This window comes from Achromobacter sp. JUb104 (assembly GCF_024806975.1).
Taxonomy (GTDB): domain Bacteria; phylum Pseudomonadota; class Gammaproteobacteria; order Burkholderiales; family Burkholderiaceae_B; genus Achromobacter; species Achromobacter spanius.
The window spans coordinates 1,241,034-1,471,719 of record NZ_JANUEY010000001.1; the positions used below are offsets into that span (position 1 = coordinate 1,241,034).

The 230,686-nt window shown below is 64.0% G+C and carries 191 protein-coding genes and 4 pseudogenes (2 of these 195 only partly in view); 92 read left to right on the top strand and 103 right to left on the bottom strand.

Annotation, left to right across the window (positions count from 1 at the left end):
• Nucleotides 1–876: the 3' portion of a LysR family transcriptional regulator gene (locus M2361_RS05760; protein ID WP_259246834.1), read on the top strand. 84 nt of this gene lie to the left of the window's left edge; 876 of the gene's 960 nt are visible here — the last part of the coding sequence; the start codon falls outside the window, past its left edge; it ends in the stop codon at nucleotides 874–876.
• Nucleotides 877–903: 27 nt separating this feature from the next.
• On the opposite strand, the gene M2361_RS05765 is transcribed toward M2361_RS05760, so the two are convergent.
• On the bottom strand, nucleotides 904–1,434 hold the full coding sequence (locus M2361_RS05765; RefSeq protein ID WP_259246836.1) for a GNAT family N-acetyltransferase: 531 nt from the start codon (nucleotides 1,432–1,434) through the stop codon (nucleotides 904–906).
• 126 nt (nucleotides 1,435–1,560) lie between these two features.
• Between M2361_RS05765 and M2361_RS05770 the strand changes: the two genes are divergently transcribed.
• Nucleotides 1,561–1,812, top strand: a complete 252-nt coding sequence (locus tag M2361_RS05770; RefSeq protein WP_111886249.1) for a hypothetical protein — start codon at nucleotides 1,561–1,563, stop codon at nucleotides 1,810–1,812.
• A 60-nt stretch (nucleotides 1,813–1,872) separates the two neighbouring features.
• On the opposite strand, the gene M2361_RS05775 is transcribed toward M2361_RS05770, so the two are convergent.
• Both M2361_RS05775 and M2361_RS05780 read right to left on the bottom strand, forming a co-directional pair.
• Nucleotides 1,873–2,127, bottom strand: a complete 255-nt coding sequence (locus M2361_RS05775) for an RNA-binding protein (RefSeq protein WP_259246841.1) — start codon at nucleotides 2,125–2,127, stop codon at nucleotides 1,873–1,875.
• A gap of 110 nt (nucleotides 2,128–2,237) precedes the next feature.
• Entirely contained in the window at nucleotides 2,238–3,485 is a 1,248-nt protein-coding gene (locus M2361_RS05780; RefSeq protein WP_259246843.1) for a hypothetical protein, read from the bottom strand.
• A gap of 170 nt (nucleotides 3,486–3,655) precedes the next feature.
• On the opposite strand from M2361_RS05780, the gene M2361_RS05785 reads away from it, so the two are divergent.
• Complete coding sequence (locus M2361_RS05785; protein WP_259246845.1) at nucleotides 3,656–5,353, top strand: mechanosensitive ion channel family protein; 1,698 nt, start codon at nucleotides 3,656–3,658, stop codon at nucleotides 5,351–5,353.
• Nucleotides 5,354–5,383: 30 nt separating this feature from the next.
• Here M2361_RS05785 and M2361_RS05790 read toward each other — a convergent pair whose 3' ends face one another.
• From M2361_RS05790 to M2361_RS05805, 4 genes are all read right to left on the bottom strand, one after another.
• Complete coding sequence (locus tag M2361_RS05790) at nucleotides 5,384–8,146, bottom strand: decarboxylase (RefSeq protein ID WP_259246853.1); 2,763 nt, start codon at nucleotides 8,144–8,146, stop codon at nucleotides 5,384–5,386.
• Between the two features lie 75 nt (nucleotides 8,147–8,221).
• Nucleotides 8,222–9,910: an aspartate-alanine antiporter gene (gene aspT / locus M2361_RS05795; protein WP_259246855.1), complete on the bottom strand. Its 1,689-nt coding sequence runs from the start codon at nucleotides 9,908–9,910 to the stop codon at nucleotides 8,222–8,224.
• 531 nt (nucleotides 9,911–10,441) lie between these two features.
• Nucleotides 10,442–11,290: a polyphosphate kinase 2 gene (gene ppk2, locus M2361_RS05800; protein ID WP_259246856.1), complete on the bottom strand. Its 849-nt coding sequence runs from the start codon at nucleotides 11,288–11,290 to the stop codon at nucleotides 10,442–10,444.
• Between the two features lie 153 nt (nucleotides 11,291–11,443).
• A complete protein-coding gene (locus tag M2361_RS05805) occupies nucleotides 11,444–12,361 on the bottom strand; it encodes a helix-turn-helix domain-containing protein (protein WP_259246857.1) in 918 nt (305 codons plus the stop codon).
• 300 nt (nucleotides 12,362–12,661) lie between these two features.
• Here M2361_RS05805 and M2361_RS05810 point away from each other — a divergent pair, with 300 nt between their 5' ends.
• The 6 genes from M2361_RS05810 (at nucleotide 12,662) to M2361_RS05835 (ending at nucleotide 21,623) form a co-directional block, all read left to right on the top strand.
• Nucleotides 12,662–13,072: a DUF3302 domain-containing protein gene (locus tag M2361_RS05810; protein ID WP_259246858.1), complete on the top strand. Its 411-nt coding sequence runs from the start codon at nucleotides 12,662–12,664 to the stop codon at nucleotides 13,070–13,072.
• 144 nt (nucleotides 13,073–13,216) lie between these two features.
• Nucleotides 13,217–14,227, top strand: coding sequence for an HlyD family secretion protein (locus tag M2361_RS05815; protein ID WP_259246859.1), 1,011 nt, complete (start codon nucleotides 13,217–13,219; stop codon nucleotides 14,225–14,227).
• Between the two features lie 11 nt (nucleotides 14,228–14,238).
• On the top strand, nucleotides 14,239–15,654 hold the full coding sequence (locus tag M2361_RS05820; RefSeq protein WP_259246860.1) for a TolC family protein: 1,416 nt from the start codon (nucleotides 14,239–14,241) through the stop codon (nucleotides 15,652–15,654).
• A 67-nt stretch (nucleotides 15,655–15,721) separates the two neighbouring features.
• Nucleotides 15,722–17,413 carry an aspartate-alanine antiporter gene (gene aspT, locus M2361_RS05825; RefSeq protein WP_259246865.1) on the top strand — a complete coding sequence of 564 codons (1,692 nt, stop codon included), beginning with the start codon at nucleotides 15,722–15,724 and terminating at the stop codon, nucleotides 17,411–17,413.
• 63 nt (nucleotides 17,414–17,476) lie between these two features.
• A complete protein-coding gene (locus M2361_RS05830; protein WP_259246872.1) occupies nucleotides 17,477–19,222 on the top strand; it encodes a SulP family inorganic anion transporter in 1,746 nt (581 codons plus the stop codon).
• 184 nt (nucleotides 19,223–19,406) lie between these two features.
• Nucleotides 19,407–21,623, top strand: coding sequence for an alkaline phosphatase family protein (locus tag M2361_RS05835; protein ID WP_259246878.1), 2,217 nt, complete (start codon nucleotides 19,407–19,409; stop codon nucleotides 21,621–21,623).
• Here the strand turns inward: M2361_RS05835 and M2361_RS05840 are convergent.
• Complete coding sequence (locus M2361_RS05840) at nucleotides 21,613–21,984, bottom strand: hypothetical protein (RefSeq protein ID WP_259246879.1); 372 nt, start codon at nucleotides 21,982–21,984, stop codon at nucleotides 21,613–21,615. The genes M2361_RS05835 and M2361_RS05840 overlap by 11 nt on opposite strands.
• Here M2361_RS05840 and M2361_RS05845 point away from each other — a divergent pair.
• Nucleotides 21,974–24,118 (top strand): phosphocholine-specific phospholipase C, encoded by a 2,145-nt coding sequence (locus M2361_RS05845; protein WP_259246885.1) that lies wholly within the window; start codon nucleotides 21,974–21,976, stop codon nucleotides 24,116–24,118. The two genes, M2361_RS05840 and M2361_RS05845, sit on opposite strands and share 11 nt — an antisense overlap.
• A 63-nt stretch (nucleotides 24,119–24,181) precedes the next feature.
• On the top strand, nucleotides 24,182–25,066 hold the full coding sequence (locus tag M2361_RS05850; RefSeq protein ID WP_259246887.1) for a LysR substrate-binding domain-containing protein: 885 nt from the start codon (nucleotides 24,182–24,184) through the stop codon (nucleotides 25,064–25,066).
• 91 nt (nucleotides 25,067–25,157) lie between these two features.
• On the opposite strand, the gene phnX is transcribed toward M2361_RS05850, so the two are convergent.
• Genes phnX through phnD form a run of 5 tightly spaced genes read right to left on the bottom strand, consistent with a single transcriptional unit; the run spans nucleotide 25,158 to nucleotide 29,691 of the window.
• Nucleotides 25,158–25,997 (bottom strand): phosphonoacetaldehyde hydrolase, encoded by an 840-nt coding sequence (gene phnX, locus M2361_RS05855; RefSeq protein ID WP_259246889.1) that lies wholly within the window; start codon nucleotides 25,995–25,997, stop codon nucleotides 25,158–25,160.
• Nucleotides 25,998–26,056: 59 nt separating this feature from the next.
• Nucleotides 26,057–27,148: an iron-containing alcohol dehydrogenase PsrA gene (gene psrA, locus M2361_RS05860; RefSeq protein WP_259246891.1), complete on the bottom strand. Its 1,092-nt coding sequence runs from the start codon at nucleotides 27,146–27,148 to the stop codon at nucleotides 26,057–26,059.
• Between the two features lie 26 nt (nucleotides 27,149–27,174).
• Nucleotides 27,175–27,993 (bottom strand): phosphonate ABC transporter, permease protein PhnE, encoded by an 819-nt coding sequence (gene phnE / locus M2361_RS05865; RefSeq protein ID WP_259246893.1) that lies wholly within the window; start codon nucleotides 27,991–27,993, stop codon nucleotides 27,175–27,177.
• A gap of 1 nt (nucleotide 27,994) precedes the next feature.
• Nucleotides 27,995–28,804 carry a phosphonate ABC transporter ATP-binding protein gene (gene phnC / locus M2361_RS05870; protein ID WP_259246895.1) on the bottom strand — a complete coding sequence of 270 codons (810 nt, stop codon included), beginning with the start codon at nucleotides 28,802–28,804 and terminating at the stop codon, nucleotides 27,995–27,997.
• Nucleotides 28,801–29,691: a phosphonate ABC transporter substrate-binding protein gene (gene phnD, locus M2361_RS05875; protein WP_259246906.1), complete on the bottom strand. Its 891-nt coding sequence runs from the start codon at nucleotides 29,689–29,691 to the stop codon at nucleotides 28,801–28,803. The genes phnC and phnD overlap by 4 nt, the downstream gene beginning before the upstream one ends.
• A gap of 114 nt (nucleotides 29,692–29,805) precedes the next feature.
• On the opposite strand from phnD, the gene M2361_RS05880 reads away from it, so the two are divergent.
• Nucleotides 29,806–30,687 (top strand): LysR substrate-binding domain-containing protein, encoded by an 882-nt coding sequence (locus M2361_RS05880; RefSeq protein WP_259246908.1) that lies wholly within the window; start codon nucleotides 29,806–29,808, stop codon nucleotides 30,685–30,687.
• 143 nt (nucleotides 30,688–30,830) lie between these two features.
• Here the strand turns inward: M2361_RS05880 and M2361_RS05885 are convergent, their stop codons facing one another.
• Complete coding sequence (locus M2361_RS05885; RefSeq protein WP_259246910.1) at nucleotides 30,831–31,712, bottom strand: PhzF family phenazine biosynthesis protein; 882 nt, start codon at nucleotides 31,710–31,712, stop codon at nucleotides 30,831–30,833.
• Nucleotides 31,713–32,051: 339 nt separating this feature from the next.
• Here M2361_RS05885 and M2361_RS05890 point away from each other — a divergent pair, with 339 nt between their 5' ends.
• A complete protein-coding gene (locus tag M2361_RS05890) occupies nucleotides 32,052–38,147 on the top strand; it encodes an autotransporter outer membrane beta-barrel domain-containing protein (RefSeq protein WP_259246911.1) in 6,096 nt (2,031 codons plus the stop codon).
• Nucleotides 38,148–38,187: 40 nt separating this feature from the next.
• Here the strand turns inward: M2361_RS05890 and M2361_RS05895 are convergent, their stop codons facing one another.
• The 5 genes from M2361_RS05895 to M2361_RS05915 all read right to left on the bottom strand — a co-directional run bounded on the left by M2361_RS05895 (nucleotide 38,188) and on the right by M2361_RS05915 (nucleotide 43,950).
• Nucleotides 38,188–39,630 carry an efflux transporter outer membrane subunit gene (locus tag M2361_RS05895; protein WP_259246917.1) on the bottom strand — a complete coding sequence of 481 codons (1,443 nt, stop codon included), beginning with the start codon at nucleotides 39,628–39,630 and terminating at the stop codon, nucleotides 38,188–38,190.
• 10 nt (nucleotides 39,631–39,640) lie between these two features.
• Nucleotides 39,641–40,570 (bottom strand): HlyD family secretion protein, encoded by a 930-nt coding sequence (locus M2361_RS05900; RefSeq protein WP_127184390.1) that lies wholly within the window; start codon nucleotides 40,568–40,570, stop codon nucleotides 39,641–39,643.
• Nucleotides 40,563–40,757, bottom strand: a complete 195-nt coding sequence (locus M2361_RS05905) for a DUF1656 domain-containing protein (RefSeq protein WP_050446448.1) — start codon at nucleotides 40,755–40,757, stop codon at nucleotides 40,563–40,565. Before M2361_RS05905 ends, M2361_RS05900 begins: the two co-directional genes overlap by 8 nt.
• Nucleotides 40,747–42,774, bottom strand: a complete 2,028-nt coding sequence (locus tag M2361_RS05910) for an FUSC family protein (protein WP_259246921.1) — start codon at nucleotides 42,772–42,774, stop codon at nucleotides 40,747–40,749. Before M2361_RS05910 ends, M2361_RS05905 begins: the two co-directional genes overlap by 11 nt.
• A 243-nt stretch (nucleotides 42,775–43,017) precedes the next feature.
• Entirely contained in the window at nucleotides 43,018–43,950 is a 933-nt protein-coding gene (locus tag M2361_RS05915) for a LysR family transcriptional regulator (protein WP_259246922.1), read from the bottom strand.
• Between the two features lie 164 nt (nucleotides 43,951–44,114).
• Here M2361_RS05915 and M2361_RS05920 point away from each other — a divergent pair, with 164 nt between their 5' ends.
• Nucleotides 44,115–45,008: an oxidoreductase gene (locus M2361_RS05920; protein WP_259246923.1), complete on the top strand. Its 894-nt coding sequence runs from the start codon at nucleotides 44,115–44,117 to the stop codon at nucleotides 45,006–45,008.
• A 64-nt stretch (nucleotides 45,009–45,072) separates the two neighbouring features.
• Here M2361_RS05920 and M2361_RS05925 read toward each other — a convergent pair whose 3' ends face one another.
• Nucleotides 45,073–45,567 (bottom strand): hypothetical protein, encoded by a 495-nt coding sequence (locus M2361_RS05925; protein ID WP_259246925.1) that lies wholly within the window; start codon nucleotides 45,565–45,567, stop codon nucleotides 45,073–45,075.
• A 341-nt stretch (nucleotides 45,568–45,908) separates the two neighbouring features.
• Here M2361_RS05925 and M2361_RS05930 point away from each other — a divergent pair, with 341 nt between their 5' ends.
• Together M2361_RS05930 and M2361_RS05935 are read left to right on the top strand one after the other, a co-directional pair.
• Complete coding sequence (locus M2361_RS05930) at nucleotides 45,909–46,103, top strand: hypothetical protein (protein WP_259246926.1); 195 nt, start codon at nucleotides 45,909–45,911, stop codon at nucleotides 46,101–46,103.
• A gap of 258 nt (nucleotides 46,104–46,361) precedes the next feature.
• Nucleotides 46,362–46,805 (top strand): hypothetical protein, encoded by a 444-nt coding sequence (locus M2361_RS05935; RefSeq protein ID WP_259246927.1) that lies wholly within the window; start codon nucleotides 46,362–46,364, stop codon nucleotides 46,803–46,805.
• On the opposite strand, the gene M2361_RS05940 is transcribed toward M2361_RS05935, so the two are convergent.
• Nucleotides 46,786–47,175: a helix-turn-helix domain-containing protein gene (locus tag M2361_RS05940; protein ID WP_259246929.1), complete on the bottom strand. Its 390-nt coding sequence runs from the start codon at nucleotides 47,173–47,175 to the stop codon at nucleotides 46,786–46,788. The two genes, M2361_RS05935 and M2361_RS05940, sit on opposite strands and share 20 nt — an antisense overlap.
• A 34-nt stretch (nucleotides 47,176–47,209) precedes the next feature.
• Between M2361_RS05940 and M2361_RS05945 the strand changes: the two genes are divergently transcribed.
• On the top strand, nucleotides 47,210–48,034 hold the full coding sequence (locus M2361_RS05945) for an SDR family NAD(P)-dependent oxidoreductase (RefSeq protein ID WP_259246930.1): 825 nt from the start codon (nucleotides 47,210–47,212) through the stop codon (nucleotides 48,032–48,034).
• A gap of 44 nt (nucleotides 48,035–48,078) precedes the next feature.
• Here M2361_RS05945 and M2361_RS05950 read toward each other — a convergent pair whose 3' ends face one another.
• The 4 genes from M2361_RS05950 to M2361_RS05965 form a co-directional block, all read right to left on the bottom strand.
• Nucleotides 48,079–48,414: a hypothetical protein gene (locus M2361_RS05950; protein ID WP_259246931.1), complete on the bottom strand. Its 336-nt coding sequence runs from the start codon at nucleotides 48,412–48,414 to the stop codon at nucleotides 48,079–48,081.
• A gap of 1,317 nt (nucleotides 48,415–49,731) precedes the next feature.
• Nucleotides 49,732–51,594: a DUF3732 domain-containing protein gene (locus M2361_RS05955; RefSeq protein WP_259246933.1), complete on the bottom strand. Its 1,863-nt coding sequence runs from the start codon at nucleotides 51,592–51,594 to the stop codon at nucleotides 49,732–49,734.
• Nucleotides 51,591–52,043 (bottom strand): three component ABC system middle component, encoded by a 453-nt coding sequence (locus tag M2361_RS05960; protein ID WP_259246934.1) that lies wholly within the window; start codon nucleotides 52,041–52,043, stop codon nucleotides 51,591–51,593. The genes M2361_RS05955 and M2361_RS05960 overlap by 4 nt, the downstream gene beginning before the upstream one ends.
• Complete coding sequence (locus tag M2361_RS05965; RefSeq protein WP_259246935.1) at nucleotides 52,040–53,260, bottom strand: hypothetical protein; 1,221 nt, start codon at nucleotides 53,258–53,260, stop codon at nucleotides 52,040–52,042. The genes M2361_RS05960 and M2361_RS05965 overlap by 4 nt, the downstream gene beginning before the upstream one ends.
• A 272-nt stretch (nucleotides 53,261–53,532) precedes the next feature.
• On the opposite strand from M2361_RS05965, the gene M2361_RS05970 reads away from it, so the two are divergent.
• The 7 genes from M2361_RS05970 to M2361_RS06000 all read left to right on the top strand — a co-directional run bounded on the left by M2361_RS05970 (nucleotide 53,533) and on the right by M2361_RS06000 (nucleotide 60,790).
• Complete coding sequence (locus M2361_RS05970) at nucleotides 53,533–53,655, top strand: zinc-binding dehydrogenase (RefSeq protein ID WP_259249244.1); 123 nt, start codon at nucleotides 53,533–53,535, stop codon at nucleotides 53,653–53,655.
• 202 nt (nucleotides 53,656–53,857) lie between these two features.
• A complete protein-coding gene (locus M2361_RS05975) occupies nucleotides 53,858–55,216 on the top strand; it encodes an MATE family efflux transporter (protein ID WP_259246936.1) in 1,359 nt (452 codons plus the stop codon).
• Nucleotides 55,217–55,336: 120 nt separating this feature from the next.
• A complete protein-coding gene (locus M2361_RS05980; protein ID WP_259249245.1) occupies nucleotides 55,337–56,287 on the top strand; it encodes a GlxA family transcriptional regulator in 951 nt (316 codons plus the stop codon).
• 128 nt (nucleotides 56,288–56,415) lie between these two features.
• A complete protein-coding gene (locus M2361_RS05985) occupies nucleotides 56,416–57,174 on the top strand; it encodes an SDR family oxidoreductase (protein ID WP_259246941.1) in 759 nt (252 codons plus the stop codon).
• Between the two features lie 57 nt (nucleotides 57,175–57,231).
• Nucleotides 57,232–58,425 carry an MFS transporter gene (locus M2361_RS05990; RefSeq protein WP_259246943.1) on the top strand — a complete coding sequence of 398 codons (1,194 nt, stop codon included), beginning with the start codon at nucleotides 57,232–57,234 and terminating at the stop codon, nucleotides 58,423–58,425.
• Nucleotides 58,426–58,493: 68 nt separating this feature from the next.
• Complete coding sequence (locus M2361_RS05995; RefSeq protein ID WP_259246950.1) at nucleotides 58,494–59,033, top strand: carboxymuconolactone decarboxylase family protein; 540 nt, start codon at nucleotides 58,494–58,496, stop codon at nucleotides 59,031–59,033.
• Between the two features lie 422 nt (nucleotides 59,034–59,455).
• Nucleotides 59,456–60,790 (top strand): SMEK domain-containing protein, encoded by a 1,335-nt coding sequence (locus tag M2361_RS06000; protein ID WP_259246952.1) that lies wholly within the window; start codon nucleotides 59,456–59,458, stop codon nucleotides 60,788–60,790.
• Nucleotides 60,791–61,003: 213 nt separating this feature from the next.
• Here M2361_RS06000 and M2361_RS06005 read toward each other — a convergent pair whose 3' ends face one another.
• Nucleotides 61,004–61,918 (bottom strand): AraC family transcriptional regulator, encoded by a 915-nt coding sequence (locus M2361_RS06005; RefSeq protein ID WP_259249246.1) that lies wholly within the window; start codon nucleotides 61,916–61,918, stop codon nucleotides 61,004–61,006.
• 119 nt (nucleotides 61,919–62,037) lie between these two features.
• On the opposite strand from M2361_RS06005, the gene M2361_RS06010 reads away from it, so the two are divergent.
• Entirely contained in the window at nucleotides 62,038–63,009 is a 972-nt protein-coding gene (locus M2361_RS06010) for a quinone oxidoreductase (RefSeq protein ID WP_259246954.1), read from the top strand.
• A gap of 279 nt (nucleotides 63,010–63,288) precedes the next feature.
• On the opposite strand, the pseudogene M2361_RS06015 reads toward M2361_RS06010, so the two are convergent.
• Nucleotides 63,289–63,474, bottom strand: a pseudogene (locus tag M2361_RS06015) (NmrA family transcriptional regulator); the annotation flags it as partial.
• A gap of 59 nt (nucleotides 63,475–63,533) precedes the next feature.
• On the opposite strand from M2361_RS06015, the gene M2361_RS06020 reads away from it, so the two are divergent.
• Nucleotides 63,534–64,091 carry a dihydrofolate reductase family protein gene (locus tag M2361_RS06020; RefSeq protein ID WP_259246956.1) on the top strand — a complete coding sequence of 186 codons (558 nt, stop codon included), beginning with the start codon at nucleotides 63,534–63,536 and terminating at the stop codon, nucleotides 64,089–64,091.
• Between the two features lie 52 nt (nucleotides 64,092–64,143).
• Here M2361_RS06020 and M2361_RS06025 read toward each other — a convergent pair whose 3' ends face one another.
• The 5 genes from M2361_RS06025 to M2361_RS06045 form a co-directional block, all read right to left on the bottom strand.
• Nucleotides 64,144–66,540 (bottom strand): TonB-dependent receptor, encoded by a 2,397-nt coding sequence (locus M2361_RS06025; RefSeq protein ID WP_259246957.1) that lies wholly within the window; start codon nucleotides 66,538–66,540, stop codon nucleotides 64,144–64,146.
• Nucleotides 66,541–66,712: 172 nt separating this feature from the next.
• Nucleotides 66,713–67,690 (bottom strand): FecR domain-containing protein, encoded by a 978-nt coding sequence (locus tag M2361_RS06030; RefSeq protein WP_259246958.1) that lies wholly within the window; start codon nucleotides 67,688–67,690, stop codon nucleotides 66,713–66,715.
• Complete coding sequence (locus tag M2361_RS06035) at nucleotides 67,687–68,196, bottom strand: sigma-70 family RNA polymerase sigma factor (RefSeq protein ID WP_259246960.1); 510 nt, start codon at nucleotides 68,194–68,196, stop codon at nucleotides 67,687–67,689. The genes M2361_RS06030 and M2361_RS06035 overlap by 4 nt, the downstream gene beginning before the upstream one ends.
• A 43-nt stretch (nucleotides 68,197–68,239) precedes the next feature.
• Nucleotides 68,240–69,520 carry an MFS transporter gene (locus M2361_RS06040; RefSeq protein WP_259246962.1) on the bottom strand — a complete coding sequence of 427 codons (1,281 nt, stop codon included), beginning with the start codon at nucleotides 69,518–69,520 and terminating at the stop codon, nucleotides 68,240–68,242.
• Nucleotides 69,517–70,959 (bottom strand): amidase, encoded by a 1,443-nt coding sequence (locus M2361_RS06045; RefSeq protein WP_259246963.1) that lies wholly within the window; start codon nucleotides 70,957–70,959, stop codon nucleotides 69,517–69,519. The genes M2361_RS06040 and M2361_RS06045 overlap by 4 nt, the downstream gene beginning before the upstream one ends.
• Nucleotides 70,960–71,099: 140 nt before the next feature.
• Between M2361_RS06045 and gcvA the strand changes: the two genes are divergently transcribed.
• Entirely contained in the window at nucleotides 71,100–71,993 is an 894-nt protein-coding gene (gcvA, locus tag M2361_RS06050) for a transcriptional regulator GcvA (protein WP_259246964.1), read from the top strand.
• A gap of 84 nt (nucleotides 71,994–72,077) precedes the next feature.
• On the opposite strand, the gene M2361_RS06055 is transcribed toward gcvA, so the two are convergent.
• The 4 genes from M2361_RS06055 to M2361_RS06070 all read right to left on the bottom strand — a co-directional run bounded on the left by M2361_RS06055 (nucleotide 72,078) and on the right by M2361_RS06070 (nucleotide 75,697).
• A complete protein-coding gene (locus M2361_RS06055) occupies nucleotides 72,078–73,295 on the bottom strand; it encodes a diguanylate cyclase (protein ID WP_259246966.1) in 1,218 nt (405 codons plus the stop codon).
• 21 nt (nucleotides 73,296–73,316) lie between these two features.
• On the bottom strand, nucleotides 73,317–74,243 hold the full coding sequence (locus M2361_RS06060; RefSeq protein ID WP_259246975.1) for an alpha/beta hydrolase: 927 nt from the start codon (nucleotides 74,241–74,243) through the stop codon (nucleotides 73,317–73,319).
• Between the two features lie 115 nt (nucleotides 74,244–74,358).
• Nucleotides 74,359–74,742 (bottom strand): VOC family protein, encoded by a 384-nt coding sequence (locus tag M2361_RS06065; RefSeq protein ID WP_259246977.1) that lies wholly within the window; start codon nucleotides 74,740–74,742, stop codon nucleotides 74,359–74,361.
• Between the two features lie 49 nt (nucleotides 74,743–74,791).
• A complete protein-coding gene (locus tag M2361_RS06070) occupies nucleotides 74,792–75,697 on the bottom strand; it encodes a LysR substrate-binding domain-containing protein (protein ID WP_259246978.1) in 906 nt (301 codons plus the stop codon).
• A gap of 164 nt (nucleotides 75,698–75,861) precedes the next feature.
• Here M2361_RS06070 and M2361_RS06075 point away from each other — a divergent pair, with 164 nt between their 5' ends.
• On the top strand, nucleotides 75,862–76,404 hold the full coding sequence (locus M2361_RS06075; RefSeq protein WP_259246980.1) for a sugar ABC transporter: 543 nt from the start codon (nucleotides 75,862–75,864) through the stop codon (nucleotides 76,402–76,404).
• A 26-nt stretch (nucleotides 76,405–76,430) separates the two neighbouring features.
• Nucleotides 76,431–77,276, top strand: a complete 846-nt coding sequence (locus M2361_RS06080; RefSeq protein WP_259246982.1) for an MBL fold metallo-hydrolase — start codon at nucleotides 76,431–76,433, stop codon at nucleotides 77,274–77,276.
• A 24-nt stretch (nucleotides 77,277–77,300) separates the two neighbouring features.
• Here M2361_RS06080 and M2361_RS06085 read toward each other — a convergent pair whose 3' ends face one another.
• Nucleotides 77,301–77,666: a hypothetical protein gene (locus M2361_RS06085; protein ID WP_259246985.1), complete on the bottom strand. Its 366-nt coding sequence runs from the start codon at nucleotides 77,664–77,666 to the stop codon at nucleotides 77,301–77,303.
• 309 nt (nucleotides 77,667–77,975) lie between these two features.
• Between M2361_RS06085 and M2361_RS06090 the strand changes: the two genes are divergently transcribed.
• On the top strand, nucleotides 77,976–78,473 hold the full coding sequence (locus M2361_RS06090) for a DUF2165 domain-containing protein (protein WP_259246986.1): 498 nt from the start codon (nucleotides 77,976–77,978) through the stop codon (nucleotides 78,471–78,473).
• A gap of 16 nt (nucleotides 78,474–78,489) precedes the next feature.
• Here the strand turns inward: M2361_RS06090 and M2361_RS06095 are convergent, their stop codons facing one another.
• Nucleotides 78,490–78,882 (bottom strand): VOC family protein, encoded by a 393-nt coding sequence (locus M2361_RS06095; RefSeq protein ID WP_259246988.1) that lies wholly within the window; start codon nucleotides 78,880–78,882, stop codon nucleotides 78,490–78,492.
• A 213-nt stretch (nucleotides 78,883–79,095) separates the two neighbouring features.
• Between M2361_RS06095 and M2361_RS06100 the strand changes: the two genes are divergently transcribed.
• Nucleotides 79,096–80,787, top strand: a complete 1,692-nt coding sequence (locus M2361_RS06100; RefSeq protein WP_259246996.1) for a sensor domain-containing diguanylate cyclase — start codon at nucleotides 79,096–79,098, stop codon at nucleotides 80,785–80,787.
• A 14-nt stretch (nucleotides 80,788–80,801) separates the two neighbouring features.
• Here M2361_RS06100 and M2361_RS06105 read toward each other — a convergent pair whose 3' ends face one another.
• Nucleotides 80,802–81,245 (bottom strand): DUF695 domain-containing protein, encoded by a 444-nt coding sequence (locus tag M2361_RS06105; RefSeq protein ID WP_259246998.1) that lies wholly within the window; start codon nucleotides 81,243–81,245, stop codon nucleotides 80,802–80,804.
• Nucleotides 81,246–81,332: 87 nt separating this feature from the next.
• The gene (locus tag M2361_RS06110; protein WP_259247000.1) at nucleotides 81,333–82,274 is read right to left on the bottom strand and encodes a LysR family transcriptional regulator; all 942 of its coding nucleotides are present in this window, start codon (nucleotides 82,272–82,274) and stop codon (nucleotides 81,333–81,335) included.
• 98 nt (nucleotides 82,275–82,372) lie between these two features.
• Between M2361_RS06110 and M2361_RS06115 the strand changes: the two genes are divergently transcribed.
• The 3 genes from M2361_RS06115 (at nucleotide 82,373) to M2361_RS06125 (ending at nucleotide 84,520) form a co-directional block, all read left to right on the top strand.
• Nucleotides 82,373–83,470 (top strand): mandelate racemase/muconate lactonizing enzyme family protein, encoded by a 1,098-nt coding sequence (locus tag M2361_RS06115; protein ID WP_259247001.1) that lies wholly within the window; start codon nucleotides 82,373–82,375, stop codon nucleotides 83,468–83,470.
• An 82-nt stretch (nucleotides 83,471–83,552) separates the two neighbouring features.
• Nucleotides 83,553–83,882 carry a tripartite tricarboxylate transporter substrate-binding protein gene (locus tag M2361_RS06120; protein ID WP_259247008.1) on the top strand — a complete coding sequence of 110 codons (330 nt, stop codon included), beginning with the start codon at nucleotides 83,553–83,555 and terminating at the stop codon, nucleotides 83,880–83,882.
• Nucleotides 83,879–84,520, top strand: coding sequence for a tripartite tricarboxylate transporter substrate binding protein (locus tag M2361_RS06125; protein WP_259247012.1), 642 nt, complete (start codon nucleotides 83,879–83,881; stop codon nucleotides 84,518–84,520). The genes M2361_RS06120 and M2361_RS06125 overlap by 4 nt, the downstream gene beginning before the upstream one ends.
• A gap of 110 nt (nucleotides 84,521–84,630) precedes the next feature.
• On the opposite strand, the gene M2361_RS06130 is transcribed toward M2361_RS06125, so the two are convergent.
• The 5 genes from M2361_RS06130 to M2361_RS06150 all read right to left on the bottom strand — a co-directional run bounded on the left by M2361_RS06130 (nucleotide 84,631) and on the right by M2361_RS06150 (nucleotide 89,508).
• A complete protein-coding gene (locus tag M2361_RS06130) occupies nucleotides 84,631–85,614 on the bottom strand; it encodes a Bug family tripartite tricarboxylate transporter substrate binding protein (RefSeq protein WP_404976281.1) in 984 nt (327 codons plus the stop codon).
• Between the two features lie 87 nt (nucleotides 85,615–85,701).
• Complete coding sequence (locus M2361_RS06135; RefSeq protein WP_259247014.1) at nucleotides 85,702–86,553, bottom strand: enoyl-CoA hydratase-related protein; 852 nt, start codon at nucleotides 86,551–86,553, stop codon at nucleotides 85,702–85,704.
• 15 nt (nucleotides 86,554–86,568) lie between these two features.
• A complete protein-coding gene (locus M2361_RS06140) occupies nucleotides 86,569–87,786 on the bottom strand; it encodes a CaiB/BaiF CoA-transferase family protein (protein WP_259247015.1) in 1,218 nt (405 codons plus the stop codon).
• A 148-nt stretch (nucleotides 87,787–87,934) separates the two neighbouring features.
• On the bottom strand, nucleotides 87,935–88,819 hold the full coding sequence (locus M2361_RS06145) for a LysR substrate-binding domain-containing protein (protein ID WP_259247017.1): 885 nt from the start codon (nucleotides 88,817–88,819) through the stop codon (nucleotides 87,935–87,937).
• A 2-nt stretch (nucleotides 88,820–88,821) separates the two neighbouring features.
• Nucleotides 88,822–89,508 carry a LytTR family DNA-binding domain-containing protein gene (locus M2361_RS06150; protein ID WP_259247018.1) on the bottom strand — a complete coding sequence of 229 codons (687 nt, stop codon included), beginning with the start codon at nucleotides 89,506–89,508 and terminating at the stop codon, nucleotides 88,822–88,824.
• Between the two features lie 183 nt (nucleotides 89,509–89,691).
• Here M2361_RS06150 and M2361_RS06155 point away from each other — a divergent pair, with 183 nt between their 5' ends.
• Nucleotides 89,692–90,771: a sensor histidine kinase gene (locus M2361_RS06155; protein ID WP_259247019.1), complete on the top strand. Its 1,080-nt coding sequence runs from the start codon at nucleotides 89,692–89,694 to the stop codon at nucleotides 90,769–90,771.
• Nucleotides 90,772–90,922: 151 nt separating this feature from the next.
• Here the strand turns inward: M2361_RS06155 and M2361_RS06160 are convergent, their stop codons facing one another.
• Nucleotides 90,923–91,843, bottom strand: coding sequence for a LysR family transcriptional regulator (locus tag M2361_RS06160; protein WP_259247021.1), 921 nt, complete (start codon nucleotides 91,841–91,843; stop codon nucleotides 90,923–90,925).
• Between the two features lie 216 nt (nucleotides 91,844–92,059).
• On the opposite strand from M2361_RS06160, the gene M2361_RS06165 reads away from it, so the two are divergent.
• Both M2361_RS06165 and M2361_RS06170 read left to right on the top strand, forming a co-directional pair.
• Nucleotides 92,060–92,509, top strand: a complete 450-nt coding sequence (locus M2361_RS06165; RefSeq protein WP_259249248.1) for a cupin domain-containing protein — start codon at nucleotides 92,060–92,062, stop codon at nucleotides 92,507–92,509.
• 118 nt (nucleotides 92,510–92,627) lie between these two features.
• Nucleotides 92,628–93,305: a carboxymuconolactone decarboxylase family protein gene (locus tag M2361_RS06170; RefSeq protein WP_259247022.1), complete on the top strand. Its 678-nt coding sequence runs from the start codon at nucleotides 92,628–92,630 to the stop codon at nucleotides 93,303–93,305.
• A gap of 42 nt (nucleotides 93,306–93,347) precedes the next feature.
• On the opposite strand, the gene M2361_RS06175 is transcribed toward M2361_RS06170, so the two are convergent.
• Nucleotides 93,348–94,262, bottom strand: coding sequence for a LysR family transcriptional regulator (locus M2361_RS06175; RefSeq protein ID WP_259247023.1), 915 nt, complete (start codon nucleotides 94,260–94,262; stop codon nucleotides 93,348–93,350).
• 135 nt (nucleotides 94,263–94,397) lie between these two features.
• Here M2361_RS06175 and M2361_RS06180 point away from each other — a divergent pair, with 135 nt between their 5' ends.
• From M2361_RS06180 to M2361_RS06205, 6 genes are all read left to right on the top strand, one after another.
• Complete coding sequence (locus tag M2361_RS06180; RefSeq protein WP_259247025.1) at nucleotides 94,398–95,510, top strand: alpha/beta hydrolase; 1,113 nt, start codon at nucleotides 94,398–94,400, stop codon at nucleotides 95,508–95,510.
• Entirely contained in the window at nucleotides 95,507–96,664 is a 1,158-nt protein-coding gene (locus M2361_RS06185; protein ID WP_259247026.1) for an MFS transporter, read from the top strand. The genes M2361_RS06180 and M2361_RS06185 overlap by 4 nt, the downstream gene beginning before the upstream one ends.
• A 236-nt stretch (nucleotides 96,665–96,900) precedes the next feature.
• The gene (locus M2361_RS06190) at nucleotides 96,901–97,242 is read left to right on the top strand and encodes a cyclophilin-like fold protein (RefSeq protein ID WP_259247028.1); all 342 of its coding nucleotides are present in this window, start codon (nucleotides 96,901–96,903) and stop codon (nucleotides 97,240–97,242) included.
• A gap of 212 nt (nucleotides 97,243–97,454) precedes the next feature.
• Nucleotides 97,455–97,922 carry a M15 family metallopeptidase gene (locus M2361_RS06195; RefSeq protein ID WP_259247030.1) on the top strand — a complete coding sequence of 156 codons (468 nt, stop codon included), beginning with the start codon at nucleotides 97,455–97,457 and terminating at the stop codon, nucleotides 97,920–97,922.
• A 41-nt stretch (nucleotides 97,923–97,963) separates the two neighbouring features.
• Nucleotides 97,964–98,464 (top strand): hypothetical protein, encoded by a 501-nt coding sequence (locus M2361_RS06200; RefSeq protein WP_259247038.1) that lies wholly within the window; start codon nucleotides 97,964–97,966, stop codon nucleotides 98,462–98,464.
• Between the two features lie 39 nt (nucleotides 98,465–98,503).
• Nucleotides 98,504–99,121: a hypothetical protein gene (locus M2361_RS06205; protein ID WP_259247040.1), complete on the top strand. Its 618-nt coding sequence runs from the start codon at nucleotides 98,504–98,506 to the stop codon at nucleotides 99,119–99,121.
• Here the strand turns inward: M2361_RS06205 and M2361_RS06210 are convergent.
• Both M2361_RS06210 and M2361_RS06215 read right to left on the bottom strand, forming a co-directional pair.
• On the bottom strand, nucleotides 99,104–99,901 hold the full coding sequence (locus tag M2361_RS06210) for an SDR family NAD(P)-dependent oxidoreductase (protein WP_259247041.1): 798 nt from the start codon (nucleotides 99,899–99,901) through the stop codon (nucleotides 99,104–99,106). The genes M2361_RS06205 and M2361_RS06210 overlap by 18 nt on opposite strands.
• A 9-nt stretch (nucleotides 99,902–99,910) precedes the next feature.
• Nucleotides 99,911–100,897, bottom strand: a complete 987-nt coding sequence (locus M2361_RS06215; protein WP_259247043.1) for a tripartite tricarboxylate transporter substrate binding protein — start codon at nucleotides 100,895–100,897, stop codon at nucleotides 99,911–99,913.
• Nucleotides 100,898–101,162: 265 nt separating this feature from the next.
• On the opposite strand from M2361_RS06215, the gene M2361_RS06220 reads away from it, so the two are divergent.
• Entirely contained in the window at nucleotides 101,163–102,128 is a 966-nt protein-coding gene (locus tag M2361_RS06220) for a tripartite tricarboxylate transporter substrate binding protein (RefSeq protein WP_259247049.1), read from the top strand.
• A 36-nt stretch (nucleotides 102,129–102,164) separates the two neighbouring features.
• Here M2361_RS06220 and M2361_RS06225 read toward each other — a convergent pair whose 3' ends face one another.
• Complete coding sequence (locus tag M2361_RS06225) at nucleotides 102,165–109,469, bottom strand: autotransporter domain-containing protein (protein WP_259247057.1); 7,305 nt, start codon at nucleotides 109,467–109,469, stop codon at nucleotides 102,165–102,167.
• A gap of 426 nt (nucleotides 109,470–109,895) precedes the next feature.
• Between M2361_RS06225 and M2361_RS06230 the strand changes: the two genes are divergently transcribed.
• On the top strand, nucleotides 109,896–111,218 hold the full coding sequence (locus tag M2361_RS06230) for a tetratricopeptide repeat protein (RefSeq protein WP_259247058.1): 1,323 nt from the start codon (nucleotides 109,896–109,898) through the stop codon (nucleotides 111,216–111,218).
• Nucleotides 111,219–111,252: 34 nt separating this feature from the next.
• Here the strand turns inward: M2361_RS06230 and msrA are convergent, their stop codons facing one another.
• From msrA to M2361_RS06255, 5 genes are all read right to left on the bottom strand, one after another.
• Nucleotides 111,253–111,954 carry a peptide-methionine (S)-S-oxide reductase MsrA gene (msrA, locus tag M2361_RS06235; RefSeq protein ID WP_259247066.1) on the bottom strand — a complete coding sequence of 234 codons (702 nt, stop codon included), beginning with the start codon at nucleotides 111,952–111,954 and terminating at the stop codon, nucleotides 111,253–111,255.
• A 105-nt stretch (nucleotides 111,955–112,059) separates the two neighbouring features.
• Nucleotides 112,060–112,563, bottom strand: coding sequence for a peptide-methionine (R)-S-oxide reductase MsrB (gene msrB, locus M2361_RS06240; protein ID WP_259247071.1), 504 nt, complete (start codon nucleotides 112,561–112,563; stop codon nucleotides 112,060–112,062).
• Between the two features lie 94 nt (nucleotides 112,564–112,657).
• Complete coding sequence (locus M2361_RS06245) at nucleotides 112,658–112,984, bottom strand: pentapeptide MXKDX repeat protein (protein WP_259247072.1); 327 nt, start codon at nucleotides 112,982–112,984, stop codon at nucleotides 112,658–112,660.
• A 41-nt stretch (nucleotides 112,985–113,025) separates the two neighbouring features.
• A complete protein-coding gene (locus tag M2361_RS06250) occupies nucleotides 113,026–113,817 on the bottom strand; it encodes a molybdopterin-dependent oxidoreductase (RefSeq protein ID WP_259247074.1) in 792 nt (263 codons plus the stop codon).
• A gap of 10 nt (nucleotides 113,818–113,827) precedes the next feature.
• Complete coding sequence (locus tag M2361_RS06255; protein ID WP_259247075.1) at nucleotides 113,828–114,460, bottom strand: cytochrome b/b6 domain-containing protein; 633 nt, start codon at nucleotides 114,458–114,460, stop codon at nucleotides 113,828–113,830.
• A gap of 147 nt (nucleotides 114,461–114,607) precedes the next feature.
• Here M2361_RS06255 and M2361_RS06260 point away from each other — a divergent pair, with 147 nt between their 5' ends.
• Nucleotides 114,608–115,336 carry a response regulator transcription factor gene (locus M2361_RS06260; RefSeq protein ID WP_259247076.1) on the top strand — a complete coding sequence of 243 codons (729 nt, stop codon included), beginning with the start codon at nucleotides 114,608–114,610 and terminating at the stop codon, nucleotides 115,334–115,336.
• Nucleotides 115,333–116,805: a HAMP domain-containing sensor histidine kinase gene (locus M2361_RS06265; protein WP_259247079.1), complete on the top strand. Its 1,473-nt coding sequence runs from the start codon at nucleotides 115,333–115,335 to the stop codon at nucleotides 116,803–116,805. The genes M2361_RS06260 and M2361_RS06265 overlap by 4 nt, the downstream gene beginning before the upstream one ends.
• Nucleotides 116,806–116,810: 5 nt before the next feature.
• Here M2361_RS06265 and M2361_RS06270 read toward each other — a convergent pair whose 3' ends face one another.
• The gene (locus M2361_RS06270) at nucleotides 116,811–117,968 is read right to left on the bottom strand and encodes a nitronate monooxygenase family protein (RefSeq protein ID WP_259247081.1); all 1,158 of its coding nucleotides are present in this window, start codon (nucleotides 117,966–117,968) and stop codon (nucleotides 116,811–116,813) included.
• Between the two features lie 153 nt (nucleotides 117,969–118,121).
• A complete protein-coding gene (locus M2361_RS06275; RefSeq protein ID WP_259247083.1) occupies nucleotides 118,122–118,850 on the bottom strand; it encodes an IclR family transcriptional regulator in 729 nt (242 codons plus the stop codon).
• A gap of 220 nt (nucleotides 118,851–119,070) precedes the next feature.
• Here M2361_RS06275 and M2361_RS06280 point away from each other — a divergent pair, with 220 nt between their 5' ends.
• The 5 genes from M2361_RS06280 (at nucleotide 119,071) to M2361_RS06300 (ending at nucleotide 124,236) form a co-directional block, all read left to right on the top strand.
• Nucleotides 119,071–120,009, top strand: coding sequence for a hydroxymethylglutaryl-CoA lyase (locus M2361_RS06280; protein WP_259247089.1), 939 nt, complete (start codon nucleotides 119,071–119,073; stop codon nucleotides 120,007–120,009).
• An 86-nt stretch (nucleotides 120,010–120,095) separates the two neighbouring features.
• Nucleotides 120,096–121,301, top strand: a complete 1,206-nt coding sequence (locus M2361_RS06285) for a CaiB/BaiF CoA-transferase family protein (protein ID WP_259247090.1) — start codon at nucleotides 120,096–120,098, stop codon at nucleotides 121,299–121,301.
• Nucleotides 121,298–122,284, top strand: a complete 987-nt coding sequence (locus M2361_RS06290) for a tripartite tricarboxylate transporter substrate binding protein (protein ID WP_259247092.1) — start codon at nucleotides 121,298–121,300, stop codon at nucleotides 122,282–122,284. The genes M2361_RS06285 and M2361_RS06290 overlap by 4 nt, the downstream gene beginning before the upstream one ends.
• A gap of 31 nt (nucleotides 122,285–122,315) precedes the next feature.
• Nucleotides 122,316–123,323 carry a tripartite tricarboxylate transporter substrate binding protein gene (locus M2361_RS06295; RefSeq protein WP_259247093.1) on the top strand — a complete coding sequence of 336 codons (1,008 nt, stop codon included), beginning with the start codon at nucleotides 122,316–122,318 and terminating at the stop codon, nucleotides 123,321–123,323.
• A gap of 13 nt (nucleotides 123,324–123,336) precedes the next feature.
• The gene (locus tag M2361_RS06300) at nucleotides 123,337–124,236 is read left to right on the top strand and encodes an SMP-30/gluconolactonase/LRE family protein (RefSeq protein ID WP_259247094.1); all 900 of its coding nucleotides are present in this window, start codon (nucleotides 123,337–123,339) and stop codon (nucleotides 124,234–124,236) included.
• A gap of 5 nt (nucleotides 124,237–124,241) precedes the next feature.
• On the opposite strand, the gene M2361_RS06305 is transcribed toward M2361_RS06300, so the two are convergent.
• From M2361_RS06305 to M2361_RS06315, 3 genes are all read right to left on the bottom strand, one after another.
• The gene (locus M2361_RS06305; protein WP_259247095.1) at nucleotides 124,242–125,630 is read right to left on the bottom strand and encodes a tripartite tricarboxylate transporter permease; all 1,389 of its coding nucleotides are present in this window, start codon (nucleotides 125,628–125,630) and stop codon (nucleotides 124,242–124,244) included.
• Nucleotides 125,627–126,115 (bottom strand): hypothetical protein, encoded by a 489-nt coding sequence (locus M2361_RS06310; protein WP_259247099.1) that lies wholly within the window; start codon nucleotides 126,113–126,115, stop codon nucleotides 125,627–125,629. Before M2361_RS06310 ends, M2361_RS06305 begins: the two co-directional genes overlap by 4 nt.
• Nucleotides 126,116–126,195: 80 nt before the next feature.
• Nucleotides 126,196–127,485, bottom strand: coding sequence for a hydroxymethylglutaryl-CoA reductase, degradative (locus M2361_RS06315; RefSeq protein WP_259249249.1), 1,290 nt, complete (start codon nucleotides 127,483–127,485; stop codon nucleotides 126,196–126,198).
• A gap of 131 nt (nucleotides 127,486–127,616) precedes the next feature.
• Here M2361_RS06315 and M2361_RS06320 point away from each other — a divergent pair, with 131 nt between their 5' ends.
• Nucleotides 127,617–129,038, top strand: a complete 1,422-nt coding sequence (locus tag M2361_RS06320; protein ID WP_259247100.1) for a PLP-dependent aminotransferase family protein — start codon at nucleotides 127,617–127,619, stop codon at nucleotides 129,036–129,038.
• 52 nt (nucleotides 129,039–129,090) lie between these two features.
• On the opposite strand, the gene M2361_RS06325 is transcribed toward M2361_RS06320, so the two are convergent.
• From M2361_RS06325 to M2361_RS06340, 4 genes and pseudogenes are all read right to left on the bottom strand, one after another.
• Nucleotides 129,091–129,849 carry an anaerobic ribonucleoside-triphosphate reductase activating protein gene (locus M2361_RS06325; protein WP_259247103.1) on the bottom strand — a complete coding sequence of 253 codons (759 nt, stop codon included), beginning with the start codon at nucleotides 129,847–129,849 and terminating at the stop codon, nucleotides 129,091–129,093.
• A pseudogene (locus tag M2361_RS06330) lies at nucleotides 129,818–131,620 on the bottom strand (ribonucleoside triphosphate reductase); the annotation flags it as partial. The pseudogene M2361_RS06330 and the gene M2361_RS06325, both read right to left, overlap by 32 nt.
• Nucleotides 131,621–131,819: 199 nt before the next feature.
• Nucleotides 131,820–132,170 (bottom strand): DUF3325 domain-containing protein, encoded by a 351-nt coding sequence (locus tag M2361_RS06335; protein ID WP_100855554.1) that lies wholly within the window; start codon nucleotides 132,168–132,170, stop codon nucleotides 131,820–131,822.
• Nucleotides 132,167–133,795 carry a PepSY domain-containing protein gene (locus tag M2361_RS06340; protein WP_259247112.1) on the bottom strand — a complete coding sequence of 543 codons (1,629 nt, stop codon included), beginning with the start codon at nucleotides 133,793–133,795 and terminating at the stop codon, nucleotides 132,167–132,169. Before M2361_RS06340 ends, M2361_RS06335 begins: the two co-directional genes overlap by 4 nt.
• A gap of 225 nt (nucleotides 133,796–134,020) precedes the next feature.
• Here M2361_RS06340 and M2361_RS06345 point away from each other — a divergent pair, with 225 nt between their 5' ends.
• Both M2361_RS06345 and M2361_RS06350 read left to right on the top strand, forming a co-directional pair.
• On the top strand, nucleotides 134,021–134,635 hold the full coding sequence (locus M2361_RS06345) for a hypothetical protein (RefSeq protein ID WP_259247114.1): 615 nt from the start codon (nucleotides 134,021–134,023) through the stop codon (nucleotides 134,633–134,635).
• A gap of 10 nt (nucleotides 134,636–134,645) precedes the next feature.
• A complete protein-coding gene (locus M2361_RS06350; protein WP_259247115.1) occupies nucleotides 134,646–137,033 on the top strand; it encodes a catalase in 2,388 nt (795 codons plus the stop codon).
• 134 nt (nucleotides 137,034–137,167) lie between these two features.
• On the opposite strand, the gene M2361_RS06355 is transcribed toward M2361_RS06350, so the two are convergent.
• Nucleotides 137,168–138,148: a tripartite tricarboxylate transporter substrate binding protein gene (locus M2361_RS06355; protein WP_259247117.1), complete on the bottom strand. Its 981-nt coding sequence runs from the start codon at nucleotides 138,146–138,148 to the stop codon at nucleotides 137,168–137,170.
• 41 nt (nucleotides 138,149–138,189) lie between these two features.
• Complete coding sequence (locus M2361_RS06360) at nucleotides 138,190–139,602, bottom strand: M20 family metallopeptidase (protein ID WP_259247119.1); 1,413 nt, start codon at nucleotides 139,600–139,602, stop codon at nucleotides 138,190–138,192.
• A 152-nt stretch (nucleotides 139,603–139,754) separates the two neighbouring features.
• On the opposite strand from M2361_RS06360, the gene M2361_RS06365 reads away from it, so the two are divergent.
• The gene (locus tag M2361_RS06365; protein WP_259247121.1) at nucleotides 139,755–140,666 is read left to right on the top strand and encodes a LysR family transcriptional regulator; all 912 of its coding nucleotides are present in this window, start codon (nucleotides 139,755–139,757) and stop codon (nucleotides 140,664–140,666) included.
• On the opposite strand, the gene M2361_RS06370 is transcribed toward M2361_RS06365, so the two are convergent.
• The 3 genes from M2361_RS06370 to M2361_RS06380 are packed head-to-tail and all read right to left on the bottom strand — an operon-like array spanning nucleotide 140,623 to nucleotide 148,008.
• Nucleotides 140,623–143,748 (bottom strand): efflux RND transporter permease subunit, encoded by a 3,126-nt coding sequence (locus tag M2361_RS06370; protein WP_259247130.1) that lies wholly within the window; start codon nucleotides 143,746–143,748, stop codon nucleotides 140,623–140,625. The two genes, M2361_RS06365 and M2361_RS06370, sit on opposite strands and share 44 nt — an antisense overlap.
• On the bottom strand, nucleotides 143,745–146,831 hold the full coding sequence (locus tag M2361_RS06375) for a multidrug efflux RND transporter permease subunit (RefSeq protein ID WP_259247131.1): 3,087 nt from the start codon (nucleotides 146,829–146,831) through the stop codon (nucleotides 143,745–143,747). Before M2361_RS06375 ends, M2361_RS06370 begins: the two co-directional genes overlap by 4 nt.
• Before the next feature lie 7 nt (nucleotides 146,832–146,838).
• On the bottom strand, nucleotides 146,839–148,008 hold the full coding sequence (locus M2361_RS06380; RefSeq protein ID WP_259247132.1) for an efflux RND transporter periplasmic adaptor subunit: 1,170 nt from the start codon (nucleotides 148,006–148,008) through the stop codon (nucleotides 146,839–146,841).
• A 149-nt stretch (nucleotides 148,009–148,157) separates the two neighbouring features.
• Here M2361_RS06380 and M2361_RS06385 point away from each other — a divergent pair, with 149 nt between their 5' ends.
• Complete coding sequence (locus tag M2361_RS06385) at nucleotides 148,158–149,099, top strand: molecular chaperone DnaJ (RefSeq protein WP_259247133.1); 942 nt, start codon at nucleotides 148,158–148,160, stop codon at nucleotides 149,097–149,099.
• On the opposite strand, the gene M2361_RS06390 is transcribed toward M2361_RS06385, so the two are convergent.
• Entirely contained in the window at nucleotides 149,096–150,415 is a 1,320-nt protein-coding gene (locus tag M2361_RS06390; protein WP_259247134.1) for an NnrS family protein, read from the bottom strand. The two genes, M2361_RS06385 and M2361_RS06390, sit on opposite strands and share 4 nt — an antisense overlap.
• Before the next feature lie 257 nt (nucleotides 150,416–150,672).
• Between M2361_RS06390 and mobB the strand changes: the two genes are divergently transcribed.
• The 8 genes and pseudogenes from mobB to M2361_RS06425 all read left to right on the top strand — a co-directional run bounded on the left by mobB (nucleotide 150,673) and on the right by M2361_RS06425 (nucleotide 168,434).
• A complete protein-coding gene (gene mobB, locus M2361_RS06395; protein WP_259247135.1) occupies nucleotides 150,673–151,170 on the top strand; it encodes a molybdopterin-guanine dinucleotide biosynthesis protein B in 498 nt (165 codons plus the stop codon).
• Nucleotides 151,171–151,719: 549 nt separating this feature from the next.
• A pseudogene (locus M2361_RS29045) lies at nucleotides 151,720–151,848 on the top strand (ESPR domain-containing protein); the annotation flags it as partial.
• A 15-nt stretch (nucleotides 151,849–151,863) separates the two neighbouring features.
• A complete protein-coding gene (locus tag M2361_RS06400) occupies nucleotides 151,864–162,942 on the top strand; it encodes a hypothetical protein (protein ID WP_259247136.1) in 11,079 nt (3,692 codons plus the stop codon).
• A 120-nt stretch (nucleotides 162,943–163,062) separates the two neighbouring features.
• A complete protein-coding gene (locus M2361_RS06405; protein WP_259247137.1) occupies nucleotides 163,063–163,524 on the top strand; it encodes a DUF4019 domain-containing protein in 462 nt (153 codons plus the stop codon).
• 129 nt (nucleotides 163,525–163,653) lie between these two features.
• Entirely contained in the window at nucleotides 163,654–165,006 is a 1,353-nt protein-coding gene (locus tag M2361_RS06410; protein WP_259247138.1) for an MFS transporter, read from the top strand.
• Nucleotides 165,003–166,022, top strand: a complete 1,020-nt coding sequence (locus M2361_RS06415) for a histone deacetylase family protein (RefSeq protein WP_259247139.1) — start codon at nucleotides 165,003–165,005, stop codon at nucleotides 166,020–166,022. The genes M2361_RS06410 and M2361_RS06415 overlap by 4 nt, the downstream gene beginning before the upstream one ends.
• A gap of 69 nt (nucleotides 166,023–166,091) precedes the next feature.
• Entirely contained in the window at nucleotides 166,092–167,063 is a 972-nt protein-coding gene (locus M2361_RS06420) for a LysR family transcriptional regulator (protein WP_100855571.1), read from the top strand.
• Nucleotides 167,064–167,138: 75 nt separating this feature from the next.
• Nucleotides 167,139–168,434 (top strand): O-acetylhomoserine aminocarboxypropyltransferase/cysteine synthase family protein, encoded by a 1,296-nt coding sequence (locus M2361_RS06425; protein WP_259247140.1) that lies wholly within the window; start codon nucleotides 167,139–167,141, stop codon nucleotides 168,432–168,434.
• A 6-nt stretch (nucleotides 168,435–168,440) separates the two neighbouring features.
• Here the strand turns inward: M2361_RS06425 and M2361_RS06430 are convergent, their stop codons facing one another.
• A complete protein-coding gene (locus tag M2361_RS06430) occupies nucleotides 168,441–168,899 on the bottom strand; it encodes a surface-adhesin E family protein (RefSeq protein ID WP_259247142.1) in 459 nt (152 codons plus the stop codon).
• A 146-nt stretch (nucleotides 168,900–169,045) separates the two neighbouring features.
• Here M2361_RS06430 and M2361_RS06435 point away from each other — a divergent pair, with 146 nt between their 5' ends.
• Nucleotides 169,046–170,368 carry a hypothetical protein gene (locus M2361_RS06435; RefSeq protein WP_259247154.1) on the top strand — a complete coding sequence of 441 codons (1,323 nt, stop codon included), beginning with the start codon at nucleotides 169,046–169,048 and terminating at the stop codon, nucleotides 170,366–170,368.
• 70 nt (nucleotides 170,369–170,438) lie between these two features.
• On the opposite strand, the gene M2361_RS06440 is transcribed toward M2361_RS06435, so the two are convergent.
• Complete coding sequence (locus M2361_RS06440; RefSeq protein WP_259247155.1) at nucleotides 170,439–170,858, bottom strand: universal stress protein; 420 nt, start codon at nucleotides 170,856–170,858, stop codon at nucleotides 170,439–170,441.
• Entirely contained in the window at nucleotides 170,855–171,862 is a 1,008-nt protein-coding gene (locus tag M2361_RS06445; protein ID WP_259247157.1) for a TerC family protein, read from the bottom strand. The genes M2361_RS06440 and M2361_RS06445 overlap by 4 nt, the downstream gene beginning before the upstream one ends.
• Before the next feature lie 99 nt (nucleotides 171,863–171,961).
• Between M2361_RS06445 and nhaR the strand changes: the two genes are divergently transcribed.
• Nucleotides 171,962–172,882: a transcriptional activator NhaR gene (gene nhaR / locus M2361_RS06450; RefSeq protein ID WP_259247159.1), complete on the top strand. Its 921-nt coding sequence runs from the start codon at nucleotides 171,962–171,964 to the stop codon at nucleotides 172,880–172,882.
• A 60-nt stretch (nucleotides 172,883–172,942) separates the two neighbouring features.
• Here nhaR and M2361_RS06455 read toward each other — a convergent pair whose 3' ends face one another.
• Nucleotides 172,943–173,632 carry a GntR family transcriptional regulator gene (locus M2361_RS06455; RefSeq protein ID WP_100855577.1) on the bottom strand — a complete coding sequence of 230 codons (690 nt, stop codon included), beginning with the start codon at nucleotides 173,630–173,632 and terminating at the stop codon, nucleotides 172,943–172,945.
• 131 nt (nucleotides 173,633–173,763) lie between these two features.
• Here M2361_RS06455 and araD point away from each other — a divergent pair, with 131 nt between their 5' ends.
• The 3 genes from araD (at nucleotide 173,764) to M2361_RS06470 (ending at nucleotide 177,323) form a co-directional block, all read left to right on the top strand.
• Complete coding sequence (gene araD, locus M2361_RS06460; protein ID WP_259247162.1) at nucleotides 173,764–175,494, top strand: L-arabinonate dehydratase; 1,731 nt, start codon at nucleotides 173,764–173,766, stop codon at nucleotides 175,492–175,494.
• Between the two features lie 62 nt (nucleotides 175,495–175,556).
• A complete protein-coding gene (locus M2361_RS06465) occupies nucleotides 175,557–176,267 on the top strand; it encodes a ribonuclease activity regulator RraA (RefSeq protein WP_100855579.1) in 711 nt (236 codons plus the stop codon).
• Nucleotides 176,268–176,336: 69 nt separating this feature from the next.
• The gene (locus M2361_RS06470; protein ID WP_259247164.1) at nucleotides 176,337–177,323 is read left to right on the top strand and encodes a tripartite tricarboxylate transporter substrate binding protein; all 987 of its coding nucleotides are present in this window, start codon (nucleotides 176,337–176,339) and stop codon (nucleotides 177,321–177,323) included.
• Nucleotides 177,324–177,412: 89 nt separating this feature from the next.
• Here M2361_RS06470 and M2361_RS06475 read toward each other — a convergent pair whose 3' ends face one another.
• On the bottom strand, nucleotides 177,413–178,399 hold the full coding sequence (locus M2361_RS06475; protein ID WP_259247165.1) for a tripartite tricarboxylate transporter substrate binding protein: 987 nt from the start codon (nucleotides 178,397–178,399) through the stop codon (nucleotides 177,413–177,415).
• Nucleotides 178,400–178,552: 153 nt separating this feature from the next.
• Nucleotides 178,553–179,677, bottom strand: coding sequence for a muconate/chloromuconate family cycloisomerase (locus M2361_RS06480; RefSeq protein WP_259247170.1), 1,125 nt, complete (start codon nucleotides 179,675–179,677; stop codon nucleotides 178,553–178,555).
• Nucleotides 179,678–179,785: 108 nt separating this feature from the next.
• On the opposite strand from M2361_RS06480, the gene M2361_RS06485 reads away from it, so the two are divergent.
• Complete coding sequence (locus M2361_RS06485; protein ID WP_259247172.1) at nucleotides 179,786–180,685, top strand: LysR family transcriptional regulator; 900 nt, start codon at nucleotides 179,786–179,788, stop codon at nucleotides 180,683–180,685.
• Nucleotides 180,686–180,691: 6 nt separating this feature from the next.
• Here the strand turns inward: M2361_RS06485 and M2361_RS06490 are convergent, their stop codons facing one another.
• The 6 genes from M2361_RS06490 to M2361_RS06515 all read right to left on the bottom strand — a co-directional run bounded on the left by M2361_RS06490 (nucleotide 180,692) and on the right by M2361_RS06515 (nucleotide 187,563).
• Nucleotides 180,692–181,660: a hypothetical protein gene (locus M2361_RS06490; RefSeq protein ID WP_259247174.1), complete on the bottom strand. Its 969-nt coding sequence runs from the start codon at nucleotides 181,658–181,660 to the stop codon at nucleotides 180,692–180,694.
• Entirely contained in the window at nucleotides 181,657–182,445 is a 789-nt protein-coding gene (locus M2361_RS06495; RefSeq protein ID WP_259247176.1) for a hypothetical protein, read from the bottom strand. The genes M2361_RS06490 and M2361_RS06495 overlap by 4 nt, the downstream gene beginning before the upstream one ends.
• The gene (locus M2361_RS06500; RefSeq protein ID WP_259249250.1) at nucleotides 182,442–184,004 is read right to left on the bottom strand and encodes a diguanylate cyclase; all 1,563 of its coding nucleotides are present in this window, start codon (nucleotides 184,002–184,004) and stop codon (nucleotides 182,442–182,444) included. The genes M2361_RS06495 and M2361_RS06500 overlap by 4 nt, the downstream gene beginning before the upstream one ends.
• A gap of 267 nt (nucleotides 184,005–184,271) precedes the next feature.
• Nucleotides 184,272–185,471, bottom strand: coding sequence for a hypothetical protein (locus tag M2361_RS06505; protein ID WP_259247177.1), 1,200 nt, complete (start codon nucleotides 185,469–185,471; stop codon nucleotides 184,272–184,274).
• A gap of 139 nt (nucleotides 185,472–185,610) precedes the next feature.
• Nucleotides 185,611–186,564: a hypothetical protein gene (locus M2361_RS06510; RefSeq protein WP_259247179.1), complete on the bottom strand. Its 954-nt coding sequence runs from the start codon at nucleotides 186,562–186,564 to the stop codon at nucleotides 185,611–185,613.
• Nucleotides 186,565–186,672: 108 nt separating this feature from the next.
• Nucleotides 186,673–187,563 carry a LysR family transcriptional regulator gene (locus tag M2361_RS06515; protein WP_259247181.1) on the bottom strand — a complete coding sequence of 297 codons (891 nt, stop codon included), beginning with the start codon at nucleotides 187,561–187,563 and terminating at the stop codon, nucleotides 186,673–186,675.
• 97 nt (nucleotides 187,564–187,660) lie between these two features.
• Here M2361_RS06515 and M2361_RS06520 point away from each other — a divergent pair, with 97 nt between their 5' ends.
• A complete protein-coding gene (locus tag M2361_RS06520) occupies nucleotides 187,661–188,992 on the top strand; it encodes an arylsulfatase (RefSeq protein ID WP_259247183.1) in 1,332 nt (443 codons plus the stop codon).
• A 38-nt stretch (nucleotides 188,993–189,030) separates the two neighbouring features.
• A complete protein-coding gene (locus M2361_RS06525) occupies nucleotides 189,031–190,005 on the top strand; it encodes a tripartite tricarboxylate transporter substrate binding protein (protein ID WP_259247185.1) in 975 nt (324 codons plus the stop codon).
• Nucleotides 190,006–190,030: 25 nt separating this feature from the next.
• On the opposite strand, the gene M2361_RS06530 is transcribed toward M2361_RS06525, so the two are convergent.
• Nucleotides 190,031–190,966, bottom strand: coding sequence for a LysR family transcriptional regulator (locus M2361_RS06530; protein WP_259247187.1), 936 nt, complete (start codon nucleotides 190,964–190,966; stop codon nucleotides 190,031–190,033).
• Between the two features lie 155 nt (nucleotides 190,967–191,121).
• Here M2361_RS06530 and M2361_RS06535 point away from each other — a divergent pair, with 155 nt between their 5' ends.
• Nucleotides 191,122–191,520, top strand: a complete 399-nt coding sequence (locus M2361_RS06535) for a RidA family protein (protein ID WP_259247189.1) — start codon at nucleotides 191,122–191,124, stop codon at nucleotides 191,518–191,520.
• Between the two features lie 89 nt (nucleotides 191,521–191,609).
• Here M2361_RS06535 and M2361_RS06540 read toward each other — a convergent pair whose 3' ends face one another.
• On the bottom strand, nucleotides 191,610–192,179 hold the full coding sequence (locus tag M2361_RS06540) for a hypothetical protein (protein WP_259247191.1): 570 nt from the start codon (nucleotides 192,177–192,179) through the stop codon (nucleotides 191,610–191,612).
• Between the two features lie 399 nt (nucleotides 192,180–192,578).
• Here M2361_RS06540 and M2361_RS06545 point away from each other — a divergent pair, with 399 nt between their 5' ends.
• Nucleotides 192,579–193,412 (top strand): DUF4189 domain-containing protein, encoded by an 834-nt coding sequence (locus M2361_RS06545; RefSeq protein WP_259247192.1) that lies wholly within the window; start codon nucleotides 192,579–192,581, stop codon nucleotides 193,410–193,412.
• A gap of 78 nt (nucleotides 193,413–193,490) precedes the next feature.
• On the opposite strand, the gene M2361_RS06550 is transcribed toward M2361_RS06545, so the two are convergent.
• The 3 genes from M2361_RS06550 to M2361_RS06560 all read right to left on the bottom strand — a co-directional run bounded on the left by M2361_RS06550 (nucleotide 193,491) and on the right by M2361_RS06560 (nucleotide 196,642).
• Nucleotides 193,491–194,492 carry a tripartite tricarboxylate transporter substrate binding protein gene (locus tag M2361_RS06550; protein ID WP_259247193.1) on the bottom strand — a complete coding sequence of 334 codons (1,002 nt, stop codon included), beginning with the start codon at nucleotides 194,490–194,492 and terminating at the stop codon, nucleotides 193,491–193,493.
• A gap of 76 nt (nucleotides 194,493–194,568) precedes the next feature.
• A complete protein-coding gene (locus tag M2361_RS06555) occupies nucleotides 194,569–195,621 on the bottom strand; it encodes a hydroxyacid dehydrogenase (RefSeq protein WP_259247195.1) in 1,053 nt (350 codons plus the stop codon).
• Between the two features lie 121 nt (nucleotides 195,622–195,742).
• The gene (locus M2361_RS06560) at nucleotides 195,743–196,642 is read right to left on the bottom strand and encodes a LysR family transcriptional regulator (RefSeq protein ID WP_259247196.1); all 900 of its coding nucleotides are present in this window, start codon (nucleotides 196,640–196,642) and stop codon (nucleotides 195,743–195,745) included.
• Between the two features lie 152 nt (nucleotides 196,643–196,794).
• Here M2361_RS06560 and M2361_RS06565 point away from each other — a divergent pair, with 152 nt between their 5' ends.
• The 13 genes from M2361_RS06565 to M2361_RS06625 all read left to right on the top strand — a co-directional run bounded on the left by M2361_RS06565 (nucleotide 196,795) and on the right by M2361_RS06625 (nucleotide 208,951).
• Nucleotides 196,795–197,979, top strand: a complete 1,185-nt coding sequence (locus M2361_RS06565) for an alpha-hydroxy acid oxidase (protein WP_259247197.1) — start codon at nucleotides 196,795–196,797, stop codon at nucleotides 197,977–197,979.
• Nucleotides 197,980–198,098: 119 nt separating this feature from the next.
• The gene (locus M2361_RS06570) at nucleotides 198,099–198,977 is read left to right on the top strand and encodes a hypothetical protein (RefSeq protein WP_259247200.1); all 879 of its coding nucleotides are present in this window, start codon (nucleotides 198,099–198,101) and stop codon (nucleotides 198,975–198,977) included.
• Nucleotides 198,978–199,011: 34 nt separating this feature from the next.
• Nucleotides 199,012–199,689: a hypothetical protein gene (locus tag M2361_RS06575; protein WP_259247201.1), complete on the top strand. Its 678-nt coding sequence runs from the start codon at nucleotides 199,012–199,014 to the stop codon at nucleotides 199,687–199,689.
• A gap of 156 nt (nucleotides 199,690–199,845) precedes the next feature.
• The gene (locus M2361_RS06580) at nucleotides 199,846–200,868 is read left to right on the top strand and encodes a tripartite tricarboxylate transporter substrate binding protein (protein ID WP_259247203.1); all 1,023 of its coding nucleotides are present in this window, start codon (nucleotides 199,846–199,848) and stop codon (nucleotides 200,866–200,868) included.
• 105 nt (nucleotides 200,869–200,973) lie between these two features.
• On the top strand, nucleotides 200,974–201,810 hold the full coding sequence (locus M2361_RS06585; RefSeq protein ID WP_259247204.1) for a transporter substrate-binding domain-containing protein: 837 nt from the start codon (nucleotides 200,974–200,976) through the stop codon (nucleotides 201,808–201,810).
• A gap of 30 nt (nucleotides 201,811–201,840) precedes the next feature.
• Nucleotides 201,841–202,716: a transporter substrate-binding domain-containing protein gene (locus M2361_RS06590; protein WP_259247206.1), complete on the top strand. Its 876-nt coding sequence runs from the start codon at nucleotides 201,841–201,843 to the stop codon at nucleotides 202,714–202,716.
• Nucleotides 202,713–203,963 carry an aminotransferase class I/II-fold pyridoxal phosphate-dependent enzyme gene (locus M2361_RS06595; RefSeq protein WP_259247213.1) on the top strand — a complete coding sequence of 417 codons (1,251 nt, stop codon included), beginning with the start codon at nucleotides 202,713–202,715 and terminating at the stop codon, nucleotides 203,961–203,963. Before M2361_RS06590 ends, M2361_RS06595 begins: the two co-directional genes overlap by 4 nt.
• A complete protein-coding gene (locus M2361_RS06600) occupies nucleotides 203,960–204,697 on the top strand; it encodes an amino acid ABC transporter permease (protein WP_259247216.1) in 738 nt (245 codons plus the stop codon). Before M2361_RS06595 ends, M2361_RS06600 begins: the two co-directional genes overlap by 4 nt.
• Complete coding sequence (locus M2361_RS06605) at nucleotides 204,687–205,505, top strand: amino acid ABC transporter permease (RefSeq protein WP_259247218.1); 819 nt, start codon at nucleotides 204,687–204,689, stop codon at nucleotides 205,503–205,505. Before M2361_RS06600 ends, M2361_RS06605 begins: the two co-directional genes overlap by 11 nt.
• The gene (locus M2361_RS06610) at nucleotides 205,492–206,328 is read left to right on the top strand and encodes an amino acid ABC transporter ATP-binding protein (protein WP_259247219.1); all 837 of its coding nucleotides are present in this window, start codon (nucleotides 205,492–205,494) and stop codon (nucleotides 206,326–206,328) included. The genes M2361_RS06605 and M2361_RS06610 overlap by 14 nt, the downstream gene beginning before the upstream one ends.
• Nucleotides 206,325–207,539 (top strand): cystathionine beta-lyase, encoded by a 1,215-nt coding sequence (gene metC / locus M2361_RS06615; protein WP_259247221.1) that lies wholly within the window; start codon nucleotides 206,325–206,327, stop codon nucleotides 207,537–207,539. Before M2361_RS06610 ends, metC begins: the two co-directional genes overlap by 4 nt.
• A 122-nt stretch (nucleotides 207,540–207,661) precedes the next feature.
• Nucleotides 207,662–208,012, top strand: a complete 351-nt coding sequence (locus M2361_RS06620) for a VOC family protein (protein ID WP_259247223.1) — start codon at nucleotides 207,662–207,664, stop codon at nucleotides 208,010–208,012.
• Between the two features lie 9 nt (nucleotides 208,013–208,021).
• On the top strand, nucleotides 208,022–208,951 hold the full coding sequence (locus M2361_RS06625; protein ID WP_259247226.1) for a CysB family HTH-type transcriptional regulator: 930 nt from the start codon (nucleotides 208,022–208,024) through the stop codon (nucleotides 208,949–208,951).
• On the opposite strand, the gene M2361_RS06630 is transcribed toward M2361_RS06625, so the two are convergent.
• The 6 genes from M2361_RS06630 to M2361_RS06655 form a co-directional block, all read right to left on the bottom strand.
• The gene (locus tag M2361_RS06630) at nucleotides 208,884–210,533 is read right to left on the bottom strand and encodes a type VI immunity family protein (protein WP_259247228.1); all 1,650 of its coding nucleotides are present in this window, start codon (nucleotides 210,531–210,533) and stop codon (nucleotides 208,884–208,886) included. The genes M2361_RS06625 and M2361_RS06630 overlap by 68 nt on opposite strands.
• Nucleotides 210,530–210,958 (bottom strand): VRR-NUC domain-containing protein, encoded by a 429-nt coding sequence (locus M2361_RS06635; RefSeq protein ID WP_404976284.1) that lies wholly within the window; start codon nucleotides 210,956–210,958, stop codon nucleotides 210,530–210,532. Before M2361_RS06635 ends, M2361_RS06630 begins: the two co-directional genes overlap by 4 nt.
• A gap of 28 nt (nucleotides 210,959–210,986) precedes the next feature.
• A complete protein-coding gene (locus M2361_RS06640; RefSeq protein ID WP_259247236.1) occupies nucleotides 210,987–211,883 on the bottom strand; it encodes a type VI secretion system Vgr family protein in 897 nt (298 codons plus the stop codon).
• Between the two features lie 149 nt (nucleotides 211,884–212,032).
• Complete coding sequence (locus M2361_RS06645; RefSeq protein ID WP_259247238.1) at nucleotides 212,033–213,274, bottom strand: T6SS immunity protein Tli4 family protein; 1,242 nt, start codon at nucleotides 213,272–213,274, stop codon at nucleotides 212,033–212,035.
• Nucleotides 213,271–214,818 carry a hypothetical protein gene (locus M2361_RS06650; protein ID WP_259247240.1) on the bottom strand — a complete coding sequence of 516 codons (1,548 nt, stop codon included), beginning with the start codon at nucleotides 214,816–214,818 and terminating at the stop codon, nucleotides 213,271–213,273. Before M2361_RS06650 ends, M2361_RS06645 begins: the two co-directional genes overlap by 4 nt.
• 94 nt (nucleotides 214,819–214,912) lie before the next feature.
• Nucleotides 214,913–215,059 carry a hypothetical protein gene (locus tag M2361_RS06655; RefSeq protein ID WP_259247242.1) on the bottom strand — a complete coding sequence of 49 codons (147 nt, stop codon included), beginning with the start codon at nucleotides 215,057–215,059 and terminating at the stop codon, nucleotides 214,913–214,915.
• Nucleotides 215,060–215,254: 195 nt separating this feature from the next.
• On the opposite strand from M2361_RS06655, the gene M2361_RS06660 reads away from it, so the two are divergent.
• Nucleotides 215,255–217,465, top strand: a complete 2,211-nt coding sequence (locus M2361_RS06660) for a rhodanese-like domain-containing protein (RefSeq protein ID WP_259247248.1) — start codon at nucleotides 215,255–215,257, stop codon at nucleotides 217,463–217,465.
• Between the two features lie 103 nt (nucleotides 217,466–217,568).
• Here the strand turns inward: M2361_RS06660 and M2361_RS06665 are convergent, their stop codons facing one another.
• The 8 genes from M2361_RS06665 to M2361_RS06700 all read right to left on the bottom strand — a co-directional run bounded on the left by M2361_RS06665 (nucleotide 217,569) and on the right by M2361_RS06700 (nucleotide 225,786).
• On the bottom strand, nucleotides 217,569–218,717 hold the full coding sequence (locus M2361_RS06665; protein WP_259247249.1) for a GGDEF domain-containing protein: 1,149 nt from the start codon (nucleotides 218,715–218,717) through the stop codon (nucleotides 217,569–217,571).
• A gap of 75 nt (nucleotides 218,718–218,792) precedes the next feature.
• Entirely contained in the window at nucleotides 218,793–220,217 is a 1,425-nt protein-coding gene (locus tag M2361_RS06670) for a 3-deoxy-D-arabino-heptulosonate 7-phosphate synthase (protein WP_259247251.1), read from the bottom strand.
• Between the two features lie 98 nt (nucleotides 220,218–220,315).
• On the bottom strand, nucleotides 220,316–220,816 hold the full coding sequence (locus M2361_RS06675) for a heme-binding protein (RefSeq protein WP_259247253.1): 501 nt from the start codon (nucleotides 220,814–220,816) through the stop codon (nucleotides 220,316–220,318).
• Nucleotides 220,817–220,936: 120 nt separating this feature from the next.
• Nucleotides 220,937–221,566 (bottom strand): response regulator transcription factor, encoded by a 630-nt coding sequence (locus M2361_RS06680; RefSeq protein ID WP_259247254.1) that lies wholly within the window; start codon nucleotides 221,564–221,566, stop codon nucleotides 220,937–220,939.
• The gene (locus M2361_RS06685) at nucleotides 221,563–222,999 is read right to left on the bottom strand and encodes a sensor histidine kinase (RefSeq protein WP_259247259.1); all 1,437 of its coding nucleotides are present in this window, start codon (nucleotides 222,997–222,999) and stop codon (nucleotides 221,563–221,565) included. Before M2361_RS06685 ends, M2361_RS06680 begins: the two co-directional genes overlap by 4 nt.
• Nucleotides 223,000–223,056: 57 nt before the next feature.
• Nucleotides 223,057–224,232 carry an HPP family protein gene (locus M2361_RS06690; protein ID WP_259247260.1) on the bottom strand — a complete coding sequence of 392 codons (1,176 nt, stop codon included), beginning with the start codon at nucleotides 224,230–224,232 and terminating at the stop codon, nucleotides 223,057–223,059.
• Nucleotides 224,233–224,325: 93 nt separating this feature from the next.
• The gene (locus M2361_RS06695) at nucleotides 224,326–224,772 is read right to left on the bottom strand and encodes a MarR family winged helix-turn-helix transcriptional regulator (protein WP_259247261.1); all 447 of its coding nucleotides are present in this window, start codon (nucleotides 224,770–224,772) and stop codon (nucleotides 224,326–224,328) included.
• A 120-nt stretch (nucleotides 224,773–224,892) separates the two neighbouring features.
• Entirely contained in the window at nucleotides 224,893–225,786 is an 894-nt protein-coding gene (locus tag M2361_RS06700; RefSeq protein WP_259247262.1) for a LysR family transcriptional regulator, read from the bottom strand.
• Between the two features lie 162 nt (nucleotides 225,787–225,948).
• Here M2361_RS06700 and argC point away from each other — a divergent pair, with 162 nt between their 5' ends.
• Entirely contained in the window at nucleotides 225,949–226,881 is a 933-nt protein-coding gene (gene argC, locus M2361_RS06705; RefSeq protein ID WP_259247267.1) for an N-acetyl-gamma-glutamyl-phosphate reductase, read from the top strand.
• A gap of 103 nt (nucleotides 226,882–226,984) precedes the next feature.
• Here argC and M2361_RS06710 read toward each other — a convergent pair whose 3' ends face one another.
• Both M2361_RS06710 and M2361_RS06715 read right to left on the bottom strand, forming a co-directional pair.
• Entirely contained in the window at nucleotides 226,985–227,878 is an 894-nt protein-coding gene (locus M2361_RS06710) for an MBL fold metallo-hydrolase (RefSeq protein WP_259247269.1), read from the bottom strand.
• A gap of 103 nt (nucleotides 227,879–227,981) precedes the next feature.
• Nucleotides 227,982–228,887 (bottom strand): LysR family transcriptional regulator, encoded by a 906-nt coding sequence (locus tag M2361_RS06715; RefSeq protein ID WP_259247271.1) that lies wholly within the window; start codon nucleotides 228,885–228,887, stop codon nucleotides 227,982–227,984.
• A 126-nt stretch (nucleotides 228,888–229,013) separates the two neighbouring features.
• On the opposite strand from M2361_RS06715, the pseudogene M2361_RS06720 reads away from it, so the two are divergent.
• Together M2361_RS06720 and M2361_RS06725 are read left to right on the top strand one after the other, a co-directional pair.
• Nucleotides 229,014–230,627 (top strand): annotated as a pseudogene (locus M2361_RS06720) (ATP-dependent acyl-CoA ligase); the annotation flags it as partial.
• 36 nt (nucleotides 230,628–230,663) lie between these two features.
• Nucleotides 230,664–230,686, top strand: partial view of an MFS transporter gene (locus M2361_RS06725; protein ID WP_259247275.1) — the start only. The gene runs 1,291 nt beyond the window's last position; only the first 23 of its 1,314 coding nucleotides appear in the window; the start codon lies at nucleotides 230,664–230,666; the stop codon falls past the right edge of the window.

The window sequence follows — 230,686 nt, forward strand, 5'->3', positions numbered from 1 at the left end:
CAATTGATCGTGCTGGTGGCCGAACTGGGCAGCGTGCAGCACGCCGCCGCGCAAATCGGCCTGAGCCAGTCGGCCGCCACAAAAATGGTGCTTGAGGTAGAGCGCGTGCTCGAGTCCCGCTTGTTCGAACGACACGCGCGCGGCATGCGGCCCACCTTTGCCTGCCGCGACTTGCTGCCCTTGCTGCGCAACGTCATGAACAGCCTGACGGGCTGCGCCGAAGCACTGGCGGCGGCGGGGGCGGGCTTTGACGGCACCGTGCGCGTGGGCGCGATCACGGCGGGTGTCACCGGCGTAATCAATCCCGCGCTGCCGGCGTTCTTTGCCAGTCAGCCGCAAGTGCGGTTGGAGTTGTTTGAAGATGCGCTGCCCGTGTTGCTGGGGCGCTATGCGGACGGCGAACTGGATTTCCTCGTCACGCGCGAGCCCGCGCAACTGGCGCCGGATTCTCAGTTCCAGGCCTTGCTGGCCGACGTCTGCGTGGTGGCGTCAGGCCCCGGCCACCCGCTGGCAGGGCGCCGCAACCTGCAAGCCGCCGAGCTGCTGCGCTTTCCCTGGGCCAGTCCGCCGCTGGACAGCCAGACCTACCGCGCGTTCGAAGCCTTGTTTGCCACATGCGGCGAATTGCCTGCCCAGCAGCCGCTTAGCACGCGCTCGTTTGCAACCATGGTGCATTACCTGGGCGCCAGCCAGGCCCTGATGATGGGCCCCTTGAGTTTCGTGCGCGAAGGGCTGGAGTCCGGCGCGCTGGTGCGGCTGGACTGCACCCTTGCCGAATCGCTGCCGCCCCTGGGATTGGTCAGCCGTGTCGAAGCCCGCAACCGCAGCGTGGCGGCCTTTCAGGCGCATCTGCTGGATGCGCAGACGGGGGCGTGAAGCTCGGAAAAAACCCGCTGTTGCGGGTTAGGGCACCAGCGAGAACATTGCCGCCGTTACCGGCTGCCCATGCAACTGGAGGCGGTTCCGCGCCTTACCTTCAAATTGTGCGCCGATTTTCCGAGCCAGCTCCTCGCTTGCCGTGTTGCCGTCGGCAATCACGATCTCAACGCGTTGCATTCCCAAGGTGTTGAAGGCATAGGGCAGTATCGCCTGCACCGTGCGCAGCGCCACCCCGCGTCGTTGCGCGGACTGCCGTACCCAGTAGCCCAGATTGCAGAACAGGTGTTGATGATTGATCGAATTCAGGCCCACGCCGCCCATCAGCTTGCCTGACGCTTGCGCGAACACGCCGAATTCGTAGCCTGCCTGGGAACTGCGGCCGCTACGGCACAGCTCAAACCAGTCCAGCGCATTTTGCTCGGAAAACGACGACGTACACCACGGCATCCACGTGCCTACGGTATCGACGGATTCGCGCGCGGCGTTCGCGAACGCTTCGGCGTCGTCATCAAGGAATTCACGGATAACCAGGCCTTCGAAAATGATGGGCTGCATGGATCTGATCTTGAGTCGGGGGCAGGGTGAATACTATCAGGCCGCCCCGCATTGCGAGTAAGGTAACGGAATCAAGGCCTGGCTTGTCCGGCACGTGGGCCTGTGCCATCAGCGGAAACTGAATTCATGAAGATAACTCGTTTAGCACTGCGCCTGGCGCTTGCCACGGCCGCGTGCGCATCGATTACCGCCTGCGCGGGCAGTCAGCCCCAGGCTACCGATATGGACTATAAAAGCCGGCCGCCTTCGTCGGCGCAAGGCAAGAGCAGCAACCCCGGTTCATCAGGCCAACGCTTGACCATACAGTCCGGCGAAGGGGAAAAGTTGAACCTGCCCTGGTTCATCCAGGACACGCAGGATTGGGTTAACAGCAACTGACCTGAATCTCGGTGTCAGATCGACCGTTATCCGTGGCGGGGCCTCGTGTCAGGCGCAAGCTCATTCAATAGGCTCTCGCATCACCAATGCGGAAATGGTGTGGCCCTTCCAGAAAACCTGATGGATCCTCGGTAAAAGATCCCGCAGTTCCGCCGGGGTGCAACGGTTGAATTTAAGCAGCACGGAAGGGCGGGAACCGGTGCTGGGCACTCGTTCAATATGATCGAATGCAGGAAAGCCGTACTTCGTAAGAAATTCCCTGATCTCGTCGTCGGACGTGCTTTCTTCTACATGGTTGATGAGCAAGGCGGCCATGGTGTGTGCTCCTGAATGGTTCAGAAAACTGAAGATCTCGCAGGAAACGCTGTGACGCTGCCACTGACTGTAGCGCCGAATACCGAACCTTGCGTGCGAAATAGCTACCGCTAGCGTGGCGTGATCAGCCTGATCTCATCAATTTGGCTCGCATAACTGGCGCCTTGCAGCAGCAGCACCGTCTGCGGGTTGCCGTTGCGGCGGTCCATCCATTGCGACAAGGTGCCCGGCGTTTTCTTGCGGAACTGAATGTCGTAGTCGGCGGCCGCGTTGTCGTAGGGCAGACGCACATCGATCCAGCTTTCGCCCAGCAGGCGGTTGATGGTGCGGCGGCTATCGCCCACCTTCAGACCCACGATGCTGCCCGCAAACGGCGCGCGCACGCCGATGGCATCCACCTTGCCGTCGAAGCTGAACATCAGTTCAATGCCGCGCTCGGGAAAGTCCAGCTTGGTCTTGCCGGACTTGCCGGCCGGTTCAGGCATGCGCGTGGTGCCGAAGGCGGTTTGCACCTGGGCAATCGTATCGCCCAGCCACACGCCCAGGCCCGTGGTCGTTAGCGCATCGTCACCCGCGCCGGCCGGCTTGTCGCCGAAGCGCTCGCGGTAGGCGGCGGTTTGCACGGCCAGGTTGGCGCGGTCGCGCAGCACGTCGCCGGCCAGCCAGTTCGTCATGAAGTCGCGCATCTGGGCGCCTTGGCAGTCAAAGCGGTCCGACGCATTGCGCGCGGCCAACTTCTGGGCGTTGGCGACGTAGGTCTTGTCTTGTTCGGTCAGCAGCGCCGGGATCTCGTCCAGCACGAAGCGCTTGCCGGGGTTGTTGCACTTCTCGGCATACAGGTTGTACAGCGTGCTGTTGGCGTGGATGCGCGCCAGCGACGTGGTGATGTCATCACGCAGCAGCACCTGGCTGATCGTCGCCGCGCGTTGTTCGGTGCGCGCGCGCATGTCGCGGTCGAGTTCGCTTGCCAGGGATTGCGGACGCGGTTCGCTCGGACCGAAGAGCTGGCTTTGCAATTGCTGGATCGACTGGCCGACATTGACGTTGTAGAGGCCCGCGGACTGGCCGATCTGGAACACGCTCAGCAACGCCGCCACAACGCACAGCACGCTGCGCGCCCACCAGCGCGACGGCTCGCCATACGAGCCGTCGTTCTTCAGCATTTTCACCGCCATGACAAGACCGGCGATGGCCAGGATCAAACCCAGGATATTGAAGCTGGAATCTTGCACCTTGATGCCGTTCACCGAGGCTTGCTGGGTGGTGCCCAGAAATAACCAGAAAGGCAGCATTGCCAATAGCAGGGCGAACAGCGGGCGCCGCAGTCGGTGCCATACGCTGGGAGTGTTCTGACTCATCTCGCAGGGTCTCTCTATTTTGGTTTCGAGGACCCGCATTATTAACTGAATTTGCGCGTCGATAGCGCTAAGATCGAATTGCTTGAATCACTCGGCCGGCTATCGTGCCGGCCGAGAAAATCGCCGCCCACGGGCCGGCGAATACAGCGATACCGGCAAGAGGGGACACCATGACTAGAACTATTCGAGTCTTAATCCTTGCCGCGCTGCCGTTCTTGATCATGACGGCCCCGCTTCTCGCGGCGACGGAGGATCGGCGTCCGGAAGCATCCTCTTCCCTTGAGTTGACGCTTGAAACCGCCCCGGTCGAGATCGATGGCCAAGTGCTGTTCAAGGTGCGCGGGCTGTCGTCTTTTCCGGCTGAGAAGCGCGCCGAGACCATCAGGGAAAGAATCAAGAGCGTGGCGGCCCAGGGCTCGTTTCCCAGCGGCGACCTGCGGGCCGAGGTCGGTGAAAACGGCACGGTTATCACGGCCGGCGTGAACCCCTTGATGCTCGTGACCGACGCGGACGCGCAACTTGAGCAGACCACGCGCGACAGTCTTGCGGCACTGCACCTGTTGCGTATTCAACGCGCCATTGACGATTTTCGACGGGCGCGCGAACCCGATGCGCTGCTGAAGGCAGGGCTGTATAGCGCCGGGGCCACCGTAGTGCTGGCGCTGGGCATTGCCATTCTGCTTGTGCTCAACCGGTGGCTGGACAAGGCGGTGTCCAAGCTGCTGAAGAGCCGCGTCCGTTCGGTCGACATCCAGTCGTTTGAAATCCTGCGCCTGGATACCATCTGGAAAGCGATGCACGGCCTGGTGCTGGCGATAGGCGCGGTGACCATCGTCGTGTCGGTATATGTCTACCTGCAATACGTGCTGGCGCTGTTCCCCTGGACTCGCTCTATCTCGAATGACCTCTTCAATCTGGCCGCGGGCGCCGGCGAAAGGTTGGGTAAATCCCTGGCTGCCGTGATTCCGGATCTGGTCATTCTTGTCCTCATCTTTTACCTGGCTCGGTTTGTCTTGCGGCGCGTCAAGAACTTCTTCGAGGCTGTCGAGCAGAGGCGTGTGGCATTTACCCAGTTCGAGTCGGAATGGGCGCTACCCACCTACAAGCTGGTCCGGGTGTTGATCGTGGCCTTCGCGTTCATCGTCGCGTATCCCTACATACCCGGCTCCGAGACGCCGGCCTTCAAAGGCATTTCCATCTTCATCGGCCTGGTGGTGTCGCTCGGTTCATCAACCGCGATTTCAAATTTCATTGCGGGCTATCTGATGACCTATCGACGGGTTTTCAAGGTAGGCGACCGGGTCAAGGTGGGGGAGGTGATCGGCGAGGTCGTTGCCGTACGCCTGCAAGTGACCCATCTTCGGACCAACAAGAACGAGGAAATCACGATACCGAATTCCCAGATCCTCAATACCGACGTCACCAACTACAGTTCCCTGGCCAGCACCCAGGGATTGATTCTTCACACCACTATCGGCATCGGCTATGCAACCCCCTGGCGGCAGGTCGAAGCGATGTTATGCGAGGCGGCAAAGCGTACGGCGGGCGCCCTCACAGAGCCAGGGCCATTTGTCCTGCTGACCAAGCTGGGCGACTTCGCGGTGACCTATGAACTGAACGTGTACATCCGCGACACGCGAAGAATCGCCAAGACCTATGCCGAATTGCACCGCTGCATTCTGGATGTGTTCAACGAATACGGCGTGCAGATCATGACCCCGGCCTACGAAGGCGACCCCGACCAACCGAAGGTGGTGGCGCCGGAGCAGTGGTACGTGGCTCCGGCGACTCCCACGACTCCTGCGACATCCGCTACTCCCACATCTCCCACGACTTCCACCGCTTCCGACTCCAGCGCCGGGCGTTGATCCACGAATACCACGCACCCGGCGCGTGCGCTAGGGCCGTTGTTTGCCGCCCGACGGCCGAGCCTTGATGGCAGACGGCTTGATCAGCTTGATGCCCCGTGCGGCGTTGTAGCCGTGGATCTCTTTCACATCCAGCTTGCGCATGAACTCGATGGTGTCGGCCTCGATGATCTGGCCGGGCACCATGATGGGAAAGCCGGGGGGATACGGGATGACGAAGTTCGCCGACACCAGCTCAGGGCCGTTGGACAGGCGTTCGTCCAGTGCGGCGGCCGACAGCGGGATGTACTCGCATTCGTCTTCGTTATAGGCCGCGAAGAACGCGGTGCGTATGTCTCCCTCGGACGTGATGCTGGCCGAATTGTCGCGATAGCCGTCGTGAAAGCGGCTGAAGTTCGGCAAGCTGGGAACATCTTCCATCAGGCCACGCACCTTCGCGGCGAACGCCGTTTGTTCGGCTTCACCGCCTTCCTTCAGCCTGGCTTCGATCGACCCGGATATTTCAAGCAGCACCTTGATCAGCGCCGCCACGTCGCTGCGTGTGTTGTTGATATTGCTTTGCAACAGCACGCTGTTGCGCGAGGTCTTGTTCAACTGGATGTTGTAGGTGGACGCCAACAGATTCTTGAACGTCGTGCCGTCGTATCCCGCCGTGCCGCACACCAGCGTCATGCGCGTGGGATCCAGGCAGAATTCATCATTCTTCAGGGCTTGCACCGCCGTCAGCCAGTTCATGCCGGGCGCCAGGTAATCCGAGAACCCAGAAGGGCGAAACTCGTCCGGAATCATCTTGTTGACGCCCAGCACGCTGAAGTACTTCGAGATGATCGGGTGCTTGGCGATTTCACGCCGAATGGCCAGCGCCACCTCGATGGCGCGCATGACCAGCTCGTATCCTTCAAGCTCCATTTGCCGGCGCGCGACATCCAGCGACGCGATGATCTGCGCGTTGGGCGATGTGGACGCATGGATGAACACGGCCTCGTGAAACGCCGAAATGTGGTGCTCGTAGTCTTCATCGCGCACGGCCACCAGCGACCCCTGGCGCAGGCTGGACATGGATTTATGCACGGAATCGGTCTCGTACACGCGCACCCGCATGGTCTTGGGATTCGGCACCAACTGTCGGTCCAGCAAGCGGGCGTCCTTCGGGTCCAGATCTTCTCCCAGTTCCTCGGCCTGCTCGTCCCAGGCTTGCTGGGCGGCAGGATCATCGCGCCACTGCTCCAGGGCCGCCGCCGCGCCCATGCCGGTGCGCGGGCGCAGGAACGGCGACCACCGCGCAAAGCCGAACCACGCTTCGTCCCAAAGAAAGATCAGGTCTGGCTTGATGGCCAGGCATTCCATCATCACCTGGCGGGTGTTGTAGATGTGGCCGTCAAACGTGCAATTGGTCAGCGTCACCATGGCCACCTTGTCCAGCCTTCCTTCGGCCTTCAAGTTCAGCAACGCCTGTTTGACGGTGCGTAGCGGCACCGCGCCGTACATCGAGTACTCGGTCATGGGATAGGCTTCCACATACAGGGGCTGCGCCCCGGACAGCACCATTCCATAGTGGTGAGACTTGTGGCAGTTGCGGTCGACGATGACGATGTCGCCCGGTTTCGTCACCGCCTGATAGACCATCTTGTTCGATGTCGACGTTCCATTGGTGACGAAGTAGACATGGTCCGCGCCCACTGCGCGCGCAAACTTCTCTTGGGCGATCTTGATGTTGCCCGTGGGCTCTAGCATGCTGTCCAGCCCCCCGGTCGTGGCGGATGTCTCGGCCAGGAACAGGTTCAAGCCGTAGAACTCCCCAAAGTCCCGTACCCAATTCGACTTGATGATGGACTTTCCGCGTGCGATGGGTAGCGCGTGGAAGGTGCTGATCGGTCTTAGCGCATAGTGCTTCAGGTTGTCGAAGTAAGGCGTCGTCTGGCGCTCGCGCACGCCTTCCAGAACGCTCAGATGCACCTCGATGGGTTCCTCGGCCTCGTAGAACAGCCGGCGAATCGACGACGCCGCGGGGTCGCCCGCAAGCTGTTCGACCTTGCGGTCCGTCAGCATGTAGATATCCAGTTCCGGCCTGATGTTGGCGATGATGCGGGCCAGCCTGACGCCTATCCCGGCCGGCGCCTTGGTGGTGTCCAGGTGCCGGTAGATGTCCAGGAAGTGCTTCAGCAACGGCACGTCATGCGCCGACGCCATGGTAATGCCGTCATAGATGACGACGGCCTCGATTTTTCCGTTCAGTATCGTGGCCAGGATGGCGTCTTCAAAACTGCCCACCAGCACCGGCTCATACACCAGACCGTCGTCGGCACGGCGCAAGTGACGCAGTTCCTGGCAAATGGCCGCCGAGCGCGAGGCCGACATGGGCGACACCAGCAGCACTTCAAAGTACGGCGGCCGCGCGGCTTGCCCGCCCAAGCCGGGCAGCAGGTGCTCCTGCGCGTCGGACGAGTCATCCGTTGCCTGCCATTCACTGTCCTGGTAACGGTAGCTGCCAGACAGCATGGCGTTGCTCATGCGAAGGATCAGGCGCGCCGTGCCCATCGCGTCGTGTTCCGCAAGGCGTTCCTCCAGGGCGCGCAGCAGATGCGTGCCCGGATAAGCAAAGTAGCTTTCCATGGGCAGCAAATCGGTCAGCGCCTCTTGCACGGCGGCGGCCCCGGCGTGGCCTTTGCCGCCGCGTGCATCGCCCGCCCAGGCTTGCGCCTTTGCATTCATTTCGCGCCACCTGTCCAAACGTGCAGCGGAGTTTGAGAACAGGTGGTCCAGGTGGTGACTGTCATCCGCGTTGCTCGTCATGGCGTTTCCCTTTGATGGCTTTCCCACACGCTTGCCGCGCAGGCGCAACAAGGCGGCGGGGGTGGTTGTCGTTTTCTAAGAAAGAATGATGATGATCACCATGCCCCAGATCGTCAGCAGCGTGTTTCCGACCGCGTAGGTGACGGTGTAGCCCAGCCCCGGCACCTGGCTCTTGGCGGCATCGCACACCATGCCCAGCGCGGCGGTGGTGGTGCGCGAGCCCGCGCAAATCCCCAGGATCAAGGCGGGGTCAAAGCGGAACACGTACTTGGCCAGCAACATGCCGCCTATCAACGGCACGGCCGTTGCAAAGATTCCCCACAGGAACAGGCTGATGCCCAGCTTTTGAAGCCCGGCCACGAAGCCTGGGCCGGCGGATATGCCAACCACCGCGATGAACACGTTCAATCCCACCGAATTCATGAACCACAAGGTGGGCTCGGGAATGCGCCCGAAGGTGGGATGAATCGCCCGGAACCAGCCGAACACAATGCCGGCAATCAGCGCGCCGCCCGCCGTGGAAAGCGTGATGGGAATGCCGCTGACGTTGATCACAATGGCGCCGATCAGCGCGCCCAGGGTGATCGCCAGTGACATGAACGCGACGTCCGTCACGGTGGTCGGCCGGTCGACATAGCCCAGTTGCTTGGCGGTGGCATTGATGTCCTGTGTGCGCCCGACGACCGTGATGACATCACCCCGGAACAACTGCGTCTTGGGCAGTACCGGAATGGGCGTTTCGGTCGGCCCGCGCCGAATGCGTTTCAGGAACACGCCGCGGGCGCCTGGCCACTTGGCCAGCTCTTCGAGCGGCTTGCCGTCCACTTTCTTGTTTGAGACGTAGATGTCCACACCCTCGGTCTTGATGTCCAGAAGCTCGGCATCTTCGACTTCGCGGCCGCTGGGGCCAAGCCGCTCGATCAACTGATTGCGTTTGCCACCAATGGCGACGATATCGCCCGCTTCAATCACCGTGGCCAGATCCACCTCGATGACGGCGCCACCCCGGCGGATTCTTTCCACGAATGCGCGATAGCCCGTTTGCGTGCCGGCCTCGATGTCGCCAATCGTCATGCCGATGAAGGGGCTTTCGGGGGCGACTGAATAGGCCCGCACCTCGAATTCGTACCACTGGGTGGCATCAGCCGCGCCGCCGCCTGCGCCAAGCTTCTGTTCATAGGCTTTGCAGGCCGCCACCAGATCGATCCCCAGCAGCTTTGGTCCGATCTGCGCCAGTATGATCGCCGAGCCCACCGTGCCAAAAATGTAGGTCACGGCATACGCGATGGGCATGGCGTCCAGCAAGGCCTGCGTTTCTTCGGGAGTGCGGCCCAGACGGTTGATCGCGTCCGTCGCCAACCCCATTGATGCAGAGATGGTCTGCGAGCCGGCCAACAACCCCGCGGCCGAACCCAGGTCGTAGCCCGCAATGATCGCCGCGATCGCGGCCGCCCCAAGGGATAGCAGCGCCATCAACACGGCAAAGATCGCCTGGGGCAGGCCGTCCTTGGCAATGCCTCGAACGAACTGGGGGCCGACGCCGTAGCCCACGGCAAACAGGAACATCAGGAAAAAGACGGACTTCACGTTGGGCGAAATCTTCACGCCCAGAATGCCGATCACAATCGCCACCAGCAGGGTGGAGGTGACGGCGCCAAGGCTGAAGCCCTTGAAGCTCTTGCCCCCGATCCAGTAGCCGATCCCCAGCGCCAGGAAAATGGCGATCTCTGGATAGGCTTTCAAGGTTGCAACAAACCAGGTCATGTCCTTCTCCTTTGTGGATACCCGTAATCGGTGACGAAGAAACATGCGAAGTGAGTGGCACGTCGAGGACGGCCGTGTTGAGCACACTATGGATCACGTCGTCATGGCTTTTCGCATTGACTCCGCATCGATGTTGATCCTCGTCAACTATTTGCTTCACCAGACCGGATGGGTCGCGCAACGATCCGGCCAGGCTCAATAAAATGCAGATAAGCAGTCAGGGATAGGCACGCGGTGCCTGGGAGCCAGATGCCATGACCACTATGAAGACAATCCCGCCTAATGAGTACGTCAAGCTTGTAAACAGCCTGAATGGGAAGGCGAATCCGGGCTGCAACGGGCTGTTGGTTACCTACACGATCAGCGGGGCGAACCTGGACCAGCGCACACACCTGAACATTCCTCGCGACGCATGGGCTGAGTCGGCGTCTTCAATGCTTAAGCTCCGGCGCCGAGGAATATTCTGTTTTCCTATCCTTGCGCCGCTTGACGAGCCCCGCCCATTTCGGCCATATCGCCGCAGTACTCTGACTAGAACTTCTGTGGAACTTGCCTGATCGTGTGGGTGGGCTCGCGGTAGCCTTGCGGCTTTTGCCGCTTTGGCAACGTCACTTTTGCCCTGGGCAGCGCCTTATACGGAATGCTCTGCAGGATATGGCTGATGATGTTCAAGCGCACCCGCTTCTTGTTATTGGAATCCGCAATAAACCAGGGAGCCAAACCCGTATCCGTTGCCGCGAACATGTCGTCGCGCGCACGAGAATAGTCATACCAATGGCTGTACGAATCCAGATCCAGTTTGGATAGCTTCCAGATCTTGCGCTCGTCGTGGATGCGGGCTTGAAGCCGCCGCGTTTGTTCTTCCTCGCTGACTTCCAGCCAGTACTTGAGCAGGATGACGCCAGACTCAGTGATGGCGCGCTCCACCAGCGGCACCGCCTTCAAGAAAGACTTGGCCTCTTCCTTGGTGCAAAAACCCAGCACTCGTTCCACCCCGGCGCGGTTGTACCAGCTGCGGTCAAAAATCACGATCTCGCCGGCGGCGGGCAAGAGGGGCAGGTACCGTTGCATATACATCTGGGTCTTCTCGCGATCCGTGGGCGACGGCAGCGCGATCACACGGAAGACGCGCGGGCTGACGCGCTGGGTAATGGCCTTGATCGTGCCCCCTTTTCCGGCGCCATCGCGTCCTTCAAACAGAATGCACACCTTGGCGCCCGTGTGAACGACCCATTGCTGAAGTTTGACCAGTTCGACGTGAAGCCGCGCCAATTCTTCTTCATATCGTTTACCCGATAACGCAGGCTTTTCAGGCGTGCCGTCTTTCTCTGCATCCTGCTTCTTAGCCGTGTTCTTTTCAGCCATATTTTTCTTAGCCATGATTTCACTCCTCAACCCGTTGTGCGAGTCCAATGGGAAGCATCAATGTGACCAGTGCGGGCGTCCGGCGTTGATTGTGAACGTAGTTAAAGCCTTACGTCCATGATGATTCCGGCGAAAAGCTGTAAGGAACGAAATCGGGCGTGCCCGGCTTTATTGCTGATGCAGCCGGTGCCGCGTCTGGGACGGCGTTTCCAGGAATAATCTGCGGTAGTGGGCCGCCGCATACGTTGAATACGCATACCCATGCTGAAGAAAACAATCTGCCACGGTCATTCGCGGGTCGCGGTTTTTAGCAAGATCCAAATAGACGTCATGCAGCTTGCGCAGGCACAGATAATGCCCCGGGCCCATGCCGAAACACGCCAGGAAAAAGTCACGCAAGCTGCGTTCGCTGATTCTCAGGGCTTTGCAAAGGTCGTTGACATGCGCGGTGGCGTTTTGCTCGCGAAAAACCGTCAGGGCGGATTCACAGAGCTTGGACATGGATATCGAAGGGCGTCCCCGGCACCTTTCAACCGGGGTGCGGGAAGCGATCAGGTCAAGCAAGCGCTGCTCGATCAGGCGGCGACCAATTTCCGGCGGACACGACGGCGCCATGGATGTGATGGCGGCATCACGCAAGGCCGCCACCTGCAAATAGTCGGTATGCAGCATGCTTTCCGCGTCGGCCCAGCGCCGCAGGGTCTGTGCCGTCAAGCCGCTGCCCAGAAACAAGTCCGAACCAAGCGGCAGGGCAATCATGATCCACTCATTGGGCCCCGCCGCCCGAAAGGCGTAGCCCCTGGACGGCGCCAAAATGCCGACGGAATCCTGAGTAAAAGGCAGGCCGTTCAACCAGGTTGGACTTGAAGGCGGTTGCGACAACAGCAATGTCAGATGCGTGGGACGGCCGGTCGCTTCGCATAAGTTCGGCGCTGGCGCCACGCCACGTTGAACGTCGATTCCACACACATCAAGATGGCCGATACGCCATTCGTTACCGCCAGGCCCCAGTAGGAATACCCGGGCATGCGCCGCCAGGATCGCTTGCGCATACGAATCAAACGACTCTAAATGATGAAGATTCATATCTTCCTCTGGGCGCTGTAACTAACGGTATTTTGCCGAAATTAGCATGGACTTTGCGAGCAGTCAGTAGCAACAATGCAATTCACGTTCGCGCGATATTCGCGGCCGTCAGTGCCGATTATGAAAGGGTACGACGGTAATTACCCCGCGCGGACCTTGCATGAGCATCCTGATAAAAAGACTACCCCGGTGACGAGCTGAATGCAGCGTTTTCATTGGGGAAAGGGGCGCTATATGTTTCTTCCGACATTGCGGTCTCGACTCGTCGCCGTCTTGACCAGCGCGACGACACTCATTCCCATGAAGGCACACGCCGTATCAGCACATCTGGAAGACTCGATCGCCGATGTGCTCGTCTGGTTCGTGCTCGTTCTGGTGCCGATACTGGCCATCTGGATATTCTGGAAGCTCCACGTCCTGCCGGAAGTCATCGCCGAGAAACGGCATCATCCCCAAGCTGACGCCATCAAGGCGCTGTGCCTGATGTCCCTGGTTTTCGGTGGGATGCTGTGGCCGTTTGCCTGGCTGTGGGCGTATACGAAGCCGGTGGGGTACCGGCTGGCTTACGGCCGAGACAAGCATGATCACTATTACCAGGAGATAAGCGCCACGGAAGACAACACGGCGACCGCGAACAAACCAGGAAGCGACAACAGTCCACAAAGGGAAGTCCGACGGGAAGCACGGCCCGGTCCCGAAACCGCTAGTTGACGAGGGGTTGCAATGCTTGAGCTCATTGCCGTCGTCTATGGGCTGGTGGTTTGGCTTGTCTTCATCAAGCTGAAGCTGCTCCCGTGGAATATCCAATCGCAGGTTGGCGTGGTTGCCGTGGGCGCGGCCGGCTTGGTGGCGCTTGTGCTGACGATCAATGTCGTCACGCCCTCATCGTCAGAGGCGCGGGTGATCAACTATGTGGTTGAAATCATCCCCAGGGTGACCGGGCGCGTGGTGGAAATTCCCGTGGAAGGAAATCGGCTGATCAAAAAAGGCGACGTATTGCTGCGCCTGGACGCCGAGCCTTATCAACTGAAAGTCAGGCAGCTTGAAGCCAAGCTTATCGATGCGCAAGCGTCCCAGCAGTCGCTGGACCGCGACCTCGCGGCGGCGCAATCGATGACCGCAGCCGCCCTGGCCCAAGTGGAATTGACCCGTATGCGTTTGCGCCAAAGCACCGCCCTGGCGGCGCGAGGGGCGGGTAGCCAATACGATGTGCAGAGTTTTCAAAGTGAATTGAAGGTGCGGATCGCCAACTGGGAAGCAGCGCGCGAGGCGGAACAAAAGGTTCGGCTGAACGTATCTGCCGTTGTGGACGGCGACCAGGTTGCGGTGGCGCAGGTCAAGGCCGAACTGGATACCGCGAAATGGGAACTGGCGCAGACCACGCTCTACGCGCCTGCCGATGGGTACGCCATCAACTTGCAGGCGCGTGTGGGTTCCTACGCCGCCGCGATACCGCTACGCCCCATCATGTCGTTCGTCGAGACCACACAGCAGGTGATCGCCTTCTTCGATCAGAATCAACTCACAAAGGTAAAGCCCGGCAACGAAGTGGAGGTGTCGCTACGCACCGTCCCCGGCCACGTCTTCAAAGGCAAGGTGGATTCGATTGTCTGGGCAACGTCGCAGGGCCAATTCCAGGCATCTGGCGCGCTGCCCGGCACCACCTCCGAAGGCGGTCACGCCGCCGCGCCCATGCAGTTCGCGGTGCGCATTGACCTTGAAACGCCGCAAGACATGGCTCTGGCAATGGGCGCTCGCGGCCGGGCCGCCATCTACACAGACAGCCTGGGGATGCTGCACATGGTGCGCAAGGTGATCGTCCGCGTTTCCGCAAAGCTCGACTATCTGGTCCTTAAGCTTCATTGACGGGGGCCTCCATGCCAGCGCGCCGCCCGATCGACCCACGCAGGCTTGCAACGGTGTGCTGCGCCATGGCCTTCATGGCGGGCTGCGCCAACCTGGACCGCCCAGAGGACACCGCCTTGTATGAGCAAGCGATGTCCGGCACGCACGTGCCCGAGCAATGGACCGCCAGCACAACGGCCGCCGCGTTCTCGCCGCAATGGGCCGGCTTTGCGGATGGCGGAACGCTGACCGTGTTGATCAATGAAGCGCTGGCCAACAACATCGATCTGCGCGTGGCGGCCAGCCGGATGCAGCAGGCGGCACACCAGGCCAGGTTGGCCGGCGCGGACCTGTTGCCCACCGTCGGCGTCGGTGCGCGGAGCGCATCAGACCCGACGCCGGGCAGCGCGTTCTCCGCCAACGGCTACGCCGTTCTGTTGAACTGGGAAATCGACTTGTGGGGCAGGGCGCGGGCGCAGAAGCTGTCTGGCGAAGCCGGATATCGTTCCGCCGAAGCGGACTACGCCTATGCCCGCCAGTCCATCGGCGCCTTGACCGCCCGAAGCTGGCTTGCGGCCCTGGAGGCAAGCGGCCAACTGTCGCTGGCGCAGGAAATTGAAGGCGCTACCGACGAGCAGCTCAAGCTGGTGCAGTACCGCCGCCGCATCGGCAAGGTCAGCGAAATGGACGTGGCGTATTGGTCGGAACAGGTGGCGGCAGCGGCTGACGTCGTAGCCCAGCGCGAACAGGCGCGCGCCCAGGCCTTGCGGGCATTGGAGCTGATACTGGGGCGCTACCCCGCCGGCGTCGTGGAAGCCAACGAGACCATTCCCGATGCGCCGCCACTGCTGCCACCCGGCCTGCCTTTGGACTTGCTGGACCGCAGGCCTGACTTGGTCGCCGCGCGCGAGCGGTTGGTGGCGGCGTACTTTGGCGCCGAGGAAGCAAAGGCCGCGCGCTTGCCCAACATTTCGATATTTGCCGGAGCCGGACGCTTCACGAAAGACTATTCCGGCCTGGCCACCAGCATGCAAAGCTGGGTTTTCCCGGTGGGCGCGTCGCTGTCCTGGCCCCTGTTCGACGGGGGACGCAGCCAGGTCACGCTGGAGCTGCGTACGGAGCAGCAACGCGAAGCCTTGGCGCTATACGCCCGCGCGATCCTGACGGCAATGGGGGAAGTGGAAAACGGCCTGACGGGCGAGCAGCAGTTGGCGCAGCGCGAGCGCTCGATACAGCGCCAGTATTCCGAGAGCCGCCGTGCGTTGGAGTTGGCGCGCGTGCAACGGCAGATCGGCCAATTCGATGATTTTGATGTGTTGCAGCGCAAGCGCGATCTGTTGCGGGTTCAGGGTGACCTGATGCACATCCGCGCGCAACGCCTGGTTCAGCGTGTGAATCTGCATCTTGCATTGGGCGGGCATTTTGTTGCGGAGGCTTCCCCGGAATAGAGAGCCAGGGGATGCGGTCACGGGACATTCCAGAAGGTAGAACGTCGTCTTTCTAGGGGCGAACGCCATGGACTACTTTAGCAACATGCTGGTGCGCTACCCCGAGCTGGCGGTTTTCCTGGCAATCGGGTTGGGCTATTGGGTGGGTGGATTCAAGTTTCGCGGGGTGGGCTTCGGGCCGGTAACCGGGTCCTTGCTTGCGGGCCTGTTGATTGGTTACTTCGTCCGGGTGCCAGTGTCCGACACCGCCAAGCAGGTGCTGTTCCTGCTGTTCATGTTCGGTATCGGCTATTCCGTGGGTCCGAGCTTCTTTCGCGGCATGAAGGATGGCGGGTGGCGATGGGCGGTGCTGGGCGTCGTTGTCCCGGTGGCGGGCTTGCTTACCGCCTGGGGGCTGGCGGCCCTGCTCAAGCTCGAACTCGGATATGCCGTGGGCCTGATATCAGGCGGGTTGACCGAGTCGCCTGTGATCGGCACAGGAAGCGAAGCGATCCGAAATCTGCCCATCGGTGTCGAAGAGCAAGACCGGCTGATCGGCCAGATCGCCGTGGCGGATGCGCTGTGCTACATCTTCGGCACGTTCGGCGTCATCTGGTTCTGTTCCAGCCTGGGGCCAAAACTGTTGGGCGTGGACCTGAAGGCCGAAGGCGCGCGGCTTGAAAAGGTGTACGGCATTCAGCGGCAGAAGGCGGGCGTGACCTCTGCCTGGCGCAGATTCGAATTGCGGGCGTATCGCATCCAGGCGGATCACCCCGCCGTGGGCCAAACCGTGGCCTGGGTCGAATCCCTGCATGCCCCCGAGCGCATCTTTGTTGAGCGCGTCCGGCGCGACGGCGCAATCTTCTTGGCCACACCCGCGACAGTCCTGCTGGCTGGGGACGTGGTCGCTGTTTTAGGCAAAAGCGAGGTGATACTCAAACTTCTGGAGGGCAACGCGGTCGCGGAAGCAGACCGAGAGCTGCTCGACATCCCCAGCGCGATGTTCGACGTGGTGCTGTCCAACGCAGATTTCGTCGGGAAGACGATCGCTCAAATCGCCGAACAAGCCGAGGAAGTGCGCGGCGTGTTCCTGCGCCATATCCGGCGCGCGGGGCAAGAAATACCGATAGGCCCGGGCACGGTGCTTCTGCGTGGCGACGTGCTGAACATCGTGGGGCTTGAGCCTGCCGTTGAGCGGGTGGCCGCCCGCGTCGGCAGCGTGGTGCGCGCATCGGACGCCACGGATTTTGTCGCGCTGGGCTTTGGCATCTTCATCGGCGCGGTGGTGGGGATATCGCTGGTGCTTCCCATAGGCAGCATGCATATTGCGTTGGGCAGCAGTGTGAGCACATTGATCCTGGGTTTGTTGGTGGGCTGGCGGAATTCGGCCAAGCCGCTGTTTGGCCGCATATCGCATGGCGCGCTTGAGTTCATGAAGTCGATCGGGCTGGCGGGGTTCGTCGCCATGATCGGGCTGAAGGCCGGCCCGCTTTTTGTGGCAGCCCTGCAAGAAGTCGGGCTGACGATATTCCTGGCGGGTATCGTCGTGACGATGGTTCCGCTATTCGTTGGTTTGCTGGTGGGCCGATATGTGCTGCGTCTTGAACCGCTGCTATTGCTGGGCGCCCTGGCCGGGGTGCAGACCATGACGGCCGGTCTTGCCGCGGTGCAGGAAAAATCCGAGAGCCCCATTGCCGTCATCGGCTATTCCGGCACGGTCGCGTTCGGGCATATCTTGATCACCACGTGGGGAACGGTAATCGTCTGGCTGATGTATTGACGTCCAACCCCTTGTTGTCTTTTCAACTACCCGTCGCCCAGCCTGCGACCAACCAGGTGTTTCATGGCTTCCCCTTTGCCCCCGCCCGCCGCTGTCGACGACCCGCCCCGGCACTGGCTGCGCTGGCTGCCGGGGCTGGCGGTGCTGAGGTCCTATGAATTGGCTTGGCTACCCAGGGACCTGGCTGCCGGCCTGGCGCTGACGGCGATGCTAGTGCCCGTGGGCATTGCCTACGCCGAGGCCTCGGGCGTGCCCGGCGTCTATGGCTTGTACGCCACTATCGTGCCGCTGTTGGCCTATGCAATATTCGGCCCCAGCCGAATCCTGGTGCTAGGGCCGGACTCGGCGCTTGCCGCGCCGATTCTGGCGGTGGTGCTCAGCGTGTCCGGCGGCGACCCCATGCGCGCGGTGGCCGTGGCCAGCCTGATGGCCATCGTCGCGGGCCTGTTCTGCATTGTGCTGGGCCTGCTGCGGCTTGGCTTCATTACCGAGCTGCTGTCCAAGCCCATACGCTATGGCTACATGAACGGCATTGCGTTCACGGTGCTGGTGAGCCAGTTGCCCAAGATATTCGCCATCCCGATCGACGGCCGCGGCCCGTTGCAGGAACTGTGGCTGCTGGCGCAGGCGGTGATAGATGGCAACACCAACTGGTACGCCTTCGCCGTGGGCGCGGCAACCTTGGCGATGATCCTGCTGTTAAAGCGCTTTGACCGCGTGCCAGGCATTTTGATTGCGGTGATTCTGGCCACCTTGGCGGTCAGCTTCTTTAGGCTGGACGCCCAGGGCGTCAGCGTGCTGGGCGAGATCCCGCAAGGGCTGCCGTCGTTCACCTTGCCGTGGCTGAGCAACGCGGACTGGGCCACGATCGTGCTGGGCGGCTGCGCCGTGGCGTTGATCGCGTTTGCGGATACCAGCGTGTTGTCGCGCACCTATGCCGCACGCACGCACACGCGCGTGGATCCGAACCAGGAAATGGTGGGCTTGGGCATGGCCAACCTGGCGGCGGGATTCTTCCAGGGCTTTCCCATCAGCAGCAGCGCATCGCGCACTCCCGTGGCCGAGGCGGCCGGCGCGCGCACGCAGCTTACCGGCGTCGTCGGGGCCGTTGCCGTGGCCGTCCTGCTGTTGCTGGCGCCGAACCTGCTGCGCTACTTGCCCAGCAGCGCGCTGGCCGCCGTCGTCATCGCCGCCGCCATCGGCTTGTTTGAATTCAAGGACCTGCGTCGCATCTATCGCATCCAGCAATGGGAGTTCTGGCTATCCATGCTGTGCTTTGCCGCCGTGGCTGCGTTTGGCGCCATTCCCGGCATCGGCCTGGCCGTGGTCATCGCCGTCATCGAATTCCTGTGGGACGGCTGGCGCCCACATTTTGCCGTGCTGGGCCGTGTGCCGAACTTGCGCGGCTACCACGACCTGAAGCGCTACCCCCATGCCGCCCTGATCGACGGCCTGGTGCTGTTCCGCTGGGACGCGCCCCTGTTCTTTGCCAACGCCGAGCTGTTCCAGCAACGGCTGATGCAAGCCGTCGAGGCTTCGCCCACGCCGGTGCGGCGCGTGGTAGTAGCGGCAGAACCCGTCACCAGCGTCGACGTGACGTCGGCCGACATGCTGCGCGAGCTAAGCCAGCACCTGGCCCAGCAGGGCGCCGAATTGCATTTTGCCGAGATGAAGGACCCGGTGCGAGACAAGCTCAAGCGCTTTGAATTGGCGGAGGTTTTCAGTGACGCGCACTTTCATCCCACGGTGGAGAGTGCGGTGGAAGAGTATCTGGACGGGGGAAGGGCGCCGGGCAAGCATGAAGGGTAGAGGGGGCCCCAGGTATCCAGTCAGCCAGGAAAAGGCGCTACAGGCATCGCGCCCTATGCTTGTGTGATCGAGCATCCGAAAAAATCGACAGTTAAGACGATCAGAGCCTAGGAAATCGTCGCGACTGCGTAACCGCGCTCGGCTCAAATTCGACCATTCTTTCCCAAACGGAGATCGTCGAAAAATGAGAGTCGAGCATCCAGCTACTTCAACCCTGGCGCGCACGCACGCGCATCTGGCACCGCGCGCCTCGCTAGTGCACAGGGACCGCCGCCTGGCCGCATGGGGCCGCCTTGCCGCCACGGCGATGCTGTCACTGGCACTGACCGCGTGCGGCGGCAGCGACGACGATTCGGATTCGGCTCCGACCCAACCCGAGACACCCACCACGCCGCAGCCGCCCGTGGCGTCCGTGAGCCGTCATGCGCTGGTCATCGACATGGATAGCGCCATTTACAGCGCGGTGCAAAGCGGCATGGCTACCGGCACGCTGCCGAACCTGGCGCGTCTTCAGGTGCAACTGGCTTACAGCGGCGGCGTCGCGGGAACACCCAGCCAGCAGCCCACCCTGGACATGCCGGGTTGGGCCACGCTGCTGACCGGCACCTGGGCCAACCGGCATGGCGTGATCTCCAATGCCCCCGTGCAGGCCTTGCGCGGCGCCACGCTTTTCCAACAGGTGAAGGCCAAGGGCACGGGCCTGAACGGCGCGGCCGTGGCTTCGGCCGAGTTGGCGCAATTGCTGGTGGCGGACCACGACGCGGGCTATCTGGATACCATGGCCGACTGTTCCACCAATGCCGCCACGCTGGACTGCGTGTCTGGCCAGGCCGTGCAGATGATCGGCAGCGGGTATCGCACGGTGGTTGCGCAGTTCCGTTCCGCCAAGGACGCCGCGCTGAACTATGGCGTGAATTCGCCAAATTACGCGGCCACGTTGACCAAGCTGGACCAGGCGGTAGGGGCCATGCTTGATGAAGCGGCCAAGGCCAAGGACAGCCAATGGCTGGTGGTTGTGACGGGCAACCATGGGCTTAGCGACAACAGCCAGGACGACGGGCTGCCGCTGGTGCCCGAATCGGCCACTTTCATTGGCTTGAACCAAGGCGCGAACAACGGCATGCAAGGCGTTGGCGCGCCGGTGCCCACGGCGCTGGCGGACCTGTATGGCTACGCCAGCATCGCGGATGTCGCGCCCACGGTGCTGGCCTATCTGGATGCCTTGCCCGACACGGCACAGTACGCGCTGGATGGCGCCAGGCTGTTGGGGCCGCAGCCGGTCACGAACCTGTCGGCCAAGGTGGCGGACAACAACTCGGCGTCAGTCAATGTGGTGCTGACATGGACGGCGCCGTCAGACCGCACCATCGACGTGCTGCGCGATGGCCGCGTCATTGCGTCCCGCCTGCCGGCGGGGACGACAACGTATATCGACAATCAACTGACGGCGGATCTGACGGCTAAGGGAACCTATCAGTTTTCCTACACCGTCCAGGCCGGCGAAGGTGACGCTGCCGCATCGCGCGCCATTACCAGCCCGCCGCTCACGTATACGCCGCCTGTGCCATTGGAGCCCACCTTGCTGAATGGCCTGGTGTCGTACTACCCCTTCAGTGCGACGCTGCCGCCCGTGGATGCGCAGGGCAACAGCACGATGGGTCCGGCTTCCAGCGACTTGCCTGCTTCGGCTGGCCTGGTGGTGCCGGGGCCGTTTGCCGGCACCAACGGCCTGTTGGTCGATACCAACTTCGTCACGGTCAACGGGCTGGAAGGCTATCGCCTGACTCCTGCCGACGGCTTTGATGTGTCCAAGGGCACGGCGCCGCAGTTCACCATCGGGTTCTGGTTCAAGGCGGACCAATGCGTGCCGCGCAGCAACGTCACGATCTTGGCGAACAAGAACTACGTGAGTGGTGGCAATGCGGGGGTGGCGATCGGCATGTTCTCAAGTTCGGGGAACCAGTGCGGCATCGCTTTCAACATTGGTTCGGGCGGCGTGCGCGCGGACGGCCCCACCAGCCCCTACACGCAGGTCACGGTGGGCCGCTGGATCTACATCGCGTTCTCGGTCGACGGGGTCGCCAAGACCATGAACATGGTGGTGTTTGATTCCGTGACGGGTGCGATCAACCGCGTGGCGACGGGCAAATCGACCGGCGCCGTGGATCTGTCCAAGTTGTCCGCCTACCCGCAATGGGGCATCGGCGACGATGGCACCGGTGCCTACCTGATGAACAAGTGTGGCGCCAAGCCGCCTTATACCGTCGGGCAATGCACCACTGCGCCTCCCTATCAACAGATGTTTGGTGACCTGGCGATGTGGAACCGGGTACTGACCGATGGCGAGCTGCAATCCATCTTCCTGTCAAACAAGCCCGTGTCGACGTTGATCACGCAGTGAGGGAAAGAACGATGAAAACCTCCCTGACTCGGCTTTTCGGCTTGGGCGCACGCGCATCGGCGCTGAAGGCCGCGCTTGCTGCCACGATGGCGTGCGCATTGGTGGCGGGATGCGGCGGCGATGATGAGGCGGACAGCGAGACGCCATCCCCGACTGCCCAGGCGAGCGATGGCTCGGCTGTCGCACAGACGCCGATTGTGGCGCCGCCATCCGCCGGCGCCTGCCCCGATGGCGGGACCGATGCGACGCAGCCCCCCGCCTTGAATTCGACGCTGGACTGCGCGCCTTGAGCACATGGCGGCGGCGCCCGCGCGCCGCCGCAATCATCTATCGAACGGATACCGATCACCATGACTTTCATGAACCGCCGCAATTTCTTGCGCGCCGCCGCCGCGACCGCCGCGCTTGGACCGTTTCCACCGGCCATCCAGCGCGCGCTCGCCATTCCGGCCAACAACGCCACGGGCACGATCAACGATGTTGAGCACGTCATTATTCTGATGCAGGAAAACCGGTCGTTTGACCACTACTACGGCACCATGCCCGGCGTCCGTGGGTTCAGCGACCGCTTCACCATTCCCATGGCGTCGGGCGAGTCAGTCTGGATACAACAGGGCACGTCGGGCACGGTGCAACCCTATTACCTGGATGCCACCAAGGGCAACGCGTTGCGCGTGGGCGGCGCGCATAACTGGGCGGATCAGCAGGCGGCCTGGGATGGCGGGCGAATGGCGGCATGGCCGCGCGCCAAGAACACCAAGGTTGCCATGGGGTATTTGCAGCAATCTGATTTGTCGTTTCATTGGTCGTTGGCGAACGCCTTCACCATCTGCGACGCCTATCACACCGCCATCAACACCGGCACCTTCACGAACCGCATGTTCCTGTGGAGCGGCACCAACGGCGCAAACGTCAGTGGTCACGCCTGCGTCACCAACGCCAACTGGGGCGGCCTGGGCCCCTCGCAAGATGGCCTGGACTGGATGACGTATCCGGAACGCTTGCAAGCCGCCGGGGTCACCTGGAAGGTCTACAACACGCCGGGCAACAACAGCAATAACAACCAGCTGGTGGCGTTTGCCGCATATCGCGCAGTCAATGAACGGCTGGCGGCGTCCGGTTCTCCGTCCGCGCCGTACACGCCCACCATGGAGGCCCTGTCGCCGCTGTACAAGGGGTTCGGCAACACCATGCCCGATGGCGGATACCTGCAAGCCATTGCGGACGACATCGCGATGGGAACGCTGCCGCAGGTAAGTTGGATTGTTGCGCCCGGGCCTTATAGCGAACATCCCAGCATGTCGGTGCCGGGGCAGGGCGCATGGTACGTGCAGAAGCTGCTGGATACCCTTACCGCGAACCCGGATGTGTGGAGCAAGACCGTCCTGATCCTGAACTACGACGAAAACGATTGCTTCTTTGACCACATGCCGCCGCCCGCGCCGCCCTGGCGTGCCGCCGACGGCACGCAGGCCGGGAAGTCAACGGTGGACATCGAGAACGAGTACTACACCATGCCCGCGCCGCCGGGAGACACCAGCAAGGTCACGCCCGACGGCAGGCCGTTTGGAGCGGGGCCGCGGTTGCCAACGCTGGTGATTTCGCCGTGGAGCGTGGGCGGTTGGGTCAACTCGCAGCAGTTCGATCACACGTCGGTGCTGCGTTTCCTGGAACAACGGTTTGGGGTGGCCGAGCCGAACATCAGCCCGTGGCGCCGCGCCGTCTTCGGTGATTTGATGTCGTGTTTCAACTTCAAGGATCCCAATACCGCGAAGCCCTTGCTGATACCGGCGCCGACCCGTGCCGAGGCCGATGCGACGCTGGCCCAGCAAGTCGCCTCGGGCAGCGTGCCGGTGCCGGACGTGGGCACGGAGCCCTTGCCCACGCAGGCGTTGCTGGTGCGTCCGTCGCGCGCCTTGCCCTATCACCTGCACACCAGCGCCAACGTGGATGTCAGCGGCGGACAGGTCTGGCTGACGTTCAGCAATACCGGCGCGCAAGGCACGGTGTTCCATGTGTACGACGAACTCAACCTGGCACGCTTCCCTCGGCGTTACACGGTGGAAGGTCGCAAGATGATCTCGGACGCCTGGCAGGCCACCGCCGACAACGCGGGCCAGTACAGCCTGTGGGTGTTGGGTCCCAATGGATACCACCGCCGCTTCAAGGGTGACATCAGTGCGCTGGCCAGTGGGCCGAACCCCGAGGTGCGCGTTTGCTATGACGAGCGCGGCCGCGCGGTGTCGTTGACCATCATGAACATGGGCACGGCGCCCGCGACGGTGACGGTGACCGCCAACGCCTATCGCACGGACGGCCCCTGGACCTACACCGTAGACCCGGGCATGCAGGTTGAGCCGCGCTGGTCGGTCGAGGCGGCGAACAACTGGTATGACTTCACCGTCACGATGGGCAACGACTTTGAACGCCGCTTTGCCGGCCGCATGGAAACCGGCCAGGACAGTACCAGCGACCCGGTCATGGGGGTCGCGTAAGCGTCATGTGCGTGCGGCATCATTGCGGCCATCGCAAACATCAATGGTCAGCAGAGATACGCCGTGACGCTTAATCAGATACGCGCATTCATCATGGTGGCCCAGCACGGCGGCTTTACGGCAGCCGCCCGTGTCCTGGGCATGAGCCACACCACGCTGAATTCCCAGATTCAGATGATCGAACGGGAGTACGGTGCCGAACTGTTCCACCGCCGGGGCCGGCGCGTGGAACTGTCCGCGCTAGGCCTGGAAATGCTGCCGCTGGCGCGTCGCATGGTGTCGCTGGAAGGCGATATGCGGCTGATGCTGGACGATAGCGGCAAGCTGCAACGCGGAGCGCTGAAGGTGGGCGCGGTAGGTCCTTACCATGTCACGGAAATGATCGAGGCCTATCACGCCGTCTATCCGCGCATCTCGCTTTCCATCACGCTGGGCAATTCCGAAGTGGTGCTGGATGACCTGGACAAATACGTGTGCGACGTGGGCGTGGTGGCCAGCCGCTATCCGGAAGACCGCTACTACATGCAGCCTTATGCGCGCTATCCGGTCATTGCGTTTGTGCGGGTGGACCATCCCTTCGCCCACCGCGAATCCATTGCGTTGCAGGAGCTCTCGGCGCAGCCCTTGTTGATGCGCGAACCGGGTTCCACCACGCGCAAGGCGCTGGAAGATGCGCTGCGGCAGCACGATGTGTCGGTGGAGGTGGCAATGGAAATCGGCAGCCGCGAGGCGCTGCGCGAGGCGGTCGTGCGCGGCTTGGGCGTGGGAACGGTATCCGAATCGGAATATGTGCCGGACCCGCGCTTGCGGCCGGTGCGTATTGAAGGCGACGTGGTGTCGACGCATATCCACGTTTGCTGCCTGCGCGAGCGTCGGGATAGCCGCCTGATTTCATCATTCTTCGATGCCATCCAGCGCTGCGGCGCGGCGGGCGTGGAGGTTGCTTGATGGGGAAGGGCAGCGCTACGAAAAAGATGGCTCCGGCGGAATGTGAATCCCGCCGGAGCCTTTGCTGTTGGCGTCAGCGACTGGCCTGGGATCAGGGCGTGTCGCCGCGCGCCAGTCGTTCCTGAATCTGCTCAATGACACCAGGCAGATCAGCCACGCTGTCGATCACGTAATGCGCGCCGGCCTGCGTCAGGCGGCTGGCGGCGCGTGCGACGCGGGCTTCTACGTCGGCGGGATCGGCGGCGGCCAGTTCCGCTTGTGAGTAGCCCACTTCATTGCCGGACAGCGTCAGGCCCACGCACCACATGCCGGCGTTGCGACCTTCCTCGATGCCCGGCGTGGTGTCATCCACCTTGATGCAGCGGCGCACATCTTGCGCGCCCAAGGCCAGCACGTTGGCCAGGGCCATGTAGGGGCCGGGCCTGCCGCCCGCGGCGAGTTCGTCACCGGCGATCACGCAGTCAGGCGCAAGGCCGGCGGCCGCCGCGTGCGGCAGCAGCACGTCCAGCACCTGGCGCGGATATCCCGAGCAAGAGCCGATCTTGACGCCTTGTTCGCGCAGGGTTTGCAGCACCTGCACGGCGCCCGGAATCGGTTGCGAGTACGCGGCAACCTTCTCGATCTGCATCGGCATGAAGCGCTGATAAATCGCGTCGATGTCCTCGTCGGACCAGCCACGCCCGAACGCTTGGACCCAAGCCGCCTGAATGCCGGGTTCGGCAAGCAGCGTGCGGATGTGATCGCGCTTGGACAAGCCCATGGGGCCCCGCGCTTGTTCAAGCGTGATCGACATGCCAAAGGTGGCGAAAGCATCGACGAAGATCTGCGTGGGCGCCAGGGAACCGAAGTCCACCAGGGTGCCGGCCCAATCAAAAATGACTGCTTCGATCTTGGGAAGTTGTTCGCCCGGGAAGGGGGAAGCCTGATTCATGTTTAACAGCCTGAGAGTTGTTGTAGTGCCGAAGTCGGCGAAGGGCGAGGCGGCGCGGCTCATCGCGCGCCGACGAAATTCTGGCCGCGCGGGCCCAGCAAGGCGTCGGCCACGCGCTCGTCCCACTGTTCCGGGGCCACGCCATAAGAGGCGGGGTCCGTGCTGACGCCCAGATCCTCAAGGAACGCCGTCAGGACAGACACAGCATGCTCGGCGTCGCGCGCGTCGAATACTGACAACAGCAGCGCGTCCAGTTCCGGGTCCACGCCAAACGCCATTTGCATGACGCGAGGCAAGCTGAAAGAGCATGCAATGCCATGCGGAATGCCATGTTCCAGCGTCAATCCGTAAGAAAGCGAATGCGCCAATGCGGTCTTGGTGTTGGAGAACGCGACGCCCGCCAGCGCGGCGGCCACGGCCACGCGCGAGCGCAAGACCTTGCTGGACGGATCCCGCATCAGCAAGGGCAGGGCAGCCAGCACCTGGCGCGCGGCCGACACCGCAAGGCTGGCCGACACCGGATTGCGATGGATGTTCCATAGCGATTCCAGCGCATGGGACAGCGCGTCCAGGCCGCTTGCCAGGGTCGTGCCTGGCGGCAGGCTGAGCATCAGCGAGGGGTCGATCAAGGCTGCTTCCGGCCAGGTCCAGGGCAGATGCAGCGAGTACTTGCGGCCTTGCTGCTGATCCCATAGCGTGGCCCAGGGGGTGACTTCGCTACCGGTGCCCGCCGTGGTCGGCAACGCAATCAAGGCGCGGACGCGGTCCGGCGGGCTGGTCATGGCCGCGTCGCCGGACAGGCAGGCCAGCAGCTCGTCGAAAGTGCCCGATGGCGTGCGGGTCAGCATGGCCTTGGCGCAGTCGATGACGCTGCCGCCGCCCAGGGCGATGATGCATTCCACGTCGGGGTGTTCGCGCCACAGGCGTTCATACATCGGCGCCAACCAGGCTACGTCCGGATTGGGCTGCACATCGGTTTCGATCGCCACCAGTTGTTCACCCAGCATCGCCTGGATCTGGTCGCACAAGCCCAGTTGGCGCGCTTCCGGAAAGGCGATCAGGATTGCGCGCCGCTTGCCCAGCCGTTGCGGCAAGCGCGCAAGCGCACCCTCGCCGGCGTCTATGCCAACGGGATTATGAAAATGCCACATGTCAGTCTCTGATAAATGTAGTGGATTCAACCGCGCCCGTTCTCGCGAATAGCAGCGCGCAGGCGGTTGGAAATCATGTCGGCCACGATCACCATCACGGTGATGACCACGATGCAGGTTGCCGTTTCCTGGTACTTGAAAAGTTTCAGGCTGCTGACCAGTTCAAAGCCCAGCCCGCCGGCGCCAACCATGCCCAGCACCGTGGCGGAACGCAGGTTGACTTCAAAGCGGTACAGAATCACCGCGATCCATGCCGTGATCACTTGCGGCAGTACGCCAAACACAATCACCTGCAACGGCCTGGCGCCGGTGGCACGCAGTGCTTCCAGCGGACCTTCGTCGATTTCCTCGATGCTCTCGGCAAAGAACTTGCCCAGCATGCCTACCCCATGCAGGGCCAGCGCCAGCACGCCAGGAAAAGGTCCCAGGCCCACGGCCGCGACGAACACCAGCGCCAAGATCAGTTCGTTGATGCTGCGGATCACATTCAGAGTCTGGCGCGTGGCGCGATACAACCATGGATTGACGTGCAGATTGCGCGCGGCCAGAAACGACACGGGCAGCGCGCCCAGCACACCCAGCAAGGTTCCCCAGATGGCGATCTGCACGGTCTCGATGGCCGGGGCCACCAGCGAATCCAGAATGCGCCAGTCGGGCGGAAAGGTCCTGCTAAGAAAGTCCGCAATCTGCGGGATACCCGCGGCAAGCTCAGAGGCGCTCAGTTGCGCGCCCTGGGCGCTCCATTGCAGCGCGGCCATCGTCAACGCTACCGCCGCCGCCACCCAGGCCCAGCCCTTCAAGCTGGTCGGCAACGGCGCCACCCACATGTATTTCTTGTCGTCCATTTCAGGCTCCCTTGGGCGCGGCTTGCAGCGGTTCGGCGTCAAACTGTGCGTCGATGCCGGTAGTGGTTGCGTCGCCCGAGGGTTCCGCGCCCGGATAGATCCGAGCCAGGTCGGCTTCCTGCATGGCGCCGGGCAGGCCGTCGTAGACCACGCGGCCGTGCGCCAGCCCCACGATTCGATCGGCAAATTCGCGTGCGTAATCGACCTGGTGCAAGTTGCAGACCACGGTGATGCCGAGCTCGCGCGTGGCGTCGTGCAGATAACGCATCACCAGCCGTGCGGTCTTCGGGTCCAGGCTGGCAACGGGTTCGTCGGCCAGAATCACGCGCGGCCGTTGCGCCAGCGCACGCGCGATGCCCACGCGCTGGCGCTGGCCGCCCGACAAGGAGTCCGTGCGGGCCTGGGCCTTGTGCGCCAGGTCAACACGCACCAGGCATTCTTGCGCCAGTGCAACGTCGGCGCGGCTGAATAGCTGCAACACCGACGTCAGCACCGGCACGGCGCCCAGCCGGCCGGTCAGCACATTGCGCAATACCGACAGGCGCGGCACAACATCATGGTGCTGGAAGATCATGGCCACCTGGCGCCGCAGCGCCCGGGTGTCACGGTCGGCCATGGCGTTGATGCCGGCCACGGTCATGTCGCCCGCATCGGCGTGCACCAGGCGGTTCATGCACCGCAACAGCGTGGACTTGCCGGCGCCGGATTGGCCGAGTATCACCAGAAACTCGCCGGCGCCCGCTTGCAGATCCACGCCGCGCAGCACTTCGTTCGCGCCGTAGCGCTTGGTCAGGCCGCGCAGTTGGATCATTTCATGCTCCGCAGGTCCAGCTTCAGCACCTTGGCGGTGTCGCGAACCACGTTGTAGGCCGCGTCGTTGGTGGGCTGGAATCCGTTCAGCATGCCTTGGTCGCCCCACGGCACGTCCTTGATGTTGGCCAGCGCGCGCGCCACCTTTTCCTTGAGGGCGGGGTCCAGATCCTTGCGCCACACCATCGGCGATTCGGGGATGTCGCTGGACTGCCACACCACGCTCAACTCGTCCGGGCGCAACTGGCCCTTGGCGATGGCGTTGGCGTAAATGCGGTCGGCAACGGCGGCAGCATCGACTTTCTTGTTGGCCACGGCCAGCAGGCTGGCATCATGCGAACCCGAGAACACCACGCGCGAGAACAGCTTGGCGGGGTCGTAACCGGCTTGCTCCAAGCCGGACTTCGGGAAAAGATGGCCGGACGTCGAGCTGGGGTCCACAAAGGCAAAGGTGTGGCCCTTCAAGCCTTCCACGCTGGTGATGCCACTGTCTTTCCGCACCACGATCAAGCTCTTGTAGGCGCTCTTGCCGGATTTCTTGGTCACGGCAACCGCGAAGGCCTCGACATCCGCGACCGAGGCCGCCAGCACATACGAGAAGGGGCCCAGATACGCCACGTCCAGCTTCTTGGCGCGCAGCGCTTCGATGATGCCGTTGTAGTCGGTGGCCACGAACGGCTTTACCTTCATGCCGGTCTGTTGCTGCAACTGCTCGATCACCTGCTTGCTGGATTCGATCATGGCCTGCGAATCTTCGGCGGGGATCAGGCCAATGGTGAGCGTGTCTTGCGCCGCGTGCGCGGTGGCGGCGCCCAGCACGCAAAGCGTGATCGCCGCGGCGGCGGCGGTGAAGGAACGGCGGGCGGTACTACGAATGGGGGACTTCATGGCAGGCATCCTGGTGTAGTGGAGGAGGAATGCCAGGAAGTTTGGGGGTGTCACATGTCCTTCATATTATCGATTTAGCATGCCGTTCATCAGTCATCCATAGATGGAATCTATATGTCGGTTGCCCGCCTGCGCGCCTTCCTGGCCGTCGCGCGTCACGGTAGTTTCAGCGCGGGCGCCCGTGCGCTGGGTTTGGCGCAACCCACGGTGACCACCCAAGTCCAGGCGCTGGAAAAGCAGCACGAGGTGGAACTGTTTTATCGGCGTGGACGCGGCGCGCAACTGACGCAGGTCGGCATGGCGCTGTTGCCCGTGGCCCAGCAATTGGGCGCGCTGGAGCTGGATGCCTTCAACCTGCTGCACGACGCGGGCAAGCTCAACACCGGAAAATTGCGCATCGGCGCGGTCGGGCCGTTTCATGTGATTGAAATGGTGGATGCCTACCACCGGCTGTATCCGGGCGTGGAGCTGTCGATACGGGTGGGGAACTCAGCGGAAGTCCTGGCTGACCTGGAGAACTACGTGACCGACATTGCGGTGCTGGCCGGCGCGCGTGATGAGCCGGGCCTGAGCTCAGAGCATTACGCCAGCCATGCCGTCATCCTGTTTGCACCGGTGTCGCATCCGCTGGCGCGATTCGACAGCGTGCCCTTGTCCGCCTTGCAGGATGCGCCCTTGTTGCAACGGGAGGCCGGTTCCACCACGCGCGCGGCGCTGGAGGCCGCCCTGGAGCAAGCCGGCGTGCGGCCGCGCCCCGTCATGGAAATCGGCAGCCGCGAGGCCTTGCGCGAAGCGGTCGCGCGGGGCTTGGGACTGGGCACGGTGTCAGAGGCAGAGTTCATCCCCGATGCCCGGTTTCGCGCCATACGCATTGAAGGAGACCCGGTGCGCACCGAGACCTATCTGTATTGCCTGCAAGAGCGCCGTGAAAGCCGCTTGCTGTCTTCGTTTTTTGAGCAGGCGCTGACGGTGCGAGATGCGCCGCGCCGACTGTGACGCACGCCGGTTCTTTGCTGACGGCAGGCAATTTTGCCGCGAAATTGCAGTCTGACACCATTGTTGGCGGTCAGCGGAAGCGGCCTACGACGCGATCACCAACGCAAGCGCGCGCGGAAAAATCGTCGTGGATGTGGCATGACCTAAACCGCAATGCTTCCGTCCACGCACGTGACCGACTGACCGCCGATGCGGATGACGTCTACACCGTCGAAGGTCACCGCGATGTTTCCCGCCCGGCCCACGGCAGCACCCTGGGCGCTGAGAAAGCGATTGCCAAAGGTCTGGATCTGCCCGGCATCCCGAATAAACGCGGCGACGGAACCGTTGCCGCTGCCGCACACCGGGTCTTCGTTGACACCGATGCTTGGGGCAAATGCGCGCACTTCAATCGCGGTGAGCGACCCCTTGTCATGCGGCCCAAAGACCACGACCCCGGTCGCTGCATTGCGCTTGTCAAACGCGGCCATGCGCGCGAAGTCCGGACGCAACGCCAGTACCGAGGCCGCGCTGTCCAGTTGCGCAATCGTCCAGACCGGCCCCACATCGATGAACTTGGGAGCGGGATCGCGCCGCACCGGCATACCCAAAATCGCTTCCAGCTCGATGATCTGTTCGCCGGTTAACGCCACCAGTTTGGGTTGCGGCAGGGTGAATGCAATCACCGGGCTGGCCGCGTCAGATTCCGTCACGGTCAGTGGGATCAAGCCTGCCGCGCACTCTTGGGTAAGCGCGCCGTCTTTTGGGGCGATTTTCCCGGCTTCCAGCAGCGCGTGCGCGGTGCCAAGCGTGGGGTGTCCCGCGAAGGGAAGCTCGGAATGGGGCGTGAAGATGCGGACGCGGTAATCGGCATTGGCTTGCGTGGCGGGCAGTACGAACGTTGTCTCCGACAGGTTCGTCCAGTTGGCAATGCGTTGCATCTGCTCGTCGCTGAGACCTTCCGCGTCAAGAACGACCGCGACCGGGTTGCCCTGGTACGGAACGTTGGTGAACACATCAACTTGTTTGAATGGTACCGAGGGCATGGGTGTCTCCCTTGAGGGGCCGGTTGCAAAAAATCATCATAGATGTCGACGGGCTGACGCGCACGGACTGCCGTTGTGGTTTTTTGACAAACCTGGCACCGATTCGTCGACTGAAAAGTACGTTTCGTCGAAGCAGTAAAACTCGCCTCCGTCCTGCGTGCTAAAAATCCCCGAGATCAGAATTAATCAGAAAACTAATGCGGCCTGTTGTTACGGGCTTGCTGCAAGGGGTTGAAGATGAAGAAGGCGACCGCTAAGCGGACTTTGCGCGCAGGGGCCGCTCTGTGCCCTGGTTTTGAACCGCGCCGGTCGCTGCCGCGCCCCGCGAACTGGCTAGGGATGTTCTCGGTCACTGCGGTCGGCCTGATCCTGGCGCAGCCTGCCGTCGCGGCGTTGAGTTGCCCGGCGGTCGATACCAATCCCTCCAATTCCGCCACCTGCACCATTTCGTCCAGCCAGGGCGGGGCAGGGGCGCAGGTCAACGTCACCAATACCGCCAGCGCGGGCACCGGCGACAACATCGGCGACTACGGTGGCAACTACACGGTGATCAACAACGGCGCAGTGTTGCAGCCCAGCGCCCCACAGGGCGGCATCTTCGTTCGGCTTACCGGCGGCATGGGGTCCAGCGACACCAGCAATAACGCAACAAACGGCGGTAACGGCGGCACCATCACCATCAACAACAACGGCGGGACAATCACGGTGCAGAACGCGCCGACCGCCAGCGGGCAAGGCAGCGGACCCGGCATCTGGGCGGATTCGGGATCGCAGTTCGGCATCTATGGCGCCTCGGTCGGCGGTATTGGCGCCAACGCCAGCGACACGGTGATTGGCGGGGGCAACGGCGGCCAGGGCGGCGATGGGTCAGCCGTCACGGTTACGAATAGCGGCAACATCAGCGTGTCGAACCTGCCGTATGGCGGCGTGGGTATCTACGGCGCCAGCATCGGCGTCGTGGGCGGAAACCAGGACAGTGCGGCGACGGGCGATCAGAACGGCGGCAATGGCGGTGGCAGCAATATCGTCAATATCAACAACAGCGCCTCGGTCTCGGTCACCGGTACCGCCGGGCGCTATGCCTGGGGCATCGGCGCTGAATCCATCGCCGGCGATGGCGGGCATGCCAACGGCAGCGGCGCCAGCGCCGGAGCGACCAATTACTCAAATCCCACCCTCATCACCAACACCGGCAACGTATCGGTGAACGTCAACGGCTCTGCCCTGGGCAGCGTGCGCGGGCTGTATATCCTGAGCCAGGGCGGCAACGGTATGACGTCCCAGGACGGCAGCGACAACGGCGGCACCGGTGGCCAATTCGGCGCGATGAGCGTCGTCAACAGCGGCCAGGTCTCCGTGGCCAGCACGTCGACGGTGGCGCCCACCAGCCTGACGAAGGCGTCTGGCGGGATCGTCGTCATCGGGCTTGGTGGCAATGGGGGCATGGGCCCGCAGACGATCACCAACACCACCGGCGAGATCGGCGGATACGGTGGCGGCAACGGCAACACCACGACCGCCGTCACGCTGAACAGCGGGTCGTCGGTGACGACCTCCGGCGACTACCTGCCCGGTGTCAATGTGATCACGCTGGGCGGTAATGGCGGCGCGGGCCGCGAAGACAGCAACGGCGCGGTCGGCGGCAACGGCGGCACGGTCAACATCACCATGAACGGCAACGCCAGCATCCAGACCAATGGCGTGCAGTCGCACGGCATTTCGGCGATCAGCCAGGGCGGCGCGGGTGGCGGTGTCGAGACCAGCAGTGGCATCGTCGACTTCACGCCCGAGAATGCCGGCAGCGGCGGCGCCGGCGAGGCAGTCACCGTGACAACCACCGGCGGCTCCATCCAGACCTGGAACGACAACTCCATCGGCATCCTCGGCCAGTCCATGGGCGGCGTCGGTGGCGTCACCACCGGCAACTTCGAATTGTTCGGCAACGCCGGCGCGAATGCGGGTATCGGCGGGGCCAGCGGCTCGGTCATGATCAACAGCCAGTCGTCGATCTCGACCTCTGGGCAGTCTTCACACGGCATATCGGCGCAGGCCATCGGCGGCGGGGGTGGAACCGCGGGCGTCAGCAGCGGCATCATCGCGTTGGGCGGGGCCGGCGGCACGGCGGTCTCTGGGGGCACGGTCAATATCAGTCAGTCCGGCGCGTTGACCACCAGCGGGACGGGATCGATAGGAATGTTGGGCCAGTCCATCGGCGGTGGCGGCGGGGACGGCGGCGCGGCAAGCGGCGTGGCTGTTATCGGTGGCCAGGGTGGGGGCGGCGGCAACGGCGGCTCGTCCACCGTCGGCCTGAACGGCTACGCATTGAATACCAGCGGCGACCATGCCTACGGCATCGTGTCGCAGTCCATCGGTGGCGGCGGCGGGACCGGCGGCGCGGCGTCTTCCTACGACGCCGGCGTGGGGTTTGCCATCGCCGTCGCGGTGGGTGGCACCGGCGGCAGCGGCGGCGCGGGCGGTACCGCAGTGGGCAATGTTTCCAACGCAAGCCTGACGACAGGGTCGTCGGGCACCACCAATGGCGACGCGCACGGCGTGGTCGTCCAATCCATAGGCGGCGGTGGCGGAGCAGGTGGCGCCTCCGTGGCGAAGGCCCTGGCGATTGCCGTTCCGGACGAGGATGCGTCCTTTGGCGTTGCGGTGACGTTTGCAATGGGCGGTTCCGGCGCAACGGGCGGCGCAGGTGGCACGGCGTCGTCGGCCATCAACAATTCGATTCTGACCACCTACGGCGCCAACTCGCAGGGCGTTCTGGTGCAATCCATCGGCGGCGGCGGCGGCCTGGGCGGCAGCGCCTCGGCGATGTCGACGGTGGTTGGCACCGGCGATTCCGTGGGCGGCACCGTTCAGTCGTCAGTGGGTGGCAGCGGCGGGCCCGGCAGCTACGGCGGCAATGCCACGCTTAGCCTGGCGGGCAGCACCATCACCACGTGGGGAGACTCGGCGAACGCCCTGGTGCTGCAAAGCATCGGCGGCGGCGGCGGGTCGGGCGGCGTGGGCTCCGCCACCGGACGTAGCCCCAATGTAGATGCCAACGTCTCCATCACGGCGAACGTAGGCGGCATCGGCGGCGCCGGCGGGCAGGGCGGCACGGCGTCGCTTACGATCGATCCGTCCAGCACGGTCGTCACCCACGGCGATGGCGCGCGCGCGGTGCTGGTTCAGTCCATCGGCGGTGGCGGCGGTTCGTCGCAAGGCGGTCAGGTCGGGCTTGCCGTCAATAGCGACAGCGAAGACGGCTCGACCGACGTCCGGGGCACCGTGTCGGTCGGCCGTGGCGGTACCGGTGGTGGCTACGGCGGCACCATCAATCTGAACAGCGATGGCAGTGTCACCACCCATGGCGCGGATGCAGACGGCTTGCTGGTGCAGAGCATTGGCGGCTCGGGCGGCCTGGGCGGCGCGGTGGGCGGCACCAGCGAGAACAGCGCATCGGACTCGCTGGGCGATTCCGGCACGACGTACCAGTTCAACGTCTCGGTTGGCGGCAATGGTGGCGCCGGCGGCAATGGCGGCGCAATCGGAACCTCTTCCACGGCCGCCAGCCTTGGCGCTTCCACAAATACGTACGGGGACTACGCGGACGCGGCGGTACTGCAATCCATTGGCGGTGGCGGCGGCGCGGGCGGCGCATCGACCGCGTCATCCAGCATTTCTTCATCCAACGTGTCGATTTCGGTGGGCGGTTCCGGCGGGTCCGGCGGCGCGGGCGGCAGCATCAATGCCTTCCTGAATGGCAACGGCACCAACAGCTTCAACACGTCTGGCTATGGCGCCATGGGCATCGTCATGCAGTCCATTGGCGGCGGCGGCGGAATGGGCGCCACCGGATCGCCGCTGGCCAAGGGCTCGCTGCGTGTTGGGGCCACGGGTGGCAGCGGCGGAGCGGGCGGCAACGTCACGGTAACCGGTGGCAGCTATGCCTCCATCCAGACCAACGGCGACAGCGCCCACGGGCTGGTGTTGCAGTCCATCGGCGGGGGCGGCGGTATTGCAATGGCCGGCAGCACGGCATCCGCCACAAGCCCGGGCAGCCAGCAATTCAACCTGCACGCGGGCAGCGCGGGCGTCGGCGGCACGGGCGGCCCTATCAATGCGTCCGTCGGCCTGAACCTGAACACCTATGGCGATCGGGCGATTGGCGTTATCGCGCAATCAATCGGCGGCGGCGGGGGCATCGTTTCGTCCGGCACCGCAACCGGCGTGGGCACGACGGTCTTGGGCGGGGGCAATTCCAATGGCGGTTCGGTGAACCTGGACCTGCAATACACCCTGAACACGCATGGCGCGGGCGCGCACGGCATCGTGGCGCAGTCCATCGCCGACGGCGGCGGCATCCTGGGCGACACGACAAAGCTGATCACCACGAACTCGGCCGGGTTTCTGCCTAGCACGTTCAACTCCAGCAGCGCCGGCAGCGTATCGGTTTCCTTTAACGGAAACCTGTCGACCGTGGGCGCCAATTCCTACGGCATCATCGCGCAGTCCATCGGCGGTGGCGGCGGCCTGGCCGGCGGCCCGCAGGGCGGCTTTGCGGGATCGGTAAGCAGCAGCGCGGGCTACGCAAGCAGCGTCACCGTCAACCAAAGCGGAACGCTTAGCGCAAAGGGTTCGGATTCCACGGGCATCATGGCGCAAAGCCAGGGCGGACAAGGCGAACAGAGCGCCACGGTCAACATCAACGGCAGCGTGGTGGGCGGCACCAACAGCGGCAAGGGCGTGTGGATACTGGACGGCCGCAACAACGTCGTCAACGTCAATGCAGGCGGCTCACTGAGCGCGCTGTCGAACACGGCGTTGATGTTCAATGGCGATTCCACAACGGCGGCGGGTTCCTTTCTTACCCTGAACAACACCGGTACCGTCAGCGGCAACGTCTTTTGCGGCAACAGCGATTCCACCGGCGCGTGCAATATCTACGTGCAGCCAGGCGGCGTTGCCAACGCGGCCGTTGCGTACCAGGCCAACGTCATCAACTCGGGGCTGATCGTGATTGGCTCGCCAGGCCAATTTCAGACCCTGACCGTAAGCGGCAATTTCCGGCAGGCCGATAGCGGCGTCCTGCGCGCCGACGTGGATTTCGACAAGATGCGCGCGTCACGGATGGTGGTGCAAGGCAATGGCGACCTGAACGGCAAGATCGACGTGCTGGCCGCCGCGCTTTTGCCCGACCGCGAGCTGACAGTGCTGACGGTGCAGGGCGATTCCCAAGGCAGCGCGGACGCCATGGACAGCCCCGTCTTCGATTACACAACGCGCCAGGTCGGCCAGGACACCCGCATCCGCGTGTCGGCCGCTAACTTCAATGCGTCGGCTATGCAACTGAAGTCAAACCAGGGGCAGGTGGCGAATCACCTTCAGCGCATCTGGGACGCCGGCGGCAATTCTGCCCTGGCGCCGCTGTTCGGCCAGTTGGACCAGGCTTCGCGTGTGGGGGCGGGCGCCTATCAAGACAGCGTGGCCAACCTGTCGCCGGGCGTCACGGCCGCGCCCGCCGTGCAGTCGGCCGCAAACCTTGGGCAATTCACCGGCGCAATGATGTCGTGCCCCACGTTCACCGGCGTCGACGCATTTACCGGCGAGCAGAATTGCTTCTGGGGCCAGGTCACGGGGCGCACTACCGACCAGGACGGCAGCAAGGGCACGACGGGTTTCAGCTACGACACGGTGACTTACCAGTTTGGTGGCCAGCGTGAAGTCAGCCCGGGCTGGTTCGTGGGCGGCTCGGCTGCCTATGAAAACAGCAAAGTGCGCGCCACCAACGGCAACGTGCGCGGCGATGGCGACAGCGGCTATGTCGGCGCGGTGGTCAAGCGCGAGGAAGGGCAGTGGGTGTTCTCGGCGGCGGTGGGCGGCGGCTACGGCGGCTATCGCATGGATCGCAACATCGACATCGCGGGATACCAAGACACGCTGACCAGCCATCCCGATGTCTACGGCTTCAACGCGCGCCTGCGCGCCGCCCGCACCTTCGCTTACGACAACATGTATGTGAAGCCCTACCTGGACGTCGACGCCAGCTACACCCGCATGCCGGGATACCAGGAGTCGGGATCAAACCCGCTGGCCTTGTCGGTGGACGGCAGCGACCAGTTCATCCTGGGCCTGTCACCCATGATCGAATTCGGCGGACGCGCAGAGCTGCCCGATGGCGCCATACTGCGGCCGTTCCTGTACGCGGGTGTGTCGTTCCTGTCGAAGAATGACTGGACGTCCAGCGCACGCCTGCGCGGCGCCCCAGCCGGGACGGGGTCGTTTGATACGACGCTGCCTATTGATGATGTGGTGGGGAAGGTTGGGGCGGGCTTGCATGTGATGCGAGCAGGGGGCGTGGATTTTCGGTTGCAGTATGACGGGCAGTTTTCCGAGCACGTGCGCAGCCACAGCGGGACGTTGAAGGTGATGGTGCCGTTTTAAGGGTGGGCGGCTTCAACGTGCCGGCTGCTTACCCCGGCATCTAAGGGGCCAATGCCGCGTCCGACGACCCAGCCCCCAACGCCTTGTACAAGGCAATGCCTCCTTGCAATTGCGCCAACTGGCTGATGGCCAACGCATCGCGTGCCTGGTTCAGGCTGCGCTGCGCCACCAGCACCGGCAGGTAAGCGCTCAACCCGCGCGCGTAGAGTTGGCGGGTCTGTTCCAGGGCTTGTTGGCTGGCGGCCGCGGCCTTCTGCAACGCGGCTTGTCGTTGGCGTTGGCTGGTCCATGCGGTCAAGGCGTCTTCCACGTCGCGCAGCGCCAAACGTACGTCCCGTTCGTAGACGCGCCGCACGGCGTCGGCGTTGGCCTGTGCCGCGGTCACGCCTGCGCGCGCGCGGCCGGCGTCGTAGAGCGACTGGCTGCCCTGCGCGGCCGCCGACCACGCCAGGCTGGCGCCTGAGAACAGGTCGTGGATGACGCTGGCGGTGGTGCCCAGCCCCAAGGGAATACGGAATGTGGGAAAGCGTGCGGCCTGCGCCACGCCGATTTGCGCGGTGGCGGCGGCCAGGCGTCGTTCGTCGGCGCGCAGGTCGGGGCGTTGGCGAATGACGTCCGACGGCAGTGACAGAGGCAGGTCGGCTGGCATGGGCAAAGCCGGCGCGGAAGTTGAGAGGTCGGCATGCCAGTCCCCGGGAAACCCGCCCGCCAGCACACCGATGGCATGGCTGAAACGGGCGATTTCCGCGTCCAGCAAGGGCGGCTGCGCCTCGGCGGTTTCGCGCTCGGCGCGTGCCAGGGTGACGTCGGCCAGCGTGCCCAGGCCACTGCGGTGCGCTTGTTCGGCCAAGCGCTCGGTTTCGGCCAGCGTACGAATGTTGTCTTGTGCGATGGCCAGGCGCAGTTGCGCGGCACGCAGCCCGGCGTAATCGGCCACCAGTTCGGCGACCAGACTTACTTGCAGCGCACGATGGTCCTCGGCCAACGCCTGGATGCCGGCATCGGCGGCCTCGACCGCGCGGCGCGTGCCGCCGAACAGGTCCAGCTCCCAACTCGCATCCAAGCCCAGATGCCAGGCTCGCGCCTGTCCGCCAGGCTGCGAGCTGAGTGCCTTGCTGCCGCGTGTTGCTTCGCCGGCGGCTCCGGCCGAGACCTCGGGCAAGGCGGCCGAGGCGATTTGCACGCGCTCGGCGCGTGCCTGGCGCAGGCGTGCCAAGGCGATGTCCAGATCCTGATTGTGCGCCAGGGTCTGTTCGACCAGGCGGTCCAGCAAGGGATCCTGGAAGGTGCGCCACCACGTACGCAGGCCATCGTGGTCGCCATCGGACATGGCGGCGTCGGCATCAATCCAGTGCGCGGGCACATCCAGCGTCGGCGTGCGGTAGTCCGGCCCCACGGTGGTGCAGCCGGTCAGGAATGCCAACAGGGAAGGAAGCAGCGCCTGCCGAAGGCGCGACTGGGTGCGAGGGATAGGTACATGCATGGCCTTGTCCTCACATCCAGCGGTGTAGCAGCGAGATCAGCCGGCCCTGGGGCACCGGCGCGCCTGGCGAGGGCGTGACCTCGATGCTGCCGGTCATGCCGGCCGCCAGCAGGACGTCATGCGGGACATGCTCGAATTCGACGCGCACCGGGATGCGCTGCGCCAGCCGCACCCAACTGAAGCTGGGCTCCACGCTTGGCAGGCCTTGCGCGTCGGCCTGCTGGTTGCTGTCGGTAATGCCTCGCCCGATGCTGGCCACCCGCCCCGGCAACACCTGGTCGTACCCCATCAGGCGGATCCGCGCCGCCGCGCCGGGCTGGATGCCGCGCAGTTTGGTTTCCTCGAAGTAGCCGGTGATCCAGAAGCTGTGGGCGTCGATCAGGGCGATGTTGGGCTGGCCCGTCACGGCGTAGTCGCCCTTGTTCAATCGCAGGCGCGTGACGTAGCCATCGGTTGGCGCACGCAGTTCAGTGCGTGCGAGATCCAGCTTCGCCCTGTCCACGGCGACCTGTGCACTGCTTAGGTCGGCCCGGGCGATGGCGGCCGCCTGGTTCGCCCGCTGGATGTCTTCGGCCGGCACCAGGCTTTCCATGCCCCGGCGCCGCCGCGCCTCGTCGGTTTTCTGGCGCAAGGACACCTCGGCGGATGCCAACTGTGCTTCGGCCTGGGCCAACGCCAGCGCGAAGCTGGCATTGTCGATGCGATAGAGCAGGTCACCTTGTTTGACGTATTGATCGTCCATGACCGAGACCTCGACGACGGTGCCTGACACCTCGGGAGCGATACGCACAATCTGCGCGCTGACACGGCCATCGCGGGTCCAGGGGGCGACGACGTAGGCGCGCCACAGCGCGCTGACCAGAAACCCGGCAGCAACGACCACCGCCAGGGTGAGGCCTGCGCGCAGCAGGAGCTTGGCGGGAAATGAACGTTCAGACATAAAGCACCAACAGGGAAACAAGACAAAGGGAAATGGCGAACTCGAACAGGCCCGGATGCCAAACCCAGCGCAGCACCCCGCAACGCACCAACACGAAGCGAAGGCCCATATAGATAGGCAGCGCCAGGCAGGCGTACACAAGGAACGGTGGCAGGTAGATGCCGGCCAAAGAAAATTCACTGAGCATGGGTGTGGCCTTCAGAGGAATACGGAACGTCGTTCGCATGGCGTTCCAGCAGCGCGGCGATGTCGAGCAGCACGACCGCCACGCGCCGCACCTCATCCATCGTGGCGTTGGACCGCACCGGCAAACGCGCCAAGGAGGTCGCTGCGCGGCGGGCATGGCGTGCGGCCCGCGCGGGATCATCGGCCCGCTGGCGCAGATGGCGCAGCGTGCGCGCCACCACGCGCGGCCATTCGGCGTCCTGGCGCGCCTGGCGCAGCCAGCGTCGCAGGCGCAGGATTTCCCGCCCCAGATGCAGGCTGGTCAGCGCCTGGGCGATGGCGCGATCCATCGCCTGCGGCTGCGTCCTGAGCAAGGCGCCAAGTTGCGCGATGCGGTGTTGCTGGCGCCATTGCCAGGCCGCTGCATCGGGCGGCTCGTTGCGCAAGGTGGCCAGCGCCGCGTCGCGGATGCGCTGGCGCAAGCGCGTGACGTCGCGCGCCCCGTTGCGCGGCAGCACGATCTTGAAGCCCAGCAGCGTGAAACATGTCGCCAGGATCCAGGCCACCGCGCCATTGAGGAACAGTGCAAAGTCGTAGCGCATGGGGTTGTCCGCCGCCGCCAGGGTCGTGAACGCCACCAGATAGGCCACGCCCGCCAGCGCATAGCGCGGCATCGTGGTGGCATACACGCCAGGCAGCCAGAACAGGCTCAGGGTCACCAGCAGCAGCGGCAGGCGCGAGACGTGCGGCAGCACGATGAAAGTGCACAGAAAGGCCATCGCCACGGCGGCCACCGTGCCCTTGATGAATTCGGCCGCACCCAGCGCGGGATTGGGCGCAGTGGACAGCAGGGCGCATGCCGCCGCCAAGCCCGCCAGCATCATGTTGCCTTCCGTCCAGCCGGTGGCGATCCAGAAGGCGCCTCCCATCAACACAGTGAGCAGGGCGCGCACTCCATTCTGGAAAGCCGCCACCGTGTCGCGGTGAAATGGCACGGACACGCGCGCCGGCGTTGGTGTGGCTTGGTGGAAGCGCTTGATACCTTCGATGGCTTGCAGGTAATCATCCAGTTGCTCGATCAAGCGATCGCCTGCGATCATCAAGGCGGCTTGCTCGGAGGCATCGTCCAGCGAGGTCGCGGACAGGATCGCCACCAGCCGGGCGCGCAGGGCGTTCAGTCGCTCGATGGCTCGCGTCGTTGAGGTCGGGCCGTGTCCGGTCGGGCCGCTTTCCTGCGCCAGCGCCTGCGCGACCTCCCGCCATGCTTCCTCCCAGTCCGGCTGCAACGCACTCAGCGCAGCGAGACCGGCGCTGTGTTCGCGCAGGGGCGGCGCGCCGCCCACCAAGGCCGAAAACAGCGACACCATCGTGTGCCGCACCGTGCCGGCACGATGGGCCAGATCAGCGGACTCGGCCTTGCCCAGCGCCAGCAGATCGTCCACGCCATACACCTCGGTGATGAGCGAGCGTCGTCCGGCATCCAGGGGCTTGGCGCCCGGCTCCGCGCTGCCATGAATAGCCTGGTGATGCGTCGCCAACACGCCCGCCGTCGCGGCCGCAAGGCGGTCGAGCAGTATGGCCAGGCGGCTATGTACGCTGCGGCTGCTGAACACGGCCGACACCAGCGCCAGACAAACCACGCCGATCAGCACGGACGCGCCACGCCCCATCACCTGATCGAAGGTGCGTTCGGGATGCTGCATGGCGCCGTAGGCCGCCAAGCCCACGGTATAGCCCGCCAGCGTGGCGCCATAGGCCCGGAAATGACGCAGCAGCGTCATGCCCACCACGCACACCCCCAGCCATACGCCAAACCCGAACAGAAAGAGCCAGGGCATTTGGCCGAAGGCGCTCATCAGCACGAAGGCCGCCAGCATCCCGACCAGCGTGCCCAGCACCCGCCACACCCCTTTGCCGATCACGCCGCCCTGGACAGGGTTGATGACGAGCAGCACGCTGGAAGCCGCCGCGTAGGGCGCATGCAGTTCCAGCAGATAGGCCACCACCAAGGCCAGGCAAGCGGCCAGGATAGAACGCATTACGTAGGTTGCGCGTGGCGCCGTCAGATCAAGATAAGGCAGTCCACGCGCCAAGCCCTCCCGAAACCGGGAAAGGCGTGGAGAGACGCCCGAATTTGGTTCAGGCACGTTCGCCGAATGCACGTTGCAACCCTTCTACAGAGATCAATACGCATCACTGTAGGTAGGGTTAATCATTCCGAAAAGTGAATTTATTGCACTCCAACGATTGCGTGAGACGCACGCATTGGGGCAAGCACCTTCCTATGGCTTGGCGCGCTTGGCTGCCTGTGCCTGGCTCTCGTTGGAAAGCGTATGGATGGTTTTCCGCAGCCATTGATGGGCCGGATCACCCTCCAGGCGCGGATGCCAGGCCTGTGTCAGCAGCACCGTTTCCAGCGGCGTCGGCAGGTCGAACACGCGAATGCGCAGGCCCGCGGACAGCGCGGCGCTAGCCAGATGCCGGGGCAGGGGCAGCAGCAGATCCGAATCCTGCAATGCGAACAGCGCCGTGTACGGATTGGGCACCACCAGGGCGACGTGCCGGCGCAGGCCCTGCGCTTCCAGCGCGTCATCCAGCGGCCCGGCGGCCTTGCCACGCCGCGACACGTTGATGTGCTCCCAGCGCGTAAGGCGTTCGGGCGTGATCTCGTCGTCGAAAATCGGATGGTTGGCGCGCGCGACACCCACGAACGTCGTGGTGAACAGGGACTGCACACGAATCTCGGGCCCCAGCTTGCGCGACGCGCTGATGAACAGGTCGATGCGGCCATTGCGCAGCGCCTCTTCGTCCACGTCGTCTTCCTCCGGCGAAAAGCGCAGCATCGCCCGTGGCATGTCCCGCGCCATCGCATCCAGAAGATGGCCCAGATGGATACTCACAAACTCATCGGTGGCGCGCACGTTGAAACGCCGATCCAGCGATTTCAGGTCGATCTCGGCATCGGAAGCGAACACCTGCGAGGCCTGTTCGACCGCTGCCCGCACCTGTTCGCGCAGTGCCAACGCTTTGGGTGTAGGCATGAGCTTGCGGCCGACCTGGACGAACACGGGATCGCCCAGCGCCTCCCGGATGCGGCTCAAGGTGCGGCTCATCGCCGGCGCACTCAAGTGCATGCGGCGCGCGGCGCCGATAACGCTGCCCTCGTCGAGCAGTGCATCCAACGCCAGAAGAAGATTGAGATCGGGACGTGGCACGACTGCCCTCTGTTGATTTACTTTTGTGCAATCATAGTTTGTATTAAATAACGAACAAAGCATCTACCCAACGCTCGCCGTCAATTCAAGCTGGACGGATAATTGGCGCCACCACGGCATCCATCCTGCGACACGCGAGATGGCCCACAAAGGAATCCGCTTTGATGAACACTGAAACCAACCCTATCGCTGTAGTGGGTCCTGGTGCGATCGGCACCACAGTTGCGGCGATGCTGCATAAGGTCGGCCGCACGCCATTGCTGTGTGGACGGACTCCCCGCGATCACCTGACGCTGCTAGAGGGCGGCGTCTCTACGACCGTCCCCGGTCCGGTTAAGACGATCCCAACGCAGATTACTCGAACGGCTGATCTTGTCTTCCTTGCCGTCAAGACCACGCAGATCGAGGCGGCAGCCGAATGGCTCGCCGTGCTGGTCGGCCCAGAGACAGTCGTGTGCGTCTTGCAGAACGGGCTCGAGCAGTTAGAGAAGGTTGGACCGCGCGCCCCACGCGGACGAATCGTTCCCGCTGTCGTGTGGTTTCCGGCACAGGCGCAATCCGATGGCTCGGTACGCCTGCGCGGCGACGTGCGCCTGACGCTGCCTGATACGTCTGCTTCCCGCGTCGTGGCCGAAGCGCTGCAAGGCACGCAGTGCTACGTGGACTTGGCCGAAAACTTCAGCGCTCTCGCCTGGCGCAAGCTGATGCAGAACGCCGTGGCGGGACTCATGGTGCTCACGTCTCGTCGCTCGGGCATGTTCGGCCGTCCTGACATCGCCGGGCTGGCGCTGGCCTACCTGCGGGAATGCTTGGCCGTGGCACGCGCAGAGGGCATTGAACTTGGCGACGAAGTGCCGCAAGAGATTCTCGACAAATTCCAGTCGGCACCCGCAGACATGGGCACGTCCATCCTCGCGGATCGGGAAGCTGGCCGGCCACTGGAATGGGATATTCGCAACGGCATCATCGCGCGTCGCGGCCGGGCGCATGGCGTTCCGACGCCGATCAGCGACATCTTGGTGCCGCTTCTTGCGGCTGCGAGCGACGGTCCGGGCTGACCGACGAGATAAGGTGTCAGACTGCAATTCCGCTGCGAAATTGCAGTCTGGCACTATTGTTAGTTCAGGGAATCAGCCCGGCCTTCTGTAGCCGCCACTTCGGAATTTGATAGTCGTATGTGGCGGCTTCCAGCGTTTCGAACTGCCTGAACCAAGGCGCAATGTGCTGGTCGATATCGTCCGGCAGCGTGGCCAGCCAAGCGGGTAGTTCCTCGGGTTCGCACAGCGCCACCGGCGCGCCGCTGGCAAACGTGTCTTCCGGAACCAGACCCTGGTCAGGTACGAGATACGCACGTCGATAGAGCCGACCCTTGTCCCAGACTTCGCTGGGCACGTAGACGGGCCATTCGCCTTTATGCGGTACGGAAACGTAGACGCCGATCGAGACCAGTTGCCGGTTCTCGAACGAGTCCTTGTAGCGGTTGAGTACCAGGCCCTGTTCCACCTCGTTAATCGTGCGCCACAGGCAACGCTTGCGCTTGCGCCAACCGGCGAACGCGGGGTGAGGGCGCACGAGGTCCATGAAACCGTCTTCGATCGGTTGGAAGTTGATGGGCATGATGGGGGGCAGAGGGGGGAGTTGGGATATCAGGCTTGGCGCGATTTAAAGTGCTACCACTTGCCCGGTTGGTGACAGATAGCGAGGTTGATATGACTCAGTATGAACGATGGAGCATCGTCCTTACAGCGATAGGGCATGTGCTGGTTCTAGCGGGCATCCTATATGCGGCTCGCCAGTGGTCGCTTACGCGGAAGGCATTCGAAAGAGACAGGCACAGGGACACAACGAGGTATATAGCAGAGATTCGCCATCGAGTCGTGGATCTGGAAATGCAGATATTGACCAGCGGAGTGACCCCAGAGACCTTCGAGTCCAGGGTTGATTCAAGCAAGCCGGTCGTGAACCTTCTTAATGCCATCGAAGAGCTTGCCTTCGAAATCGAGTGCGGTCATTACGGCCCCATGCTTGCAGACTATGGCCGCGTACACGCCGCCCGCACCTACGCGCAGTGGAAGCCCGTGATCTATGACTATCGTCAAAGAACCGGGTCTACCGATATCTGGAGCCGACTTGAATTGCTGGCAACGCAGTAGAGGCCTGGTTTTGCGATATCCCGGTCGGACTCGATTGTTGGGCACGGGTCAGCGCGTGATCGTTATTCGAAGTTGCCAAGCGCCCTGCGCGCCGGCTCGATGGGCTGCACCGGCGAGGCACTGCTTATCTCCTTGGCGCCATACATAATTTTGAGTACGTAGGAAACAGCTCAACCACCTACGATCTTCCGTGAGGAACGCTTCCTCTCGATCGGCTTTCTGTTCAGTGAAGCCGCAGCCGCCACCACGGAGATAGACATGAGCGACAAGCATTGCGGCGAGGATATTGACGAGCGCGTTACAGCCAATGGAGAACTGGTCGTTGAACGTGAGCTTGCCCCAGCGAGCTACAAAATGTGGGACGTTCAATTTCCCACATGGGAACCCAATTCCCTGCATTGGGTCGCTCCGTCAAACATCATTATCTACAGCGATGGAAACTGGTTCCTGTACGCGCAATCAATTTCCAATCAACGAAGAACAGGCGGATTCTTGGACACGGGTGACGACCGGACCTGGCTTGTGGCAACTGAATTCTTGAATGCCCAAGGGTCTGTGGTCCATGCGCAGGAGTACGTTCTGCGTAGCTTGGGCTACAAACACAGCGAAGACAATGTTAAATCGTCGGGCAACGATTCACGATTGGCGGCAGTCGTAGCGCAAATCGTCGCGGCAAACTTCACTAGAACGATTCGCGTGTAGTCGCGTGATCCCGAGAGAACTCCCTTAACGCCATCAGCACCGGCATCAAGCCCATGCCTGCATGGGTCAGCCGGTATTCAACGCGCGGCGGCTGCACGTTGAAGTCCTCGCGCTTCACCAGCCCATCGGCTTCCAATTCCCGCAAATGCTGCGTCAGCATCTTCTGCGAGATGTCGGGGATGTCGCGTAGCAACTGCGAACTGCGCAGCGATGGTTCGGCGAATAGACGGAACAAAATCGGCAGCTTCCATCGGCCGCTAATCATGCGCAGCACGCGGGAAACATGGGCTACCGATCCATCCGCACCCAGGCAGGCGTCTCGCTGCTCTTCGTCCATAGGCACCTTTAAGTGCGTAATTGCCTGACTCATTCAACTGTCCTTAAATGTGGCGCTGGCGATAGTCATGGGAAATTATGCGATGGATTTGCAGTTGGACGGCAAAGTTGCCCTGGTCACAGGCAGCAGCAAAGGAATCGGCCAGGGCATTGCCCAAGCATTGGCCCAAGAAGGCGCCATCGTCGTCCTGCACGGCCGCAACAAAGCCAAGGCCGAGGAAGCGGCCAACGACATCGTCGCCCAGGGCGGACGCGCTTACGTCGTGGTCGGTGACCTGACGAACGAAGACGACGTGCAACGCCTGATAGACCAGGCACAGTCCTTCGTAAAGCCCGTACAGATCGTCGTCAACAACGCCGGCGGGTCGGGGCCATCAGAGGACTGGACCACAACCCGGCCTGAAAACTGGGCGCTAGGGTATGACAAGAATGTGCTCGCGGCGGTCAGGGTTACGACACGCCTGCTGCCCGGCATGCGCGAATTGCAATGGGGCCGCGTCGTTAACATCTCCAGCCTGGCCGCGCTGATGCCGCCTGCCAAACGCCCCGACTACGCGGCCGCCAAAGCCGCCATGATCGCCATGACGGCGTCGTTGGCGAAGTCAGTTGCCAAGGATGGAATCACCGCCAACTGCGTGTCGCCCGGAACGATACGCAGCGCCAGCTTGGAAGAGGCTTTTCGTGCGGCGGCGGCTACCCGGGGATTGGCGATGGATGCGCCATGGAGCGACATCGAGAAGACCGCGCTGCCCATGTTCGCCGACGTGCCGATGGGGCGCGTCGGCACACTGGAAGAGATTGCGGATGCCGTGTCGTTTCTGGTCAGCCCCAGGGCTGGCTATATCACGGGGGCGAACATCAGGCTGGATGGCGGGATGTGGCCGGGGCTGTAGTGCGGGGCTGTAACGCGGGGCAGGGGGGGCGCCGTTGCGGGCGGTCAGGACGGGATGTGGCTGGCTGCATGGTGCAGGGACCGGTCCATTTCTGTACCGGTGCTGGTTGAGCGGGCTTGATCCAACATTGCTTCGGTCAGCGTGCCAACGTAGTCGCACATGCTTTGCACCCCGCCCATTAATGCGGCGATGGTCCATGGGTCCAGGGGTTTGCTGCCGGTCGCGTCAGGTTCGAATGCGCTGTTGCCGACCAAGCGCGCGATGGCGTCGATGGCGTGGCGGGTGCGGTCGATGTGGTGGAGGTGCGCCAAGGGGACGAGGCCGAGTTCAGGGTCGGTGTCGCTGGACCAGGGGTTTTGGGTGAGGGGGTGGTGGGGCATGGGTGCCTCCTATAGTGGCGACGAACCCCGCGTGTATAGGCGCGAGGACGAGGAAATGCCGCCTGAGTGGCGGACGGCCTCTATAGCTTTTCGGCTTCCAAACCGAACTACCGGGGGTGGGGTAGCGGGGGGAGTATAGGGGAAGGGGGCGATGGCGTGAGGGTCGGCTTTCGACCCATTCCGGCGGTCTGGGTGTGTGGGCTCATACGCCTCGTCTTAGGTGTGGCACAGTCGCCGCAGTGCAGATGTGCATTAACCCATCAGCTCAGGTTGCGCCCTATGGCTGTGGCTATAGCCGCTTAATTAAGCTCTTGCCCCATGACATGCAGAACTCGATGGAATAAGGACGCAACCGATTTGCTGCATGGAGATCCGGTTTCACGGGGGTTTCCTCGATGAAAGGAATCCCAATTTCACTAGCGAAAATGGTGCTTACGACCCAAAGGTGGCGCTAATGCGGGCCGACGGCAGGCGCTCTGAATCTCCGTCCATACGTGAAAACCCGCTCGTTCGCACCGCCGGTCATGGGTAAAGTGAGGTAACGTGACTTCAGCCAGCACTCGGCCGGCTGTTACACAGCAATGCTGCTGTCATGAAATCAAGTAAAAGGTTATTCGCCCACTGTAATTTTCAAGCCACAAAGGAGAGGATTCATGGCACTTAAACCAGGACCAAAGCCGATAGCACAATCAACTGGAAAACCGGATCAGCGCCGCCGCGATAACAAAACTACACCAGGGAATACACCATCCCTCAAACCTAGCAAATCTAGCAATCCCCCCAAAAGTAAATGATAGGGGGCGCTCGTTAATTTGCCGATCTAACCCGGCAGTCGATCGGATCTGCACGAAATAGCGCGCAGGCCGATCATTTCTAAATTGGATGACGGTTCTTGGCCGATGATCCGTCCGGCTGCTCTTGGCCGGGAGCTGTCCTTGACGACCGGCCGCACCCGACCCATTGCGGTCGTTCGCAGGACCTCGGTCAACGCCTGCAGTGCAGTTGGCCGCCGGCTGCGGGCGCTGTCCCGACGGCAGCCGTGGCCCGCAAGGTGACACGCGTTCCCTCGTCACTTCAACTAGGGATCTGCTAGCACTGCTTAATACGACCAAATTGGTTGGAGTCAGGCCAGCATGACGGCTCATCTTTTCGAAGCCCGTGCGCCAGGCAACAAGTCCCAACCGCGCACGGGCCGTGACATGCCCGAAAGCGAGCCGCATATCGTGATAGCCGCGCGCGGCATCCCTAGGGTAGCACTGGTCAATGGCCCTCGATGGACGAAGGCTAGGTGACCGTGCCCATCCCAACTTTTACGCCTTACGCCTGTCCTTCGTTCTGCAGGCGCTCCTGACCTGGCTTGAGGATGAGGCCATAGTCCCCGCGCAGTTCGCGATCGACCAGATGGAATTTCTCTAGCCCCAACCTCTGCCAATGCTCCTTGCCAATGTGCTCTAGCAGGATGATCTGAAAGCCTCCATGCTGGTCCATTTCAGTTACGAACTGGTTGAGCTCCTGCAGGACCTTATCCATGCTGCGCACATCCGTGCTGGGTTCACGCGCCGTCGAGAAATAAGGCGTGCTGATCTGATCGAGTACGAGAAAGGAAGGAATCCAGGGGATCTTGCGTGTCTTGGCGATCTCATGGATTGCAAGGAAGTAGGAAACATGCAAATACAGATAATTAGATGCGCTACCCACATCCGGCATTCTTTCGATGTTGCTTCCATCGGGTGAATGCACATGGATCAGCATTTCCTTTTCGCTCAGCATGGCTAAAAAATCGGGGTACCCCTTCAGCGGCAGATTGACCAGCCGCTTGTTTATCAGTTTGTTCAGCTCCAGCTTGGCCAAGTCTGTTCTTGCTTCGTTCATGTTGACAATTCTTTCCAGACCCGCGATTTCATCGTCATAGTCGATGGGTGCAGCTTGGGTAGCGTTTGCATCACTCTGCGCAAAAACTTCCAGTTTTGTCTCCAGCCGTCCAAGGTAACGGTAGTATTCGTTCGGGCTGTACCGGACAGGGTTCTCCTTCAAGGAGGTCAGTTCATTCTGTAATTCCAGAATACGTTGTTCATTCTGTGCGTGAATGGTTTTGACCTCGTCGATAAAGGGAAAGCTCTTTCGCCCCTTGATCACAGCCTTGATTTCTGTCAGCTCTCGCTGCAGTCGGGCAATAACTTCATTGGCGAGGGGAGTCGGGAAGATGTCATCAGCACTTGTGTTGAACTGTTGAACTGGTTTGAGGGCATCTTCGGTGTCCTTCAAGGCGCTCGCATAGGCCGGCCGTTCATCGATGAAGGCCTGTAGGCGTTGATTCCTGGCCTTGAGTTTGAAAATCTGGCCTTCGACGCGCTCGACTTCCCATTGATGCTGGGTTGGTGTGACGGGGGCAGTTAGTAGATCGCGAAGTACCGAGAATTGGTCATCGTAGTCTTCTGGAATTTGCCGGATGACACCTAGGGAGTGGGCTTGCCTCGAAAGCTCACTCACCTCATCGGAAAAGGCATGCGCCGTCCTGGATAGCGACTCGATCTTGCGCTCTTGGCGCGCCTTTTTTCGTTCGACTTCTGCCAGCCGATTTCTGGCGATGGCGGTGTCGACCGTCTCCGCGCCAATCGCCATGCGAAATGTTCGTGCAATCCCCTCCTGTACTCGCAAATCTGTTTGTCGAACGTAAAGATAGTCGGGCGCGACGATAGCGGCCTGATCCTGGTAGCTGAAGTTCACAAAATTCCGGAATGTAACTTTGGAATTTGCTTGGATCATGCGCCCGCCATAAGGCATGCGAAGTTCGGGATCAATGCCAAAAGCGGACGTAAGTGTTTTTTTCAGGTTGTCAATCCGTGCGTTTAGATGTGGCTTCTCCGGGATAACACCATTGGGATCAAAATATGCAAACTCCGTTTCTTCATAGCTTTCAGAAGGCCGTGCGATCACCAGATCGTTCCCATTCACCGAGAGTTTTATCCCATACCAATCAACTTTTGAATCGATGTTGGTTTTGGATATACCCTTGGTCTGGCTTGCCAAGAGGCAGTAGTCGATGATGTAGAGTATGGACGACTTGCCCTGTCCTGGATCACCTGTTATGACGTTCACCCGGTTGTGTTTGAAGTCCAGATGCCGCCGAATGCCATTGCGTTGCCAGAGGATGACGCTCGAGATTTGTATGTTGCTCACAATGCGATCCTGAATGTTTGGTAGAGATCTGCGCCGTCCTCCTGGAGAATATGGCCGAGTTTAGGACCGCACTCCAGTATGTCTACGGCGATCTTGCCAATTTCTGTACTGTCTCTAGAGAAGATACACTTCCTTAGGATCAGTGCATCATCATCGAGTTTTGCAAGTCCCAATTCTTGTGCCAGTACGATTGAGTTCAACGACGTAATGGTGAGGTCTTCGAACCGTCCGCGTACAGTGGAAAATCCCACGGGATTTGACATGAGCAAATCCCGGCTGCCGAGGACAACGCTTCTCCTGTTTTTCAGCACCGAGCGCGTCGCTTTGTCAAAAATCAATGGCAGTATCAGCATGATTTTGCCAAGACTCAGGCGACCTCCTTCGGCGTGCTCCAGCGCGCTTTGGATTCCAACGACACCCAGTAGTTCATTTTGAGAAAGACGATTCATTGATCGAACTTGTTTAGCCAATCTTTGCGCCAGCCGATGCGCGGTTGGTTAGAGAGCTTCATGTATTTTCCGCAACTCAAGTTGGTCGGCAGCCTCACACTCTCGGCCGTCAGGTCAGTCTGTATTGTTTTTTCGTAGCAGCCCAAGGAGACCGCCTTATGTGATTCGTCATCGCCGTCGCCATAGTTTTTTCCACGGTGCGCTTGATTGTGCAAAAGCTTCCATTTTGATACTGCCTCGTTTTCCAGGCTCTTGTTTTGGGTAGAGGTAAACGTCCCCGCCAACCGTAGGTCTTCCATGAAGCGCTCAGATAGCATCATCTCGACTCCGCGATCAATTATTTCCTCGTTGCCCACGCCAATGTCTTCGAGTTGGGCCCTAAATCGGCTGTCATTGAAGGAAAGCGTGTCGTCGCGTTGGAAGTCGTAGTAAATATCCACGAATCTCGCGAAATCGGCGGTTTCAGCGCGGGAGGTGCTGACGATTCGGTCGAAACCCATGGTCTTATGGAAGTCGTCGAATCCGATGACGACCTTCTGGCCCTGAACAATGATCGAAAACTTCGACTCTTTGAACGCTCCGATGACATGTTGCCTGGCGTCAATCAAGCAAGAGGTGGGAATCGCGACTTCTCGAAGTCGATCTGCTATGCGCTGCAGCACGGAGGTGTTGTCGGAATGGAATTCAAAGTTTTCGAATAGATGCTTAAGCGCCTCGTCCGTAGCCATCGCCACAATGCGGACATGCTTGGCTATCGGATTAGCAGCGTCACCCGGTTTTTTTGCAGTCTCCGCAGCGTCAACTGCCTTATGTGTATCCCGGACGCTCTGGAGGATGGCCTGAAGATTTTTCCTCGGTGCCTTCAGCAGACTCACGAAGGGCTGGTCGTTCGGGGTCTTGTTCGTGTATAGCTGCAGGGTCAGCTTTCGATGACTGGGCAGGCCGGGAATGATGCTCAGCCAGTTGGCCAACGTCTTCCAAAGGTCAATATCGCGGTCGGTTACGTTGCCGGGGTCGACCGAGTGCTTGACCTGAATCAGGACGAGGTCCTCGATGTCGCCATCTTCGGTTGCTGTCGCCACATGGATGTCATCGAATTTTTCGAGGCCCAAGGTTTGTACGGGGCTGAGGCGGATAAGCTTTTCGACGAATACCAGGTCCTGGAATTCAAAACCTAGAGCGCTCTTGTCCGCTGCGACCTTGTCTGAATGGTTCATGCCATTTCATTGTCTGAGGTTATGTGCCGCGGCTATCCATATAGGCTCCGCGGTCCAGGATGGTGGGCCTAACTTCTTTAAAAGGAAGTACAAGGCTTATAGTATCCAAATGTACGTGACTACGCTCAATTGCTTCCAATGACCGCTTGCATTGGTTGTTAACTTTCACCCCACAGTTGCGAAAGTTGCCCACCAGCCTCAAACAGCCGGCCAAGCGAGCACCGCGGCTGGCCGTTTCTGGCCGATTACCGTCGTAGCTGAAGTTCGATTGGATAGCCGAAGGCAAGCTCAGAGTGCTTATCAGAGGCGAGTATCCACTTGCCCAAGTCACAAGGGCCCCGGCAAAGATGGCAAGCCGTTCCACCGTAGGCAAGCTGCTACTGCACATGGCTTGAAACTGAAATTGCTTCAGCGCGTGGGCGCATGAGTCAGATGTGGGCTGGTTTCAGCAACCGGGGAAATCCGGGTGAGTCCAGCCTGACACCATTGTTTCGCATCCGACTATCACCATGGCGCGAATTGCCGTGTATTCGACATTCCCGCCAACGCGACATTGGCCTATTCTGCGCTCGCCCAGAACCGTCTTCGAGTGCCGTCATGACCGCGCAGACCGATTCCCGCAGCCGTGACGTCCAGACCGAGCGCCTGCTGACCGCCCCAATTTTGCCTGTGATGTTGTCGCTTGCCGGCCCGACACTGCTGGTGATGCTCAGCCAAACCTTTGTCGGACTGATGGAGGTGTGGTTTCTCGCCCAGCTTGGTGAAGACGTGCTCGCTGGTGTGTCGGTTGTGTTTCCACTGCTGGCGTTGACGACGGCGCTTGCGACCGGCGCGGTGGGAGGGGGAATGCTTGGCGCGGTTGCGCGGGCGCTGGGGCGCAACGACCGCGTGCAAGCCAACGCGCTGGTTTGGCATGCTGTCGACATTGCGGTGGCGTTTGGGCTTGTCACGGCAGGGCTCGTCTTGGCTTTTGGCACCGTGGCGTTCAGTGCCATGGGGGCTAGCGGCGAAGCGCTTCGGCACGCCGACCACTATGCCGCCGTCGTCTTTGGCGGGGCACCGCTGATTTGGCTGTTCAATGCACTGCTGGCGGTCATTCGGGGCAGTGGCAATGTACGCTTGCCGATGCGGGTGGTGTGCGGCGGTGGCGTCATCCTGATACCGGTATCGTGGCTGCTGATCTTTGGCGCGGCAGGCTTTCGGGGGCTGGGCGTGACAGGCGGCGCGCTGGCAATGGTTTTGTATTACGCCGTTGGTAGCCTGGTTTTCGCAATATATCTTTGGCGTGGCCAAGGGGTGCTGCAGCCTGCTGCCAGACCGGTGCGGCTGCAACGTCGGCTATTTGCCGACTTTCTCAAGGTCGGCGGCGTGTCGGCCCTTATCGCGACAAGTACCAATCTCACCATCGCCATCGTCACCGGCTACGTTGGGGCGTACGGTCTGGCGGCCGTGGCCGGATACGGCGCGGCTGCGCGATTGGAATTCTTGTTGGTGCCGCTCAGTTTCGGCATCGGCGGGCCTGCCGCGATCCTGATCGGCACCAACGCGGCTGCGGGCAGGATCGATCGCGCACGCCGCGCTGCGTTGATCGCAGCCTGTCTGGGGTTCGCCGTTGCCGAGGCTATTGGGTTGGTGGTTGCGATATGGCCCGAGTTATGGCTGGGTGCGTTTTTGACGGACCCTGAAAGTGTGGCGACGGGAAGCGTTTACTTGCGCCATGTTGGCCCCTTTTTTGGCTTCTTTGGGCTTGGATTCACCCAGTACTGTGCCGCGCAGGGCACCGGCAAGATGGCGGTCCCGTTGGCGGGCGCCTTGGCGCGCACGGTGGTGGCGTTGGGTGGGGGGCTGATCGCCACCACGCAGACCGGGCTGTTCGTCAGCGTGGGCCTGGGTATGGCGGCTTTTGGGGCGGCGGGGCTTTATGCGCTGCTGCGCGATTGCCGGAAACAGGAGTAAAGCAGGGTGGGTGCCGACGTCAAAATGGCGCAACAAAGTGGGCCTATTTTTGGCAACAACGTGGATGCCGTTCCCCGTGCCGGATTAATCTGTTCTTCCATTGCCTGAAAAGGAAGCATGATGCGGCACGTTGGTTTAATCCTGGAAGATGGCTTCCAGCTGATGGGTTTGGCGGCGCTCTCTGCCTTTGAGCTCGCCAATACCGAGCTGGGCGATAAGGGCTATCGGCTGACGGTGCTCTCTGAAAAAGGCGGCACGGTCAGGTCGTCCATGAACGCAGGTATCGAAACGACGCCGCTAGGTGTCATACCCGATACGCTGATGGTTGCCGGCCAATTGGCGCCCCAGAATATTTCGCCCGGGCTGCGTGCGTATCTCGCCCGCGCGGGGGAACAAGCCCGCCGGGTGGCTGGGGTATGCACAGGCGCTTTTGTGCTGGCGCACGCCGGTCTGCTTGACGGCCGTACCGCCACCACGCACTGGGCGCATGCGCCGGCGCTTCGGGCGCGCTTTCCGAAGGTCAGGGTCGAAGAGGACCGCATTTTCGTCCGTGACGGCAACATCTGGACGTCGGCGGGAATGTCATCGGCCATCGACCTGACGCTTGCGCTGATCGAGGACGACCATGGGGCTGCGCTTTCCCGGGCACTGGCTCGTAGGCTTGTCGTCTACCATCGTCGCCACGGCGGGCAATCGCAATTTTCGGCGATGCTAGCGCTGGAGCCTCGCTCTGACCGGGTAAAGCGCGCGCTGGCCTACGCCCGAGAGAACCTGCGCAATCCCTTGTCTGTCGAAGAGCTTGCCGAAGCTGCCAGCCTGTCACCGCGTCAGTTCAGCCGGGTATTTCGCGAAGAAACCGGGCGGTCTCCGGCCAAGGCCGTGGAAATGCTGCGCTTGGAGGCTGCGCGCGTCATGTTGGAAGACGGCCGTCACCCTTTGGAAATCGTGGCGCGTGACACGGGTTTTGCCGACCGTGACCGAATGCGGCGCGCCTTCCTGCGCAATCTTGGCCAGCCCCCGGCCAGCGTGAAGCGGAGCCTGGTGTCGATGCAAGACCGCGACGCCGCCTGACCGGCCAGCGGCGGCCTGCTTATCACCCGTGTCCGATTTTGCCGGATCTATGGCATTTGAGACTTCACCCGACCCGCGCATAGTACGTCCATCGAAGGCGCCATCCAGGCGCAACACAAGGACAAATCATGCAGATGACGGGCAACACAATCTTTATCACGGGCGGCACCTCGGGCATTGGCCGCGCGCTTGCCGAACAGTTTCATTCCCTGGGTAACAAGGTCATCATCGCCGGGCGCCGTCAGGCCCTGCTGGATGAAGTGGCGGCGGCCCATCCGGGGATCGAGGGCGTCGCCCTGGACATTTCGGATGCGGCCGACATCGACCGCGTTGCCGCGCAACTGATCCGCGACTACCCGACGCTGAACGTACTGATCAACAATGCGGGGATCATGCCGTTCGACGACCCCTCGGGCCGGATCGATGATGCCGTGTCGCGCCAGATTCTCGACACGAACCTGCTTGGCCCGATCCGGCTGACCTCTGCGCTGATCGAACATCTGAAGGCGCAGCCGCGCGCGACGATCATTCACAACACCTCGGTTCTGGCCTACGTGCCTATTGCCACCAATGCCGTCTATTCCGCTTCGAAGGCGGCGCTGCACTCGTATGCCTTGTCGCAACGCTTCATGCTCAAAGGCACCAGCGTGTCCGTCCAGGAAATCGCGCCGCCGTGGGTCGACACCGACCTGATCAAAAAGAGCGGTGACCCTCGCGCCATGCCGCTGGATGCCTTCATCGCCGAAACGATGAAGGGGCTGGCAACCGACGCACCGGAAGTGTTTGTTGAGGCGATTCGTGCCCTGCGCGACAACCCCGGCGTTGGTGAACATGCGCTGATTGACGGTTTCAACACTGAAATCGCCGCCAATCCCATCCCCGTCTAAGACGCCTGATAGGCGGGCTCGCGCCCGCACAGACTGCATTTGTAGGAGAGTTGCGTCATGACCGCAACGCTTGCCGACGATACGCGCACGGTGTTGCTGCCGGCGGGATTCCTGGCCTTGGGAACGTTCGCCATTGGCACAGAAGGCTTCATGATCGCGCCCTTGCTGCCGGTCATGGCGAAGGATTTTGCGCTGCCCGTGCCCACCATCGCGCTGTTGGTGATCGTGTTCACGCTGGTGCTGGCATTGTCGTCGCCGGTGACCACCGTGGCCACCGGCCGCATGGCGCGCAAGCAGGTGCTGCTGATTGCGATGGCCCTGTTCGCCATTGGCAACGTCGTGGCCGCGCTGTCTTCGTCCTTCACCGTGCTGATCGCCGCGCGCGTGCTGATGGCCATTGCGGCGGGGCTATATGTGCCCGCCGCCAATGGCCTGGCCGGCGTCATCGTCCCACCCACGATGCGGGGGCGTGCGCTTGCCATTGTCAGCGGGGGGCAGACATTGGCCATCGCACTGGGCCTGCCGCTTGGCGGACTGATCGGCCACGCCTTCGGCTGGCGGGCAACCTTTCTGCTGGTCGGCGCGATGAGCCTGGTGGCCATTGCAGGCATTTTGACTGGCATCGACCGTGACGCGGGGCAGGGCATCGCGGTGGCCAGTTTGCGCGAACGTGTCTCGGTGGTGGCGCAGCGTTCTGTGTTGCGCTTGCTGGCGGTCAGCCTGTTCTGGTCGATCGGCGCCTTTGCTGCGTACCCGTATATCGCCGAGTATCTGAGCGCCGTGTTGGCCTTTGGCCCATTGGAGATCACAGCGTCTGTCTCGCTCTGGGGGCTTTGTGCAGCGGCGGGGGTCATGACGGGTGGAGTCCTCAACGATCGCTTCGGGGCTGGCACGGTGGTGCGCGGGTCGCTCGTGCTGTTGGCGTTGTCGTTCCTGGCTTTGGCCGTTGCAACGGTGCTGCCACCGGGAGTTTCGTTGGGTCTGGTCATGATCGCCGTGGCTGTGTGGGGCTTCACGGTGTGGTCATTCTTTCCCGCGCAAATGGCACGGCTTATCGGCGCGGGCGTCCCCTCGCAAGCGCCCGTTGCGCTAGCGCTTAACACCTCGACGATGTATTTCGGATTTTCAATCGGCAGCGCCCTGGGGGCCACCGTGTTGGGCGCCGGAGCCATCTGGGCAATCGGCGTCGTGGCGGCCATGGCGGAACTGATCGCCTTGGGCCTGAACGCCGCCATTGCGCGTAGAACTTGAATTTCTCTGTATCGGCGGGTTCACCGCTGCCGGATTTCAGCAACACCACTTTGAAAGGAACCAAGAAAATGACTTCCCGTATCAACACGCCCGCCGCCGGCAGCGCCTCCGGCGAAACCGCCGACGTTTTCGCCGCTATCCGCAAAGCGGTGGGCATGGTCCCTAATGCCTATGCGGCCATTGGCGCCTTGAATACGCCCGCACTTAAGGCGATGCTGTCCGCCGACGCGGTGCTGGCGCAAGGCGTCCTGTCCGCGCAGGACCGCGAAACCATCAAGTTGGTGGTGAGCGCGATTGCCGGTTGTGACTACTGCGTCGCTGCACACAGCTTGGCGGGCAAGGCATCCGGCCTGCCCGTGGACACCGTGCGCGCCATCAGGGCGCTGCAGCCGACCGGCGATGCAAAGCGCGATGCGTTGATCCAGTTTGTCAGGCACCTTCAAGAAGGCCGAGGCACCCTCGATGCCGAGCAACTCACGGCCTTGCGCGCGGCGGGTTATCCGGACGAGGCCATCGCGGATATCGCATTGGCCATCGCCGTCATCACGTTTACGAACGTGTTCAATCGTGCGAATGACACGGTGGTGGACTTTCCAGAACTGAAGTGATGGGAGTGACGGGGGAAGGGGAGCAGTAAGGAGGGGCGGTCGAGTCGGGTCGATGACCGTTCCCGACCCGTTGCGGCCGTTCGTGATTTGCCTGCAGACGTCTGCTGTGCCGCGACTACAGCAATCGACGATTTGCAGCCGACTTCACGCTATTTGGCATAAACCAGTCGCTGGCGCACGTCGCCGACTGACGGCTTCGAAGACTGGTGTCAAGGGGTGCTGCGTTGGCGGCCCGCAGCTGCCGCCCCTAAACCACGGCATGTGGGCGGCTGGTGGAGCAAGGTACGTTCATAGTTTGCTGCTCAGCTCAGTGTCTTCGAGCATCGGACGTACCGTAAGCAGATTCAGCCTCACCCTTCGCACGGTCGCCTACCGAAAATCTGTAGGATGATGGATTTCTGACTACTACTTCCCAGCCTAAGATGAATACAACTTCATTAGTCCACCGGCTCGCGATCTACCTTGCAGCATACAAACACTATCTAGACTTCAAGATTCAAGCAGGGCTACTTGACGCTGCAGTTTTGGGCGAAGCGGTAGCGCTGGATCTCGCAAGGATCACGTGGGGGTACACCGACCTGGAAAACCTGAATCTGAAGCACAACTTTCCCGCAGTCGATCTGGGCACCAAGAGCGGCGACTGCGCCATTCAGGTGACGGTCACGTCGAGTTCTACCAAGATTTTCGAGACGCAAGAGAAGTTCTTCGAACACGGCATCATGAATACGTACGCTAAGTTGATCTTCGTCATTTTGGGGGAGAAACAGGCCAGCTACGACAGCCAGCGGATCGTTCGATCCCAAGGCGAATTCAAATTCGATCCCGAAAAGGACATCTACGATCTCAATGACTTGTACAACATTGTCGCCAAAAGCGGAGACGCGGCAAAGATCGAGCAGTTCGCTGATCGGATCGAGCAGGAGCTTTCGGACAAGATACGACCATTCTTGGCCGGCGTAGATAAGCCAGGTCAGAACCTGCGCCGCCTTTTCGAGGCTCACGACGTTTCGATCGCCAACGCCGTCGAGCCGCTGAAGAAGTTCGGGATCACTCGCAGCATCTTTTCCAACAACACAAGCCTCTCTGAAGCAGCCGACTTGCACGTTGTGTCCTACATTGCCGATCAGTTCAGCGTCGCCAGCGACTGGATCGACGGATCTTACGGCCACATATACAACGGGCGGCCGGGCTCGGTTCCGCAGGACTGGCGTAGGTCTCTTGAGAAGTCGTATCAAGTCATACGGGAAGCAATCAGCAATTCAGAGGAGCTGATTCTTCTCATCCCCAGTGAAGTCGGTCTCAATTCTCTAGACCGCGTGAAAGATGTCGCTGACGTGAAGTCAGCGGACTACCAACACTTCTTCCTCGCTGCGCGAAAGACGAACGACTTCGGGGAGTACCGGTATCGCATGGCGATCAGCGAGCCACTGAGCTACAAGGGCACAAGGGACGGGATATTCTTAATCTTCCTCGCCGCGGAGATCCATGAAGCAATAACGCAAAAGACCATCTACATCAATGTCGTTGGTATGCCAAGGGATGAACTATTGAGCTGCTACTCAGGTGATCGTTTTCTGGTCGACCTGATACGGCACGCACCCACGCTGGGGAACCAACGAGACTTTGTCCAGGCCGCGAACAATGGGTTCATGGCTCGAAGAATTGTTTCGCCGAGCACGGTCGGGGTCATGCAGCAGATGCTGACAGACTACGCTTTGAAACATCAGCTACCGGTGAACGCTGTCGTGCATCAGTAGCCGACATGATCGTGTATCGGTAACCGAGATGAAACAGAACAAGTATCAACAAGGAAAGCAGCGCTTCGTACCGGCGTGTTAACCGCCATCTTTGTTCTGCTTCAAAACGAAACGCCCCTCCGCTACGCTGCGCCGAACGACTGCTTCTGGCCGATTACCGTCATAGCAAATTGCAGCCTGACGCTAGTTCCGTAGGCTAACTGCGAGCACACCTCACCCCGACTTCCCACCTCTACGAAACTCCGCCGGCGTCACCCCCATTTCACGCCGAAACACTCGACTGAAAGCAGCCGTCGACTCATAGCCAACTTGGCTAGCCACGTTGGACAGTGCGTGATTTTCCTGAAGCAACCGGCTCGCGCAATGCATCCGCCATCCGGTCAGATAGTCCAGCGGTGATTGGCCGACCACGGCCTTGAATCTGGCCGCAAAACCAGAGCGCGACATGCCGGCCGCGCGCGCCAGCGACTCTACCGTCCAGTCCTGGGCCGGGGCGTCGTGCATCGCTTCCAATGCCAACGCCAGGTGGCGGTCGGCAAGAGCGCCCAACCACCCCTGAGTGGGGCCGCCCGGCTGCGCTGCGTACGCGCGTATCGCATGCACAAACAGCAACTCGAATAGTCTGCTGACTACGGCTTCGGAGCCCAGCCCTGGCGACTCGGTTTCCAGCGCCAGTATTTCCAGCACCGACTGAAAGGCCAGGCTGCGGTGCTGATCCAGTTTCAAATGCAAAAGCGACGGCAGCGTGCGAAGCAGGGGTCTGGCGTCGCGCTCGTTCAGATCGAACGACCCGCTGACGAAGGTGGTAATTGCGCCGCCGCCGCCGACTTGGATGTAGTTGCCGACACGCAATTTCTCGACTTCCACACAATCGATCTGGGCAGAGTCTTCGTGGTCGTACAGGCGGTAGGGCGTGTCGTCCAGCTTGATGAAGACATCGCCACTGCGCATCGAGATGGGATGCGGACTGTCAGGCGTGGTCAGAATTGCTGAGCCCCGCACCAGCAGCACAAAGTTCACGCCACGCTCACCGGGGGAGTTAAGCCCCCACGGCGCGCTGGCGTCCAAGCGCGTGAAGTTGGCCGTGCGCACGCGCGAGCCCATGAGGATATTGGCTAAAGGATCCATCGTTTCCAACTATTTGGACGATCAGTACATAAAAATAGACGAGTAAGGATTGTTCGTCCAATTGTGTCTGCCTACGATAGACGCCATTGAACTCATGGATTCTTCGCGAAGGAGCGGCAATGAAAGCGGTGGTGATGAACGAAACAGGCGACGTCGACGTGCTGGCGCTTACGGAGTTGCCGGACCCCGTGCCCGGCCCTGGAAAAGTGCTGGTCCAGATAGCCGTGGCCGGTATCAACTTCATGGATATCGGTGTGCGGCGTGGCATGGCGTGGAATGAATTGCCCAACCCGAAGATTCTGGGCGTCGAGGGCGCGGGTCGCGTGTTGGCGCTAGGCGCGGGTGTCGAGGGTTTCTCTATTGGCCAGCGTGTGGCCTGGGTCTATGGGCCCGGCAGCTATGCGCAAAAGATCGCCATGGCGGCCAGCTCGTTGGTGCCAATACCCGATGGCATCGACGACAAGACCGCTGCAGCGGTGATGATGCAGGGCCTGACAGCCAGCCATTTCGCTACTGACTTTTATGCCACCCAGCCGGGCGACATCGCGTTCGTCCATGCGGCGGCCGGCGGCCTTGGGTTATTGCTGACCCAGATCATCAAGCTACGCGGCGGCAGAGTTATCGGCCGCGTTTCATCGGCAGACAAGGTGGCGGCGGCGAGGGCTGCGGGTGCGGATCACGTCATCGTCGATGCCGAGGGAAAATTCGTTGAAGAAGCTAAAAGCTTGTCTGGCGGCGAGGGAGTGCATGTGGTGTTCGATGGGTCTGGTCCCAGCACTTTTCAGGGGTCGATGGACGTGCTGCGACGCTCCGGAACGTTCTGCTGGTACGGCCCTGTGCTGGGTGGACCCGGCCCTCTAGACATCATGAGCCTGCCCAAGAGCATCAAGCTGGGCTACGCGGTTTTCTTTGACCACATTCACACACCGGAACTCTTGCGCGCGCGCTCGAAGCAATTGTTCGATTGGATAGCCGAAGGCAAGCTCAGGGTGCATATCGGAGGCGAGTATTCGCTGGCCGAGGCCGCGAGGGCACACGCAGAGATGGCAAGCCGTTCCACTGTGGGCAAGCTGCTACTGCACATGGCTTGAAACTGAAGGCGCTTTAGCTCTTGGGCGCGAGGGTCAGATGTCGGCTAGTGGTCGTCGCTTCACCGCTGTTTGATGGGTTTCGCGCGGTAGGCGTTGCGGTATTTGCGAAGGCCTTCTCGCGCTACACCCATCCTACGGTCGTAAATTGTAGGATGGGTGCAGCGCGCTCTATCGATGGCAAGAACATCGCTGCGCATCGCGCGAAACCCATCACGCGGCGGTGTTGTGGCTGAATTGGCGATCTATGCACCGCCGTTTGATGGGTTTCGCGCATTGCGTTCAGATGGAACGTGACACAAGCTCGCCTAGCACTGCCTCAAGATCGACATTGCCGCGGGCTATTCCATCAGAGAACGCTTCAAAATCGATCCAACCTTCGTTGAATCCATCCGGCATGCGCATCCGTGGCAGCGGATATATCATGCCCCGTGAGCGGAACAGCGCTTCCCAGATCTGCCTTTCGAGTGCCATTCTGACACCAATTTCCGACACCAAGTTTCCCGACGCCGAGGAGGAACGACATCATGGGCATCCTGATTTTCACCATGAACATCACGCTTGATGGCTGCGTGGATCATCGGGAAGGAATCGCCGACGATGACACGCACGCGTTCTTCACCAGGCTCATGGACAACTGCGGCGCGATGCTGTGGGGTCGCGTCACCTACGAGATGATGGAGAGCAGTTGGCCCGCAGTCGCCCGCGGCGAGGGGGATGCATCAGCGGCGATGCGTGAATGGGCGGTCAAGCTGGAGGCCAAGCCGAAGTACGTGGTGTCTTCGACGCGCAAGGACTTTCCGTGGGCCAACAGCCACCACATCGCAGATGACTTGTTCACGCGCGTGCAGCAGCTCAAGGACGCGACGCCGGACGGCGTATTGGTGGGTAGCGGCATGCTCGCGACTGAGTTGGACAGGTTGAATCTGATCGACGAATACCAATTCCTTGTCCACCCCAGGATCGTCGGCCACGGCCCGACCCTGTTCGGGAGCGGGCTGCCGGGTACGCGGCGGCTCGAATTGATCTCTGCGAAGCCGTTTCGTAGCGGCGTGGTCGCCATGCACTACCGGCGCGTGCGCTGACTCTGGGGTGGGTTCGGCCGCCTGTCACTGCGTTGACGTGGCGGCCCCCGCCTCAATACTGATACCGCAACGTCAACATCACACTACGCGGTTGCCCGTAGTAGTTCTGGCGCGACGCGCCGCCGAGCTTCTCGTAATACTTGCGATCGAACAAGTTATCGACCGTCAGCGTGCCCTCGACATGGCGGTTGTAGCGATAGCCGACCTGGGCCGACACGACCGCATAGCTACCCTGGTCCCATCGCACATTGCCGCTTTGCAGATAATTCCCGCTGTTCCAGCGCACGCCCGTGCCCACGCTGAAGCCTTCCAGCGTCGGCTGGGTAAACCGGTAACGGGTCCACAAGTTGATGGCGTGACGCGGGGTGATGGTGCTGTATGAAAGTCCTTCCGTGGCCGCGGCCGCCTCCAGGTACTTGGTCTGCGTGTAGGCATAGCCTGCCACGATGTCCCAGTTCGGCAGCGGCGAACCGCTGATCTCGGTTTCGAAGCCCTGGCTGCGCACCTTGCCCGCCGCCACGGAATACATCGGATTGTTCAAGTCGCCCATGGCCCGGTTGCGGTCCACGATCTGGAACAGCGCGGCATGCGCGTTGAGCCTGCCGTCCATGAACGCGCCCTTCAGGCCGGTTTCGATCTGGCGTCCCACGCGCGGCGACAGCGTGTTGCCTTGCGCGTCGGTCTCGGTCTGCGGCTGGAAGATGCTGGTGTAGCTGGCGTAGGCGGACACCTGCGGTGTCAGGTCGTAGACCAAGCCGGCGTACGGCGTGGTGCGTGCGGCGATGCGCGTTTCCGTCTGGCTGAAGTCGCCGAAGTACTGGTTGGCGTTGCGTGCGTCGTTCTTCCACCAGCCCAGGCGAGCGCCCGCGATGAACTTCAGATTGTCGGTCGCCTGAAAATTCGCACGGGTATACAGGCCGAATTCGCTGGTGCGACCGTCATTGCCGTTGACCTGTTCCATGTCGGGCATGGGCATGTCGATGACCGGCTCGTAGACGTTGGTCGGGAACAGGGTGCCGCCGCCGTAATTGAATTGCTTGCGGGTGTAGCTGTAGTCGGCGCCCACCAGCAGGCTGTGCTCGCGGCCGAAGGCTTCAACCGGCAGGTTCAGGTGGGCGTCGGCGCCGGTGGTTTTCCAGTGATTGCGGTATGACCACGCAACAAGGTTGGTATCGCCGGTAAGCGGGTCAACGGCTCGGTTGGGCCAGGTGGTCTGGCGCGTGGGGGTATCGGTATCGCGATGGAACACGCTTGCCTTGACCACGCCACCGCCTTCAAGCCGGTGCTCTACGTCGGCAAAAAGTTCGGTGGCTTCCTCTTCGATGCGGTTCCATTCCGCGCTGAGGTTGGTGCCTCGGCGCACGTCAAGCAGCGAGCCGTCGGCATAGGCGGGCAGGCCGAACGCCGGGGTCGTGCGCGAGCGTTGATGCGTGATGCCGGCCGCCAGCGTGGTGTGCGGCGTCAGGTCGGCTTCGATGATGCCGTAGAGGGTAGGGCGCTCGGAGTTCACCCGGTCCACGAAAGAGCCGCGATCTTCATAGGCCGCGATGAAGCGGCCGCGCACCTTGCCTTCGCTGTCGAAAGGCGTGCTGAGGTCGGCCACCGCCCGGTAGTAATCCCACGACCCCACGCTGGCCTGGGCCCCAAAGGCGAATTCCTGTAGCGGGCGCTTGCGCACAAGGTTCACGCTGCCACCGGGCTCGCCGGTGCCCTGATACAGCCCGGACGGGCCGCGCAGCACTTCAATGCGGTCGTAGATGGCAAGGTCGAAGCCCGCCGACAGGTTGCCGGCCCCGGCGGGTGCGCGCAGGCCGTCAACCTGGATCGAATCCAGCGTATAGCCTCGGGAGATGAACCCGGAAATATTGCCGCCGCTAGAAAGCGTTTCAACGGTGATGCCGGTGACGTTGCGCATCGCGTCCGACAGGCTGTTGAGGTTTTGGTCATCAAGCTGCTGGCGCGTGACGACCGACACCGACTGCGGAATTTCCTTGAGCGTCTGCGTGCCTTTGCCCAGCGTGACGGCGTTGCTGGTGTACGAGTTCGTTCCTTCGCTGGTGGCGGGCGTTGCCGTTCCCGTAACGGTCACGGCCTCTAGCTGCGTGACCCCGCCTTGCGGCGTGGCCTGCAAGGCATAGGTGCCCGCGGCGCTGGGCACGGCGCGATAGCCGGTGCCGGCAAGCAGACGGTCGAAGCCTTGCTGCACGCTCATCTCGCCCGAGAGGCCCGGGCTCTGGCGGCCAGCCAGCCAGGCGGGGTCGTAGACGATTTGTACGCCGGCGGCAGCCGCATAGCGTGCCAGCACGGTGTCGAGCGCACCCGCGCCGATCGCGACGGTGCGTATCTGTGAGCTGGGCGCCGTGCCGCTTTGCGTTGCGGTCTGCGCTGCGGATTGCGCGCCCGCCGTCGCACTCGCCATGGCCGTGCACCAGATAGCCGACCAGATCATTGCCTTGCGGGGTCCTTTGCCCCGCGTTGCGGGTACACGTGCCATCACTCTTTCATCCTTTCGTCGTCAAGCAAGAAGCGCCCGCATCCCCTCGATGCGGTGTCACTACCTACTCCGCACGACAACGAAAAAGTGATCACCTGAATGCAAATTATTTTTATTGCGCGCCAGATCAAGCGCCAGTCGGCCCGACCGACACCCAGTAGCGCGTGACGCGTTGCACGGCGATCGGCAGGCGTTCGGCCAGGGCGCGCAGGGCGGCATCGGTATCGCGCAGCGACAGGGCGCCCGACACCCGCAAGTTGGCCACCTCGGGCGAGCAGCGCAGCATGCCCGGGCGATGGCGCGCCAGTTCCGCCACTACATCGGCCAGGCGCTGGTCGCGCACGACAAGCATGCCTTGCTCCCAGAGCGCCGCGCTGTCGTCCACGGGCGCAAGCGCGCTGGATTGGGCAAGCGTGAAACTGCCGCGTTGGCCTGCGTCGATGCGCAAGGGGGCGGCGTGCGCGGGGCGTGCCAGCACGGCGTGTTCGAACACCATGACCTCGGTACGATCGTCGATCACACGCACCGAGAAGCGCGTGCCCAGTGCCTGCACCTCGCCCTGCGGGGTCTGCACGACGAACGGTCGATACGTGGATTGCGCTTCCTGGCCGGTGGTCACTAGAACCTCGCCCGCAACTAGAACAAGACGGCGCTCGGTGGCGTCAAAGCGCAGGTCGACGGCGCTGCCGCTGTTCAATACCAGCCGCGTGCCATCGTCCAGCATGCGTGTCAGTTGTTCGCCCGCGGCGGTGCGCAGATCCGCGCGCAAGGCGGGCGCCTCGCGCCACGCCATCCAGCCCACCGGCGCCGCGACGCCCAACCCCAGTGCCATGCGCAGCACGGCGCGGCGGCCCTGGCGCTTGCGGGTGGAGCGCAGCACGTCATGCCCGATCTGGGCGGGCAGCCCATCGAACGTGCCCAGCACCTGTTCGGCGCGTGCCCAAGCCTGCGCGTAAGCCTCGCCCTGCGCAAGCCAACGCTCGAATGCTCGTCGGGTGGTTGCATCGGCGGGCTCGTAGCGCAGCCGGATCACCCAGTCGGCCGCTTCTTCCAGCAACCTGTCGCTGGGCATGGCCGTCATGGCGTTGCTGCCCAGCGCGCTCATGCGGCGACGGCCATGCAGGCCATCAAGGCCTTGCGCAGATGGCGACGTACCGTAATGACGGGTCTGCCGGTTTGCTCGGAAATCTCTTGCAAGGTCAGGCCGTCTAGCTGCGCCAGCAGGAACATGTCGCGCGTGGCCGCAGGCAGGCGCTGGAGCATGGCGTCGATTGCCACCAGCGTCTGCACGATGATGAGGCCCGTTTCCGGCGGCGGCACCTGGGGTTCGGGCAGATGCGCGATGGCGTCCAGATAGGCCTGCTGGACCGCGCGGCGCCGCCAATGGTCCACCAGCAACCCCTTGGCGATATGCGTGATCAGGGCGCGTGGTTCCTCGCGCAACACGGGCGGGCGGCGCGCGGCCATCAGCCGCAAGAACGTGTCCTGCGCCAGATCGGCCGCGTCGCCGCTGTCGCCCAGCTTGCGATGGAGCCAGCCTTGCAGCCAGCCATGGTGATGGCGATAAAGCTGCTCGACGGCGGGGAGGGTAAGAGAGTCGGGTGATTGCAAGATGCCCCGAAGTTTACCGAATGCGAATAAGAAATACTATTAATTAGATTAAGCGGGGAGGATGGCGCTGCGTGCGCGCAACAGGTCGCGTTTTGTGCAAACCGGTTATTGCCGCCGCCAGCAAACTGCCCACAACCGCCCCGCAAATCGGCAACCCATAACTGCCGCTCAAGTCATAGGCGTACCCCGCCGCAACCGGCCCGACCAAGGTACCTAGCGCCACGCTGGTGTACAGCGCGCCGATAATCCCGCTGATATGGCGGCCGCCGAAGTGGTCCATCAGGACCGCTGGCAGCAGCGCCACCCAGCCGCCATAGAACGCGCCGAACACCAACGCGAATAGCGCCAGCGACCAAAACTGGCTGGAGGCGGCCCAGGCCGCCAGCGTGGCGGCGATTCCGCCATACATGGCCGCCAGGGCGGCGCGTCGGCCCACGCGGTCTGCCAGCGGCCCCAGGCAGAAACGGCCGGCGGTGCTGCCCACGCCGATCAGGCTAAGCAGCAGCACGGCTAACGCTGGCTTTACGCCGTGGTCCATCGCGTAGGGCACCAGATGAACGAACGGCACAAAGACGCCAAACGCGCAGACCAGGCAGGCAGCGTATAGCCAGGCAAACGTCTTGCTGCGAACGGCGTCCCGCACGGAAACTCCGTCGGGCGCGGGAGTGGTTGACGACCGGGACGGCAGTGGCTCGCCGTCCGGCGTCAGGCCCCGGTCCAGCGGCGAGTTCTCCACCCAGCGCGATGCGGCCACCCCCAACACCGCCACGCCCACGGCCAACGCAAGATAGGCGTATCGCCATCCCCACAGCCCGATCAGAGCCGCCGCCATCGGCGGCACCAGCAGCGTGCCCACTCCGATGCCGCTGACCGCCAGCCCCGACGCCAACCCCCGCCGCCGCTGAAACCAGCGCTGCACCGCGCCCACCACCGGCACGTACGAACATCCAACGCCCAGCCCCACGCCCAGCCCATAAGCGAGGTAGATCTGCGTCATGTTCTGTGCGGCGGCGGCAAGCAGAAGACCCAGCGCCAGCAGCAGCATGCCGGTCAGCGCCAGCGCTCGCGAGCCGTAGCGGTCCGCCAGCGGTCCGCTGACTACGCCGAATCCGAAGTACAGGCATCCCGCAAGCGAGAACACCAGCGAGACCGCCGCGCGGGATGCGCCGAAGTCGCGTTGCAAGGCGTCAACAAAAGAGCTGAAGGAATAGGCACTGCCGAAGCCCAACAAGGTAATGACGAAGGCGGCGGCCACGACGAACCATCCACGAAAAATTCGGCCACGGGTGGACGGCGTGGCGGGCTGTGATGGATGCATCGTCATGCTTGCGCCTCTGTGGCCGGCCTGCGCAGGTGCCAAGGCGTGGCGGCCTGGAAGGCGGCGCCCAGGGTGAACAAGGTCATCTCGGCCAAATGCGCCGCTACCAGTTGAACGCCCATCGGCATGCCGGCATCGCATTGGCCCGCCGGCAGCGTCAAGCAGGGGTGTCCCGTCATGTCGAACACGCAGGTATAGCGCTGAAGCGCCGCGATCAGTTCGGGCTGGTCGCCTAGGGTACTGATGGTGTGCAAGGTCAGCGGCGGCATGGGTTGCACGGGAGTCAGCAGTGCGTCGATGCCGGCGAACAGGGCATCGACCTTGCCGCGCAGCGCCATGCGCCGCAGCAACAGAAGTTGATAGTCCAGGCCGGACAAGGCGTGGCCCGCATCAAGCACCGCCGCCAAGACTGGGCCGTACTCCGCGCGGCGGGAAGGATAGGTGTCGGCGTGGGCCGCAGCGGCTTCCACCGCGCATTGAGGCACCCAGTCGCGAACCGCCTGTTCGCCGTCCGCAATCGGAAAGCGCACCGGGACCAGCGTTGCTCCCAAGTCCTTGAATGTCTGCGCGGCGGACGCCAGCATGCGTTGCGTCTGCGCGTCCACGTTGTTGCCGTTCCACTCGGAATCGACGCCGATCCGCAACCCGTGCAGGGAACCGGTGGGCAACTGTGTGTAGCGCGGCACCGTCGCCTGCAACGCGGTTGGGTCCAGCGGATCAGCGCCTGCCATGGTTTCCAGCATGACGGCGGCATCTTGCGCGCTGCGCGCGATGACGCCGATGTGATCCAGCGATGCCGCCAGCTCTACCGTGCCGTGCCGGCTGACGCGGCCCCAGGTCGGCTTGATGCCGGTCAGGCCGGTGGCGGCGCAGGGCCAGCGGATGGATCCTCCGGTATCCGACGCGGTGGCCGCAAAGCAAAGCCCAGCCGCCGTGGCCACGGCGGACCCGCTGGACGAGATGCCGGTCCAGTAGTCCGCGTTCCACGGATTGCGTGGGGGCGCGATGGCAGGGTGGTGGTCGGAGTACGCGCCTTCCGTCATTTGCAATTGCCCCAGCAGCACCGCGCCCGCGTCGCGCAGGCGGCGGACAACAGTGGCGTCATGCGTTGCAGGCACGTTGCGATGAATCGTCATGCCGGCGGCGGCGGGCACGTTTTGCTGGCGGCACAGGTCTTTCAGCGCGACAGGAATGCCGTGCAACGGGCCTCGGTATCGCCCCGCGCGTATCTCGGTCTCAGCATGATGCGCGGCTTGTAGCGCCAGATCGGCCTTGATGCAGGCATAGCTGCGCAATACGCCGTCGCGCGCTTCAATGCGCTGCAATTGGCGGCGAGTCAGTTCAACGGGTGAGACTTCGCGGGTTCGGATCAAGCTTGCGATGCAGGTCAGGTTCTGGTCGAGCAGGTCAGCGTCGGCAAGGCGGGTAAAGGAAGTTTCATTCATATAGTTAAGCTATTCCGGGATGAGTCGAAGGTTCGCAATAATCCAGGTAAATTAGCCGGAACAAAGCGGTGCAACAAACCTTGATTTCTATCTGATTCGGATTAGTAAAACTATTCTAATGAATGCCACGACGAACGCTCATGATTCCGCCACGACTCCCCCCGCTTAACGCGCTGCGTGCGTTTGACGCTGCCGCCCGCCATCAGTCCATGAAAGCGGCTGCAGAAGAACTCTGCGTGACGCCGGGCGCGGTCAGCCAGTTGATCAAAACCTTGGAACAGCACTTGGGCGTGGCGCTGTTCGTGCGTGTGAACCGAGGCATCCTGTTGACCGATGCGGGCAAGAATTACCTGCCGCCAATCCGCAATGCGTTTCGCCAGATTCTGGATGCCTCGGCACGCATTGCTGCGCCGCCGGCGAGCCGTGTGTTGACGGTGGGCACCACTACTTTCTTTGCGTCGGCCTGGCTGATTCCTCGTCTGAACGACTTTCATGCGCGCCATCCCGACATCGACCTCCAGGTGGTGACCAACAACGCCTTGACGGATTTTTCACGCGACGGCGTGGATATCGCCATTCGGCACGGGCTGGGCCGCTACCCGGGTCTGCAAAGCGAACACCTCTTGACGGTGGGCGTCGTGCCGGTGGCTTCCGCCAGCCTGGTTGCCTCGCTGGGCATGCCCGCCAGCGCGCGGGACCTGCTGAGCTGGCCGCGAGTGCATGATGAAAAGCGCAATGGCTGGCAGCTCTGGTTTACCGCACAGGGTATTGAAGATGCGGGCATGCCCAGAGGGCCCGCGTTCGACGACGGCAGCCTGCTACTGAAGGCGGTTGCAGCCGGGCAGGGCATGGGGTTGCTGCCGGTGGTAATGGTCGAAGACGAGCTAGCTGCGGGGCGGCTCGTCCGCTTGGCGGAAGATGCCTGGTTGGAGGACTTTGGCTACTACCTGGTATGGCCGGGCAAGGGGCCGATGGCGGACAAGATCCGTGCGTTTCGCGATTGGTTGCGGGCGCCTGGCTTTTCTTCTGTGTGAGGTGTAACGCCGATTGCCAGTTGTCGCTGCGATTGAGAAACAGCCCGCCGCATTGCCGCTCGGGTCTCCTGGCAAAGCGCCGAACTACGGTTGAGCCGGTAACGGTGGAGTGTGTGGCAATGGGTGGGCTTGCGGGTGCGTCAACGCGTCGGCCAATTCGACTCGATTGCGTCCCGCGGCCTTTCCTTTGTATAGCGCGGAGTCGGCCTGCCGCAGAGCATCCTCCAGGCCATGCGCGCCATGGAAGGGCGGTGAAATTCCAATGGTGACCGTGCAACGCAGTGAATGACCGGAACCCGTCACCTTGATTGCCTGGCTTTCCACATTTGCGCGCAGGCGCTCGGCCATGTCGATGACACGGTCATCGTCTGTGTCCAGGAAGATAGCCACAAACTCTTCGCCGCCAATGCGACCCGTCAAATCGCCACGACGAACGGTGGAGCGAAGTAAATCCGCAACCTGGCATATGACTTCATCCCCGGCTTGGTGGCCGTAGGTGTCATTGATCCGCTTGAAATGGTCGACATCCAACAGCAGCAAGCGGGCTGGCGCGGCATTCCGGGAATTGAAATACTGCTTCAGCGCGTCCATCAGCCCTCTGCGATTAAGCAGGTCTGTCATGGGATCGCGCGCCGCCATATTGCGCAGGCTGTCCGTCAGCCGTCGCAGTACCAGCCAGACGATGGAGGGCGGCACGATGGTGGCCAGGGTCGACATATAGATGTAGAAAATCATCTGAAAGCGGCTGTCCATGTGCAGCGCATCCAAGCCGTCATCGACAATTTTCAAGAACTTCAGCGCGTTCAGAACGCAGATCCCACTAATCAGCAGCGCGAAAAAAATCATCTCGCCGTGCAGGTCTTTTGCAAAGGTGCGCACGCCATAGATGACGGTTATTGTCATCGCAAAGAAGAGCACGGCCGCCATGGCCGCAAGCATTGCATAGCGCGCCGTGGGCCCAGCGTTCCATTGCACCAAGCATTGCGCAATGGCATAGGCCACGGAAAACAAGATCAGCGAACGCCACAATCGAACCTGCCGCCCAAAAAAGCGCATGGCACCGATCCAGTAAGCAATCGGGGCGGCCAGCGTAAGGGTGTGGTTGACGACGCTCATCACGCTCCAGGCGGGTCCGCCTTCCGCCAGTTGCAGGATATAGGCCATCGCCAGCAGGAGATTGCCGACGGCAAAAACATCCATCCCCATCCGGTTGCCAGGCAAGCGGCGGCTAATAAGTAGGAACATGGCTGAGAAGCACAACAGATGTGCGCACAGCATGGCGACGAGCGTGGAGGCAACCATATGGGCGTGGGGAGTCTACAGTCAGCGCACCGGCAGCAGATATTTCAGGCCCTGAGTGAAACCCCGTGGCGCGACGCTGAGATGGTCCTCGTCGTTCAGGACCGCTGACTTCAGTTTCAAGCCGGGGTACTTGCGGCTCTGCAATGCCGATTCAAGCGCCCGGTTGTCGGCGACCATGTCAACCGTCTGGTTGTAGCGCCGGTCCCCTTTGCGCAGGGCCTCAAAGGCGCCCACATACATAAAGACGTTGGCCTTTAGATCCTGATTCTGCTTGGCGTAGCGCGCTTCGAAGGTCAGGGCGACCCGCTTGTCGTACCAGAGAGACGGGCTGCCGAGGATATAGCCGCTGAACAGGCCAGGCTCGGTGAAAAGGATCTGCGTGCCCAGCAGGGCGCCGTAGGAGTGGCCCAGAAAGAGGGCGCGGGCCGGGTCTGCCCGGTAGCGGGCGGAGATGAATGGCTTGACCTGATCGCGCAGATAGTCTTGGTAAGCGCGCGACTGACCATGGACTGCATTGGCGGGTGCGGTGCTTGGGCCATTTGGCGTCGGCGTGTAGTCGCGTTGCCGGCTGACCCCGCCGTCTTCGCCCTTTGCGTAAGACAGGCCGACAAGGATGAATTCCTCGATCTTGGGGCCCTCAACGTTCAGGCGACGGCCTAACTGCCGGATGATTGGGAAGGCGTAGTCGGCGTCGGTCACATACAGCACGGGGTAGCGCCGCTGCGGCTGCTTTGCATAAGACGGCGGTAAAGCAACGAAGACCTGGTAACCGCGGCCAGATACCGGATCGGGCACGTCCCAGACCTCGCTGTCGGCGATCTCGTAGGGGCGGCCTTCGCCGGGTTGTACCTTTACCGTTGATGGGGGCTGGGCGTGCGCCGGCCGGCTAGTGACGCCGAAGCTGGCGATAAGGGCGAGCAGCAGGGCGCTTAGATAATGTCGTTGCATGTTAAGTTTATGTTTTTCGACAGCCGGAACTTCCGACAAGTCTTCGATGATCTGGCCGGACGTTTGGTGTTGCCAGGTGTGGCACTCGCGCTGTTGCCTCAGCCTTCCAGCCGCTTCACCCGCCACGAAACACCGCTTCCATATTATTTCCGTCGGGATCCAGCACGAACGCGGCATAGTATCCCGGCGGATAGCCAATCGCCGTGTCGCGCAGGCCGGGCGCACCGTTATCGGTTCCGCCCGCTTTCATGGCGGCTGCGTAAAAGGCGTCGACTTCGGCACGGTTCTTTGCCGCGAAAGCGGTGTGCTGGCGCACGCTATGTGGATGGAATTTGTCGATCCAGAAAATCGGATAGTCGACGCCATAGCCCACTGCATCAGATCCGTCATCGCTGGGAATCTGCATGACGCGGCGCAGGCCGAGCGCTCCCAGGACTGAATCGTAGAAAGCGGCGGAGCGGGCGACGTCTGCCACCCCGATACCGGTATGGTCGATCATTGTGGACTGCCTCCTATGGCGTTGCGGTTTCCAAGTTATGTGATGCACATCAGGCGCTGAACGACGACGCCAAGCCCTGCGCTTCCTGAAGCATCCATTTTGCAAATGCCTGTAGTGGCGCTTCACTCAACTCGATCGTCTCGGGCAGAACGAGGCAGAAATTCTTGGCAATCGCTTTGCTGTCCGGCCAAGGTGCGACCAGACTGCCTTGTTCAAGCTCTGCCTCGATATAAAGACGGGGCACCAACGCGACGCCCAGGCCGGCCACTGCCGCCGCGATCAGCATGGAATGCAGATCGTAGCGCGCGCCGACTGCCGAATTAGTTAACTCGATGCCGGCCTCTTGTGCGTAAAGCTGCCATGCGTCCGGGTTTTGCCGGCGGTGAAGGCGGGGTAGCTCGTCCAGCGACGTGTGCGCACCGGCTTCCGCGAGCAGCGCCGGACTACAGACGGGAACCAGCACTTCCTCAAGCAAGTGATGCAAGTGCATACCCGCCCATGCCGGATGCTCAAAATGGATGGCCGCGTCGAAACCGCTACCCGCAAGAATGAAGGGCTCCATACGCTCGGTGATATGCACGGTGATGTTGGGATGCGCGTTTTGAAAGCGCTTCAGCCGAGGGATCAGCCAGCGGGTAGCGAAGGTGGGAATGGCGGCGATATCAATCGTCCCGCCTTCAGTAGGCTGCCCCATTACATAGAGGCTGTCCCGCTCAAGCCGATTCAGGATCTCGCGCACCTGCACCGCGTATCGCATGCCGTGGGGTGCAAGCCGTACGCGATTACCCACGCGCTCAAAGAGTGCGACGCCTAAAAACGCCTCCAGGCGACCGATCTGACGACTGATCGCGCCCTCGGTCAGCGCCAATTCTTCGGCCGCGCGGGCGAAGCTGCCGTGTCGCGCCGCTGCCTCGAAAGCCAGGAGCGCGGAATTACTTGGAATCTTACGTCGCATGGGGGGCTCGTTGATGGGGTGCGCTTGAAGCAGCTTGAGTCAATGTCACTGAAGGCTGATTTTATATCGCTATATAGGCGTTAGAGGCGCGTTTAGCATGACCTTACTGCAATGAGTGGGTTCGAGTGCTGATAGCGCTTAACCCGTGACGAAGGATTTTCCTGATGATCTATACCGTGGAATGCAGCTTTGCCGATCCCAACAGCGAAGCCGAATGGAATGACTTCTACAGCGCTGAAAAGCTGCCCGCCCTTATCTCGGTCAGGGGCTTTCAGACGTCGCAGCGCTTCAAGGCGTTAAGCGACGGTTGCCCGATCTACCTGGCCCTGCACACGATTGACGGCCTGGATGTTCTGACGGGCGAGGAATACCGCCAGAAGGGCGGCGGCAATTTTGCAAGGTGGCAGCAGCACATCACCGACTGGCACCGAAATCTGTATGACGACATCGGCGTTGCGCCGGCGGTCAATGAGGACGAACTCCTTGTGCTGTGTGCAAGCGGCGCCGAACCTCTGATTCAGATGGACCTTACCCCCTTAGCCATGCGAGCCGTTGCGCTTGAAAAGTCTCCGGAACGTCGTTGGCTGGCAAAGCTGTCTCGGGGAAAGGCCCGCTTATTCGAGAGCGTGCCCGAAGGCGTCCACGTCTATGCGCCGATGACTGAACAACTCACAAGTTCTTATGCAGCGTTGAACGTTCAAGCCTGAAATTAAAGCGTTTCCGGAGAAAAGTTGTGCCCGCCATTCCATTTCCAAGTCAGCAAGCCGGAGATTTCACGGTTACCGCCATCAGCGACGGCTACCTCACCGCCAGCCTGGACTTGCTTTCGAATATCAACCCGGACGATGCGTCCGCAATGCAAAATGCCGCGGGCCAAAAGGAGCCGGGCGCCGTGCATATCAATTGCTATTTGGTCCGGGGAGCGGGCCGCACGATTTTGATTGACGCGGGGGCGGGAGGGATCAAGCAATGGGGTGGCCGGTTGATATCGAATTTATCGCTGGCTGGGGTCAAGCCCGCCGACATCGACACCGTCCTGCTCACCCACGCCCATCCCGATCACGTCGGCGGGCTGGTGGACGCAGCCGGACAAAACCTCTTTCCGAATGCGGAGCTGGTGGCTCATCAACGCGAGCTTGCGTTCTGGCAGGATGACGGAAATCTAAGTCGTGCCACCGAGCGCGCGCGCGGCAACTTCCTGATTGCGCGTCAAGTGTTCGACGGCTACCGCGACACGCTTCGTACTTTCCAGGAAGGGGAGGTGCTTCCCGGTATCAAGGCGATGCCGCTACCGGGGCACACGGATGGACATTCCGGATATCTTTTCGAATCGTCCGATCAGAGCCTGCTTGTTTGGGGAGATATTGTCCATTTTCCCCACATTCAGATCGAACGGCCAGACGTGTCGATTGCCTTTGATCAGGATTCTTCCCTTGCCGCCACCACACGATCACAGCTGTTGGATCTGGTCAGTTCAGAGAAACTCTTGATCGCCGGCATGCATTTGGGGGAACTTGGTTTCGCTCGAATAAAGCGAAGCGGCGGAAGCTACGGCTTGGAGTATGAGACCGAAGCGTGAAGCCCCCAATCTATGCAACCCTGCTTACAGGGTCGGTTGCGGAATCGGGGTGTCTTTCGGCAGCGTGCCCGATATGCGCGACGGGCAATCCGAAATTCCCCACTTGGTGACCATGCCCTTTTCAATCATGAACTTCTCGATGCACACGTGATAGGCGGACATGGGACCCCAGATCTCTTCGTACGAAATGATCGTTGCCCCGCTGGAAAGCGTATAGCTTTTCTTTGGAGGTCCCCACTTGGAAATCAGTTGCTCTTCCGTGCTGCCGACCCAGACTGCATTGACGTCGTTATAGGTTTTATTCCGGGTGCCCATCAGCATGTTCATCTGTCCAGAAGTACATCCCACAAGCAGCGATGGCAGGACAACAAGCAGTGCTAATTTTTTCATTTTGAGCATTCCCTAAAGTTCGACGGTTGAGAGTCAGGTGCTTTTATTTTTTCCGGGCGTCAATGTATCAGAAACATCAGAAACATCCGAAACCTTGCAGTCCGGCGGGAAGCTTCCATCAAGCCTGATATTCACTTTCCTTCAACGTCGGCGATTTCCCGGGCCGTTAATGCCACGGGGAAAATCGCGCCAGGAGTAGCCGTCTTCGCGTTCGTCCGTGATGGGCTGTCGTACCGCAGGGTCTTTATTGCGCGAACAGAACGGCGCTCATATTATGCAAGCCAATACTTGTATAAATGAGGCCGTATCTTGAGTTCGTTCACTGCAATCTGGCTGTTTCTATCTGTCCAGGCCGTGGGGCTGGCCCTATGGCTGACGCTTGCCGCGCTGAACAATCGGCGCGATTTCGCGGGCGCGGCAGTGGCCGTCGGCGCCACGATGGCGATGCTGCCGCTGACGCAGGAGCCACGCATCCCCACGCCCTTGCTCAGTCGCGCGCAACGGGCGCCGGGGCTGCATCGCGCGGCATTGGGGCTATTGCTTCTGATGCAAACGGCCGGCGCCGCATTGGCTTGGGCCGGCTGCTACATGCTGTTGATTCAGGGCGATCTGGCTTCGGCCCGACCCTGGCTGAACGGCGCGCTGGCCGCCTTGTCCGCCTGCCTGCTGGCCATGCATTTGAGCGGCCTGTGGTTTGGCTACTGGATACGCCAGGACACGCTGCAACTGACGCACATCGCGTTGTTGCTGTGGTCGTGCTTGATGTTCCTGGTCTTCAATCTTCCAGACAGCTTGCTGGTTCCGTGATGGTGTCGGCGTCGCCTCAGCCTTGCACCGGCGTGCACAGTTCCACCAGCGTGCCGTCGGAGCAGCGCAGGTAAGACACCACTTGCCCCCAAGGCTTGGCGGTCGGCGCACTGAGTTCGGTTGCACCCAACGACAAGGCCTTGGCGTGGGCGGCGGCCACGTCGTCCGTCACAAAGCCCACTTCCATGCCCAAGGGCTTGGGCGACGCCGACGCTTCAACGTGTCCCGTGGCGAAGTTCATGGCAGCCAGTTCATGCGCCGCGAACGACAGCGTGGTGGCGCCAGTATCAAGCTCTCCGTAGGTTCCTGACTCGTGCAGGAAGCGCACCGGAAAGCCAAACGCGGCTTCAAAAAAGGACAACGACGCCGCCACGTCAGGCACATAAACGATGGTGTATCCGAACTTCATGAGGGGTCCTTGAAAGCTTGGTTTGCGCGTCGACAAACAGGTCAACGCTGATCGTGCGCATCATACGTGGACGTTGCGGTGTGACGGGCTGTTTGTCGCCGCCCAGTCACAAGAGTGCCTGGCGCGTATGCAGCTTTGGTGAGAAACGTGACAGAATGTCAGGCACGTGCCGCCCGGCTGTACCGGTGAATTCCGTATTGATCAGGTTGTGAAATGCCCGTTATCGGTGATCCGTACCTAACCCGACCTCCTGGCGATGGCGGGGGCGGCGCGCAATGCGACCCCGACGGTTCCCTGGGCCGGCTGGTACGCCTGACCCGGCGCTTCTTTCGTGTGGATTTCGCAATCCTGGCGGGCACCGACGCCGACGCCAGTGGCGCATGGCAGGTGGCGGATGGCGCGCCGCCCTCGAATTCCCAACCCTGGTCCATCGAATGCCCCGTACGCGCCGCCGACGGGCGCCTGCTGGGCAGCTTGCGGCTGCTGCACGGGCAGGCGCGCGATGTCACCGACGAAGACAAGCAGGCCTTGCAAGACCTGGCCGGCCTGGCGGCCACGGCCATCGAGCAGCGCCATGCGCTGTCGAGCGAGCGCGCCGACGAAGACACCTGGCGCGAAGAAGCCCGAAAGCTGTCGCTGGCCATCGCGGGTAGTGGCACGGGCGTCTGGGACCGCAACGTAGTGACAGGCGAGATCACTTATTCGCCCGGCTGGAAGGCCTTGCTTGGCTATTCAGAATCGGAACTCACCACGCGCATCGAGGACGCCTACAAACGTCTGCACCCGGACGACCTGGACTACGTGCGCGCCGCGATGCAGGACCATTTCGACGGCAAGACGGAGAGCTACGAAGTCGAGCACCGCATCCGATGCAAGGATGGCAGCTACAAGTGGATTTGCAGCCGCGGCAAGGTAATCAGCCGGGACACAACGGGCAGGGCGCTACGCATGATGGGCACGACCACCGACATCAGCGCGGTGCGCGCCATGTCCGAACGGCTCCAGCGCACGGCGGACTTGGTCGTCAACCTTACCGATGCCGTGCCGGGCCTGGTGTTCCAGTGTCGGGCCGTGCCCGAAGGCGGCGCGTGGTTCTCGTATGTCAGCGCGGGCATCTGGGACATGTTCGAGCTCACCGCCGAAGACGCGCGCGCCAGCGCCACCGCCATCGAACAGCGCATCCATCCCGAGGACTTGCCCGCCTATCGCACGTCGCTGCATGTGGCAGCCGCCGCGCTGACGCCGTGGCATTTGGAGTTCCGCGTGTGCCTGCCGTTGCAGGGTGTGCGGTGGCGGCAGGGGGACGCCAGCCCGCGTCGCGACACCGACAATGGCGTGGTGTGGCACGGGTTCGTCACCGATATCACCGACCGCAAGCGCGCTGAACTCGAATTGCGCGAGCTTGCCGCCACGGACGCGCTGACGACCTTGCCCAACCGCCGCCACTTCATGTCGCGCATCGCCGCGGAGCTCACGCGGATAAAGGGCCTGGGCGGCCTGGGTTCCGCGGTGCTGATGTGCGACCTGGACCACTTCAAGCACATCAACGACACCTGGGGCCACGCCATCGGCGATGGTGTGCTTCAGCATTTTGCGAACATGCTGCGCGCCCAGTTGCGCGAAATCGACCTGGTGGGCCGCATCGGTGGCGAGGAGTTCGCCGTTGTGCTGCCCGATACCGACATCGAAAGCGCGCACCTGTTCGCCCGAAACGTGCAGCGCCAGATCGCTGATACGCCGTACTTGTCGGATGGGCGGCACATACCGCTGACGGTCAGCATCGGCATTTCCGCGCTGCATACGAAGGACGACGACGCGGAGCTGGCGCTTAGCCGCAGCGACCGCGCGCTGTATTACGCCAAGCAACGGGGGCGCAATCGGATCGAATCGGTGCTGTTCCGATAGAACAACCCTTATCGTCAATGAATCTGTTCCGAGCCCTCGGGTTGCAATTTCGACAGCCCATTCCAATCGGGGTCTTTGAACATGCGCAGATTGATGGGGTAGACCGGATGCCCGGCCAGGCATTCGTTGAAGGCGTCCAGAAAGGCCTCAACGTTCGGGGTGTAGTAACGCCACTCCTTCAGATGATTGCCGGTCAGGCAAGCCACCTGCACACCGACATTGGAGTTCTCGAAGCCGTTCTCGATGGCTTCTTCAAAGTTGTTGGTGCTCTTCTTGTCTTCGTCATTGGGCATGCCGGACTCGATGCCCGTATACGGCCAGGAGATGATGATCAGGTTCTCATTGACTTGACGATCAGGCGCCGCCGGCAGCCCGGTACGAAAACGAACGATGACCGACAGGTCGTTGACGCGGGTTTCTCCCACTGCCCAGAGATCGCCTGGGAAAATGCTGTTCATTGAATGCCTTCCTATATAGAAGCCGAACCGGCGGGTTCAGCGCTTGGTTCCGAGCAAAGCTCGTCTTCAAAAAAAGAAGCGCGAAGTCTATCGCAAGCTATCGATCCCAGGCTGTGGGACACACGTGCCACACGCTTGCGCCGTAAGTCGCGCCTGCTCCGCCAGCCCGTCCCGCAGCAACTGCGCCGGCGCGCTCATGGCGCGGTCTTTCGACCAGACCACCGCAAGCACCGGATCTTCCAGCGACAGCAACTGCCGCGCCACCAATCCCTGGCGCTCCGCATAGTGCGCGCCAAGACTTTCCACGATGGCCACGCCCAAGCCTTGCGCCGCCAGCGCGCAGGCCGCCGATGACTGCGCCACTTCGATGATTGGCTGATACGGCAGCCCGCGCGCTTCCAGCGCCTGGCGTGTTGCGCGGCCGGCGGGCAGGGCGGGGGCCAGCACGATCGGGCCAGCATTGGCCACCTGTTCAAGTGTCAGCGCCGACTGCCGCGCCCAGGGATGATCTTGCGCCATGACCGCGTGCAGGCTCAACGGCGCCAACCGCAAGCTGCTGACGCGGTCGATGTCGGACGGTGCGCCGATGATGATGCCCAGATCAATGCGATGGTCGACCGCCATTTCTATGATCTCCAGCGCGGTGCCGGCGCGTACCGTTACCGCGACGGTCGGGTGCGCCTGTCGCATGGCGGCTAGCGCCGGGGGCAGCAGGCTGGAGGCCGCTATCGCAACCGCGCCCACGTCCAAGCGCGCCAACGCCCCTTGCCGGATGTCGACGGCCAGCCGGTCGACCGCTTCGATGCCGGCCAATGCGTTGAGCACTTCGGGTATCAGCGCGCGACCCTGGCTGGTGAGGTGCAACCGCCGGTTCTCGCGGCTGAACAGCGCGAAGCCCAGGCGGGTTTCCATGTCGCGCAGCAGGGCGCTGGCTGCGGGCTGGGTCATGTTGACGGAAGCGGCGGCGGCGGTGACGGTGTCGTGCCGATACATGGCGCGCAGCAGCAGGAGTTCTCGCCGATTGAACATATGAATTTCATATGGAAATAGTCAATTCATCTATTTGACCATATGAAGGGGGCGCCGCCAGAATAGCCGGATCGCATTTTGCTTCTTCAGCTATCGCCATGCCCGCCAACACCATCGTTTCCGTCACTTGCATCCCCTTGCGCCTGCCGTTTCATCATTGGAGCCCGTCGCCGCTGTTCGCCGGCCGTCCGCGCGACAAGCTGGACAGCGCGCTGGTGCGCGTGCAGACGGAAGACGGCACGGTGGCCTGGGGCGAGTCTTATTGCGTGGAGCCGCGCGCCTTGGTCGCCATTTTTGAGACCTTGATCGCGCCGCTGGCCTGCGGGCGGGATGCGGATGACGACACTTTGCTGCCGGGTATGCAGCGCACGCTGCACAACCTGGGGCGGTCGGGTCCGGTTGTGCATGCATTGGCCGGCCTGGACATCGCGCTGTGGGACCTGCGCGCCAAGCGTGCCGGCGTGCCCTTGTATCAACTACTGGGAGGCAAGCGCCGTGATCGCGTGCGCGTCTATGCGTCGCTGCTTCAGTACTACGGCAACGCGGAACGCCTGGACGCGGTGACAACGCGCGCCTTGAACGAAGGCTATACCGAGATCAAGCTGCACGAGCGCACCGCCGATGCGCTGGCCGCCGTGCGCCGCAGTACCGGCGCGGGCGTGCCCATCATGGTGGATACGAACTGCGCCTGGTTGCCGGGCGAGGCCGAGGCCGCCATCGCCGCCATGCGCCCGCATGATCCGTTCTGGATTGAAGAGCCGCTGTGGCCGCCGGAGGACGACCGCGCGTTGGCCCGCTTGAAGCGTGCCTGTGGCGTGCCGCTGGCCGTGGGCGAGAACGCCGGCAGCGTCACCGACCTGGAGCGGGTGGTGGACAGCGAAGCCGCGCAGTATGTGCAGCCCAGCGTCATCAAACTTGGCCTGACCGGCGCGTGGCGCATCGCGCAGAAGTGCGCGGGGACGAACGTCGTCTGCGCGCCGCAGGTGGCATTTTTTGGCCCGGGCTATCTGGCCAGCCTGCACCTGATCGCAGCACAGCAGGCCGAGGTATCACTGGAACGCCTTTACGTGGAACTTGCGCACGTGCCCTATGGGCGCAGCGTGCCCATTGCCAACGGTTGGGTGACCGTGCCGGACGGGCCCGGGCTGGGCGCGGATCCGGAAGCGGAACTTGCCGAAGGCCGCTACAGCGCCTGACACGACGACAACGCGAGCCCAAAGAGGCCGCATCAAACATAAACCTGGAGACAACAATATGCATTTATCGCGCAGAGCGTTCTTGATCAACGGCACAGCCATGGCAGTGGGCGCGGCCGCGTTGCCCTGGAGCTTCGCGGCACGCGCCGCGCAGTATCCGGACAAGGCGGTGCGCTTATACATCCCCTATCCGCCGGGCGCGGCCACCGACACGCTGGGCCGCATGGCGGGGCAGGTGTATGCCGAGGCGCTGGGCCAGCCCTTCGTGGTTGAGAACCGGGGCGGCGGCGGCACCACGATCGGCACGCGCGCGTTGGCGGTGTCGGCGCCGGACGGCTACACCATCGGCATGGTCGATTCACCTTCACCATCAACCCCGCGCTGCTGGGTGATCGCCAGCCCTACGACGTGATCAAGGACTTTGCGCCGATCTCGCTGATGGCGACCGCGCCGTTCGTGATGGTGGTGCATCCGTCCGTCAAGGCGAGCGATGTTGCCGCTTTTGTTGCGCTGGCCAAGGCGCAGCCGGGCACGTTGTCGTTCGGGTCGGCGGGGGTGGGCAGCGGTCCGCATCTGGCGGGTGAGCAACTGCGCCAGCAGGCGGGCGTGGACGTGCTGCACGTGCCGTACCGGGGCGGCGGCACCGTCATCACCGATCTGTTGGGCGGCCAGGTGCAGTTTGCATTCGCCACGGTGCCCACGTTGCTGGAACACATCAAGGCGGGGCGCCTGAAGGCCTTGGCGGTCACGAGCCCCAAGCGCGTCAGCCAGTTGCCTGATGTGCCGACGTTTGCCGAGGCGGGTCTGCCAGGCGTGGACATCTCGCCCTTGTTCGGCCTGGTGGCGCCAGCCGGCGTGCCGGCACCGATCATCGAGCGGCTGTCGAAAACGCTGGCCGACTCCGTGCGCAACGGCGCGCTACGCGACAAGCTGGCGGGCTTGGGCTTTCAGCCGGTGGGCAGCACCCCGGCTGAATTCGCGCAGCGGATAAAGGACGATGTGGCGAAGTGGACGGGGGTGATCCAGCGTGGGGGGATCAAGGCGGAGTAGGGTGCGCAGATGGCGCCCGCGCGCATGCTCGGTGGAGCGCAAGGTGGGGTGAGGGGGCACGCGAATTGGGTCAGCGCGCTTGCCGATTCGGCTCATACCCGGTGAGCAGGTCATTCGGGCGCGATTCCTGCGGCCTTGATGACCCTGCCCCATTTCTGAATGTCGGCGGCCTGAAATTCGTTCAGCTCGGCGGAGGTTGTTGTCCACGCCTGAGTTGCTGAGTTTCGAAAGAATGCCCGCGCGCCGTCGCTGCCCACCGCCCCGACCAGCAACTGCCTTAGCTTCGCAACAGTCGGCGCGGGTGATCCGGCCGGAACGTAGGCAGCGAACCAGTAACCCATGTCATAGCCTTTGATGCCGGCCTCGTCCAGGGTAGGCACATCCGGCAGTTGCGGCAGGCGTTCCTGGGTTGATGCGCCGAGTGGGCGCAGTCTGCCTGCCTCGATTTGCGACAAACCGGTCACGGTGTCGATCACCATCATGTCGATGTGACCGCCCAACAGATCGTTAAGCGCATTGGGATTGCTGTTGTAGCCGACCCAGACGATGTCCGTACCGGTCAGTTGCTTGAGCATTTCGCCTGCGATGCGGCTGGACGAATTGCCGCTGCCGAAGCTCAGTTTGCCGGGGGCTTGCTTGGCCGCGCGAACCAGGTCATCGACCGTGCGATAAGGCGAGTCGGCTTTCACCACTAAAACCTGACCGCCGCGTCCCAGTGCTGTCAGTGGGGTGAAATCCGCTACCGGGTCATAAGGAAGCGTCTTGAAAAGATGGGGGTTGGCGGCTTGCGTCGTGTTGGTGGTGATCAACACCGTGTAGCCGTCGGGGGCGGCTCGGGCCACATGCTGCGCGGCGATCATGCCGCTTGCGCCTGGCCGGTTTTCCACGACGACAGCTTGCCCCGTCTGCTGCGTAAGCGACGCTGACAATGCGCGAGCCAGCAGGTCGGTTGCGCTGCCCGCGCCGAATGGCACGACAAATGTCACGGGCTTTTCAGGGTAGCCGGCCGCATGTGCCGAGACGGTCCAGGCGAGGCCAAGGACGGCCAACATAGATGCCGCCAGGCGGACGGTAAAAGTAATGATGCGGTTCATGATGTTTGTCTCCTGCAATTAGTTGGTGCGGGCGTCATTGGCCTGCACGCTTCATATGCCCGCCTTCTGAGTGCGTGGTCAACGCGCTCAAACCGGCTGGAAGGAAGGGGCGCGGCGGGCGCGCTGCGAGAGAAAATCGCGCACGACGGCCTTGTGCTCATCGCCGCAAAGCAAAATCGCCTGCATGGCGGCAGCGGTCTCCAGCGCTATCGGCAAGGTCGACTCGGCGGCATCCAATACCAGGCGCTTGGCCATGCGCAAGGCTTGGGGGGGATTCGACGCAATGCGCCGGGCCAAGGCGGCGCTTGTCTCGTCCAACGCTTCCGGCGCCACCACGCGGGACACCATGCCCAGTTGCAACGCGGTCGCCGCGTCGATGAATTCGCTGGTCAGGGTCAACTCCAACGCCTTTGCCGTCCCCACGATGCGGGTCAAGAACCAGGCGCCGCCTATGCCAGACACCAGGCCCAGCCGCAGGAAGCTTTCGGCAAATGTCGCGCTTTCGCTGGCCACGCGCAGGTCGCACATGAGGGCCAAGTCACAGCCGGCTCCCACAGCCGCCCCATTGACCGCCGCAATAGACGGCATCTGCAAGGCTTGCAATGCATGAGTGATTCGATGCAGCGTTGATTTCAGTCGGGCGCGGATTTCGGTGGCGGAGCCTTGCATCAAGTCGGCCCCTTGTTCCATGTCTTTCACATTGCCGCCCGTGCAGAAATGCTTGCCTGTGGCGCGCAGCAATACGCAATGAACGTTTGATAGCGTATTGGCCCGTTCCAGGGCCTCGGCAAGCGCCTCGGCCATGCGTACCGACATGGCATTGCCTGTATCGGGGTCATTGAGGCTCAGTGTGAGGACGTCGTCGGCGACGTCTTGCAGGATCAATACCTCGGCAATGGGCGAGGCGGCCTCTCCGGCGACGGATTCATTGGATTTCATTGGTGTGTCCTTGGCTCATGTAGAAAATTGCTCGGGTTGACCCAGTACGCCGCTACCAAACAGGGCGTCGATCTCCGCCGGGGCATAGCCACATTCGGTGAGGATCTGGCGGCTGTGCTGGCCCAGCGTTGGCGCGGCCGTGATGGGGGCATTCGCGCTGGTTGCGCGAGCGGGCCCCGGTGCAAAGCCCGGCATGCGCACCTTTCCAGCAACAGGATGGTCAACCCAACTGTCGATTCCGCTCGCCGCGTACTCTTGTGAGCGGACGACATCGTCGTAGTCCGCCACCGGCGCGCACAGGATGTCCGACTCGGCAAGCCGCTTCACCCATTCGTCGGTGGCACGCTGCCGAAACAAGGGCGTCAACGCCCGGCGAAGCGCATCGCGGTGCGCGACGCGGGATTCATTACTGGAAAAACGCGGATCATGTTCCAGTTCCCCGGCGCCCAATACGGCGCACAAGGCTTGCCAGCGCTTGGGGTGGTAGGCGGCCACCATGATCCAGCCATCGAGGGTCTGGTATGCCTCGTTCGGTGCGGCGTAGGGGGCGGCGCTACCCGCCTTGGCGGGTGCGGTGTCCGAGGCAAAGTACGACGCGTAGCCGATCTGCTGCAGCATCAGCGTTGCGTTGTACAGGCTGATGTCGAGGTATTCGCCTTGGCCGCTGCGTTGCGCCGCGTGGTGCGCGGCCAGAATCGCAATCGTGGCCAGGTAGGCCGTAACCATGTCGGCAACCGGCGTCGCGACTTTTACCGGCTCGCCGTCCGCGACGCCCAAGGTGCTCATCAAGCCGCTGGCGGCCTGGATGATGCCGTCTACACCGGGCCGGCCACGCAGCGGGCCGGTTTGTCCGTACGCGGAAATGGAGCAATACACCAATCCGCGATTGCTGTTGGCCAGCGTGTCGTAGCCCAGACCAAACGCCTGCATGACGCCCGGACGGTAGTTTTCAACCACCACGTCCGCGCGGCTGACCAAGCGGCGCGCGACCTCGCGACCGCTGTCGGATTTCAGATCCAACGCGATGCCGCGCTTGTTGCGATTCACACTCAAGTACACGGCGCTTTCGCCCGCGATCCAGGGCGGGCCGATCTGCCGGCCAAGTTCCCCGCCGGGAGGTTCGATTTTGATGACGTCCGCGCCCATGTCCGCAAGCATCATGGTGCAGACGGGGCCCGCGAGGACGTGCGAGAAATCCACGACCCGGAGGTCTCGCAAGCTACGTTTGAACATGTCCTGTCTCCTGCACGACACGGTCTGATGGGTGACCGTGTTCTCGTGTCATGCAGGCAGAATAGGCAGCGGCGCCAGACCCGGCAAACGACTTTATCGACCGGATGCTTTGACTTTTTGTAAAAGGGTCAATGCAGGCGCGTGCAGATCAAACGGCGACAAAGGTGGACAGCCAATCGCGGAACACACGCAACGCTCGGGATTGCGGCTTGCCCGTCGGCCAGGCGAAGTAATACGTGAAATCCTCATGGTCGAGTATGCGATCCAGCGGCGCCACCAAGGTTCCGTCCGCCAGTTCTTTTTCGATCAGCGCCTTTTGGCCAATGGCGACGCCATGCCCTTCGATGGCTGCCTGGTAGGCAAGCAACGAGGTTTCGTACTTCATGCCTTGCGCGGGGTTGATGTTTCGCAAGCCTGCGGCGCGCAGCCATAGCATCCAATCGTCGGGGCGCGCCATGGAATGCAGCAAGGTTTGCGTCGCCAGTTGCTTCTTGTGCGTCAGCCCCAGCGTGGGGGCCGCTACGGGCACCAGCTCGTTGCGCACAAGCTGCAGCGTGCGCATACCCGGCCAGCGTCCATCGCCCAGCTGTATGCCGGCGTCAATATCTTCGCGCTGGAAATCCAGCGGCGCGAACGACGTCATGACTTGAACGTCGATGTCTTTATGCTTCTGATGAAAACTTGCCAGTCGCGGGATGAGCCAGCGCACGGCAAAGGTAGCGGGTGAGCGGATGCGCAGCGTATCCCGGCCCACGCTGGCGCCGGCCACCGCCAGGGTGGCCTCACGCAGGGTCGCAAACAACGGTATTAGGTCCGACAGATAGCGTGCGCCTGCCGGTGTCAGGGTCAGGCCGCCGCGTATGCGTAAAAACAGCGGTGTGCCCAGGTAGTTTTCCAGCGCCCGGACCTGCCTGCTGACCGCCGCCGGTGTGACGCACAGTTCATCGGCTGCCTTGGAAATGCTTAGCAGGCGCCCCGTGGCTTCGAACGCCCGGGCGGGATTCAGTGGGGGAAGCAAGTCGCGTCTAGCCATGGCTAGCCCCGCGCCACCGCGCGCCGCAGGCGCAGCGACGCGACGCGGCCCAGCACGATGGGCGCTACGCCATTGCTGAACGTCACTTCCGTCTGCGCGCCGGAAAGGGGCGATAACTGCAAGACATGCTCAAGATTGATGATGATCGAGCGGGACAAGGCGCAGAAAGGCGGGGACGGCAGATGCGCGGCCAGGCGTTTGAGCGTGATGTGCATCAGCTCGTTGTCGTTGGCGGCCCTGCACAGGCGGACGTAGTCACCTTGGGCCTGAACGAGCGTCAGCGCTTCGACTTTGATGAGTTTGGTGCCGGCCTTCGTTTTCATCGGCACGTAGCCGGTGGCGCGGGGCCGTAGCCGCGCCAACGTCTGGGCAAGCCTCTCGGGGCTGACCGGCTTGAGCAGGTAATCCACCGCCGCGACGTCGAACGCGCGGGTGGCGTAGTCGTTGTGCGCGGTGACGAAGACCACGGCGGGCGCGGATTCCAGATCGCTCAGAAGATCAAACCCGGTGCCGGATGTCAGTTCGATGTCCAGAAACAGGGCGTCTGGCGCGTGTGCCTGGATCAGCTCGTGGGCCTGCTCAATGGTGGAGGCCTCGCCGGTGACCTCGATATCGGGCGTGGCTTCGAGCAGCCGGCGCAGGTAGCGCCGTGCGGGAGCCTCATCGTCGACGATCAGCACACGTAGCATTTTCCTCTCAGGCGCCGGAGTGTGGCGAGTATATTCTTCGGTTCCGATACATCGACGGTTTCGATATATCTTCGGCTTCGATATATCTTCGATTCCGATACGCCGGTAAATATAAGGCCATATGCGCTGTTCCGTGAACCCGTCGCGTCGCTTGAATATGGCTGTTTCAAGAAGAGCTAGTCCATGATGTCCACATCACTCAGCCAGAGCCTTAGTCAAGGGGAATCGTCGCCGGGCTTCTGGCGCGCCCAGATCGTGGGATGGCTTTTCCTTGCGGTCGTCGGTTTTTTTATCCGGATGGCGGTGTTCGGCAATTCGGCCGCGGCGGTCTGGCTGACGCTGGTGCTGGAACCGCTGGCCTTCGCGATGACCAGCGTGGCCGCCGTGCTGCATGGGCGCCGCGCGGGCAAGGCCGACGCGCCGATCCTGGTGCTTGTCAGCGCCGTGCTGTTGTGCCTGGCGGCCTCGGCGTTGCTGGCGTCGGTTTCCTCCGCCATCCATCAGATGTTCCCGCCAGGAAGCATGCAGGTGATGCCCGGTAATGAGTACCGGCTGGCGTTTCTCTACTACATGGGCATTCTTTCCATCTGGACGCTGGTGTACTTCGGCGTGTCGGCTGAGCTGTCCGCGCGCACCGAACGCATGTCAAAGATGAAGGCCGAGACGCGGTCCTTGCAACTGGAGCTGGAGCATCTGCGCTTGCAGATAGAGCCTCACTTTCTCTTCAATGCGCTGAACACGATCGTGGCCGAGATTGCCGAGCGCCCCGCCATTGCGGAAGAAATGACGCGCCGCCTGGCGGATTACCTGCGCTATTCACTGGACCGTCGCGGGCGCGGCTTGTCCCGGCTGGAAGAAGAGATCGAGGCGGCTCAAGCCTATCTGCGCATACAAGCCTTGCGCTTCGACACGCAGCTTGAGTGCCAATGCCAGATCGACCCGGCCACGCTGCAAATCAACCTGCCGCTGATGACCTTGCAAGGCCTTGTTGAAAATGCCATCAAGCACGGCATGCGGTCCGCGCACGAGCGCTTTGTGATCCATATTCGCACCCGGCTAGAAGGCGACGAACTGATCATCCAGGTAGAAAACCCGGGCCGCTTGCAAGCGCCGTTCGACGTGGTCCGAAGCGGCGGCGGACTCGGCAATCTTTGCCGCCGCCTTGAGTTGCGATACGCCGGACGACACGCATTTTCGCTGGATCAGCGCGGCGACAGCACCGTAGCCGAGATCAGGCTGAGGGGAGCGCCGGAGCCGCTGTAACTCCCTTATCTTGTGGCTTATCGCCCGAAAAGCGGACATAAGCCACACCTATTGGATTTAGCTCCCGCAATCAGGTGGAAGGCTATCTGAGCGTTTCCCATCATTCCCCACGCCGAAAGTGCGCTGAGGTTGACGCGCCGGATAATCCTGATCACGCTCCTCGGCGCTTTTTCGGCGCATCGGGCCGATACCGCAGGGCTTCGATGACCAGCGCCAATGCCGGGGAAATCTGTCGCCGGTTGGCGTAGTAGAGATGGTAGCCAGGCAGCACCGGCCACCAGTCTTCCAGCACGGGCACCAGGCGGCCCTGTTCCACATAGGGCTGCACCAGGTCGTAGGGGACATACGCCAGGCCCATGCCGTCCAGCGCCGCCTGGAGCATCAGAAAGGTGTTGTTGAAGATCGTCTGGCCCGCCACCCGGACGCTTAGCGCCTTTCCGCCTTTTGCAAAATCCCAGGCGTACAGGCCTCCATGCGTGGGTAGCCGTAGATTGACGCAGCAATGGTCCGTCAGCTCTTGCGGGGTGCTGGGCGGGCGCTTGCCGGCTAGATAGGCGGGCGAGGCCGCGACCGCCATCCGGAAATCGGGCGCGATGCGCACCGCGATCATGTCTTTGTCGATGCGATTGCCGCTGCGCACGCCAGCGTCAAACTGGTTTGCCGCGATGTCGGTGAACCCATAGTCCACACTGAATTCGACCTGGATGTCGGGATACTGCTGCAACAGCGGCAACAGACGTGGCCAGAGCACCGTCTTGATGGCGTGGTCATGGGTGGTGATACGAACCGTGCCGGCCGGTTTGTCCCGCATGGCGGTCAGCGATGCGAGTTCCTGTTCGATCTCGTTGAAGTGTGGGCTCAACACGCTTAGCAGTCTTTGCCCGGCTTCGGTCGTTGACACGCTTCGTGTCGTGCGGGTGAGTAGGCGCACGCCCAAGCGCGCTTCCAGCGCCAGCATCGCGTGGCTGAGTGCCGAGCGCGACAAGCCCAGTTGCGCCGCCGCGCGCGTGAAGCTTCGCGCCTGCGCAACAGCCACGAAGGTTTGGAGGTCGTTCAGGTTTTCTTTGGCCATTAGTGAATTCAGCACACCAGGGCATGCTGATTTTTCAGTCTTCTCATCTAATCGACCCGATCATACAGTAGCGAAAAGCCGGCGGTAAATGCTCGCTTTGCCGTCGGAAACACCTCGAGGAACCGCTAATCATGGCCGTTGCGCCGCACTTAAAAAAGGTCGAACCACGTGAAAACCCAGATCCCGACAATCGCCGCTTGCGCCGCGGTCTTTCAGATGGCGGCCGCCAATGCCGCCGAGCCGCAAGCCCAAGCCTCCACCGCAGCCCAGGCGATCACACGCGCGGGCGAACAGGCCTCAATCGCGGGTCCGAACGAGTACTTCACGGGCCGGGTGCGGATTGATCCCGTCTGGCCGAACAACGAGAACATCAATGCATCAGGGGCGCTTGTCACCTTTGAACCTGGCGCGCGTTCGGCGTGGCACACGCACCCTGCGGGACAGCGCCTGGTGGTGACGTCGGGTGTTGGTTTGACCCAGGAGTGGGGCAAGCCCGTACAGGTCATACGCCCGGGCGATGTCGTCTGGTGCCCGCCGGGCGTGAAGCACTGGCACGGCGCCGCACCCAGCACTGCCATGACCCATATCGCTGTCACCGCGACGGCAGATGGAAAGAACGTCAACTGGATGGAGAAGGTCAGCGATGAACAATATGACGCCCATTAAGCCGGGCAAAGCGCGCGTTCATCCGGGCAAATCGCGCCAACATTGGAGTGCACTGGTCTCCGCCATGAGCTTGGCTGGTGCGTTGATTCAGCCCGCCCACGCACAGGAAACCCGACAGATGAACCCCGCACCGGCCAGCGCGCCCACCCCTTCCGAAACCCTCAACGCCCGGCAGCAGGCCATCGTGCCGATCGCCGCCTTTGCGGCGGCAGGTGACATGGCCAAGCTGAACGTCGCGCTGAACCAGGGCCTGGATAGCGGGATGACGATAAGCGACGCCCGCGAGATCCTGGTGCAGTTGTATGCCTATGCCGGATTTCCCCGCAGCCTGAATGCGCTGAGCGAGTTGATGAAGGTGTTGGACGCCCGCAAGCAACGGGGCATCCAGGATGCGCCCGGCAATGCACCCACTCGCCCCATTCCGAAGGGGGATGCGCTGCTGGCCGCGGGCACGGCTAACCAGACGAAGCTGTCGGGCGCGCCGGTGGAAGGGCCGTTGTTCGACTTCGCGCCCGTCGCCAACGAATACCTGCGCAACCACTTGTTCGGCGATATCTTCGAGCGCGACAACCTCGACTGGCAAAGTCGCGAGTTAGCCACCGTCAGCATGCTGTCCGCGCTGCCTGGCGCCGAATCGCAATTGCAGGCGCACATGCGCATCAGCATGAACGTCGGCCTCACCGCTGGCCAGTTGCGTCAGCTTGGCCAAGTGCTGGTGACGGGCGTGGATGCTGATATGGGGCGTCGAGCCAGTGAAGCGTTGGCGCGTCAACTGGCGGCTAAAGCGCGCAAGTGAACAAGGCGTGGTCCGCCCGACAGCAGTCAGGCATGCGGGCCATCATCGCCGCTTCTTTGCAGGCGGCTCCTGCGTACGCAGCGCATCAAGCACCAAGGAAAAGGCCGGAGACGGCTGCCGCCGGCTGGGGTAATAGAGGTAGTAGCCGGCGAAGGGCGCGCACCAGTCCTCCAGCACCCGCACAAGGCGCCCCTCGTCGATGTGGGGCGCGAATTCTTCCTCTGGCAGGAAGGCAATGCCCAGGCCTTCCAGCGCTGCCTGAACGATGTGCGGGGTGCTGTTCAGTGTGGCTTGCCCATCGACGCGGACGTTCAACTGCTTGCCCTTGCGTTCGAATTCCCAGACGTACAAGCCGCCATGCGTGGGGAAGCGGATGTTGATGCAACGGTGCTTTGTCAGATCCTCCGGCCGCTTCGGCTTCGAATGCTTGGCGAAGTAGTCCGGCGTGGCGACGGCGGCCATACGCAATTTGGGGCTGATCGGCATTGCGATCATGTCCCGGTCGATGGTGTCACCCATGCGCACGCCCGCGTCGAAGCGGTCCGCGACGATGTCGCGGAATCCGTAGTTGACGTCGAACTCTACGTTGATGTCCGGGTACTCGCGTAGCAGCGGGGCAATCTTCGGCAGCAGCGTGGTCTTCAGCACATGGTCGCCGCAGGTGATGCGGACGGTGCCCGCCGGCTTGTCGCGCAGTTCCGACAATTCATCCAGTTCCGCTTCGATTTCGTCGAAGCGATGCCCGATGGCCTGCAACAGCCGTTCCCCGGCGGCGGTGGGCGACACGCTGCGCGTGGTGCGCGTCAGCAGGCGGATGTCCAGCCGGGTTTCCAAGCCGCTGATGGCTTGGCTTAGCGCCGATTGGGTTACGCCCAGCAACGCGGCGGCGCGCGTGAAGCTGCCTTCCCGCGCCACGGTCACAAATGAGAGGAGATCGTTGAGGTTTCGTCTGACCATGTCGGAAGTGTCCCACGGACTTTTGATTAGTAATACTTATAAGCCTATTCATTATTCATTAGCTAGTCATGGTGCGCCTCGCGCGGGAGAATCTGCTTCATACCGATGGAAAGGCTCGCAGAAAGGAAAATCACCATGACCCAGAAAAATGAAGCTAGTAGTACGGTGTTTTTGCCGTACGGCAAGGACATCAGCCGCCGCGGCCTCCTGAAGATGACCGGCACCGGCATCGCGGCCCTGAGCGTGGGGGCCATGGGGGCGGCGCCAGCCGTCGCCCAGTCGCCGGTGAAACTTGGCGAGACGTGGGACAAGACCTTCGCCAAGAGCGAAAAGGTGCTGCACAAGAAGCTTACGTTCAAGAACCGCTACGGCATCACCCTGGTGGGTGACCTGTACCAGCCCAGGAACGCCAGTGGCAAGCAAGCGGCCATTGTCGTCTGCGGCCCGTTCGGCGCCGTGAAGGAGCAGTCCTCGGGCCTCTATGCGCAAACGATGGCAGAGCGGGGGTTCGTCACCCTGGCCTTCGATCCGTCTTACACGGGGGAAAGTGGCGGTGAACCCCGCAACGTCGCCTCGCCGGACATCAATACCGAAGACGTCAGCGCGGCGGTTGACTGTCTTGGCCTGCAACCCGCCGTCGACCGTGACAGGATCGGCGTCATTGGAATTTGCGGGTGGGGCGGCATGGTTCTGAACGCCGTCGCGGTGGACAAGCGCGTGAAGGCCGTCGTTGCCAGCACCATGTACGACATGACGCGCGTCATGTCCAAGGGCTACAACGATAGCGTGACGCGCGAACAGCGCACCCAAACGCTTGCGCAACTCAGCCAGCAGCGTTGGGTAGACGCCGAGAAGGGTACGCCGGCCTATCAGCCGTCCTACAACGTTCTCAAGGGTGGGGAAGCGCAGTTCCTGGTGGACTACCACGACTACTACATGACGCCGCGCGGGCGGCATCCGCGCGCGGTCAATTCGGGCAACGCCTGGACGATGACCACGCCGCTATCGTTCATGAACATGCCGATCCTGACGTACATCTCGGAAATTTCCCCGCGTCCGATCTTGTTCGTCCATGGCGAATTGGCGCACTCGCGCTACTTCAGCGAAACGGCTTATGCGGCTGCCGCCCAGCCGAAAGAGCTGATGATCATTCCGGGCGCCACGCACATTGATCTGTACGACCGGCTGGATGTGATTCCCTTTGACAAGCTGGCGGCTTTCTTCACGCAGCACTTGGCTTCCACATGAAGGCGTGGAGCGGCGTATTCGCCATGTCGCTGTGCGTGTTCGCACTCGTGGCCTCTGAGTTCATGCCCGTCAGTTTGCTGACGCCAATCGCCGGCGATCTGGGAATAACAGAAGGCATGGCGGGGCAGGGCATTGCGATCTCCGGCGCCTTCGCGGTGTTGACCAGCCTGTCGATCTCGGCCGTGGCAGGCGCCATGGACCGCAAGAAGCTGCTGCTGATCTTGACCGTCTTGATGGGCATCTCCGGCGTCATCGTGGCGACAGCACCGAACTATGTGACGTACATGGTGGGCCGCGCGCTCATTGGTGTCGTGATCGGCGGCTTCTGGTCCATGTCGGCCGCCATGGCAATCCGCCTGGTGCCGGCGAGCCAGGTGCCCAAGGCCCTGGCCATTTTCAACGGCGGCAACGCGCTGGCGACGGTGATTGCGGCGCCCCTGGGAAGCTACTTGGGCTCCATCATCGGCTGGCGGGGTGCGTTCTTCGCGCTGCTGCCCGTGGCTGCAATCGCATTGGTCTGGCAGTGGATCGCCTTGCCTTGCATGAAGCCGGCGGCACGCGCGCCTGGCTCTGGCAGCGTGTTCAGGGTGCTTAAGAGCCGCACCATTCGTTATGGCATGGCCGGGTGTGGAGCCTTCTTCTTGGGCCAGTTTGCGTTGTTCACCTACCTGCGCCCGTTTCTTGAATCGGTGACGCAAGTGAACGTGTCCACGCTATCGCTGATCCTGCTGGTGATCGGTGTGGCGGGCTTTATTGGCACCGCGCTGATTGGCGCGGTTCTCAAGCGTGGCTTGTACCGGACGTTGATCCTCATTCCGGCATTGATGGCGGTCATTGCCCTGGCGCTGATCCCTTTCGGCACCTGGGTTGCCGCGGTGGTGGCGCTGCTGGCTCTTTGGGGCCTGATGGCGACGTCCGCACCCGTTGGCTGGTGGAGCTGGATCGCTGAGGCCATGCCGCACAACGCCGAGGCAGGGGGCGGCCTGATGGTGGCGGTAATTCAGTTGTCCATCGCTCTGGGTTCGCTCGTGGGTGGCGTGCTGTTCGATTCGGTGGGGTATCAAAGCACCTTCGTGGCGAGTGCGGCGGCGCTGGTAGTCGCAGCCTTTCTTGCTTTTCTGGCGTCGCGCTCGCAACCGCGGCAAGCGGCCTGAGCCGCGCATCGCATTAAATGAAAGCCATGACGACGAACCTTCGCGCCGCTCGCGGCGGACAACGCCAGCCGGCCATTAAAATCCGACACTTGCGTCGCCCGCGAGTTTGGCGCTGGCTTGGCCTGTTTTGCGGCGTTCTTGTGCTGGGGGGAAGCCACGCCGCCAAGCCCGGCGCTTCAGGCCCGCCCCTAGCCGCAGCCACGGCTGTGGACGCAATCCAATCGGAGGAAGCAAGCATGTGGATGACCATTGGCGAACGCCGCTTCGCAATCACACTGGCCGACACCATGGCGGCTCGAGAATTCGCCGCCATGCTGCCCCTGACGATCGACATGGCCGACCTCAACGACAACGAAAAGCACGCAGACCTTCCGCGCGCGCTGCCCACCAACGCCAGCCGGCCCGGCACGATCCGAAGCGGCGATCTCATGCTGTACGGATCTAGAACCCTGGTCGTTTTCTATCAGACCTTCCAGTCGTCGTACGCTTACACGCCGATTGGCCGGGTAGACGACGTCGACGGCCTGGCGCAGGCGCTTGGCAGCGGAAATGCGCGGATCGGGTTCGCCAAGGACTAGCGTCATGGCTTTGACGTCCCTAAAAATCCTTGGCGATTAAGTTGCGCAGGTTCATGCGCAAGGTGGCTTTGCGAGCGCCCTTGACTCGCGGTCAGACATTGCCTTTTCGCGCATACCTAATATCGAGTATGCGCGCCAGCACCGTTGCGGATATCAATAGCACTCGCTCTTCTTGAACGCCGCTGTTGAGCATCTGATAAAGGGGCAAAGCCATGGGCGTCTTTGTGCTAAGTGCCGGGTCGAAAAAAGAACTTCTGCGCGTCCACGAGGCACTGGTCTCGATCGTCGAGAAGGCCGTGCAGCTCTCTGTTCAAGAGTTTGCCGTGCATGACGGAATTCGCACCATCGCTGAACAACAACAGATGGTGCAGCGAGGGGCATCACAAACCCTGGATTCTCGGCATGTCAGTGGGCATGCCGTTGACCTGGTTCCGTATATCAATGGGAAGCTGCGTTGGGAATGGCCGCCCATCTATCTGATCGCGGATGCGATGCGGATAGGGGCTCAGGAACTGAAAATTCCCCTTCGTTGGGGAGGGGCGTGGGACGTTGATTTCACCAATTCAACGGAACTGCCCGAAGACCTGGTCGCCAACTACGTGGCGCGGCGAAAAAAGCAGGGCTTGTCTGCCTTTATTGACGGGCCTCATTTCGAGTTGCAGCGCAGCCAATATCCCTGAAGGGCAGTGGGTTCAAAGGCGGATATATCCGGGGGGGCGGCATGTCGACTGAAGGTGCTTCTTCCGTACCAAAGTGGCAGTCCATGATCTGGCTGGGGCTGGGCGTGGCGTTGACTGCGCTGCTCATGTCGATACTGCTGCTGGTTGCGCTGACTCAAATGCGCGTGTTGAGCGTTATTCAGGACGGAGGCGCTGATCCCGCGTTTGTGGCGAGCACGTTGGGAAGCTCGAACCTGATATTGCTGCGAATCATCGTGGTCTTGATCGGCGGAGGCATCTCATTCGCGGGATTGGCGGTGTCTTTCTTTTCGCATGAAAGCGCGACCGTGGTGTCGGTGGGCGAGGCGCCGGCGGTTTCCGTTCCCAAGGTTAGCTTGGTCAGTCGGTCTCCGGGGACGATTGCGGTGTTCGTCGGCGCCGTGGTGATTGTCTGTGCCCTGTTTGCCAGGACGACCGCCCATTACAAGGGACCCACGACGACCGAAGTGGGGGAAGAAACCGATCGCTCGGCGGAACAAAACCTGAAGCAGCCGCCGCCCTGATAAGGCTGAAATCTTGCGGCGGTGCATGGAGGTCTGGAGATGAAGACGCTACTGTTGATCGCACTTGTGGTTGCTTACCCGTCGATGTCTCGGGCCGCTGATAGCGCGATTCCGTGCGACGTTGCCGATGCTCTGGCCGAGAAGGCGTATCAGCGCGTGTCAAGCGCCATGTCGAACCATCAAAGGGCCGTCGCCGTCGTCGCAAGCCAAGCATTCTGGGATCTGAAGGAATACGCCTCGGCGTGTCCCCGCGTTGCTTCCCGAGCGAGTGATCTACTCGCTTCGGGCTTTCACGGGTATCTGCTGGATCCTTGGTCGGAAGCGGTACTGGAAGGCGTGAATCGAGATAGTGTGAAAGGCCCCTTCATCCCACCCGAACTAGCGTTTCCGATGCCTCGAACGACCCAAGGATCGGGCGGCTTTACGGGCGAATATAAAAATCCAACGGCGAAGGGGTTAGGGTCTGGCGGCAAGCAGGAGGTGGTTTGCAAGCCGGTCAGAATAAAAACGTCAATTGGCGGCTCCGCAATTGTGCACGGAAGGACGCCACCCCCCAATTTTCGGATGTATGAGTGGTCCACGGAAATAGACGTGAAATCCGTCCTGGACGCCGCCGCGGCCATAGAGGGAAACAAGAATCTATTGTTGGGCAGATGAGGCATACAGATTCGTCAACGACGCTTTAAGAAAGCCGCCGTCCACCACGATGTCCTGCCCATTCACATACAGCGACGCATCGCTCGCAAGAAACGCGACGGCTCCCGCGATATCCGACGGCAGTCCAATACGCCGCGCCGGGATATGGGCGATGCGCTTTTGCAGCACGGCATCGTCGCGGTAGTGCGCCTCGGACAGTGGCGTGCGGATCATGCCCGGGCTGATGGAGTTTGCGCGGAGTCCCAGCGGGCCCCATTCCACGGCCATCTGGCGCGTCAAGGCTTGCAGGGCGGACTTGGTGGTGCCGTAGGCGCCGACTCGTGTCGGTGTCTGGGCAGAGATCGACGCCACATTGATGATGCTGCCCGCCTGCTGACTCCGCATCATGGGAAACAGTGCCTGCGCACACAGCAATGCGCCGCGCAGATTGACGCGGAAGATGCGGTCCCATAAGTCGATCGGGAAGTCCTCCAGGCCCACCGGTGCGGCGCTGATGGCCGCGTTGTTGACAAGAATGTCGCAACGGCCGAAACGCTCGCCAAGCTGCTTGGCCGTCGTCGCTACCGAGTCCGGGTCGGAAATGTCGCAACGCAGGTTCAACAAGCCATCCGTCGGGGCGGCGATGTCGGGCGCGTTGATATCCACCTGCGCCACGGCAGCGCCCATGGATCGCAGGAGCTGGCAAATGGCCAGGCCGATTCCGCCGGTGGCCCCGGTGACCACCGCGACGCGGCCTTGCAAGGCATTGACGGCAAACGGGGCATTGAAAGACGTGTCCATGCGTTCTGCCTACTTATTTTTCAGGTCGGCAACTTTCGCCAGGCCTTGCCAGATGACCGCATCCCGCTTGATCGATGCCGCGAATTCCTTCGCGGAAATTGTCGGGGGCACGATCATGTTCTGTCCTTCGATACTCGCTTGGACGTCAGGCGTGTGCTGCGCACGGTAGATCTCGGCGTTAAGCCGGTCGATGATCTCGGGCGGCGTGCCCGCCGGCGCGAATACGCCATACCAGCCATCGGCTTCAAAGTTGTAGCCTTGCTCGGCTAGCGTAGGCACGTCCATCGTGGCCGGCCAGCGCCGCGAACCCGTCTGGCCCAGGGCGACCAACTTGCCGCTGCGCATGAACGGAACGGGCGAGGCGATGTCCATGAAACCCACGCTGATGGTGTTGGCCATCAGGTCGGTGCTTTCGGTGACCAATTGCTTGTAGGGAACATGCGGCATGTCCAGGCCGTAATTGGCCTTGATGCCTTCCATGGCCAGGTTGCCGGATGACCCAGCGCCCCAGGATCCATAGGCAAGCTTGCCGGGGTTGGCCTTGGCGTAGGCGACCATGTCCGCCAGATTCTTGAAGCCCATGCTGGGGTTGGCGACCAGCAAAATTCCTGCCGCTCCGACCTGGGCGACGGGCAGCAGGTCTTTCTCCGGATCGTAGGGAAGCGAAGGCAGAACGACGGGATTCAGCAAGATGGCGGAAGAGGGCGCAAGCAGCAAGGTGTAGCCATCGGGCTCTGCCTTGGCCACCGCGCTGCACGCGATCATGCCGTTGGCGCCCGGCTTTGATTCCACGACGATGGGCTGCTTCAGTGCGTTGGACAAGGGCGCGGCGAGCAGGCGGGCAAAGATATCGCCGCCCGCGCCCGGTGAACCGGCAACCACCAGCCGAATAGGGCGGTCGGGCCAATTACCTTTGGCGGCCAAGGCGTTGACGCCCAGGCCCATCAGCATGCCGCCCAGCAGGATGGCCCGTCGCGTGGGAAGGGATTGGGTCATTGCTTGTCTCCAGAATCTTTGAACTCGTTGTCGAATTCGTTTTTGAATTATCAGGAGCTCTAAATTCTAGGTGGCTGAATCGGCTTGCCTATCCCTGAACTCGCAGATCAGAACTGCGCGAAGCGAAGGAATAATGGACAGCGCCGCTCGCGATGAGGACGCCGTCGTGCTGCGTTTTTTGCAGAAGACTTCTTCAGAATTTGGCGGTATTGACGGGCGTACGGCTCTATACACTTTCGGGGAGACAACTGAATAAGAGCAAGCCATGCCGTTCGCCATTCGCCGCCGTTTGCTGTTGGGGTGCGCAGTGTTCAGCGCAGCATTTTCTTTTGCGGCCGCCGCGCAAACGGCGTATCCGTCCAAGCCCGTCCGGCTTGTCGTTCCGTATCCGCCAGGCGCCGCCACCGACGCCATCTCGCGCGCGTTTGCCCAGCAGTTGGGCGCGATCATGGGGCAGACCGTGGTCGTGGAAAACCGGCCTGGCGCCGGCTCGGCCATCGGCATCATGGCCGTGAAGAACAGCCCTGCCGATGGGTACACATTGCTGGTGCATGCCGAAGGTTTCTATAGCGCAAAACTCACCACGCCCAGCGCGAGCTACGCGTTCTCGGACTTCGAAATCCTGGCTCCGCTGGCTCAAAGTAGCTACGCCTTCATCGTGCCGGCCGACCGAGGCTGGAACCAGCTTCAAGACCTGAAGGGTTTGAATCGGGAATTGGATATCGGCATTGCGGATCTTGGCATCGGCACCTATTCGACGTTGGCGAGCAGGCTGGCGGCCAGCCTGGGCACGCAGTATCGCCCCATTCCCTTCAAGGGCGGCGCGGAAGGGCTGACGGCAATTCTTGGTGGCCATATCGATGGCTACTTCACCACGATAGGCACCACGCAAAACGTCAAGGACAACCCGCGCGTCAAGGTGCTGGCTTATACCGGCCGGCCCGGAAGCGAGAGCCATCTGGCGGGGGTAAAGACGTTTGCCGAGCTAGGCATTCCCGACATGCTGTTTCACAGCAGCTACAGCGTGGCGGTGCGCAGCGGTATCCCCGAACCGGTAAGGACCCAGCTTGCGAATTTCGTCAGGCAGGCGGCTACGTCAAAAGAGATGGACGCGGCCCGTCGGGAGCTTTATCTGGATGAATACAGCGGAACCTTGGACAACTACAAGCAAGAGCTCTTGCGCTTGGCGGCGGAGTTTGAAACGAGTGCGAAGCAGCGCAAGAGTGAATGATCGGGGGTGGGGTCGGCTGATGGCGGGGCGTCCCCTTCAATACCGCCAGCGCACGTTCAACGACCCCGCGTGTTCGCGATTTCCACCGCCGTACTGCCCGCTGTAGTTCAAGCCCAACGAGGCGTTCTTAGACACCGCCACTTCCGCGCCCAGCTCGGCAACGGCAGCGTTACGGGCAATCGGCGCACCCGACACCGTGAACGCTTGGCCGCCGTCAAATGCCATCGTGGATTGCGGCAGCACATCGCCAAAGGCATGGCGCCAGCCCAGCGTGGCTTGCAAGCGGCCTTCGGCGCCACTCAGCGTGAAGTCCGTTTGCGCGCGCATGCCGAGCGTGCTGCTGGTTTGCTTGTCGCTGCTGCTTTGGCCGTTCAAGGCCGCCGAGCCGCCGGATTCAGAGAAGCTGCGGCTGCGCAGGTCGCTCCAGGCCAGGCCCACGAAGGGCTCTAGCGTGGTGCGGTCGGACAAGGGCATGGCGTAGCCCATCTCGGTGAAGAGCTGGGTGGTGCTGGCGCCGTAGTCTGCCGTGAGCTTTTGCGATGCGCCGGCCACCGTCGCATAGCGTTCGGTGCTGACGTCGTGCCAGGTGTACGACGTGCCGACCAGCAGGTTCAGCTTGCCCGCGCCCGCATCAAACGATTTGCCGCCGTAGATGGCCGCGCTGTAGCCGGACACGTCGGCGTTGGACGAGCGGTCGTCCACGCGGATCTTGCTGTCGGTGTAGCCGACGGCCCCGCCCACGCGCCAGCCGTTGCCCACGGCGTGGTCGGCGCCGACGAAGACGCCGCCCGTGTGTTGACGCACTTGCGCGGTGTTGTCCGTGGCGTTCTGCGTTTGCCAGTTGCCGACAAGCTCAGCCCAGGCGGGTTGCGCGTTCGACGACGGCAAGGCGGACGCGGACATCATGCCGCCCGCCTGTGCGGTGGGCGCGCCCGGACGCATGCCCGCGTTCAGGTTGGCGCGCAGGTGCGACAGCGGCAGCGTGCGTGGGGTGCTGCTGGAACTCATCAGGCTGGACGTGACGCTGGCGTGCGCTTCGCCGGACAGGCTGTTGAAGGCGGCCGGCGGCGCGCCGTTGGGCAAGGTCAGGATGTATTCGTGCAGCGCATTGCCGGACGGCAGGCTGTCCAGCGCATTGGCGACGGCACGTTGGTTGCCGGTGCGCGCGGCGTCGGCGAAAGCGATCGGACGGGAGGGAGTGGTCGGCGTCGTGGGATCCACCGGCACCACCTTGCGCCCGAGTTGCAGCGTGACATCCTGCGCGCCGTAGCGCAGCGCCGGAGCCAGGAATGCGTAGTTCGACGACACGTTGTCAAACTGGCCGTTGATGGCGTTGGCGCTCAGGATGGTGTATTGACGCGTGGTTTCAAAGCCGCCTTCCGGCCCGACGTGTACCACCGAGCCCGCCAGATTGGCGACGCCACTGACGGCCACGCGGGCGCTGTCGGATGAGGCCGGATCGGCCGCAACCTGGTACGTGGACCCCGGCATGAACGTCAAATCGCCCGCCACGTTCAAGGTGCCGTTGACCTTGCCCGGCGCCAAAACGGCGCCGCTTTGCAGCGTGGTCGTGCCGACTTGGCCCGCGCCTTGCAGCAGCGTGCCGCTGGCCAGCGTCAGCGTACCGCCCAGCTTGCCGCTCGATGCGATGTTCAACGCGCCTGCCTGCACCAGCATGCTGCCGGTGTAGGCGCTGCCGTCACCTGAAATGGTGAGCATGCCGCTGCCTGCCTTGGCCAGATCGCCGTTGCCGGCAAGGGTTCCGGTCAGGCCGAAGGTGGTTGCCGCGGCAACATCAATGGCGCTGGGTTGCGTCAACAGGATGCTGCGGGCGGTATCGAAACTGGCCGTCGTGGCCAGCACGCCGCCGCTCAACGTCACGCCGCCCGTGGCCGCGCCCAGGTTGGCGTCCTTGGATACCGACAGTGTGCCCACTCGCACGTCCGTGCCGCCGGTATAGGTGTTGTCGCCCGTCAGCACCAGACGGCCGAAATCGGTCTTGGCCAGTTTGCTGGCGCCCGCCAGACTGGCGGCGATGGTGCCCGTCATGCCGGCGTCGGCCGACGACCCCGAGCCCACGCGGATGATGCTTTCACCACCCGCGCCTTGCAGCGCGAGGGCATCGCCTTCGATGCGGTAGCCGTCGGTGGCGATTTGCATGCCGGTAACGCCGATCGCGCCTGCCGATGTGTCCACCGTGACCGTGCCTGCCGTGCCCTGGAAGATGGCGAAGGTCGGGTTGGGTTGGAAGACGCCGTTCAAGGTGCCGTCCACGTTGGCCCAGTTGCGGCCATCGGCACGCCAGGTGCCCGAGCCGCCGTCAATGGCGCCGTTGTAGTGGCGGGCGGTGTTGCCGCCATCCCAGAAGCTCAGCGTGGCGCCGGATGTCGAGGCCAGGTTGACCTGGCCGCCGACCGCGGTTTGCAGCTTCAATGCACTGGCATCCACGCCAGAGGGCGTAGCACCCACGGTCAAGCCGTTATCGACCAGGGTGCCGCCGTAGTCAAACAAGCGATAAACCCCTGCGCCAAAGCCGCCTTGATCCGTCACGTTCAGCGTGCCGGCCAGGGTCAGGTTGCCGCCGACATCAAACAGGGCGTTGTTCGGCGCGTGGCCCAGTTCCACGTTGACCAGGCTGCTGCCGGACAGCGACAAGTCGCCGCCAACGGTCAGCGTCTGGCCCTGCACGCCTTCCAGTACGCCGCCAGCAAGCGTGGCGTTGCCGTTAACGCGGCCCAAGCCAGACAGGATGCCCGCGCCGCTGACCGTGACGTCGCCGCCCAGAACGCCGTCGGTATGCAGTCGGCCGCCCGTGACCGAGGCCGAGCCGCCCAGCTTGTCCGACACCCACAGCATGCCGGATTGAACCTGGGTCTGGCCGGTAAAGGCGCTGCTGTCGCCCAGCAGTTGCAACATGCCCGCGCCGGTCTTCGTGACCTGTCCCGCGCCAGACAGCACACCACTGAACGAGGTGCTGCTGGTTTGATCGAAGCGCGCCTCGGCACCCGAGGCGATCGTGGTGTTGCTGGTATAGCGGCCGGCGCTGAATGCCAGCGTGCCCGCATCGACGCGCCAGTCTTGCGCATTGACGCCGGTCAGCGTCAGCACGCCCGCGCCTTGCTTGGTCATCGTGCCGGTGCCCGACACATAGCCCGCGTAGGTCGCATCGCTAGCCTGGTTGAACACGACCGCGCCGTTGTTCATGAGGTCACCACGAATCGAGGCCGCATTGCCCACCAGCGTGCCCGCCTGGACTTGCGTGTTGCCGTAGGTGTTCGCACCCGTCAGCGTCAAGGTGCCGGCACCCAGTTTTTGCAGATTGCCCGTGCCGCCGATGGCGCCTTGCAAGCCCAGCGTGGTGCCCGCCGCGACCGTGATGTTGGCGCTTTGCGTCAGCGTGACGGCACGCGCGGAATCAAAGCTGGCCGTGGTGGCGAGCGCGCCGCCGTTCAGCGTCAAGCCGCCCGAGCTTGCACCCAGGTTGGCGTCCGACGCAATGGACAAGGTGCCGCCACGGATCTCGGTGCCGCCGGTATAGCTATTCGTGCCCGCCAGCACCAGCGTGCCAAAGTCGGACTTCACGAGCTTGCTGGCGCCGGTCAGGCTGGAAGCGAGGGTAGCGGTGGTGCCGGCGCTGGTGGGCAGACCCGAACCCACGCGCACAATGGTTTCGCCGCCCGCGCCGGACAGCGCGATGGCGTCGCCCTGGACGCGGTAGCCGCCACTTGTGAACTGCATGCCCGTCACACCGACGGCGCCAGCGCTGGTATCCACCGCCACGGTGCCGGACGCGCCTTGGAAGACGGCGAATGTCGGGTTGGGCTGGAAGCGGCCGTTCAGGGTGCCGTCGGCGTTGGTCCAGTTCAGGCCATCGGAGCGCCACGTACCCGCGCCGCCGTCGATGACGCCGTTATCGCGTTGCGCGGCGTTGCCGCCGTCCCAGAAACTCAAGGTGGCGCCCTTGGTCGACATCAGGTTGACCTGGCCGTTGACGGCCGTTTGGATGCGAAGGTCATTGGCCGTGATGCCCGTGGGTGTGTTGCCCACGGCCATCGTGTTGGTGGTCAAGGTGCCGCCATAGTCGAACAAGCGGTAGACGCCCGCGCCAAAGGCGCCTTGGTCCGTGACGTTCAGCGTGCCGGCCAAGGCCAGGTTGCCGCCCACATCGAACAGGGCGGCAGCGCCGGCACGGCCCAGCGCCACGTTGACGCGACTGGCGTTGTCCAAGGTGAGGTCGCCGCCAATGGTCAGGGTGCGGCCTTGTGTGCCTTGCAGCTCGCCGCCCGTCAGCGTGACGTTCTGGCCGATGGTGCCGGTGCCCGACAGAATGGTGTTGGCGCCGATGGCGGCATTGCCGCCCAGTGTGCCGGTGACCTGCAGGCGGCCGCTTTGCACATCGGCGTTGCCTCCCAGCTTGCCGACCACGCTCAGCATGCCGCCAGCCACGCGCGTCGTGCCGGTGTAGGCGCTGCTGTCCGCGTTCATTTCCAGATTGCCGGCGCCAGTCTTCACGAAGACGCCACTGCCCGACAGCTTGCCGGCGTAGCCGGCGTCGGTTGCTTGGTCAAAGCGTAGCGTGCCGGCGGCGCCGATGGTGGCGTTGGCGGTGTACGTTGACACGTCGGTGGCCAGCGTGCCTGCTTCGATGTTCCAGTCCATCGTATTCAGGCCATCCAAGGTCAGCGTGCCCGCGCCGCGTTTGGTGATGGTGCCGCTGCCGATCAACGAACTGGATACGGTGCCGTCCAGGCTTTGGTCGAAGATGACCGAACCGTAGTTGAGCAGGTTGCCCCGGATGGACGCGCTATTGCCGATCAAGGTGCCCGCCTGCACCCAGGTGGTGTTGGTGTAGTGGTTGGCACCCGTCAGCGCCAGCGTGCCCGCGCCTTTCTTGATGAGCTGCCCGCTGCCGTCGATCGTGCCGGCCAGGCCCAGTTGCGTGTCGGCCGCCACATTGAACGTGCCCTCTGAAACCAAGGTGACGGCGCGATTGCTGGTAAAGCTGGATGTTGATGCCAGCGTGCCCCCCGCGATCGTGAGGTCGCCGGTGGCCGCGCCCAGGTTGGCGTCTCTGGACACCGACAGCGTGCCCATGCGCACATCCGTGCCGCCGGTGTAGGTGTTGTTGCCCGCCAGCACCAAGGTGCCGAAATCGGACTTCATCAGTTTGCTGGCACCGGTCAACGACGATGCAATCGTGCCGACCATGCTGCTGTCGGCAGGGGTGATGTTGCCCACCAGGACTACCGTCTGGCCGCCGCTGCCCTGCAGGGCGATGGAATCGCCTTGGATGCGATAGCCGTCCGTGCCGATCGTGATGCCCGTCACGCCGACGGCGCCACCGCTGTTGTCGACGGTGACGGTGCCCGCCGCGCCCGAGAAGGTGGCCAGGGAGGGCAAAGTGTATTGGCCGTTCATCAAACCATCGGCAGTGGTCCAGTTGCTGGCCGTCGCGTTCCATATGCCCGAACCACCGTCGATCTGGCCATTGGGCGTGGTGTTGGCGCCATCCCATTGATTCACCGTCAAGCCCGCAGTGGATACCAGGTTGACCTGACCAAACGCCGCTATCTGCACGGTCAGTTGGGAAGGGCTGATGCCCGTGGGCGTCGTGCCGATGAGGATCGGGGAGTTCGTGGGAAAGGACAGGGACGTGTGGTACTTGAACAGTTGGTAGACGCCCGCTCCGAATCCGCCCTGATTGCTCACATTCAGTGTCGGGCTACCTAGATACAGATTGCCGGTAACGTCAAACAGCGGCGTGGCGCTCGCGCCGCCCAGCGCCACGTTGATCTGGCTGCCCTGGCTTAAGCTCAAAGTGCCGAATTTCAGCGTCTGTCCTTGCACACCCTCCAAGGTGCCGCCGCCGCGCACCGTGGCGTTCTGGCCGACTGTGCCAGTACCCGTGATTTTGCCGCCTGCCTCGACGGTAACGTCGCCGCCCAGCGTGGTGTTTACGGCCAGCGTTCCGCCGCGGACGGCGGTCGTGCCGGTGAAGGCGCCGTTGTTGCCGCTTAGCGTGGTGACGCCGGTGCCGGTTTTAACCAGATTCCCCGTGCCGCTCAGTTGCCCGGAAAGGGTGAGCGGCTGAGCACCGGCCAAGGTCAGGCTGCCGCTTTGCAGGGTCAGGTCATTGCCAAGCACCAGGCCCGTGGCGCCCACTAGCAAGGTGCCGCCATTGGCGGTTATCCGGCCGGAGCCCAGGGCCAGCGTGTCGATCAAGGTCAGCATGCCGTCGTTGATGGTGGTCGACGTTGAACCGGTCAACAGCGGACCGGACACCGTCCATGTGCCGCTGTCGACGATCAGGTTGCTGAAGTTGCGGTACGTGTCACCCAAAATGACTCCGCTGCCGGCCGTACCGGAACCGCCACCGACGGCGTTTTGCAGGGCCAGGGTGTTGTTGCCACCCGCGCCACCGTCCACCGTGCCAGTGCTGGCGAACTCCAGGTCTTGGTTCAGCACCGCCATGTCGCCCGCAGCGCCGCCGCCCGATTCGACCCATGAGCCGGTCAGCGCGTTGTATCGGTTGGCCCCGGCACCGGCGCCCAGGGACACGCTACCGTAGATCGTGCCCACATTGGTGAACACGTTGCCGGCCGCCGACGCTTGAAACGCCACGCGGCCGAAGATCGCATTGCGGTTCTCCATGTTGACGCGGGAGCCACCCCAGACCGCGACGACAGGCGCGTCGCCCGACATTGATGTCCCTGACAGGGGCATCGAAGATAAGGTGCCTTTGTTGAGGATCGTCGTGGATCCGAAGCTGCCGTTTTGAATGTTCAGCGCCATGCCGGTCAGAGAGCCCAAGAGCGCGCTGGCAGGCGCGTCTGTCGTCCCGCTTATCGTCCCATTGTTGATCACCGTGGCCACGCTGTTGTTGCTATTGCCGATGGTGACGGCAGAGGTCAGTGTGCTGGGGATACCGATGGCGGATGGGTCAATCGTGCCATTGTTTTCAAGCTGGACATTGTTGCCACTTAACGTGACCGCGCTGGACGACGAGGATGGCGCGGTGATGATCGCGCCGGATGCAATGTTTACCGTGGGGTTGTTGGTGGCTTCGTTGATTCCGCCGATTACGCCGGTGCACACGACCGTGGCGCCCGTACTGAACGGGGTGCATGCGGCATGCGCCTTGGGCAGGGCGCCAAACAGGGCACACGCCGCGGCCAGGGCCAGCACCATGCTGCGTTGGCGCGAAACGGTGCGTGTGGGTGAGGCGGTTTGTAGCGTGGCGCTGCCACTGCCTGATGTTCTGCCCCTGACCCGGGTGGTTTCCGGTGCCGCGACCCACGCGCCCAGGGACGGATTCCAAACGGAGCAGAACGTTTTATTCATGACAGCCTATCGAAGAGGTCGTAGGCTGCTCGCCGCGAGCCAGCCTGTTTGTAATTAATTCTTACTCTTCGACTGTAAGCTGAGTAACAGGATTGTTGAATCACTGAAAATAGGTAATCACGGGCAGAGATTCGATTTTGATTAATGCAATGGCTGCATGATGGGTTGCGCGCGTTTGGGTCTGGTTAGCTTGTGGCGGTTTTCGCGCGCTTCACCCATCCTACGTTTGAAGCGTTGTCCTATTGCCTACGTTTGAAGCGTTGTCCTATCGCGCCGCGCGGGCGCGGAGGGGTGTTGCTGCGTCGCTCCAGGTCAAACGGACGGCACGCGGTACAAGCGCACTAGAGCAGTTGCGCTTTGCCGTAGGGCGGTGTCCGTGCTTACATCGTCAGAGCCCGTCGCTGGGCGGCATCCTAGGAGACCACCATGGCGCAGACCGATGAGCGGGGCAATCCCGTTTCCACGGATGATCAAGCATCCCTGGCCGCCTACGAAAAGGCGCAATCCCTATTTCTTGGCTATTACGGCGATCCGCTAGGGGTCATTGACCAGGCCTTGGCCAACAACCCCGTGTTTGTCATGGGTCATGTGCTGCGCGCCGGGATGATGATCACGGCCAGCGACCAATGCGTGGAGCCGCTGCTGCGCGAGAGCGTGGAGGCCGCCGAGGGCCTGCACGACATCGCCAACCCGCGCGAACGGCGCCACACCGCCGCCGCGCGCGCGTGGCTGAATGGTGAATTCTCGAATGCCTTGCGGCGCTACGCCGACATTCTCATCGACTACCCGCACGACACGCTGGCCTTGCAGGTGGGCCATATCGGCGACTTCCTGCTTGGGCGCTCGGCCATGTTGCGCGACCGCGTGGCCGGCGTTCTTCCGGATTGGAACAGCCAGATGCCGCACTATGGCTACGTGCTGGGCATGCATGCCTTTGGCCTGGAAGAAACCAACTTGTACGCCCAGGCCGAGGCCCAGGGCCGGCGCGCGCTGGAATTGAACCCGCGCGATCCCTGGGCCGTGCACGCGGTGGCCCATGTGCTGGAGATGCAGGGGCGGGTGGAGGAGGGCATCGCATGGCTGGACGGACGCCGCGAAGACTGGTCGGCCGACAATATGCTGGCCATCCACAACTGGTGGCATCTGGCGCTGTTTCACCTGGACCGCGACGAGACAGCCGAGGTGCTGGCGCTGTACGACAAGCGGCTGCGAGAATCTTCCACCGGGCAGGTCCTGGACCTGGTCGATGCATCCGCCATGCTGTGGCGCCTGCTGTTGCGCGGCGTGGACGTAGGACCGCGCTGGCGGCAGTTGGCCGACGTTTGGCGGGAACGCGGGGGCACGGGCTATTACGCGTTCAATGACGTCCATGCCTTGATGGCCTACCTGGGCGCGGGCGATGACGCGGCCGCGCAGCAATTGATCGCGGCCATGGAGGCCGCGGCGGAAGGCAGCGGCACCAACGCCATGATGACGCGTACCGTCGGCCTGCCCATAGCGCATGCGCTCGTGGCCTTCGCCCGCCAGGACTATGCGCTAAGCGCGGACCTGCTGCGTGATCTGCGCCTGATCGCGCACCGCTTTGGCGGCAGCCATGCCCAGCGTGATGTGCTGGCGCTGACCCTGGTGGAAGCGGCCTTGCGCGACGGCGCTCGCGGCCTGGCCAAGGTGCTGACGGCGGAACGCATGGCCTTGAAACCCGCCAGCGAAGGCAATCGCAAGCTGGCCTCGCGGGCAGCGGCGCTTTAGCAAGCCAGGCTCGATAGTCAGAACGCGACGGACTTTACCGCCTGTTATCACTTACCAACACCGGCTTGTCGCGATACTTCGCGGGAAACGTCTTCGCCAGGTTCTCCACCTTCGGCACATCATTCACCACGATGTACATGCTGTTCGGGTTGCGCACCAGATAGTCCTGGTGATAGCCCTCGGCGGGATAAAACGCTTGCAGCGGTTCCACCGTGGTGGCCAGCTTCTTCGAATACACCCCCGTCTTGTTCAACTGCTCGATATATGCTTCGGCCACTTTGCGCTGGCCTTCGTCCGCCGGAAACACCGTGGACCGATATTGCGTGCCGCGATCCGGGCCCTGGCGGTTCAGTTGCGTGGGGTCGTGGGCCACGGAAAAGTAGATTTGCAGCAGCTCTCCGTAGCTGACCTGTTTGGGGTCATACGTGATTTCAACGGCTTCGGCGTGGCCGGTGCGGCCGCCGCTGACGGCGTCGTAGTCGGCCGTCTTCGCCGTGCCGCCCGCGTAGCCGGATACGGCGTTGCTGACGCCTTTGACGTGCTGGAACACGGCTTGCACGCCCCAGAAGCAGCCGCCGGCGATGACGGCTTTTGCTTGCGGCGCCGTGGCCGGGGCTTGGTCCACCGCCGGGGCGGGGATGATGAAGGCGGTTTCGGCGGATTGCGATGCGCCCGCACCCAGCAGGCCGCAGGCGGCGGCGAGGGCGGCGCATAATTTTTTGGCTTGGAAGTTCATGGTCGGGAATCCTGATAAGGCGGGTGTTCGGTGCCGGGCCGGCGTAAAGCCGGGCGGGTCAGTCTTGGGCGGGCCAGCCCCGGTCGGGTCTCTGCATCGGGCGACTCAGCCCTGTGCCGTAAACGTCATGGCGACGCCGTTCATGCAGTAACGCAAGCCGGTGGGGCGAGGACCGTCGTCGAAGACATGGCCCAGGTGTCCGCCGCAATTCGCGCAATGCACGGCGGTGCGGACCATGCCGAAGCCGGTGTCGCGGGTTTCACCGACGGCGTTGGCCAGGGGCTGCCAGAAGCTGGGCCAGCCGGTGCCGCTGTCGAATTTGGTGCTGGACGAAAACAGGTGCTGCTCGCAGCCCGCGCATGAGAACGTGCCGCTGCGGTGTTCATCGTTCAAGGGGCTGGTGTAGGGCCGTTCGGTGCCGTCGCGGCGCAGCACCTGATATTGCGCGGGCGTGAGCCGGGCGCGCCATTGTTCGTCGGTCAAGGCGTAGGGGTAGGTGGCGGCGGCTTTGGCGGCCGATGCGCTGCGCGGAGTCAGCCAGGGGGCCAGGCCGGCGGCAAGCGCGGCGCCGCCGCCCAGGGTCAGGAAATGTCTGCGGTTCAAACTCATGGCGTGGCTCCTTCAAGAGGCAACAAGGCAAGCGCTGGCAGGGGGTGCGGCGGGATCGAACCTCCGACCCCGGCGCTTGCCCGGTGCTTGTTCCTTACTTCTTCATTCCGTCCTTGGACATGGAATCTTTCGACATCGAATCCTTGGACATGGAATCCTTCGACATCGAGTCCTTCTTCATGCCGTCGTGCGACATGCCGTCCTTGCTCATGCCGCTTTTCGCCATGCCGTCCTTGGCCATGCCGTCTTTCGCCATGCCATCCTTGGCCATCCCGTCTTTAGCCATGCCGTCCTTGGACATCGAGCTCTTGCTCATGCCGTCTTTGCTCATGCTGTCCTTGCCCATGGTGTCGGCGGCATGCGCGGCCACGGCGCCAAAGGCCAGGCACAGGGAAAAAGCAGCGGTAGTAAGTGTCTTCATGATGCGTTCCTTTGATGGATTGAGTAAGACAGGAATTGCACCTAGCTTCCGCCGAACCAGTTGTAGCCCTGGTCCTCCCAGTAACCGCCTGGGTAGGTGTTGGTGACAAAAATCGCCTGTATGTGCTTGGGGTTCTTGTAGCCAAGCTTGGTAGGCATGCGCAGCTTCATGGGGAAGCCGTACTCGGGGGGCAAGGTCTTGCCGTCATAGGTCAGTGCCAGGATCGTCTGCGGGTGCAGTGCCGTGGGCATGTCGATGCTGGTGTAGTAGTCGTCGGAACATTTGAAGCCCACGTACTTGGCCGTCAGGTCCGCGCCAACGCGCTTGAGAAAGGTGGAAAACGGCACGCCGCCCCATTTGCCGATGGCGCTCCAGCCTTCCACGCAGATGTGGCGGGTGACCTGGTCCACCTGCGCCATGGCGCGCAGTTCTTCAAGCCGCCATTGGCGCTTGTCGGCCACCATGCCGGTGACTTCAAGCCGGAACGTTTCCTCGTCCACGTGGCGCACTTCGTCGATGCCGTAATAGGCATTGAAGGGAAACGGCCGGGTAATCATGGATTCCGGGTAGGTGGGCGCCAGCTTGTTGGGGTCGAACAGCCAGCCCTGCACGCGGTCGTTGAAGCGCGATACGGATGTCAGCGCCTTTTCCACGTTTTCATCGTCGGACAAGGAACACCCCGACAGCATCGCCACGCCGCCCAGCGTCAGGGTGTTGCGCAGGAAGGCGCGGCGCGAGGGTTGTTCGACCCGCCTGGTGATCAGGTTCTTGGCTTCTTTCAGAATGGCCGCGCCGTCCAGGCCCAGCAGCGACAAGCGTTTTTTCTGGCTCACGTTGGGCTCCTTATTTGCCGCGGATCATGGCGATGAGGCTACGGGGCACCAGCGCCACCATCACCAGGTGCACCGCCACGAAGGCCACCAGCAACGCCATGGCGAAGAAGTGGATGCGGCGTGCGAATTCATAGCCGCCCATCAGCTCGCGCAGCAGGTCGAACTGCACGGACTTCCACAGCACCAGACCGGACAGCACCAGCACCACGATGTCGACGATGACGAACAGGTAGGCCAGCTTTTGCACCTGGTTGTAGTGGCGCAGGTCGCCGTGGGACAGCTTGCCGCGCAGTGCCGCGCCCAGGTCGGCGGCCACGCCGCTCGGGCTCAAGGGGAAGAATTTGCGCCAGAGCCGGCCGGTGGCCAGGTTCAGGGCCAGATACAGCAGGCCGTTGGCGAACAGCAGCCACATCGCGGCAAAATGCCATTGCAGCGCGCCGCCCAGCCAACCGCCCAGGGTGATGCCGTTGGGAAAGGTGAAGTCAAAGAATGGGGCGGCGTTATAAATGCGCCAGCCGCTCATTACCATGATCACCACCGCCAGCGCGTTCAGCCAGTGCACAATGCGCAGCCAGCCGGGGTGGATGACGCCGGGGGGCCGGGCGGCGGCGGGGGGAATGTGACTGGCGGGGCTTGCCATCATGGCGGGTCTCCGGGGCGGGGTGCTGTCGTTGGAGCCATTCTTCCCCGGGGCCGATATCGAAGTCCTCACGCAAACTTAAAAAAATTGTGATAACTCACCGCCCGCGGATTGGCGACAATGGCGGTGTTTCCCTTGCCCGAGCCCCCCATGGACACGCCCCGCCGCGTTTTGATTGTTGAAGACGACGCCCACATCGCCGAATTGCTGCGCCTGCATCTGCGCGACGAGGGCTATGAGGTGGAACACGCGGCCGACGGCAACGAGGGCATGCGCCGCCTGGAAGAGGGCAGTTGGGACGCGCTGGTGCTGGACCTGATGCTGCCCGGCATCGACGGCCTGGAAATCTGCAAGCGCGCGCGGGCCATGGCGCGCTACACGCCCATCATCATCACCAGCGCCCGGTCCAGCGAGGTGCACCGCATTCTGGGCCTGGAACTGGGCGCCGACGACTATCTGGCCAAGCCGTTTTCCATGCTGGAACTGGTGGCGCGGGTGCGGGCGCTGCTGCGCCGTAGCAGCGCCATTGAGCGCAATGCGCGCATCGATGCCGGCAGCCTGGCCGTGCATGGTGTGTCCATTGACCCTATCGCGCGCACGGTGGATGTGGATGATCGCCGGCTGGATCTGACGCCGCGCGAGTTCGATCTGCTGCATTTCTTTGCCCGCCATCCCGACAAGGTGTTTTCCAGGATGGACCTGCTGAACCATGTGTGGGGCTATCAGCACGAAGGCTATGAGCACACGGTCAACACGCATATCAACCGGCTGCGCACGAAGATCGAGGCCGACCCGTCCGACCCCCGCCGCATTCTGACCGTATGGGGCAGGGGCTATAAATTCGCCGCCGGTCCGGGCGCTGCCGGAGGCTCGACATGAAACGATTCACCTTGACCCAACGCCTGTCCGCCGTCTTTGCGCTGCTGTTGCTGGCCTGCTGCGGCGCGTCGGCCTGGTTGCAGATCGCCGCCAATTCCCGTTACGAGCAGGAAGTGGTGCAGCGCTTGTCCAGCGGGCTGGCGCAGCATATTGCCGGCAGCACCGAGCTGATGGACGCCAACGGCTGGAAGCCCGACGCGGTGCGTTCGCTGTTCGACATGTTGATGGCCGTCAACCCCGCCGTAGAGGTCTATCTGCTGAACAACGATGGCCGCATCGTGGGTGATGCCGCGCCGGCCGGCCAGATCAAGCGGCGCCAGGTGGACTTGGCCCCGGTCAAGCGCCTGCTGGCGGGCGACATGCTGCCCATTGTGGGCGACGACCCACGCAGCGAGGATGCCCAAAAGGTGTTCAGCGCCGCGCCCGTGCGCGTGGGAACGTCGGACGCGGGCTATGTGTACGTGGTGCTGCAAGGGCAGGCGCATGATGCGCTGGCGATGTCGGTGTCGCGCAGTTCGGTGTTGCGCACCACGCTGTGGTCGATCGCCCTGGTGGCCTTGCTGGGGCTGGTGGCGGGCTTGACGGCGTTTGCGCTGATCACCCGGCCGCTGCGCGCCTTGACGCGGGCGGTCAGCGCGTTTGAAGGCGATGACGGCAAGGCGCTGGCCGCCTTGGCCCGGCCCGGCGACGCCACGGACCAGAGCTTGAATGAAATCTCGGTACTGCGTCGCAGCTTCGTGCAGATGGGCGGACGCATCTCGGACCAATGGCGCGAGCTGACGCGGCAAGACCAGCAGCGCCGTGACCTGGTCGCCAATATTTCGCACGACCTGCGCACGCCGCTGACGTCCCTGCATGGCTACCTGGAAACGCTGCGCCTGAAAGACGAAACGCTGGACGCCAGCGAGCGGCGTCGATATCTGGACATCGCGCTGGCGCAAAGCCGCAAGGTGGGGCGGCTGGCGCAAGAGCTCTTCGAACTGGCGCGCCTGGAATCGGGCTTGGTGCGGCTGGAACCGGAAACGTTTTCGCTGCCGGAACTGGTGCAGGACGTGATGCAGAAGTTCGAGCTTGCCGCCGAAGCCCGCCAGCAGGAACTGACTACGGATATTCCCCAGGCCTTGCCCTTGGTGCGAGCCGACCTGGGCCTGATCGAGCGCGTGCTGACGAACCTGCTGGACAACGCCATTCGCCATAGCCCACCGGGCAGCCGGATTGACTTGCAGTTGGGCGTGGCGCAGAACCGCGTGCAGGTGCAGGTGAGCGATACGGGCAAGGGCATTCCGCCCGAACTGCGCAACGGTTTGTTCACGCGCGCCTCGGCGTTGAACCGAGGGCCGCGTGATGGCGGCGGGCTGGGTCTGGTGATCGTGCAGCGCATTTTGCAACTGCATCAAAGCGAGATCCGGCTGGTGGAACGGCCGGAACCGGGGGCGGTGTTTCAGTTTGATCTGTCGGCGGCGCGGTAGGCGGCTTACGCCGCTGCCGGCATCTGCCCATGCAGCAGATAGTCCATCAGTTCGCGCACCGACCGCATGGCGCTGCCGAACGGCAGCTTGGACGCGCCCCGGAAGAACAGGCCACGGCTCACTTCACCGCGCAGCGCGGCAGCCAGCTTCAAGTCGATGCAGAACTGCCCAAAGCGTGACAGCCCATCGCGCAGCCCGCATTGCGTCAGGCAGTCCATGCGCTGGCTGCAACGGCGCGGGTCGCAGCGCGTGGCGGCTTGCAGGGTGGCTTCCTGGCGCAGATAGCGCGTCAGCCACGGCGTGGCGACGGCGCGCGCGGGCAGGCCGGCCACGCTGGTGAATTCGGCCAGTTCGGCCGGGTCCGCATCCATCAGCACGCGCTTGAAGTTGTCATGGGCATCGCCTTCCCGGGTGACGGCGAACGCGGTGCCCACCTGCACGCCGTCGGCGCCGTGCGCCAGCCAATGGCGCACTTGATCATGGCTGCCTACGCCGCCCGCCACGATCAGCTTGGGGGCGTCGCGGCCCAATTGCAGTTCATCGAACAGCGCATGGCAGTCGGCCAGCACGCGCTGGAAATCAAAGCGTTCGTCGTGAATGTCGGTGATGCGCGCGGCGCCCAGATGGCCGCCCGCATGGCCGGGGTGTTCGATCACCACGGCGTCGGCCAGCCGGCCTTTTTTCATCCATTTCTTCAACACGACGGCCACGCCGCGCGCTTCGGACAAGATCGGCACCAGCGCCACCTTGGGAAAATCCGCCGTCATCTCGGGCAGGTCCATGGGTAGCCCCGCGCCCATCACAATGGCCTGCGCGCCGCTTTCGCAAGCTTGCCGCACCAGTGCTGGGTGGCCGCGCACGGCTTTCATGACGTTCACCGCCACCAGGCCCCGGCCTTGCGCCGTGTCCAGCGCGGCGCGCACTTCGCGGTCCAGCGCAAGCAGGTTGACGCTGTCGATCAGGTCGCGGTCATTGCACTTGTCGGTTCTTTCAAGCAGGTCGGGATGGTGGTGGCGCAAATCAATGCTGGCGATGGTGCCCACCGCGTTCTGGCTGGCCACGGCGCCCGCCAGCCGATGCGCCGACACGCCGACGCCCATGCCGCCCTGCACGATGGGCAGCAGCTCGCGACCGCCGAGTTTGAGTGATTTGAACCACGTCATGTTGAAGCCTTTCCTCTGATCAAGTGGACAGAGGCTAGAGCAAGGCATGACGGGTTGCCTTGCGCGGGATCAAGCGGCGTGGGGATGGGGCGAAGCGAATAACGGGCGCGGCTGGCTCTGCCGGCGCGCCGAGCGTGACGAGCGCTGCGGGCCTTAGCCCACGCGGCCGGTCAGGCGCCGGGCTGCGTTCAGCACATGGCTCAGGTGGTCGGGGTTGTAGCGGTGCACGGGCGCGGTCAGCGTCACAGCGGCGGCCAAGCCACCCGACAGCAAAAACACGGGCGCCGATATGCCCGCCACTTCGTTCAGGCGGTCGCCCATGGCGGCAAAGTAGCCGTCCTTGCGGATGCGCGTGTAGAGCGCTTGTTCGGGGCCGGGCGCCTTGCCCAGGATGTCATCGAAAGCCGTCAGCACGCGCCCACCACTGCCGTGTTCCAACGGCAGCAGGTCGCCCGCGCGGATATGGTCGCGCACCGGGTGGGGCGAGTCCACGCGGTACAGGCACAGGCGCGCGTCGCCCTGGCGCACGTGATAGGCCGCGCTTTCACCAGTGGCCGCGACCAGGTCGCGCAACACCGGCACCACCACATGCTCAAGGGAAAACGAAGCGGAATAGATGCCGTGCAGGCGGGCAATTTCCGGGCCCAGCGCGTAGCGGCCGTCGTCCAGCCGTTGGATCCATTGCGCGTGTTCAAGCGAAGCCAGCAGGCGCAGCACCGTGCTCTTGTACAGGCGCGTGCGTTCGGCCAATTCGCCCAGCGACAGCGTGCGGTCGTTGGGCGTGAACACGGCCATCAGGCTCATCGCGCGGTCTACCGCGGCAACGCCGCCGGCGGCGGCGTCGGCATCGGCGACAGATTCGGTTGCGGCTTTACGCGGCATGGCGGTTCCGCGTGGTGACGGCCCGGGCGCAGGCAATGGGAACCAGCAAGGGAAGGGCGATCGGCATATTCCATCCTTTAGAACGACAGGCGCCGCCATTGTAGGCACAGCATCGCGCCGCGCCGCGCCGGGATTCGCGCTTGACAGCGATTTTCTCTTCGTTTTTAATTCTATAAGAAAGAACATCGTTCTAATAGATAGAATATAAGGAGACGCAGTCATGGCGGATATCGCGCCCAACCCGGGGCAGGTACTGATCAGCGAAGTGGGCCCGCGAGACGGTTTGCAGTCGGTGTCGTCCACCATGCCCACGCAAGACAAATTCCGTTGGATCGATGCGCTGGTGGCGGCCGGCGTGCGCGAGATCGAGGTGGCGTCGTTCGTGCCGGCTCGCCTGTTGCCGCAGATGGCGGACGCGGCCGAGGTCGTGGCCTACGCCGCCCGCATTCCGGGTTTGACGGTGATGGCGCTAGTGCCCAACCTGCGCGGCGCCGAGGCCGCGCTGCGGGCCGGCGTGCACAAGCTGACCATGCCGGTATCCGCCAGCCACGCGCATTCCCTGGCCAACGTGCGCAAGACCCCGGAAGAAATGGTGGAGCAGGTGCGCGCCATTGCCGCGCTGCGCGACGAGCTTGCGCCCCACGTGAAGCTTGAAGCCGGCATTTCCACCGCGTTCGGCTGCACGCTGCAAGGCCTGGTGCCGGAGGACGACGTGATTCGGCTGGCGCTGATGTGCGTAGAGGCAGGCGCGGATGAATCGGGCTTGTCGGACACGGTCGGCCACGCCAACCCGGCGCAGGTGCGTCGGTTGTTCCGCCGCCTGCGCGCGGAATTGGGCGAAAAGGCCGGCGCTGCGCACATGCACAACACGCGCGGCCTGGGCCTGGCCAATTGCCTGGCCGCCTGGGACGAAGGGGTGCGCACCTTCGATAGCTCGTTGGGCGGGCTGGGCGGCTGCCCGTATGCGCCGGGCGCGTCGGGCAACGTCGTCACTGAAGATCTGGTCTTCATGTTTGAAGCCATGGGCGTGCGTACCGGCATCGACCTGGAAAAAATCATCGCGGCGCGTCAGCCGCTAGCCGCCGGCCTGCCGGGCGAACCGCTGTACGGCATGACGCCGGACGCCGGCTTGCCCTTGGGCTTTGTCCAGGCCCGCTAGCTTCCGACCCGCTAGTTCCCGGCTGCTAACCCCAGGCCCGCTAGCGGGGTCCGCTTCCCCCTTATTGCCACCAAGGTGCATCCCACATGACTAGCAGTGCAACGTCCCGCCTTCCGTATGAAGGCATCCGCGTCGTCGAGTTCACCCACATGGTGATGGGGCCGACCTGCGGCATGCTGCTCGCGGACCTGGGCGCGGAAGTGATCAAGGTCGAACCCATAGGCGGCGACACCACCCGCCGCCTGCTGGGTTCCGGCGCGGGCTTCTTCCCCATGTTCAACCGCAACAAGAAGAGCATTGCGCTGGACCTGAAGCAACCCGAAGGCGTGGAAGCCGCCTTGCGCCTGATCGATACGGCCGACGTCGTCAGTGAAAACTTCAAGGCCGGCGTGATGCAAAAGCTGGGCCTGGACTACGCCACCTTGAAGGCGCGCAACCCCCGGCTGATCTACGTCAGCCACAAAGGCTTTTTGCCCGGCCCTTACGACAATCGCACCGCCTTGGATGAAGTCGTGCAAATGATGGGCGGCCTGGCCTATATGACCGGCCGTGCGGGCGACCCGCTGCGCGCGGGGTCCAGCGTGAACGACATCATGGGCGGCATGTTCGGCGCGATGGGCGCCATGGCCGCACTGGCTCAGCGCGAACACACGGGCGTGGGCGCCGAGGTGCAAGCCTCGCTGTTCGAGAACAACGTGTTCCTGGTTGGGCAGCACATGATGCAGTACGCCGTGACGGGCCGCGCGCCCGCGCCCATGCCCACCCGCATATCCGCGTGGGCGGTGTACGACGTGTTCACCGTGAAGCATGGCGAGCAGATTTTCCTGGCGGTGGTCAGCGACAAGCAGTGGGACATTTTCTGCCGCGCCTTCGGCCTTGAAGAATGGCTGTCGGACCCGCGCCTTGCCACCAACAACGATCGGGTCCGCGCGCGAGATTGGCTCATGCCGCTGCTGCGTTCGCATCTGGCGGGACATAGCGCGGCGGAACTGGCCGCGCGCTTCGAAGCAGAAGGCTTGCCCTTCGCGCCCATCACCCGGCCCGAGCAACTGTTCGATGACCCGCATCTGAAAGCCACCGGCGGGCTGGCGCCGATCACGCTGCCGGATGGCACTGACAGCTTTGTGCCGCTGACCCCGTTAACGCTGGACGGGCGGCAACCCCCCATCCGCTTGCAGCCCCCGGCTGTGGGCGAACACACCGACGCGCTCTTGCGGGCGGTCGGCTATCGCGACGATGAGATCGCGGCCTTGAAAGCAAGGCGCATAACAGAAGGAGACCAACCATCATGATCACTCTGACCCGACGTTCGTTCCTGGGCGCAACCCTTTGCGCGGCGGCCTTGCCGTTGCGCCTGCATGCCGCATCCGCGTATCCCGACGGCCGGCCCATCCGGCTGATCGTTCCCTACACGCCGGGCGGCGGCACCGATTCGGTGGCGCGCGCCATCGCCGCCAAGATCACGGGGGCGGCAGGGTGGTCGGTAGTGGTGGAAAACCGCCCCGGCGCGGGCGGCAACATTGGCATGGACCAAGTGGCCAAGACCCGGCCCGACGGCTTCATGCTGGGCATGGGCCAAACCGCCAATCTGGCGATCAACCCCGCGCTGATGCCCAAGATGCCGTTCGATGCGGGCAAGGATTTCGCGGCGGTCGCCATGATTGCGTCGCTGCCCGTGGTGCTGGTGGTGAAGGCCAATGCGCGCTGGAACACGCTGGCCGACCTGGTCAAGGAAGCGCGCGCGCAGCCCGGCGCCATCAAGCAGGCGCTTGCCGGTTCGGGCACGGTGGGCCACCTGGCGGGCGAGCTGCTGGCGTATCAGGCCAAGTTCCAGGTGCTGAACGTGCCGTACCGGGGCGCGGCGCCCGCGTTGAACGACCTGCTGGGCGAGAACACCGACTACATGTTCGCCACGCCGCAGGCCGCGCAGGAAATGCTGAAAGGAAAAGTGCTGCGCCCCTTGGCTGTCAGCGCTCGCGAGCGCCTGTCCATCCTGCCGGATGTGCCGACCGTGGCGGAATCCGGATTCGATGGCTTCGAGGCCTTGGATTGGAAGGCGCTGGTGGCGCCCGCCGGCACCCCGCCCGAGGTGATCGAGGCGGTCAACAGCGTGGTGCAGAAGGTGCTGGCGGACCCGGCCACCATCGCCATGTTCACGGCGGAAGGCAGCAAGGCGATGGGCGGTTCGCCCCAAGTGGCGCAGCAATACATTCTGGACGAACAAAAGAAATGGGCGGCGCTGATCCGCGAAGCCGGCATCCAGACGGCGGCTTGAAACGATTGATTAAAAAAACGGAGACAACATCATGACTATGCTTTTTGCGCGCGGCGCCTTTTGCCGCGCTCTGCTTGCGGCCGCGACGGGGTTGGCCTGCGTGCCCGCGCAGGCTGCCGACAGCGCCGGCAGCACCGCCGATTGGCCCGGCAACAAACCCGTGCGCCTGGTCGTTCCCTATTCGCCGGGTGGCACAACGGACTACGCCGCGCGGCAAGTGGCGCAGAAGCTATCCGAGACGACCGGCAAGACGTTCATCGTCGAAAACAAGACTGGTGCGTCCGGCACGATCGCCACGCAAGAGGTGGCGCGGTCCACGCCAGACGGCAGCACCTTCCTGGTGACGGACACCACGTACACCATGCTGCCGCTGCTCTTCTCCAAGCTGCCCTGGGATTATGAGAACGATCTGGTCCACGTCAGCGAGATCATCGAAACGCCGCTGGTACTGCTGGTTCCCGAAAAATCGCCGTTCAAGACCATGGACGCGCTGATCGCGCAGGCGCGCAAAGCGCCCGGCACGCTGAACTACGGGTCTGGCGGGCAAGCCAGTTCCACCCATCTGGCCGCCGAAGTGTTCCAGAGCGAAGCGAAGGTGAAGCTGGCGCACATTCCGTATCGCGGCGCGGGCGCGGCATTGGCGGACTTGATGGCCGGGCAGATCGACCTCTTGATCACGGCGGCGCCCACCGCCATCGCACCCGTACAGGGTGGCCGCGTGCGCGCATTGGCGGTAACCGGCACCGAGCGGCTCGCTGCCTTGCCCAACGTGCCGACCTTCGCGCAGGCGGGCTTGCCCTCGTATCAGGTGCTGAACTGGTTTGGCTTGGCCGCGCCCAAGGGCACGCCCGATGCCATCGTCACCAAGATGAACCAGTTGGTGGCACAAGTGATGAGCGAGCCCGCCATGCAGGAAAACATGGCCCGCGAAGGCGCGCGGCATCGTTCCATGCCCGTGGCGCAGTTCGGTGCCTACGTGCAAGATCAGGTTGTCCTATGGGCCGACGTGGGCAAGCGCGTGGGCATCAAGCCCGAATAGGGAAGGCGGCATCATGTGGAACCTGGATTTCAAACCGCCGATGGTGATCGAGGCGCGTGTGGTCACGGTCATGCCAGACACCTTGCGGCTGCCACGGCGCAGCGCCTGGGCCGACGCCAACAAGGCGGGCCACCCCGTGGATTGCTTTCTGGAAGGGCCTGTCTTTGACGACAGCGGCGCGCTGTACGTGACGGACATTCCCCACGGCCGCATCCTGCGCATCGACGATGCCAACGACTGGCGCGTCGTGGCGGAGACGGGCGGCTGGCCCAACGGCCTGGCGCGCCATCAGGACGGCAGCCTGTGGGTAGCCGATTACCGGCACGGCATTCTGCGATGCGACCCGGCCACTGGCAACGTGGACACCGTGCTGGGCGAGCGTAACAGCGAATCGTTCAAGGGCGTGAACGATCTGGTGTTTGATCGCAACGGCCGGCTCTATTTCACGGACCAGGGGCAGACGGGGCTGCACGACCCGCAGGGCCGGGTGTATCGCTATGACCCGGACAGCGGTCGCCTGGACCTGCTGCTGGCCAATGCGCCCAGCCCGAACGGCATTGCGCTGGACGCGCGGGAACAGGTGCTGTTCGTGGCCGTGACGCGCGCCAATCAGGTGTGGCGCGGGCCGTTGATGCAAGATGGCTCGCTGAGCAAGATGGGGGCGTTTCGCACGTTCTTTGGCACCAGCGGCCCCGACGGGCTGGCCTGCACCCCAACGGGCGGCTTGCTGGTGGCGCATGCCAGCCTGGGCGGCGTCTTCGTGCTGAACGCGGGCGGCGAAGTCACGCACTTTCTGAAAAGCCCGATCGCCGGCAGCACGGTCACCAATGTGGCAATACGCCCCGATGGCGGCACCGTCGTGATGACGGAATCCGCAACCGGGGCGATTCTTGAAGCGCCGTTGCCGGCGTAACGCGATCAGGCCATCAGCTTCACAATCGCCGGCACCGACAGCACGGCCGTGTAGTAGCCCATGAACTGCACGCCCGTGTTGAAGCCGAAGCGGCGCGACAGCAGGCCGCCAAAGAGGCCCATCGTCAGGATGACCAGCAGGCCCAGGAATTGGCCTTCCCAGATGCTGATGACGATGATCAGGCCCACGAAGGTGGCGATGATGGCTTCGTGGCTGACGCGGCGCGACACGAACAGCGCGGCGCGGCGCGCGAAGTTCATGGCGAAGGGGTAAGACACCAGCGCCGCCAACAGCACGGCCAGCATGCCGTAGCCCAGGAATTCCCAGTGGTTCAGCAGGTTGTGCAGGTTGTGCGTCTGGCCGGTGGCGGCGTCCACGGTGAAGCGCGGCGGCGCGTTGAACAGCGGCGCGGCGGGGCCGGCGGCCACGGGGCTAAGCGGCAGGCCGAAGGCGATCAACGGAATCAGCGCCTCGGCAATATAGGTGGCTTCGGTGACGCCGTTGCGCGCCGACAGCACCGTGGTCAGCCGATGGTAGGCATGCTTGATGCGCGACCCCACCAGCTCGCCCAGCACCACGGTCATGGCGACGGGGCTGAACACGAAGGTGGCGCTGGAGACGGCGGCGGTGGCCAGGGTCCAACGCGTCTGCACGCGGTCCATGACCTTGAGCGGGTTGGGGAAATAGCCCGACCAGCCCTTGACGTCGGGTGCCAGCGAGAACGTGCGAACCTTGTCGCGCATCATTGTCTTGCGCCCCATGGGCGACACCACGGTGAACAGATCCGCGATCAACGGGCCGATGGCGATGCCCAGGAAGTAGCTGATGCTGAGCTTGACGCCGTACTTGGCGGTCAGGCTTTGCAGGGCGATGATCACCACTACGAAAGGCACCAGCAGCGCGACCGCCGACCAGCGTCCGGCCGAGAAGTACGCGATGAGCACCGCCGCCGCCAGAAAGATCCAGGGCGCGGATTTGGTGATGGCCGCGCCAAACGGCGCCAGCAACACGGCGAACAGCACGGCCAGCGGCACCGCCACGAAAGCGGCCACGATGGCGCCGGACACCATCTTGCGCAAGGCAATGTGCGGCACGCCCAGCTTGCGCAGCATGTTCGCGTCTTGCAGCAGCGGCGTGGCCAGGGTGTCGCCGGGTATCCCCAATAACGCCGTGGGCACCGCGTGCGTCATGTGCTTGGCGACGGCGCCGGCCAGAAAGAAGGTGAAGACGCCGGCGGGCGGCACGCCCAGCAGCACCACCAGCAAGGTCAGCGGCGCCAGCGTGGTGGTCTCGTCGGTGCCTGACACCAGGCCGATGGCGGCGAACACCACCGCGCCCAGCAGGCCCATGGCGGCGGCCACCATGATTTGTTCAAGCAGGATGGGGTCGCTCATGCCAGCGCCTCCTTGGATGCGCCTTGCGGCTGGGAGGCGGATGGCGATGTTGCGGACTGGGGCTTCGGCGGCGCTTCGGCGAACAGTTCGTACAGACCCAGTTCCTTCAGCTCACGCACCACGGGCTCGGGCAGGTCGGCCACCGAGCCCAGGCCGCCCGGCTGTTCGGCCAGTTCGGCCAGCACTTCGGCGCGCCAGGCGGGGTCATGCGTGGAGGCATGTTCGACCACTTCGCGCTTGGGCGGAAACAGGCGGGCGCAGATCACGCCCGCGATCACGCAGCCGGCAAGACCGGCCAGCATGGCGTAGGCGTGCGCCAGTTCCGGCGACGCCACCACGCCGCGCAACCAGCGGCTGGCGGCGAAGAAGCCGGTGACGCTGATGGCGATGCCGATGCCGATGGCCCACGCCAGTTGGCGCAGGTCCACCGTGTCGTTCCACACTTCTGCCAGGCGCCAGGACGGCGCTGGGGATTTTGGTTCCATGTCTCTCTCCGTTGTGGTGGGGCGATGCGGCCGTGCCTGGGACGCATCGCCTCTGTTCTTATGTGGCCGGGGGCCAGGGCTTATTTCTTGGCGCGCAGTTCCTCCAGCAAGGCCAGCGCGCGGTCGGTGCGTACGTCTTTTTCCTCGGCCATGCGCTTGGCGACCGTATCGATCTCGGCCCCCACGGCGCCTGCCACCAGCGCGATGTTGCGCGCGTGCAGGGCCATGTGGCCGCGTTGGATGCCTTCGGTGGCCAGGGCGCGCAGCGCGCCCAGATTCTGCGCCAAGCCTACGGCCACCGCCACTTCGCCCAGCTCTTGGGCCGAGCGCACGTCCATGATCTTCAAGGCCAGCCGGGCCAGCGGGTGCGTCTTGGTGGCGCCGCCCACCAGGCCCACGGGCATGGGCATTTCGATGGTGCCCACCAAGGCGCCTGACGTGTCCTTTTCCCAGGTGGTCAGCGACGTGTAGCGGCCCGAGCGCGCGGCGTAGGCGTGCGCGCCGGCTTCCACTGCGCGCCAATCGTTGCCGGTGGCGACGATGACGGGGTCGATGCCGTTCATGATGCCCTTGTTGTGCGTGGCGGCGCGGTAGGGGTCGACGGCGGCGAAGGTGTAGGCGTCCAGCACGCCTTCGATGATGTCGGCACCGCTGCGCTCCTTGGTGTCCAGCACTTGCGGGGTCAGTCGCACGCGGGCGCGCGCCAGGCGCAGGTCGGCCAGGTTGGACAGGATGCGCAGGCGTACCGAGCCGCCCGTGATTTCTTCCACCAGCGGCGCGACGGCTTCGGCCATGGTGTTGACGGTGTTGGCGCCCATGGCGTCGCGCACGTCCACGATCAGGTGCAGCACGATCATCGGGCCGCGCGGCGTGTCGGCGAACACATGCACGTCGATGTCCTGGCAGCCGCCGCCCAGCTCGATCAGCACCTTGTCGCGGCTGTTGGCCAGCGTCAGGATGCGTTCGCGTTCGCGCAGCAGCGCCAGCCGCGCGCCGTGCGGGTCGGTCAGGCCCAGCACCTGCACCTGCGCGCGCATCAGGGGGCGGGTGCTGGACGTTTCAAAGCCGCCGCATTCGCGCGCCAGCTTGGCCATGTAGGACGCCGCCGCCACCACCGACGGCTCTTCAACCGCCATCGGCACCAGCACGTCGCGGCCATTGACCTGGAAGTTGCCCGCCACGCCCAGCGGCAGTTCGAACGCGCCAATGACGTTTTCGATCATGCCGTCGGCGCGGTCCAGTCCCAGCGCGCCGGGTTGGGCCAGCAATTGTTGTTCATCGGGGGTCAGCGCGGCGGCCTGGGCAATGGCGGACAGGCGTTGTGCGGGGGTCAGCGCGCGAAAGTTGGGTAGGCGTGAATCGGCCACGATGGCAGGTCTCCGTATCGTTATTGAGTGGCCTGATTCTAGGTAAACTGTACCGCTATTGAGAGGTACAGTTTTGCCAAACAGTACCATCGCACTGCACCAATTTTGACGGGTATCCCGGGCGAAAACATCCCATGAATGACCTCAGCAACACCGGTAAACGGCCGCGCGGCGCGCCCATTGCGGAAAGCCTGGCTAAGCTGATCGGCCAGCAGATTGCCGACGGCGTCTACCGCCCGGGCGACAAGCTGCCGTCGCTGCGCGAACTGTCGCAGTTGCACCGCTACGCCAAGAACACCGTGGTGGTGGCGTTTGAAATGCTGGTGGCCCAGGGGCTGGTTGAACCGCGCCGTGGGTCGGGCTTTTTTGTGCTGGACGGAGACTTCGCGCGCAAGGCGGCCGACGAGGAACCCGGCCAATTGAGCCGCGCCATGGACATCGTCTGGCTCATGCGTGAACAGCTCAAGACGCAGCCCGACGCGGTCCAGGCGGGCGATGGCTTTCCGCCCGTGGAATGGCTGGCCGACATGCGCATGGACCGCTATCACCAGAAGGTGGTGCGCACCGGGCTGGGCGCGCTGTTCCGCTACGGCAGCCGCTTTGGCTACGCGCCGCTGCGCGAAAGCCTGGTGCGCAAGCTGGGCGATGTGGGCGTGAATGTGGCGCCGTCGCAGTTGGTGCTGACCCATGGCGCCAACGAGGCGATGGACCTGGTGATCCGCTACTTTGTGCCGCCCGGCGCGACCGTGCTGGTGGACGACCCGGGCTACTACCCGCTGTTCGGCAAGCTGAAGCTGGCGGGCGTGCGCATGCTGGGCGTGCCGCGCCTGTCGGACGGGCCGGACGTGGCCGCGCTGGAAGCCTTGTTGCAGCGCGAGAAGCCGCGCTTGTTTTTTACGCAGTCGCTGGCGCACAACCCGACCGGGTCCGACATCTCGCTGGCCAAGGCCTACAAGGTGCTGCAATTGTCCGAGCGCTACAACCTGATGATCGTGGAGAACGATGCGCTGGCGGATTTCAAGCCCACGTCCGCCGTGCGGCTGGCGGCGCTGGACCAGTTGGAGCGCACGATCTACATCGGCAGTTTTTCGAAGTCGTTCTCGGCGGCGCTGCGCGTGGGCTTCATCGCCTGCAACGCGGCCCTGGCCAGCGACCTGGCCGATCTGAAGGCGCTGGTGCACGTGAGCAGTTCGGAATACTGCGAGCGCATGGTGGACGTGATGCTGCGCGAAGGGCACTACGAGCGCCATCTGGCGCGCTTGCGCCAACGGCTGGAGGCCGCCACCGGCCATGCCTTGCAGGTGTTGGATGCACTGGGCGCCGAGGTGTACTCGCGGCCGACCAGTTCGCTGTATCTATGGTCATCGTTTCCGGGCGTGGCGGACTCGTTGACGCTGGCCACGGATCTCATGCCCGAGAAAGTCATCATGGCGCCGGGCCGCGTGTTCAGCGTGGACCCCACGGCGGTGTCGCCGTGGTCGCGTTGCAATGTGGGCGCTATCGGGTCGCCGCGTTTTCGGGCCACGTTGGAAAAGGCGCTGGCGGCGCGGCGTTAGGCGCATGAGACCGCCGGCTCTTTCTGCTGCCTTCTTCCGCCGTTCTTTCGGTTCAGCGATAAGTGAATTCGTCGAACCACCGCGCCATGCTCGCCTGCGCTGGCGGACTCAGCATGCGCGCGGCATGCAGGTTGGAAGCGCCGCGCGCCGCCTGCACCGCAAAGCGCCGCACGCCCCGGCGCGCCAGCGCTTGCGCCATCACCAGCAGCCGGTCCTCGGCCAGCCAATCAGGGTGCCAGGTGATGCGGCATTCAAAGTCCGTACCCGCCGACAGCAACTGCGTCAGGCACGCCATCGCGGGGCGATGGGAGTCGCGGCGGCCGGTGATGTCGTCGTAGCCTTGTGCATCGGCCTTGATGTCCAGCCCCACCCAATCCAGATGGCGCAACACATCGGCCAGGCGCAAGGGGTAGATGCCGGCCGTATGCAGGCCCACGCGGTAGCCCATGCGCTGCACGTCGCGGATCAACGACGGCAGGCGGGGTTCGGACAGCGGCTCGCCGCCTGAAAACACCACCGCGTCCAGCAAGCCCGCGCGGTCTCTCAGAAAGGCGCGCGTATCGCGCCAGTCGTACCGCGCGGCGCGGGTTTGCAGATCGGGGTTGTGGCAGTAATGGCAGCGCCACGGGCACCCGGCAATGAACACGACGGCCGCCAATTGGCCGGGCCAATCCACCGTTGAAAACGGAACCAGTCCGCCGATGGCGGGCGCATGCCGGGGCAGGGCCGTCGCCACGGGTTGCGGGGGCGCAGCGCGCGCGGGCCGGCGCGCGACGGGTTCAGTGCTGTTCGACGAAGAAGCGGCGTTCATGGAATTCGCCTTGTTTGCCGGTGTTGAAGGACGACACGGGGCGGTGATAACCCATGACGCGGGTCCAGACTTCGCAGCGCACCGGTTCGGGGGCGTTGCCCTCGGCCTCGCACTTGGGGCAGACGTCGTGGTGCCCAGCCAGATACCCGTGGTGGGGGCAGATGGAAAACGTGGGCGTGACGGTGAGGTAGGGCAGGCGGAAGTTCGTCAGCGCGCGACGCACCAATTCCTTGCATGCCTGGGCGGACGACACGGCTTCGTTCATGTACAGGTGCAGCACGGTGCCACCCGTGTATTTGCCTTGCAGCGTTTCCTGCAATTGCAGCGCATGGAAGGGGTCGTCGGTATGGCCCACCGGCAATTGGCTGGAGTTGGTGTAGTAGGGATGCGCGTCGCTACCCGCCTGCAAGATGCCGGGAAAGCGCTTGCGGTCTTCGCGCGCGAAGCGATAGGTGGTGCCTTCGGCGGGTGTGGCTTCCAGGTTGTACAGGTGCCCGGTCTGTTCCTGGAATTCCGTCATGCGCTCGCGCACGCGGTCCAACAGGCACACCGCCAGCGCGTGGCCGGCCGGCGTGGTGACGTCGTCGGCGTCGTGCGTGAAGTTGCGGATCATCTCGTTGATGCCGTTCACGCCCAGCGTGCTGAAGTGGTTGCGCAAGGTGCCCAGGTAGCGGCGGGTGTAGGGGTACAGGCCTTGGTCGATGTAGTGCTGCACCACGCGGCGCTTGGTTTCCAACACGTCACGGCCGAGTTCCAGCAGGTGGTCCAGGCGTTGCATCAGCCGGACTTCATCGCCCTGGCAGGTATGGCCCAGCCGCGCGCAGTTGATGGTGACGACTCCCACGGATCCGGTCTGCTCGGCCGAGCCGAACAGGCCGTTGCCGCGCTTGAGCAATTCGCGCAGGTCCAGTTGCAGGCGGCAGCACATGGACCGCACCATGTGCGGTTCCAGATCCGAATTCAAGAAGTTCTGAAAGTAGGGCAGGCCATAGCGCGCCGTCATCTCGAACAGGCGCGTGGTGTTGGGGTGCTCCCAATCAAAATCCGGCGTGATGTTGTAGGTGGGTATCGGGAAGGTGAACACGCGGCCCCGGGCGTCGCCGGCCATCATCACTTCGATGTAGGCGCGGTTGATCATGTCCATTTCTGCTTGCAGCTCGCCATAGGCGAACGGCATTTCCTCGCCGCCCACGTAGGGCACCTGTTCTTTCAGGTCGGCGGGGCAGGTCCAGTCGAAGGTCAGATTGGTGAAGGGCGTTTGCGTGCCCCAGCGGCTGGGCACGTTCAGGTTGAAGATCAGTTCCTGCATGGCCTGCTTCACGTCCGCGTACGTCATGGCGTCGCGGCGGATGAAGGGGGCCATGTAGGTGTCGAACGAGCTGAACGCTTGCGCGCCCGCCCATTCGTTTTGCAGCGTGCCCAGGAAGTTGACGATCTGGCCGATGGCCGCCGACATATGTTTGGGCGGCGTGGATTCCACCTTGCTGGGCACGCCGTTGAAGCCTTCGGTCAGCAATTGGCGCAACGACCAGCCGGCGCAATAGCCGCTAAGCATGTCCAGATCATGGATGTGGAGATCGCCGTCGCGATGCGCCTGGCCCGCCTCGGGCGTGAACACGTGCGATAGCCAATAGTTGGCCGTGACCTTGCCGGCCACGTTCAGGATCAGGCCGCCCAGGCTGTACCCCTGGTTGGCATTGGCGTTGACGCGCCAATCGCGTTGGTCCAGGTATTCCTCCATGGCGCTTTCCACGTCGACCAGCTTGTTGCGGTCGAACGAGGCGGAGGGAATGTCGCGGGGGAGCGGGGGCTGTAGAAGCATGGCTAACACCATATGTAGTGGAGTGTCAAAACTCTATCACTACATATGGTGTTATCAGTCGCCAATGGAAGGCGATGTCAGCCTGGCTTGATGCGGGTCAAACAGGGAAAAACGAAGAGGCAAATCGCAATGCGGCTTTCGCCTGACGTCAGAAGCCGATGCCGATGCCCGCCAAGGAAATGGCCACGGCGAACGCGGCGGCGCGCGCGGCCGGACGGGGCGCCCACGACAGCATGCCGACCCATAGCAATGCGCCCGCCGACAGCCAGCCCAGCCACGCCACCACGCCCACCGTATTGCCCCACAGGCCCACGCAAGGCAGCAAGGCCAGCGCCAGCAGCAGCACGCCCGCGCCGCGCAGCACGCGCGTGTGACCGGCCGACGGGTCGCGATCCCACACCTGCTCGTAATGGCGCGGCATGGCCAGGCTCAGGCAGGCCATGCCGGAGTAGGTCAGCAGCAAAGCCACTGCAATGGCGAATACGTCGTTCAGGTTCATGCCGCTGCCTTTTGCGTCGCGCGGGGGGTGCGCTGGGCGGGCGCGGACTGGGGCTTCTTCCACATACGGATGGCCGCCCACGCGGATAGTACGCCAACGGCCACGGCGGTGAGTTCGACGCCCGCGCTTTCCCAGTCGCCGCGCACCACCTGCGCCACGGTGTGGTCGCCCAATGTGAAGAACGACAGCACCGGCAACAGCAGGCACAGCGCCGCCAATAAGCCTAGCTGCGTGATCCACGCAAGCCGGGGACGACACAGCCAGGCATGCGCCAGCATCAACGCCCACAGGCCGAAAAAGCAGCGCAGTTCCCACAAGGCGCGGTTTTCCAGCGCGATGGGCAGCAGGCGATTCGCCCAGAAGTAGCCGATGCAGGCCACCGCCAGACCGGCCAGCGCCGCCACGTTCAGGCCTTCGAACAGGCGGTACATGCGCGCGGTGGCCGCGCCGAATTCGTTGCCCAGCTTGGCGCGCCGCTTCACCATGAACAGCACGGCGCCCGTGCCCATCATGGCGGCTCCGGCCAGGCCGCACAGGAAGTACATCCACTTCACGGCCAGCCCGCCAAACGGCGCCATGTGCAGGTCGCCCATCACCTGGCGCGTGAGTGCCGGCGCGCCGCCGTTGACGCCGCCCGCCGGGCGCATGCGCAACAGGTCGCCCGTGGCCGCCGAGAATTCGGCCATGCCGGTGGTGGCGCTGATGTTGTGCAAGGCGTCGCTGGCTTCGTTCCAGCCGTAGACCGCAACGCGCATGGAACTGTCTTCCGGGTTCTGGATGACGATGGCGCGCGCGCTTTGGCCGCTCATGGCTTCGGCGCGGGCCACCAGCGGTTCCAGCGGCGGCATGGCCAGCGGCTGGCCGGTGCGCACGGGCTTTTCTTCCCCCTGCATTTCGGCCAGGTACAGGCGGGTGGCTTCCATGCCGGGGCCGTACTGCGCCACGACGGGGGCGGGCATCAGTTGCGCGCTGGAAATCACGATGCCGGTGTAGGCAATCATGAACTGGAAGGGCAGCGTCAGCACCGCCACGGCGTTGTGCGCGTCCAGCCACGAACGCTGGCCTTTCTTGGCGCGGAAGGTGAAGAAGTCCTTGAAGATGCGTTTGTGGGTGACCACGCCCGAAATCAGCGCGACCAGCATCGCCATCGTGGCGAACGCCACGATCCACACGCCGAAGCGGCTTTCGTGAAGCATGTAGTGGAAGTTCACGAAGTGCGTGCCGCCCATGGTGGCGCGGCCTGCCTCGTCGTGATGGTCGTCCAGTTCGGCGCCCGTGGCGGGGTCCAGCTCGGCGTCGGCGTACATGCCGTTCTTGTCGAACCAGTAGACCGACAAGCCGTTGTCGTGATGCCGGTTAACGGGCCAGATCTCCCACATGCCCGCGCCCTGATGATGGCGCGCCATGTAGTCCACGGCCAGGTCCAGACGGCGGGCGCGGTCCACGGGCGCGCCTTCCTGCGCCGCCGCCGCCGCGGCGGCATCGGCCGCCGCCTCGGCCGCGTGGTGCTCGGGCGTCATCCAGTGGGTAATGGGTTCTGCAAAGAGGGCCAGCGAACCGGTCAGGAACACCGTGTACAGCAGCCACGAAAACCACAGGCCGACCCAGGTGTGCAACCAGGCCATGGATAGGCGGAAACCGGATTTCAGAGCGAGCCTCTTGTTGTGGGATTGCCGCGGAGAGCGGGCGGGCAATTTTTGTTAATTGAGAATGGTTCCGAGTTTAAGCGAATTAGGGGCGTTGTCGGCGGGTGGGTGGGCATGGCGCTTGCTGAAGCTGCGCGTCATGCCGCCGGGTTTGCGAACGTAGGGCGCAACCGGCGAACCGACCCCGTGGACAAGGAGCCCCTGATGAAACGCAAAGCGGCAAACGCCAAACAAATCAATGAATTGCTTTACCAGGCGCTGGAGACTGAAATCGGCGGCTTGGCTGTGTACGAGACCGCCGTGTCCTGTGCCGTCAACGAAGACCTGAAAAAGGAATGGAAGGAATACCTGGAAGAAACGCGCACGCACCATCGTGTGCTTTTGACCGTGTTTGAACAACTGGGACTTGACCCCGCCAAGCAGACACCGGGGCGGGAGGTGGTGCGCCATCTTGGCGATTCGCTGGTGAAGGCGATGAAGATGGCCGTCAGCGCGGGCGATGCCGATGCCGCGCAGTTGGTGGCGACCGAATGCGTGGTGCTGGCCGAGACCAAGGACCACGCCAACTGGTCGCTGATCGGGCTGCTGGCCGAGCAGCATTCCGGCAAGGAAGCCGCAATTCTGAAACAGGCCCACGACGCGGTGGCGCAGGACGAAGACCACCACCTGTATCACACGCAAGGGTGGTCGCGCGAGTTGTGGGTGGAGTCGCTGGGCTTGCCCGCGGTGCTGCCCCCGCCTGAAGAAGTCAAACAAGTGAAAACCGCCATCGGCGCCTCGCGGGCCGAGCAGGCGCGCGGCGAAATGCTGAAACACTAGGAGAGATTCAATGGCAAGCAAGAAACCCGCAGCCAAGGGCGCCGCTGGCGCATTGCCCACTGCATACATGAACACCGACAGCGGCCCGGCCGCCGGTCCCGCTGGCAAGCCGACCGAGCCCGCGCTCAAGCGCGCGGCCGCCGTGGGCGCCACGGCTGCGTCCATGCCCCACAACGCCAACAAGGCCGCCGAATATGGTGAACAGGCCGCGCGCTGTCCTTACACCGGCGCGCAGACGACGCCGCCGGACCCCTCCGTGGGCGCAAGTTCCTTGTCGGAATCCGAGTCCACCGCCAAGACCGGAGACGCCGCCGCGCCTGGAGTCAACGAGGTGCACGGGCGCCTGTCACGGGTGCGCTCGGACGGCAGCGGCCAGCAGTTGACGACCAACCAGGGTGTGCCGGTGGCGGACAACCAGCATTCGCTCAAGGCCGGCGTGCGCGGGCCGGCGCTGCTGAAAGACTTCATCCTGCGTGAAAAAATTACGCACTTCGATCACGAGCGCATTCCCGAGCGCATCGTGCACGCGCGCGGCTCGGCCGCGCACGGTTACTTCGAGTGCTACAAGCCCTTGACCGATTTGACCGCCGCGTCCCTGTTTGCAGAAAAAGGCAAGCGCACGCCGGTGTTCGTGCGCTTTTCCACGGTGGCGGGCGAGCGGGGGTCCAAGGACACCGCGCGCGACGTGCGCGGCTTTGCCGTCAAGTTCTATACCGACGAAGGCAACTGGGACCTGGTCGGCAACAACATGCCTGTCTTCTTCATCCAGGACGCGATGAAGTTTCCGGACCTGGTGCACGCGGTAAAACCCGAGCCGCATCACGGCATGCCGCAGGCCGCGTCGGCCCACGACACGTTCTGGGACTTTGTGTCCTTGATGCCGGAGTCCACCCACATGCTGATGTGGGTGATGTCCGACCGGGGCATCCCTCGCAGCTATCGCATGATGCAGGGCTTTGGCGTGCATACCTTTCGCTTCGTCAACGCCAGCGGTGAGTCGCGCTTGGTGAAGTTCCACTGGAACCCGGTTCTGGGCACGCATTCGCAGGTGTGGGACGAAGCCGTCAAGGTATCGGGGGCCGACCCCGACTTCCACCGCCGCGATCTGTGGGAAGCCATTGACGCGGGCCACGGCCCGGAGTGGGAGCTGGGCGTGCAGATCTTTACCGAGGAAGACGCCGAGCGCTACAGCTTCGACGTGCTGGACGCCACCAAGATCGTGCCCGAGGAACTGGTGCCCATCACCCCCATCGGCCGCATGGTGCTGGACCGCAATCCCGACAACTTCTTCGCGGAAACCGAGCAAGTGGCATTCTGTACGGCGCATGTGGTGCCGGGCATCGATTTCACGAACGACCCGCTGTTGGCCGGCCGCATCCATTCGTATGTGGACACGCAGATCTCGCGCTTGGGCGGCCCGAACTTCCATGAAATTCCCATCAACGCGCCCGTGGCGCCGGTCCATAACAACCAGCGTGACGGCATGCATCGCCAAGCCATCCACCGTGGCCGCGTGGCCTACGAGCCGAACTCGCTGGCAGGCGGGTGTCCGTTCCAGGCGGGCATGCAGGGCTTTGTGCCGTTCCCCGAGCCGATCGCGGGCGATGAATTGCGTGGGCACCCCGAGAAGTTCGCCGAGCACTACAACCAGGCCGCGCTGTTCTACAACAGCCAGACTGATTGGGAAAAGCAGCACATCATCCACGCCTTTTCGTTCGAGCTGAGCAAGGTGACGGTGCCCGCGATCCGCCAACGCATGGTGGCGTCGCTGCGCAATGTGTCTGATGAGCTGGCGCAGGGCGTGGCCGACCTGCTGGGCATGGTCTTGCCCGAACCGATGCCGCGCGCGGCGGCGCAGCCGCCCAAGCCGGAAGTCGAGGTGTCACCCGCGTTGTCCCTGACTGCCAGGCCGGGCGATGGCGGTGTGGCCACGCGCAAGGTCGCCATCCTGGTCGCAGAAGGCGTGGACGGCGCGGCCGTGACGGCGGTGGCCGATGCGCTGATCCAGGCGGGCGTGGTGGTGCGCTTGGTGGGCCAACGCATTGGCCCCGTGCAGGCCGAAGGCGGCGGCATGTTCGATGCCGATGCGTCGCTGGACAATCATCCGTCCGGGCTGTTCGACGGCGCGGTGGTGCCCGGCGGCGAAGGCGCGGTGACGCGCTTGCAGGCGGATGGCCGCGCGCTGGAGTTCTTGCGCGATGCGTTCCGGCACGGCAAGACCTTGCTGGGCTTGGGCCGGGGAGGGCAGTTGTTCGGGTCGGCAGGCATTGCGCCCAACGAGGCGGACAGCGGCCTGTTGATGGGTGGCGGCGCGCCGGCAAAAAGTGCGGCGGCGTTCATCCAGGCGCTGGCCATGCATCGGCACCCTGAGCGGGAAACGCTGCCGCCGATGGTGTAGGACGGTCTGACGTAAAACGCGCTTGGCCCCGGACGTTTGTAACGCGCTGGGGCCAAGCGTTTTTTTTGGGGGGCGGTTTTGACGCGCTGCTTTTCTGCGCCTTTTTCGCCGCTTTTCTCCCGCTGTTTTCGCGCTTATTCCAGCTTGATGTCGGCCCGCTTGGCCACGTCGCCAAACGTTTTCACTTCTTTCGCGATCTGGTCCTTGAGCGCCTGGCCCGGCAAATACACGGGCTCCAGGGCCAGGTCCGACACCGCCTTGCGCACTTGCGGGTCCTGCATGATTTTTTCCACCGCGCGGTTCAGCGTATCGATGACCGACGCGGGCGTGCGCGCGGGGGCGGCCAGCGCGTACCAGCCCACGAACGACACCTGGGGAATGCCGGCTTCCGCGAAGGTGGGCACGTCCGGCAACTGCGGCATGCGGTGCTCGCCGGTAACGGCCAGCGCGCGCACCTTGCCCGCGCGCACCTGCGGCGCGGCGGACGACACGGTATCCACGCCCAGGGACACTTCGCCGCCGATCATCGCGGTGATCAATTGCGCGCTGCCCTTGTACGGCACGGGCATCATCTTCGCGCCGGCGGCCTCGGCGAACATTTCTCCGGCCAGATGCGGTGCGGAGCCCGGCCCAAAGGTGCCGTACATCAGCCCGCCCTTGCTGCTTTGCTGCTTGGCCAGCGCGGCGGCTTCCTGCACCGTGTTCGCCGCCAACCCGTTCTGCGCCAACAGCACCACCGGCGCCATGGCGACGATGCCGATGTGTTCGAAGCTACGCAACGGGTCGTAGGGCAGCGACGGTTTCAGCGCCGGCAGCACCGTGTACGTGGTGCTGCCCGACAGCAGCAAGGTGTAGCCGTCGGGTTGTGCGCGCGCCACCGCGTCGGCGCCGATCACCGTGGACGCGCCGGGGCGGTTCTCGACAATGACGGACTGGCCCAGGCTGCCCGACAGCTTGTTGGCCAAGAGTCGCGCTACCGCATCGGTGGCGCCGCCGGGCGTGAAGGGCACAACGATCTTGATCGCCTGCTCGGGGTACGCGGCGTGGGCCTCGCCCGCATAGGCGGCGACGGCAAGGTTGAACGCCATCACGGCGGCACAAAATCTAGCGGTCATTGCAACGCTCTCGGTCAGTCAAGAAGAAATCGGAATAGGGTTCAGGCCGCTGTTGCACGCGGGGTCTGGCGCAGGCTTGCGCCTTGGTCTCCCAAATCCCAGTACAGGCCCGCCATGATGGCCAGCCCTTCGCGCGCCACGCTGCCCAGCAGATGTTCATTGGGCGCGTGCTGCGCGCAGGCGGGGTAGGAATGCGGCACCCACAGCGTGGGCAGGCCCAGCAGGTCGGCAAAAATTTCATTCGGCAGCGAACCGCCCAGGTTCGGCAGCAGCGCGGGGCGCTTGCCGGTGGTGCGTTCCAGCGACGCGGCGGCCCAGCGCACCCACGCGTTGTCGGGCGATAGACGGGTTGCGCCGCCCTGCATGCCGATGCGCACTTGCACGTCTTCAAAGCCGCCTTGGCGCAGGTGTTCGCGCACATGGGCTTCCAGCGCGCGCCAATCGGTGCCGACTACAAAACGCAGTTGGCACCACGCCACGGCCTCTGGCGGAATCGCGTTCACCGGCTTGGCGGGGTCGCCCGCGCCAAAGGTCAGCACGTCCAGGCTGTTCCAGCCAAATACTCTTTCAGGTGCGGACAGGCCGGGCTCGCCCCACCAGTGGTTGATCTCGGGGTCGTCTTCGCCGCCGCCCACGTCCAGGTCGGCCAAGGCGTCGGCCACGGCGGCGGGGATGGGAGGCGGGCGCAAGCCAGGCACGGTGATGCGGCCTTGTGCGTCCACCATCGAGCCGATGGCGTGCATCAGCACGATGGCCGGGTTGGCCAGCAAGCCGCCCCAGTTGCCCGAGTGATAGCCGCGTTCGCGCGCGCGTAAGGACAGTTCAAAGTTCACCGCGCCGCGCGAGCCCATGAACAGGGTGGGGCGTGCCGCATGCAGGCGCGGGCCGTCGCTGGCGATGAAAACGTCGGCGGCCAGGGCATCGCGCTGCGCATCGCAGAACGCGGCCAAGCCGGGCGAGCCGGCTTCCTCGCCGGTTTCGATCAGCCAGGTGGCGTTAAAGCCCAGCTTGCCGCCGCGCGCCGTGATCACGTGCCGCAGGGCTTCCAGGTTGATGGAATGCTGGCCCTTGTTGTCGGCGGTGCCGCGTCCATACCAGCGGTCGCCGTCCACTTGCAGGCGCCACGGGTCGCGCCCGGCTTCCCATTTGGCGGCATTGCCGCGCACCACATCGCCATGCCCGTACATCAACACGGTCGGCAACCCTGCTTGTTCCACGCGGCGCGCAACCAGAATGGGCAGGTCGACACCGGCGGGGTTGGCATGCACCTCACAGGTGAAGCCCAACTCGGTCAGCGTCGGAATCAGGTCCTGGTTCAGGTAGGCGTGCTGGGTGGGCGCCTGGTCCGGCACCTCGCTTTCCGTGGCATAGGCGACGCGGCGCGCCAGCGTGGATTCAAGGGTGCCATTGTCGAAGGCTTCAACGGCTTGGAGGACGGCTTGTTCGCGGTTCACGGCGGCTCTCAACACGCAAGGAAGCAAAAGAAGGCACAAAGTTATTACGCATCGGTGCATGCCACAATTAGATAATTAGCACCTATGAATTGCCTTTTAGGCATGCCTTAAAAATCAGCATGATTGAGGGTCGACATGATGGGGGAGGAAACATGATTTCACTGGGCCTGCGGTATTTTCTTGAGGTCGCTCGCTGCGGCTCGATCGCGGGCGCGGCGGCGGCGCAGCATGTGGCTGCCTCCGCCGTCAGCCGTCAGATCGCCAAACTGGAAGACGGGCTGGGCATTGCCCTGTTCGAACGCCAGGCGCGCGGCATGGAACTGAGCGAAGCGGGGCGCCAGCTTGCCGCCTACGCCAATGCGGCGGCCCTGGAGGCCGAGCGCGTCACCACCGAAATCCGCCAGCGCAGCCACGTGGGCGACGTCACGATCCGGCTGGCGTGCACCGAAGGCTTCGCGCATCACTTCCTGCCGCTTTGCATGGCCGAGTTCAAGCGCATGCGGCCCGAGGCACGTTTCCATCTGCACGTGGAACGCCCGGAAGAGGTCAGCCGCCATATCCTGGAAGGCCTGGCGCAGATGGCCCTGCGCTACACCACGGCGCAGGACGACCGCCTGAAGACAGAACTGCTGACCCGCGCACCCGTCTACGCGGTGATGTGCCGCAAGCACCCGCTGGCCGGCCGCCGCAGCGTCAGCATGCGCGACCTGGTGAACTTTCCGCTGTCACTGGGCGACCAGGGCACCACGGTGCGGCAACTGTTCGACGCCGCCTGCGCCAACGCCGGCCTGCACATTGAACCGGCCTACGTGTCGAACCATTCCGCCGCGTTCCTGCCCATGCTGCCGGGCAGCCAGATCGTTGCGCTGTCCGGCTACCTGACGCTGATGGGGCAACTGGGTGTCGAAGGCGAGCTTGCGGCGGTGCCGTTCAGCAATCCGGAAATGCGGCAACGAAGCATCCAGGTCCTGACCTTGCAGGGCAGAACCCTGCCGCTGCTGGCGCGAGAGTTTTTGGCGTTCATGGCGGATCGTTTGACGGCTGCGCCGAGGTGGCCGGAGTAGCGCGCCCCACACCCCCCACCTTCAACCGCAGCCTTTCCAACGCCAAATAAACAATCGGCGTCGTATACAGCGTCAAGAACTGGCTGATCATCAGGCCGCCCACGATGGCGATGCCCAGGGGGCGGCGTAGTTCCGAGCCTTCGCCCATGCCCAGCACCAGGGGCAACGCGCCCAGCAGGCCGGCCAGGTTGGTCATGACGATGGGGCGCAGGCGCAGCATGGCGGCGCGGTGGATGGCTTGTTCGGGGGTCAGACCTTCGCGGCGTTCCAGGCTGAGGGCGAAGTCGATCATCAGGATGGCGTTCTTCATCACGATGCCCACCAGCAGGAACAGGCCCAGCAGCGCGATCAGCGTGAATTCGATGTTGGCGAGGCGCAAGGCCAGCAGCGCGCCCACGCCCGCGGACGGCAGGGTGGACAGGATGGTCAGCGGGTGCAACGGGCTTTCGTACAGAATGCCCAGCACCAGGTAGATGGCAATCAGCACGGCCAGGATCAGCCAGGGTTGGTCTTGCAGGCTTTGCTGGAAGTTGCGGGCGTCGCCGCCCAGGCGCGTCTGGATGGTGGACGGCACCATCAAGTTGGCCAGCGTGGCGTCGATGGCGGCCAGGCCCTGTTCCAGCGACACGCCGGGCGCCAGTGAAAAGCCCACGCCCACGGCGGCGAACAGGCCGTCGTGGAAGACGCGATCGTTTACCAGGCCGTTTTCATAAGTCGCGAACGCGGTCAGCGGTATGCGCGTGCCGTCGGCCGCCACCACCTGTACCTGTTCCAGCACTTCGGGGTCTTCGGTGTAGCGCGGGTCCAGCTCCAGCACCACGCGGTACTGGTTCATGGCGTCGTACATCGTCGCCACCTGCCGTTGGCTGAACGAATTGCTCAAGACGCTGCTGATCGTGTTCATGTCCACACCCAGCCGTTGCGCGGCGCTGCGGTCGATGTTGATCACGACCTGCTGCGTGGCACCATCGCCTTCGGCATCCACGTCGCGCAGTTCCGGGATCTCCTGCATGGCCTTGGAGATCTTGCGTGACCATTGCCGCAGCGTGGGCACGTCGCTGGCCATGATGGCCAATTCGTGGTCGCCGGAATTGCCGAAGCCGCCGGGCATGCGCAAGTCTTGATCGACGTTCAGGAAGAACATGCCGCCCGGCACGGCGGGGGCGTTGGTGCGCAGCCAGTTGATGACCTCGGTGGACGATTTCCCCCGTTCGGCAACGGGTTTGAGCCGAATCAAAAACAGCGAATTGCTGATGCCCAGGTTGCCGCCGTTGTAGCCGATGACGTCTTGCACGGCGGGGTGCTTCAACACCAGTTGGCGGTACTGGTCGATCTTGGGCTGCATCACCTGGAACGAAAAGCCGTCATCGCCCCGCACGAAGCCCATCAGTTGGCCGGTGTCTTGCACAGGCAGAAAGCCCTTGGGCGCGTCGATGTACAGATACACGTTCAGGCCGACCACGGCGGCCAGCAGCACCAAAGTCAGGCGCGCATGGCCCAGCACGCGGGCGAGCGACCTGCCGTACCAATCATGCACGCGCGCAAAGGCGGTCTGCATGCGGGAAGGGCGCGGTGGGGCGGCGTTGGGGGCGGTGGGGTCGGGATGCGCGGCCGGCTTCAACCAGCGCGCGCACAAGGCCGGGATGATGGCCACCGACACCACCAGCGATATCACCGTGGCCGCGACCAGCGTGATGGAGAACTCGCGGAACAGGCGTTCCACCAGCCCGCCCATGAACAGGATGGACACGAAGACGACGCTCAGCGCCACCGTCATCGCCACCAGCGTGAAGCCCACTTCGCGCACGCCGCGCATCGCGGCCTTGGTGGGCGACAGGCCGCGTTCGATGTGGCGTGAAATGTTTTCCAGCACCACGATGGCGTCGTCCACCACCAGCCCGGCGGCCACGATCAGCGCCATCAGCGACAGGTTGTTCAGCGAAAACCCCCAGGCGTGCATGACGGCGAAGGTGGCGATCAGGCACACCGGAATCGCCACGCTGGGGATGGCCGCCGCGCGCGCGTTGCCCAGGAACAGCCAGACCACCAGAATGACCAGCCCGGTCGCCAGCCCCAGCGTGATGTGGGCTTCGCGCAGGGTGGCGTTGATGCCGGGCGAGCGGTCCAGCGCCACGGTCAGGTCCACGTCGGCGGGCATCAGCGCGCGCAGGCCGGGCAGGGCGTCGTTGATGGCGCCGATGGTTTCAATGATGTTTGCGCCGGTCTGGCGGCTGATGGTCAGCACCACGGCAGGGTTCTGGTTATGAAAACCGCTGCTGTAGCGGTTTTCGACGGAATCGCTGACGCGCGCCACTTGCGACAGGCGGATCACCGCGCCGTCTTCATGGCGCACGATCAGGCTGCCGTATTCCGGGGCGGTGCGCGGTTGTTCCGGCGTGCCCACTTCCCAGCGCTGGCCGGCTGAATCCAATTGGCCCAGCGGGCGCATGGGCGCGGCATCGGCGATGGCGTTGCGCACATCGTCCAGCGCCACGCCGTAGTGCGCCAGGGCGTTGGGGTTGACCTGCACGCGCACGGCGGGCAGCGAACTGCCGCCCATTGTGACTTCGCCCACGCCGTTGATCTGCGACAGCTTTTGCGCCAGCACTGTCGACCCCAAGTCATAAAGCTGGCCGGCGGGGCGCGTGGCCGAACTGAGCGCCAGTGCCATGATGGGCGCTTGTGACGGGTTGACCTTGCGGTAGCTGGGGTTTTGCGGCATGCCCGCGGGCAGATCGCCGCGCGACGCATTGATGGCGGCTTGAACGTCGCGGGCGGCTTCGTTGATGTCGCGGTCCAGTTCAAACTGCAACTGCACGCGGGTGGCGCCCTGGTTGCTGGACGAGGTCATGGCGCTGACGCCGGCGATGCTGCCCAAGGCGCGCTCAAGCGGCGCGGCCACAGTGCTGGCCATGCTTTCCGGGCTGGCGCCGGGGAGTTCGGCGCGCACCTCAATCGTGGGGAAATCCACCTGCGGCAAGGGGGCAACGGGCAGCAGCCGCCACGCCACCGCGCCCAGCAAGGTCAGCGCCAACGCCAGGAAGATGCAGGCGATGGGGCGATGCAGCAGCGCGCGGATCATGGCTGCGGCCCGTCAGCCTTTGCCGGCGTGTTCGCCACGCCGCCGCGCCGCTGGCCCAGCCGGTGAAAGAACAGATAGACGGCGGGCGTGGTGAAGAGCGTCAGCACCTGGCTGACCAGCAGCCCGCCCACCATGACCCAGCCCAGCGGCTGGCGCAGTTCGGCGCCCGAGCCCGTGGCCAGCATCAGCGGCAGCGCGCCGAACAGCGCGGCCAGCGTCGTCATCAAGATAGGCCGCAGGCGCAGCAGCGCGGCTTCGCGGATGGCGTCTAGCGGCGCCAGGCCGCGCGAGCGCTCGGCTTCCAGCGCAAAGTCCACCATCATGATGCCGTTCTTTTTCACCAGCCCGATCAGCAGGATGATGCCGATGACGGCAATCAGGTCCAGCGGCCGTCCCGTGATCAGCAGCGCCAGCAGCGCGCCGACGGTAGCCGACGGCAGCGTCGACAGAATGGTGACGGGATGGATGGCGCTTTCATACAGCATGCCCAGCACCAGATACATCGTGACCACCGCCGCCAGCATCAGCCACAGCGTGTTGGACAGCGAGGCCTGGAACGCCGACGCCGCGCCTTGCAGGCGCAGTTCCACGCTGGGCGGCATGGCGATGTCGGCTTTGGCGGCGTCGATGGCGGCAATGGCCTCGCCCAGCGAGCCGCCGGGCGGCAGGTTGAACGACAGGTTCACTGCCGGAAACTGCGACAGATGGTTGATGGCCAACGGCACGGCGCGTTCGCTGACGGTGGCCAGGGCCGACAGCGGAATCGCCTGCCCGTCTTCGGTTTGAAGGTGGATACGTTCCAGCGCGTCGGGGCTGAGCGCCAGCTTGCGGTCCACTTCCAGCACCACGCGGTACTGGTTCGACTGCGTGAACAGCGTGGCCACCTGGCGCTGGCCAAAGGCGTTGTATAGCGCCTGCACCACATCGTCCATCGTCACGCCCAGGCGCGCCGCCGTGTCGCGCGACACTTGCAGATAGGCTTGGCGGCCATTGCCTTGCAGGTCGGACGAGACCTCGGCCAACGCGGGGGATTGGGCCAGCCGCTGCATCAGCGCCTGGCTCCATTGCGCCAGCAGCGCGCTATCGGGCGAGGTCAGGGTGAATTGATATTGGCCACGGCTGACGCGGTCTTCGATGTTCAGTTCCTGCACCGGCTGCAAGAACAGCGAGATGCCGTGGACCTGTCGGGCGCGTTCGTCCAGCCGCGCCATTACGTCGGCCAGCGGCGCGCTGCGCTCGCCCCAGGGCTTCAGGTTGATCAGCAAACGGCCCGTGTTCAGCGTGGTGTTCATGGCGTCGATGCCGATGAAGGACGACAGGCTTTGCACGTCCGGGTCGGCCAGCAGGCTTTCCGCCACGGCTTGCTGGCGGCGCGACATGGCCTCGAACGAGGTGCTTTGCGCCGACTGCGTCACGCCTTGCAGCACGCCGCCGTCCTGCACCGGAAAGAAGCCCTTGGGCACGGCCAGGTACAGCAGCCCGGTCAACACCACGGTAGCCACCATGACCAGCAGCGTCAGGCGCTGGTGGCGCAGCGTTACGTCCAGCCAACCCGCGTAGCGCGCCTGAACGCGATCCAGAAAGCCGGGTTTGCCGGAGGCCACATGCGCGGGCAACAGGCGCGCGCACATCATCGGCGTAAGCGTCAGCGACACCGCCAGCGATATCAGGATGGCCACCGCCAGCGTGATGGCGAATTCGCGGAACAAGCGGCCCACTACGTCTTCCATGAACAGCAGCGGGATCAGCACGGCAATCAAGGACAAGGTCAGCGACACCAGCGTGAAGCCGATCTGCCCAGCGCCTTTCAGCGCGGCGGCCATCGGGCTGTGCCCCCGTTCGCGATACCGCGCAATGTTCTCCAGCATGACGATGGCGTCGTCCACCACGAAGCCCGCGCCAATGGTCAGCGCCATCAAGGTCAGGTTGTTGGTGGAAAAGCCCGCCAGGTGCATGAAGCCGAAGGTGCCGATCAAGGACAGCGGCACGGCCAGGCTGGGAATCAGCGTGGCGGGCAGGTTGCGCAGGAACAGAAAGGTGACCAGCACCACCAGCCCCACGGCGAACACCAGTTCCCATTGCACGCCACGCACCGACGCACGAATGCTCTCGGTGCGGTCGGTCAGGATGCGGACCTGCGCGGCGGCCGGCAGGCTGGCGGTCAGCTGGGGCAGCAAGGCTTTTACCTGGTCCGCCACGGCGATCACGTTGGCGCCCGGCTGGCGCTGGATGTTGACCAGCACGGCGGGCTGCTTGTCGACCCAGGCGGCCAGGTAGCGGTCTTCGGCGCCGTCTTCAATGGTGGCGACCTGGCCCAGCCGCACCGGCGCGCCGTTCTTCCAGGCCACGATCAGCTCGCGGTATTCGTCGGCGCTTTGCAGTTGGTCGTTCGCATCCATGATGACCGAGCGTACCGGCCCGTCGAAGCTGCCCTTGGGCTGGTTCGAGTTCGCCTTGGCGATGGCGTCCTGCACGTCGGACAATTGCAGCCCGCGCGCCGCCAGCGCCATCGGGTTGACCTGCACGCGCACGGCGGGCCGCTGGCCGCCGGCCAGACTCACCATGCCCACGCCGGACAACTGCGACAGGCGCTGCGTCATGCGGGTGTCGACCAGGTCGTACACCGTGGGCAGCGGCAACGAATCAGAGGTGACCGCCAGCGTCAGGATGGGCACGTCGGCCGGGTTGACCTTGCGGTACACGGGCGGGGTGGGCAGGTCGGAGGGCAGCAGCGAGCCGCTGGCGCTGATGGCCGCCTGCACTTCCTGCTCGGCCACGCCCAGCGAGACATCCAGCGAAAACTGCAAGGTGATCACCGAGATGCCGCTGCCGCTGGTGGACGACATCTGCTTCAAGCCCGGTATCTGCCCAAAGCGGCGCTCCAGCGGCGCCGTGACCGCGCGCGCCGTCACGGTGGGACTGGCCCCGGGATACTGCGTGGTGACCTGAATGATGGGGTAGTCCACCTGCGGCAGCGCGGCCACGGGCAGCATGCGCCACGCCAGGATGCCCGACAGCAGCAGGGCGATCATCAGGAAGGACGTCGCCACCGGACGCAGAATGAAGGGGCGTGACAGGCTCATGCGCGGTTCAAGTCAGGGGTTCTACGATCTGGACGTTGCGGCCGTCATGCAGGCGGTCCACGCCTTCGACGACAACGCGCTCGGCCGGGGCCAGGCCCGCTTCCACGACGATCTGGCCGGCGTTGGCCGGACCCAGTTGCAGCACGCGGCGGGTGGCGCGGGCGTCGTCGCCGATGACGAAGACAAACGCACCTTCCGACCCGTACTGCACGGCGGCCGACGGGATGGTGACCACGTTGTCCTGCTGCACCACGGCCAGGCGGATGTTCACGAACTGATTGGGAAACAGGGATTCGTCGGCGTTGTCGAAGCGGGCGCGCAAGCGCACGGTGCCGCTGCCGGTCTGGATGCGGTTGTCCAGCGCTTCCAGCGTGCCTTCGGCCAGGATGCGGCGGTCGTCGGCGTCCCAGGCTTGCACGCGCAGCTCGGCGGTCTTGGCCTGCGCCTGGCGCAGCACGTCCAGCCGCGTTTCCGAAATGCTGAAGAGGGCGGATATGGGCGTGGTCTGCACCAGCGTGGTCAGCCCGTTGGCGTCATCGGCTCGCACGTGGTTGCCGGCGTCGACCCGGCGCAAGCCGATGCGTCCGTCCTGCGGAGCAACGATGCGGGTCAAGCCAAGCAACCGCTTGGCGTCGGCGACCCGCGCGCGGTTCAGTTCGCGTTGCGCGGTGTAGGCGCGCACCTGGGCTTCGGCGGTGTCCAGTTGCTGCCCCGCCACCGATTCCTGGCGCGCCAGCTTGCGGTAGCGCTGCAGGTCGGCCTGGGCGTTGTCCAGCAGCGCCTGGGTGCGGGCCAGCTCGCCTTCGGCCGACGCCAGCGCGGTCTGATAGGGGCGGGCGTCAATCTCGGCCAGCAGTTGGCCACGTGCCACGGCCTGGCCTTCGGTGTAATGCACGCGCATCAGTTCGCCGTCGACCTGGCTGCGCAGCACCACCTGGGACAGAGGCGTGATGGTGCCCAAGGCATGCAGGTCGCGTTGCAGCGGACCGACGCGGGCAGGCGCCACGCTGACGGCAACGGGAAGCTGCCCATACTGGGGAGGCGGTGGAGTGCGGGGGCCACTGTCTCTCGCCAGCCAATAACCGATGCCGACCAGCACGGCCAGCAACAGGGCGGCGGCGGTCAGGATCAATCGTTTGCGTGAGGGGGCAGGGCCCGCAATGGGGGGCAGAGACATCGGGGCTGCCAATCTGGGGTGTTGCGGACAGCGGTGATTCTATATTAATAATAATGATTAGCGTTATTGACTTCGAATTTCAAGAGGGGTTTGCGCGAATGGTTTAGAGTGGCGGCTACTTTCATCAGCCGGTTTGCAAGGAGCAGGTCATGGGCGAGCATTCTCTAGAAACCCCGCGTCAGTTATTCGAGCGTCTACAAGCCCGGCTTGAGACGGAACAGGCCCGCTTGCAGCAGTGGCACGCGGTGGAAGACGAGTACCGGCGCAAGTACACCGAAGGCCTTGCGCCGCTTGAAAAAAAGCTGCACGAACTGCGCATGAAGCTGGTGCTGTGCTTTGACCACGCGCACAAGAACATGGGCTTGTCCAAGGCCGAACGCGAGTTCGTGTCGGAACTGATCACCGAGTTTTCGGCGGAACTGCTGCTGCTGGACGCCAAGGGCGAGCTGCCGGCCGGTTGCGATGCCGAGCGCCTGAAGACCCTATATAAGAAGCACAACGGCGCCGACTACGACGAGGCCGCCGCTGATGAAACCGAAGATGCCAAGGCCGAACTGATCGAGGCGCTGGAGCTGGACCCGGACACCGATCTGTCCACGTTCACGCCCACCCAGCTGCTGCGTATCATCCAAGACCAATTCGAGGACGACGAGGCCGAAGAACTGCTGGCCCTGGCCCGCGCCGCGCTGCGCAACACGACTCCGAACGCGGTCGCCTGGCAGTCGATGCAGGACGAAGAACAGGCGCGTCGCCAGCAAGGCACGCCGGACCTGGCGCCGGTGGGCGAGGTGGCCGATGACGGCCTGCCCGCCGCGAACGCCACGCTGCAAGCCCAACTGGACGAAGTGCTGCACCAGGCCAGCTATGCGGAAGAGGGTTTCAAGCTGCGCTACGACCTGGACCCCTTCGCGTCGTTCGACCCGGAGACGGTGCTGGAAGAGTTGGACGCCGACATTGAAGACATCCAGGAATACATCGGCGAGCTCGAGCACGAGGTCATGCAGTTTGCCGACGAGGCATCGCTCAAGTCCTGGCTCAAGGCGATGCGCCGCGAAGTCGCGGCGATTGAGCGCCGGGAAGGTCGAAACTAAGACCGGGTCCGCGCCACCGCTTCCACGCGGATGACCGGCGCTGCCGTCTTGGCGGCGTCGGCGCGCGGGCGAATCATCAGCGGAAAAAAGCGCCACAGGTACAAGCCCAGCGCCAGCACCCAGGCGAGCGTGGCGGCATGCAGCAAGCCGGTGGAGGCGGCGGTCGGCAACAAGGCGGCCAGCCGCAGCAGCGCCGCCAGAATCATCAGGACAAAACTGGCGACCATGGCGCGGTCGGTCTGCAACGGCCGCCCCAGGTGGCCCAGCGCCGTGCGCGTCACCATGCCCAGGATCAGTACCGAAAAGCCGGCTACCCCGATGACGTGGGCGGGCCAGGCGGGCCGGATCACGATCCCCATCCAGGGGCTGTCTACCGGATTAACCAAAGGAATGGCCAAGGGATTGGTCAAGGGCATGGCTAAAGGACTAGCCAAATACGCCGCACCCACCAGCAGGCCGACGCCCAAGCCGAAATACCCCGCATACAGCACCCACAGCAGCGGCACGCGCCGCACGGCCCAAGGTTTCCACGACAGCCATTGCACCAGCGCGATCAGCCCGGTTGCGGCTAGCGCCGCCGCGGCCAGATTCGGCAGGCCGGCCAGCAGGCAGGCAATCGCGGCCAGGCCGGTTGCCAGTTGCCAATGGCCGCTGCGTGTGTGCGCGGGAATGTTCAGGCCAGCCACGGCGCGTTGGGCGAAAAACGGCAGCACGCGGCGGGCGATCAAGAGCGTCAGCACTGCCATGCACAGCAGGCCCGCATTGAAGTAACGCATCAGCGCCATGTAGTCGCCTTGAACGGCGGCCCATAAATACAGCACATGGGTGGTGGCCAGCCCCAGCAGCAGTACCGGTACGCCCGCATTGCGGCGGTTGCGGCTCAGCCAGACGACGCGCGCCAAGGCGGCGGCGCCCCACACGAAAAAGCCCGTGTCCGCCAGGCCGGCAATCAAGAACGCAGGCTGGCCCGGCACCAGATACGCCACGCGCGCCACCAGCCAAAGCAGGCACAGCATGGCCAAGGCGTTGCCGCGCAGCGGATTCTTGCCGGTCCAGTTGGCGCCGGCAGTCAGCAGAAAGCCCACTGCAATGGTGGCCACAAAACCCCACAGCATTTCGTGCGCATGCCAGAACACGCCGCCCAACACGCCGGTGATGCGCGCGGGGGCGTGCACCCACAGCCATACGGACGCCAGCGCCCAGAAGCAGCCCGCCAGGTACAGCGGCCTGAATCCCATTTCAGTGAAGGCGCGCCATTGCGGACGAGGGCGGCGCGGGGCCGGGGCGGACGGGGCGATGGTTGGCAGTGGAGGCATGGCGGCGTTGAACGCTCTAAGATGACTTTAAGATGTATTGAAAATGCATATTAAACCTGACCCGGGCGGACGACCAAGCTCCACGCTTGATCCAGCGCAAACGCAAGGCAGTCCTGTCCTGGATACCCCCGGGGCCGCCTCCCGAAAGCGGGCAGATGGCCAGAACGCCGAGTCTTTGCTGGCATACTCGCCGCGGGCGGACGCGCGTTTGCCCGATACGCTTTTGTCCCGGAAAGTCCCTTGTTATCGGAGCATGCATGAGCCCAGTTTTTGGTATCGCCGGCCGGTCCGGCAGCGGCAAGACGACCCTGATCGAGGCGATGCTGCCCCTGCTCGCGGCGCGCGGCCTGCGCGTCAATGTCATCAAGCACAGCCACCACGATTTTCAGATGGAGCCGCCGGGCAAGGACAGCGCGCGCTTCCGGCTGGCGGGCGCGCAGGAAGTGATGGTGGCATCGCCGTTCCGCTACGCCATCGTGCATGAACTGCGCGACACACCCGAGCCGACGCTGGAAGAACAAGTGGCGCGGTTGTCGCCTGCTGACCTGGTGCTGGTGGAAGGCTTCAAGCATGCGGCGATTGCGCGCATCGAGGTGTACCGCCCGGCGCTGGGCAAGCCGCCGCTGCATGCGGAAGACAGCGGCTTTCTGGCGGTGGTGACTGATGCGCCGTTGGACACCGACTTGCCTTGTCTGCCCTTGAATGATCCCGCGCGCGTGGTGGATTTTCTGTGTGACGCGCTTGGGGTGGGCTGAAAGCGCGCCGCGCAGAATGCAGGTCTGATACTTCGATAACGAATGACAATAGCGTCATTAAATAATGACGCCGCTGAAATATCAGACTTAAGACGAAAACCGATACTAGTACGACAATAAAACCTCGGTTTTTGCATTTTCAGATAAATAAGATTTCAAGCGCTTCGCGTGCCGAATCCTTTTCGGTATCGCGTTGCGGCGTGCTGGAATAAGCGTGCTTGTCGCTCCGCCTTGTGGCGCTACAGCGATGCACCACAACACTCTCTCGATTATCTCCAGGCCCTTGCGCGTCCGCGTGCAGGGGCTCTTTTTTCCATGGGCGCTCCGTGCGCTTCACTGCAATTCAGTTCAGTCATCTGATTAATCAGACGACATTCATACTGGGTTTCACGGGATTGCGACAAAACACATTTCGGAATAATCGCATTCACTAGGATTCCTGACACAAATGTCTGAATTTGATGGGAAAAAGTCCTCTGATTCTTACTAAACGGAATCAGCGTCGCATGACTGGTTGCGGGTTGAAAAATTCGTCAATGGAGAGTGGCCGTGAATAAAATCTATAACCTCGTGTGGAGCCGGATTACCGGTGCGTGGGTAGCTGTGTCTGAATTGACGAAAACTCGCGGGAAATCCAATCGAGGGGCGCGGCAAGCCGCGTTGCGCAGGGCCGGGGGAATCGCGGCGCCATTGATGTTGGCCGCGGCGGTGGGGGGCACGGCCTGGGCGGGCACCGCCATCCAGGGAATCATCGTCAACCCCATCACCACCGGCGGTTTGACGCCGGCCTCGGTCGATGCAAATTCCATTGCCATTGGCGGCGGATTCGGTGCTACGGCAACGAACGTCAGCGTGGCGATTGGCGACGCGTCGGTTGCCACCGGCACCAACTCGGTCGCCGTGGGCCGCCTGGCCATCGTGACCGGCAACAACGCGACGGGCGTGGGTTCGTCGACAACGGCCAGCGGCATTGGCGCCACGGCCTTCGGCTCGGGCGCCTCGGCAAGCGCCAACAACACGCTGGCGGTGGGCGCATCGGCGTCCGCTTCGAACACCAGCGCCACGGCGGTGGGCCAGGGCGCTTCCGCGTCGGGCAACAGTTCGTCGGCGTTCGGCACGGGCGCGTCGGCACTGGGGGCCAGTTCCGTGGCCCTGGGACAGAACTCAACGTCGGCCGGAAACAGCTCTATTGCATTGGGCCAATTGTCCAGCACGTCCGCCGGTAACGCAGTGTCTATCGGCGTGTCGTCAACGGCCACGGCGACGGGCGCGGTGGCGGTGGGCTCTTCCGCCGAGGCGCGTGGTATTTCGGCGTTTGCCGGGGGTATCAATGCGCAGGCCCTGAACCAGAACTCGTTGGCCATCGGGTCCAGCGCCGTTGCCGGCGCTTTGGTGGGGGCGCCCATCAACGACACGGCCTTGGGCAATAACGCGCTGGCCAGCGGCGGCAGTTCGTTGGCCGCGGGCAATGGCGCGCGTGCCACGGCGGCGGGCGCCGTGGGGCTGGGCGGCAACTCGACCAGCGGCGCGTCGGCGGCGGCCATCAACGCCGTTGCGATAGGCGGGCAGTCGTCGGTGACGGCGGCGGCAACGTCGGGCATCGCCATCGGGCGGGATGCGCGCGCCATCGGCGCGTTCGGCATTGCGGTGGGCGATGGGGCCCGATCCAACGCCACCGGCCAGAACGTGGCGATTGGTTCGTCGGGCACCGCTGCCAACGCGGCCACGGCAACGGGCGGCGCGGTGGCCATTGGACGGCAACAGACCGCCACTGGGGATGGCGCGGTGGCCATCGGCGACCCCAACATCGCCACCGGCACCGGCGCGGTTGCCGTGGGCGCCGACAACACGGCGACGGCAGCAGGCGCCGTGGCCATCGGCAATACCAACTCGGCGGTAACGCCCGGGGCGGTGGCCTTGGGCTCGGGCTCGCAGGCCAGCGGCGGCAACGGGGCGTTTGGGGCCGGCTTTTTGTCGAATGCGGCAGGCCGTGGTGCCGTCTCCATCGGCAACACCAACCCGGCGACAGGGCAAGGCGCGGTCGCCATTGGTGACCTGAACACGGCGTCGGGGCTGGCGTCCATCGCCATCGGCTCGGGCTCATTGGCAACATCGGGCAGCACCATCGCCTTGGGCTATCAGGCCGCCGCCACGGCGGGGCAGGCAGTCGCCATCGGTTATCAAAGCGTCACCGCCGGCACCAACAGCGTCACGGTGGGCTATCAAAGTGCCGCCGCCGGGTCGAACTCGGTGGCGATGGGGGCCAACGCCATCGCGTCGGGCACGTCGTCGGTCGCGATCGGCCGGGGAGCCATTGCCCAGGGGCTTGAAGACACCTTCATCGGCGTAGGCGCCGGCACGGGCACGCTCGCAAGCCGTGGCCAGAACACGGCAATCGGCGCCTACGCCGGAACGCTGGCCACGGGCGAAGGCACCACCGCCATCGGCCAGGATGCGGGTCAGAACGTGTCGGGTGACGACAACCTGGCGGCGGGTCGTGGGGCCGGCAGCAACGTCACGGCGGACCGCACCGTGGCCTTGGGTTATCTGGCCAATACCAACATCGCGAACTCGGTGGCGCTGGGTAGTAACTCATCCACCACGGCGGCGCTTTCCACCAGCACGGCCGGCACGACGTCCTACGGCAGCGCGACCATCAGCGGCAATACCTACAACTTCGGGGGTGGCCAGGGCACGCCCACTGGCGTTGTCAGCGTGGGCGATGCGGGTTCGGTGCGCCGCATCCAGCGCGTGGCCACCGGCTTGCTCAGTTCGAGCAGCACGGACGCGGTCAACGGCTCGCAGCTTTTCGCGGTGGCCCAGCAGGTGGCGGCAATCTCGCCTACCCCAACGAACTACTTCAACGCCAACTCCACCGTAGCGGGGCTTGGTAGCAACACGCGGGCGAACTCGGGGGCGACGGGCACAGACGCCATCGCCATTGGCGGCAGCGCCAGCGCGGCGGGCCTGAATGCCACGGCGATCGGCAGGGCGGCAACGGCATCGGGCGGGGGCTCCATCGCCTTGGGCGACGCGGCGCAAACAGCCGGCATCAACGCCATTGCGCTGGGTGCCGGCGCCACCGCCGGCGTGCCGGGCGCGGTGGCGCTGGGCGCGGGCTCGGCAGGCGCAACCAACGTGGTGACCAGCGGCGTGGTGTCACCCAGCTCGGCAGGCCCCATCGCGGGTGTTGCGTTCAACAACACGGCCAACATGGCGATTGGCGCGATATCGGTCGGTACGCCCAGCGCCAAGCGCCAGATCAAGAACGTGGCCGACGGCTCGGATTCCAATGACGCCGTGACAGTGCGGCAGATGACGGCGGTGGCCAGCGCCGCGAACTCGGGCATGAACAACCTGGGCACCAGCGTCGCCACCAACCTGGGCGGCGGCGCGACCTACACCGCCGCCTCGGGCACCATCGGCACCCCCACCTACAGCGTGCAGGGCACGTCCTTCACCAACGTGGGCACGGCGCTGGGTGGTTTGGATTCGGCGGTGACCGACCTGGTCACCGGCAAGATCGGCCCGTTTGTTTCGGACAACAGCGTGACGACGGTGCAGGCGGTGTCGTCGGGCGCCAGCGCGGCGGCGGGCGGTTTTGGGTCGTCGGCCACGGGCGCGGCGTCCACGGTGCTGGGCAACCAGTCCACCGACAACGCGGTCGCCAACTCCACCATCGTGGGACAAGGCGCGTCGGTGGTCGCGGGGCTTACGGGGTCCAACGTGGTGCTGGGCCAGGGCTCCAGCGCGGCGCTGGGCGCTCAGACAGGCTACACCGCGTTCGGCCTGGCGGCGTTGCAGAACTCCAGCGGTGAGGTGTCGGTGGGATCGGGGGCCAGCCGCCGCCAGATCACCAACGTGGCGGCGGGCAGCGCGCTGACAGATGCCGTCAACGTGGGGCAACTGAGCGGCGCGGCGTCGAACCTGGGTTCCAGCATTGCCACCGGCCTGGGAGGCGGCGCGACCTACAACGCTGCATCAGGTGCGATCAGCACGCCGTCATATACCGTGCAAGGCATGGCGTACGACGATGTCGGCGCGGCGCTGGAAAGCGCGGATGAGGCCATCAGCAATCTGGTGGCGGGCGAGTCGGGTCCGTTCGTCTCGGACAACAGCGTTACCGCGACGCAGGCCGTGGCATCCGGCACGAATGCCAGCGCGGGCGGCTTTGGCGCGTCGGCCACGGGCGCCGCCTCGACCGTCGTGGGCAACCAGGCCAGGGACAACGCGGTCGCCAACTCGACTGTCGTGGGGCAGGGCGCGTCCATAGCCACGGGGCTCTCGGGAGCCAACGTTGCCCTGGGCCAAGGCTCCGAGGCGGCCACGGGGTCGCAGACGGGCTACACGGCGTTTGGCTTGACCATGCCGCAGAACTCGGGCGGCGAAGTGTCGGTGGGTTCGGCCTCTACCCGCCGCAAGATCACCAACGTGGCGGCCGGCCTTGCGCCGACCGACGCCGTGAACGTGGGGCAGTTGAGCGGGGCGGCGTCCAACCTGGGCACCGCCATGGCGGCCCGCCTGGGCGGCGGGGCCGTTTACGACGGCGCGGCAGGAACGATCAGCGCGCCCAGCTACACCATTCAAGGCATGGCGTACAACGACGTCGGCGCGGCATTTGGCGGCGCGGACACCGCTATCAGCGGCCTGTTGGCGGGTGATGCCGGGCCCTTTGTATCGGATCACAGCGTCACCATGGCGCAAGCGGTGGCCTCTGGCGCGAACGCCAGCGCAGGTGGCTTTGGCGCCATCGCCACGGGTCCGGGTTCCACGGTGTACGGCAATCAGGCCAATGACAATGGCGTGGCCGGCTCGGCAATATTGGGCCAGGGCGCGTTTGTCGACGCTGGCGTGACGGGTTCGAACGTGGTCCTGGGGCAGGATTCGTCGGCCGTGGTGGGCGCGCAGGGCGGCTACACCGCCTTCGGCTTGTCTGCGTCGCAAACGTCCATCGGCGAAGTATCGGTGGGCACCGCCGCCGGGCGGCGCCAGATCACCAACGTGGCGGCCGGCAGCGCGCCGACCGATGCCGTCAACGTGGCGCAACTGACGGGAGTTTCCACCGCCGCCACGGCAGGCCTGGGTACCTTGGGTTCCAGCTTGGCGTCCAGCCTGGGAGGGGGATCCACGTACGATCCCATCGGCCAGACGGTGACTGCGCCAAGCTACGGTGTGCAAGGGGCGACGTATTCAAACGTCGGTGGCGCGATCAGTGGACTGGACTCGGCGGTAAACAGCATCAGCAGCGGCGCTGTTGGTCCGTTCGTATCGGATAACAGCGTGACGGCAACGCAAGCGGTTGCCTCCGGCGCCAATGCGTCGGCAGGCGGCTTCGGTGCGTCGGCCACGGGTGCGGCGTCGACCGTGGTCGGTAATCAGGCAACGGATAACGGGGTTGCGGATTCGACGGCGCTTGGACAAGGCGCAACGATCACGGCGGGCCTGACGGGTTCGAACGTGGCGCTGGGGCAAGGCTCGGTCGCTGTCGTCGGTGCTGAAAGCGGCTACACCGCAATCGGATTGGCGGCGGCGCAAAATTCCAGCGGCGAAGTGTCGTTGGGATCGGCGGGTGCAGAACGCAAGATCACGAATCTTGCGGCAGGCAGCGCGGCGACTGATGCGGTCAACGTTGGCCAACTGACCGGGGTGGCCAGTGCAGCAACAACTGGCCTGAGCACCCTGGGTTCCAGCGTGGCGACCAATCTGGGCGGCGGATCGGCTTTTGATCCGGCGACTGGTACGGTGACTGCGCCAAGCTACGGTGTGCAAGGCACGACTCATTCAAACCTGGGCGGCGCTATCGGCGGCCTGGATACGGCGGTGACCGGCCTGAGCACCGGTAAGACTGGCGCGTTCGTATCGGACAACAGCGTGACGGCGGCACAAGCCGTTGCGTCTGGCGCTGATGCGTCGGCGGGCGGCTTCGGCGCGTCGGCGACGGGTGCGGCGTCGACCGTCGTGGGTAATCAAGCGACTGACAACGGCGTTGCCAATTCGACGGTGCTGGGCCAAGGCGCAACCATCACGGCGGGCCTCACCGGTTCCAACGTGGCGCTGGGGCAAGGCTCGGTTGCTGTCGTCGGTGCTGAAACTGGCTACACCGCAATCGGCCTGTCGGCGGCGCAAAATTCCAACGGCGAAGTGTCGCTGGGATCGGCGGGCGCCGAACGCAAGATCACGAATCTTGCCGCCGGCAGCGCCGCAAGCGATGCGGTCAACGTGGGCCAACTGGCGGGTGTTGCCAATGCCGCAACAACCGGGCTGAGCACGTTGGGTTCCAGCGTGGCGTCCAATCTGGGCGGCGGATCGGCGTTCGATCCGGCGACGGGCACGGTCACTGCGCCAGCCTACGGTGTGCAAGGGGCGACGTATTCAAACGTCGGCGGTGCGATCAGCGGATTGGACTCGGCGGTCAGCAGCATCAGCAGCGGCGACACTGGCCCGTTCGTGTCCGATAACGGCGTGACGGCGGCGCAGGCGATCGCGTCCGGCGGGAATGCGTCGGCGGGCGGCTTCGGCGCGTCGGCCATGGGTGCGGCGTCGACCGTCGTCGGCAACCAGGCAACGGATAACGGTGTTGCGGATTCCACGGTGCTTGGCCAAGGCGCGACGATCACGGCGGGCCTGACCGGTTCGAACGTGGCGTTGGGTCAAGGTTCGGTGGCGGCAGTCGGCGCTGAAACTGGCTACACGGCCATCGGCCTGTCGGCCCCGCAAAATTCCAGCGGCGAAGTGTCGCTGGGATCGGCCGGTAGCGAACGCAAGATCACGAATCTTGCGGCAGGCAGCGCGGCGACCGATGCGGTCAACGTCGGCCAACTGACCGGCGTAGCCACTGCGGCAACAACCGGGCTGAGCACGCTGGGTTCCAGCGTGGCGACCAATCTGGGCGGCGGGTCGGCGTTCGATCCGGCGAACGGCACGGTGACTGCGCCGGCTTACGGAGTACAGGGAACCACCCACTCGAACCTGGGCAGCGCGATCGGCGGGCTGGACACGGCGGTGACGAGTATCAGCAGCGGCAAGTCCGGCCCGTTCGTATCGGACAACAGCGTGACGGCGGCCCAAGCTATTGCCTCTGGCGCCGATGCGTCGGCAGGCGGGTTTGGTGCGTCGGCGACGGGGGCGGCGTCGACCGTCGTCGGTAACCAGGCGACGGATAACGGCGTTGCCAACTCAACGGTGCTTGGCCAAGGCGCAACCATCACGGCGGGCCTGACCGGTTCCAACGTGGCGTTGGGTCAAGGCTCGGTCGCGGCAGTTGGTTCGGAAACCGGTTACTCCGCATTCGGTCTGTCGACTGCCCAAAATTCCAGCGGCGAAGTGTCGCTGGGATCGGCGGGCGCCGAACGCAAGATCACGAATCTTGCCGCCGGCAGCGCCGCAAGCGATGCGGTCAACGTTGGCCAACTGGCGGGTGTCGCCATGGCCGCAACAACGGGCCTGAGCACCTTGGGTTCCAGCGTGGCGACCAATCTGGGCGGCGGATCGGCGTTTGATCCGGCGACGGGCACGGTCACTGCGCCAGCCTACGGTGTGCAAGGGGCGACGTATTCAAACGTCGGCGGTGCGATCAGCGGATTGGACTCGGCGGTCAGCAGCATCAGCAGCGGCGACATCGGTCCGTTCGTGTCCGATAACGGCGTGACGGCCGCGCAGGCGGTTGCATCCGGCGCCAATGCGTCGGCGGGCGGCTTCGGCGCATCGGCCGCGGGGGCGGCGTCGACGGTCATTGGTAATCAAGCGACTGATAACGGTGTCGCTAACTCCACGGCGCTGGGCCAAGGCGCAACCATCACTGCGGGCCTGACCGGTTCCAACGTGGCGTTGGGTCAAGGCTCGGTCGCGGCAGTTGGTTCCGAAACCGGTTACTCCGCATTCGGCCTGTCGGCGGCGCAAACTTCCAGCGGCGAAGTGTCGCTGGGATCGGCAGGCGCCGAACGCAAGATCACGAATCTTGCCGCCGGCAGCGCCGCAAGCGATGCGGTCAACGTGAGCCAACTGACGGGTGTTGCCAATGCCGCAACAACCGGGCTGAGCACGTTGGGTTCCAGCGTGGCGTCCAATCTGGGCGGCGGATCGGCGTTCGATCCGGCGACGGGCACGGTTACTGCGCCGACTTACGGTGTGCAAGGCACGACCCATTCGAATCTGGGCAGCGCGATCGGCGGCCTGGATACGGCGGTGACCGGCCTTGGCACCGGTAAGGCTGGCCCGTCCGTATCGGACAACAGCGTGACGACGGTGCAAGCCGTCGCCTCTGGCGCGGATGCGTCGGCGGGCGGGTTCGGTGCGTCGGCGACGGGTGCGGCGTCGACTGTCATTGGTAACCAGGCAAGCGACAACGGCGTTGCCAATTCCACGGCGCTGGGCCAAGGCGCAATGATCTCGGCCGGCCTGAGCGGTTCGAACGTGGCGCTGGGTCAAGGTTCAGTCGCGGCAGTTGGCGCTGAAACCGCCTACTCCGCCATCGGCCTGTCGGCGGCGCAAAGTTCCAGCGGTGAAGTGTCGTTGGGATCGGCGGGTGCCGAACGCAAGATCACGAATCTTGCCGCCGGCAGCGCCGCAACCGATGCGGTCAACGTTGGGCAACTGACCGGCGTTGCCAACGCCGCGACAACGGGCCTGAGCACCTTGGGTATCAGCGTGGCGTCCAACCTTGGCGGCGGAGCGGCTTTCGATCCGGCAACTGGCACGCTTACGGCACCAAGCTACGGTGTCCAAGGCGCCACCTACTCGAACCTGGGTAGCGCCATCGGTGGCCTGGACTCAGCGGTCAGCTCGATTGCCAGCGGCAAGGGCGGACCGTTCGTCTCGGACAACAGCATCACCACCGCGCAGGCGCTGGCGTCGGGCGCGGACAGCGCGGCCGGCGGTTTCGGGGCCTCGGCAACGGGCGCGGCATCGACCGTTGTCGGCAATCAAGCGACGGATAACGCCGTTGCCAACTCCACGGTGCTGGGCCAGGGCGCAACGATCACGGCGGGCCTGACCGGCTCGAGCGTGGCGTTGGGCCAGGGTTCCACCGCGACGCTGGGCGCGCAAACCAACTACGCCGCCTTCGGCCTGTCCGCCGCGCAAAGCTCCGCGGGTGAAGTGTCGCTGGGCACAGCGGGGGCCGAGCGCAAGATCACCAACGTGGCGGCGGGCAGCGGCGCGACCGATGCCGTGAACGTGGCGCAGTTGCAGGGCTCGGCCGCGTTGCTGGGCGCCAGCGTGGCTGCCGGCCTGGGCGGAGGGGCGGCGTACGACCCGACCACGGGCCTGGTGTCCGGGCCCAGCTATACCGTGAACGGCAACACGTACACCAGCCTGGGCACGGCGATTGTCGGGCTGGATACGGTGGTGTCCCACATCAGCAGCGGCAAATCGGGGCCATTCGTGGCGGACACCACGGTGACGTCCGCGCAGCCCCTGGCGGCGGGTGCGAATAGCGCGGCGGGTGGTTTCGGCGCGTCGGCCAGCGGCGCGGGGTCTGTGGTGTTGGGCAATCAAGCCACGGATAACGGCGTGGCGAATTCCACGGCCTTGGGCCAGGGAGCCAGGATCACGGCGGGGCTGACCGGCTCCAACGTGGCCTTGGGCCAGGGTTCGGTGGCGTCGGTTGGTGCGCAGACGGCTTATGTCGCCTTCGGCTTGGCGGGCACGGTGGATTCGGCCGGCGAAGTGTCGGTGGGGTCTGCCGGCGGCTTGCGCAAGCTGACCAACCTGGCGCCGGGCAGCGACATGACGGACGCCGTCAACGTCCGCCAGTTGCAGCAGGTAAGCACGCGCCTGGGCGAAGTCGGTACCGACGCGCTGATGTGGGACCCCACGGCCAATGGCGGCGTCGGTGCGTACACGGCCGCGCACGGAAGCATCGGCGGACCCAGCATCATCACCAGCGTTGCGCCGGGCGTGCTCAGCGCAACCAGCTGGGACGCCGTGAACGGCGCGCAGTTGTTTGCCACCAACGAAGCGATGGCGCAGTTGGCCAGCGCGGTGAACGGCTACACCGGCACGTTGGATCCGGCTGTCAATGGCCAGGGTTCTCGTTATGAGCGGACCAACGACACCGGGATGACGCCCGGCAATGCCCATGCCAGGGGGCAGGGCGCGACCGCCATCGGCTACAACGCGCAGGCCGACGGCGCGGGCAGCCTGGCCTTGGGCGCCGACACGCAAGTCACCGTGGATGGCGGCGTCGCCATTGGGCAGGGCTCGGTCTCTGATCGCGCCACCGTAGTTCGCACCGGCAAGCGCGCCGTGGCGCCGGGGGCGTTCTCGGTGGGCGCGCCAGGCATGGAACGCCAGATCATCAACGTGGCCGACGGCACGCAGGCGCAGGACGCGGTGACGGTACGGCAGTTGCAAGGCGCCATCGCGTCGGTGGCGGTGACGGGCACCCAGTACTTCCACGCGAACAGTTCCCGCGTGGATTCACTGGCAGTGGGCACGGACGCGATCGCGGTCGGCCCGGAAACCGTGGTGAACGGTGACACGGGCATCGGCATGGGGCTGGCCGCGCAAGTGGACAGCACCGCCATCAATGGCATCGCCATCGGGTCATCCGCGCGCTCGGCGCTGGATTCGGCCATTGCCTTGGGCTCGTCCTCGTTGGCCGGCGGCTCGCAATCGATGGCATTCGGGGCCTCGGCGAGCGCCGCGGGTGATCGCAGTGTGGCGATGGGCGCAAGCGCCAGCGCGGCCGCGGCCAGTTCGGTGGCGCTGGGCTCGGGAGCGCAAGCCTTGCAAGCGGGCGACGTGGCGCTGGGCGCCGGGGCTATTGCCGACATGGGCGCGGCGCCGGCCTACACCGGCAAGTACTCGGGGGCGTCCAATAGCGTCGCCGGCACAGTGTCGGTGGGAACGGCTGGCGCCGAACGCACCGTCAGCAATGTGGGGGATGCGAAGAACGCCACCGACGCCGTGAACCTGCGGCAACTGGATGGCGCGGTCACGCAGGCCAACCGCTATACGGACCAGCAGATCGCCACGATCAATAGCGGCCTGACTCAGGGCGGCAGCGGAATGTTCCAGGTGAGCCAGACCAGCCCGACGACCGCGCCCACTGCCACCGGCGCGAACGCTACGGCGGGCGGCGCGGGCGCAGTGGCCTCGGCCAGCAACAGTACGGCGCTGGGTAACGCGGCGGAATCTCGCGGCGACAACTCGGTGGCCTTGGGCGCGGGCAGTTCGGATGGCGGGCGCGCGAACGTCGTGTCCGTCGGCGCGGCCGGCAAGGAACGGCAAGTGACCAACGTGGCGGCCGGCACGGCGCAGACGGACGCGGTCAACGTGCAGCAGTTGAACGCCGCCAAACAGGGCTCGGTGCAGTACGCCACCAAACCCGGCACCGACACGGTGGACTACAGCCGGGTCACGCTGGGCAACGGCGGCGCGCCGGTCACGCTGAGCAATGTGGCGGCCGGGGTCGAGAACACCGACGCCGTCAACGTGCAGCAGCTCAACGCGGGCATGGGCGGCGCGGTGCAGCAGTCCAACGCCTACACCGACGGCAAGTTCCAGAACCTGCGCAACGACGTGGATCGCTATCGGCGTGATGCGTCCGGTGGCACGGCCACGGCGCTGGCGGTGGCGGGTCTGGCGCAAGCGTACCTGCCGGGTCGGGGCATGTTCTCGATCGCGGGCAGCACGTACGACGGCCAGCAAGGCTTCGCGATGGGCTTGTCGACAGTGTCGGGCAATGGCAAGTGGGTCTACAAGATGTCCGGTTCCACCAACACGCGCGGCACTTTCGGCGCGGTGATCGGGGCAGGCTACCAGTGGTAAGGGCTTGCCGGCCCGCAGGCTTGGTGCCTGCGGGCCGGTGCTGGTGCCCATGCAGTGATTTTCTCCGCAGTGCTTTTTTGCAGTGCTACTTGCAGTGCTACCTATACATAGCGAGGACTTATGCAACACACGACTCTGATCTCCCGTGGCGCGCGCGCCGGCCTTTTGTGCGGCGCCATGCTGTTCGCCGCGCCAGCACTGGCGGACCCGTCGCTGGACAGCGCCGTGACAGCGGCCAAGCAATGGGCGTCGATGTCGGATTCCGGTTCCACGGACAAGATGTGGGGCGCCAGCAGCGACATCATGAAACAGCGCATCGACAAGCAGGGCTGGTCGGCTTATCTGGGCCAGGTACGCGCCGAGGTGGGCCGCAACGCCGGGCGCGAATGGTTGCAGGTGGTGCGCGTGTCGGACCCCGCCGACCTGCCGCAAGGGCAATATGTGAACGTCATCTTCAGCACCCAGTTCCGCAACATGCCGGCCACCGAGACGGTATCGATGGTGGCTAGCAAGAACCGCTGGGTGCCGATGGGCTACGTGGTGCGCAAGGTGGCGCCCGACGGCCAGACCATCATGCAGTAAGCCTGGCTAAGGGTTTTCCCCTCATTAGAAAAGGTAATCTGGAAGATAAGAAATAAGAATTTTTCTTATGGTGGGGCCGGGGCTATAACGACTGGCTGATTAGCCTCAACCACCTTAAGAGAGACAAGCATGAGGGGAAAACCTGCGACGGGGCACCAGCCGGTGCGTGCGTCTACCGCCGCTTTTGTCGGCACCATGATCGAGTGGTACGACTTCTACATTTACGCCACCGCGGCCGCGCTGGTGTTCGGCAAGTTGTTCTTCCCGTCGGCCTCGGGCTTTTACGGAACGCTTGCCGCCTTCGGCACGTTTGCGGTGGGCTTTTTTGCGCGGCCCTTGGGCGGCGCCATCTTCGGCCATATCGGCGACAAGATCGGCCGCAAGAAATCGCTGGTGATCACCTTGGTGATGATGGGCACGGTAACCGTGCTGATCGGCCTGTTGCCCACCCACGCATCGATTGGCGTGTGGGCGCCCGTGCTGCTGATCCTGCTGCGTATCGTGCAAGGGATCGCGGTGGGAGGCGAGTGGGGTGGCGCGGTGCTGATGGCGGGTGAACATTCGCCGGACAAAGCCAAGCGCACGTTCTTTGCGTCTTTCGCGCAACTGGGCAGCCCGGCGGGTTTGATCCTGTCGATGCTGATGTTCAAGCTGGTGACGGGTCTGGACGACGAGGCCTTTCTGAGCTGGGGCTGGCGCGTGCCGTTCCTGTTTTCGGCCGTGCTGCTGGTGGTGGGTTTCGTGATTCGCCTGAGCGTCAATGAATCGCCCGATTTCGTTGCCGAGCAGGCGGCGCAAGCCACGCGCGCCAAATCCGCCACCACGTCACGGCCCCATAAGCCTGCCCAGACCCCGCTTGCCCAAGTGCTGCGCGGTGCGCCGGGCCTGCTGGCGCTGGCGGTCGGCGCCAACGTGCTGGGCATTGCGGGCTTCTATTTCACCAATACCTTCATGATCGCCTACACCACGCAGTACGTGGGCTTGGACCGGGCGGTGATCCTGGACTGCCTGCTGCTCGTGTCGATCATGCAGTTTTTCATTACGCCGCTGTCGGCCTACATCGCCAGCCGCGTGGGCAACCTGCGCTTTCTGGGCGTCATGGCCTTCGCGTCGATCTTCACGCCCTACGCCATGTTCAACCTGGTCGACCAGGGCTCGCTTACCAGTATTACGCTGGGGGTCGGCGTGGCGGTACTCTTCATGGGCGCCTACTACGCCGTTATCGCGGGCTATGTCAGCGACAGCTTTCCGACGGCCATCCGCTACACCGGCATCTCGATGGCCTACCAGTTGTCGGGCGCCATCTTCGGCGGCCTGACGCCCTTGCTGGGCACGGTGCTGGCCGAGAATTTCAAGGGGCAGTGGTGGCCGTTGGCGCTGCTGTTCTCGGCGATTTCGTTGCTTTCCCTGGTTTCCGTTTTGCTGCTGGGCAATGCCGGCCAGCGCACCGAGCAACTTCACCTGAAGGATCAGCAAGCATGAAGGCTTTTTTTCACGACGAGCAGAAGCTGCATCATCCGCAGACCTATTTTTCACGCGGCAAGATGCGCACCCCGCAGGAAGTGCCGGCGCGTCTGGATGGCTTGGTGCAGGCGGCTCGCAAACTGGGCTTTGACGTGCAGGCGCCTGAAGACAATGGCGCGGGCGCCATCTCGGCCGTACACAGCCTGGACTACCTGCGCTTTCTGCAAAGCGCCCATGAAGACTGGATGAAGCTGCCGGGCGATTGGGGCGGCGAAGTGGTGTCGAACGTCTTCGTGCGCGAACCCAACGCCTTGCGGGGCGTGCTCGCCAAGGCGGGGCGCTATCTGGCCGACGGCAGTTGCCCGGTCGGGCCGCAAACCTGGCAGTCGGCCTATTGGTCGGCGCAGTGCGCGGTGTCGGGCGCCGACGCCTTGCTGGCCGGCGACCCGCACGCCTACGCCATCTGCCGCCCGCCCGGCCACCACGCCCGGCGCGACGCGGCCGGCGGCTTCTGCTACCTGAACAACGCCGCCATTGCCGCGCAGCGCTTGACGTCCAAGTTTCCGCGCGTGGCCATCCTGGACACCGACATGCACCACGGCCAGGGCATCCAGGAAATTTTCTACGAACGCAGCGATGTGCTGTACGTGTCGATCCACGGCGACCCCGAAAACTTCTACCCGGTGGTTGCCGGTTTTGAAGACGAGCGCGGCGCGGGCGAGGGCTACGGCTACAACATCAACCTGCCCATGCCGCATGGCTCGCCGGAATCCGTGTTCTTTGACCGCCTTGCGCAAGCGCGCCGCGCCATTGAACTGTTCCAGCCCGATGCGCTGGTGCTGTCCTTGGGATTCGATATTTTCGAGAAGGACCCGCAAGCCATGGTCAGCGTGACCGAAGACGGCTTTGAACGGCTGGGCCGCGAGGTGGGCGGCCTGCGCCTGCCGACGCTGATCGTGCAGGAAGGCGGCTACTATATCGACGGATTGGAATCCAACGCGTCGCGCTTCTTCGCGGGGCTGGCCGGCGTTTGAAGCGTCGGGCATCGGCCGGGCCGGCGTGGATTCCACCCGGCCTTTTTTTTCGACCCCGTCCGCCACGCCATGCCCGAAACGCCTGTCCGCACTCCGCCGTCGCTGCCGCTTGCCCCTGAACGCATGGACTGGAACCTGCTGCGCACGTTCATGTTCGTCGTGCAAGAGCGCGGCGTGGGCCGGGCCGCGCAAGCGCTGCACCTGAGCCAGCCGGCGGTGAGCCAGGCGCTGAAACGCCTGGAAGACGCAGTGGGCGGCCTGCTGCTGCATCGGCGCAACGGCGAATTCCGCCTGACGGGCCTGGGCGACGAAATCTACGCCATCGCGCGCGACATGTACGGCACGATGGCGCGCATTGAAAACGCCGCCACGCAGGACCGGGCCGAAATTGCCGGCACCTTGCGGCTGCTGGTGATGAGCAAGGTGCAAAGCCCGGCCTACGACGACTTCCTGGCGCAGTTTCATCGGCGCTATCCCAAGATTGAATTCCACGTTGACGTGCTGCCCAGCGCCGCCATTCTGGACGCGCTGGCCAAGCGCGTGCCCGCCTTGGGCATCTGCCTGTGCCGCAAGCCGGTCGACGCGCTGGAGCGCCGGCTGTTCCTGCGGCACCACTACGCCGTCGTTTGCGGCCGCCATCATCCGCTGTTTTCAAAGCCGCGCGTCAGTCTTGAAGACCTGATGGACCAGAACTTTGTATGCTTCGCCAGCGACCAGATTGGAGATACGCTGTCGCCCTTGACGATCTTTCGCGATCAGCAGGGGTTTACGGGACGCATCGTGGGCACGTCGCCGAACATTGAAGAGATACGCCGCATGGTGGTGGCGGGCATCGGCTTGAGCTTTCTGCCGGAGCACCTGATCCGCCAGGACGTGATGGGCGGCGACCTGCGCCGGCTGCCACCCGCCGAGTCGGTCGCCGAGATCGATGTGTTCCTCACCTGGCACAAGCAGCGCAAGCTGACGGCGGTGGAAGTGGCCTATCTAAGCGCGTTTGATCGTTTTCTGAACCGCACGCCGCTGGATTCGCGCGCGGGTTGAAACCTTGAATTCAATAACAGGCGGGGCAGGTGATCCACACCAACCCCGCCATCACCGCACTTTCTGGAGAGACAAATGACTGAACCGAAGAAACCCAATTGGCGTTTGGAAACCGTGGCCGTGCATGGCGGCTACCGCCCGGATCCGACGACGCGCGCCGTCGCGGTGCCCATCTACCAGACCGTGGCCTACGCGTTTGACGACACGCAGCATGGCGCGGACCTGTTCGACCTGAAGGTGCCGGGCAACATCTATACCCGCATCATGAACCCCACGACCGACGTGCTGGAGCAGCGCGTGGCGGCCCTGGAAGGCGGTATTGCGGCGCTGGCGCTGGCCTCGGGCCAGTCGGCCGTCACCTACGCCATCATGACCATCGCCGAAGCGGGCGACAACATCGTGTCGTCCAGCACGCTGTACGGCGGCACCTACAACCTGTTTGCGCACACGCTGCCGCAATACGGCATCACCACGCGCTTTGCCAACCCCAGCGACCTGGCCGCCTTCGAAGCGCAGATCGACGACCGCACCAAGGCCATCTTCGCGGAATCGGTCGGCAACCCGCTGGGCAACATCACCGACATCGCCGCGCTGGCCGAACTGGCGCACCGCCACGGCCTGCCGCTGATCGTGGACAACACCGTGCCGTCGCCGTACCTGCTGCGCCCCATCGAGCACGGCGCGGACATCGTGGTGCAGTCGCTGACCAAGTACCTGGGCGGACACGGCACCAGCCTGGGTGGCGCCATCATTGATTCGGGCAAGTTCCCGTGGGCCGAGCACAAGGCCCGCTTCAAACGCCTGAACGAGCCGGACATCAGCTACCACGGCGTGGTCTACACCGAAGCCTTCGGCGCGGCCGCCTACATCGGCCGCGCGCGCGTCGTGCCGCTGCGCAACACCGGCGCGGCGATTTCACCGTTCAACTCGTTCCAGATTCTGCAAGGCATCGAAACGCTGGCGCTGCGCGTGGACCGCATTGTTGAAAACGCGGTGAAGGTCGCGAACTTCCTGCGCGAACACCCGAAGGTGGAATGGGTCAACTACGCCGGCCTGCCGGACCACCCCGATCACGCCCTGGCGCAGAAGTACCTGGGCGGCAAGGTGCCGGGCTTGTTCACGTTTGGCGTGAAGGGCGGCCGCGATGCCGGCGCGCGCTTCCAGGATGCGCTGCAACTGTTCACGCGCCTGGTCAACATTGGGGATTCGAAGTCGCTGGCGACGCACCCGGCGTCCACCACGCACCGCCAACTGAATCCGGAAGAGCTGCAAAAGGCCGGCGTGCGCGAAGAGACCGTGCGCTTGTCGATCGGCATTGAGCACATTGATGACCTGATCGCCGACCTGGAGCAGGCGCTGGCGCAAGTCTGACCGGGCTTATTTTCTGGCGTTCTTACCCGGCGCGGGGCAGACCACGGCGCGCAGCTTGCGCTGAACGGGGTCCCGCGCGACGGGGGCATTGTGTATGCCCGCCACTGGAATGGATTCCACCAAGGCGCCGGTGGCGTTGTTGCCGGCGTAGTGCCGGGTTTCAGTGACCGTATAGGTATCGGCGGTGCAGTTCAAGGTGATGGGCTGCGCAACCGATCCATAGCTTTGGCCCGTGGTTTCAGACACCCGGTGCTGTGCATAAAACCATGCGACCGTCACGGTCATGACCATGGGCTTTTCGGATAGGCGCGCAATTGACGCGCTGTCATAGAACACGCCGGGCATGGATTGGGGGTCTAGCGGGGTCCACAAGACATCGGGCGGAGCCGCCTGCACCGACGGCACGCAGGCGGCGACCCCGAGCAGTGCCAGGGCGATGGTAAGCAGTGCGTGCCTTGCGATCATGTCGGGGTTCCGTGGGTGGCCGGTGCAGCGTAAGAGTATGTCACGCCAGTATAGAGAACGTCGGCCAACACGCTATAGTTTCGCCCATTCCCTTTAAAAGATACCCGCCAAACGGCGGGTGCACGTGCATCAAAAGCCCTTCCTCCATGAACCTTAGACTGCTAGCCAGCGGTGTTGCGATTGCCGTCGCGGGGGTGATCGGGTATGGCATCTACCAACTGGTTCCGCTGGGCCAGCCGCTGGCGCGCAGCGAAATCATCGGCGAACTCAATGGCCCGGCGCTGGCGTCGTCGTCCCGGGTGGCGCTGCAACGCTACGGCGAACGGCAGTTGCTGATCGGGCAGCGCCTGGTGTCGGCCCAGGACATGGCGGCGCTGGACACGGCCCCCATGCTGGACGCGCTGGTGCCCGCCTTGAGCACACGCCAGCCCAACCCCTGGCTGGTGGCCGACACGCGCAACCTGATTTACGGCGGTCACGGCACGGGCGCGTTTACCTTGCTGGGTTCGATCAGCGGGGATGCGGGCGTCAGCCTGATCGGCTCGCCGCTAGGGCGCGAGCTGTACCTGATTACCGCCGCTGAACGCCGCGCCGACCCGGACGAGCTGCCCGGCACCTGGGAAATATTGCAATCCAACGACCTGGGCAAGACCTGGGCGCTGGCGCCGGACGTGGTGCTGGGCCCGCCGCTGCGGCACGCGGTGTTCCTGACGTCGGACCGCGTGATTGCCCTGGAACGGCATGACGGGCGTCAACGCCTGATGGTCAGCCAGGACGGCGCGCGCCATTGGTCAGCCACTTTGCTGGATGAGCAGGTCTGGCCGGATGCGCCGGCGTTCGAGCGCGGCTTTCGCGATAGCCTGGCCAAGGCCGGCGGCGCGGGCGCGGAAGACCAACTGGCCTACGATTGGTCGCTGTATCCGCTGGACGAGCACCGCGCCGTGGGGTGGAGCTGGCGCACGCGGATCAGCCTGGATGCCTCGGCCAAGAACCAGGTCTTGGAAACGCGGCGTTTTGAAGTCGAGCTGCAAAGTGGGGCATCGCCCGCGTTCCGCATCACGCAAGACGTGCCGCCGGTGCCGGCACAGGCGGCCGAGTCCAGCGTCACGCGCGACCAGGCCGTGTTCGAGACCTGGGGCGATGCCATCTACGAACTAAACAAGGCCGAGCAAACCTGGCATCGGCGCGCGGCCTCGCCGACGGTGCAGGGCAAGCCTAGCTGGATCGACGATGCCTGGTTCGGGCCGAATGCGTGGGTCATCAAAACCTACGCCGACCATCTGTTTTCGTTCAACGAATACACCAAGACCTATTTCTACACGCGCGACCAGGGCAAGACGTGGCGCCCGTTTCAGATACCGCAGGACGTGGAGATCGGCCTGCTGGGCCTGGACGCGACGGGCGACGGGCTGCTGTCGCTGGCCGAGCGCGACGGCAAGACGGTGATACGGCGGTATCCGCTGGATTGAAGCGCGATCATGCAGCACCAATGTGATGCGCAAACATGCAGCGCCAGCGGATGCCACCGTGTTGCCCGCGTCAGACCACCAGCACCGGGCAGGGCGCGTGCGCGATGATCCGGCTGCTGACGGAGCCCATCAACGCGTTCATCAGCGGGCTGCGGTGATGGGAACCCAGCACGATGGCGGTGGCCTTGACCCGCGTTGCGTAGTCGACGATCTTTCCGGGCGTGAAGCCGGTCATCTCGTGGCATTCGAAGTTCACGTTGCCGTGGCGCAGGATGTCCGCCACCGAGCGCATCGCCTTGTCGCTTTCCTCGTGGTGCCAGGCATCGACTTCGTCCTTGCCGATGAATGACACGACATCCCCCCGGACCTCGGGCTCGCAATGCACCACATGCACGACAAAATCGCGGTTCAGCAATGGGGTGGCGACCAGGTAGCGCGCCGCCTCATCGCTATACGTCGATCCGTCGGTGGCAAGAATGATCGTGTTCATGGCTGCTCTCCGGTTTGGGGCTTCTTCACGTCGTTGCGGTTGGCGGTGGCCTTCCGCTTTGGCCAGGCCAGGCTGGCGCCAATCGAGGCCGCCAGAACCAACCCGATAATGCCTAGCGACCAATGCACCGGCACGTGCATCCACTGTGCCGCCAGCATTTTGGCGCCGATGATCATCAGTACCACAGCCAAGCCGTACTTCAGGTAATGGAAGCGGTCCACCATGTCGGCCAGCAGGAAGTAGAGCGCCCGCAAGCCCATGATGGCGAAGATATTGGATGTGAAAACGATGTAGGGGTCGGTGGTGATCGCGAAGATGGCGGGAATGCTGTCCACCGCGAAGACCACGTCGGTGGCTTCAATCATCAGCAACACCACGAACATTGGGGTCGCGTAGCGCAGCCCGTCGATTCGCACAAAGAAGGCCTGGCCGTGATAGTCCTTGGTGATCCGCATGGTGGCCCGCATGAACCGCACCAAGGGGTTCTGGGCGATATCGGGCTGACGGCCGGCCACGGCCAGCATTCTGGCGCCGCTCAGCACCAGGAAGGCGCCCAGCACATAGAACATCCACACGAACTGGGTCAGCAGCCACACACCCGCAAGTATCATCCCGATGCGCATGAAGATGGCGCCAAGCACGCCATATAGCAACACCCGCCGTTGCAATTCGGCGGGCACGGCGAAGTAGGTGAAGATCAGGGAAAACACGAACATGTTGTCCGCGGACAGGGACAGTTCGATGAGGTAGCCGGTGAAGAATTCCAGCGTCTTTTGATTGGCCACCGCGCGGCTCATGCTGGCGTCCAGAAACCACCACATCAGCAGGCCGAACAGCGTCGCCAACGACGACCAGGCAAGCACCCAGCACAGCGCTTCCCGAGACGACACGCGGTGCGCCTGGCGGCCGCCCAGCGCGTACAGATCAAGCGCCAGCACGGCCATGACGAAAACGATGAACCCCACCCACATCGGCAGGGTGGCAAAGGTTTCAACCTGGCTCATACGTCGCCTCCACGAATACGAGGCCAGTCTAGAGCGCCTCTATTCTTCGGACAATTCGCATAACATGAACCCATAGTCAGATTTTTTGGAATGATCGCCATGGTCACTCTCAACTACAAACATCTGCGCTATTTCTGGGTGGTCGCCAAGGCCGGCAGCATTGCCCGCGCGGCACAGCAATTGCAGCGCACGCCTCAATCGATCAGCGGCCAATTGCAAGATTTGGAATCCGCGCTGGGGTCCGCGCTGTTCCGACGGGTGGGGCGGGGGCTTGAACTCACGGACATCGGCCGCCGAACGCTGCAATACGCGGACCGCATCTTCACCCTGGGCGACGAATTGCTGGACGATCTGCGTAACCGCCCCGCGCGGCAAACGCTGGATTTCAGGCTGGGCATTGCCGAAGGCGTACCGAAATCGCTGGTGTACCGGATGATCGAGCCGGTGTTGCAGTTGGAAGAGAACGTGCGGCTGATCTGCCGTGAGGGGCGGTTGGCCTTTCTGCTGGCGGACCTGGCGGTGCACCGCTACGACATGGTGATTGCCGATCGCCCGATGCCGAGTCATCTGAACGTGCGTGGCTTCAGCCATCTGCTGGGCGAAAGCAGCCTGACGTTCTTTGGCGCGCCCGCCTTGCTGGAACAGTTGCCGGGCCGCTTTCCCAAGATGTTGGACCAGGCGCCTTTCCTGTTGCCGGGCGAAGACGCGGCGATTCGCCTGCGGCTGCTGCAATGGTTTGACGAACACAATATTCGCCCGCGCATCGTGGGCGAATTCGATGACAGCGCCTTGCTGAATGCCTTCGGCCAAACCGGGGTCGGCCTGTTCGCCGCGCCGACCGCCACGGCCGCCTTTCTGGTCAAGCAGTACCGGGTGCGCTCCATCGGCAGCGCCCGCGCCGTCAAGGAACAGCTTTACGCGCTGACCACCGAAAGGCAGTTGCAGCACCCGGCCATCATTGCGCTTAGCAAGGCGGCGCAGGAAGACATCTTCGGCGCGTCAACGCCGGGGCGTGGATAAGGGCCGGTGCGTGGTAAGCGCCTGCACGTAGGCAAACGCCGGCGCGTGGGCGCCGGCGGGTCAGGCGGCCAACACGTAGTCGGGATAGCGTTTGCAGATCTCGGCCACCTGGCTCAAGGTGCCGGACAAATGTTCACGCAGCACCTGCTGCGCCCGCGCGGGTTCCTGCGCGCGGATCGCATCCAGCAAGCGTTGATGGTCGTCCATGATGCGTTCGGCCTTGCCGGCTTCGGGCAGATGCAGCCGGCGCAGGCGGTCCAGATGGCCGCTGTAGCGCTGCTCAAGCTCCCATAGGCTGGTCACGCCCGCGGCAATGTGCATGTCGCGGTGAAAGGCCTGGTCGGCGTCGATGAACTGCTGGTATTCGCCATTGGCGTGGCTGATGCGTTGCAGGTCGATGCTGGTTTGCAGGCGCTTGTGCAAGGCCGCGTCGGACTGCTGCGCCAGCAAGTGCACGATTTCCAGCTCCAGCGATTGCCGCAGAAAGTGCGCCTGGCGCGCGGCGGGAATGTCGATGCGGCTGACCACCGTGGTGTGCTGGGGGTAGATCTCGACCAGCGCCTCTTCGGCCAGCCGCATCAGCGCGTCGCGGATGGGGGTTTGGCTCAGGCCATAGCTTTCAGCCAGCGTCACGCGCGACAGCGGGGCGCCGGGCGCGAGTTCCAGCGACACGATCTGTTCGCGTAGATGTTCGAAGACCTGGGGCGCGGCGTGGCGCGAGCGGTCCAGTCTGAGCTTGGGGCTTTGCATCAGGGGGCCTGACGGGAGTACGGTAGGAAAGCCCGCAGTGTAGCGGGTTTTCACCTAGCTGACGCACTAATGTATTAGTGTTTAAATGGCTCCATTCCACCCTGTCATTGCTCCCAATTCCCCATACCCCTATGAAACGTACCTACGAAAGTCTGCGCAGCGCCGCCTGGATGGCCAAGGATGACCTGCGTTCGTTCGGCCATCGGTCCCGCATGATGCAAATGGGCTATGCCCCGGACGACTGGGTCGGCCGGCCGATCATCGCCATCATCAACACCTGGTCTGACCTGAACCCCTGTCACAGCCACTTCAAGCAGCGCGTGGAAGACGTGAAGCGCGGCGTGTTCCAGGCGGGCGGGTTTCCGGTGGAGTTGCCGGCGATTTCGGTGTCGGAATCGTTCGTGAAACCCACCACCATGCTTTATCGCAACTTCCTGGCCATGGAAACCGAAGAGCTGCTGCGCAGCCATCCGGTGGATGGCGCGGTGCTGATGGGCGGTTGCGACAAGACCACGCCGGGCTTGCTCATGGGCGCCATCAGCGCCGGATTGCCATGTGTGTACGTGCCCGCCGGCCCCATGCTGCGCGGCAACTGGAAGGGCAAGATCCTGGGCTCGGGCTCTGATGCCTGGAAGCTCTGGGACGAGCGCCGCGCCGGCAAGATCACCCAGGAACAATGGACCGAAGTGGAAGGGGGCATTGCCCGCAGCTACGGCACCTGCATGACGATGGGCACGGCCAGCACCATGACCGCCATCGCCGAATCCATCGGCATGACGCTGCCGGGCGCCTCCTCGATACCGGCTGCCGACGTCGGCCACATGCGCATGTCCGCCGAATGCGGTCGCCGCGTGGTGGAAATGGTCTGGGACGACCTGACCCCAAAGCGCATCCTGAGCATGGCTTCGTTCAAGAACGCCATCAACGTGGCCATGGCCATGGGCTGTTCCACCAACGCCATCATTCACCTGGTGGCCATGTCGCGCCGCGCCGGCCATGCCGTGGGCCTGGAAGATTTTGATGCCGCCAGCCGCAAGGTGCCGGTCATTGCGAACATCCGGCCCAGCGGTGACACCTATCTGATGGAAGACTTCTATTACGCGGGCGGCTTGCCGGCGCTGATGACGCGCCTGGAAGGCCACCTGGACCTGTCGGCCATGACCGTGACCGGCAAGACGCTGGGCGAAAACATCGCCGGCGCCGAAGTCTATAACGACGACGTGATCCGCAAGCTGGACACCGCCATCTACGACGAAGGCGCACTGGCCGTGCTGCGCGGCAATATCGCGCCGGACGGTTGCGTCATCAAGCCCAGCGCCTGCGCGCCGCAGTTCTTGCAGCACACCGGCCCGGCGCTGGTGTTCGACGACTACCCCAGCATGAAGGCCGCGGTGGACGACGAAAACCTGGACGTCACGCCGGAACACATCATGATCCTGCGCAACGCCGGCCCGCAAGGCGGCCCCGGCATGCCTGAATGGGGCATGCTGCCCATTCCCACCAAGCTGGTGAAGCAGGGCGTGCGCGACATGCTGCGCCTGTCCGACGCCCGCATGAGCGGCACCAGCTACGGCGCCTGCATTCTGCATGCCGCGCCCGAATCGTATGTGGGCGGACCGCTGGCGTTCGTGAAGACGGGCGACCTGATCACGGTCGATGTGCCGGCCCGCAGCATCCACCTGAACATCAGCGACGAAGAGCTCGCCGCTCGCCGCGCCGCCTGGACGCCGCCGCCCAAGCGCTACGAGCGCGGCTACGGCTGGATGTATTCCAAGCACATCCTGCAAGCCAACGACGGCTGCGATTTCGACTTCCTGGAAACCGAGTTCGGCGCACCCGTGCCCGAGCCCGAGATTTTCTAAGCCTGGTTTCTTATTTCTTATTCCTTGTTCCTTGCCTATTGCCCGGAGCCATCGTGTCCCAAATGAATCCCGAAACCCGTGCCCGCCTGTCAGGCATCAGCACGGCCACTCTGTGCACCGCCTTGTTCAAACGCGGCCTGCGCAACCAGTTCATCCAGGACGTGCGTCCGCTGAACGCCAACCTGCCCAATATGGTCGGCCCGGCGTTCACCCTGCGCTACATCCCGGCCCGTGAAGACCTGAACACCATCAAGGTGTTTGAAGACCGCTCGCACCCGCAGCGCGTGGCCGTCGAGACCTGCCCGGAAGGCGCGGTGCTGGTCATGGACAGCCGCAAGGACGCGCGCGCCGCGTCCGCCGGTTCCATCCTGATCACGCGCCTGATGAAACGCGGCGTGGCGGGCGTGGTCACCGACGGCGGTTTTCGCGATTCCCCGGAGATCGCTGAACTCGGCTTCGCTGCCTATCATCAGCGCCCGTCGGCCCCCACCAACCTGACCTTGCATCAGGCGCTGGATATCAACGAACCCATTGGCTGCGGCGACGTGGCGGTGTGGCCCGGCGACATCGTCGTGGGCGACCGGGAAGGCGTGGTGGTGATTCCGGCGCATCTGGCCGACGAGATCTCGATTGAAGCGGTGGAGATGACCGCATTCGAAGACTTCGTGACCAGCCAGGTGCAGCAGGGCGCGTCCATCCTGGGCCTGTATCCGCCCACCGACCCGGGCACCAAAGACAAATTCGCCGCCTGGCGCAAAGAACAAGGCCGTTGAGCTTTGCCGCCGGCCGCCCGGCCGGCGATCCATACCTATAAGTCAATAAATCAAGGCAGGAGACAATCCATGAATACGCAACGACGCAGCGCGTTGGGCGCGCTGCTGGCCGCCACCCTGTGCGCGCTGGCCATGCCCGCCAGCGCCGCCGACTGGCCCGCGCAAAAGCCCATTTCCTATGTGGTGCCGTTCACCGTGGGCGGTTCCACCGACGTGGTCGGCCGCGTGCTGGCCCAGAAGCTGGGCGACCGCCTGCATCAGAACGTCATCGTTGAAAACAAGCCCGGCGCGGCCGGCGGCATCGGCGCCACCTACGTGGCCAAGGCCGCGCCCGACGGCTACACGCTGTTTGGCGGCACCATCAGCACGCACGCCATCAACGCTAGCCTGTACAAGAATCTGAAGTACGACCCGGTCAAGGATTTCGAGCCGGTGTCGCTGATTGCCTACCTGCCCAACGTGCTGCTGGTGGACCCGAACCTGGGCGTGAATTCGGTTGCGGATTTGATTGCGCTGCTCAAGCGCGACCCCAACAAACGCACCTTCGCGTCGTCTGGCGCGGGCACGTCCACGCACCTGGCCGGTGAATTGTTTTCCAGCATGATCGGCGTACCGCTCACGCACGTGCCGTACAAGGGCACGCCGCCCGCCATGGTGGACGTGTCGTCCGGCTCGGTCACTTTCATGTTCGACCAGATGACGGCCGCGCTGCCGCTGCTGCAAACCGGCAAGCTGAAACTGCTGGCCGTCACCACCAAGGACCGCATCGCGCTGGCGCCCGACGTACCCACCATGCAGGAAGCTGGTGTGCCGGGCTTCCAGATGGCGTCGTGGCAGGCCGTCTACGCACCCAAGGGCACGCCCAAGCCGATCCTGGACAAGCTGGCGGCGGAAATCGCCATCATCCTGAAAGAGCCGGACGTGCAGGAGAAGCTGGGCAAGACCATGGGCATGGAACTCGTGGGCAGCACGCCCGACCAACTGCGCGCGCTGATGGCCACCGAAATTCCGCGTTGGGCGGAAGTGGTGAAAAAGTCTGGGGCGACGGTGGAGTAATTCCCGGTGGCATGACTTTCACTCGGCATGGCAAAACGCCCACGTGCACGCAAGTGCGACGTGGGCGTTTTTACATGGGAGGCCAGGTCTTAGTTGACCTTGATGTTCCGTTCCTTCACCAGCGTCTTCCACTGCGCCGTTTCCTTGGCCAGATGATCGCGCAGCGCCTCCGGCGAGCCGCCGATGGATTCCGCGCCGATTGAATCCAGCGTGGCTTTGACCTTGGGCTCGGCCAGCGCTACGCGCATGGCTTCGTTCAGCTTGGCCACCACTTCCGGCGGCGTGCCGGCGGGGGCGAAGGCGGCAAACCAGGGCATCAGCTCGTAGCCCGCCACGCCGGCTTCCTGCATGGTGGGCACGTCGGGCAGGGCTGCGGAGCGCTTGGCGGTGGTCACGCCCAGCGCGCGCAGCTTGCCGGTGGCAATGTGCGGCTTGGCGGACGTGATGCTGTCGAACATGTAGTCCACCTGTCCGCCCAAGAGGTCGGCCACGGCCGGGCCGCTGCCCTTGTAGGGCACGTGCAGCATCTCGACGCCCGTCATCGACACGAACAATTCGCCCGCCAGATGGATGGACGTGCCAACCCCCGCCGAGGCGTAGGTGTAGTGATTGGGCTGGGCCTTCGCCTTGGCAATGACGTCCGCCACGCTGGTGGCGCCGGTGCGCTGGGGGTTGGTGACCAGCACGTTGGGCACCACGGCCAGCAACGAGATCGGGGCGAAGTCCTTGATGGGGTCGTAGTTCAGGTCGGCGTACAAGGCCGGGTTCACGGCCATGCCGTTGGCCACGATCAGGATCGTGTAGCCGTCGGGCTTGGAGCGCGCCACGCTGGCCGCGCCGATGTTGCCGCCCGCGCCCGCGCGGTTTTCCACGATGAACGAGGTGTTGAGCTGCTTGCTCATGGATTCGCTCAACGTGCGGGCGATGCTGTCCACGGCGCCGCCGGGCGGGAAGGGCACTACCCACTTGACCGGGCGGTCGGGATAGCTATCGGCCAACGCGGCGGACGCGCCGCCGAGTAGCGACAGGGCCAGGATGGCGCGGGCAAAGGGTTTGATCACATGGCGCAGGCGCATGGTTGTCTCCGTGGTGCTTGATAGTGGGTGGGCGCGCTCTTGGCGGCGCGGGCCCGTCTTGCCGGGTATGAAAGCGTTATCCGTTAACGGTGCTTGGCGTTCGTCAGTGTTCGGTGGTGGTTGATCGTGTTCGATCGTGGTCAGCAGCCGCGCTTAGCGGTCGCGACGATAGAACTTCAATTTGTCTTCGTCCAACGTCAACCCCAGACCGGGGCCGTCGGGCAATTCCAGTTCAAAGTCGGCGTAGCGCGGCGGGTTCGCCACGATGTCGTCCTTCAGCAGCAGGGGGCCAAACAGTTCCGTGCCCCACGACAGGCGCGGCAGGCAGGCAAAGCCGTGCGCGGATGCCACCGACCCCACCGAGCCTTCCAGCATGGTGCCGCCATACAGCGACATGCCGGCCGCGTCACCCACGGCCGCCGTGCGCAGCATTTCATACAGGCCGCCGGACTTGGCGATCTTCAAGGCCAGCACATCGGCCGCGCCCTGGCGCGCGATGTCCAGCGCATCTTCGGGGCCATTGACCGCTTCGTCCGCCATGATGGGCACCACGAAGCGCGCCGCCAGCCGCGCCATGCCGGCCAGGTTGGCGCGCGGAATGGGTTGTTCGATCAGGTCCACCCCCGCGGCTTCCAGCCGGGCAATGGCGCCGGCCGCATCGGCTTCGTTCCAAGCCTGGTTCACATCCACGGTAACGCGGGCGCGGTCGCCCAGCGCCTGCTTGATGCGCGACACATGCGCCACGTCTTCCGACACGGCGCGGCGTCCCACCTTCAGCTTGAAGGTGTTGTGGCGGCGGCTTTGCAGCAGCGACTCGGCTTCTTCGATATCGCGCGCGGTGTCGCCGCTGGCCAGGGTCCACAGCACGGGCATGCGCTTGCGTACCGCGCCGCCCAGCAGGGTGGATACCGGCACGTTCAAGCGTTTGCCTTGCGCGTCCAGCAGCGCGGTTTCCAGCGCCGACTTGGCAAAGCGATTGCCGCGCGCCACCTTGTCCAGCCGCTGCATGGCGGCGTGGATGTTGGTGGCGTCGCCGCCCACCAGCGCGGGCGCCAGGTAGGTATCGATGGCCAGCTTGATGCCTTCGGGGCTTTCTTCTCCGTAGGACAGGCCGCCGATGGTGGTGGCCTCGCCGATGCCTTCGATGCCGTCGCTGCAAGTCAGCCGCACAATCACCAGCGTCTGGCGCTGCATGACCGCCATGGCCAGCTGATGGGCGCGGATGGTGGGCAGGTCCACCAGCATGGCCTGGACCGAAAGAATGCTTGCCGGATTCATACTTTTAATGCCAAGGGTTGAGCGATTGATCGCAGTATGGCTTGCGCTTTCCGATCGCGTCCAAGACCATATGGGTTTCGATTAATACCTTTCAGGTCTAGGTCAGCCATGGAACTCAGGCACCTGCGGTATTTTCAGGCCGTGGCGGAAGAAGGCAGTTTTACCCGCGCCGCCGCCCGCCTGCACATCGCCCAGCCCCCGCTTAGCCGGCAGATACGCCAGCTTGAGGAAGAGCTGGGCGTGCTGCTGTTTGAACGCACCACCCGTGCGCTGCGCCTGACCGAGGCCGGGCGCTTTCTATTGGAGCAGTCCCGCTTGCTGACGGCGCGGCTGGAAGAGGTGCTGGAAGGCACGCGCAGGTTGGGGCAGACCCAGCGCCGCTGGTTCGGCATCGGGTTCGTGCCGTCGACGCTGTATGGATTCGTGCCGGAACTGATCCGGCAACTGCGCAGCGCCGACCCCCAGGTGGAAGTGGGGTTGATGGAAATGACGACCCTGCCTCAGTTGGAAGCGCTGAAGGCCGGGCGCATTGATCTGGGTATCGGCCGGATCCTGCTGGACGACCCGGCCATCGAGCGGCAGGTGCTGATGACGGAAGCCCTGGTGGCCGCCGTGCCCTTGCATCACCCCTTGGCGGGCGCGCCGAGTGTGTCGGTGGAGCGCCTGGCGCAAGAGCCCTTTGTGCTGTACCCGGCGCGGCCCCGGCCCAACTTCGCGGACCACGTGCTGGGGCTGTTCCGCGCGGCCGGTTATTCGTTGCAAGTGGTGCAAGAGGCCAATGAACTGCAAACGGCGATTGGCCTGGTGGCGGCGGGCTTGGGCGTGACGGTGGTGCCGGCATCCGTGCAGCGCTTGCAGCGTCAGGACGTGGCGCATGTGCGGATCGAAGGCGATGGGTTTGTGTCGCCGGTGATTGCCAGCTACCGCAAGGACGATGGGTCGGAATTTTTGGCCCGCGCGTTGGGCCTGGCGCAAACCTTGGCGTCACGCGGCGAACCGCCCGCCTGAACCGTTTCAGAAGCTGACCGCCAACCCCACCGAAAACCCCGACACATTGGTGCCAAAGACATACCGGCCCACCAGCCGCGTGCGCGTGATGATGACGTCGTAGGCGCTGGAGTCCAGTTCCAGGCCCGCGCCCACGGACGTCAGGCGGTCAAACCCCAGCACGCCGCGCTGGTCGCCCAGGAATTCCGAATGCGTCAGTTCCAGCACATAGCGCAGTGGCCGTTGCAGCAGCACGATCCCCGTGGGCGCCCGGTAGCGCGCCCAGAGGTTGGCCGATTGCGCGGTGGCGTTGCCCTGCACCGCGGCCGAGCTGGAGAAGCTTTTCAGGCGGATATCCGAATAGCGCAGCTCCACGTCCACTTCGTAGCCGGGCCGGTAGTGCTCGTAGTCCAGCATCAGCGAACCGCCCAGGCCGTAGGCGTTCAAGGACCCGCGGTCCAGGAAGTCGACGTCGGTGCCGGTCTGCCGCCCCACATACCAGCTTGCGGCGCGCAGGTCGCTGGTGACGTTGCCCAGCGCCACGTTGAAGATGGGACGCAGCTTTAGCTCGTCAGTCAGCTTGAAGTCCCAGCCGATGCCGCCGGTGGCCGACAGGCTGTTCCATTTGGTGGGAATGCTGCGGGTTTCGGCGCCCTGCGTCGCCACGAAGGTGGGGTCGTACCGGCTGCCGGCCAGCACCCCTTCCAGGTAGATGGGCACCGAATCCGAAATGGTGTCGCCGCCGCCCAACTGCGTCATGAAGAATTCGGTGGACCCAGAAGTGGAACCGCCACCGCTGCCGATGGAAAGCGAACTGGTCGTGATGTCCGGCACGATGGAAAACGACATCAGCGCCAGCACCCCGTTAGCGCGCTTTTGCAGATCGTCCTTGCTGAGTCGCAGCGTTTGCGCGCTGGCCTCCGGCCCAGCGGCGCAGGCCAGCGCGGCGACGACATAGGCCGACACCCAGGCCGTGGCGCGCGTGGCCAGTGTCATTTCAGCACTCCGGACAGCGCACCCATCGCTTCCCGCTGGGCCATCAGCAGCTTGTCGCTCTGGTCGATGCGGATGGCGCCGATACGCGGAAACTCGAAGTCGATGATGATGTACAGCGCTGCCGTCATGACCAGCGCATAGATGATCTGGTGGAACAGCGTGTCGCGGCGCGCGGTCGCCAGGTTCAGCCCGATCAGGCAGGCGCAGACCAGCGCCAGAAAGCACAGGAACACGTAGGTCATGGCCGGCGGGTGCACCTTCTGCGCAACGGTCTGGGACGTGGATGCGTCAAACATATCGTTCACGGCGCCGATGTAAGACGCCGCGAACGGCGGCACGGCGTTCCTGGCCGCCAGCATCGATCCTTTCCAGATCTCGTTTTGCAGGGTCGATGCTTTGGCCGCGATGGCGTCGCGCCGGTCCAGGTCCGCCACATGGCGGTAGTAGTTGATGCGTTCGTCAACGTACAGCCGGAACTGATCGCGCAGGGCGGGCTGATCGGCCGCATTCAGCATATCGATGCGCAGCCAGGCGGTACCGATGGCATTCACTTCCTGCACCAGCAGGTTGCGGCGTTCGCCCATGCGCTGCGCGGCGCCGGAAAACGTAAAGGCGATCAGCAAGCCAAGCAGGGCGAAGACCGACGCCTCGATGGCCGCCGAACCCGCGCGGCCATTTTCGTCCGCCTGGTGGCGGTGGCCCAGATAGCGTCCGAACCGGATCGCGCCAAGCAAAAGCAGAAAGAACGCGGCGGCGCACAGCGCCAGAATCAATGAATAATTCACGTTGCCACCTTGCCTTCGGACATGGTTGATAGGGCTTGCTTGTTCCAGCGCGTGACGCGGTTGCGTCCGTTCTGTTTGGAGGCGTAGAGCGCCAGGTCGGCGCCTTTGACCACGGCCTGCGGCAGCGCGGCGTCTTGCGGCCACAAGGCCACCCCGACGGATACCGTGACCGTGCCCACGCCGGGCGGCATGGCGGTTTGCGAGACGCCCGCGCGGATACGTTCGGCCGTGGCAAGCGCCGCGTCATCGGACGCGGCCGGGACGATCACCACGAATTCCTCGCCGCCCACGCGAAAGGGTCGATCTTGCTGACGCACGCTACGGCTTAGCGTGTCGGCCAGGGCGATCAGCACCTTGTCGCCCACCGGATGTCCATGGGTGTCGTTGATGTGCTTGAAATGATCCACGTCCAGAGCGATGACGGCGAATGCCGTGCGGGCGGCCACCAGTTCATCCAGCCGCTGGCGCATGGCGCGGCGGTTCATCAAGCCGGTCATCGGGTCGGTCATGGATTCCACATTCAGCCGGCCGACTTCATGGCGGTGCCGCGCCAGCCTTGTCGTCAAGGCCTCGCGCAGTTCGTCCGCTTCCACGTACCAGGTGCGCAGCCCGCTGGCCTGTTGGTCTTGGGGGCTTGCCGCGTCTGCGTTGGCCAAGGCGTGCGTCAGGCGGGCAAGCGGGCGGGCGATGGCGTAGGCCAGGGCGCTGACAAGCATCAAGGTCAGCAGCACGGCCGGGATGGCGAATAGCAAGGCCTCGCGCAGCAGCGCGTTCAGGGGAGACAGCGCATGGTCCAGCGGACGCTGGACGACGACCGCCCAGATGCCTTTGCCCAGCGGGGCGTAGCCGGTCAGCATGACGTGGCCAGCGGCGTCTTGCACCTGGGCCGAGCCGGGCGTGGCCATCGCCGGCGAGCCGTCCGATATCAGGTCGGGCAGCACGGCGGACGTGCCGCTGGCGCCGTGCCGGTACAGCGCCTGGCCGTCGCGGTTCACCAGGTAGACGGCGGTGCCGTCGGCATAGGGATGTTCGCCGATCAGCTTGTCGATCTGGCTGCCGCGTTCCAGCACGACCACGGCGGCGAGCGCGCCGTTGGGCAGGGGATTGACCAGCGTCAACGTGGCGGGCGAGCCTTCGGGCTGGCAGCAGGGCCGGACCCATTCGCCGATCCGGCGTTCGGCCACGCGCAATGCAGTCAGGGTAGGAATGGCGCCCAGCCAATGGGGGGCATCGGACGCTCGTGCCGTGATGGCGCCTTCGCGGTCGGCCAGCAGCACGGCGGATACGCCCTCGATTCTTGCCGCCAGGCGCGACAGTTCGGAAGCCAGCTCCGCTTCTGGAAGTGGAGCACCGGAAAATTGTGCAGCGCTGGCATCAAGCTGGCGATGCACCGCCGAGATGTACAGCGTGATGACTTCGGAAAGCTTCTGGGCGTAGGCCCGATTGGCTTCCAGCGTATTGCGCACCGCCTGGGCCTTTTGCACCTGGTAGCCCGCGTACAGCGCATTAGCGAACCCGATCGCCACGCTAAGCACGGCCAGCGTGATCAGCACGGCCACCAAGCTCACTTTCCTTTTTGTCGCCATGTCGATGAGCCGTGTTGACTTGCGGTCGCAACGCCGGATAGGGCAGGCATGCCTGGCATGGCAAGGCGCACCGGGACGGTAACGCGCGTGCCCACACCAGGTGGGTATTGAGGCATGCGGCTAGGTGACCGCCGCGAAAATCAGAATACAGAACTCTTTTTATTTTTTCTAGGTTTTCGCTCTGCGGTGGTCTGCTTTTTTCCCCGCATGTGGGGAATTCTGACGCGGCGTATTCGCGGCTCAGGCCGCGACGGACCACTCTGTGCCGGGCTCGGCGCAGTCTGGCAGCGCCATGTCCGTGTGCTCCGCATGCACCCAACGCACCCGTTCGCGCGTTGCATCGATGCAACCGCCTTCTGCATATATTCCTTGCGGATCGCGAATACGCGCCATGCGCGCCAGCACGGCGGCGGTGGCGGCGGGGTCCGCCAAGGTTTGGCGTACGCGATCGCGGACGATGTGTTCGTCCATATAACGCTTGCCGGTTGCGTCGGTGCGCACGCCATGACGCCAATGGAATATTTCCACGCATTTTGACGTCAACGTGTAGGGTTCTCCGTGTTCCCAAAAATTATTGAACTGGCCATTGCCCAGGTAGAACACCCATGAGCCCTCATAGCCTTCCACGTCGGAAGACACGGCGTCCGGGTTGCGGAACCACAGCCGGTCGCCCGGCACGTAAAAGCGTTGAGGCAGGGGCGCGTCCAGGGAACCGTATTCGTGCAGGAAGGCTTCGTGAAAGCGGCCGGACATGACCGCGCGGGTTTCCCATTGGCGTTGCAGGCGGCGCCCCAGCTCGGGGTTGGCGTGTTGCAGCTCCTGCGCGATGCCCAGCACCGTCACGTACTCCGTCGCGCGATAGCACGAGAACGCATACAACTGCCCTGATGCCTCGGGTTGCGTTGCCTTGCGCAAGCCTTCGATCAGCGAGCGGCCGGGCAGGATGGTGAAGCCGCGCGCTTCGTCGTAAGTCCAGTAATCCTCGGGCCGTTCGGCATGCTCAGTGTCAAAGGCCAGGGCCGTCTGGCGGGCGGCCTGCACGATGTAGCGCCGGATGCGCACCGCCGATGCCAGTTCGGCCACATTGGGAAACGTGAACGCCACCGGGCTGGCCAGCATCGCCAGCAGGATTTCGCGGTCCAGGTCAGCGGTGTGGGTCTCGGTTCGCAAGCCGAGCTTTTGCGCAAGCCCGGTGGTGTCATGTTGCGGCAGGAATGCCTGGGCAAACGCGGCCTGCAACCAGGCGTGCGCCCCGGCCGTGGCGCCGGTCAGGCCGCAGCAGATAGCCGCCTGGCGCAGGCCGGCCCGCGCCAGGAACTCGTCCAGCTCATGCCGTGCTTGGCTTGCGTAAAGAGCGTTGGGGGAGTGGGGTGAGTCGGAAGACTCGATGCGTATCCCGCCCCGAGGCGGGGGAACCAAAGCTTGCTCAAAAAGCCGCATGAAAATCCAAGCCGAAGAGTGGAACAACATCCATGCGGAAATTGTAGGCAGACGGCCTTAATAGCACCTGTACGCAAGCGGTTTGGTCGCGCGCCTGTTGCGCCGTAGCGATGCCGGCGGGCGGTCGGCCTGTTTTTGCTTACTTGGTTACGTAGGCCTTGGTGGCGGCGTCAAAGACATAGGCGGTGACGTCGGCCGCGCCTAGCTGGCGCGTCTTGTTCGGCCCGGAAATCGTGGTGCCGCTGGGTTTGACGGTCACGGTGGGCATGTCTTGCCTGCCGTCCTGGGAGAAGACCAGTTCGCCCTTGCTGGAGGTGCACGGCATGACGTCGCCGTCGGCGCAGGCCGCGCTGTTGTCTTCGCCGGTCAGCACGCCGCCCACATAGGTCCAGACGTGGCCGTCGATGTCGTTCTTCAAGCGTTCGGGGTTGAAGACCAGCAGGGCGTAGCCGTCGCTGGTGATGCCGTTGTCAAAGCTGGTGGTCGGCACGGCCAGCAACAGCTTGCCGGCGGGGGTGCGGTGTTCCAGCGGCTTGCGGCGGGTGTCGACGTCTTCGCCGCGTTCGTAGGCGCCGAACTCGCCGATGGTGGGCTCCATGCCGCGGAATTTCCAGGGCTTGTCGGAGGCGGGGTCGGTCAGGACGAAAGTGGCTTCGGCCAGGTTGACCCGCGTGCCGGGTCCGGGCTCTTCTTCGGTTTCAGCTTGGGTGTTGGTTGGACTTCCGGCCGGCTTGGCGTACCGGGGCGCGGTTTCCCACGCGAAGCCGGTGTAATAGTGCGTGCCTTCGGACTCGAAGGCATGGCCGAACCAGTACGTGGCGATGCGCCCATTGTCGACTTCGTATGTCGTCTCGCCCTTGCCGTCGATATCAAAGATGGTGGCCATTACCGTGGGCGCATCGGGCGGCTCGACGGCCGACGCGGCTTGCCGGGAGATCGTGCCGGGCGCGTCGGAAGCGGCGGCAGAGGCGGCGGCAGTAGTGGCTTCAGAAGCGGCGGCGGCGGGCGGCGTGGCCAGGGCGGCAAACGCTACGGCAAGCAGGCCGGCCAAGGTGGCGCGAAGGGTTGGGGCAGCCTTCAGGGAGGAGGTCATAGAGGTCGCATTGTTCTGTGGTTTCTGTGCGGTGGCGAGTATAAGGGCGCGTGTGTACCAAGGGGCTTCACAATATTTCATGGGTTACAGCGCCGTTACCAGGGCCCGCTATGCACCCGCCAACACCGCTTCACGGAATTCCTTCATCAGCGGCGACCACAGGGTGCCGCGCCGCGAGATCAGCGCGATGTTGCGGCGTAGCGGTGGCCCGAGCGCTACCGGCAGCGCCGTGACGTCGGCGTTGGCGGACAGTGCGCTTTGGGGTAATACCGCCAGCATGTCGGAGCCGGCCAGTAGCCGCAGCGAGCCTTCGGAAAAATGCTCGACCTCAAGCGCCGCCATCGGCAGGCCCAGGCCCGCTTCCGCGAAGCGGGCATCCAGCAGCAGGCGGGCCACGGAGGTGGGGCGCGGCAGAATCCAGCGTTGGCCGCTTAGGTCTCGCAGCGCCACGCGCGCCTTCGTGGCCAGCGGATGGCGCCGGCTGGCCGCCACGCACAACGCATCATCGAACATGATTTCGTGGCGCAGGGTGGCGGGGCCATCGGCATAGACGGGCGTGACGGCAAGGTCGAGCTTGCCGCTTTCCACCTGCGCATTCAGATCATCGGACAGCCCCTGCGTCAGCTGGATGCGCAGCGCGGGGCGGCGGGGCAGCAAACGGTTCAACACAGGCATCACCACGCTGTCCACCGTGGCGCCAGTGGCGCCCACGCGCAACAGTCCGGCTTCACCCACCCGCAGTTCCATGGCATGTCGCACCGCGTCGCGGTATTCCGCCCAGAGCCGCTTGGCGTGCTGCAGGAACACCATGCCTTCGGAACTGAGCGTCAAGCCGCGTCCGTGCCGCAACATCAGGGCCAGCCCGGTATCCGCTTCCAGGCGCCGCAGGGATTTGGACAGCGCAGGCTGGCTCACGCCGCAGGCGGCAGCCGCGCGTTCCAGATGGCCATGTTCGACGGCCGCCAAGAAATATTCGATGTCACGCAGGGATAGATTCATGAACGACAGGCATTCCAGATAGCACTTTTGGGAATATTACGCTGCGGGCGCGCGCCTAGAATTCGGACATTCCCCATGCTCATAGAGGTCAGCGCAGATGTCGAATCGCCCCAATATCGTCTTGATCGTTGCCGACAACCTGGGCTGGGGCGAACTCGGCTGCTATGGCGGCGGGGCGCTGCGCGGTGCGCCCACGCCCAACATCGACCGGCTTGCCACCGAGGGCCTGCTGCTGCAGAACTTCAATGTGGAAAGCGACTGCGTGCCGACCCGCTCGGCGCTCATGAGCGGCCGGCATCCGATCCGCACCGGCTGCCTGCAATCGGTGCCGCCGGGTCTGCCGCAAGGGCTGACGCGCGACGAGATCACGCTGGCGCAGCAACTGTCGGGGCAGGGCTATGCCACGGCGCATTACGGCAAATGGCATTTGGGCGATATTCCCGGACGCTACCCGTCCGACCGCGGCTTTGATCATTGGTACGGTATTCCGCGCACCACCGACGAAAGCCAGTTCACGTCGTCGATCGGCTTTGATCCCAGCGTGGCGGACATGCCTTACATCATGGAAGGCCGCGCGGGGCAGCCGTCGACCAACGTGAAGCTGTACGACCTGGACAGCCGACGCGGCATCGACGCCGAACTGGTGCAGCACGCACAGACCTTCATGCGCGAGCAGACGCGCGGCGGGCGGCCCTTTTTCTTGTATCTGCCGTTGGTGCATCTGCACTTTCCCACGCTGCCGCACCCCGATTTCGCGGGGCGCACCGGCGCGGGCGACTTTGCGGATTCCATGGTGGAAATGGATCACCGCGTGGGTCAGATCGTGGCCGAAGTCGATGAACTGGGCCTGCGCGACAACACCGTATTCATCTTCTGCAGCGACAACGGCCCGGAATTCCGCAAGCCCTATCGCGGTACGGCAGGCCCCTGGAGCGGCACGTATCACACGGCCATGGAAGGCAGCCTGCGCGTGCCCTTCATCATTCGTTGGCCGGGCAAGGTCAAGCCGGGCCAGGTGTCCAACGAGATCGTCCACGTGACCGATCTGTACACCACGCTGTCGCATATCGGCGGGGCCAGCGTGCCGCAAGACCGGCCGATCGACGGCATCGATCAGACCGATTTCTTTACCGGCGAGCGTCCGAATTCGGCGCGCGAGGGTTTTCTGTTCTACATCAAGAACGAACTGCGCGCCTTGAAATGGCGCGACTGGAAGCTGCATTTCTACTGGGAACCCGAGGTGAACGAGGGCAAGGGCAAACTGGAATCGCCTTACCTCTTCAACCTGAAACAGGACCCCAAGGAAGAAAGCGATATCTTGATTTTCAATACCTGGGTGCTCGGCCCCATGCTGAAGATGGTGCAAGCCTTCAATCAGTCTTGCGCCGAACATCCAAACACCACGCCCGGTCGACCAGACCGGGATTGAACGGCCCGCGCAGACGGCGCCAAGCACAAGGGGAAATCATGAAAACCGTTGTTCGTCGCAGTATTGCCGGGCTGGGCCTGGGCGTTGCGCTTGTCTTGCCGGTTGCATCCCAGGCCGAGCCGCCGCTGGCCTGGCCAGGCAAACAAATCAACTGGATCGTAGGCTTCGTGCCTGGCGGTTCCGCCGACGTGCTGACGCGCGTGGCCGCGCAGGATCTGGCGCAGCGCACGGGCTTGAACGTGGTGGTCGAGAACAAGCCGGGCGCGTCGGGCGCGATCGCGCTGCAGATGGTGGCGCGCAGCAAGGCCAGCGATGGCTACCTGATCACGGTGCCGGGGCCGCTGATCTATCCGACGCCGCAACCGGCCATCGGCAAGGAACTGGCGCCGGTCATGCTGATGGCGCAGGGGCCGATGGTGATCGTGGGCCCGGCCAAGCAGGCCTTGCCGAAGTTGGCGGACGTGCTGGCGGACGCGCGCAAGCATCCGGATACCTGGAGCTACGGCAGCTCCGGCAACGGCACATCGCAACATCTGGCGGGCGAACTGCTGAACCAGGTTGCCGGCACGCGCATTGTGCACGTGCCTTACAAGGGGGGCGGGCAGGCGGTGTCGGACGTGGCGGGCGGCCAGATTCCCTTGGCCATTCTGGGGTCGTCACCCGTGTTGCCGCAGATCAAGGCCGGCACGCTCAAGGCCTATGCGGTCACCACCAAGAAGCGGCTGGATGCCTTGCCCGACGTGCCCACCGTGGCCGAATCCGGCTTTCCCGACTACGACGCCAGCCAGTGGTTTTCAGTGGCGGCTTCGCCAGGGATTGATGCCACCGTGCTTGAGCAGTTGAACGCGGCCTTGCAGAAAACCGTGCAGTCGCCCGCGTTTCAAGCGGCGGTCGACAACGCGGGCATGGTCGCAGCCGGCGGCTCGCGTTCCGACTTGCAGCACTTCATTGCGGACGACACCGCCAAATGGCAAAAGCTGCTGGATAGCGGCGCCATCAAGTTGGCGAACTGAGAGAGCGGATGTTCAGGTGGGGCGCTCAGGTCGGGCGCGTTGGCGGCTGCGCGGCAAGCGGGGCGTACTGCCCCATCAGCGCCACCACCCAATCGATGAACACCCGCAGCTTGGTGCTCACATGCCGGTTTGGGGGAAAGGCGATGGTCAGCGGCATGGGCTCCAGCCGCCAGTCCTGAAACAGCGGCTGTAGTTCGCCCGTGGCCAGGTGCGGTTGGGCCATGTATTCCGGCAGCCACAACACGCCCAGCCCGGCCAGCCCCGCCGCCAGATAGGCGTTGCCATCATCCACCGCCAGCACGTAGCGCCCATGCACGTGCACGCTTTCGTCGCCACGCTGCATGGCGTAGGGGAAGGCCTTGCCCAGCCGCTGCCACAGGTAGCCCACGATGCGGTGGTGCGTGTCTTCCAGCTCGCGCGGATGCGCGGGATGGCCGGCGCGCGCCAGGTAGCTGGGCGCGGCGTAGACGCCCAGTTGCAGGTCGCCCACGCGGCGCGCCATCAAGGACAGGTCGGTCAGTTCGCCGCCGCGCACCACGCAGTCCACGTTTTCCGCGATGAGGTCCACGATGCGGTCACTTGCGCCCATGTCCAGTTGGATGTCGGGATATTGCGCGTGGAAGGCGGGCAGCGCCGGTATCAGGACCATGCGCGCCAAGGGGCTGGGCACGTCGATCCGCAAGCGGCCCCGTGGTGACGTCGATGCGGCTGACAAGCTGGTTTCGGCGTCGTCCATGTCGGCCAGCAGCTTCAACACTCGCTCGTAATAGGCCGCGCCGTCGGCGGTGACGTTCACCTGGCGCGTGGTGCGATTCAACAGCCGGACGCGCAGCCGCGCTTCGAGTTGCTGCACCAACTGCGTCACGGTGGTCTTGCTCATGTGCAGGGTTTCTGCGGCCTTGGTGAAGCTGCCTGCTTCCACCACGCGGGCAAACGCCTGCATCGCATCGAATCGGTCCATGGGGGGCTCCGGCGGGCTTGATGAGTGTTTGGATTCTACAAACAGTGATGGACAGGCTTGCGCGTTTATCGGCGGGTAGCCCGTCTTTACAGTGGAGTCATCGCTAACGACGGGCCGCTTTTCTTCCTGACGATGGCCCACTGAAGGAGTTATCCATGACGACACGAGACGTTGTTTTTCCCGCCGGCCGCCACGCGCTTTATGAGCGCCACCGCTATTCTCCCGCCATCCGGTCTGACGGATTCCTGTTCGTATCGGGCCAGGTCGGCAGCCGCGAAGACGGGTCGCCCGAACCCGATCTTCAAGCGCAAGTGCGGCTGGCCTTCGACAACCTGAACGCCATTCTTAAAGCGGCGGGCTGCACCTTTGACGATGTGGTGGACGCGACGGTTTTCATGGTCGACCCGGCATCGAAGTTCGAGCAGATCTGGCAGGTGGTGCCCGAATATTGGGGCGCCGCGCCGTATCCCTCGCTTACCGCAGTGGGTGTCACGTGGCTGAGCGGGTTCGACTTTGAAATCAAGGTGATCGCGAAGCTGCCCGAGACTGCCTGATGGGTGCATGCCGGGTGCATGTCGGGTGCCTGGTGGCCCGGCGCACCTCCGAACAGCGCACAACCGTCCGCAGCATTATCGCCCCGCGCTTACTTCACCACGTAGTTGTTGGCTTCGGCTTCGCCCGACCATTTGCGCAGGGCGGCAATGAATTCGGGGCACACGTTGCCTTCCACGTTGGTGCTGGTGATGACGCTGTTTTCCATGCGCATCAGCACCATGCACTCGTACACGCGCGTACGGTTCTGATAGTGGCCGGTGCTATTGGTCTGAAACACCGGCGTGGCGGCAGAGGTTCTGGTGGCCGGAATCATGCCCACCACTTGCTGGCTGGTGCCAGTGGTGACCCATTCCGAATAAGGCGCGGCCTGGTAGTCCGACCATTCCAGCTCCATCGTGTTGCCCACCGCGCGCTTCTTGGACGGTTCGCCCAAGGCGGCGATGGCGTCGTTGATGGAGCGGCCTTCCATGTTCTTCGCCACGTTCACGCTAGGCGAAAACGACAGCCCCGACTTGAACACATTGCCCAGCGACGGCAGCGCGGAGCTGCCCCCGTCGGGCATCGGGGCGCAGCCTGTCAGGCCGATCGCGGCGGCGATCAGGGCGGCCGGCAACAGCAGCGGCTTGCGGCGGTTCGGGGCGTGTAAGGGCAACGTCATGGTGTGAAGTCGATGTTCCGTGGCAGGGGGCGTGCGGCATCCGGGGTGCGGCGTGTTTGTTTCTTTTCGTGACAGGCAGGGCTGCCAGGGGGTGCACGGCTTTCGCCACGCAACGCGCGTCCCGGCTGGCGATGCGCTTAAGAAAAGTCCGACATTTTTACCGGAAAACGGGGCCGGCATTCTTATCACGGCATGTGAAATTTGTTACTCAATATGCCCGGGCGGGCATAAATGCAGGGGACGGAGCAGGGGGGCTCTTTGCTAAGATCGTCCCCGCTTGTCGTGCAGCGCGGCTGGGCCGAACCTCCCAAAAGGACCCCGGAGCGTCCTGGGAGCGTCCCCCGGCCGCGTCCCAACCCGCACGATCCATTTCCCGCTACATCCATCCAGACCCCGACGATGATGCCTGCTCGCTTTCACCCCCTGATCCGCGCCGCCTTCGCCGCGATTGCCTTGCTGGCCGGCCTGGCCGCCAGCCCCGCCTATGCCGACAAGCAATTCGGCGGCATCGCCACCGACGGCAATCACGACAAGACCTATTGGGTGATGCCCGAGGCATCGCAGAAAGACGCCGAGGCCGCGAGCCTGGCCGAGTGTCGCCGCCAGGGCGGCAAGGAATGCAAGAAGCTGGGCTGGTTCTCGGACAGTTGCATGGCCTATGCACGCAACTCGCGGCAGGACCTGTTTCCGGGCAACAGCGTGGCCCCCGAACTGGCCGCCAAGAAGGCCATGCGCCGCTGCACGGCCGGCAGCCCCGATGGCAAGTGCCGCTTGATGACCCTGCCATTCTGCGTCGGCCCGGGCTATAGCGCCGCCGATTTGCAGGCGGCCAAGCGCGCCAAGCCGGCCGAGGTGGAAGCCTTGTCCGCCAAGTTGAATGACCGCGAGTACTGGGGCGCCCTGGCGGAAAACGCCGACGGCGGCCTGCTGTATTCCGATGGCTATCCCAAGGAAGACGATGCCATCTCTTCGCTGCTGAAGTGGGAAGACTGCAAGGACTGCCGCAAGGTCCTGACCTACAAGGACACTTGCGTCGGCATGGCCTGGGTGAAGGGCAGCGAAGGCCGGGGCACGCGCTTTACCGCGCAAAACCCCGACCCCGTGGCCGCGCGCGAGGAAGCGCGCTCGGTGTGCACCACCAAGACCGGCGCACCGGCTTGCGTGGCCATGCTGCGTTGCTCGGGCCGCGCCTACATCGACGGTTACCCCGGCGAAGACGTCAAGCCGAAGTAAGCCGTCGTCAGTTGTAGCGCGCTACGAATCAGGCGCGACCAACCAGGCCCTGTACGGTTCTGGCGCTTTACTTTCGCATTACTTGTCCAGCCAGGGCGCTTCCTTCCACAGCTTCTGGAATTCGGCCTCGCCATTGGCCAATTCACGAGCATAGTCGGCGGGCGGCAGATAGCGCAGCGGGGCGAACATCTCGTTCGCCTTGGCTTGGAAGGCGGGGTCGTCAACCGTGCGCTTCACGGCATCCACCAGCTTTGCGCGCACGTCGGCGGGCAAGCCCTTGGGCGCGGCCAAGCCGCGCAGCGACGCCAATTCAAAGTCGTAACCCTGTTCCTTGAAGGTGGGCACGTCAGGCAGAGCCGCCGAGCGCGTTTTGCCCATCTGCCCCAGGAAGCGCAGCGGCGTGCCGCCTTTCTGGTATTGCAGCGCTTCACCCACGTTGATGGCGCCTATGGTGATTTCGCCGCTGGCCAAGGCGCCGCGCACTTCGCCCGCGCCCTTGTACGGAATGTGGCTGAGCTTGGTGCCCGACGCGCGTTCAAAACGCAACATGGCCAGATGGTCGTCGGAGCCGGTGCCGGTGGTGCCCACGGTGGCCTTGCCTGGATTCTTCTTGGCGTAGGCAGACAGGTCCGCCAGCGTCTTCAATTCGTTGTCGGTGCGCACGGTGAACGCGCCCGGGTCGTCAATCAGATTGCCCAGCAGGTCATAGCTTTGCCAGGTGAAGGCGGACTTGCGCTCGATCGGAATGGTCAACAGATTGGGCGTGTTGATGAAGCCGATGGTGTAGCCGTCGGGTTGCGCGCGGGCCAGTTCCGTGAAGCCGATGGCTCCACCCGCGCCGGGGCGGTTCAACACCACGATGCGGGCGTCGTTACCCAGGTACTTCTGCAAGAAAGGCGCCATCATGCGCGCCACAAGATCGGTGCCGCCGCCAGGGCCGTACGACACGATCAGGTTGATGGGGTGTTCCGGGTAGCCGGCCGCTTGCGCGCCACCGGCGAACAGCGTGGCGCCGGACAGCAGCGCGATGGACGCGGCCAGCGCGCGCAGGGTGCGGCGCTTGATGGGGGGGTGTTGCATGTTGTCTCCTCGGGGGATGGGTCGGCGGCTTCATGCCGCACTGTGTGTTCGGTTGCCGCGCAAGGGCGGCACCGTGTTACTGCAATTTCGCCAGTCGGGCTTGCGTGGCCGGCCAGACTTCCGGGTTGACCAGTTGCGGCGGCCGTTCACCGCGCAGCATGGCCATCAACTGTTGGGCCGACGACTGCGCCACATTGCGACGGGCTTCGTGCGTGACGCCCGCCGTATGAAAGGTGGCCACCACATTGGGCAGGGCCAGCAACGGCGTGTCGCGCGGGGGCGGTTCCTGTTGCCAGACATCCAGGCCGGCGCCGCGCAGATGGCCGCCGCGCAAGGCGTCGTACAGCGCTGCCTCGTCATGGATGCCGCCACGCGCGGTCGACAAGAAAACGGCTTCCGGCTTCATGGCGGCGAACGCGCGCGCGTCGATCATGCCGCGCGTCGAATGGTCCAAGGGGCAATGCAAGGACACCACGTCGGCTTGCGCCAGCAGGTCGGATAAGGACACCGGTTCCGCGCCGCGAGCGCGGATGGTATCGGCGTCCAGCAGCGGGTCATGCGCAATCACGCGCATGCCGAAGCCTTGCGCAATGCGGGCCACGCGCGAACCGATCTGGCCGATGCCCACCAGCCCGATGACGGTGCCGTGGATCTCGTGGCCCATCAGGTCTTCGCGCGTGAAGCCCGTGTCGTGGCGCAGGCGTTGATGCGATTCCACCACGCGGCGCTGCACCGCCAGCAGCAGCGCGTACGTGTGTTCGGCCACCGACGCGGCGTTGCCGCCCGCCTGGTTCACGACGGCGATGCCGGCCGCCGTGCAGGCGGGCACGTCCACCGTGTCATAGCCCGCGCCGCCGGACGACACGCACATCAGGTCCGGGCACTGCGCAATGAGTTCAGCGTTCACGAACCACTGGCGCGGCAATTCGTCTTTGGCGGCCGACACATGGTAGGCGTGGGCCGTCTTCAGGCCCGCCAGCGTGCGGGCGTCGTCGCCATGCGCAGGCAGCACCGACAAGGCAATGTCGGGTTGCGCGCCGATGATCTGGTCGAACACGGGGTTCAGCCACAGGTCCAGGCGGCACAGGCGTTTAGGGAAATTTTGCGAAGCAGTAGCAAGATCCGGCATGTCGCCCAGTCTCCGTATAGGTCTTCAATCTTTGTTTGAAGCGACTCTACTCGGGCTGAAATAGGAGATAAAGCGAATAATTTTCTTATTCAAGGGCGACTTTTTGGAAACAGTGCCCGCGCTAGACCATGCTTGCCGGCGCGTCGAATTCCAGCGTGTCTTGCGCCAGCGCGCGCAGGCTGACCAGCATGGGCCGCGTGTCGTCGCGACGCCATTGAAAGGTGTAGGGCAGGGGCCGCAAGGGCGGCAGGCCGGGCAGCGGATGCAGGTCGCCGCGCTGGATCAGGATGCGTGCCCAAGCGGTAGGCAGGAAGCCCAGCCCCAGGCCTTGGCGCAACATGCCCGCAATGGCGCCCCAGCTATTGCAGCACTGCATGCGCCCCGGCGAGATGCCCTGTTCGGTCAGCCAGTCGTCCAGCATGCGGATCACGCCGGAGCTTTGGGGTTGGGTAATCAAGGTCAGGCCGGGCAGGTCGGCAGGGGTTAGCGCCGTGGGGTCGGGCACCGCGCGCCGCGATGCCACCCATTCAAACTCCGCGCTGCCGATCAAATGTGAGGCGATGGACGCCCGCGACGACGGCCCGGCGATCACCGCAAAATCCAGGTCGCCTTCCTCCAGTCCGCGCTCCACCAATTCGCCCACGCCCACATAGGGCTCGACCAGCAGGTTGGGGTGCGCGCGCTGAATCTCTTCGATCAGGCGCGGCATCCACGTGATTGACGTGAGTTCTCCCGCCCCGAAGCGGCAGCGGCCAGAGAACGTCAGGTTGCTGCTGGCCTGCTGCATGAATTGGTCGGCGTTGCGCAGCAGGTCCTTGGCGTGTGGCACCAGTTGTTCGCCCAACGCCGTCAGTGTGGCGCTGCGCGCGCTGCGGCTGAACAGGTCGGCGCCGATGGACGCTTCAAGTTCGCCGATGCGCTTGGACAGCGACGACACCGAGATATTCAGCCGGTTGGCGGCAATGGCGAAGTTCTTGCAGGTGGCGGCCCAGTAAAAGGCTTCAAGTTGCTTTAGCGTCATGGCGGTGCAGGAAGAATCGAGAGCGAAGAAAAGTGTAATAAGCAATATCGATAAAGTCACTTTATTCAAAGCGCCCACGCGCCTATAGTCGTCCGCCATTGCCCAAGACAACAGCGCGGCCGCCTGTGCGGACCGATCGCGAGGAGCCACCCATGTTCGACCCCCTGCGCCAGATACTCAGCCTGCATGACTTTGAAGACGCGGCGAAACGACGCCTGCCCAAGCCCATCTACGCCTATGTGTCCGGTGCGGTGGAAGACGGGCAATCCGAACGCGGCAACCGGCAGGCCTTTGCGCAGTACGGCTTTCGGCCCAAGGTGCTGGTGGACGTATCGCAACGCAGCACGCGCACCACGGTATTGGGTCGGGAGTACGCCGCGCCGGTGGGCGTGGCGCCCATGGGAATCTCGGCGCTGTCCAGCTATCGCGGCGATGTCGTGCTGGCCCGCGCCGCCGCCGAGGCGAACGTGCCCTGCATCATGAGCGGGTCGTCGTTGATTCGGCTGGAAGAGGTAATGCATGCCGCGCCGGGCACCTGGTTTCAGGCCTACCTGCCGGGCGACGACGCGCAGATCGCGGCCTTGATCGACCGCGTGGCGGCAGCCGGCGTGACGACCTTGGTGCTGACGGTGGACACGCCTGTGGCCGCCAACCGCGAGAACAACGTGCGGGCGGGGTTTTCAACGCCGCTGCGGCCCAGCGTGGGCCTGGCCTGGCAAGGGCTGACGCATCCGCGCTGGCTGTTCGGCACGTTCCTGCGCACGCTGTGGCGCCATGGCATGCCGCACTTCGAGAACAACTACGCCACGCGCGGCGCGCCGATTCTGTCGGCCAACGTGCTGCGCGATTTTTCCGACCGCGGTCATCTGAACTGGCGGCACGTGGCCGCCATCCGCCGCCGCTGGCAAGGGCAGATGGTGATCAAGGGCATTCTGCATCCCGACGATGCGCGCACCGCGCGCGCGCAGGGCATGGACGGCGTCATCGTGTCGAACCACGGCGGGCGGCAACTGGACGGCAGCCTGTCGCCCTTGCAAGCGCTGCCGGCAGTGGTCGACGCGGCCGGTGCCATGGACGTGATGCTGGACAGCGGCGTGCGGCGCGGGTCCGACGTGCTCAAGGCCATGGCGCTGGGCGCGCGCTGCGTGTTCGTGGGCCGCCCGTTCAACTACGCGGCGACGGTGGCCGGGCAGCGCGGCGTGGCGCATGCCATCAGCCTGATCGTGGAAGAAGTCAGGCGCAATATGGGTCTGCTGGGCGTGGTGGACGTGACGCAAGTCAACGCGGACACCTTGGTGCGCGTGCCGTCGGTGGGGGATGGCACGCAGCACGGCTAGGCCAGGCCAGGCAAGGCAAGGCCAGGCAAGGCCAGGCAAGGCAAGGCCAGGCAAGGCAAGGTCAGACATGCCCTAGAATGCCGGCACCGCTTTTCACGAAGCACCAATCGCGAACCGCCTTGCCGCATCCCTCAAGCGCCACTTTTTTTTCCAGCCCAAGCAAGCGATCTTGCCTATGCCTTGCGCTGGCACTGCTCGTTTCGATACCCGCCATCGCCCGCGCGCAGCCCGCCGCGTCTGAAAATTCCTACGCGAAGACCGTCGAGCCCATCGGCGGCGACTTCGCGCTGCAAGGCTATCCGCGTTCCCACCTGCGAGCCATCCTGTTTCGCGGCAAGCCCTATCGGCCCTTGAATGCCGTGGAGTTCATCCACGTGCGGGCGCTGGGGCCTACACAAGGCGGCCAGCCGATGCTGATGGCAGTGTCGAACGACTTCATGGGTGTCGGCACAATACTGATCGCGGTGCAAAACGGCACGCCGCTTGCACGCGTATTGAGCCCTACCGTCGACATGCACGACCCCGACATGGGCGTGGCACAACCCGGCCGCAAGGACCTGCTGCTGTTCACGGCGGGCTCGCGGGCGCTGGTGACATCGACGGGCCAGGTGCTGTGGTTTGAACATCAGCGCCCGAAGGAAAAACTGCATTCCATTCCCCAGTTGGTATCCGTGTCGCCGGACAACCGACACGGCGCGCTCTTGCTGGACAACGAGATCCGACTTGGCCGCTTGGACGATGGCCCCTATGCCACCGTGCCGTTCACCAAAGCCATGCAAACCAAGGCTTTCAGCAGCTTATGGGATGAAAGCTCGCAGGCCGCCAGAAAGGCGCTGGACGCCGGCAAGCGGATCGACCAGCGCCGTCTGTACCGCAACTTGAAGGCAGAATGGATCAACAAGAATTTTCAGTGGCAAGAAGGCAAGGGCGGATGGCAGTTCAATGGTTATGGTCTGAAGTCGGCGGCGTTGCCGGTTGCCACGGCGCAGGAGCGGTAAGGTGAGGTCGACTTTGTTGATGCCGAATTCGTTGATGTCGAATTCATTGATGCCGTCGATCCGGCGCTTGACGACGCTTGGCTTGCTGGCGCTGCTGGCGGGATGCGCGGGCAGTGTCGAGATCTTTGAAGAACATGTCCGCACCGAAGACGCCAAACCGACGGACGTGGTCCTGACGCTGGACGTTGCGTTCGCGCGCGCACCCGACTTCGAACCCGAAACCAACACCTACAACGGGCCGCCCCGGCGCGTGGAGTATTCCGGCTACCCCAGCCTGGACGTGCCGTTCTATCAAAAAGGCCTGGGCATGGACCTGGGCGTGTTGGGCGACCCGCGCGCCTTGCTCGCGCTGCCGTACCCATCGCCCACCACCCGCACCACCTCGGCGAAACTGAAAATATTTGGTGAGCGCCGCGATGCCCGGCATTACCGTTTTGTGGTGCTGCCGCGCGCAGGTTGGAACAGCTACAACAGCTTCCAGGTGTCGTTCGCCATCAATGGCCGGCGCGAGGGCATGACGTTTGCCTACAGCGCGAAGGCCGTGTGCGAAAGCGCGTTCGACGTCACGACACCCACCTACGGCTTCGGCATGTCGGTGTCGGCGAGCTTCGCGAACGGCAAGCCCGGCTGCCTGATGGCCTGCGATGCGCGACCGGGTTACCCGGGATATTGCGCGTTTGGCGCGGATGTTGAGTCGATGCTGGCCAAGTAGCTGAACGCGGCGTAGCGCACGCCGCCCGTAATTTTCTGCATCGACATCCGTGAGCGCCCGCGCGCGCGGCACGGCTATTTTCACATTGCGTATCGGTATTTGTTGCGCGCCTACGCCGCCCCTATCCTGATTTTTTCAATCACACAGGGGCGGTACATGAGCATTCAACGCAAATCAGCCTGGCGCGCGGGCCTGGGCCTGCTGGCCGGCGTCATCGTGGGCGCGGGCTTATTCAGCAACTTTGCGGGGTCGGCGCCGATGCCGGGCGAAGACGCCAACCGCTATCCGAACCGGCCCGTCAAGATCGTGGTGCCGATGGCGGCAGGCGGCAGCGGCGACAAGCTGGCGCGCACCATCGCGCAGAAGCTCAGCGAAAAATGGCACCAAAGCGTGGTGGTCGAAAACCAGCCCGGCGCCAGCAGCAGCATCGGTAACGCGGCGGTCGCGCATGCGCGTGGCGATGGCTATACCTTGCTGCTGGGCGGCGATGCGCTGTCGTTGAACGCGTTGCTGCCCGGCAAGTTGCCCTACGACCCGGTGAAGGACCTGCAAGGGGTAACCAAGGCCGTGGTGAACCCGCAATTGCTTGTCGTGCGCCCCGGCCTGGGCGTGAAGACCTTTGCCGAGTTCGTGGCGCTGGTGAAACAGAAGCCGGGCGAGGTGTCGCTGGCGCTGCCGGGTGGCACGGGCAGCTTGCAGCATCTGGCAGTCGAGCTTTTGAACGAACGCATCGGCGCCAAAACCAATCAGATTCCCTATCCCGGCGGTGGACCCGCCATGCTGGATGTGCTGGGGGGCCACGTGGATGCCATGTTGATCACCTTGGCGGCGGCCACGGAAAACGTGCGCAACGGCAAGCTGGTGGCGCTGGCGGTTACCACACCGTACCGCTCCAAGGCGCTGCCCGACGTGCCTACCCTGCAAGAGGCGGGCTTGTCCGATTACGTGGTGGAAAGCTGGCAGGGTCTGTCTGTACCGGCCTCGACGCCGCGCGCCATCGTGGACCGCATCAACCATGACGTGGTGGCCGTGCTGCGCGAGCCCGAGACGGCGGCGTTGCTGGAGAACCTGGGCTTCACCATTGCGGCGACCTCGCCCGAAGCGGTGGACCAGACGGTGCGCGATGACATCGCGACCTATCGCCGCGTGATTGCATCGGCCGACGTGAAGCTGAAGTAGGGCGCCGCCGCCCGTCGCATATTGATATCTGAAAGTCTTCTTTGTCTTGCCGGCGTGGCGCCCGCAGCATGGACCTTCGTTCACTTCAATCGACAAGACAACAACATGGCAATCAGCAAGACAACGGGCGCGGCCCGCATGGCATTCACACTGGCGCTGGCTTTGGCGGCCGGCGCGGCCCACGCCGACGCCACGCTGGACAAGATCCGGCAGCGGGGCACGGTGACCATTGGCGTGCTGGCCAATGGCGGTGTGTTCGGATCGTTGGACCCCGCCACGCAGCAACTGGTGGGCTGGAACCCCGAGCTGGCACGTGAAGTGGCCAAGGGCCTGGGCGTGAAGGCGGAACTGGTGCAAGTGCAAACCGCGACGCGCACGCAGTTTTTGATTTCGGGCAAGGTGGACCTGTTGATCGCGTCCATGGAACTGAATCAGGAACGCGCCGACATCCTGGGCTATGCGCCCACGCCGTTCTTCCGCGTGGGTGGCGCGGCCGCCACCTTGAAGGGCAGCGGCATCAACAAGTGGGAAGACCTGCGCGGCAAGACGGTGTGCGTGTCGCAAGGCAGCAGCTACGCCAAGCCACTGTCGTCCGACTACGGCGCCGTGGTCAAGGGTTTCAAGAGTTCGTCGGACTCGCTGTTGGCGCTGCGTGGCGGGCAATGCGTGGCGGCCGTGCACGATTCCACCTTGATCCACCCCTTGCTGCGCAACAACCCGGAATGGGCCGATTACCACGCGCCTATCGCCACCGACGTGTTGCCCGCGAACTCCGTCGTCTGGACCCGCAAGGGCGAGACCGACACCATCGCCGCCGTCGACAAGATCGTGCAGGACTGGCACCGCTCGGGCTGGCTGATTGCCACCGAAAAGCGGCTGGGCATTGAGCCCGCGCAGCCGCTGTTGCAGGAACTGCACGCCAAGTACAAGCAGGGCAGCTAAGCGCGCCCCAACCCGGATCGGATGGACAAGATGAAGCAATTCAGCAAGAAGACGGGCGCGGCGCTGGCCTGGGCGGTGGTGGCGGCCTTGGCGGCCACGGGCGTCGCGCATGCGGACGCGACCCTGGAGAAAATCAAGCAGCGCGGCAGGATCATCGTCGGCGTGGACGGCGCCAGTCCGCCGTTTGGTGTGCTGGACCCGGCCACCGGCAAGGTCGGCGGCTTTCAGACGGAGCTGGGCGCGGACATCGCCAAGCGCTTGGGCGTCAGCCTTGAGACCGTGCCGGTCACCGCTGCCACGCGCGTGCAGTTCTTGCAGGCCGGCAAGGTGGATCTGTTGATTGCCAATATTCAGTGGACCCAGGAGCGCAGCCAGATCCTCAGCTACGCGCCCACTCCCTACAACCTGGTGGGCGGCGCGGCCATGGTGTCGAAAAGCAGCGGCATCAAGCGGTGGGAAGACCTGAAGGGCAAGGTGGCATGCGTGTCGCAAGGCAGCAACTTCGCCAAGCCCTTGCAGGACACCTACGGCGCGGTGGTCAAGGGCTTGCGCAATATTCCCGAGTCATTGCTGGCGCTCAAGGGCGGCAGTTGCGATGCGTCGGTGCACATTCAGCCCGCGCTGTATGAAACGCTGCATGGACCAAACGGCGCGCAATGGAGCGACTTCGAGCTGGCCACGCCAGATCAGTTGATTCCGTCGCCCACGGTGATCTGGACGCGCCGCAACGAAGCCGACACACGCGCGTTTGTCGACGGCGTCATCCGCGACTGGCTGACGACGGGCCTGCTGGTGCAAGAAGCCGAACGCCATGGCGTGCCGGCCGATTACTTGAAGCAGGTCACCGCCCAGGCGCGGGCCGGCAAGTTCGATAGCGCACCGCCCGAAGCCGGGAGCCGGCCATGACAGCGTTGAATCTGTTTCCCGACGTGCTGTCGCGCCGCGCCCGTGGCGCCGAGTTGTCGCCCATTGCCGCTGCCGGCGCGCGTGCGGCGCGCTTGGCGGCCGAGGGCCGTTCCATCCTGGTGCTGACCTCGGGCGAGCCTGACTTCGACACGCCGGCGGCCATCAAGGACGCGGCCCTGGCCGCGCTGGAACGGGGCCACACCAAGTACACGCCCACGGCCGGCACGGCGGCGCTGCGGCAGGCGGTGGCGCGCGGCTTCGGGTCGCGCAGCGGCCTTGCCACGGATGCGTCCAACGTCATCATTTCCAATGGCGGCAAACAGGTCATCTACCTGGCGCTCAACGCCACGCTGGATGAGGGCGACGAGGTGATCGTGCCCGCGCCGTACTGGCCCACGTTTCCCGACGCGGTGCGTATCAACGGTGGCCAGCCCGTCGTCGTGCAGACTCGGGCGGAAGACGGCTTCAAGCTGACGGCATCGACCTTGCGTCAGGCGATCACGCCGCGCACCAAGTGGCTGATCCTGAACTCGCCGGGCAACCCCTCGGGTGCGGTCTATTCCGTCGACGAATTGCAGGCGCTGGCGGCGGTGCTGCGTGACGCGCCGCACGTGCTGGTGCTGTGGGACGAGATGTACGAAGAGATCTGGTTCAACCAGCCACCCACGCCGCTGCTGCGCGTGGCGCCCGAGCTTGCGGTGCGCACGCTGGTGGTCAACGGCGTGTCCAAGACCTATGCCATGACAGGGTGGCGCATCGGTTGGGGCATCGGGCCGCAGCCGTTGATTCAGGCGCTGGAGGCAGTGCAATCCCAGGTGTCATCTGGGCCAAGCTCCTTGGGGCAAGCGGCGGCGCTGGCGGCGTTGGAGGGCGTGGCGGACGACTTCGTCCAGACCGCCAGGCTGGCGTATGCACGGCGCGCGCGGCGCGTGGTGGACGGATTGCGTGCCGTCCCCGGCTTGCAGGCGTATGCGCCGCAAGGGGCGTTCTTTGCGTGGATTGGCGTGGCGGGCTTGATCGGGGCGGTGCGCCCGGATGGCCGGCGCATCGCGCATGACGGCGACGTGGTGGACTGGTTGCTGGAGTCGGAAGGCGTGGCGGTGGTGCGCGGCGCCGCATATGGCCTGTCGCCGTATCTGCGACTGTCGTTTGCCGCATCCGACGCGCACATCGACCAGGCCGTCGACCGCATCGGCAGGGCGGTCGCGGCATTGGAGTTGGCGCCTGCCTGGGAGGCCGCCGCATGACTGCTACGTTATTGCAGGCCTGGGTGGATGCCTTCCGCCCCTTGGGCCTGAACTACAGCTTCGTGCAGGATCCGGCCGAGTTGTCGGCGTTTGGCCATGGCCTGCTGGTGACGCTGCAACTGTGCGCATGGACCATCCCGGTCAGCCTGCTGTTCGGCGTGCTGATCGCGGCCGCGCTGACCAGCAACCGCCCGTGGCTGGCCCGGCCATTGCAAGCCTTTGTTGAAGTCACCCGCAACACGCCCACTCTGGTGCAGTTGTACTGCGCGTTCCTGGTGCTGAACATGCTGATCACGCAAAAACTGGGTGGCGGCAATCCCATCACACCGTTCGCCTGGGTGGTCATCGTGGTGGCGCTGCACAAGGGCGTGTTTCACGCGGAGGCGTTGCGCGCCGGTATCGAGGCCGTGCCGTCGGTGACGATGGAAGCGGCGCGTTCGTTGGCGTTCTCACGGGTTCAGATCCTGACGCAGGTGCAGTTGCCGCTGGCCGTGCGCTTTGCCTTGCCCGCGCTGGTCAACAACCTGGTGGACCTGGTGAAGATGACCGCCATCGCTTCGGCCATCGCGGTGGGCGACGTGACGTATGAATCCATCATGATCTGGTCGCACCGGGACAACGTATTGGAATTGCTGCTGTTGATCCTGCTGTACTTCGGCTTGCTGACCTGGCTGGTCAGCGTGGCGGGACGCTGGCTGGAAGACCGTTTGAGGATGCCCGGTTATGGCCAATGATCTTGCCTTGAATGGAACTGCGGCCCGGCCCTCCGGCGGCGTGCTGCCTGCCTTGCTGCGCGATCCGTGGTTTGTGCTGCTGCTGGCGCTGGTGGCCTTGGGCGTGGCGTGGGCCGCCACGGGCACGACGCCGGCCGCCGTCCTGGCCTTGTGGCACTGGGCTCCGGCCTTGCTGCGCGGGCTGGGCATGAACATCCAGATCAGCGTGCTGGCGATGGCGTTGGGCACGGTGGTAGGGCTGGTGGTGGGCGCGGTGGCGCTGTCGCCCTCGGCCTTGCTGCGCCGCGTGGCGCGTGCCTATGTGCTGTTGTTTCGCAACGCACCGATTCTGGTGCTGGTGTACTTCACGACCTACGTGTTCCCGTTTGAAGTCAACGTGGCGGGCTGGTACGTGCCGTTTCCGGATTGGATCAAGGTGGTGATCGGGCTTGGGCTGCCCGCCAGCGCCAATGTGGCCGAGATCTTCCGTGGCGCGATCCAGTCGATACCCAGCGCCCAGTGGGAAGCGGCGCAATCGCTGGCCTTCAGGCGCACGCAGATATTTCGCATGATCGTGTTGCCGCAATGCGTTCGGCGGATGTTGCCGTCCTGGATGAACCTGACGGCCAGCATCACGATGAGCACCTCATTGGCCTCGCTGGTTGGCGTGCACGATCTTGTCGACACCGCCACCGTGGCCAGCAACACCGTCGCCAGCAGCGACTTCACCATCCTTGTCTATTTCACGCTATTGGCGCTTTTCTTCGCCTATTGCTATCCCATCGCGCGTTGGACGCGGTATCTGGAACGACGCTATGACAACACATGAAATCAATCCCCTGGTCAGCCTGCGCGATGTGCATCTGGCGTTTGGCGACACCGAGGTGCTCAAGGGCATCGACGTGGAAGTCCGGCAGGGGCAGGCGGTGTCGATCATCGGCCCGTCCGGGTCGGGCAAGTCAACCATTTTGCGATGCATTACCGGGCTGCTGCGTCCGCAGCGCGGCGTCATCGAGGTGGGCGGTGTGCGCGTGGACGGCTTGAAGACGGAGTCCGACTTCATCGCGCTAAGAAAGCGTGTGGGCTTTGTGTTCCAGCAGTACAACCTGTTCCCGCACTTGACCGTGCTGGAGAACCTGGTGATCTCACCGGTAAAGGTGGGCGGGCAGCCGCGCGCGCAGGCCGAGGCGCGCGCGCGCGAGCTGTTGGCCAAGGTCAGGATGGAGCACAAGGAACGCGCCTATCCCGGCGAACTGTCGGGCGGCCAGCAGCAGCGCGTGGCGATTGCGCGCGCCTTGGCCTTGCAGCCGGAACTGATCCTGTTCGACGAAGTGACGTCCGCGCTGGACCCCGAGATGGTGGGGGAAGTGCTGACGGTGATCCGCGACCTGGTGCAGGACGGCCTGACGTGCATGTTGGTCACGCATGAAATGCGCTTTGCCGAGGAAGTGAGCGATACGGTGTACTTCACCGAGGCCGGCCGCATCGTCGAGGCCGGCCCGCCGTCGCGCATCTTCGACGCGCCACACAGCCCGCGCACCCGCGCGTTTCTGCAACGATCCTCCGGCGCATCACTCGTACGCCGATCGGCGCGCGCAGCCGCGCCGGAGCCCGTTGCGGCGCCGTTCGCCGGCCAGGAGGTGTACGCATGAGCCTCGACCACACGCATGTGCAGACCCGCTTGGTGCACGCCGGGTCGCCCGAATTGAATAACGGCGCCGGGCCGGTGAACGTGCCGGTCGTGCGCACCAGTACCGTGCGCTTTGCCGACACCGCCACGCAGGCCGCCCTGAACACCTTGCGCGCCTCGGGCGACCGTGTCGCCACGTATGGCCGGCATGGCCTGGACACGCACCAGGCGCTGGAGGCCGCCGTCACGTCGCTGGAAGGCGGCTATCGAACCGTGTTGGCGCCGTCGGGCCTGGCGGCGATCACGCTGGTGCTGTTGGCCACGCTAGGGCCGGGCGATCACGCGCTGGTGGCCGACAGCGTGTATTCCCCGGTACGCAAGGTCGACAAGTCCTTGCTGCGGCGCTATGGCATCGAGGTGGAATACTTCTCGCCGGCGCGGGATGCGCTGGAGCGCCTGATCCGGCCGAACACGCGCCTGCTGTACCTGGAGTCACCCAGTTCCTTGCTGTTCGAAGTGCTGGATCTTCCCGCGCTTGCGGCAACGGCGCGCCGCCACGGTGTATTGGTAGCCGCCGACAACACCTGGAGCGGCGGCCTGTACTACCAACCCTTGGCGCTGGGCGCGAACATCTCGATCCAGGCCGCAACCAAGTACCTGGCGGGCCATTCGGATGTGATGATGGGCGTGGTAACGGTGGACAGCGCGGCGCTTGCGCAGAAGATCGGCCAGACCTATGACGCGCTAGGCTTGTCGGTAGGCGCGGACGACGCCTATCTGACGCTGCGCGGCCTGCGCACGCTGGACGTGCGCCTGGCGCGCCATCAAGAAAACGCGCTTGCCGTGGCGCGGTACCTTGCACGGCACGCGGATGTGGCGCGCGTCTTCCATCCCGCGCTGGAGCTAGACCCCGGCCATGCGCTGTGGCGGCGCGATTTCAGTGGCGCAAGCGGCTTGGTGTCTTTTGCGTTCGACAATCCGGACCCGACGGCGGCATCGCGGTTCATTGACGCGCTGCGCTACTTTTCAATCGGCGCATCCTGGGGCGGCTACGAAAGCCTGGCGCTTGAGGCTGCGCCTGAACGCCTGGCGGAACATAGCATCTGGCGGCAAGGTCCTGGCCAGCAATCGGTGGTGCGTTTGCATATAGGCCTTGAGCACCCGCAAGACCTGATCGACGACCTTGAACACGCCTTCGCCGCCACGCGCGATGCCTTGCGCCGCAGCGCCTGAAGCATATGCAAATAAGCCGCGCGCTTTAGGGTTTCTGGCTATGTAGAAGCAATTACAACCTCTTTGTTTGTAGTGAGTCATCGGCACTAGAATTTGCCCTGTTCCACGGCGGGTGGCAGGACATGACTTTATTGCTTTCGATCGACTCGGTGCAGCTTTCCTTTTTGTCGCGCCAGGTCGACGCGGTGCGTGACTTCTATCATCGCGTCATCGGCCTGGACGAAGTGCCCGGCGCCGATGACCAGCGCCTGCTGTTTGCCTTGGGGGAAGCGACCTTGTCGCTATCGCCCGTGGATGAAGTCAACCGGGGTGTCAAACCCGATTACCTGGCCATCAAGACACCCGCCTACGACGAGATTCTGACGCGCCTGCGTCATGCCGGGCACTATCCGGTCTGTTCCTTGCCCGATGCGTCGCCGCGCGTCATGTACGTCAAGGATCCGTCCGGCAACCAACTGGCCTTTCTGGGCTGAAGGCGCTCGATGAATTTCCAACAACTGCGCTCCGTGCGCGAAGCCGTGCGACAGGATTTCAACCTGACGGACGTCTCAGAAAGCCTGCACACGTCGCAACCCGGTGTCAGCCGCCAGATCCGCGAGCTGGAGGAAGAGGTGGGCGTGGACATCTTCGTACGCTCGGGCAAGCGCCTGATCGGCCTGACACCGCCGGGTGAACTGATTCTGCCGCTGGTGGAACAGATACTGCAATGCGCCGACAACATCCGGCATGCGGGCGCCGAGTACGCTGACAGCCGACAGGGTGTGCTGTCGATCGCGGCCACGCATTCCCAGGCGCGCTACGCCTTGCCGCCCGTCATCAAGGAGTTCCGCCAGCGCTATCCGGACGTGGTGCTGCATCTGCACCAAGGCTCGCCCAAGCAGGTATCCGAAATGCTGTTGGAGGGCGAGGCCGACATCGGCGTGGCGACCGAAGCCGTGGCGGACTATCCGGGCTTGGTGAACCTGCCTTGCTACCGCTGGAGTCACAGCATCATCGTGCCGCGCGGGCATCCGCTGGAGGGCATGCACGAAGGCGTGAGCCTGTCGAAATTGTCGCGGTATCCCATCATCACCTACGGCAGGGGCTACACGGGCCGCGCGCATATCGATGAGGCGTTCGCCCGGGCCGGCATCACGCCGGACATCGTCATGACCGCCATGGATGCCGACGTCATCAAGACCTACGTCGAGCTTGAACTAGGCGTGGGTATCGTCGCCGCCGTGGCCTGGGACCCCGAGCGCGACACGCGCCTGAGCGCCATTGATGCGCGCCACCTGTTCGAGATCAACCTGACCCGGCTGGCCATCCGCCGTGGTGCGTGGTTGCGCGGCTACGCGTTTCATTTCATAGAGATGTTCGTACCGACATTGACGCGCGACGTGGTGGAGACGGAACTGAAGGGCGTGGGCTGATCGACGGCTGGCCTAACGCAAGTACGTGACCAACATCCAGGTCACGTCCTGGCCATTCACCTGGGGCATGGGTACTTGGTAGGCGAAGGTCCGCGGACCCGTGGGGACTTCTTCGCAAGTCCAGGAGCCTGGGTACGGGCAGGGTTGTCCCGAGCGAGCACGTGCGCCGACGCCTGGGTTGGCGCACGTGCATCCAATGCCAAATGATCGCTTCACCCTTGTACGCCGGCAGCGCTTCATGCTTGGTGACTACGCACAACACTTCGCCCTTGTCGTCGCCTCGCCACTGCCCCGCGCGCGGCGCAAGCTGGCCCGTCTCGGCGCGGCGGGCAGGTTCCGGTTCGGGGGGGCTTTGATCAATGTCGCGCTGCCAGATGACGCGGCCACGCGACGGGGCTTGTGAAATGGGCGGGGCGAGCTCGCCAGCGTTGAAGTGACGACGCGAGCCGGTTTTGGCCAACGTGTACCACCAGCCGGCTGAAGGAATTTTCTCGCCTACGACAACATGGGTGGGCGTGGGTTCTGTGGGTGCGCCGCCGGGCGTGCGGCCTCGAATCGCTGGCGTGGGCCAATCACTGTCGTCGTCGAACCTGGCCAGCCAACGCTGCGTATCACGGCGGTCAAAGCGTTCACTTGGGTCGCCATCCCATTCGCCAGAACCGACCAGGTCCAATTGCGGATGGCGAATGCGGCGAAGCAGGCGGTTGAGCAGCGCGGGAAGCTCGGGAACACCGTCTTCTACGGGATAGAGTTCGGGTTGCGGGCCAAGCTCGATCCATAGTCCGCAGCTAAGGGTGTCGATGCGGATGCGTGGGTCGGCAAGGTGGGCAACGACGTCTTCGCGGGTGATAGCGAGCTTCTCGCGCCAAATGTCGGACAGGAAAAAGCCCCAGGTGGGAGGGCGGATGCCGGAGGGCAGCTCGGGCGTGAACGTCATGCTGAAAGTGTCATCGGTGTCCAGACCATAGAAATGCGGGGCTAGTGCTCGGTGCCAAACCGCGATTTCGGACTGCATGCCGAACGCCAACGGCGTGCCCCAGGCAAAGCCGCTGTATACCTGCGCGGGCTTTAGACGGCCGATGGTGTCCAGAACGAATTTTCGCCACGCATCCTTATTGTCCAGCCACCATTGCCAACGGTAATAGAACTGAATAGACGAGAAATCGTCGTTCGCTGCTCTATCCCGTTTTCTCCAAAGGTAGGCGGCATGGGTGGGACTGCTTTGCGAGTTCTTTTCGTCCGTAAAGCCGACTGTGAACGATTTGTCGGGGCGAATTTTGTGCGCCCACTCGCGAATGTCTCCTAGTCTCTTGGAACCATAGGGATGGGGACGCTCGGAAACGGGGTGTGTTGAGACGGTATAGGGGTGGCCAAGAAGCGCTTCAAAGGCCTTGTGGATTTCGACCATGTCCAGTGTCGTCCGAAGCAGGTGCTTGGGGTCGTACGTGAAATAGAAGGTCAGATATGGGGTAACGGCAAGTTCGAACGCGTTGAGTTCGACGGCTGTGTTGGGCCATCGCTTCAGGTCTTCCACCATGCCGGCAACGTCTTCCTCGTCCAACAAGCGCTCGATCGTGCTCATTTTGATTTCCTTGGTGTTCCACCTTGGCCACGTTTGTCCGTGGAAGATTTAAATCCAGTGCAGTCTTCCGGTACTCGGAGGAGAGCTACTTTTCTGTTATCCCGGCCCATCAATATGACGTAGTCATCGAGTTGATCCCGTTTCACCCAATCCTTGGGAAACTTGATTTCGACGGCCGCAAAAACGTTTTCGACCGCAAATGGCTGCTGCCGATACTCCACAATGACCAGATCAGGTGCAAGGCTCCCTTTAGGCCGAGGCCAAAAAGGGAAGAACTCGCTGATGCGCTTCGGTCTTGTGGAGGGATCTCCCAGCATCGGCATGTAGGAGGTGCCGTCGTAGTTCGGCTCTGCCTTCAACGGGCTCTGCCATGCCAACAAGTCATCCACCACTTCAAACACCAAGGACGCGGTGGTCTGCTTCAACGCGATATCGATCGTCGTTTCGATGACTTCACCGGGGATCTTCTTGCGGATGCGCCTGGGAACTTTCAGCGGCGACTTCAGCGCCCATTGGCACACCGTACTGATGACGGGGCGAAATGGAATTTTGCGTTCGATGTAGTGCTGGTACGTCACGTTCTCTTTGCGCCCACGCGATACCGTGCTGTTGCCGCCGGTGCGTACGAAGGTCGAGCTTTTGATGGCGCGGATGGGCATAGGTGTAGTCGCGCTGGGTCTGCACGGAGGTGCGGATGCGCTCGGCGTAGGCAAAGCGATGCAGCGCGGGTTCTGCCTGATCTCCACCCGGCATGGGGTTGTAGACCACGGGCCCGCCTTCGGTTTCGCCGTGGATGTAGATGCGGTCGCCGTGGATCAGGCGGTGTCCGTGTTCCGAATGCGCGTAGCGGTAGAAGTAGCCTTCTTCGGCCGCTAGCCTGTCCAGAAACGCCAAGTCGGTGTCGCCGGTTTGCACGCAGTATTCGCGCGGCAGGTGCTCAAAAGTAGTGACCTGCTCGTAGTCAGTGATGCCTTGGCGCTTGATGACGTCGGCCAGGATCTCGGGCACGGACAGGTGTTGGTAGATGCGCCAATCGGAACACAGCGCGGCGCGGGCCAGGGAGGGTTCTACGACCAGCCGATAGCGCGTGCGTCGAAAGCCCGTGTCGGACTGCACGAACTCGGTGACGATGCCGTGTACATGGCGCATCGCCTGGTCCCCGCGCCAGATGGTAAAGAGCGCGGGCTGGTCCAGCAGCGTACCGAAATCAATGGCGGGGTCGACGCTGGACAGTTCGAGGCACAGCCGATAGGTCTCGGACAGCGCTTCGTCCAGCGTGAATTCAATGACATCAAATTCCACGCCACTGGCGGGGATGAAGGTGAAGCGCAAGTCGGACAGACGAGGCACGGCAGTACTCCTTCTGGCGGTGTGCAAGGTGGATCCAAACATCTTGCACATCGACAAATGGCGCCGTCTATAGGACGACTATGAAACTGTGCCGGCCAGGGGAACACCCAAGGGCATGGATGTTGCCAAGGCGCGAACCATGGCACCTTTCAAATTCCGGAGTCCGGCGGCGTCCAGGGCATTCCGTTTTCATCGGTGCTGAGAAAATCGTCCAGCGCCTTCTTGTCGGCAGCAGCTTTTTCGGGGTTGCCGACCTGATCAAACGCCGAGGGTAGCTTGGGTGCGACGGCACGGTAACGCAGGCGCACGGAAGACAAGATGGCGTCCCAGATCTTGCCGGCTTCCCTGTCGGACAAGGCCGCGTCAACGCGGGGTGGCGCAGGTGGACGTTTCCAGAGGGGAATGGCGTGCTTGTCGGGTACGAAGCGGGGAAGGGACCAACGGACAAGGTCGAGCGGATTGGCGGGATCGAAGGCCTTCATCATGACGCCACCCCCTCGCAGGCGTAGATTGATGCCGGGCCGAGTAAAGCCTGGGTCGTCGCGATAACTCTGCGCAACGAACAGGAAGGCATGGTGGTCCACGTTGCGGTAGCTGATACCGCTTTGCTCACCGGCCATGCCGGCGAACGTTGGCGTGCCCGAGCGTAAGACGTTGTAGCGAGCCCCCGCCAAAAATCGCTTCTCCTGCTCCTTCATGTTGAGATATTCCTGTGGCTGGATGGCGTTGATGCGTGCATCAAGCACGATGTTCGAGGCCGGCGCCCGAAACCTCAGCATGCCGATTTCCTGGTCGTGATGCTCGCGGATGATGACGGGACCGAGCCCAAAGCCTGGTCCGGCGCTCTGCGGGTCGGTGATCTTAGAGATGGTCTTGGCCAAGGCTTGGATGCGGGCTTCGACTGGGGCGATGACGTTCTCGAATGAATCAGCCTTGATCAGGACATAGACGTCGTCCACGAGAAGGTGGATTTCATGGGTGTGGTAATTCCTTAGTTCGGGACTATGAAAAAAACGGAGCAACGTTTTCGTTTCGCTCAACTTGATTTTGGCCACCATCATTGACCCACCTGAATCATGATCGACGTGTTGAATTTGGGACGATCTGTCGTTTACTGCGTCCGCGTAACGGCCAGGAGAGACATCCATCCCTAACACCTTGACTTCGACGGTCGTGAAATCGGTATCCAATCCGTAATACAACGTGACGTAGCTGCCGGTGCTGTAAAACCAGTCCGAGGGCAAATCAATCAAGTGTCGGCCGAATGCCCAGGTGCGGATGTCTGTGGTTGTGTTAGTCACTGGGATGTCCTTGTGCTGTAGGAGCAGGATGCTGCCGCCTACGAGGGCAGCAAGCGCAATTGCGGCGGTAACAACGCGCGTCTTCATCATGACTTCCTCGCCTGGGCCGCTAGTTTCAGGATCCACTGCAACGTGATCTGCTTGACCATTTCATTGCGGAATGGACCTTCATGTTCGAACCCCAGCATTTCAATTTGTTCTTTCACTTGGCCGCGCTTGGCCTGGTCAATCGGCGCGCGACCTGAACTGATGGGGACCGTGCCGTCCCCAATGCCGTCCTGCATTTCGCAGTGCAGCTCCCAATCGCTGTATTGCAGCTTTTCCGGGGGGGAAGTGGCGTCGACATACCGTAGCGAGGGAGAAGCAAAACGGCTTTGTCCTCTTGCATAAAGCGGCGTGCGGCCATTGTGCTGAATGTCCGAGTTTCGGGCTTCATGAAGGGCTTCGATCGGGATAGGTGGCTGTGTGACGCGTGCTGGGCGCAGCCCCGGGCGTATCGTCCATCGGATCGATTCGAAGCTCGCGAATTTGGTATCCGATCCGTAGAAGACGTAGGTATTTGGGTGGTAGTAAGTGCCCAACTCTTCGTGGAACTCTTTGGCAAATCCAATGGCACGCGTGTAATGGGTCCATTCGATGGCCGTCCCGCCTTTCGGCGCCAGCCACTCTTCCTTGACCAGACCCCACCACCTGTGTCTTTCTAGATAGATCGTTTCATACGGGCATTGCGAAGGGGATGGAACTGCAGGCATAGCGGGAGTGGTGCGCGATTGTTCTTCGCGTAATAGCTTCAGCCATCCCGGTGAATAGCGCCGCGTCGGCAGCAATTGCAATGCACCGGGCGATTGGGCGAAAACCGCCGTTACTTCCTGCCCGCTGCCGCCGATCACAAGCGAGGTTCCGTAGTCCTCATCTCGCATGCCAACTTTGCAACGCCTGTAGGCCACAGGGGCGCCGTTGGTCGGCATGACGCCGTGGATGATTCCGCAGATTGCGGCCTCCATGATAAAGACATCCACGCCCGGCTTAAGGCGCCGATACGTTGCTTTCGGATCCTCCCAATGCCTGTCCTCCAATTCAAGCGCATAGTTTTCGTGGCGAGGAACCGTTGGGGAGTTCAGGACATGCTCCAACCACCGCAGAAAGCGTTCGTAGCTAGTCTGCCCAACCTCTCCCCAACCGCGTTCCCGATAGCGCTCCCCAAGGGCGGCTTTGCGGGCGGCGGGTAGTAGTTGTCCGTTCTCTTGCACCATTCCTAGCGGAACGTCGGGGACCGCGCCCTGGTCATCGACTTCTACGCGGTCAGTGTGCAAAACGGTTTGCCGGATTCCCGCGCTTTGATTCATCCATTGGCTCAGCAAGTGCGTCGGAATTCCGGCGAAGCCGTTATCAAGCCGCCAGACAGATTCTGGCTGGTCACCGCCCGGTTCTGAAACCGACCTCAAGTTACTCCCCATCACCCCAGGAATAAATATCACCGGCAGGATCAGATCTGGCCCGATACGTAGTTGAACTGGGTCGGTGATCTTGCAATCAGTCAGCGTCCAGGTGAAGCACTGTTGACCTCGGGCGTCGTAGTGAAACGGTGCCACACGCTCGGTCGGCGGGTCTTTCTCAGATTTGATGTCAGTCATTTCTTATCGCCTTTCCATTCGATATAAACGCCATCCATGCGTATGTCTTTTTTGCATGGTCCGAAATTCCTCGCAGTATTCGCGCGGCAGGTGCTCAAAGGTGCTGGTAGATGCGCCAGTCGGAACACAGCGCGGCCCGGGCCAGGGAGGGTTCTACGACGACCAGCCGGTAGCGCGTGCGACGATAGCCGGTGTCGGCTTTGGTGAAGGCGAAGCGGTGGTCTTGCTTGTGAGACAACACGTTCGGTCCTCCTGGATAACGCAGGTTGACCGACGATATTGCGCAATGGATCGCGCGCGCGTCTATAGAACTCCTCTGATTTTGCGGGGTAGCCGCCACCACTGCCCGCATATCCATAGACGCATTTCTACGTTGTCCGGCATGAAGCCTCCACGTAGCCTGAGCCTTCTTCTCTCTGAAAGCCCAGGTCATTCCATGAGTCTCTCTATCCAATCGGCCCCGCAGGCCGTCGCCAAGCACAGCGAACGCGCCGAGGCCGTGCGCGGCTTTATCGCCCAGGTTCGAAAATGGGTGCCCGACGCGGCGCACGCCACGCCGCAAGCGCTGGCTCAGGTGGCGGCGTTGCTCGAGGCGCTGGGCCTGCGCCGCGATCTGTTTCCCGCCGAGGCGTTCGCCCTGGTGCCGGAGCGTCCTGCTTCGCTGTACCGCTTGGCCGAAGATATCGACGGCGGCTATGCGTTGTATTTATCGCTGGGCGGACCCGGCAAGGCGCAGCCGCCGCATGATCACACCACCTGGGCGATCATCGCCGGGGTTCACGGCACCGAACGCAACGAGGTGTATTCCCGCGCGGCTACCGAAGACCCCTTGCGCGACACGCTGACGCACGTGCGCCGCGTGGATGTGGGGCCGGGCGCGTCCATCGTGCTGGGGCCCGATGACGTGCACACCATTGAATTGGTGGGTGACGAAGCGGGCGCGCATCTGCACTTTTATGGCTTGGCGCTGGATCGACTGCATGGCCGCGTGGTGTTCGAAAGCACCGCGGGCGGCACCTATCGCAGGTTTTCGCCGCCGGCCGCCATCTACCATGCGCGCGTGTCGGCCAGCGCCTTGCAGGACGCGCTGCGCGGCGATGACGAGATTGCCGTGCTGGACGTGCGCGAGGCGGGCCGCTATGCCCGTCGCCATTTGCTGGCTGCCGTGCCCGCGCCGCTATGGCGGCTTGAGCTGTTGGCCGATCGCCTGGTGCCGCGCCGCGACACGCGCATTGTGCTGGTGGACGACGATGAGTCGTTGGCGCACCAGGCGGCTGCGAAGCTGACCCGGCTGGGTTGGACCGATGTGATGGTCCTGGAAGGTGGAACCGACGGATGGGTGCGCGCGGGCTTGGAGGTGTTTTCGGGAACCAACGTGCCCAGCAAGGCGTTTGGTGAAGTCATCGAACACGAAAAGCACACGCCGTGGATCGACGTGGACGAGTTGCATGAGCGCGTTGCGCGCGGTGACGACATTGTGGTGGTGGATAGCCGCACGCCCGAAGAGTTCCACCACTTCACGCTGCCGTTCTCGCATAGCCTGCCGGGCGCTGAACTCGTCTATCGCATTCGCGAGCTGGCGCCGGACCCGAACACGTTCGTGGTGGTCAATTGCGCGGGCCGTACGCGCAGCATCGTGGGCGCGCAGACCTTGATCGACGCAGGGATTCCCAACCGGGTGGCGTCGCTGCGTAACGGGACCATGCAATGGCTGCTGTCCGGACGCGAACTGGCCTACGGCCGCAAGGCGGCGTTGCCCGAACCGGGCGATGCGACTTTGAGCGTGGCGCGGCAACAGGCGCGTGATGTGGCGCAGCGCGCCGGTATCGGCTATGTGGACGCGGCGACCTTGCAGGCATTCGAGGCGGAGCAGGGCACGCGCACGCTGTACAAATTTGATGTACGCACCCGCGAGGAATATGAAAGCGGCCACCTGGAAGGGTGGCGCTGGGCGCCGGGCGGCCAGTTGGTGCAGGCCACGGACGAGTATCTGGCGACCCGGCGTGCCCGCGTGGTGTTGGCGGATTGGGATGGCGTGCGCGCGCTGACCACTGGGGCCTGGCTGGCGCAGTTGGGGGCCGTGGAGGTCTATCTGTATCGGCCCGCAGCCTTCGCGCCTTTGCAAAGCGGTCCCGAGCCGCGTCGCGTGTTGCGCCATCGGCCGGACGTCGCCCGCATGCGGCCCTTGGCACTGCGCGCGGCGCTGGACGCGGGCCAGGCCGTCGTGTTCGACGTGGAGTCGCGCGTGGCCTATGAGCGTGGACATGTGCCGCACGCACGCTTCGCGGCGCCTGACCGGCTGACGGAATTCCTGCCGTCCGACGAGGGCCGCAGCGTGGTGCTGACGTCTTCCGACGGGGTGCTGGCCGGTGTTGTGGCCGCTGAACTGGCCTGGCGCGGCGTTCGGCGGGTGCAGGTTCTGTTGGGCGGAACGCGGGCGTGGAAAGAAGCTGGCCTGGATCTGGATACCGGCGCGTCAGGCGTATTGACCAGCGACGACGATCAAAGCATCAGCCCCTATCTGTTTGATGACTTGGCGGCGCGTGATGAAGGATTTCGGGAATACCTGGACTGGGAACTGGGGTTGGTTGCGCAACTGAAGCGCGACGGTGGCGAGCAAATTCGCCTGATCCCGGCGCCGCAATAACGGCGCGAGGTACGAGGTACGCCCGGCTAACGCGCGCGAGGGAGGCAGCGGGGCGTGCCCAGTCCAGGTCCGCGGCGCTTCTGGTCTGCCGCGCTTGGGACTGTCAGGCCAATTCCAACCGGTTTCCACCCAGCGATTTTGCGCGGTACAAGGCGCGGTCAGCGGCCGCCAGGCTATCGGCCAGCGGCGGCGCATTGTGGTCAAACCGGGCCAGCCCGATGCTGACCGTGGCACGGATGGCGCTGCGATCCACCTGTTCGGAAACCGTGTCGGCAAAGCGTTGCGCGACGGCTTCGCCCAGCGCCTGCGCGCGCCGCGCCTCGTCGCCCGTGAGCAGCGCGGCGAACTCTTCGCCGCCGATACGGGCCAACAACACGCTCGGCCCGGCCACATTCTGCGCGATGTCGGCAAACGCCTTGAGCACCAGATCGCCCGCCTGATGCCCGTGTTGGTCGTTGATGGACTTGAAGTGGTCAAGGTCAAACGCCAGCACCGCCACCGGGCCATGGTTCGCATGGGCGTGCAACAGGCGCGTGCCTTCCTCGAAAAACCAGCGGCGGTTGCCCAGGCGCGTCAGGTAGTCGGTTTGCGATTCACGCAACAACTGGCCATGCGCTTCTTCGCGTACCAGCTTGAGCAGCGCCATCGGCAGCAATACCGAATACAGCACGCCTTCGTACATGGTGATGTTGCTGGATGCCAGTTGGATCGAGGGACCGTATACGCCCACCAGCCAGGGCAGGATCAAGGCCCGGAAGGCGTAGAACAAGGCATGGATGCCGGTGATGGCGACGACGAAGCGCCGAGGCGCCAGCGGCTTCAGTGGCGTGCAGCGCCACATTTCCCAGGCGGTCAGGGCCGCCACGGCGGCGATGGGCGCCGCGCTGACGTAGCTCCACATGATGCCTTGCCAGCGCGTGCCGGCCGCTGTCCACAGCAAGGCCGTCATGGCCAGCAACGCCGCCGAGGTCCAGCGATACTGCTTGCCGTTGAAGGCCGCGACGCCGTGCAGAACCAGCAGGTAGCCGCTAAGGATGATGAAGTTGCTTAGCCCAGGGCCGAGCGCCGCGGGCAGGTGGCTGCGCAACAGCACCACGGTACAGCCGGTGGCGATGGTGGTGAAGCCCACGGCCAGCAGTCCCAGTTCCTTGCCGCGCCGGGTATTGGTCCGGTATTCCCAATAGAGCATCCCGGCGCTGGCAAGCAGCGTCCCGATGACGAGTAGGTAAAGGGTGTAGAGATCGACGTGCATCCCGGCGGTATCAGCGTGGCGCCGACACGTGTTGCCGACAGCGGGATTTTACGGGGAAAACTGCCCCGTTATCTGTTACAGGCCGGCGTGTTGCGTGGCTGCAAACAGGTCGTCTGTGTGCACCATCAGCGCGCGCACCTGATGCAGCAGCGGGTACTGATTCAGCACGCCGGCCCATTGCGCAGACGTCAGCAATCCGTGCCAAACGGTCTCCAGCGCTTGCGCGTCGGCGGGTTCGCCCCGCGCCAGCTGGCTGGCGTAGGCCACGCTGGCCGGCGCGGACAGCAATTGCATGCGGCAAGCGGCGTTCAGCAAGCGCGGCACGTCGACGGGTTCGTCGGCGGGCGCGTCACAGCAATAGAGCACGGCGCCCGCCAGGTCGGGGCCTGGTGTGGGCAAGGCGCTTAAGGAAGCACCGCGCAGGGCGACGGTGCCTTGATGCGACAGAAACGGGTAGACGACGCCGGCGTCCGCCTGCGCCAGCCGTTGCACGCCGCGCAGCAAGCGGGGGAAGTCGGTACTGGCCGCGTCCACCGACGCCTTGGCCTCGACCAGCAGGCAAACGTCCCAGACGGGGTCAGCGTCGGGCGGGCCGGCGCGGCGCAGCAGGGCGGCGTCCCACTCGCTCTTGGCCCGGTCAGCCGAGCCGGGCAGTTCGGACGGCACGTGCATCGAGGTCACCACCCGGTAGGCGTCGGGCTCCGGTGTCGTGCCCAGCGACGCTTCGGCATTGAGGCGGCGCGCCAAGGCTTGCAGTGCTTGCGCCGCCTGTGCCTCGACGGCGGCGCCGCGTTGTTGCGCGGCGAGCCCTCGCGCAACCGCGCCCGGCGTGCCCGAGCGGGGACCATTGCGGTTCCATAGCGCTTGATACCGCTGCACCAGCGGGTCGCAGGCCAAGGCGTCCAAGCGGGACAGGCGTTCCAGGGCGGAACCGTCGCGCAGGCGGGCCAGGCTGCGCGCCATGGCGGAATCGCCGGCGGCGTCGGGCATGGCGTTGATCCAAGCGACGGCATCGGACAGCGTCGCCCACGCCGATGCCGACACGGCGGCTTGCAGCGCGGCCAAGGCATCGCGCTGCGAGCCGGGCGGCATGCGTTGCAGCTTGGCCGGGTGGGCAATGGCGTTGACGGCCGCCACGACGTCACGCCGGTCGGACTCGGCGCCAGCCGCCAGCGAGGCGTATTCGCGTACCTGCACGGCTTGGTGGCGCAGGACCATGGCCTGGATGGCGGGGTCACCCTGGTTCTCACGCATGGCTTCGCCGATCAGTTGCGCCAGCGCGTCGATGAACGTCTGCTTGACCGTGGCGGGCGGCGAATCTGAACGGGCCAGCGCCCGCCGCGCCTGATCAATGGCCACGGCAAGCGTGCTGGTGCAATGGCGGCGGGTGGCGGCAGGGGCCGCTTCCAGCGCGGCTTCGGGGGTGTCCGGCACGCGATAGCGGCGGGCGACGATGCGTAGCGTTTCGTCCAGCAGGGCGGGGCGCGGCGGCAGGGGCATGGTGGGTACCGGCTTATTCAGACTGTGGCGCCGTAAGCCTAGCCTGTTGCCGGCGTGGGCGCCAATCCCGGCATGCCCCCTGGCCCCCGGCAGCGTTCTTACTTGAACATTGCTGCGTTGTCTTGCAGCACCGTGTCGGCGCACTGGGCGTCCAGGTGGCCGCCGGGCGCGCCGGCCACGCCGATGGCGCCGATGACCTTGTCGCCCGCCTTGACGGGCACGCCGCCGCCCAAGAGCAGGAAGCCCGGAATGTCGGTCAGGTTGGCGGCGCCCGGGTTCTTCTGCGCGTTCTCCATCATGGTCAGCGTGGGCGTCTTGGCGGACACGGCGGTGAAGGCCTTGGCGCGGCTGGCTTCGATGGTGTGCGGGCCGGCGTTGTCGGCACGGGCGAAGGCCTTGAGCAGGCCGGCGCGGTCCACGACCGAAGCGCTGACGTTATAGCCCTTGGCCTGGCAGGCAGCGACGGTAGCGGTGGCGAGCGTTTGCGCATCGGCCATCGACAGGTTGGTTTCCGTCAGCACGGCGGCGTGGGCGGCGGCGGAGAAAGCCAGCGAGGAGGCCAGCGAAGAAGCGAGGGTGGCAAGGGTAGTACGCGTCATGGTCTGCATCCTTTTTGTGGGTGTCATCAGGAGCAGTCAGTGTGGCCAAAACGCGCGGCGGGCGGTATACGCCCGACTACTCGCGCGCCTCCGTAGCGTTACGGAGGGCGGGGCGCCGGGCTAGTCGAGCAGGGTGGCGTATTGGCGGATCAGTTGCGCCAGCGAGTCGGCTTCCAGCTTGGCGAAGACGTTGGCCCGATACGTTTCAACGGTGCGTGGCGACAAGTCGAATTCGCGCGCGATTTCCTTGTTGCTCATGCCTTGCACGATGCGCGCCAGCACCTCGTGTTCGCGTCCCGACAGGCGCGCCAGCCGGTCGGCGGCGGCCTGGGTCACGGCCAGCTTTTCGCGGCTGGCGATGTGGGTGCGCACCGCGGCCTGCACGGCGTCCAGGAACACGTCGTCATCCACGGGCTTTTGCAGGAATTCCATGGCGCCGCCCTTGAAGGCGCGACGGCACAGGTCCACGTTGGCATGGCCCGTCAGCATGACGACCGGCAGGTCGCACTGCGCGGCCAAACGGCCAAGCACATCCAGCCCGCTGATGCCGGGCATGCGCATGTCCAGCACGACGCAGCCGATGGCGCCGGCGTTCAGTTGCGCCAGAAATGCCTGCGGATCGCCAAAGCCCACGCTGCGCAGGCCCACGCTACGCAGCAGCAAGGCCAGCGCATCGCGCACGGCGTCGTCGTCGTCCACCAGGTACACCAGCGGGGAATGGTCGGGCGTGCGCGCGTCCGGGGTGTTCATGCGGGAGCCTCCGAGCGCGGCAGGCTTACGGTGAAACAAGCGCCCGAGGGCTTGAGATTGCGTGCCGCGATGCGGCCGTCCATGGATCCGGCCAATGTTTCGCACAAGGCCAGCCCCAGCCCCATGCCTTGCTCGCGGGTGGTGTAGAACGGGGCGAACAGGCGGGGCAGCGCGTCGGCGGCGATGCCGGGGCCGGTGTCGCTGACGGTAAGCCGGTATTCGTCGCCGTCGGCGCGGCCTTCCAGTTGGATCAGCCGCGTGCCGTTGGTGCCGGCCAGGGCGTCGGCGGCGTTTTGCACCAGGTTGTGCAGGATCTGTTCCAGCGCCACGCGGTCCCCCAGCGGCCGCGCGCCGGGGCTGGCGTTGTTCCAGGCCAGGCGGATGCCTAGACGGGCCAGTTCGGCCTCGCGCAGAAAAAGTAGCGAAGCCACCAGCGCGTCCGGGTCCAGCGCTTCGCGCCGGGCGGGGGAACGCGGCTGTACCAGCGCGCGCATGCGGCTGATGATGTCGGCGGCGCGCTTGGCCTGCTCGGCGCTGGCCAAGAGCGCGTGGCGCACGGCGGGGCGTTCGTCCTCGTCGTCCAGCAGGCGCTGGGCGGCGCGGGTTTGGGCCAGGATGGCGGTCAGGGGCTGGTTCAGTTCATGCGCGATGCCCGCCGCCATTTCGCCCAGCGTGCCCAGGCGCGCCATGGTGGCCAGGCGGGCCTGTTCCTGTTGCCGGTGCGCCTCGGCGCGCGAGCGCTGCCACGCGGCGGCGGCGGCCACCAACAGGGCGCTGGCCACGGCCCAGAAGAGCCAGGCTTTCCATGGCCAGAAGCCGGGGGTCAGCGTGCGGATACTGCGTATCGGGAAGGCCTGGCTGGCCGCGCCCAGCGGCTTTTGCAGGGTCATCGTCAGCCCCCACGCATCGTCTGGCTGCTTGGACAGCAGCGCCAGCGGCTTGCCGTTCAACATCAGGCTCAGGTTGCCCAGGCCCGGGGGAAAGTCCGCTTCGGGCACCAGTTGGCGGGCGTCCAGCAGCAGGCTCCAACTGGAGGGCGCAACCAGCCAGTAGCGCGCGTCGTCCACCGGCAGCGTCACCGGGCGTCCCGCTTCGCGGGCGCGCGCCACGGTGGCGGACAAGGCCGACGGCGGGGGCACGCTGCCCGCCCAGGCGCCATCGGCCAGGTACCCCAGCCCCAACAGTTGCGGCATGGCCGGGTGCAGGCTGGGATACAAGCGTTCGGGTGTGGGCGGATGCGACAGCGCGGTCAGCGTGGCCAGCACGGCCTCGTGCTGCACCGTCTTCTGGCTCAACATGCGCTGCGCGATGCTGGTGGCTTGGAAGAAGCGGTCGTGCAGGTCCAGGTATTCCTGGCGGGCGATCCAGGCGGCGCCCAGACAGAACAAGACCAGCCAGCAGAGGAGGGCGCGCGTGCGCAATAGGGGATTCACGGGTGAAATTATGCCCTGCGGCCGTTGCGCCCCGGAATCCGTAGGGCTACGGAGGCGTCACGCGGCGCGCGGGGAGGCCTGGCCGGCCGGATCGGCTTGCGAATTAGCCTGTGAATTGGCCGACACCGTCATCTGGTACAGCGCGGCCACCAGGTCCGACTGCGTGATCAGCCCGACCAGGGTGCGCGAGGCGTCCAGCACGGGCACGCAATGCAGGGCGTCCGACATGGGCCGGGCCAGTTCGATGACTGGCAGGTCCGGTGTGACGAAGGGCACTTCGCTACGCAGGCAGTCGGAAACCCGCTGGCGCGGCGGCGCGGCGTCATCCGGCGTGACGGCAAGCGGGCGGGCCTTGCGCGCCAGCACGTCGGCCTGCGACACCATGCCGGCATAACGACCGTTCGCGTCAACCACCGCCAAGGCTTGCAGCCGGTGCTTGTCGAACAGGCGCACGGCGTGGTCCAGGGGCTCGTGTTCCTGCACGGTGACGACATCGCGCGACATGACGTCGGCGCACGACACCTCGCCAAATCGGCGCACGCTGGCGCGCAGTTCGGCGGCCAGCACGATGTCTTCCAGGTCTTCCTTGCTGATGTCCAGGAGCTCGCCGCGTTGCGCCAGGGCATCGTCCAGGTCGGCCCGGCTGAAGCCCAGGCGGGTGCTGGGCGCGGCGTCGCGGGTGTGATGTCCCTGTGCCGGGTCGGCATGGCGGCGGGGGTAATTGCGTTTCAGAGCGCCGTTGAAGGCCACGGCAATGCACAGCAGGATCAAGGAATTCAGACCCACCGGCCACAGCGCGAAGCCATAGCCCAGGCTGGCTACGGACGGCCCGCCCAGCACCGCGGTCAAGGCCACCGCGCCGCCGGGGGGATGCAGGCAGCGCAGGCTGAACATGGCGCCGATGGCCAGGGCTGCCGCGACGGCCGCAGCCAAGCCGGGCAGCGGAATCATCTGGGCGCAGAACACGCCGATCAGCGCCGACACCACGTTGCCCGCCACGATGGACCAGGGCTGCGCGAGCGGGCTGGCGGGCGCGGCAAACAGCAGCACGGCCGACGCACCCATGGGCGCGATGAACCAAGGGCTGGCCGCGCCCAGTGCGTGCCGGCCTACCCATTCCGTGCAGAACAGCCCCAGCAGCGCGCCGAGCACGCCAAGGATTTTTTCGCGCCCGTTGACGCCTACCGGCGCTGGCGCGAACGCGCTCAGCCAGCGCTTGAATGCCACCCCCAAAACCCTCTCCTCGCGTGCAAGCAATATATCGTGGGGCGACAATTTATCACGCGGCGGCTTACCACCCGCTTATGTGCTTATGCACCGAAGCGTTCAGGTCGCGTCGTCGCCGATGCGCGCCAGCAAGCGGCCCAACAAGGGACGCATGGCGCGCAATTCTTCCAGGTGCGCGGTGGACAGGCTTTCCAATACCCTGTCGGCCTTTGGCGTCAGCACGACTTCAACGCGACGGCCGTCCTCGGGATCAGCCTCGCGGCTGACCAGGTCCAGCCGGGCCAGGCGGTTGACCAGTTCGGCGGCCGTATGCGGGCGGATCAACAGTCGATCGGCGATTTCGCCTACGTACAGCCCACGACGGTCGGGCGGGATTTTGCGGGTGCCTTTGATGGCCAGCAGGGTTTGATGCTGCTGCGGGGTCAGCGCCAAGGCGCCGGCCGCGCCCTCGCTGAAGGCCGCGAAGGTGCGCAGCGCATAGCGGAAGTCAGCCAGCAGTTCGTAGTCGGCGGGCGACAGGGGAGTGGGGGACAGAGTCGTTTTCACAGGCGAATTCTAATATGACGACGCGTGAATACGTGCCGTGCCGTAGTGCCGTTCAGTACCGTTAGTACGCTTCATTGCCGTTTTCGTTACCGCTTTCAGGGCCACATTCATCCGCCGCATTCAGGCACCCTGTGTCGCTCGCAATTGCCACAGCACGTCCAGCACGTGTTGGGTGGCGCGTTCCACTTTTTCCGCGCGGTGCGCGATGCCTAGCGGCCGCCACAACGCCGGGCGCAACGGCCGCATGATGATGCGCGGGTCGGCTTGGGGCGCGGTGGCTTCGTGCGGCAGCAGGGTCGCGCCGTAGCCGGCGGCCACCAGGCTTTTGATGGCGTCGTTGTAATTGAGCTGGATGCGGGGGCGCGGGTTCAGTCCGGCGGCGGCGAACCATTCGCCGGTCTGGCGCGACAGCCGCGTGGTGGCGTCGTTCAGGATCAGCGCACGGTCCGCCAGCCAGGCGGGTGTGACGCGGGCGGGCGCCTGCCAGCTTGCCGGCAGAAAGGCCATGACCGGATCGCGTCGCCAGGGCTTGATGACGAGGCCATCGATAGGCGGCTGCGGCAGCGCCACCAGCCCCACGTCCAACGTGCCGTCGTTCAAGCGCTGCAAGGTTTCCTGAGAGGTCAGCACCGCCACCTGCACGTCGATGCCGGGGTGATGGCGGCCCAGTGTTTCCAAGGCGCTGGGCAGCAGATGCGCAATGGCGCCGGTGGAGGCGCCCAGGCGCACGCGGCCGGATAAGCCCTGCACCTGCCTTTGCACATCGTCCAGCGCCTGGTCGGCTTCGGCCAGCAGCCGGCGCGCGCGTTCCAGCAGCGTGTCGCCAATGGTGGTGGGCCGGACCTGGCCGCGCTTGCGCGTCAAAAGCGGCGCGCCGATGCGGGCTTCCAGATCGGCCACGTGCAGGCTGACGGTGGGCGGCGCCAGATGCAGCGCGCGGGCGGCCTCGGCGAATGAGCCCAGGTCGGCAATGGCGACCAGGGTGCGCAGGCGATCCAGGCTGATTTCACGCATTGGGTTGACGTTCAGTAAATATGAATTGAACGGTCATGATATTCGACTTTTCTTATCGACGAGCCAGGCCGAAGATACGGCTTGAACGTAACCGCTGCTATCTCTGCGGTTTCAACGCCTAAACCCTCATCCCTGATCACCCCCCCCTTCGACGGAGCTGCCATGACCCACCCCCTAGTCTTTATTGACGGCGACCAAGGCACCACCGGCCTGCAGATTCATGAACGTCTGAACGGCCGTACCGACCTGCGCCTGCTGACGCTGCCCGAGGCCGAACGCAAGGATCCGCAACGCCGTGCCGACGCCATCAACGCCAGCGATGTGGCCATCCTGTGCCTGCCCGACGAGCCGGCGCGCCAGGCGGCGGCGTCGGTGGTGAACCCGGCGGTGCGCATCATCGACGCCAGTTCGGCGCATCGCACCACGCCGGGTTGGGTGTACGGGTTTCCTGAGATGAGCGCGGGGCAGGCCGACGTGATCGCGCAGGCCAAGCGGGTCAGCAACCCCGGCTGCTACCCCACGGGCGCCATCGCCTTGCTGCGCCCCTTGATCCAGGCGGGGCTGGTGCCCGCCGACTATCCGATGGTCGTGCATGCGGTGTCGGGCTATTCGGGCGGCGGCCGCGCCAGTGTGGATGCCTATGAAGGGGCGGGCGGCGTGCAAGGGCCGGCGTTCCAGTTGTACGGCTTGGGCCTGGCGCACAAGCACACCCCCGAGATCGAAGCGCATGCGGGGCTGACGCAGCGCCCGGTGTTCGTGCCGGCCTACGGCGCGTTTCGCCAGGGCATCGTGCTGACGATTCCGTTGCAGACGCGCTTGCTGCCGGCTGGCGTAAACAGCGAACAATTGCATGCTTGCCTGCACCAGCACTACGTGGACACCACGCATGTGCAGGTGGTGCCGCGCCAGGAAGCCGCCAGCCACACGCATCTGGATCCGCAGGTGCTCAACGGTACCAATGACCTGCGCTTGGCGGTCTACGGCAACGAACAACACGGCCAGGTGTTGCTGACCGCGGTGTTCGACAACCTGGGCAAGGGTGCGTCCGGCGCGGCCGTGCAGAACCTGGACTTGATGCTGGCCGCGATGGCATAAGGGGATGGCATAAGGTGATGGCATAAGGCAATGGCGCCTCGCTGGAAGCGGGGCGCCATCGCTGTTCAGGGCATCACGCGTTTATCGCCACCCCTGCATTGCCCTACCACTTCATTTCGCCCTTGGCGACCTTGGCGCTCAAATCCAAGGACGCGGCGGCGCCCGCTTGCGGGTACTGCGCCTTCATGGCGGCGATCAGCGCGGCGCTGTCGGCGGCCTTGGCGGTTTGCGTGTCAAAGGCGCGGATGTAGCCCTGCGTGTAGCGGACCGATTCCAGCGTCAACGGTGCGCCCGGTGCGTAGTGGCCCGGAATGACCGTCACCGGCTTCAGCGCTTCAATGCGCGCCAAGGTGGCCAGCCAATCCTTGTGCGATTGCGGCGTCTGCGTATCGGCCATCCACACATGCAGGTTGCCGAACACCACGACGCCACCCACCACGGCCTTCAACGACGGAATCCACACAAAGCTGCGATCGGGTTGCGGGCCGTCCAGGCCGGTGATTTCCAGCGCCTGGCCTTCCAGCGTCAATGTGCTGCCTTTCAGCACCTGCGGAATCACGGCCCGGGACGGCGCATCCGCGCCCAGTTTGGGGCCCCAGAACGCCAGCTTGCCGTCCACCGTTTCCTTGATGTGCTGCACCGTTGGTTCGGTGGCGACGACGCGCGCATTCGGGAAGGCGGCCACCAGGGTGTCCAGGCCGAAGTAGAAGTCGGGGTCGCCGTGGCTGATGTAGATGGTGGTCAGCGTCTTGCCGCTGTCGCGCACCATTTTCACCACTTTTTCGGCTTGTGATTTACCAAACTGCGCATCGATCAGGATGGCTTCGCGCTGGCCGCTGACCAGCACGGAAGACACTTGGAAGATGGCGTCGTTGCCGGGGTTGAAATGGGTCAGTTGCAGATCGGTGCCGGCGGCGTGGGCAACATAGGCGGGGCTGATCAACAAGGTCAGCGCGGCGCTTTGCAGCAGGCGGCGAAAGGTGGGGAAGGAAGACATGGCGGCGGCTCGTGAGTGGAGGGGGAAGGACGCCAGTCTAGTAGCGGCATTCGCGCCGATCTATCCCTGTCTTTGCCAGAGTCTGTTGCGCATTTCGATCAAATCATGCCGGGTTCGGATCCGCCAGGGTTGCCTCGACCTGGCGCCGCAGCCACATCGTGCCCGGATCGCTTTCAAAGCGCGCGTGCCAGTGCACGGTCACGCTTAGCGGTGGCAGGGCGATCGGCAGTGGGCGGATGTCAAAAGCGTGGTCGCGGTTGAACCAGATGGCCGCGCGGTAGGGCAACGTGACCGTCAGGTCGGTGCGGCGGACAATTTCGGCGGCGGCCGAAAAATGCGGCAGCGTCAGGTAGGGCTGCCGATGCAGGCCGGCTTCGCTCAAGACGTCGTTCAGCAATCGGTGTGCGCTGGCGCGCGAGGCCACCAGAATGTGGTCCAGGCGCTTGAACTGGCCGCGCGTCAGCCCTGCCGACAGCACCGGGTGCCCGCGCCGGCCCATGCAGGCATAGCGCTCGCTGAACAGATCGGCGTGGCAGGTATGGCGGCCCAGTCCGGCCAGGTTGCCGATGGCCAGGTCGACCTCGCCCTCTTTCAGCGCTTGCGGCAATTGTTCCAGCGCGACCTCCAGCACTTCCACCTGCAAGCGCGGCGCCAGCGCATGCACGCGCTCCATCAGCGGCGGCAGGAACACCATTTCGCCGATGTCGGACATCGATAGGCGAAAGCGCCGAGTGCTGGTGGCCGGGGCGAATTGCTGGCGCAGGCTGACCGCTTCCGCAAAGCTGTTCATGCCGCGTTCGATGGGGTCGGCCAGCGCAAAGGCCACCGGCGTGGGCTGCATGCCGGTGGCGGTACGCACGAAGAGCGGGTCGTCGAATTGTTCCCGCAGGCGGCCCAGCGCGTAGCTGACGGCGGGCTGCGTCAAGTTAAGCCGTTGCGCCGCGCGGGTGACGCTGCGTTCATGCAGCACGGTCAGGAAAACCCGCATGAGATTCAGATCGAAGTCCACGCATGCCTTTGATATCAGTCCTATTTATAAGATAAATAATAGCCATAAATTTGACACATAAATAGTTGATTCCTAGACTAATTTCACTAAGGCCGCTGACCGGCAGGTAGCGGCAGAACAACCGGGGAAAGCGTCGTCATGCATGCGTTGACATTACCGTCGTTGTTGGTGGAACAGGCCGCGCGCCAGGGCGAGCGCTTGTGGGTGCAGGCGCCGGGCGGCTCGCTGCGGTTCTGCGATGCGCCGGCCCACGCGGCAAGCTGGGCCGCGCGGTTGGCGTCGGCGGGCGTGGCGCGGGGCGATCGGGTGGGGCTCATGGCCGGCAACCGCCAGGAATTTCTGTCGATCGTGCTGGGCTGTGGCTGGTTGGGCGCGGTGGTGGTGCCCATCAACACCGCGTCGCGCGGCATGCAACTGCGGCACATCCTGGCCAATAGCGGCTGCGTCTTGCTGGTGGCGGATGCAGCCTCCTGTCCGGCGCTGGCGGGCCTGGCATCCGTGGCCGACACGGCGGACGATGATGGCCCATTGGCCTTGCGCGCAATCTGGCTGCTTGACGAGATCGATGCTGCCCACGGGCTGCCCGCGCCCGCCACCCTGGCGCCGTCGGAATCCCTCGCCGCCACACCGCCGTTGCCCGCCGCCGACATCCAGCCCGGCGACATGCTGGCCATTCTCTATACCTCGGGCACCTCCGGCCCGTCCAAGGGCGTGTGCTGCCCCCACGCGCAGTTTTATTGGTGGGGCAAGATCGCCGCCCGCAACCTGGAAATTTCAGATGCCGATGTGCTCTACACCAGCTTGCCGCTGTTCCATACCAACGCACTGAACGCTTGCTTCCAGGCGCTGGTGACCGGGGCGTCCATCATTTGCGACGAGCGCTTTTCGGCAAGCCGCTACTTCGACCGCCTGCAAGCCACGAACGCCACCGTTACCTATCTGCTGGGCGCCATGGTGCCGATGCTGCTGGCGCAAGAGGCCCGGCCATCCGAACGCGGCCACCGCACCCGCATCGCCTTGGCGCCCGGGGTGCCGGAACGCTTCCATGGCGTGTTCGCCGAACGCACCGGCATGGCGCTGCTGGAAGGCTACGGCTCCACCGAAACCAATTTCGCCCTGGGCGGCACGCTTTCCGAGCAGCGGCCAGGCACGATGGGCCGCGTGGCGCCCGAGTTTGACGCCATCGTGGCCGACGAACACGACGCGCCGGTGCCCGATGGCGAGCCGGGCGAACTGCTGCTGCGCGCCACGCCGCCGTTTGCCATTGCCACGGGCTACTTCGGCATGGCCGACAAGACGGTTGAGGCCTGGCGCAACCTGTGGTTCCACACGGGCGACCGCGTGGTGCGCGACGCCGACGGCTATTTCCGATTCCTGGACCGCTTGAAAGACGCCATCCGCCGCCGAGGCGAGAACATCTCGTCCTATGAAGTGGAACAGGTGCTGCAAGCGCATCCGGCCGTGGCCACCGTGGCCGTCTATGCGGTGCGTTCCGAACTGGCCGAAGACGAAGTGATGGCCGCGTTGGTCTACAAGGCGGGGCGCACGCCCACGCCCGAAGCCCTGCTTGATTTCTGCCAGCCTCGCATGCCGTATTTCGCCGTGCCGCGCTACCTGCGCGTGCTGGACGATCTGCCGCGCACCGAAAACGGCAAGGTCCGCAAGTTCCGCTTGCGGGAAGAAGGTATCACCGGCGACACCTGGGACCGGGACGCCGCCGGCTATCGCGTGGCGCGCTGAGGCGCCGTTGATCCACTAAAAATCCAAGGGGCGGCAATGACGATGGCATACAAGGGGGC

Bases quoted from the DNA above. Each gene is read 5' to 3' on its own strand.
- M2361_RS05765 (WP_259246836.1), bottom strand. From the start codon at position 1,434: ATGCAGCCCATCATTTTCGAAGGCCTGGTTATCCGTGAATTCCTTGAT.
- M2361_RS05770 (WP_111886249.1), top strand. From the start codon at position 1,561: ATGAAGATAACTCGTTTAGCACTGCGCCTGGCGCTTGCCACGGCCGCG.
- M2361_RS05775 (WP_259246841.1), bottom strand. From the start codon at position 2,127: ATGGCCGCCTTGCTCATCAACCATGTAGAAGAAAGCACGTCCGACGAC.
- M2361_RS05780 (WP_259246843.1), bottom strand. From the start codon at position 3,485: ATGAGTCAGAACACTCCCAGCGTATGGCACCGACTGCGGCGCCCGCTG.
- M2361_RS05785 (WP_259246845.1), top strand. From the start codon at position 3,656: ATGACTAGAACTATTCGAGTCTTAATCCTTGCCGCGCTGCCGTTCTTG.
- M2361_RS05790 (WP_259246853.1), bottom strand. From the start codon at position 8,146: ATGACGAGCAACGCGGATGACAGTCACCACCTGGACCACCTGTTCTCA.
- aspT (WP_259246855.1), bottom strand. From the start codon at position 9,910: ATGACCTGGTTTGTTGCAACCTTGAAAGCCTATCCAGAGATCGCCATT.
- ppk2 (WP_259246856.1), bottom strand. From the start codon at position 11,290: ATGGCTAAGAAAAATATGGCTGAAAAGAACACGGCTAAGAAGCAGGAT.
- M2361_RS05805 (WP_259246857.1), bottom strand. From the start codon at position 12,361: ATGAATCTTCATCATTTAGAGTCGTTTGATTCGTATGCGCAAGCGATC.
- M2361_RS05810 (WP_259246858.1), top strand. From the start codon at position 12,662: ATGAAGGCACACGCCGTATCAGCACATCTGGAAGACTCGATCGCCGAT.
- M2361_RS05820 (WP_259246860.1), top strand. From the start codon at position 14,239: ATGCCAGCGCGCCGCCCGATCGACCCACGCAGGCTTGCAACGGTGTGC.
- aspT (WP_259246865.1), top strand. From the start codon at position 15,722: ATGGACTACTTTAGCAACATGCTGGTGCGCTACCCCGAGCTGGCGGTT.
- M2361_RS05830 (WP_259246872.1), top strand. From the start codon at position 17,477: ATGGCTTCCCCTTTGCCCCCGCCCGCCGCTGTCGACGACCCGCCCCGG.
- M2361_RS05835 (WP_259246878.1), top strand. From the start codon at position 19,407: ATGAGAGTCGAGCATCCAGCTACTTCAACCCTGGCGCGCACGCACGCG.
- M2361_RS05845 (WP_259246885.1), top strand. From the start codon at position 21,974: ATGACTTTCATGAACCGCCGCAATTTCTTGCGCGCCGCCGCCGCGACC.
- M2361_RS05840 (WP_259246879.1), bottom strand. From the start codon at position 21,984: ATGAAAGTCATGGTGATCGGTATCCGTTCGATAGATGATTGCGGCGGC.
- phnX (WP_259246889.1), bottom strand. From the start codon at position 25,997: ATGAATCAGGCTTCCCCCTTCCCGGGCGAACAACTTCCCAAGATCGAA.
- psrA (WP_259246891.1), bottom strand. From the start codon at position 27,148: ATGTGGCATTTTCATAATCCCGTTGGCATAGACGCCGGCGAGGGTGCG.
- phnE (WP_259246893.1), bottom strand. From the start codon at position 27,993: ATGGACGACAAGAAATACATGTGGGTGGCGCCGTTGCCGACCAGCTTG.
- phnC (WP_259246895.1), bottom strand. From the start codon at position 28,804: ATGATCCAACTGCGCGGCCTGACCAAGCGCTACGGCGCGAACGAAGTG.
- phnD (WP_259246906.1), bottom strand. From the start codon at position 29,691: ATGAAGTCCCCCATTCGTAGTACCGCCCGCCGTTCCTTCACCGCCGCC.
- M2361_RS05880 (WP_259246908.1), top strand. From the start codon at position 29,806: ATGTCGGTTGCCCGCCTGCGCGCCTTCCTGGCCGTCGCGCGTCACGGT.
- M2361_RS05885 (WP_259246910.1), bottom strand. From the start codon at position 31,712: ATGCCCTCGGTACCATTCAAACAAGTTGATGTGTTCACCAACGTTCCG.
- M2361_RS05890 (WP_259246911.1), top strand. From the start codon at position 32,052: ATGTTCTCGGTCACTGCGGTCGGCCTGATCCTGGCGCAGCCTGCCGTC.
- M2361_RS05895 (WP_259246917.1), bottom strand. From the start codon at position 39,630: ATGCATGTACCTATCCCTCGCACCCAGTCGCGCCTTCGGCAGGCGCTG.
- M2361_RS05900 (WP_127184390.1), bottom strand. From the start codon at position 40,570: ATGTCTGAACGTTCATTTCCCGCCAAGCTCCTGCTGCGCGCAGGCCTC.
- M2361_RS05905 (WP_050446448.1), bottom strand. From the start codon at position 40,757: ATGCTCAGTGAATTTTCTTTGGCCGGCATCTACCTGCCACCGTTCCTT.
- M2361_RS05910 (WP_259246921.1), bottom strand. From the start codon at position 42,774: ATGCGTTCTATCCTGGCCGCTTGCCTGGCCTTGGTGGTGGCCTATCTG.
- M2361_RS05920 (WP_259246923.1), top strand. From the start codon at position 44,115: ATGAACACTGAAACCAACCCTATCGCTGTAGTGGGTCCTGGTGCGATC.
- M2361_RS05925 (WP_259246925.1), bottom strand. From the start codon at position 45,567: ATGCCCATCAACTTCCAACCGATCGAAGACGGTTTCATGGACCTCGTG.
- M2361_RS05935 (WP_259246927.1), top strand. From the start codon at position 46,362: ATGAGCGACAAGCATTGCGGCGAGGATATTGACGAGCGCGTTACAGCC.
- M2361_RS05940 (WP_259246929.1), bottom strand. From the start codon at position 47,175: ATGAGTCAGGCAATTACGCACTTAAAGGTGCCTATGGACGAAGAGCAG.
- M2361_RS05945 (WP_259246930.1), top strand. From the start codon at position 47,210: ATGGGAAATTATGCGATGGATTTGCAGTTGGACGGCAAAGTTGCCCTG.
- M2361_RS05950 (WP_259246931.1), bottom strand. From the start codon at position 48,414: ATGCCCCACCACCCCCTCACCCAAAACCCCTGGTCCAGCGACACCGAC.
- M2361_RS05960 (WP_259246934.1), bottom strand. From the start codon at position 52,043: ATGAATCGTCTTTCTCAAAATGAACTACTGGGTGTCGTTGGAATCCAA.
- M2361_RS05965 (WP_259246935.1), bottom strand. From the start codon at position 53,260: ATGAACCATTCAGACAAGGTCGCAGCGGACAAGAGCGCTCTAGGTTTT.
- M2361_RS05975 (WP_259246936.1), top strand. From the start codon at position 53,858: ATGACCGCGCAGACCGATTCCCGCAGCCGTGACGTCCAGACCGAGCGC.
- M2361_RS05980 (WP_259249245.1), top strand. From the start codon at position 55,337: ATGCGGCACGTTGGTTTAATCCTGGAAGATGGCTTCCAGCTGATGGGT.
- M2361_RS05985 (WP_259246941.1), top strand. From the start codon at position 56,416: ATGCAGATGACGGGCAACACAATCTTTATCACGGGCGGCACCTCGGGC.
- M2361_RS05990 (WP_259246943.1), top strand. From the start codon at position 57,232: ATGACCGCAACGCTTGCCGACGATACGCGCACGGTGTTGCTGCCGGCG.
- M2361_RS05995 (WP_259246950.1), top strand. From the start codon at position 58,494: ATGACTTCCCGTATCAACACGCCCGCCGCCGGCAGCGCCTCCGGCGAA.
- M2361_RS06000 (WP_259246952.1), top strand. From the start codon at position 59,456: ATGAATACAACTTCATTAGTCCACCGGCTCGCGATCTACCTTGCAGCA.
- M2361_RS06005 (WP_259249246.1), bottom strand. From the start codon at position 61,918: ATGGATCCTTTAGCCAATATCCTCATGGGCTCGCGCGTGCGCACGGCC.
- M2361_RS06010 (WP_259246954.1), top strand. From the start codon at position 62,038: ATGAAAGCGGTGGTGATGAACGAAACAGGCGACGTCGACGTGCTGGCG.
- M2361_RS06020 (WP_259246956.1), top strand. From the start codon at position 63,534: ATGGGCATCCTGATTTTCACCATGAACATCACGCTTGATGGCTGCGTG.
- M2361_RS06025 (WP_259246957.1), bottom strand. From the start codon at position 66,540: ATGATCTGGTCGGCTATCTGGTGCACGGCCATGGCGAGTGCGACGGCG.
- M2361_RS06030 (WP_259246958.1), bottom strand. From the start codon at position 67,690: ATGAGCGCGCTGGGCAGCAACGCCATGACGGCCATGCCCAGCGACAGG.
- M2361_RS06040 (WP_259246962.1), bottom strand. From the start codon at position 69,520: ATGACGATGCATCCATCACAGCCCGCCACGCCGTCCACCCGTGGCCGA.
- M2361_RS06045 (WP_259246963.1), bottom strand. From the start codon at position 70,959: ATGAATGAAACTTCCTTTACCCGCCTTGCCGACGCTGACCTGCTCGAC.
- gcvA (WP_259246964.1), top strand. From the start codon at position 71,100: ATGATTCCGCCACGACTCCCCCCGCTTAACGCGCTGCGTGCGTTTGAC.
- M2361_RS06055 (WP_259246966.1), bottom strand. From the start codon at position 73,295: ATGGTTGCCTCCACGCTCGTCGCCATGCTGTGCGCACATCTGTTGTGC.
- M2361_RS06060 (WP_259246975.1), bottom strand. From the start codon at position 74,243: ATGCAACGACATTATCTAAGCGCCCTGCTGCTCGCCCTTATCGCCAGC.
- M2361_RS06065 (WP_259246977.1), bottom strand. From the start codon at position 74,742: ATGATCGACCATACCGGTATCGGGGTGGCAGACGTCGCCCGCTCCGCC.
- M2361_RS06070 (WP_259246978.1), bottom strand. From the start codon at position 75,697: ATGCGACGTAAGATTCCAAGTAATTCCGCGCTCCTGGCTTTCGAGGCA.
- M2361_RS06075 (WP_259246980.1), top strand. From the start codon at position 75,862: ATGATCTATACCGTGGAATGCAGCTTTGCCGATCCCAACAGCGAAGCC.
- M2361_RS06085 (WP_259246985.1), bottom strand. From the start codon at position 77,666: ATGAAAAAATTAGCACTGCTTGTTGTCCTGCCATCGCTGCTTGTGGGA.
- M2361_RS06095 (WP_259246988.1), bottom strand. From the start codon at position 78,882: ATGAAGTTCGGATACACCATCGTTTATGTGCCTGACGTGGCGGCGTCG.
- M2361_RS06100 (WP_259246996.1), top strand. From the start codon at position 79,096: ATGCCCGTTATCGGTGATCCGTACCTAACCCGACCTCCTGGCGATGGC.
- M2361_RS06105 (WP_259246998.1), bottom strand. From the start codon at position 81,245: ATGAACAGCATTTTCCCAGGCGATCTCTGGGCAGTGGGAGAAACCCGC.
- M2361_RS06110 (WP_259247000.1), bottom strand. From the start codon at position 82,274: ATGTTCAATCGGCGAGAACTCCTGCTGCTGCGCGCCATGTATCGGCAC.
- M2361_RS06115 (WP_259247001.1), top strand. From the start codon at position 82,373: ATGCCCGCCAACACCATCGTTTCCGTCACTTGCATCCCCTTGCGCCTG.
- M2361_RS06130 (WP_404976281.1), bottom strand. From the start codon at position 85,614: ATGAACCGCATCATTACTTTTACCGTCCGCCTGGCGGCATCTATGTTG.
- M2361_RS06135 (WP_259247014.1), bottom strand. From the start codon at position 86,553: ATGAAATCCAATGAATCCGTCGCCGGAGAGGCCGCCTCGCCCATTGCC.
- M2361_RS06140 (WP_259247015.1), bottom strand. From the start codon at position 87,786: ATGTTCAAACGTAGCTTGCGAGACCTCCGGGTCGTGGATTTCTCGCAC.
- M2361_RS06145 (WP_259247017.1), bottom strand. From the start codon at position 88,819: ATGGCTAGACGCGACTTGCTTCCCCCACTGAATCCCGCCCGGGCGTTC.
- M2361_RS06150 (WP_259247018.1), bottom strand. From the start codon at position 89,508: ATGCTACGTGTGCTGATCGTCGACGATGAGGCTCCCGCACGGCGCTAC.
- M2361_RS06155 (WP_259247019.1), top strand. From the start codon at position 89,692: ATGATGTCCACATCACTCAGCCAGAGCCTTAGTCAAGGGGAATCGTCG.
- M2361_RS06160 (WP_259247021.1), bottom strand. From the start codon at position 91,843: ATGGCCAAAGAAAACCTGAACGACCTCCAAACCTTCGTGGCTGTTGCG.
- M2361_RS06165 (WP_259249248.1), top strand. From the start codon at position 92,060: ATGGCGGCCGCCAATGCCGCCGAGCCGCAAGCCCAAGCCTCCACCGCA.
- M2361_RS06170 (WP_259247022.1), top strand. From the start codon at position 92,628: ATGAACCCCGCACCGGCCAGCGCGCCCACCCCTTCCGAAACCCTCAAC.
- M2361_RS06175 (WP_259247023.1), bottom strand. From the start codon at position 94,262: ATGGTCAGACGAAACCTCAACGATCTCCTCTCATTTGTGACCGTGGCG.
- M2361_RS06180 (WP_259247025.1), top strand. From the start codon at position 94,398: ATGACCCAGAAAAATGAAGCTAGTAGTACGGTGTTTTTGCCGTACGGC.
- M2361_RS06185 (WP_259247026.1), top strand. From the start codon at position 95,507: ATGAAGGCGTGGAGCGGCGTATTCGCCATGTCGCTGTGCGTGTTCGCA.
- M2361_RS06190 (WP_259247028.1), top strand. From the start codon at position 96,901: ATGTGGATGACCATTGGCGAACGCCGCTTCGCAATCACACTGGCCGAC.
- M2361_RS06195 (WP_259247030.1), top strand. From the start codon at position 97,455: ATGGGCGTCTTTGTGCTAAGTGCCGGGTCGAAAAAAGAACTTCTGCGC.
- M2361_RS06200 (WP_259247038.1), top strand. From the start codon at position 97,964: ATGTCGACTGAAGGTGCTTCTTCCGTACCAAAGTGGCAGTCCATGATC.
- M2361_RS06205 (WP_259247040.1), top strand. From the start codon at position 98,504: ATGAAGACGCTACTGTTGATCGCACTTGTGGTTGCTTACCCGTCGATG.
- M2361_RS06210 (WP_259247041.1), bottom strand. From the start codon at position 99,901: ATGGACACGTCTTTCAATGCCCCGTTTGCCGTCAATGCCTTGCAAGGC.
- M2361_RS06215 (WP_259247043.1), bottom strand. From the start codon at position 100,897: ATGACCCAATCCCTTCCCACGCGACGGGCCATCCTGCTGGGCGGCATG.
- M2361_RS06220 (WP_259247049.1), top strand. From the start codon at position 101,163: ATGCCGTTCGCCATTCGCCGCCGTTTGCTGTTGGGGTGCGCAGTGTTC.
- M2361_RS06225 (WP_259247057.1), bottom strand. From the start codon at position 109,469: ATGAATAAAACGTTCTGCTCCGTTTGGAATCCGTCCCTGGGCGCGTGG.
- M2361_RS06230 (WP_259247058.1), top strand. From the start codon at position 109,896: ATGGCGCAGACCGATGAGCGGGGCAATCCCGTTTCCACGGATGATCAA.
- msrA (WP_259247066.1), bottom strand. From the start codon at position 111,954: ATGAACTTCCAAGCCAAAAAATTATGCGCCGCCCTCGCCGCCGCCTGC.
- msrB (WP_259247071.1), bottom strand. From the start codon at position 112,563: ATGAGTTTGAACCGCAGACATTTCCTGACCCTGGGCGGCGGCGCCGCG.
- M2361_RS06245 (WP_259247072.1), bottom strand. From the start codon at position 112,984: ATGAAGACACTTACTACCGCTGCTTTTTCCCTGTGCCTGGCCTTTGGC.
- M2361_RS06255 (WP_259247075.1), bottom strand. From the start codon at position 114,460: ATGATGGCAAGCCCCGCCAGTCACATTCCCCCCGCCGCCGCCCGGCCC.
- M2361_RS06260 (WP_259247076.1), top strand. From the start codon at position 114,608: ATGGACACGCCCCGCCGCGTTTTGATTGTTGAAGACGACGCCCACATC.
- M2361_RS06265 (WP_259247079.1), top strand. From the start codon at position 115,333: ATGAAACGATTCACCTTGACCCAACGCCTGTCCGCCGTCTTTGCGCTG.
- M2361_RS06270 (WP_259247081.1), bottom strand. From the start codon at position 117,968: ATGACGTGGTTCAAATCACTCAAACTCGGCGGTCGCGAGCTGCTGCCC.
- M2361_RS06275 (WP_259247083.1), bottom strand. From the start codon at position 118,850: ATGCCGCGTAAAGCCGCAACCGAATCTGTCGCCGATGCCGACGCCGCC.
- M2361_RS06280 (WP_259247089.1), top strand. From the start codon at position 119,071: ATGGCGGATATCGCGCCCAACCCGGGGCAGGTACTGATCAGCGAAGTG.
- M2361_RS06285 (WP_259247090.1), top strand. From the start codon at position 120,096: ATGACTAGCAGTGCAACGTCCCGCCTTCCGTATGAAGGCATCCGCGTC.
- M2361_RS06290 (WP_259247092.1), top strand. From the start codon at position 121,298: ATGATCACTCTGACCCGACGTTCGTTCCTGGGCGCAACCCTTTGCGCG.
- M2361_RS06295 (WP_259247093.1), top strand. From the start codon at position 122,316: ATGACTATGCTTTTTGCGCGCGGCGCCTTTTGCCGCGCTCTGCTTGCG.
- M2361_RS06300 (WP_259247094.1), top strand. From the start codon at position 123,337: ATGTGGAACCTGGATTTCAAACCGCCGATGGTGATCGAGGCGCGTGTG.
- M2361_RS06305 (WP_259247095.1), bottom strand. From the start codon at position 125,630: ATGAGCGACCCCATCCTGCTTGAACAAATCATGGTGGCCGCCGCCATG.
- M2361_RS06310 (WP_259247099.1), bottom strand. From the start codon at position 126,115: ATGGAACCAAAATCCCCAGCGCCGTCCTGGCGCCTGGCAGAAGTGTGG.
- M2361_RS06320 (WP_259247100.1), top strand. From the start codon at position 127,617: ATGAATGACCTCAGCAACACCGGTAAACGGCCGCGCGGCGCGCCCATT.
- M2361_RS06325 (WP_259247103.1), bottom strand. From the start codon at position 129,849: ATGAACGCCGCTTCTTCGTCGAACAGCACTGAACCCGTCGCGCGCCGG.
- M2361_RS06335 (WP_100855554.1), bottom strand. From the start codon at position 132,170: ATGAACCTGAACGACGTATTCGCCATTGCAGTGGCTTTGCTGCTGACC.
- M2361_RS06340 (WP_259247112.1), bottom strand. From the start codon at position 133,795: ATGGCCTGGTTGCACACCTGGGTCGGCCTGTGGTTTTCGTGGCTGCTG.
- M2361_RS06345 (WP_259247114.1), top strand. From the start codon at position 134,021: ATGAAACGCAAAGCGGCAAACGCCAAACAAATCAATGAATTGCTTTAC.
- M2361_RS06350 (WP_259247115.1), top strand. From the start codon at position 134,646: ATGGCAAGCAAGAAACCCGCAGCCAAGGGCGCCGCTGGCGCATTGCCC.
- M2361_RS06355 (WP_259247117.1), bottom strand. From the start codon at position 138,148: ATGACCGCTAGATTTTGTGCCGCCGTGATGGCGTTCAACCTTGCCGTC.
- M2361_RS06365 (WP_259247121.1), top strand. From the start codon at position 139,755: ATGATTTCACTGGGCCTGCGGTATTTTCTTGAGGTCGCTCGCTGCGGC.
- M2361_RS06370 (WP_259247130.1), bottom strand. From the start codon at position 143,748: ATGATCCGCGCGCTGCTGCATCGCCCCATCGCCTGCATCTTCCTGGCG.
- M2361_RS06375 (WP_259247131.1), bottom strand. From the start codon at position 146,831: ATGAGCCTGTCACGCCCCTTCATTCTGCGTCCGGTGGCGACGTCCTTC.
- M2361_RS06380 (WP_259247132.1), bottom strand. From the start codon at position 148,008: ATGTCTCTGCCCCCCATTGCGGGCCCTGCCCCCTCACGCAAACGATTG.
- M2361_RS06385 (WP_259247133.1), top strand. From the start codon at position 148,158: ATGGGCGAGCATTCTCTAGAAACCCCGCGTCAGTTATTCGAGCGTCTA.
- M2361_RS06390 (WP_259247134.1), bottom strand. From the start codon at position 150,415: ATGCCTCCACTGCCAACCATCGCCCCGTCCGCCCCGGCCCCGCGCCGC.
- mobB (WP_259247135.1), top strand. From the start codon at position 150,673: ATGAGCCCAGTTTTTGGTATCGCCGGCCGGTCCGGCAGCGGCAAGACG.
- M2361_RS06400 (WP_259247136.1), top strand. From the start codon at position 151,864: ATGTTGGCCGCGGCGGTGGGGGGCACGGCCTGGGCGGGCACCGCCATC.
- M2361_RS06405 (WP_259247137.1), top strand. From the start codon at position 163,063: ATGCAACACACGACTCTGATCTCCCGTGGCGCGCGCGCCGGCCTTTTG.
- M2361_RS06410 (WP_259247138.1), top strand. From the start codon at position 163,654: ATGAGGGGAAAACCTGCGACGGGGCACCAGCCGGTGCGTGCGTCTACC.
- M2361_RS06415 (WP_259247139.1), top strand. From the start codon at position 165,003: ATGAAGGCTTTTTTTCACGACGAGCAGAAGCTGCATCATCCGCAGACC.
- M2361_RS06420 (WP_100855571.1), top strand. From the start codon at position 166,092: ATGCCCGAAACGCCTGTCCGCACTCCGCCGTCGCTGCCGCTTGCCCCT.
- M2361_RS06425 (WP_259247140.1), top strand. From the start codon at position 167,139: ATGACTGAACCGAAGAAACCCAATTGGCGTTTGGAAACCGTGGCCGTG.
- M2361_RS06430 (WP_259247142.1), bottom strand. From the start codon at position 168,899: ATGATCGCAAGGCACGCACTGCTTACCATCGCCCTGGCACTGCTCGGG.
- M2361_RS06435 (WP_259247154.1), top strand. From the start codon at position 169,046: ATGAACCTTAGACTGCTAGCCAGCGGTGTTGCGATTGCCGTCGCGGGG.
- M2361_RS06440 (WP_259247155.1), bottom strand. From the start codon at position 170,858: ATGAACACGATCATTCTTGCCACCGACGGATCGACGTATAGCGATGAG.
- M2361_RS06445 (WP_259247157.1), bottom strand. From the start codon at position 171,862: ATGAGCCAGGTTGAAACCTTTGCCACCCTGCCGATGTGGGTGGGGTTC.
- nhaR (WP_259247159.1), top strand. From the start codon at position 171,962: ATGGTCACTCTCAACTACAAACATCTGCGCTATTTCTGGGTGGTCGCC.
- M2361_RS06455 (WP_100855577.1), bottom strand. From the start codon at position 173,632: ATGCAAAGCCCCAAGCTCAGACTGGACCGCTCGCGCCACGCCGCGCCC.
- araD (WP_259247162.1), top strand. From the start codon at position 173,764: ATGAAACGTACCTACGAAAGTCTGCGCAGCGCCGCCTGGATGGCCAAG.
- M2361_RS06465 (WP_100855579.1), top strand. From the start codon at position 175,557: ATGAATCCCGAAACCCGTGCCCGCCTGTCAGGCATCAGCACGGCCACT.
- M2361_RS06470 (WP_259247164.1), top strand. From the start codon at position 176,337: ATGAATACGCAACGACGCAGCGCGTTGGGCGCGCTGCTGGCCGCCACC.
- M2361_RS06475 (WP_259247165.1), bottom strand. From the start codon at position 178,399: ATGCGCCTGCGCCATGTGATCAAACCCTTTGCCCGCGCCATCCTGGCC.
- M2361_RS06480 (WP_259247170.1), bottom strand. From the start codon at position 179,677: ATGAATCCGGCAAGCATTCTTTCGGTCCAGGCCATGCTGGTGGACCTG.
- M2361_RS06485 (WP_259247172.1), top strand. From the start codon at position 179,786: ATGGAACTCAGGCACCTGCGGTATTTTCAGGCCGTGGCGGAAGAAGGC.
- M2361_RS06490 (WP_259247174.1), bottom strand. From the start codon at position 181,660: ATGACACTGGCCACGCGCGCCACGGCCTGGGTGTCGGCCTATGTCGTC.
- M2361_RS06505 (WP_259247177.1), bottom strand. From the start codon at position 185,471: ATGCGGCTTTTTGAGCAAGCTTTGGTTCCCCCGCCTCGGGGCGGGATA.
- M2361_RS06510 (WP_259247179.1), bottom strand. From the start codon at position 186,564: ATGACCTCCTCCCTGAAGGCTGCCCCAACCCTTCGCGCCACCTTGGCC.
- M2361_RS06515 (WP_259247181.1), bottom strand. From the start codon at position 187,563: ATGAATCTATCCCTGCGTGACATCGAATATTTCTTGGCGGCCGTCGAA.
- M2361_RS06520 (WP_259247183.1), top strand. From the start codon at position 187,661: ATGTCGAATCGCCCCAATATCGTCTTGATCGTTGCCGACAACCTGGGC.
- M2361_RS06525 (WP_259247185.1), top strand. From the start codon at position 189,031: ATGAAAACCGTTGTTCGTCGCAGTATTGCCGGGCTGGGCCTGGGCGTT.
- M2361_RS06530 (WP_259247187.1), bottom strand. From the start codon at position 190,966: ATGGACCGATTCGATGCGATGCAGGCGTTTGCCCGCGTGGTGGAAGCA.
- M2361_RS06535 (WP_259247189.1), top strand. From the start codon at position 191,122: ATGACGACACGAGACGTTGTTTTTCCCGCCGGCCGCCACGCGCTTTAT.
- M2361_RS06540 (WP_259247191.1), bottom strand. From the start codon at position 192,179: ATGACGTTGCCCTTACACGCCCCGAACCGCCGCAAGCCGCTGCTGTTG.
- M2361_RS06545 (WP_259247192.1), top strand. From the start codon at position 192,579: ATGATGCCTGCTCGCTTTCACCCCCTGATCCGCGCCGCCTTCGCCGCG.
- M2361_RS06550 (WP_259247193.1), bottom strand. From the start codon at position 194,492: ATGCAACACCCCCCCATCAAGCGCCGCACCCTGCGCGCGCTGGCCGCG.
- M2361_RS06555 (WP_259247195.1), bottom strand. From the start codon at position 195,621: ATGCCGGATCTTGCTACTGCTTCGCAAAATTTCCCTAAACGCCTGTGC.
- M2361_RS06560 (WP_259247196.1), bottom strand. From the start codon at position 196,642: ATGACGCTAAAGCAACTTGAAGCCTTTTACTGGGCCGCCACCTGCAAG.
- M2361_RS06565 (WP_259247197.1), top strand. From the start codon at position 196,795: ATGTTCGACCCCCTGCGCCAGATACTCAGCCTGCATGACTTTGAAGAC.
- M2361_RS06575 (WP_259247201.1), top strand. From the start codon at position 199,012: ATGTCGAATTCATTGATGCCGTCGATCCGGCGCTTGACGACGCTTGGC.
- M2361_RS06580 (WP_259247203.1), top strand. From the start codon at position 199,846: ATGAGCATTCAACGCAAATCAGCCTGGCGCGCGGGCCTGGGCCTGCTG.
- M2361_RS06585 (WP_259247204.1), top strand. From the start codon at position 200,974: ATGGCAATCAGCAAGACAACGGGCGCGGCCCGCATGGCATTCACACTG.
- M2361_RS06590 (WP_259247206.1), top strand. From the start codon at position 201,841: ATGAAGCAATTCAGCAAGAAGACGGGCGCGGCGCTGGCCTGGGCGGTG.
- M2361_RS06595 (WP_259247213.1), top strand. From the start codon at position 202,713: ATGACAGCGTTGAATCTGTTTCCCGACGTGCTGTCGCGCCGCGCCCGT.
- M2361_RS06600 (WP_259247216.1), top strand. From the start codon at position 203,960: ATGACTGCTACGTTATTGCAGGCCTGGGTGGATGCCTTCCGCCCCTTG.
- M2361_RS06605 (WP_259247218.1), top strand. From the start codon at position 204,687: ATGGCCAATGATCTTGCCTTGAATGGAACTGCGGCCCGGCCCTCCGGC.
- M2361_RS06610 (WP_259247219.1), top strand. From the start codon at position 205,492: ATGACAACACATGAAATCAATCCCCTGGTCAGCCTGCGCGATGTGCAT.
- metC (WP_259247221.1), top strand. From the start codon at position 206,325: ATGAGCCTCGACCACACGCATGTGCAGACCCGCTTGGTGCACGCCGGG.
- M2361_RS06620 (WP_259247223.1), top strand. From the start codon at position 207,662: ATGACTTTATTGCTTTCGATCGACTCGGTGCAGCTTTCCTTTTTGTCG.
- M2361_RS06625 (WP_259247226.1), top strand. From the start codon at position 208,022: ATGAATTTCCAACAACTGCGCTCCGTGCGCGAAGCCGTGCGACAGGAT.
- M2361_RS06630 (WP_259247228.1), bottom strand. From the start codon at position 210,533: ATGAGCACGATCGAGCGCTTGTTGGACGAGGAAGACGTTGCCGGCATG.
- M2361_RS06645 (WP_259247238.1), bottom strand. From the start codon at position 213,274: ATGATGAAGACGCGCGTTGTTACCGCCGCAATTGCGCTTGCTGCCCTC.
- M2361_RS06650 (WP_259247240.1), bottom strand. From the start codon at position 214,818: ATGACTGACATCAAATCTGAGAAAGACCCGCCGACCGAGCGTGTGGCA.
- M2361_RS06660 (WP_259247248.1), top strand. From the start codon at position 215,255: ATGAGTCTCTCTATCCAATCGGCCCCGCAGGCCGTCGCCAAGCACAGC.
- M2361_RS06665 (WP_259247249.1), bottom strand. From the start codon at position 218,717: ATGCACGTCGATCTCTACACCCTTTACCTACTCGTCATCGGGACGCTG.
- M2361_RS06670 (WP_259247251.1), bottom strand. From the start codon at position 220,217: ATGCCCCTGCCGCCGCGCCCCGCCCTGCTGGACGAAACGCTACGCATC.
- M2361_RS06675 (WP_259247253.1), bottom strand. From the start codon at position 220,816: ATGACGCGTACTACCCTTGCCACCCTCGCTTCTTCGCTGGCCTCCTCG.
- M2361_RS06680 (WP_259247254.1), bottom strand. From the start codon at position 221,566: ATGAACACCCCGGACGCGCGCACGCCCGACCATTCCCCGCTGGTGTAC.
- M2361_RS06700 (WP_259247262.1), bottom strand. From the start codon at position 225,786: ATGCGTGAAATCAGCCTGGATCGCCTGCGCACCCTGGTCGCCATTGCC.
- argC (WP_259247267.1), top strand. From the start codon at position 225,949: ATGACCCACCCCCTAGTCTTTATTGACGGCGACCAAGGCACCACCGGC.
- M2361_RS06710 (WP_259247269.1), bottom strand. From the start codon at position 227,878: ATGTCTTCCTTCCCCACCTTTCGCCGCCTGCTGCAAAGCGCCGCGCTG.